Here is a 225352-nt window from a genome sequence, read left to right on the forward strand (position 1 = left end):
TACCCCCGCCTCTACGACTGAGAGGTCACGCGGGCGGATGGCGCCTGCTGCGCGCCACCCGCCCGCGTGACCTCGTGTGCGTCAGGCCTTGCCGAGGATCCGGTTCAGGTTCGTACCGCACTCGGGGCACTTGGCCTTCGCCATGCGCGTGCCCTTGTCGTTGACCTTGACCTCGCCGTCGGCGGTGCGCTTGGCCTTGCACTTGACGCAGTAGAACTCGCCGCTCCAGGTCTCTGCCATGAGGGCCCTCTCCTTGCTCTGAATTTCAGCCCGGGGTCTTGCCCCGGGCAGTCGTTGGATGCTAACGGCAGACCGTTCCTGCCGTAGGCCGTTCGGCCCAGTCGGGAATCACCCTACGGCAGCTTTTCGCCGGTTCAAGCGCACCTCCCGCTCAGCGCGCCGCGTAATCCCGCCTGGGAAAGCCCTTACCGAAAGTTTCGCCCAGACGGAACAGGCTCCCGGTGGTTCGCTTCCGTCACCACTCGGCTTCCCCTCCGAGCGACCCCGGAAGCGGTCCGGGAGCCTGTTCCCGACGACGCTAGGAGACGCCGGCGGCGGTGGCAAGGCCGCGTTGTCCACCCCTGTGGATAACTCTGTGCGCAACCTGTGGGACGCGCCGCCGGGCGCTGTGGACGGTCGGGGGAACGCGATGTGAACAACCGGGGTCGGCAGGATCAAGATCTGGCGTCTGACCTGCGAAAACGCCGATGCACAGGATGTGGACCGAAGAAAGTTGTCGGAATCTGGGGGTACATTTTTGAGCCATGGCCGACTCTCCACCGCGCCCGATCCCGCCTTACGTGGACATCCGTCGCAGCAAGCGCCGCAAGCGCACGGTCAGCGCCTACCGCGACGGTGAGCGGGTGGTCGTGCTGATGCCCGACCGGCTGTCCGCCGCGGAGGAGGCGCGCTGGGTCGAGACCATGCTGGCGCGCCTGGAGAAGCAGCGCAGCCGATCCCGCGTGTCGGACGAAAAATTGTTGGCCAGAGCACACGAACTCGCGTGTCGTCACCTCCCCGAAGTGCCCGAACCTGCGTCGGTGAGGTGGGTTTCGAACCAAAACAGACGGTGGGGATCGTGCACCCCGGCGGACCGGTCGATCCGGCTGTCGACCCGGCTGCAGGCGATGCCGGGCTGGGTCGTCGACTACGTCCTGGTCCACGAGCTCGCCCACCTGATCGAGCCGACCCACAACGCCACCTTCTGGTCCCTGGTCCACCGCTACCCCAAGGCCGAGCGCGCCGAGGGCTACCTCGAAGGCATCTCCGCCGCCTCCTCCCTCGACCTCGACGACTACTGACCCCCGCCCCGCGCCGCCCCGGCCGCCCCGGCCGCCGCTCGTTTCGCGACTTTGTGCACCCAGTCCCTACGAAAGCGCGCGACGCGTGCGGACGTCGTGCACAAAGTCGAGCGGATGGGGGTCCGGGCGGGTAGCGCGCGGTCCGGGCAGCGGCGGGCGGCGGCTGGTGTGGGTGGGGCGGTCGGAGATCCGATCACCGGGTGCGTAGGGCGTACGGGAAAGGGTGGGGTGGGGTCTACCCCAGGGGGACCTCGGGGGTTTCCTGCATGGCCGCCGGGTGTCTCGGGCAGCGAGGCTTTAGCCCGTAGCCAGCGCAACGCCAGGGAGCGCTGGGTGGGGCGCCGAGGGGGCGCAGAGGGGCAGGGTAGGTATGGCCAGGGGACAGATCACGGTACGGGCGGCGCGCTGGAGCGCCACCCATCCGTGGCGGGCGATCGCGATGTGGGTGGTCGTCGTGATCGCCTGTTTCGCGCTCGGCTCGGTGACCGGGACCAAGGAGTCGAAGAACGAGGGTGACATCGGCGAGGTGACCCGGGCGGACGACATCGTCAAGTCCGGCAACTTCGACGACCCGGACGTCGAGAGCGTGCTGATCACGGCTCCGTCCGGACAGCTCGACAAGACCGCGGCCAACCAGGCCGCCGGCGTGGTGATCCAGCAGATGCGCGCCCTCGGTGGGGTCGCGGAGGTCGCCCAGCCGATGCCGTCGCCGAAGAACGACGCGGTCATCGTCCGGGTGACGCTGAAGGACGCGCCGGAGGGGTCCGACGACGACGCGCGGGTCCAGCCGCTGCTCGACACGACCGCCAAGGTCCAGCAGCAGTACCCGGATCTCCGGATCGAGGAGGTCGGCGGGCTGTCGATCGGCAAGGCGCTCAACGAGACGCTCGGCAAGGACTTCAAGCGGGCGGAGATGTTCAGCCTGCCGGTGACGCTGGCGATCCTGCTGGTCGCGTTCGGCGCGCTGATCGCCGCGTCGGTGCCGGTGCTGCTCGCACTGTCCTCGGTCGCCGCCGCGATCGGCTTATCGGCCGCGGCGTCCCAGTTGGTGCCCGCGGTCGACGCGGTCAACAGCGTGATCCTGCTGATCGGTATGGCGGTCGGCGTCGACTATTCGCTCTTCTACCTGCGCCGCGAACGTGAAGAACGCGCCAAGGGCCGCGGCCACATCGACGCGGTCGAGATCGCTGCCGCGACGTCGGGCCACGCGGTCGTCGTCTCGGGCACGGCCGTGATCATCTCGATGGCCGGGCTGTTCCTGGCCCGCGACGCGGTGTTCTCGTCCTTCGCGGTCGGCTCGATCCTGGTCGTCGCGGTGGCCGTCGTCGGCTCGCTGACCGTGCTGCCGGCCGTGCTGGCGAAGCTCGGGCGCTGGGTGGACCGCCCGCGGATCCCGCTCGTCTGGCGGCTGACCGCGAGCAAGGGCCAGCCGCGGTTCTGGCCGACAGTGCTCAAGCCGGCCCTGAAGCACCCGATCGCCACCCTGCTGGTCTCGGTCACCGCGCTGCTCGCGGTCGCGTCGCCGGCACTGGGGATGACGCTGAAGTTCCCGGGCACCGAGGACCTGCCGCGGACGACGTCGGTGATGAAGGCGTACGACCGGCTGACCGCGGCGTTCCCCAGCACGGGCACCAGCCACGAGGTCGCCGTACGCGCACCTGCGAACCAGCAGCCTGCCGTCAAGGCCGCGCTGGCCGAGCTGATGGAGAAAACCAAGGACGACAAGCTGTTCGCGTCCGACGGTCTCGAGGAGCCGCGGTTCTCCAAGGACGGCACCGTCGCCACGCTCGAGGTCGCCACGCCGTACGAGGGCGGCAGCGACCAGGCCCGGGACTCGCTGACCAAGCTGCGCAAGGAACTGATGCCGGAAACGGTCGGCAAGGTGCCCGGCGTCGAGTACGCGGTCGGCGGGTTCGTGGCCGCGGACGTCGACTACGCCGCCCACACGCGGGACAAGCTGCCGCTGGTGATCGGGTTCGTGCTGCTGCTGACGATGATCGTGATGATGGTGACGTTCCGGTCGGTGGTGGTCGCGATCACGGCGATCGGGCTGAACCTGCTGAGCGCGGCCGCGGCGTACGGCGTCGTCACCGCGGTCTTCCAGAACACCTGGGCCGAGGGCCTGCTGCACTTCCGGTCGAACGGGGCCGTGGTCAGCTGGCTGCCGCTGTTCCTCTTCGTGGTGCTGTTCGGTCTGTCGATGGACTACCACGTGTTCGTGGTCAGCCGGATCCGCGAGGCGGTGCTCCGCGGCGTACCCACCAAACAGGCGGTCGCCGAAGGCATCACCGGCTCGGCCGGCGTCGTGACCAGCGCGGCAGCGGTGATGATCGGCGTCTTCGCGGTCTTCGCCACGCTGAGCACCCTGGACATGAAGCAGTTGGGCGTAGGCCTCGCCGTCGCGATCCTGATCGACGCCACGATCATCCGCGCGGTCGTCCTCCCCAGCATCATGACCCTCCTCGGCGACGCCAACTGGTGGGCCCCCAAGTGGCTCCGCCCCAAGCAGCCGAAGCACGCCCCGCATACCCCACCCCCCGCCCCCGACCGCGAACTCACCCCGGTCGGCTGAAACACCACCCCGACGCCCCACCCGAAACCTCTCGGGTGGGGCGCTCGCGTTGCCGGAGGATGTTGCCCCGTGCAGGGTTGGGTCAGCCGGCGGCCTGGCGGGCGCGGTGGGTGGCGGCTTTGACGCGGCTTTGGCATTGGGGGGAGTGGAAGCGGCGTTGGCCGTTCTTCGACACGTCGACGAAGACCCGGTCGCACTGAGGGGCCGCGCAGACGCCTAGGCGGCCGGCCAGGTCGCTGCCGACGGCGAGGGCGAGGCCGGCTGCGCAGCCGGCGGCCCAGCCGTTCGCGAGTTGTTCGTCGGGGCCGTGGAAGTGCAGGCTCCACGGCCGGTCCTTGCCGCGGTCGAGTTGCGGGCGGGCGTTGGTGTCGAGCAGCAACGCGTTGATCTCGTCGGCCGCAGCGTCCAGATCGCCCGCGTTCGCGGCTTCGAAGACGATCCGCATCCGTCCGGCCAGCTGCGCCAGCCGCCGCGCGTCCTCGGCCGGTACTGATTTCGGCGGATGGCCGATCGCGGTGAGCGCTTCGGCGACGGCAGTGGTGATCGCGTCGTCGGCGGGAGCGTCGTACGGAAGGCCGCCGGAGTATCCGGGCGTCAGACGGTTCACGTACTCCACCGACGCGGCCAGCACGCTCCGGGCATGACTATCAAAAGACACTTGACCAGTCACGCGATACCTCCGTAGTCTCAGGCCTGCGTGACCGATCATAGCCATTTAGACAGTCATGGGGGTTCGAGGTGAGCACAGTCGTCGCGGCGCGTGGACTGTCCCGCGCGGTGTGGATCCTGGTCGTCGCCCGGGCCGTGAACCGGATCGGCGCGTTCACGTTGCCGTTCCTGGGAGTCGTGCTGTCGGTCGAGTTCAAGGCGTCGCTCAGCCAGACCGGCTTGATTCTGGCGGTCTTCGGGGCAGCCACGATCCCGTCTCGCCTGCTCGGCGGGCAGTTGGCCGACCGGCTCGGCCGGCGCAGCACGATCGTCCTCGGCCTGACCGGGTGTGCCGTCGGGCAGCTGTGGATCGCGCTCAGCCATGCACTGTGGTCCGCCGTCCTCGCGACGATCCTGCTCGGCCTCGCGTTCGAGATCTACGAGCCGCCGAGCCAGGCGATGATCGCCGACGTCACGCAGCCCGAGGACCGCCCAGCCGCGTACGGGCTGTACAGCGCGGCGCTGGCCGCGGCGGGCGTTCTCGCCGGTCTCCTCGCCGCCGCGATCAGCCACTGGGACCTCCGCTGGCTCTTCGTCGCCGACGCGATCACGTGTCTGTCCTGCGCCGCGCTCGTGGCCGTCGCGCTCCCCGCGGACGTACGCCGGGAGCGGCGCGGCGATCTGCCCGACAAGGCTGCCCCGGCATGGCGCGACCGGCGGCTGTTGCTGCTGCTCGCGGGCGGCACGGTCTTCGCGACGATCTACATGCAGCTCCTCATCGGCGTACCGCTCACCCTGCTCGAGCAAGGTCTGCCGAAGTCGGGTGCCGGCATCATTCTCGCGGTCTCGGCCGTCACCCTGATCGCGGCGCAGCGGCTGCTCCGCGTGCAGCACCTGGACGACTTCCGCGCGATCGCGATCGGCTACGCGCTCGTCGGCGCAGGCCTGGTGGTCGTCGCGCTGGCGCACGATCTCGCGGTCGTCCTGCTCGCCGCGGTCCTGTGGAGCCTCGGCGAACTGTTCCTCCTCACCCGCTACCTCACCCAGGCCTCCGGCCTCGCACCTGCGAAGGCCCGCGGCCGGTATCTCGCGATCTTCGGCCTGAGCTGGGGGATCGCGACCACGATCGCGCCGATCACCGTCACCCAACTCCTCGAAACCGCCGGACCCGAAGGCCTGTGGTTGACAAGCGCCGCGGTGGCCTACGCGCTCGCGATACTTCAACCATGGGTCAGGCGACGGCTCGTTCCGGAGCGGAGGAATGGTGACCGCCGCATCGCAACCGACGGATGACCCGGCTGCCGGATCCTGGCGCCGTCCGTGAACTCGAGTACGCGTGGGACGGTATCGGCTCCTGGTTGGGCTGACACCGTCAGCTGCACGGCTCCAGCCTGACTGTCAGGCCTTTGGCGACTGGGGTGTTGCTGCCCCTCGCGACGTCGTCGGCGGACATCAGCACGTTGGTCTCCGGGTAGTACGCCGCTACGCAGCCACGCGCCGTCGGGTACGAGACGAGGCGGAAGTGCGAAGCGCGTCGCTCGACACCCTGGAACTCGCTGACGATGTCGACGTACGCACCGTCCTGCAGGCCCAGATCGGCGAGGTCGTCCGGATTGACGAAGACGACCTCGCGGGTGCCCTCGATGCCGCGGTAGCGATCCTGCAGGCCGTAGATCGTGGTGTTGAACTGGTCGTGGCTGCGCAAGGTCTGCAGCAGCAACCGGCCGGGCGACGTCGGCAACCAGGTGAGGTCGTTCGCGGTGAACTGCGCCCGCGCGTCCGACGTCCGGAATTCGCGCTTGTCCCGAGCGGCGTGCGCGAGCAGGAAACCGCCCTCGTTCGCGCGGAGCCGATTCTCGAAGTCCTCGTACCCGTCGGCCACCCGCCCGATCCGCTGCCGGATCAGGCTGTAGTCGTCGGCGAAGTCGGCCCACGGGATCTGTCCCACCTCGGGTACGACGTGTTGCGCCAGCGCGCACACGATGCCGATCTCGGACTTCAGCTCCGGCGCCGGCGGAACCAGGTTGCCGGTGGACAGGTGTACTGCGCCCTGTGAGTCCTCGACCGTCACCGATTGCGGGCCGGCCGGCGTGTGGTCGTGGTCCGTGCGGCCGAGTGTGGGCAGGATCAGCGCCTCGCGGCCGGTGACCGTGTGCGACCGGTTCAGCTTGGTCGAGACGTGGACGGTCAGGTCGCACTCGCGCAGCCCGCGGTGCACGACCTCGGTGTCCGGGGTCGCCATGGCGAAGTTGCCGCCCATCGCGAAGAACACCCGGACGTCGCCGTCCCGCAGCCGCTTCACGGTCGCGGCCGCGTCGACGCCGTGCTCTCGCGGCGAGGTGAACGCGAACTCGTGGTCGAGCCGGTCCAGGAACGCGTCCGGCATCTTCTCCCAGATGCCCATGCTGCGGTCGCCCTGGACGTTCGAGTGGCCACGCACCGGGCACGGGCCCGCGCCGGGCTTGCCGATGTTGCCCTGGAGGAGCAGCACGTTGACGATCTCGCTGATCGTCGCGACCGCCTCGCGGTGCTGTGTCAGGCCCATCGCCCAGCAGATCACCGTCGCCTTCGAGCGGATGAACCGCTGGGCCAGCTCCTCGATCTCGGCCCGGCGCAGCCCGGTCGCGAGTTCGACCGCGTCCCAGTCGAGCTCGGCGTTGTGCTTCGCGTACAGCTCGAAGCCGCTGGTGTGCGACTCGACGAACGCCTTGTCCAGGACCGTACCCGGGGCGGCGGCCTCGGCCTCGAGCAGCAGGTGCCCGAGGGCCAGGAACAAGGCCTGGTCGCCACCGATCCGGATCTGCAGGTGCTGGTCGGCGAGCTCGGTCCCCTTGCCGACCCAGCCGCGGGGGCGCTGCGGGTTCATGAATTTCATCAGCCCCGGCTCGGGCAGCGGGTTCACCGAGACGATCGAGCCGCCGTTGCGCTTGGCGATCTCCAGGTGGCTGAGCATCCGGGGCGCGTTGGTTCCCGGGTTCTGGCCGACGATCACGATCAGCTCGGACTCCTCGAGCATCTCCAGCGTGACCGCGCCCTTGCCGCTCCCGATCACCTTGGACAGCGCCGTACCGGAGGACTCGTGGCACATGTTCGAGCAGTCGGGCAGGTTGTTGGTGCCGTACGCGCGGACGAACAGCTGGTACAGGAACGCGGCCTCGTTGCTGGTCCTGCCGGAGGTGTAGAAGACGGCGTCGTTCGGGTCGACGAGCGCCTTCAAATGCCGGGCGACGACCTGGAACGCCTCCTCCCAGCCGACCGGCTCGTAGTGCGTGGCGCCGGCCCGGAGCAGCATCGGCTCGGTGATCCGGCCGAGCTTGCCGAGGTCGAACTCGGAGATCCGCTGCAGGTCGTCGACCGAGTTCTCCGCGAAGAACGCCCGCGGGACCCGCTTGCGGGTCGCCTCCCAGGCCACCGCCTTGGCGCCGTTCTCGCAGAACTCGGCCGCGTGTTTGCGTTTGTGGTCGGGGTCCGGCCAGGCGCAGGACGGGCAGTCGAACCCGCCGTCCTGGTTCATCTTCAGGAAGACTTTGCCGGTCCGCGCCGGGCCCATCTCGCGAAGGCCGAACTTGAACGACGACAGGACCGCGGGGACGCCGGCGGCCTTCTTCTTCGGCTGCTCGATATCGACCATGTTTCAACAATAGGTCCAGCTATCGTCACTTGCTGCCTTGAGAGCCGGAGTCGTGGACAAGTGGCTCTTCAGGCCACTTGCGCCGCTGTCGATATGTGATCCGATCCCATAGGCGTGGCGCAGCTGGATTCCTACAGTCGTCCGCCATGGAGACCCGTCGAGCCCTCGTCACCGGCGCCGCGTCCGGTATCGGCGCCGCGTGCGCCCAGCGCCTGGCAGCGGACGGCGTGCACGTCGTGGCCGTCGACCTCGACCAGGCCGGTCTCGACGCGCTGGAGGGCGTCGAGACGCTGGTGGCCGACCTGTCCGACCTGGAAGGGCTGGCGAACCTGCCGGTCGACGTCGACATCCTGGTGAACAACGCCGGGGTCCAGCAGGTCGCACCGGTCGAGCAGTTTCCGCCGGACCGGTTCAGCTACCTGCTCCGGCTGATGCTGGAGGCGCCGTTCCGGCTGATCCGGCAGACGCTCCCGCACATGTACGGCGCCGGCTGGGGCCGGGTGGTGAACATCAGCTCGGTCCACGGACTCCGGGCCAGCCCGTTCAAGGCGGCGTACGTCGCTGCGAAGCACGGGCTGGAAGGACTCAGCAAGGTCGTCGCACTGGAAGGTGCGCCGCACGGAGTGACCAGCAACTGCGTGAACCCGGCGTACGTCCGGACTCCGCTGGTCACCGCACAGCTGGCGGACCAGGCCGCGACCCACGGCCTGTCCGAGTCGGAGGTGCTGGACAAGGTCCTGCTCGAGCCGGTCGCGGTGAAGCGGCTGATCGAACCGGCCGAAGTGGCGGAGCTGGTGGCCGTGCTGTGCGGTCCCGCGTCCGCCTCCATCACGGGGAGCTCGTTCGTACTCGACGGCGGCTGGACCGCCCACTAACAACTCAGGAGCCCGCCCATGACGGCAACACAACCGACCCGGACCCGGACGCCGATCGTCCGGGTGGTCGGCGCGAGTCTCGTCGGTACGACGGTGGAGTGGTACGACTTCTTCCTGTACGGGGTCGCCGCCTCGGTGGTGTTCGGCGACCTGTTCTTCCCGAAGGGGGAGGAGCTCACCGGGACGTTGCTGAGCTTCGCGACGTTCGCGGTCGGCTTCTTCGCCCGGCCGATCGGCGGTGTGGTGTTCGGGCACTTCGGTGACCGGCTGGGCCGCAAGCAGCTGCTGGTGCTGTCGCTGCTGATGATGGGGCTCGCCACCTTCGCCATCGGTCTGCTGCCCACGTACGCACAGGTCGGTGCGCTCGCTCCGATCCTGCTCACGGTGCTGCGGCTCATCCAGGGCTTCGCGCTGGGTGGTGAGTGGGGAGGCGCCGTACTGATCGTGTCGGAGCATGGTGATCCGGCACGGCGCGGCTTCTGGGCGTCCTGGCCGCAGGCCGGCGCTCCGGCGGGGCAGTTGATCGCGAACGGCGTACTGGCCGGGCTGGCCGCGTTCCAGTCCGAGGCTGCCTTCGACTCGTGGGGCTGGCGCATTCCGTTCCTGCTGTCCGCAGTACTGGTCCTGGTGGGGCTGTGGGTGCGGCTGCGGATCGAGGAGTCGCCGGTGTTCCAGGAGGCGCAGGCCCGGGCGAAGGAGCAGCCGGCGGAGAAGCTGCCGTTCTTCGAGGTGATCACGAAGTACCCGCGCGAGGTGCTGACCGCGATGGGCGCCCGGATGGCGGAGAACGTCAGTTACTACATCTTCACGATCGTGATCGCGACGTACGCGAAGGAACACCTCGGTCTGGGCAAGTCGTTCGCACTGAACGCCGTACTGATCGCCGCGGCCGTGCACTTCTTCGCTATTCCGCTGTGGGGCTCGCTGTCGGATCGGATCGGCCGCCGGCCTGTGTACCTGATCGGTGCGGTCGGTGTGGGGATCTGGGCGTTCGTCTTCATCGCCCTGGTGGACACGAAGAACTTCGCCCTGGCGACGCTGGCGGTGACGGTCGGTCTGGTGCTGCACGGTGCGATGTACGGACCGCAGGCCGCGTTCTTCACCGAGCTGTTCGGGACACGGGTGCGGTACTCCGGTGTCTCGGTCGGCTACCAGCTCGCATCGATCATCGCGGGCGGCCTGGCGCCGTTCATCGCGGTCGCGCTGCTCAAGGCGTACGACTCGGGCTACGCGATCGCCGTGTACGTCGCAGCGTGCGCGGTGATCTCGGTCGTCGCGGTGACGTCGTACTCCGAAACGCGGCGCCGGGACCTCACTACTCTGTAGGACCATGGAGGAGCTTCTGCGGCTGCTGGCCGAGGATGCGCCCGGGAGCGAGCTGGCCCGGGCGGCGGGCGAGGACGCGGTGGCACGCGACCTCGCCCTGCGCATCCGGGCGGGCATGGACGCCAGCAAGAAGCGCGAGGCCGAGCTCTCCACTCTGGTCGACGTGGCCCGCGAGCTCGCCTCGGCCCGGGACCCCGGCGACGTCCTCGGCACCATCGTGCATCGGACCCGCAGCCTGCTCGGCGTGGACGTCGCCTACCTGACGCTGTACGACCCGTCCCGCGGCGACACCTACATGCGCGCGACCGACGGGTCGGTGTCGGCGGAGTTCCAGCAGGTCCGTCTTCCTCTGGGCGCAGGCCTCGGTGGTCTGGTCGCGGAGACCTACAAGCCGTACTGGACCGCCGACTACCCGTCCGACCAGCGGTTCCGGCACACGACGGCGATCGACCACGCCGTTGGTGACGAAGGGCTGGTGGCGATCTGCGGAACACCGCTGATCGTCGACGGAGCGTTCGTGGGCGTGCTGTTCGCCTCCAACCGCACGCGGCGCCCGTTCAGCCACGACGAGGTGTCTCTGCTCGGCTCGCTGGCAGCGCTGGCCGCGGTCACGATCGTCCAGGTGCGCGCAGCGGCCGAGACCGAGGCCGCACTGGAGCAGCTGTCCGCGGCCCACGCGGGCGTCGAGCACGCCGCCGCGGCCCACGACCGCTTCGCCGAGATCGTGCTGTCCGGCGGGGACGTGGACGCCATCGCCGCCGCGCTGTCCGAGCTGCTGGGCATGTGGGTCGTACTGGTCGATGCCAGCGGCAACGAGCTTGCGGTCGCCGGCAGCGTTCCCAGTACGCCGGTGCCGTGGCGGGAGTCCGAGTCCGGCCGCTTGACCCGCATCGGCGACTGCTGGGTCGTCGCAGCAACCGCTAAAGGCGAACGGCTCGGCGCGCTGGTCATCGGCGGTGCGGACGACCTGTCGGGCGCGGACCAGCGCATCGTCGAGCGTGCTGCCGTTGTCACCGCACTGGTCCTGCTCTTCCGCCGACAGGCCGCTGAGCAATCCCAACGCGCCCAGGCGGATCTGCTGGCCGACGTACTCAGCGGAAGCACCGACCCGCGCGCTCTGACCGATCGACTCCGTCTACTGGCGCCGAACCACCGGCACGACCGACTGGTCGTCGCAGTCTGCCGCGGCGACCACTCCGCCGTACGTGCTCGGCTGTCCGCGCCACTGGAAGACAGACTGGTCCTGGCCGGCCCGTACGGCGGGGACTTGGTGTTGCTGTTCGCTCGGATCAGCGCAGCAGCTGTCGCGCGCGACTTGACCGAGGTCGCCAAGCGCACCGGCGTGACCGTCGCTGTCACAGGCCCTGCGACCTGGGGCGAGCGCTTGGTCGAAGCGCACCGGCAAGCGTCTCGTCTGGTCACGACAATGCTCCGCCTCGGCCGCACCAGCGAGTCGGCCACGCCCGACGACCTGGGCGTCGCGGGCCTCGTAGGCGCGTCCGAAGTCGACCTGCGCACCCACGTACACCATGTCCTCGGCAAGGTCCTCGACTACGACGACCAGCGAGGCACCGACCTGATCGGCACCCTCCAGGCCTACTTCGCCGCCGGCCAGAGCCCGACCCGCGCCGCCACCTCACTCCACATCCACCCCAACACGGTCCAGCAACGCCTCGACCGCGTCACCGCCCTCCTCGGCGACGGCTGGCAGTCCCCGGACCACACCCTCGACATCCAGGTAGCCCTCCGCCTCCACACCGCCCTCGGCTGAGGCTGTCGGCCGTTCGGCCGACGCCGGGTCGGCCGATCGGAGGGCCGTGTCCTCCGAACGTTCCGGCCTGTCGTCCGTTCACCCGCTGTGACGGAAACTCCCGCGCCGCCACTCTTTAGGCGAAGTCACCGCGCATCGCGGTGACACAGAGTGGCGACAGGGGGTGTCGGGATGTCGGACGGGCGGATCATCACGGTCTTCGCGGCCAAGGACGGCAGCGGCAAGACGACCGTCGCCACGAACCTGGCCGTCGCCCTGTGCGCCTCCGGTGACCGGCGCGTGTGCCTCGTCGACCTGGACCTCCAGTTCGGCGACGTCGCCTACCTCCTCGGGCTGCGCCCGGGGCGCAGCCTCTGCGACGCGCTGCCGTCGGCCGGGTCGCTCACCACGGAAGAAGTCGTCGACCTGATGACGACGTACCAGCCGGGCCTGGACTGCCTGCTGGCTCCGGCCGGTCCCGGGAACGCGATGAAGATCCCGCACACCCTCGTCGCCGAGCTCCTGGACGTGGCGCGCGACGTGTACGACTTCGTGATCGTGGACACGCCGGCGCAGTTCAACGCGTCGGTACTCGCCGCGCTCGACGCGGCCGATCACCACGTGCTGGTCGCCACCTCGGAGCGCCCGTCGCTGAAGAACCTGCGGCTGACCCTCGACGTGCTCGACCTGTTGTACGACGCCGGCTCCCGGTCGGTCGTCATCAACCGGTCGGACCGCCGGGCCGATCTGACCACGGCCGACGTCGACCAGCTGGTCAGGACGCCGGTCACGCTCCAGCTGCCGAACTGGACCGACGTGCCCGCCTCGATCAACCGGGGCGAACCCATCACCGTCGGGTATCCGGAGCATCCCGTCAGCCAGGCCGTCCGCCGGCTGGCCGACGCCCTCGTCGCGAGCGACGGGAGGTGCAGCCGGGATCCGCCCTCCGCGTAGCACCACCTCAAAACCGTTCAAACCCTTTGTACAGAAAGCGAATCACATCATGCTCAACAAGATCCGCGAAGCCCGCAAGAACGAGTCCGGCTTCACCCTCATCGAACTCCTGATGGTCATCGTCATCCTGGGCGTCCTGTCCGGCATCGTCGTCTTCGCCGTGTCCGGCATCCAGGACCGCGGCGCGCTGTCGGCCTGCAAGTCCGAGGTCAAGACAATCGCCGTCGCCGAGGAGGCCAACTACGCCCAGAAAGGCGCGTACGCCGACCTTACGGGCCTGGTGACCAACGGCTTCCTGCGTGCCGGCACCCCGAAGTACGTCGCGACCGCGAGCTCGTCCGACGGGTCTCTGACCATGGCCGCCGGCGCTCCGGCCGGCTGCACGGCCGCCTGATCGCCTGACTCCGGTGGGGAGGGATGTCCCCAAGGCCCTTCCCCACCGGTTACCACCGACCGCGACCAACTACCTGGAGAAGGAACCATGATCAGTCTTGCTCGTGGCAGCCGGGTCGACCTGCTGCTCGAAGAGCTCTGGAACGCCGGCGGCACCGACCTGCTGCTGACCGCGGGCATGCCACCTCAGATCCGCGTCCACGGACGCCTGTACTCCGTCAACGGCCTGGACCCGCTGACCCGCGACGACACCGACAGCCTGCTCGAAGAGGTGCTCACCGACGAGCAGGCCGCGGACTGGAACACCAAGCACGAACACGACTTCTCGTTCTCCTGGCGCGACGAGGCCCGGATCCGCGGCAACGCGTTCACCCAGCGCGGTGACACGGCGGTGGCGCTCCGGATGATCCCGCGCCAGATCCCGACGATGGACGAGCTCGGCCTGCCGCCGGTCCTGTACGACTTCGCCCGCAAGCACCAGGGGCTGGTGCTCGTGACCGGCCCGACGGGCTCCGGCAAGTCGACGACGCTGGCCGCGATGATCGGCAAGATCAACGCCGATCGCGCCTGCCACATCATCACGGTCGAGGACCCGATCGAGTACGTCCACGACCACAAGCTCTCTGCCGTCAACCAGCGTGAGGTCGGCAGCGACACCGCGAGCTTCCCGGACGCCCTGCGTTCGGCACTGCGCGAGGACCCCGACGTACTGCTGGTGGGTGAGATGCGTGACCTGGAGTCGATCCGGTTCGCCCTCACCATCGCCGAGACCGGTCACCTCGTCTTCGCGACGCTGCACACCAACGACACCGCACAGTCGCTGGCCCGCATCATCGACGTGTTCCCGGCCGAGCAGCAGGCCCAGGTCCGGGTCCAGCTCGCCGCGGCGCTGACCGGTGTGGTGTACCAGCGCCTGGTGCCACGCATCGGCGGCGGACTGGTCGCTGCGTACGAGGTCATGGTCGCCGACGCCGCCGTCCGCAACCTGATCAAGGAAGGCAAGACGCACCAGCTGCGCAACTCGGTCGTCACCGGGCAGCGCGACGGCATGCTCACGCTCGAACAGTCGCTGTCGACGCTCGTGCAGAACGGTGTCGTCACGTACGACGACGCGGCCGCGCGCAGCCTTTACCCGAAGGACATCGAGGCGCGGCCGCGGCTGCGGGCGGGGGTGCCGGCATGAAGCTGCGCAAAGCCGATCGGCCCGAACCCCGGCACGCCGCACCGAGCCCGCGCCCGGAGATCATCCCGGCCGCCACCGAGCAGGACCTGCACATCGAGCGCACCCGCGCCCGTCACCTCGCCGAACAGCACAACCTCGGCCTCGCCGACCTGCGGACCACCAGCCCAGATCCGGTCGCGGCCGCACTCCTCGACGAACGCACGGCCCGCAACCTGGTCGCCGTACCGCTGGAAGTCCGCGAGGACGTCGTCGCGGTGGCTGTCGCCGACCCGTCGGTCCTCGACGAGCTGCAGGCTGCAGTCGGCCGCCGCGTCGTTCTCGAGCTCGCTGCGCCGACCGACGTGCTGCACGCCATCGGTACGGCGTACCGCGCGTTGACCGGCATCGACGACCGGGTCAAGGTGTTCGAGGCCCGCGACGCGGTCCGCAAGGACATCCGCGACGAGGCGCCCGGTGCCAGTGACGACGCACCGGTCGTCCAGGTCGTGCAGCTGGTCATCACGCAGGCGTTGCGCGACCGGGCGTCCGACGTACACATCGAGCCGCACGGTGACCGCGTCCGCGTGCGGTACCGGATCGACGGCGCGTTGCACGACGTCCTCGAACTGCCGGCGTCGATCGGCCCGGCCGTGGTGAGCCGGATCAAGATCCTCGCCGACCTCAACATCGTCGAGCGCCGTCGCCCGCAGGACGGTCAGATCAGCATGGACGTCGAGGGACGGCCGGTCGACATCCGGGTCTCCACGACCGCGGTCGTCGGCGGCGAGAAGGTCGTCCTGCGGTTGCTCGACAAGAGCCGTCCGCTGTTCCGGCTGGAGCAGCTCGGCATGCCGGACCACATGGCCGCGACGTACTCGGGTCTGCTGCATGCGCCGTACGGCATGGTCATCTGCGCGGGGCCGACCGGCAGCGGCAAGACCACCACGCTCTACGGGTCGCTCGGGGAGATCAACAGTCCCGAGCGCAACATCATGACGATCGAGGACCCGGTCGAGTACACCTTCGACTCGATCAACCAGATCCAGATCAACGAGGCGGCCGGTATCACGTTCGCCGGCGGTCTGAGGTCGATCCTGCGGCAGGACCCGGACGTGATCCTGGTCGGCGAGGTCCGCGACGTCGAGACCGCGCGGATCGCCGTACAGTCCGCGCTGACCGGCCACTTCGTGCTCTCGTCGCTGCACGCGACGGACGCGGCGACCGCACTGCATCGCCTGCTGGACATGGGGATCGAGACGTTCCTGATCGCGTCCTCGGTGACCGCTGTGGTGTCCCAGCGCCTCGTCCGCCGGGTCTGCACGAACTGCCGCGAGTACTACGTGCCGAAGGCCGAGGAGCTCGCGTTCCTCGCTGCCGCCGGCGGGCGGACGCCCGACGACGGGTTCGTGCGCGGCGCGGGCTGCAACTTCTGCGCGCACACCGGGTTCCTGGAGCGGACCGGTGTCTACGAGCTGATGCCGGTGTCGGATGCGATCCGCGAGCTGGTCGTCGACCGCGCCGCGCACGACGAGATCCGCAAGGTGGCCCGCTACGAAGGCATGCGGACGCTGACCGAGGAGGGCATCCGGCTCGCCGAGGCGGGCGTCACCACCATCGGCGAGGTCATGCGATCCATCTACATGGTCGGGAGCTGACCGATGACGAAGTACGCGTACGTCGCGACCGCGCCGGACGGCCAGGTCGCGAAGGGCACGACCAAGGCGGAGAGCCGCGAGGACGCCGAGCTGGCGCTGTACGAGCTCGAGTTGCGCGACATCCGGGTCACCGAGAAGCGCAGCGTCCTGCAGCTCGAAATCACGCCGCGCCGCGTGAAGCGCGAGGAGGTGATGCACCTGTCGCGTCAGCTGGGCGCCTTCATCAAGGCCGGCCTGCCGCTGATCGACGCGGTGCACTCGCTCGGCGAGGAGGCCGACAACGCGTCGGTCCGGCGGATGATGGCCGAGGTCGAGCACGGTCTGCGCGGCGGCGAGAAGCTCTCGGACTGCTTCGACCGGCACCCGAAGATCTTCCCGGAGTTCTACCGCGGCATCCTCCGCTCGGCCGAGCTGAGCGGGCAGCTGGACACGGTGCTGCAGCAGCTCGCGACGTACCTCGAGCGCGACCTCGAGGCGCGCCGCAAGGTCAAGCAGGCGATGATCTACCCGTCGATCGTGGCGCTGATGTCGATGGTCACGGTGATCGTGCTCGCGGCGTTCGTGCTGCCGCGGTTCAAGGACTTCTTCGCCGGCCTGCACGCGACGCTGCCGCTGCCGACCCGGATGCTGCTCGCGGTCACGGACTTCCTGACCGCGTGGTGGTGGGCGCTCGGCGGCGGAGTCGCCGTACTGGCGCTGCTGATCTTCGGTGTCGTGCAGACGCACGGCGGCCGCTACCTGCGCGACAAGCTGTTCCTCGCGCTGCCGGTGCTCGGCGGCACGATCCAGTTCGCCTTGGTCGAGCGCTTCTGCCGCATCCTCGCCTCGATGGTCGGTGCGGGCGTGCAGCTGCCGGAAGCGCTCCGCGTCGCCACCGGTTCGCTGCCGAACCTGGTGTTCCGGCGCTCGCTGGGCGTGGCGGGCGAGGCCCTACTGGAGGGAGAGGGCCTCGCCCGTCCACTGGCGGCGACCAAGCTGTTCCCGAAGACCGCGGCGCAGATGATGCTGGTCGGTGAGGACACCGGCACTCTGGACACGCAGCTCGAAGTCACGGCCGAGTACTACGAGGGCGAGCTGGACTACAAGCTGAAGAAGCTGATCGGCCTGTTCGAGCCGCTCGTGATCGTGGTCATGGGCCTGATCGTCGGCTTCGTCGCAGTTGCCCTGGTGTCCGCGATGTACGGCATCTTCCGCCAGGTCCAGTCATGAGCAGCCCCCGTGGCGAGCAGGGCGAATCGCTGCTCGAGCTACTGATCGCGGTCGCCATCATGGGCATCGCCGTGGTCGCGATCATGGCCGGGCTGGTCACCAGCGTCCTGATCTCCGACGTACACCGCAAACAGGCGACGGCCGGCACAGCGGTCCGCGACTACGCCGAGGCGATCCAGAGCTCAGTTGCTGCCGAGCACTACGTGCCGTGTGCGAGCGCCACGTCGTACAAGCCGGACGCTCTGGTGCCGGTCTTCAGCGCGCCGTCCGGGTTCACGCCGAGCGTTGTCGCCGGGACGGTCCGGTACTGGAACGGCAGCTCATGGCAGTCGAGCTGCTCGTCCGACCTCGGTCTGCAGCAGTTGACGATCCAGGTCGCCAGCAGCGACGGCCGCACCACCGAGCGAGTGGACGTCGTACTGCGGAAGCCGTGCGGATTGGACACGACATGCTGACCGGCCGCCGTGCCGACGAGGGGTTCACCCTGGTCGAGTTGCTCGTCGCCGTCGCGATCCTCGCCGTCATCACGGTGCCGCTGGCAAACGTCGTCATCGGCGCCTTTCGCAACACCACAGACACGTCCGACCGGCTGGAGTTGTCACACGACGCCCAGATCAGTTCGTCGTACTTCGCCCGCGACGTCGCCGAGGTGGGACTGCGGGACTGGGCGGCCGTGAGTGCGAGCTCGGTGCCGTTCAAGCAGTCCGTGCAACTCGGTGCGGCGTACAACGAAGGTGGCTACACCTGCGGGTCCTCGGCGGCCGTGGTCCGGTTCCTCTCGGACGTGTGGGACGCCTCCAAGACGGATGCGTCCACCAACATCGTGGCCTATTACTTGAAGCCGGTCGGCGTCGTCAGCGAGCTGCACCGGGTCAAGTGCATCGGCCCGGCCACCACAGGGACCGACATCGTCGTCGCGCACAACGTGAAGCCGGGGAGCGTGGCTGTCACGTGTTCGAGCGCCTGCGAGGCGGCCGACGTACCCGACCAGATCTCCATGGCGTTTCAGGTCACGCGGGCGTCCGTCGGCGATTACCCGATCACTCTCACCGGTCAGCGGAGGCAGCAATGAAAGACCGGATCGCCCGCGCGCGTGCTCGCGGGGACGAGGGCGCGGCGCTCGTCCTGGCGCTGATCGTGATCACCGTGATCGCCCTCAGCTTGTCCGCGCTCCTCACGTTGTCGGACACCAGTGTGCGGACGACGGTCGGCCTGCGCGACCAGGTCGCGGACACCTACAACGCCGACGGTGCGATGCAGGCCGCGATCAACAACCTGCGCAACAGCAGCTACAACCACAACACCGGCCAGTACTGCTTCGGCTCCAGCGACACGCTCCAGCTGCCCAACTTCCACGGCAGTGACTCCGCCGCGGTCACCTGCGAGGCCGACCCGAAAAAGGTCCTGATCCAGTGCCCGTCGCTGTCGAACTGCAACCGGCCCGGCAACGCCATCCTGACGCTGGGCAAGGTCGCCGGCGAGGACGGTCTGAACATCACCCAGCCGAGCACCGGGTCCGCGTTCCGCGTGCACGGCAACGTGTTCTCCAACTCCAACATCAACGTGGTCAAAGGCATCCTGAACACGAATGCCAACGTCTGGGCACGTGGCGCCTGCGCGGGAACGATCCAGAGCGTCGGTACGGCGTGCAACATCGGCGGTGCCGCCAATGAGCTCGGCGACGACCCGAACTACGCCTCCGACGCGAGCGCACCGCCGCCGCACCGCGACCTGCCGGCCTGCACCACTCGCGGCACGGTCGTCACGTTCGAGCCGGGTACGTACGACGACGCCGTCGGGCTGAGCACCATGATGAAGAGCAGCAGCGCGTGCAAGGACAGCACCTGGTGGTTCAAGCCCGGCACGTACTACTTCGACTTCCGCAACAGCGGCACCAACTCCAACCCCTTGCTCCCGTCCGGCTCGAACATCTGGACGATCGACAACGGAACCCTGGTCGGCGGTACGCCGACCAACGCCGCCGGCATCATCATCGCCAAGCCCCCGGTGATGCCCGACATCCCGGGCGCGTGCGACAACCCGATCAACGACGCGGGCGCCGTCGGTGTCCAGTTCGTCTTCGGCGGCGACAGCCAACTCGTGGTCAACAAGGGGCACGCGGAGATCTGCGGTTCGTACCACACCGACAGGGCGCCGATCGCGATCTACGGCCAGACCACCGGCGCGGACACGCCGACGGCGTGGACCGGCACCAACGCGCTGAGCATGACGACGGTCGACGACCCGGGCGTGTTCACGAACAACCCCGGTTGGATCGGTCTGGCCGACGGCAAGAGCGCGACGTGGGTCAAGACGAGCGCGAGCAACGAGACCGGGACGGTGAAGGTGTCGGGCTACACGCCACCGACCGCGATCCCGGCGGGCTCGGTGCTCACCGCCGCCAAGTTGATCGTCGCCCACGGGAACACGGCAGGCTCGACCCAGGACGCTCTCTCGGTCCGACTCGAGCCGACGAACGGTACGCCGTTCAGTGTCACGGTCCCGTCGTACGGCGACACCGCTGTGCACACCGAGTCGATCGACGTACTCCAAGGCGGTCTCGGCACGCTCGCGCAGCTCGTCACCAGCGGCAATCTCTCCGGAACGAAGCTCACCTATTCGGCGGGTGTGAAGCACAAGGGCACCGAGATGCTCGACACGCTGAGGCTCGAGCTGACCGTCGTCACCCCGACCCTGCGCGGCGGCTCCGGGTGCATCACGAACACGCCGTACACCGGGGTCGGCAACGCATCGACCTGCGCGGTTGTCAGCGCCCAGTCCAACGACAGCCTGTTCTACGTCCAGGGCACGACGTATACGCCGAAGGCGGTCCTGGACATCACGCTCAACAACGCCGAGGAGCAGGTCTTCCGGTTCGGGGTCGTCTCGCGGTCGTTGTGGGTCAAGGTCACCGGCAGCTTCACGTTCGGCGGCCCGGTCATCGAGGTGCCGGACGATTCGCCAGGCTTCGTGTTCAGTCTCTACCTGTCGACGTATATCTGCTCCGGATCAGGACCGTGCTCGACGGGTGGCACGCCGGCGTTGCGGTCGAAGATCGCGCTGGTCGACTCCAATCCGATGACACCGAGCCCCGGACACCGGCAAGTGACCGTGCTCAGTTGGTCGAGGCCAGGATGATCGCGCTGTTCGCCGGGCTGCTCGGGCTGGCTGTCGGGTCGTTCCTGAACGTGGTGGTGTACCGCGTGCCGCGCGGGGAGTCGGTGGTGAATCCGCCGTCGCACTGCCCGCGGTGTGACAGTCTCGTGCGTGCCAGGCACAACGTGCCCGTGGTCGGGTGGGTCTTGTTGCGGGGGAGATGCGCGGACTGCCAGTTGCCGATCAGCGTGCGGTATCCGCTGGTGGAACTCGCGACCGGGCTCCTGTTCGCCGCGATCGCCCTGCGGTTCGACACGGTTGCGGTACTTCCGGCGTACCTCTGGTTCGCCGGTGCGGGAGTGGCGCTCGCGTTGATCGACCTCGACGTACGGCGGTTGCCCAACGCGATCGTGGTGCCGTCGTACCCGGTCCTGCTGGCACTACTGGCCGGCGCCGCCGCGTGGGAGCACCACTGGTGGGCGCTCGGGCGAGCTGTGATCGGCGGGGCCGTGTTGTTCGGGTTCTACCTGCTCCTGGTCGTCGCGTACCCGGCCGGGATGGGCTGGGGTGACGTCAAGCTCTCCGGCCTCGTCGGCGGCGTACTGGCGTTCCTCTCCTGGCAGACGTTCTTGGTCGGCGCGTTCGCGGCGTTCCTGCTCGGGGCGGCCGTCGGCGTCGTTGTGATGGTGGCCGGCCGCGGCGGGCGCAAGACGGCGCTGCCGTTCGGTCCGTTCATGATCGGCGGCATGCTCCTCGCGGTGTTCGCGGCTGCCCCGGTGGCGAGCTGGTACGGGGGCCTGCTGAGTCCCTCGTACTAGGGACCAAAGTCCCTAGTCGCTCCGTGTTTCCGTTACCTAGGGTGACGACAACACGGGGAGGAACACAATGAGTTATCGGATCAAGACCGTCGTCGTCGACGGCCATACTCTCACGCGCTTCGGGCTCACCGGCCTGGCGAGCGCACAACCGGACATCGTCGTCGTCGGCGAGACCGGCCTCGGCGCGGAGGCGGCCGCGATCGTCGCGACCACCGCGGCCGACGTCGTCGTTTTCGAGACCGCACTGCCGGACGTCGACGGGCTGCGGGTGGCCCGCGAGCTCCGCGACCGCAATCCCGGTCTCGGGATCGTGCTGCTGACGTCGAACGGCGAGGACGACGTGCTGTTCCGGGCTCTGGAGATGGGTGTGTCGGCGTTCGTCGCCAAGACTGCGCCCGCAGGCGAGGTGCTCGCGGCGATTCGCCACGCGGCCGTCGCGGCCGGCTCGTTCAGTGCCAGCGGCCTTGGTCAGGCGCTCGCGCGACGTCAGGCCGCCGGCGCCAAGGCGATGCTGAGCCCGCGCGAGAACGAGGTCCTGGCCCTGCTCGGCGCGGGCCTGTCCGTGGCCGCGATCGGAACTAGCATGTACGTCAGCCATTCGACGGCGAAGACGTACGTCGCGAGGCTCTACCAGAAGCTCGGCGCGTCGAACCGGGCCCAGGCGATCATGGCCGGTCTGCGCCTCGGCCTGATCGAGCAGGAGCGTCCCGCAGCGACCCTCGCACGCTCCGGAAGTTGGTAACCAAGCGTTCAACCAAGTGGGTGGAAAACACCTGCTTGATTCGCGTAACGGGGTGCGATCTCCGCCCGATTTCAGTTACAGCAGGTGAAATTCGTCACTCTGTGCTGAGGGGTCTCACGGGGGCACATCATGAACGGTTCGATCACCGTCGTCGTCATCGACGGCCACACACTGACCAGGTACGGGCTGATCCGGCTGGTCGGTGCCGACGCCGACATCAGCGTCGTCGGTGAGTGTGGCCTCGCGTCCGAGGCGCTGGCGCTGGTCGCCTCCGCCCGCCCGGACGTCGTCGTCCTCGACGTGATGCTGCCGGACGCCGACGGCCTGCGCGTCGCGCGCGAGCTGCGCGATCGCCACCCTGCACTGGGGATCGTGGTGCTGACCTCGCAGGACGAGGACGACGTACTGTTCCGGGCCCTGGAGAACGGAGCCTCCGCCTTCGTCGCCAAGACCGCTCCGAACACCGAACTGCTCGGAGCGATCCGGCATGCCGCCGTCGCCGCGTCCTCGTTCACCGCGACCGGCCTCGCGCCCGCCCTGGCCCGCCGCGGCCGCGTGGTCGCGAAGGGCTGCGCGCTGTCGCTCAGCGGGCGTGAGCAGGAGGTTCTGCACCTGCTCGCCGACGGGCTGTCGGTCCCGGCGATCGCCGGCGCGATGTTCGTCAGCCTCTCCACCGCGAAGACGTACGTGGCTCGCCTCTACGAGAAGCTCGGCGCGACGAACCGGGCCATCGCGATCATGACGGCGCTTCGCCTCGGCCTGATCACCGCCGAACTGCCGGCCATCGCCTAGGGCCGTCGCCAAGGGTCGCCATGGCCAAGGGCCGCAATCGCCTAGGGGACGACGACGAGGCGGCCGCGGACGCCGCCCTTGGCCAGCCTCTGGTACGCCGTCGCGGCCTCCTCGAGCGGATATGTGTCGGCAACCCGAGCCGAGATCACACCCGACTCCGCGAGCTGAACGAGTTGCTCGAGATCGTCGCGGCTCGCCTGGACGAAGAGCTGCTCGACGGTGATGCCGCGGAGCTGCGGCGGCCGCGGACCGCCTTGTGGATGGACGTGCCGGCCGCGGTTGCGCACTGCTTCTTGGGCAGCGATGCCGGTGACCGCGGCGTCGACCAGTCCGTCCGCGCCGGTCGGGACGATCCGGCGTACCTCGGTCGGCAAATCCTTCGAGCGGGCGATGAAGTGGTCCGCGCCGAGGCGTCGTACCAGCTCCTCGTCCTGCTCGCCGGCGGTGGCGATCACGGTCAGGCCGAAGTGCTTCGCGAGCTCGACTGCGTAGCCGCCGACGCCGCCTGCTGCGCCGGTGATCAAGATTGTCTGGCCGCATTCGAAGGCGCGCAGGGCTTGGAGTGCTGTCGAGGCGTTGAGGGCGAATGTCGACGCGGGGATCAGCTCCATGCCCGCAGGCGCCTCTGCGACGGCGTCGGTATTCAGGACGACGTACTCCGCATGCGTCTTCAGCGGGCGGCCGAGCAGGTCGGCGAGCCCGATCACCGCCGTACCTGGCGGGCGGTCGCCGGCGTCCACTGTTCCTGCCACGTCCCAGCCAAGGCCGAACTGGGGGCGGACGGCGGTCAAGCCGGACTGGACCAAGAGGCCCGCGCTGACCGCCACGTCGACCGGGTTGACCGCGGCCGCGGCTACCTTGATCCGCACCTGGCCTTCGGCTGGTTCGGGAATGGGGGTCTCGATCAGCTCGATGGCATCGGGGCCGGCGAGCTTCCGGGCGACCAGTGCGCGCATGATGTCTCTCTTTCGATGTGGGCTTGCGCATCACTCTGGGAGAGTTACTCTCTGACGGGAAGTACGTACTTCGGAGTGCGTACCGCACGACGAGGAGAGCCATGCCGACCCGTACCGCAGCTCAGCTCCGGGAGGAGGCCGCCCGCGAGTACGACGCGTTCCTGGCGACCTGCCCGGCCCGGCAACTGCTCGATCGGATCAGCGACAAGTGGGTGACTCTCGTGCTGACCGCTCTCGCGGACGGGCCGCAGCGCTACTCCGACTTGTCGCGCCGGATCGCCGGCGTCAGCCAGAAGATGCTGACCCAGACCCTCCGCTCGCTGGAACGCGACGGCCTGCTTACTCGCTCGGTCACTCCGTCCGTTCCGGTACGCGTCGACTACGAGCTCACGCCGCTTGGCGGCACGCTGATGCCACTCATCGCGGCCATCAAGTCTTGGGCCGAGACGCACATGCCTGAGGTTCAGACTGCCCGCTCCGTCTACGACGCGACGAGCGCTCCGGCATGAGCGCGACCGACGGGTCCGGTGTCGGCGATGATCGGCGGGTGGTGGTTGTCGTCGTGCCTGCGGTCGGGACGTGGGCGCCGCCGGGACGAGATCCGGAGAAGTGGCGGCTGGCCTTGGCGGAGGACACGTACGAGGTGCTCGCCGCCCTCGACCGCGTCGACGTGGCGGTCGCCGTAGCCGGCGGGGATGACGCCGCGGTGGCTGAGATGAGCGCGCTGACCTGGCCCGGCACACCGACGTACGCCGTCGATCCCGAGCGGCCCGTCTTGGATGCGGTCGAGGTGGTCGGGCCGGCTGCGGCGGTCGTTGCCGTCTCGCACGACGTACCCGATCTTCCCGGGCTGTTGATCGGCAAGCTCTTCCGGGCGCTGAGCCACGCCGACATCGCGGTCACGCCGGCCGAGGACGGTTCGCTCGTCGCCATTGGCGTCGGGTCTCCGGTCGCTTCCTGGATCGCCGACCTCGCGCCGACCTTCGACACCCCGCTGGCGCTGCTCGAAGCCCGCAAGCCACGCCGGCACGCGGTCGCGATCGGCCCGGGTTGGCACCGTCTGCGATCGAACGCTGACATAGCGCGACTGGATCCAGGGCTGGAAGGCTGGGACGCCACAAGATCCCAACTTCGTCACGCCTGACCCGTCACCTTCCCCGAACCCGCTCGTTCACCATGCAACGGGGAGCAACACCGATCGCCGATGCCGTTCAGGGGCGGCACCCGACGACAACCCGACCGCACCGGGGGGATGCGGTCCGGGCAAGAGCACGACGGGGACCGCACGGGGGAACGGGGATCGCAGCACCACGGGGAACCGCAGGGCCGTAAACGCAGTGCCGTCTGGGGGACGGCACCGCGACGATCACGGGGGCGCAGTACGACGGGCAGGCCTAGGAGACGTCGTACTGCGAGGACAGCTGGAAGCCCTGCACGAGCAGGTGGCTCGGGCAGGGAGCGGGATCGCAGGGCGATGGGGGATACGGGGATTGCTGGGAGAGCTGTGCTCGCACCCGCGGGCACAGCTCGATCCAGTGCACGGGGGAGTGCGGCGGCTGAAACGCAGCACCCACGGGGGATTCCCAGCACGGGCATGGCGACGGACGGGACCGCTGGGGAAGCTGTGCTCGCACCCCGCAGGCACAGCGCCATCCGGTGCACGGGGTACACGGGGACGGTTGGACGCAGTACCCGCGGGGAGCCGAAGCACGGGGGGCGTACGACGAGCATGCCTGGGAGATGTCGTACGGCGAGGACAGCTGGAAGCCCTGCACGAGCGGGTGGCTTGGCTCGGCCACGCAGCGGGATCGCAGGGCGATTGGGGACACGGGGGATTGCTGGGAGGAGCTGTGCTCGCACCTGCGGGCACAGCACGATCCAGTGCATGGGGGTGTGCGGGCGACGGTGGGACGCAGTAGCAGCGGGGGGAGTACGACGGGCAGGCCTGGGAGTTGTCGTACGGCGGGAACAGCTGGAAGCGCTGGATGAGCGGGTGGCTCTGCCACGCAGCGGGATCGCAGGGCGAGGGGATGCGGGGGTGCCTCTATGGGGTTCGTCAAGGAAATCGGGCTGCGTTCGCGGGGTGTTGGCGGGCAGCATGGCGGGATGCCGGATCTGCTGTGGGACGACGTCAGGAACTTCTTCGACCCTGACCTGATGGGTGCTCTACCGGACGTGTCCGTGGCGGGGACCTCGGTCGACGACTGGCAGGCGGTGTTCGATCTGATCCGGTCGAGTGGATGGGCGTGGGAGTACTCGGTAGGCGGCGTCGCTGGGCCACTGCCGTCAGCGGCGGAGGTGCTGATGCGTCCGGCCTCTGCGGACGCTGTCGATCTGCGGGTCTGGCCGGTTCCGGATGTGCTGGCGATCTTCCGTCCGATGTCGGCCGAAGAGATCGACTTCGATGTCGACCTTCGCGAACTGCAGGGCCAGGAAAGAGTGGACATCCTGTGCGGGTTCTTCGCCGCTGTGGGTCGCAGGCTTGGCAAGCCGGTGGTCATGACGGCTGAGGGTGACAACGGGCATCCGGTGCTCGGGTTCGATCCCGCAGCCAATCGCGTGGTGTTGATGGCGGACCCGCGGCTCAGCTGACCGTTTCGCCCACGGCGGTCTACCGATGCCTCCGGCCCGGTGACACCACCCCCCCGGATCATGCGAGCTACAGGGGGAACAGCCATGCCGGACCGGAGGCCGGGAGCCCCGTTGCGGGGCCACGAAGAGGTAACGGGGATCGCCGGGGAAAGCTGTGCTCGGACCCGCAGGCGCAGGGCGATCCAGTGAACGGGGAGTGCGGCAGAGATCCGCGAGGCCGACCACCGTCTGCGCTTTTCGCCTCACCAGCTGACGAAGCCGCGGATCCTGTCAGTCCAAGAGCTCGGCGGCGTGATCAGTGCTGATCGAGGTGATGCCGTGCGCGGGAGGCCAGTTCCTGGACGGAGGTGTCTGTGTCGGGCGGGAGGGCGTCGAGTGGCAACCAGGCGAGGTCGTGGGATTCCTCGCTGACGACGTAATCCGTGGATGTCGCGGTGACCAGGAACTGGACGTCGAGGTGGTAGGCGCCGGCGCAGCCGCCCGCTTCTAGTAGGTGGCGGGAGAGCTGGAGCGGCTCGCGGCTGACTGTGAGGGATGAGAGGCCGGATTCCTCAGTTGCTTCGCGGAGGGCGGCGCCGGTCAGTGTGGTGTCGCCAGGCTCGCAGTGACCGCCGAGCTGGAGCCAGCGGCCGACTGTTTTGTGCAGCGTCAGCAGGGTGTTTTGGCCTGCAGCATCGACAACCAGCGCGCTGGCCGTCACGTGCTCCGGGCGGCAGCTGCGCCACATCCCGTCCGGGTGGGTCGAGAGGTGGCGCAGGTAGTGCGCCCGCAGCTCTTCCTGCTCGGCGTCGGGCGCGTGCCACCTCTTCAAGACCTCGACTGCGTCGCCATGAAGCATTCCGCAAGTGTCCACATCCCCGCCTGGACACACTCAGGCGGGGTGTGGAGAACGCCGCAGCTACTTGGCGGGGTTGTCGCCGTCGTCCTCGGTCGGCGGCTCGGGGGTCTCGGCGTCGAGGAAGTCGCTGATGTCGATGTCGGAGAGTTCGCCTGCGTGCTGGGCGAAGCCGATGGGGTCGTCCAGGTCGCCGGTGCTCGGCATCAGGTCCGGATGGGACCAGAGGTTGTCACGGCCTTCGACACCGCGGGCGTCGCGGACGGCGGCCCAGAGGTTCGCGGCGTCGCGGAGGCGGCGGGGGCGCAACTGCAGACCGACGAGGGTCGCGAACGTCTGCTCGGCCGGACCGCCGGCGGCGCGGCGGCGCCGAACCGTTTCGGCGAGCTGGACCGCGGCGGGCATCCGGTCCTTGGTGGCTTCCCGTACGACGTCGTCGACCCAGCCTTCGACCAGGGCCAGCGTGGTTTCGAGCCGGACGAGCGCTGCCTTCTGCTGCTCGGAGTCCTCGGGCTCGAACATGCCGCCGGCGAGTGCCTCCTGCATGGCCTCCGGGTTCTGCGGGTCGATGTCGGCCATCGCGCGCTCGATCTTGCCGGTGTCGACCTCGATGCCGGCCGCGTAGTCGGCAACCGCGGCGAGCAAGTGCTGACGGAGCCACAGCACCCCGGCGTACAGCCGCTGGTGGGCGACCTCACGCAACGCCAGGTACAGCCGGACGTCCTCGTCGGTCAGCCCGAGCCCCTCGGCGAACTTGGCGATGTTGTCGGGCAGCAGGATCGCCTGACCGGTCGGGCCCAGCGGCAGCCCGATGTCGGAGGAGCTGACGACCTCGCCGGCGAGCTCTCCGAGCCCCTGGCCGACCTGCGCGCCGAAGACGGAACCGCCGAGCTGCCGCAGCATCCCGGCCATCGGGCCGGCGAACTGCTGCGCCTCGGCGGGCAGCGCGTTGCCCATCGCGCCGGCGACGTGCTCCGCGACCGGGTCGACGATCGTCTGCCAGACCGGGAGGGTGTTCTCGACCCACTCCGCGCGGCTCCAGGCCGCGGACGTGGCGGACACCTCGGGCAGCGTGGTGGCGTCGTCGAGCCAGTGCTCGGCGAGCCGGACCGCGTCCGCGACCCGATCGCCGTCGGTCGACGTCATCGACCGGTCCCCGGCGGTGGAGACGGTCTTGCGGGCGATGTCCTTGGCCAGGTCCCAGTTCACCGGCTTGCCGTCGGTGGAACCGCTGAGCAACTGCTGGACCTGGGCGAAGATCGCGTTCAGGTCCGGGGTGCCGCCCGCGCCGGCCGCACCGGAGAACTGCTGGAACATGGCCTCGAACGGCGTTCCCTTGAACGGGTTGTCCGGTTCGTCGCTCATCGGAGGGCCTTCCTGTGCGGGTGGGGCGTACTACTCCAACGTACTGGTTCCGTCGACCAGTTCCTCGTCCGGCGACCGCATCGCCGCCTCTGTTCGCCGCAGGCAGAGCCGCGATGCCGGACCGGCCGGCGGACGGCGGGTAGGTGAGCAGGGCAACAGTCTCTCCCGGTGTACGCCGGACCACGCACCGCAGTCTCCGAACGCCCCCGAACGGGAGGTGGTGTCCGGGAGTCGGCGGGCGGGAGGGAGAATTGCGGCGCGGGATCGAATGGTGTGTGGGGACACGGCGGGAATGAGGAACGGGATGAGCGACGCGATCAGGCTGCTGGACATCCGCGACAGTGCGCTGTCCAGCGACGAGGTGCTGGCCGCGGTCGCGGATCCGACGGCGGGCGGAACTGCGCTTTTCATCGGCACTGTGCGCAACCACGACCAGGACAAGCCGGTCGACCGCCTGAGCTACGAGGCCCACCCGGACGCGCTGGAGCACCTGCGGAAGGTGGCGCAGCGTGTTTGCGACGATCCGGCGGTGACGGCGCTGGCCGCCGTACACCGCACCGGGGACCTGGTGATCGGGGACGCCGCGGTGATCGTGGCGGTGGCCGCGTCGCACCGCGATGTGGCGTTCGCCGCGTGCCGGCGACTCATCGACGACCTCAAGGCCGAGGTCCCGATTTGGAAACACCAGAGCTTCAGCGACGGTGGCAGCGAGTGGGTCGGCGCTAACTGACCCGTACGCTGGGCGCATGAAGGTGGCCGGATGAAGGTTTTGGCGTGGCTGGCGTTTCCGCTGATGGCCACGCTGCTGGCGATGTGCTGGGCCGCCTGGCGCGGCTGGCGCAGCCGTGAGCCGCGCCGGTCCGGCGGTGCCTTTGCCTCGGTCGAGGACTTCCGTCGCTTCAACGCCGCACTCGCCGCGCCCGGCCCGCGGGCCACTCCGGAACGTCGTCGCGGCCTCGGTCGTCGTATCCATCAGCCGGTCTCTTCCGAGGTCCGTGGCTCCGGCTCCAAGATCGCAGGGCAGGGTTCGTGACACGTCGTACCGCCACATTGGTCACCTCGATCGTCGTGCTCGTCGTCTCGCTGGGGCTGGTCACCGCCTTCCCGGTACCGTTCGTCTCGTTCAGCCCCGGTCCGGTCAAGGACACGCTGGGGGCGTCGAAGAACAAACCGGTCATCGAGATCACCGGCCATGAGACCTTCCCGACGTCGGGGCAGCTCGATCTGACCACTGTGTCCGTGACCTCTCCGGACCGTCAGCTGACCCTGCCCCAGGCGATGCGGAACTGGCTCGACCCGCACCACGACCTGTTCCCGCGCGACATCATCTATCCGCCGGACCAGAGCGCCGACGAGGTCGAGCAGCAGAACACCGCCGAGATGACGGGCTCGCAGGACAGCGCGGTCGCCGCGGCACTGCAGGCGGCGAACGTCCCGTTCCACACGAAGGTGTCGACGGTCGCGGAGAAGTCCCCGGCCGAAGGCAAGCTGAAGCCGGGTGACATCGTGCTGGCCGTCGACGGTCAGCCGGTGACGCAGGTCCCGCAGGTCGGCGAGTTCGTCCGCAAGCACAAAGTGGGCGAGAACGTCGTCTTCCTGATCCGCCGCGGCACCGCCGAGCAGACCGTCCAGCTGAAGACGGCCGCGACCCCGGGCGACGAGACCCGGCCGATGGTCGGGATCACGATCGGTGTCGACTCGCAGGTGAAGGTGACGGTCAACCTCGGGCAGGACATCGGCGGTCCGAGCGCGGGCACCGCGTTCGCGTTGGCCATCTACGACAAGCTGACGCCGGGCGCGCTGCTGAACGGCAAGCACGTCGCCGGAACCGGCACCATCGACGCGCTCGGCCAGGTCGGCGCGATCGGCGGCATCCAGCAGAAGATCGCGGGCGCCCGCAACGACGGCGCGACGGTGTTCCTGGTCCCGGCGCCGAACTGCGCAGCCGCGCTGCACGCGGACGTGAAGGGCATCCAGCTGGTGAAGATCAGCACGCTGAACGACGCGATCAGCGCCCTGAAAGCGGTCGCCGACGGGAAGGGCGAGGTCCCGTCGTGCAGCCAATGAGTCGTTTGTACGAACCGGCGAACCGAAGGGGAGGGCTGCCGGCATGGATTCCGTAGGCATGCTGCCGTCCGACGCGCTCAGCCGCGCGGTGATCGAGATCGAGAAGCACGTGAGCAGCGCGGGCTGGGACCAGCCCGCGCAGTTGTTCGCGCTGGTCCCGACCGCGGAACTGCTCCGCGCGGAGCCGCAGCTCGCCGCGGAGCTCGGTGCCGAGGACGCGTCCCAGCCGCTGACTCCGGTCGCGCAGGGCGAGCTCCCCGGCGGAGTGGAGGACGAGCATCTGGCCGACACCCTGGGCCGGATCGAATGGCCCGACGGTGTCGCCGGCTGTGCATTGGCGATCGAGCGGATCGTGCTGCCGGCGGCGGCCGAGTCCGGGCTGTCCAGTGTCGAGTCGGACGCCGAACTGGCCCGGCTGGCCGGGAGCGATCCGCGCCGGCACGAGGTCCGGATGGTCGCCGCGGTGCTGCGTGCGGGCGACCGGTTCGGCGCCGTCCGGCTGCGCGCCCACGACGAGGACAGCGCGGTGCTCACCGGCGTCGACTTGGTCCCCACGCTGTGCGAAGTACTGTCTTTGACATTCGAACCTTCGGTCGGCAGCCGGTCGGGTGAAGGTCCTGGGGTCGACGGCATGAGCGACGACGAGGAGAAACCATGAGCGACGGCGTCTACGACATGCCGGAGGAGCCCGCCGCCCGGAGACCACGGCGCAGCGGCGGGCGCCCCCGCGCACTGCTGCCGACGATCGCCACACTGATCGTCCTGCTGATCCTCTTCAGCGTGTTCACCGATGTCTGGACCCAGCGGCTCTGGTACCGGTCGGTGGACCTCGGTTCGGTCTTCAGCACCGTGCTGGGCACCCGGGTGCTGTTGTTCGTGATCGTCGGTCTGCTGATGGCCGCGGCCGTCGTCGCGAACATCATCGTCGCGTTCCGCACCCGACCGCGGGTGGCGCTCGCGCCGTCGCCGAGCCCGGGCTTCGAACGGTACGGCGACCTGTTGCAGCAGCACGGGAAGATCGCGGTCGGAGTGATCGCGACCCTGATGCTGATCTTCGGCGGCTCGGCAGCGTCGGGGGAGTGGAAGGTCTTCCTGGCCTGGCGGAACCGGACCCCCTTCGGCGTCACCGACAAGCACTTCAACAAGGACATCGCGTTCTTCGTCTTCGACTACCCGTGGCTGCGCGTGCTGCTCGGCTTCGGCTACTCGATCGTCCTGCTGTCGCTGGTCGCTGCGATCATCACCCACTACCTCTACGGTGGCTTCCGCCCGTCCGCCAAGGGGCAGAAGGCGTCGGGCGCGGCGCAGGTGCAGTTCTCCGTGCTGCTCGGGCTGCTCGTGCTGCTGAAGGCTTTCAGCTACTGGCTGGATCGGTACGGTCTGACGACCTCCGACGCCAAGCTCTTCACCGGTGTTTCCTACACCGGCGACAACGCCATCCTGCCCAGCAAGGAGATCCTGGCCGTTATCGCGGTCCTGTGCGCGGGGCTGTTCTTCGCCAACGTGGTCCGCCGGACCTGGCTGCTGCCCGGCGTCGGCACGGTGGTGCTGATCCTGTCGGCGATCCTGCTCGGCGCCCTCTGGCCGGCCGCGCTCCAGCAGTTGCGGGTGCGACCGAGCGAGCCGGTGAAGGAAGCGCCGTACATCACGAAGAACATCGAGGCCACGCGTCAGGCGTACGGGCTCGAGGGCGCGGACGTCACCGAGTACCGGGCGGAGACGACGGCCAAGCCGGAGGAGTTGGCGGCCGATGCCGAGGTGCTGCCCGGTATCCGGCTGATCGACCCGACCGTGATCGGTCCGACCTTCGAGCAGCTTCAGCAGGTCCGCGGGTTCTACTCGTTCCCGACCGATCTGGACGTCGACCGGTACAAGGTCAAGGGCAAGGTCAACGACACCGTCATCGCGGTCCGCGAGGTCCAGGTCGACCGGCTGCCGGCCGGCCAGCGCAACTGGAACAACGACCACACCGTCTACACGCACGGCTACGGAGTCGTCGCCGCGAACGGCAACCAGTCGCAGGGCGGCATCCCGGTGTGGACCGAGAAGGACCTGCCGCCGACCGGCGACCTCGGCAAGTACGAGCCGCGGATCTACTTCGGCGAGCAGTCCCCGGACTACTCGATCGTGGGCGCTCCGGCCGGCGGACAGCCGGTCGAGCTCGACACGCCGGAGGGCAAGTCCGGCGGCGACCCGACGCTGAACACCTACGAGGGCAAGGGCGGCGTCCCGATCGGGTCGTTCGCCAACCGGTTGCTCTACGCAACGAAGTTCCGGGACGCGAACATCCTGCTGTCCAGCCGGGTGAACCCCGAGTCGAAGATCCTCTACGACCGCAGCCCGCGCGAGCGGGTGGAGAAGGCGGCGCCGTGGCTGACGCCGGACGGTGACCCGTATCCGGCGATCGTCGACGGCCAGGTGGTCTGGATCGTCGACGGCTACACCACGTCGGACAACTACCCGTACTCCCAGAAGGTCGACCTGGACGTCAGCACCCGGGACACCACGACCGGCCGCGGGACGATCGCGCAGCAGCCGAGCGAGAAGATCAACTACATCCGCAACTCGGTCAAGGCGGTTGTGAACGCCTACGACGGCTCGGTCGAGCTGTACGCCTGGAACGAGAGCGACCCGGTGCTGAAGACCTGGATGAAGGCGTTCCCCGGGACGGTGAAGCCGCGCTCGGACATCTCGCCCGACCTGATGTCGCACCTGCGCTACCCGGAGGACATGTTCAAGGTCCAGCGCGACCTGCTCGCGAAGTACCACGTCGAGGACGCCGGCACGTGGTACCAGAACAGCGACCTGTGGCGCGTCCCGGACGACCCGACCGCGGTCTCGTCCGGCAGTGACTCGGCGACGCATATCAGCCAGCCTCCCTTCTACCTCTCGTTGCGGATGCCCGGTCAGACCGAGCCGAAGTTCTCACTGACGTCGGTGTACGTGCCGAACGGTGAACGGGAGAACCTGACAGCATTCGTAGCCGTCGATGCCGAGGCGACCTCGCCGGACTACGGCAAGTTCCGGGTGCTGCGATTGCCGGGGAACCTGCAGATACCTGGTCCGGGGCAGGTCTACAACAAGTTCCAGACCGACGAAGGCATCAGACAGGCGTTGCTGCCGATCAACCAGCCGAACAGCGGCGCAAGAGCGCAGTACGGCAACTTGCTGACGCTGCCGCTCGGCGGTGGTCTGCTCTACGTCCAGCCGGTGTACTCGGTGCGGACCAGCGGAGCGGGTACTTACCCCGTTCTGCGGTACGTGCTGGTGTCGTTCGGTGACGGCGTGGCCTACGGCGGAACGCTGCAAGAGGCCCTCAACAAGGTCTTCAAGACCAACGTCGACACCGGTGAGCTGCCACCAGGAACCGAGAAACCGCCTACGCAGCAGCCGAACCAGACGGTCAAGCAGGCCATCGCCGACGCACAGGCTGCCTGGACACGAGCGCAGGCAGCCCTGACGAAGGGCGACCTCGCCGGCTACCAGACCAACCTGAACCAGATGAAGGCGGCGCTCGACAGGGCTGCCGCCGCCGCGGCGGGAACGCCCACGCCGACGCCGTCGGCCACGCCGTCCGGCAGTCCGTCGAGTCCACCCGCATCTCCGACGCCATCTAGCCCACCGAGCTCACCGACAGGCTGAGCGCACGGGCTTCCAGGGGCGGCGACACCGACAGTAGTCGGGGTCGCCGCCCTTTCGTCTGCCCCGGCTTGGTTGCCTACGGCATCACGTCGTCGGCTCCGGGTGGAACCCGGCGGCGGTGTCGACCAGATCCTCGTCGGTGAAACGCTCGTGATCGATCGTCACTTCGGCCGCGACGCCGGGCTCGATGAAGTAGAACACCTCGTCGCCGGCGAGGAGACCGTCGTACCCACCGACCTTGACCGGGACGAGCTGCCAGTCGCCCGGCTCCTTCTCCTCATACTCGACGAGGAAGTCCTTCACGGCCTCGAGGTCGGTCAGCCGCTCGCCGCGGAGGGTCTTCACGGTCAGGTCGACCTTGAACGCGCCCTCCGGATCCGGCCCGGTCTCCCAGACCCGGCTGTGGAACGACACGTCCTCCCACTCGTACTCGAAGTCGCTCGGCGTGCCGAGGCCGTCGGGGAGGTTCTCGATCACGAAGCCGTCCAAGGTGCCAGCCCTTTGCTCGGTCGATGGATGAGTCGCTGAGTGCGTCGACGAAGGCGCGAACCCGGTGGCCGAGGCGGGGGCGGTCGTCGAGAGCGCGAGCGCGGCCAGGACGACCGCGCTCCCGGTCACGATACGACGGGCGGACGGCACGGCTCGGGAACGAAGCGATGAACGCGACATGGCTGCCTCCTGGAATCGGCGGCGCCTCGCCTGCTGCGAGACGCCGTTCGTGACCAAGAAGATGCAGCGATCGCACCGCGTCCGGACCGGCGAATCCGGATCTGTGGACAAACCCGGGGTCAGTGCCCGATCAGGCGATGCAGCCGGTGGAACGTCTGCCGGAACCCGAGCCGCGGCCACGTCCGCGACGACAACAGGTTCGTCACCCGCCAGTCCGTCACGACCGACGTGTACCCGGTCTCCGCCGACCACTGCAGCACGGCCTCGCCCAGCGCGCGCCCGGCCCCGAGTCCGCGCGCCGCGGGAAGGACGGCCGCGAACCCGAGGAAGCCGGCGTTGTCGGGCTTCGCCAGACCGTTGTGCGAACTCGACTTGTCCAGCGAACATCCGACCGACGAGCCGATGACCTCACCGTTGTACGAGGCAACGAAGGTCGCGTAGTCCTGGTCGTCGATCGACTCCTGCCAGTCCGCCACCGCCTCCTCCAGCGTCGGCATCTCGCCGGACGAGAACACCGGCGACAGGCCCTGATGACGCGGCAGGGCGAGGTCGAGCTCCGCGAGTACCGGGATGTCCGCGCGGACGGCGCGCCGTACTGCGAGGTTCGGCGGCTGTGCGAGTGGCGACTCGGGGACGGGGCGGACCGCGTGCGCATGCTGCGAGCCGAACGCCAACCGGAACCACGCATCGATCAGTTCAGTGTCGTCGGGCACCAGGACGTAGTGCGCGGTGCGGCCGTCGTCGACCCATTGGGCAGCGGCGGCGCCGTACAGGTCGCGGATGTGTTCCGGCTCACGGACGGCGTGACCGGCGGCCTCCACCCAGATGTTCGGACCCCACACCGGCGAGGGCTTCGGTGCGGCGAGCAGATAGCCGGTCAGTTCGCCGTGCTCGACCATGACGGCGCCTGACGCGCCCTCGCTCTCCCATGCGGCCGTCACTTCGACGAGCGCGAGCTGCTCGTCCTCGTAGTCAGCGGGAAGCAGCGGGTGACGCTTGCGGTGCTCCTGGTGCCGCTCGGCGAGCAAGCCCGCCGCCGCCGGCAGATCAGCCTCCTCGAACGGGCGGATGACGTGTTGGGACATACTCGGACGGTACGCCGGGACGTGCCCGACAGACACGGGTTTTCGCCGGTCCGGAGCCGCGCCGGGGGCCGATTTGGTTGCTCGGCCCAGATCCTCTAAACTAAAGACACAACGACGCGGGGTGGAGCAGCTCGGTAGCTCGCTGGGCTCATAACCCAGAGGTCGCAGGTTCAAATCCTGCCCCCGCTACGGAAGAAGGCCCGGACCATCAGGTCCGGGCCTTCGCTTTGCACTATGTGGGGTCTGAGGACCTGCGGAGACGCGGTCAGGGGCCGTCTCCGTTGTTGTCAGGCGAGGGCCTTGGCCTTGAGGGACTCGTACTCCTCTTGCGAGATCGTGCCGGAGTCGAGCAGTTCCTTGGCGCTGGCAATCTCGTCGGTCGGGCTCTTGGACGTGCTGGCAACCTCCTGGATGTACTTCTCCTGCTCGGCCTTCATCTGTGCAGCCGCCGTCCGCTGCCTCTCGTTCATGCTCCGGCCCCGAGCAATGAGGTAGATCAGTGCCCCCAGCCACGGCACGAGGATCAGCAGGATCGCCCAGCCGGCCTTGGCCCAACCGCTGAGCGAGCGGTCGCCGAACAGGTCCCACAGGCACCGGAACCACACCATCAGTGCGGCGATCCAGATGAAGAACCAGAAGCTCCACAGGAGAACTTCCCCGAAGTCATTCGTAATCGCATCCACGGCCATTTCCTCCCAGTGATGAGCACTCGCGCCGCCCGGCTCACCCAGGTCGGGCCTCCCCTGCGCATCCGACGGGCGTTACGGTTCGCATTGCAGCAGGTCCGGAATGTCAGTTCCTCACCCGCTGGGGGTGAACTCCTCACCTAGGGTGCAGCCGGAGTACTTCCGTTCGGCTCGGTGGCTTCCGCAGATCCATGGTGGACCCGGATGATCTCTGGCAGCCGCGCTTGATGCGACTGGATCGCCCCCTCGCCGTTGGTGACGTCGTACCCAGATCCGTACCCAAACCTGCCCCCGCTTCGTTTTGTCTCTCGCCGCACTCGCTCCCAGGCCTGGGCGCGGTGGAGGTTTCTAAGGGAGCTCTAAAGCTCGCTGAAAGTGCGGCTGAGGGCGGGGCGGTTGTGTGTCGTCCAGGGCGCCGGGACTGTCCGGCGTTCAGGGACGAAAGGGATCACGATGATGAAACGTGCACACCTGCTCGTGGCGACGGTGACCGTGGCGGCGCTGGCCACGACCGGTATGGCGCCGGCGGCGATGGCGGACCCGAAACCCGGCGCGGCGACATCGGGTGCCGCGGTCAAGTCGGACGGGAAAGCCAAACCGGCCAAGAACACCGACCTCGCCAAGATCGCGGCGCAGCTCGGGGTGACGCGCGATCGGCTCGAAGCCGCGCTCGTCGCGGCCAAGATGTCGCTGGGGGGCTCGGACAAGGTCACGCTGGATGCATTCGCCGCGGCGGTCGCGGCGAACCTGCGGTTGCCGGTCGCGCGGGTCAAGGCCGCCGTCGCGCCGTTGTTCCTGAACCCCGGGCGCCCGCGTCCGGGAGACAAGCACGGCGAGCACAAGAAGGACGGCAAGGACAAGAAGGACGGCAGGGACAAGAAGGACGGCAGGGACAAGAAGGACGGCAAGGACAAGAAGGACGATCCGCGCACCTCGCCGTTCGCGAGTGACGCCGCGGCGGCCCGGTTGGCGGCGGCGCTCGGCGTCAGCCGAGCGAAGGCGAAGGCCGCCCTGGTCGCTCTGGTGTCGACGCCCGGCGGGATCGTTCCGACCTCCAAGTCCTTCCGCGACCTGGCCGCCTCGCTCGGGGTCAGCGCAGAGCAGTTGAAGACCGCGTTGGGGGATCTGAAGAAGTCGCTGGACAACGGCTGACAGTCGGCGTCGCTCAGCTCATGAAATCTTCATGATTGACGGCGAGGATGGACGACCATGCGGATACTTGTCGTGGACGACGACCCGGCCGTGCGGCGGTCGTTGGAGCATGCGTTGGGCCGGGACGGTTACGACGTCGCCTCGGTCGCCGATGGGACGTCCGCGCTCGCCGAGCACGGAGTGTTCCGCCCGGACGCAGTGGTGCTCGACGTCTTGATGCCCGAGCCGAACGGGCTCGAGGTCTGCCGGACGCTGCGTTCGGGCGGGTACGACACACCGATCCTGATGCTCACGGCCCGGGACCTGGTCACCGACCGGGTCGCCGGGCTCGACGCTGGGGCGGACGACTACCTGGCCAAGCCGTTCGCTCTGGAGGAGCTGCGAGCCCGGCTGCGAGCACTACTGCGGCGCAGCGGCGCCAGAGCCGAGGTGCTGCACTTCACCGACGTCGACCTGGACCTGAGCGGCCGCCAGGCCAGCCGCGCGGGCCGTCGCCTGGAGCTGACCAAGACGGAGCTGTCCCTGCTCGAGTTGTTCCTGCGCAATCCCCGCCGGGTGCTGAGCCGGACCCAGATCTTCGAGTCCGTCTGGGGCTACGACTTCGGCCCGGAGTCGAATGCGCTGTGGGTCTACATCAGCTACCTGCGCAGCAAACTCGAGGCGGACGGCGGCAGCCGATTGATCCAGACGGTGCGCGGCCTGGGATATGTCCTGCGTGAGGAGCCGTGAACCTGCGTACCCGGCTGGCCATCGCCGGAGGGTCCATCGTCGTAGCCGCCCTGGTACTCGTCTCGGTGGTCCTGTACCCAGCCGTGGAACACGGCCTCCGCGGCCAGATCGACAGTTCGCTCGTGACGGCGGCCGGCCAGGCGCCGGACGTCGCGAAAGCCATCAAGGAGAAGTTCCGGGGTACGTCGAACGAGGGGTCCTTTCCGGCAGTCCCGCTGGGAATCGGGAGCACCCAGCTGCAGATCGTGCCGGACCCGGTCACGGCCGGGCCGTCGGCCCAGTTCGTCGACCTGACAGACCGCGACGTCGCGGTCGCCAACGGAACCGCCGCTGCCTACTTCCGCACTGCGGTGTACAACGACGTTGCCTACCGCATCTACACGGCCAGATTCCCGGGCGCCTCCGGCACGCTGGTGCGCACAGCGATACCGGTGTCGGATCCTGCTCCCACCCTGCGTCGACTCGCCTGGCTGCTCGTGGTGTCCACCTTGGCCGCCGGACTCCTGGCCGCTGTCGCCGCACGTCTCGCTGCCCGTCGCGTCCTCCGGCCTGTCCGGCGGCTGACCGAGACCGTCGAACTGATTCGCACGACCGGCGACCTGGCGATCCCGATCCCGGCCGACGGTCAGGACGAGATCGGGCGGCTCGGCTCCGCGTTCGCCGGGATGACCGCCGCGCTGGACGAGTCGGTCGGCGCCCAGCGCCGCCTGGTGGCCGATGCCTCGCACGAACTGCGTACACCACTGACGAGCCTGACCGTGAACCTCGAACTGCTGGCCGAAGACCTGTACGACGCGCAGGCCCCGCAACTCGCCGCCGAAGCGCTCGACCAGGCGAGCGAACTCAGAACGCTGATCAACGACCTGGTCGATCTGGCGCGCTACGGCCAGCCCGCTTTCCATACCGAAGATGTCCGCCTGGACCTGGTCGCCGAGCGCGTGGCGGCCCGGGCGACGCGGCGGGCGACGCAGATCGAGTTCGAGCTGACCTGCGCGCCCACCCTTGTGCACGGAGATCCTGACGCCTTGGAACGCGCTGTCGCGAACCTGGTGGACAACGCCGTGAAGTGGAGCCCGTCCGGTGGCCAGGTACGGATCAGCGTCAAGGAGGGCACTCTCGACGTCGCGGACGCCGGTCCGGGCATCCCCGACAGCGACCTCGAGTTCGTCTTCGACCGCTTCTATCGGTCACCAGCTGCCCGCGCGCATCCCGGATCAGGGCTGGGCCTGGCCATCGTCCGGCAGGTCGCCGAGGCTCATGGCGGTACAGCTGAAGTCGTACCGCGCAGCACTGGCGCCCTGCTCCGCCTGAAACTGCCGGTGAGTAGTAGGACCTGTCTGCCAGACCTACCCTGAGGGCAGGGGTGGTGGCCATGAGGGAAGCCTGGGAGATTCTGACCGTAGGCCCCGACGATGCGGACCGAGCGGTCCTGCTCCTGCCGGGTGGAGCCAACGCGGCTCGCTCGTTCGACCTGGTGATGGCTGATCAGGCACTGTCCGGGGTTCGCTTGGTGGCGACCACCATGCCGGGTATGGCAGGGGCCCCGCTGACCGGCGACGTGTCCGTGCCGGCATTGGCTCGTACGGCGGGAACGCTGGCCAAGGAACAACGGTGCGACGTGCTGGTGGGTTTCTCGCACGGCGCCACCGTTGCTCTGGAGACGCTGCTGTCCGGTCACTTCCACGGCCCGGTCGTACTGCTGGGCATCAGCCTGACGACCGAGGACGAGGCCGGGTTCTTCCGCGCCGTCGTGCGGGCGTCGCAGCGGGTGGGGAGCTGGCCGATGGCCGTCCTGCTCCGGCTGCTGCCGCTGGTGGTGAGGTTTGCCAAGATCCCTGAGCCGCACAAGCGGGATCTCATCGACGATCTCAAGCAGAACAGGGCCGGCGATTCGGTCCGGGTGAGCGGTCCGTACCTCGACTACATCGCCGCCGACCGTGACTACGCCGCCCAGTTGGCCGCGTCGGGCAGCGCGGTGTGGGTCGTCCACGCGGAGAAGGGCGATGGTGGGCTCACCGACGCTGAGCGCGCCACCCTCGATGCGGCGGCCGACGTGACGCTGGTGACCATCCCCGGCGCGGTGTTTCTGCTGCCGGACGAGGCGCCGGAACAGACGGCGGCAGTGATCGCCACCGCCCTCTCGACGGTGACCTGACTTACTTGACGGCGAGTTCGCCGAGCTCCGACCAGTCGTCCTGGGGGAGTTTGAAGTTGACGATGCGGGGCGTTTCCACCAGGTGCGGCGGGAGGTGCTCCTGGGCCGCCTTGAAGTGGGCCGAGGTGACGTGGTGGGTGGCGGCCTCGTCGTCGGCGAAGGCCTCGACCAGGACGTACTCGTTCGCGTCCTCGACGGAGCGGGACCAGTCGAACCACAAGCAGCCGGGCTCGGCGCGCGTCGCCGCCGTGAAGTCGGCGGTGATCGACGGCCAGTCGGCGGCGTGCTCGGGCTTCACACGGAACTTCGCGGTGATGAAGATCATGGGGACCAACTTATCGGCCGCGGCCGCCGGCGACGGTCGCAATCTGAGATCAGCGGAGGGTGAATCCTGTGCCCAGCGGGTCGCGCGGGTCCAGGCTGAACGTCGCCGTTCCGGTCCGGTAGGCCGCCCCGGCCACCTCGGTGACGACACCGTCCGGCGTCTGCGCGACGACGCGGCCGAGGAACGTCGTCCCGACGATCGAGTCGTGGCGAAGCGTCTGCCCCGGTCCGAGACGACCCTCGTCGTACAGCAGGGCCAGGCGTGCCGACGTACCGGAGCCGCAGGGGGAGCGGTCCGCCTCACCGTCGGCGAAGACCGCCAGGTTCCGCTGGTGCGGGCCGTCCTCGAGGTCGCCGAGATCGTCGTACAGGATCGTGCCGTACAGACCGCTGAGGCGCGGATCCGTCGGGTGTACGGCGACCTGGTCGAGCGCCCACTTGATCTCGCGGCCGATCGCGATCAGGCCGGCGTACGACGGCGGCGTGACGGACAAGCCGACCGACGACGCGGGCACCGACGCGTAGAACGCGCCGCCGTAGCTGATGTCCGCCAGCACCTCCCCGCGGGAAGTTGACACCGGCACGTCACGCCGCAGGACGTACGACGGAACGTTGCGGAAGGCAACACCGGAGTCGCTGACGTGGGCCGTCACCCGTCCGGACGGTACGTCGATGACGACATCCCCCGGCTGGACCAGACCGGTATCGACGGCCCAGGTCGCCAGTGCGATCGTCCCGTGCCCGCAGGCCGTCGAGTAGCCGTCCTTGTGCCAGAACACCACTCCGAAGTCGGCGCCGTCGTCGTCACCCGGAACGACGAACCCGCCGTACATGTCGGCATGGCCGCGCGGCTCGTTCACCAGCAGCTGCCGTACGGCGTCGATCGCCTCGGACGACTGTGCCGTGACCCGCCGGTCGGCGACGGAGTCGCCCGGGATCTCGACCGACGTCACGATCCGGAACGGCTCACCGGCCGTGTGATAGTCCACAATGCTGACCTCGTCCACGCACCAACCCTAAACATGACGAAACCGCTGCTCCCCAGGCGTTGGGGTAGCAGCGGTTCGAGCGACCTGGCAGGGTCAGGCGGCTTGCGGTACGCGGTTGCGGGCGGCCCAGACGGCGCGGCGCAGTTTGGCCTTGTCTGGATAGCCGGCCTCGCAGCCGATCACGTACACGTCGTGGCTGCGCATGTTGACCATGCCTGCCACGTACCAGACCGGGCTGCCCTCGGCCAGCATGGTGACGATCATGGTCCGGATGTCGGTGGTGATGTTCATTCTGACCCTCTCCTTTGGTCGCTCTCACTGATACGTCGAACCAAAGGCGCCGGATTCGACACCGGCAGAAAAAGAAAACGAAGCGCCCCGGTCGACGACCGGGGCGCTTGTCCGTGTGGGTCCCGGGGGGAGTGGGACCACCACACGTTGGGGGGGACCTCGACGGTAACCCCACCAAGGGGTCACGCCTGGTCGTTCCGTGGCACACCCGTCGCCGAACGGCAGCAGACCTGCGTTCAGCGGTTGTTGTGCCGCCGATACAGCGAAGTGGCCAGCACGACGGAGAACAGGAGTAGACCACAACACCAGGCAAGTGCGGCCGATCCGTTGTGCGCCATCGGCGTCCCGATCAGCAGGCTCCGGACGGTCTCGATCACCGGCGTGATCGGCTGGTGCTCGCTCACCGGCCGCAACCACGACGGCATCGACTCCGGCCGCACGAACGCGCTGCTCAGGTACGGCAGGAACAGCATGAAGAAGCTGAGCGTGCTGGCCGACTCCACCGACTTGGCGATCACGCCGAGCGCCGCCGCCAGCCAGGACAGCGCGACGACGTACAGCAACAACAGCCCGATCGCAGCCAGCCAGTCCAGCACCCCACCGACGGGGCGGAATCCCATCGCCAGCGAGGCCAGCACGACGATCGCGGTCGACATGGCGTTGCGCACGACACTCGCGACGACATGACCGGTCAGCACGGCGAAGCTGTGGATGGGCAGCGAGCGCAGCCGGTCGATCATCCCGTTGTGCAGGTCGTCGGCGACCACCATCGCGGTCGACGCGGCGCCGTACCCGGTGGTGAGCAGCAGGATCCCCGGGACGACGTAGTTCACGTATTCGGTGCCGGTGTTGATCGCGCCGCCGAACACGTAGACGAACAGCGCCATCATCAGCAACGGCAGCAGCAGCGACACGAACAAGGTGTCGACGTTGCGCCGTGCCAGCCGCACGCTGCGGTCGATCATGGTCACCGCGTCCGAGCAGGCGGCGACGACTCCTTGGTGTGACATCGGCAAACCCCTCAGGCGGTCAGTGCGAGAAACACGTCGTCGAGCGTGGGTCGGTGGGACGACACCCGCTCCGGTTCCAGCCCGTTGTCACGTAGTACGTCGAGCACGTGATGCAGATGCGCCGCCGTACCGTCGGACGGGATGTTCAGGATCAGCTGGTCGGCCACTCCGTCCAGTACGCCGGCGGCTTTCACGACCTGCGCCTCGTCGGCGAACGACACCGAGATCCGCTCGCCGCCGATCTGCGTCTTCAGCGCGTCCGCAGTACCGCCGGCGACGACGCGGCCGTGGTCGAGCAGCACGATCCGGTCGGCGAGCCGGTCGGCCTCCTCCAGGTACTGCGTGGTGAGCAGGATCGTCGTGCCGTCGCGGACCAGTTCCACGATCGCGTCCCACATCGCCGAGCGGCTGGCCGGATCGAGTCCGGTCGTCGGCTCGTCCAGGAAGATCACCCGCGGCCGCGCGATCAGGCTCATCGCCAGGTCGAGCTTGCGCCGCATGCCGCCGGAGTACGTCTTCACGCGCCGGTCCATCGCGTCGGTCAGGCCGAACTGGTCGAGCAGTTCGGCCGTCCGTTGCCGCGCGGTTCGCCGGCCGAGGTGCATCAGCCGGCCGACCATCACCAGGTTCTCCCGGCCGGTCTGGTTCTCGTCAACCGCGGCGTACTGCCCGGTCAGGCTGATCACGCCGCGCACGCGGGCCGGCTCGCGCAGTACGTCGTACCCCGCGATCGTCGCCGTGCCGGAGTCCGGGCGGGTCAGCGTGGTCAGGATCCGTACCGTGGTGGTCTTGCCGGCGCCGTTCGGGCCCAGCAGGGCGAGCACCGACCCCTCGGCGACGCTGAGATCCACCCCGGTCAGCACGTCGGTCGCGCCGTACGACTTCCGCAGGCCGGTCGCCTCGACGATCATGGCCCCCTCCTTACTGCGTATTAGGTACGCTAAATAGCGTAACAGGTACGCAGTATCGACTGGCAAGCCCTAAACTGACCCGGTGGACAACGACGAGTTGCCGGCCGACGTCGCGCTGATGTGGCGGCTCCGGGAGACGCCGCGGCGCGGGCCGAAGCCCTCGCTGACGCTCGACGACATCGTCACGGCGGCGATCGCGCTCGCGGACGCCGAAGGTCTGGCGGCGGTGTCGATGGCGCGGGTCGCGGAGCGGCTCGGCAACTCGACGATGGCGTTGTACCGGCACGTGAAGAGCAAGGACGACCTGCTCGTGATGATGTCCGACGCCGCCCTCGAGCGTCCGGAACCGATGCCCGAGGGGATCGACTGGCGGACCGGGCTGACGTTCTGGGCGGACGGCGTGCTGTCCGCGATCCGCCGGCACTCCTGGTACGCGAAGGTGCCGATCTCCGGCCCGCCGGCCGGCCCGAACAACCTCGCCTGGTTCGACTCCGCGCTCGGCGTGCTGAAGGACACCGGTCTGCCGGAGGAGGCCAAGGTCGGCGTGGTGATGGGCCTCATCACCTACGTGCAGGGAGAGATCCGGATGGCCTTCGACCTGGCGGCCGGCTACGCGGAGAACCCGGACGCCTTCCAGCGGTTCGGCTCGACGCTGCGGCGGGTCGCGGATCCGCGTGTGTACCCGGCGGTGGCGCGCACCGTCGAGGCCGGGGTGTTCGACGAGGTCGGGAGCTTCGAGGAGGACAACGAAGCCGACTTCGACTTCGGGTTGCAGCTCTACCTGGACGGCGTGGCGGCGTTCATCGACCGGGTCGGATGATCGCGTCGGCCGCCGGTGCGGTCGCGGCGATCAGCTGGGCGTTGCGTTCGTCCGAGCCGTGCGTCCGCTCGCGTGCCTCCTCGGCTGATCGGCCGAAGGCGCGATGCCTGGCCTCGAGTCGCGCGTGGCGGAGATCCTCGGGCACCTCGACGTACCAGCACTCGTCGAGCAGGCGGCGTACGGTCGACCAGGGCGGCTCGTCGAGCAGCAGGTAGTTGCCCTCGGTCAGGACCAGCGTGACCTCGGGCGCGATTCCGATGCTCGCGGCGATCGAGTCCTCGATGCCGCGGTCGAAACGCGGCGCCCAGATCTGCTCGTCCGGTGACTCCTTCAGCCGCCGCAACAGGGCGACGAAACCGAAGCCGTCGAACGTGTGCGGTGCGCCTTTGACGTCCGCGAGCCCAAGGTCTTCCAGCACCGACTGCGCGAGGTGGTAGCCGTCCATCGGGACGAGCGCGACCCGGTGACCGTCGGCCGTCAGCTTCGCGGCGAGCAGCTCGGCGTACGTCGACTTGCCCGCCGCCGGCGCCCCGGTGATCCCCAGCAGCTGCCGCCGCCCCCGCGTCGCCAACGCGACGGCACGGTCATAGGCAGCGGCTGCGTCCAAGGTCTGCACTCCCAGGATCCTAGGCGAGGTATCCGTCCGGGCGGACGAGAATCTCGTCGCCCGGCCGGGCGTGATAGATCGCGAACGCCTCCGGCGAGGAGATGTCGACGGTGTGCGGGTGGGTCGCCGGGGTGCTGGGGGAGAACCGCAGCAGAGTCTCGTGCGGGCCGCGGAACAGCTCGTACAGGCGCACCTTGTTGCCCTCGGTATCGATGACGGGCGCGTCGGGAGCCCGGTCGCCGGAGACCAGCGGCCGGGTGTCCGACGGGTCGCGGTACGAGATGTCCAGCTGGCGGGTGTTCTCGCCGCGCTCCAGCGCCGAGTCGTCGCCGTCGACGTGCTTGCGCTGATGTCCTGGCTGCTCCCGAGCACTGGCGGGGGGCGCACTTTGTGCACGGGATCCGTACGCCGCGGTGCCAGGCGGACGGATCTGGTGCACAAAGTCGACGTTCAAAGGGCCGAGCCCGGTGGCAGGGCGGGGTCTTTGGTGCGCTGCCCGGAGGCGGCCGGTCGTTGACGGCCTCGTTGTCGAGTCCAGCCGGAGATCCGCTGCTGGCACCGGCTCCCGGTCGGCGCTTCTAGTCCTCCGGAGGAGCCTCGGCGCCGTCGCGCTCGTCGCGCTCGGCCCACTCCATCAAGGTGTCGAGCGAGTAGACGTCGTCGTCGATCGTGGCGTGCAGGTCGCCGAGCTCGGCGTACCGCTGCGGGACCGTCCGGATCGTGAAGTCCTTCGGGTTCACGTCGTCGATCTCGTCCCAGCGGATCGGGGTCGAGACCGTGCCTTCGGGGTTGCCGCGGACCGAGTACGCCGAGGCGATCGTGTGGTCGCGGGCGTTCTGGTTGTAGTCGACGAACAGCTTCTTCGGGTCGCGGTCCTTGCGCCACCACGTGGTCGTCACGTCGTCCGGCGCCCGCCGCTCCACCTCCCGCGCGAACGCCAGCGCGGCCCGCCGTACGTCGGAGAAGCCGTACGCCGGCTCGACGCGGACGTAGATGTGGATGCCGCTGCCGCCGGACGTCTTCGGGTAGCCGACCGCGCCGAGCTCGTCGAGTACTTCGTGGACCGTGTGCGCGACCCGGCGGACCCGGTCGAACGGGCAGTCGGGCATCGGGTCCAGGTCGATGCGCCACTCGTCCGGCTTCTCGGTGTCGGCGCGCCGGGAGTTCCAGGGGTGGAACTCGACCGTCGACATCTGCACCGCCCACGCGACGTGGGCGATCTCGGTCACGCACAGCTCGTCGGCGGTCCGGTTGTACCGCGGGAACGTGACCCGGACCGTCTCCATCCACGGCGGCGCGCCGTGCGGCAGCCGCTTCTGGTGCACCTTCTCGCCCGAGACCCCCTCCGGGAACCGGTGCAACATGCACGGCCGCTCCCGCAGCGCGTTGACGATCCCGTCCCCGACCGACAGGTAGTACTTCACCAGGTCGAGCTTGGTCTCGCCGTGCGCCGGAAAGTACACCCGGTCCGGGTTGGACACCCGGACCGTCCGTTCCCCGACCTCCAGCTCGATCGCCGGAGACTTTCCCTTGGACTCGGCCATGACTCAAACTAACCGGCGCCGGGGACAATCGGCATCAGGTCAGGCGGGTGAGCCAGTTGCGGGTGTCGGGGATCCGGCCGTACTGCAGGTCGAGCAGCGTGCTGCGGATCTTGGTCGTGACCGGGCCGACCCCGTGGTTCACCGAGTGGTCGCCAATGGTCAGGTCGCCGTCGGGCCAGGCGACGCGGCCGATCGGGGTGATGACCGCGGCGGTGCCGGAGGCGAAGACCTCGGTGATCTCGCCGCTACGAACCCCGTCGCGCCACTCGTCGGCGGCGATCCGGCGCTCCTCGACCGGATGGCCGAGATCGGCGGCGAGCTCCAGGACCGAGGCGCGGGTGACGCCTTCGAGGATCGAACCGGACAGCTCGGGGGTGGCGATGTGGCCGTCGGCATACACGAAGAACATGTTCATGCTGCCCATCTCTTCGAGCCACTTGTGCTCGACGGCCTCGACGAACGCGACCTGATCGCAGCCGTTCGCCATCGCTTCGGCCTGTCCGGCCAGGCTGGCGGCGTAGTTGCCGCCGCACTTGGCCGCTCCGGTCCCACCCGGGGTGGCGCGGATCGTCGAGGTCGTGAGCCAGATCGAGACCGGCTTGGGGCCGGTGTCGAAGTACGGGCCGGCGGGGGAGGCGATGACGCCGAACAGCACCTCGTGCGCGGGCCGGACGCTGAGGACGGCCTCGGTGGCGATCATGTACGGCCGGAGATACAGACTGGTCTCGCCGTCGTCGGCCGACGGCACCCAGGCCTCGTCCACGGTCACCAGTGCGCGCAGGGCCGCGATGAACTCGTCCTCCGGCACCTGCGGCAGCGCCAGCCGCTCCGCGCTCGCGGTGAACCGCCTGGCGTTTCGGTCCGGGCGGAACGCCCACACCGAGCCGTCCGCGTGCCGGTACGCCTTGAGGCCCTCGAAGATCTCCTGCGAGTAGTGGAAGACAGCGGCCGCCGGGCTGAGCGACAGCGGCGCGTACGCCGTGACCTTCGCGTCGTGCCAGCCGCGGTCGAGCGACCAGTTGGCTACGACCATGTGGTCGGTGAACGACTGTCCGAACGCCGGGTTGGCCAGGATTGCCGCCCGGGCCTCCGCACTGGCCGGATCGGGGCGCAGCTCGACCGCGAAGTCCCACGCGTCTGTCATTACCGTTGTCCGCTGTTCACCTGTCACTCGCCGCACGCTACTCCCGCTGTCACCTCTGGCTCGAACCGATGCCCACACTTCGGCCACTCCGGTGCACCGGCCGCGCCAGCAGCCGTCGTAGCTCGGCCGCGCCGGGCTCTGCCTGCACGACGCGCAGCACCCGGTCGGCGGCGTAGTACACCAAGGTGTCGTGCCACTCGTCGGGCAGCTCGACTAGGACGCGGAGCGCCGTGGCCAGGCCTGCGGCGACCTCGCCGGCGGCGACAAGGCACTCGGCCAGGCTCAGGTCGAGACGGGCGCGCTCGCCGATCCAGCTCTCCGGACAGAGCTCTCTGGCGCGCTCGAGCAGGACGCAGCCCGCTATGCCGTACCCCAGCGCGGTGCAGACGCGTCCTTCGGCCCAATGCAACTCGTACGGCTGCTGTGCTTGTGGCGTTGCGCGCAGGACCTCGTCGCCGGCGCCGATGAGCTCCTGGAGCGCTTGCTGGGCCTCGTGAGTCCGGCCGAGCTCGGCGAGCACCAGCGCTCGCGCGGTCAGTGGCGCGAAACCGGCCGCGCGCGGTGCGTGTCGATCAAGCGCGACCGACTCGTCCGCGAGCTGCAGCAACTCCGTCAACGGACGCCGCTCGGCCAGGCCGATGATCGTCTCCCTGGCGCGCGCCACTGCCGGTAGCGGGCCGTCGCCGAGGCTGTCCGCAGTCGCACGGGCAGCCCACCACCACCGCCTCGCGGTGCTTCGCTCGTCCAGCCTGGTCAGGGTCTCGGCGATCAGCATTCCCAGCTCGGCTGCCTCCGCCTGGGCGGCGCCGTGCAGTTGCCGCACCAGGTCAGGGAGCAGCGAAGCCGGTGGCACGCTGCGGTGATCGCCGGGCATCGGGCCGCCGGCGCCGAGCGTCGCGGCCAGTCCGCGCCAGGCAGTCTCCAACGGGTCGGCCTCCGGCCGGAGCTGAGCCGCGCGGGCGGGCCTTCGCTCGAAGGTGGCGGACAGTCGGCCGCCGGTGCCGAGCTCCTGGTCGCAGAGTCGCGCCAGGTCCGCAGAGCCCGGCCGCTGCCCGCGCTCCACCTGTGACAGGTAGCTGTGGTCGTAGCCGACACGTGCTGCCAGTTGGCGCAGGCTCAGTCCGGCCGCCTGCCTGCACTGCCGCAGCAGCGGACCGATCGATGTCTCGATGGATGTCTCGGTGGATGTCTCGGGCACAGGATCACCCCGTTCGCGCTTCGAGCTCATGTGGTGCGTGCCGGACAAGTTACAAGCCCTCGCCGACAAAAACCGTGGAAAACAAGGGCATGTGGGCTGTGGGCTGTTCCCACAGCCCACAGCCCACACCTGTTGTGTGCACTGCGTTCTGGGCGAACCTGGGCAGGTGAACACGCTGCAGCGACAGGCTCGCCTCTTCCGTCTGGTCCGCCCCGCCGCCCCTGGCCCCCGGATGGTCGCGGAAGGCGCGGAGTGGTCCGATGGTGCGGTCGCGCTCAGGTGGCTCGGCCGCTGGTCGAGCACCTCGACCTGGGACGGCATCGAGTCCCTGCTGGCGGTTCACGCCGACGACGGCGACACCTGTCTGCACTGGCTCGACCCGCCGCCGGTCCGTCCCGCCGCACCGCCTCCCGAGGCGCCGGAGCGGGCGGTCTGGCTGCCTGCGCCGGCTCCTGACGGTCGCTGTTCACGGTGCGGCCGTCCGTGGCCCTGTCTTGACTGCGGCCCGTGAGACATCGTGTCCGCAATTACTTGACGCGGTTTAGTGTGAGGTGGTTTGGGTTGGGTCGTCGAGGGGTGATGCGGGTGGCGGACGGCGCGGTGGTGGATCCGCTGGACGAACTGGACGCTCAGGTCGCTCGGTTGCGGCTGGTGGCCGACGAGTTGCGGGAGGCTCGTGGGAAGCCGGTGCTGGACGGGAACCAGGTCGAGCTGATCGAGGACGGGCCGACGCTGCTCCGGGCCTACGAGGAGATGCAGTGCAGCTGCCGGGTCCAGGTCCGGGCGCTGGACCGCCCGCCGTACTCGGCACCGCCCGCGGCGCAGCAGAAGCTCGAGCTGGACCGGCTGGCCGACGGTCTGGTGTACCGGGCGATCTACGGGTTCGAGGTGTTCGAGTCCGACGAGGTGATGGCGCTGCTGCCGGAGCTGCGGGCCGCCGGTGAGGTCAGCCGGGTGCTGCCGCAGATGCCGATGAAGATGGTGCTCGGCGACGACAACATGGCACTGGTGGCGCTGACGAAGCGGGCGCCCGCGGAGTCGCACCTGCTGATCAGGTCGTCGGGTCTGCTCGACGGTCTGATCGCGATGTTCGAGATGTTGTGGGGCCTGGCCGTCCCGATGCCGGAGCTGGAGGCCAACGGTGACGTCACGGAGCTGCGGGCCCCGGACCGGGACATCCTGATGCTGCTGGCCGGTGGAGCCACCGACGACATGATCAGCCGGCGGTTGCGGATCAGCCCCCGGACGACCCAACGCCGGGTCCGCGCGCTGATGGATGCTCTCGGCGCGCAGACCCGGTTCCAGGCGGGCGTTCAGGCCGCCCGCCGGCGCTGGATCTAGTTGATCGTCACTACCGTCCCGGCCCGGTTCGGGAACTCGACGAAGCCGGTGGAGCGCCGGTCGGTCGGCAGGCCGGACCACGAGGCCGTCACCTGGAACGGCATGAACGCGGCCGGTGCCACCGGAGGCGTGACCTGCAGGTTGCGCGGGGACGAGGCCGTCACCACGTTGGTCTGCATGGTGTACTCCGTCGTGCTCGCGCCCGGCGGGTTGGACAGGGTGATCGCGAGCACGCCCCACACGCCCGGCGTCGGGGCTGGCACACTGGCGGACGCCTGGTTCGATCCGTCACCGACGAATGACAGCAGCTGCATCTGACCGTTGACGACCTTGTAAAGCACCAGCCAGATGCTGCCGGCCGGGTCCACGGTCTTGATGTTCCACTGGATCGCCTTGGTCTGCGACGTCGCGGTCACCGGGTAGTCGGGCAGATCAGCGTCCGCGGCACCGGCCGGCACCGCACCGGGCACCAGCGGAGCCGACACCACGCCGTACGAGCCGATCGGTACGCCGGCCTTGCCGACGGTGGCTGTGAACGAGGCGGAGCCGGACGCGCCGGAGCCGGACACAGCGGTCGGAGCGAGGACGGACGTCGGTACGACGACGATCGGGCTACGGACCGTTTTGCCTGCGCCCTGCCAGGTCAGCCAGCCGTTGGTCGAGGTGCCGGAGTCACCGGTGTCCAGGGTGAGCTTCACCGTGAACGTCTTGGTCTCGCCGGCCTTGGTGAAGTTCAGGATCGACGGCGTCACCACGGCTTTCATTCCCGGCACGGAGACGGTCGCGTGGTACAGACCCGGGGTCACAGCGGTCACCCGGCGGGTGATGGTCTGCGTACCCAACAGTTGGCCGACCGCGATCGACGGAGCGTTGTAGTCGCTCGGGTTGATGGCAGGTACGCCGGTGCCGGTCTTGACACCAGTGCCTTCCAAGTAGCCGAGCCAGTCCGTGTCACCAGAGTCGTAGACGAGGCCTGGGTCCAGCATCTTCGACGGCTGCACCTCACCGGCGCCGGCGTCGAACGGGTTGGTGTTGACAGCGCCGGTAGCGGTCAGCACGTTCCCGGCGGTCGTCATCAGCGCGGACTTGACCGCCATGGGCGACCAGTCCGGGTGCTTCGACAGGTAGAGCGCTGCCAGACCCGCGACGTGCGGTGCAGCCATCGACGTACCTGAAAGGAACGCGTAGCTCTGTCCGCCGTTGGTGGGCGGCGCGACCGCGGCCAGCACGTTCACACCCGGTGCGGCCAGGTCAGGCTTCAACAGGTTGCCGTTGCTCTGCAGCGAAGGTCCACGCGACGAGAAGTCGGCCATCTGCGGGTACGGCGTCGTCGTGCTGGTCTGGTTGCCCGGGACGAGCTCGGCGGTGGCGCCGGCCTGCGTGGCGTACGACTTCACCGACAGCGCCCCGGGGGTGTTGAGGTGCACGGTCGGTACGACGTGGGAGTCACCGACCACGTCCTGGTCGAACAGGTTGAGGAGCACCATTCCGACGCCACCGGCACGCTGCACCTCGGCGGACTTGTCCACGCGGGCACTGATACCGCGGTCGCAGGCGACGATCTTGCCGGCGGTCTTGGCCGGGTCGAGCGTGTTCGCCAGACAGATCAGTGCGTCCGTATCGCTCACGCCGTCCTTCTTGACCGCGACTCCGTTGACGAACGGCTTGCTGCCGGTCGGCGACGAGACGGTCGTGCTGACGCCGGAGTACTTCTGGCCGTTGCCGAGCACGACAGTCCCGTTCCAGGGCGCGACCGTGGTGGCTCCGACGGTGGTCAGCCACGGAGACGTGTTGTCGAGGGTCGACGCGTCCGGACCGGAGTTGCCGCCGGCCGCGGAGACGAAGACGCCGGCCGATGCGGCGGACAGGAACGCCAGCTGGATCGGGTCCGTGGCAGGGGACTCGAAGATCGAGCCCACCGAGTAGTTGATGACGTCGACGCCGTCGGCCACTGCCTGGTCGATGGCGGCGACGATGTCGGAGGTGAAGCCGCCTGAGTCGTTGGGACCCGTGCCGGACCACAGAGCCTTGTAGACGGCGATCTTGGCGGCCGGTGCGACGCCAGTGACCGTACCGAGGTCACGGCCGCCCAGCTGGACGTCGACGTCGGCACGGCCCGCCGCGGTGGTCGCGGTGTGGGTTCCGTGGCCCTCGCCGTCGCGCGGCGACATGTAGTCGGCGCGCCGCTCCGGCGGAACCACGCTCATCCAGCCGTCGCCGAAATACTTTGCACTGATCAGCTTGGTGTTGCACAGGTCGGCGGTGAAGTCCTCGCCGGTCTCGCAGCTGCCGGTAAAGGTGCTGCCGTCGGCCTTCTGCATGACGGTCGTCGAGCCCGACAGGTACGGACGGTACGGGTCGGTGCTCGTCGGCGGCTCGGTGCCGAGCTCAGGGCCGGACAGGGACGCGCTCTCGGGCCAGATGCCGGTGTCGACCACACCGACGACGACGCCCTGGCCAGCGGCCGCCGTACCGCCGAGCTTGTTCCACACGCCGCTCTGGCCGGACAGCTTCAGGAAGTCGGTGGGGTTGCGGTCGTCCAGGGCGACGTGCAACTGGTCGGGGACGACGGACACCACACCGGCGGTCTTGGCGAGCTGGTTGACCTGCTTCGAGGTCAATGCAGCGGAGAAGCCGTTCAGCGTGGTCGAGTAGTCCTGGTCGACCTTCGCACCGACCGTGGCCGCGACCTTTGCGTGCTTGCCTGTCAGGTAGGCGCGGTAGGCCTTCCCGCTGGTGCTGTTGACCTCGACCTTGCGACCTGCTGTCGGCTTGGTGGCCTTCAGCCCGGTCACGCCCCCTTGGTACGTCGCCAGCGGTTTGTCGGCCAGCGTCACGACGTACCGCCCGGGCGCGAAGGTGAAACGGCTGCTGCTGGTCGGCGCGTCCGTTCCGGGCGTCGCGGAGCCTGGTGGAGCCACCAAGGCGGTGGTGATCAGCGCGGCGCCTGCAAGCAGAGCGGCGCGCCGACGCAGGTTGGGATGGTTCACGTGATGCCTCCACGGCATGTAGTCCTGGCCGTGGCTGTAGCCCCGGCCGCCCGCCCCCGAGCTCGGACGCCGAAGAGCCTGCCAATCGACCGCCCCGACCACACGGTTTTGGCTTCAACTAGCCGCTGGCGAAAACCTGCCAGTCAGCGCACCGCGGTTGCCAGCAGGTAGTGCGCCTTGAGGCGGACTTCGCCGGTGGGGATGGTCCAGTCCTCCTCGATTGTTGTCAGGACGCGGTTGCGGACCTCTTCGAGGCGGCCGGCTTGTTCGAGGAGGGGGAGGGTGGCGATGCCGAGTGGGTGGGTGGCGATGCGGGTTTCCCAGTAGGCCTCGGCGGATGGGGCTACGACGTCCAGGGCGAGGGTTTTGCCGGAGAGCTCGAAGCCGTGCGGGGTGAGGAGGCCGGCGAGGGCGTTCGGGTCGTGCCACGTGAACTGGGGGCCGACGTTGCGGCCGGTGATTTCGCGGAGGGCGGCCAGGATGACGCCGACGAGTTGGCTCAGGACGCCTGGCTGCCAGGTGGTCAGGAGGATTCGGGCGGTCGGCTTTGCGACCCGGGCCAATTCGGTGAAGGCCGCGGCAGGGTCGGGGGTGAAGATGACGGCGAAGTTGGACAGGATCACGTCGGCCGACGCGTCCGCCAGCGGGATCGACTCGGCCGTGCCGTCGACGACCGTGAGGTCGCGGTCGAGGGCGGTTTCGGCGATGACTTCTCGGAGGCGGGCGGCCGGCTCGACGGCGGTGACGCGGGCCCCGAGGTCGGCCGCGAGCAGGGCGACGTTGCCGGTGCCGGCGCCGACGTCGACGACGTGCTCGCCGGGCTGAATGTTCGCCGCCGCGACCAGCTCCCGGGCCGCGGGCAGCAGATCCGCCGCAGTCGGCTCGTAGCTGCCCTTGCCCCAGTCGAAGTCGCTCACGGCGTCCACCCTAGGCCGGTTCCCGACAGCGTCGGATATCCGCCGCGGTGATGCATTGACCGGGAGTTATGGAGCATCTCTACTAAATGACTATGCGATGGCTTGCGGTGGTTTTCGGCGTCCTGCTGGCCGGCATTGTCGTTCCGGCGCAGGCCGCGAACATTCTGGCCAACCCCGGCTTCGAGACCGGCACGCTGGACGGCTGGTCCTGCTCCGGTGGTTCTGTCGTCGGTACGCCGGTGCGCAGCGGCACGCATGCTCTGAACGGTGCCGTGACCAGCTCCGACTATGCCCAGTGCAGCCAGACCGTGGCGGTGCAGCCGAACACGGCGTACACGCTGTCGGCCTGGGTGCGTGGCTCGTACGTCTACCTGGGCGTCACGGGCGGCTCGTCCACCTGGACACCGTCGGCAGCTAGCTACACCCAGCTGAGCCTGTCGTTCACCACGGGGGCGAGTCAGACGTCCGCACAGATCTATGTGCATGGCTGGTACGGCCAGCCGGCGTACCAGGCTGACGACTTCGCCCTGGACGGTCCGGGTGGTACGCCGGGTGCACCGAGCAGCCCTGGGACGCCGACGGTCACCAGCACGACGACCTCGTCTATCTCGCTGAGTTGGCCGGATGCCACGGGCGCTGTTACTGGCTACCGCGTCTACGAAGGCGCGTCAGTCGTGCAGACCAGCACCGGAACCACAGCCACCGTCAGTGGACTCCAGACATGCAGCAGTCACTCCTACGCGGTGACGGCGTACAACAGCGCCGGTGAGTCGGCCAAGTCGGCAGCTGTGACCGGCAGGACGGCCGGCTGTACGAGCACCGGGCTGGCGAAGCATGCGCTCATCGGCTACCTGCATGCGAGCTTCGCCAACGGGTCCGGGTACGTACGTATGGCCGACGTGCCGGACGAGTGGGACATCGTCAACCTGGCCTTCGGTGAGCCCACGAGTGTGACGTCAGGTGACATCCGGTTCAACAGGTGTCCGGCCGGCGAGTGCCCGAACGTGGAGAGCGACGCGGACTTCGCAGCAGCCATCAAGGCCAAGCAGGCCGCCGGTAAGAAGGTGCTGATCTCCATCGGCGGGGCCAACGGGCAGGTCCAACTGACCACCACCGCGGCCCGGGACGCGTTCGTCAGTTCGGTCAGCGCGATCATCGACCGCTGGGGCCTGGACGGGCTCGACATCGACTTCGAGGGGCACTCGCTCTCCCTGAACGCCGGCGACACCGACTTCCGCAACCCGACCACTCCGGTGATCGTGAACCTGATCTCGGCGCTGAAGACGCTGAAGGCGAAGTACGGCGCGGCCTTCGTGCTGACGATGGCGCCGGAGACGTTCTTCGTCCAGGTCGGCTACCAGTTCTACGGCGGCTCCAGCGGCGGCGACAACCGGACCGGGTCGTACCTGCCCGTCATCCACGCGCTGCGGGATTCGCTGACCGTGCTGCACGTCCAGGACTACAACTCCGGTCCCGTGATGGGGCTGGACAACCAGTACCACACCATGGGCGGCGCCGACTTCCACATCGCGATGACCGACATGGTCAAGGCGGGCTTCCCGGTGGCGAACACCGGCCAGACGTTCCCCGGGCTGCGCGACGACCAGATCGGTTTCGGGCTCCCGGCAGCGGTCAGCGCGGGCAACGGCTACACCGCCCCGGCAGCCGTGCACACGGCGCTCGACTGCTTGGTGAAGGGCCAGAGCTGCGGCGGCTACAGCCTCCGCGGCGGTCCTTCGCCAGGGTTCCGCGGGCTGATGACGTGGTCGATCAACTGGGACCACTACTACGACTGGGAGTTCCGGAACAGCCACGCGCCGTACCTCGACGCCCTGCCGTAGGCCGCCCCTCTCGTCCGGTTCGCGAATCAGCCCCTCGCGAACCGGACGAGGGCCTGTGGATTACCGATCCCTGTTTGTGGGGTTCCGCTGGTATGAAGGAGGCATGACAGCGTCAACGACCCGCTCGGTGATCCTCACCGTGGACGACGATCCCGGCGTTTCCCGGTCGATCGCCCGTGACCTCCGCCGTCGGTACGGCGAGGAGAACCGCATCGTCCGGGCGGAGAACCCGGCGCAGGCGCTCGACGCGCTGAAGGAGCTGAAGCTCCGGGGTGAGCCCGTGGCCCTGCTGCTGGCCGACTACCGGATGCCCCAGATGTCCGGCATCGAGTTCCTCGAGGCCGCGATGGACCTGTTCCCGCTCGCCCGGCGCGTGCTGCTGACGGCGTACGCCGACACCGACGCCGCGATCCAGGCGATCAACGTGGTCGACCTCGACCACTACCTGCTGAAGCCGTGGAACCCGCCGGAGGAGAAGCTCTACCCGGTGGTCGACGCGATGCTCGAGCTGTGGCGGTCGACCCCGGAGCCGTCCGGCGACGAGACCCGGGTGATCGGGCACCGCTGGTCGGCGCCGTCGTTCGCGGCCCGCGACTTCCTCGCCCGCAACGCCGTGCCCTACCGCTGGCTGAACGTCGACGACGACGAGGCCAAGCGGCTGCTCGACGCGGCCGACGTCGATGGGACGACGCTGCCGGTCGTGATCACGCCCGACGCCACGGTCATGGTCGCGCCGTCGGAGGCCGAGCTGGCCCAGAAGGTCGGTCTGTCGACAGCTCCGGCGAAGGACTTCTACGACCTCGTCGTGGTCGGCGGCGGCCCCGCCGGGCTCGGTGCGGCGGTGTACGGCGCCAGCGAGGGCCTGCGGACCGTGCTGGTCGAGCAGCTGGCGACCGGTGGTCAGGCCGGCCAGTCGAGCCGTATCGAGAACTACCTCGGCTTCCCCGACGGGGTGTCCGGTGCGCAGCTGACCGACCGGGCCCGGCGGCAGGCGGTCCGGTTCGGCGCCGAGCTGCTGACGACCCGCCAGGTCGTGGGGCTGGAGACGCTCGGCAACGCGCGCCGGTTGCGGTTCGCCGACGGGAGCGAGATCTCGGCGCACTCGGTGATCCTGGCGACCGGCGTCTCGTACCGGACGCTCCAGGCCCCCGGCGTCGACGACCTGTGCGGCCGCGGCATCTACTACGGCTCGGCGACCACCGAGGGTCCGGCCTGCGCCGGCGCCGAGGTGTACATCATCGGCGGGGCGAACTCCGCGGGTCAGGCCGCGGTCTATTTCTCCAGGCATGCCAAGCGTGTGCATATGCTGGTACGAGGACCATCGCTCACCGCGACGATGTCGTCGTACCTGATCGACCAGATCGACCAGATCGACAACATCGAGGTGCACACCTGCACGCAGGTCGTTTCCTGTATGGGCTCGGAGCACCTGGAACACCTCACCTTGCTGAACAGCGAGACCGGGGAGAAGCGCGAGGTGGACACGGAATGGATGTTCGTGTTCATCGGCGCGGCGCCGCGGACGGACTGGCTGCCCGGTGACCTGCTCCGCGACGACCGAGGATTCGTGCTCACCGGACCGGACCTGCCCGGCAGACCGCCGGGCTGGCCGCTGGAGCGGGAGCCGTACCACCTGGAGACGAGCATGCCCGGCGTGTTCGCTGCGGGTGACGTGCGGGCCGAGTCGGTGAAGCGCGTCGCCTCGGCCGTCGGCGACGGGGCGATGGCCGTGACACTGGTGCACCGATACCTGGAGATGCTCTGATGACCGACCAAGCGGTGAAGCGGCTGACGCCCGACGAGCTGCGCACGCTGTTCCTCTTCGAGAGCCTCGACGACGAGCAGCTCCAGTGGCTGTCCGACGCCGGGCATGTCGAGGACGTGCACGACGGGGTCGTGTTCAACGAGGGCGACGAGGCGACCTGTTGCTACGTGCTGCTCTCGGGCGAGCTGCGGCTGTGCAAGCGGTCGCACGGCGAGCTGGTGGAGATCAACCGCACCCGGCAGCGGGGCGTATACGCCGGTGCGTTCAACGCGTTCTTCGGTGCCGCCGACCACAAGTCGTACACGGCGACGATGCTGGTCACCGAGCCGTCGGAGTTCTACGTCATCAGCGCCGAGACCATGGCGACGATGATGAACACCTGGTTCCCGATGGCGGTGCACCTCATCGAGGGCTTCGTGATGGGCATGCGGCGGACCAACGAGACGCTCGGCGAGCGGGAGCGGCTGCTCGCCCTCGGCTCGCTGTCGGCCGGCCTGACGCACGAGCTGAACAACCCGGCCGCCGCGGCGGTCCGGGCCGCGGCGACGCTGCGGCAGCGCGTGTCCGGGATGCGGTCGAAGCTCGCGATGCTTGCCGACGGCACCCTCGACGCGACCAAGCTGCACCAGATCGTCGCGCTCCAGGACGACGCGGTCGAGCGGCTGGACAAGACCAAGGACAAGGACATCCCGCCGATGGAGTTGTCCGACCGCGAGGACACGCTGACGGACTGGCTCGACGACCACGACGTCCAGGCGAGCTGGGACGTGGCGCCGGTGCTCGCGTCGGCCGGGCTGGACGTGCCGTGGATGGAGAATGTGCTCGAGGTGGTCGGGCCGAAGTACCTCGAGGGCGCGGTGCGCTGGTTGATGTACACGATCGACACCGAGTCGCTGATGAACGAGATCGACGACTCCGTCACCCGGATCTCGACGCTGGTCGGCGCCGCCAAGCAGTACTCGCAGATCGACCGCGCGCCGTACCAGACCGTCGATCTGCGCGAGCTGCTGAAGTCGACGCTGGTGATGATGTCGGGCAAGCTGCAGGGCTACCAGGTGGTCAAGGACTTCGACCCCGAGTTGCCCGCGATCCCGGCGTACGCCGCGGAGCTCAACCAGGTGTGGACCAACATCATCGACAACGCGGTGAGCGCGATGGGCGGATCCGGGACACTGACGCTGCGCACCCGCCGCGACGGCGGCTACGCGGTCGTCGAGATCGGCGACACCGGGCCGGGAATCCCGGAGGAGATCCGGCGCCGCATCTTCGAGCCGTTCTTCACCACGAAACCGATCGGCGAAGGCACCGGCCTGGGCCTGGACATCTCCTGGCGGATCGTCGTCAAGAAGCACCACGGCGACCTGCGCGTCGAGTCCGAGCCGGGCCACACGGTCTTCAAGATCGTCCTCCCACTGGAGCCCGAGCGCGAACTCGAATCGGACCCGGCACTGCTGTCCTGAGCCGCGAACCGGAGACAGGAAATGGTGGGTGGGACGTGTTATTACCTGTCTCGGCCCGCCAGTTCTGGTCTCCGCCTGGCTGATCCCCGGTCGTGGCTGGTGCGGGTCAGCGGAGGGCGGTGCCTTGAGAGTGGGTGAGCAGGGTCAGGTCTTCGCGGGTGGGGAGGGATTCCCAGTCGCCGTACGCCGTGACGCAGAAGGCGCCTGACGTGGTGGCGCGGGTGAGGCGCTGCTCAGGGGTGAGGTTGTCGAGGGTCGCCGACAGGTAGCCGGAGACGAAGGCGTCGCCGGCGCCGATGCTGTCGACGACGGTTACCTGAAGCGCGGGAGCGTGGATGGTGCCGTCGGCAGTGTGCGACCAGGCGCCCTTGCCTCCGGCTGTCACGACGACGGTTTCGACGGTGTTCAGCAGGTCGGCGACCGGGTCGTCCGCGTCCGTGAGGAGGTCGAGTTCGTCGTCCGACGCGAAGACGGTGTGGACGTGGGGGAGGAGTTCGCGCAGCGCGGTGGCAGCTGAAGCGCGGGACCACAGCCGGGCGCGGTAGTTCACGTCCAGCGAGACCCTTGCGTTGGTGGCGCGTACGGCGGCCAATGTCGCGGCTCGCGCCGAGGAAGACAGGGCCGGCGTGATGCCGGTGACGTGCAGGAGGCTCGGCGCCAGCTCGGCGACGGCGGCCGTGGTCTCGTCGGCGGTCAGTGTGGAGGCAGCCGAGCCGCGGCGGTGGTAGCTGACGCGGGTGATGTCGTGCGACGGCTGGTCGAAGGCGATGAAGCCGGTGAACGCCTCGTCGGAGAACCGGATCCGGGTGCGGACGTTCTCGGCGCGGAGGGTGCGCTGGATCAGCCGGCCCGGTTCGTCGTTGCCTACGGCGCTGAGCCAGGTGACGTCGTGCCCGAGGCGTGCGACGCCGATCGCCACGTTGCTCTCGGAGCCGGCGATCGACAGGTGCGCGTCCCCGCCGAGCCGCATCGGGCGCGCGGTCCGCACCGAGACCATCGTCTCGCCGATGGTCAGCAAGTTCGTCATTCCACTACTCCGTTCACTACTCCGCGACATCCCCGAAGGCCGATCCGCTTCGGCACCCGTCACATTTGCCTGGTCCACCAGCCAAATGCCGGGTTGTGCACCGGTATTCAGGGTGCAGAACCCAGCATCTCCCTGGTCAACCAGGCAAATTGGCTGGGCAACCAGGCAAATGGGGCGGGGTGGGGTCAGATGTTGAGTTCGGTACGGAATCGGCTGGCGCGGATCGACAGCTCCGAGAGTGAGCCGCCGGTGCCTGCGTCGCCGAGCAGGGGGGAGCCGACGCCGACTGCGAGCGCCCCGGCGGCCAGGTACTTCGGGGCCGACTGGGCGTCCACGCCGCCGACCGCGATCAAGGGCGCGTCGGGAAGGGGAGCCCGGAGCTCTGAGAAGTAGCCGGGGCCGTACACCTTGGCCGGGAAGATCTTGACCGCGGTGGCGCCGAGGTCCAGCGCGGCGACGACCTCGGTGGGGGTCAGGGCGCCGCACAGCAGCGGCAGGCCGAGCTCGACGGAGCGGTGCGCGCCGCGGGTGATCGCCGGCGTAACGGTGAAGTCGGCCCGCGCGGCGGCGACCTCGTCGGCCTGCTCGGGGGTGACGACCGTGCCCGCGCCGATCAGGATGTCCGGGTCGTACTGCGACCGTGCCCGGGCGATCGCCTCGACCCCGCCCGGTGTGGTGAGCGAGACCTCGAGGGCGGTGACGCCGGCCTCGACGAGGGTCTGGACGCAGGCGAGCGCGGTTTCCGCCCCGTCGGCGCGGACGATCGCAAGCAGTTTCCGGCTCCGGAGTTCTCCCAGCAGGTCCATGTTCTCCAACCTAGGTGATCAGCGTGGACATAGGACGTCCCATGAGGTCTGGCGTGGACGCCGAATGTGTGGCTAAATTTCGAAGTGAACAACCGCCCCGTTGTTTACTTTCAGGAGGCATCCGCTCATGCCTAAGCTCAAAGCCCTCGTGACGGCGCTCGCTCTGGCCGCGCTCGTCGTCCCGGCAGCGCCCCCCGCCCAAGCCGCCGTGACTCAGACCGTGCTGTTCGACAAAGGGGACGCCGGGTACGGCTGCTACCGCATCCCCGCGATCGTGAAGACCAAGGCCGGGACGCTGCTCGCGTTCGCCGAGGCCCGCCGCGCGTGGTGCGCGGACTCCCAGGAGATCGACCTGGTGATGCGCCGGTCCGAGGACGACGGCCGCACCTGGTCGGCGACGCAGACCGTCCTGTCCGGCACCGACATCGACCCGAACGCGGTCGCCACGCGGGGCAACCCGGCGCCGATCGTCGACTACGAGACCGGCCGGATCGTGCTGCTGAGCACGATGGACCCCGGGACGACGAGCCGCCCGCGCACGCCGTACGTCCAGGTCAGTGACGACGACGGGAAGACGTGGAGTACGGCGCGGAACATCGGCGACCAGATCGACGACCCGGCCTGGGGCTGGTACGCGACCGGCCCCGTGCATGGCATCCAGCTGACCCGCGGCGCCCACGCCGGCCGCCTCGTCGCCGGCACCAACTACGACAACGGCGCCGGGCAGAACGCGGGCCAGCTCGTGTACAGCGACGACCACGGCGTGACCTGGCACAAAGGTGCGACCGATCTGCGGTCGGACGTCACGCCGCAGGAGATCAGCGTCGTCGAGAAGGTCGACGGCGGTGTGTACGCCGGTGCGCGCAACAACGCCGGCACGTCGGGCGCGAGCCGGATGGCCGCCGTGAGCAACGACGGCGGCCAGACGTTTTCCGCGCCGTTCGCCACGATCGCCGGACTGACGACGCCGGTCGTCCAAGGGTCGCTGCAGCGCCTCAAAGCGGTTGACCGGGGCGACAAGTACAACCGCATCCTGTTCGCCGCACCGGCCGATCCGGACCGCCGGCGGTACCTGACGATCCGGTCCAGCTTCGACGAGGGCAACACCTGGCAGACCGTTGCCGAGGGGACACGAATCACCGGTGACTGGTCGGGCTACTCGGACCTGGCGATCCTCGACACCGGCGAGATCGGCCTGCTGTACGAAGGCGGTTCGGTCGACGCACGCGACCAGATCCGCTTCGCGCGCTTCACCGAGAACGACATCGGCCACCCGGACGCGCCCCTCGGCCCGACCACCCCGGACGTCTCGGGCTACGGCAACGCCAGCTACCTGCGCGGTGGGACGACGGCAGTGACCGGCAAGTTCGGCCAAGCGCGAGATCTGGACGGTGTCGACGACGCGATCCAGCTGCCGTTCGCCGAGTCGCTGGCGACCAACGCGGGTGACTTCACCGCGATGGCCTGGATCAAGTACGGCGCGAGCACGGCGAACCAGGCGATCTTCTGGGCCTACGGGATCAACGAGTTCTCCCAGTTCTGGCTCCGCGCCGAGCCCGCGGACAGTCGTATCCGCGGCCTGATCACGACCGGCGGCGCCACGGCCGCCGTACAGACGACGAAGGCCTACAACGACAACGCCTGGCACCACGTCGCTCTGCAGCGCAAGGCCGGCACGCTCTCGATCTGGGTCGACGGCACCCAGGCCGCGAGTGTCACGGCGCCGACCGGCTCGGTCAGCCCCGGCCTTCCGTTCCAGATGTACGTCGGGCAGCGCCTCGACGGAGCACACCACTTCGACGGCTCGCTGGACGAGGTCCGCATCTACAAACGCGCTCTCACCGCGACGGAACTCAACACTGTCCGAACCGCCAACAGCACGAGCGTGCCCGACGTCGTACTCGATCTGCCGCTGGGGTGACATCACACTGGCCTGGCGGAAATCGTCAACCGCCAGGTCAGTTCGCCACTGTCCGGAACGACCGCGGCGTCGCCCGGTCCCGCGGTCGCCAGGTCGAACACCCGGCCCAGCATCGGCTCGACGCCGAGGCTCCGGTACGGCGCGTCGTCCGGGAAGCCGCCCTGGTTGCGCCACAGCGCGGTGGAGACTGGTTGCCCCGGGCAACTCAAGGTCAGGCTGAGCTCGGCGCCGCGATCCTGGACCGAGACCGTCGGGGAGTCCACCAGAACGGCGCCGACGGCGGTGCCGTCCGTGGAGCCGTACCTGTCGAGGTCGAGAGGAGTCGGCCAGACGGCCGTCACCCACGGCGCATCGACCGGCCATGCCCAGGGAAGGAGAGCGGCGGACTCGGGGTACAGCCTGCACTCGGTCCCGGGCACTGCGGAGATGACGGCGCCTTCGGCGCAGTCGAGCAATGCGTGAGCAGCCCAGATGAACCGGTAACCCGGAGCCGCCTCGAGGTGGTACTCGACGGCGACCGTGTCGGTGCCGGAGGTGATGGTGCGGGTCAGGATCGCGCCGTCGTACACCACCGACCCGTCCCACGGCTGGTTCCACAGGCCGCCGTGATCAGGTTCGCCGCGGACGGTCGGGAAGCATTCGTCGAGCCCGCCGGCGTCGACGAAGGTGGCCAGACCGGCCCGGGAGCCGGTGATCAGACCCGGACCTGCCCACAGCCACTCGCGTCCCGCGAGGTGCAGGGAGGTCCACCTGCCGCCGTCCTGGGCGTCGACCGTGACCAGGCGGCCGGCGCCCTGCTCGGTCACCATTCGGCGAACGATCCGTCGTCGTGGGTCCACACCGGGTTGCGCCACGTGTGACCGATCCGGTCCGCGGCGCGGACGGCGTCCTCGTCGACCGTGATTCCCAAGCCGGGCAGGGGATTCCACTCCGCGTGGCCGTTGACCCAGGTGAACGGCGCCGGATCCACGACGTACGACGTGAGGTCGCTGGTCACGTTGTAGTGGATGCCCCGGCTCTGCTCCTGGATCAGGAAGTTCGGGGTCGCGAACGAGACCTGCAGGGACGCCGCCAGTGAGATCGGGCCGAGCGGGCAATGCGGCGCCAGCAGGGCCCCGTGCGCATCCGCGAGGACGGCGATGCGGCGCAGCTCGGAGATCCCGCCCGCGTGCGAGACGTCGGGTTGCACGACGGCGACGCCGGCGTTCAGCGGCGCCATGAAGTCGGCCCGGTGGTAAAGCCGCTCTCCCAGGGCGACCGGCACCGTCGACGTCGTGACGACCTCGGCCAGATGCGCCATCTGCTCCGGAAGCACCGGCTCCTCGACGAACATCGGCTGCAGGTCCTCGACCGCGTGCAGGATCCGCCGTGCTGCCGCCACGCCGACCCGTCCGTGCAGATCGATCGCGACGTCCCGGGAGTCACCGAGAACCGAGCGGGCAGCGGCCAGCCGGGTGACGATGTCGTTGACCTCGGCCACGGACGGGGAGGCCTGGATCTGCCCGCTGGCATTCATCTTGACCGCCGTCATCCCGGCCGCCACCTGCTCGGCGACCGACTCGGCGATGGCGGACGGTTCGTCCCCGCCGACCCACGCGTAGACGCGGACCCGGTCCCGGACCCGCCCGCCGAGGAGCGCCGCGACCGGCGCGCCGTACACCTTGCCGGCGATGTCCCACAGCGCGTGGTCCAGTCCGGCCACCGCACTGCTCAGCACCGGGCCGCCGCGGTAGAACCCGCCCTTGGTCAGCACCTGCCAATGCCGCTCGATCTGCAGCGGGTCCTTGCCGATCAGGTACTCGGCCAGGACGTCGATCGCGGCGCGGACGACCTCGGCGCGTCCTTCGACCACCGGTTCGCCCCACCCGACGACGCCGTCGCTGGTCTCGATCCGGCAGAACAGCCAGCGCGGCGGCACGAGGAACGTCTCGATGCGTTCGATCTTCACCGGCGCCGCCGGCCACGGGTCGAACCACGGACCTCGGTGAGGTCCTCGGCCGCCTTCGCGAGCAGTTCCCGCATCGCGAGCTCGGCGCCCTCGGGGTCGTGGGCGCGGACCGCGTCCACCACCCGCCGGTGGCTGGGCACCGGGTCGTCCGAAGGCTTCACCTTGTGCACCAGCCGGTCGCGGTCGGCGAGCCCGGTCTCCATGATCACTTCCATCTTGGTCAAGAGCTCGTTGCCGGTCGCGGCGAGCAGCGCCCGGTGGAAGGCGAGGTCCGCGGTCACGGCCGCGAGGTCGTCGGTCGCCGATTCCATCGCCGCCAGTGCCTCGTCGAGCGCGGTGAGGTGGGTGTCGTCCGAGCGCAGCGCGGCCAGCCGGGCGGCGGCCGGCTCGACGATGCCGCGCACCTCGTGCAGTTCCTCGAGCAGCTCGGGCCGGGCGTCCGCGTCGCTGAAGTGCCAGCGGATCATGTCGGCGTCGAGCAGGTTCCAGTCCGAGCGCGGCCGGACGAAGGTCCCGCGCTTCTGCCGGGCGTCCACCAGGCCTTTGGCGGTGAGCACCTTCAAGGCCTCACGGACCGCGGTGAGGCTGACGCCGAGGTCGGACTGCAGTTCGGTGACGTTGATGGTCGCTCCCTCCGGGATCTGCCCGGACAGGATGCGCTGCGCCATCACTTCCACGATCTGCCCGTGCAGTCCCCGCGGTACCCCACGCTGAATCCCCGTCACCCTGCTCTCCCTCACGCCGAGTCCTTGACAGCGGACCATCCGCCGTCGACCACCAGGCTGGTCGCGGTGACGAACGACGCCTCGTGCGACAGCAGGAACGCCACCGCCTGGGCCACCTCGTCCGGTTGCCCGAGCCGCTTGAGTGCCGTCGCCTGGGCGCTCCGCTCGCGCCCTTCGGTGTCGACCCGGTCCCACATCGCGGTGACGACCGGGCCCGGGAGCACGCTGTTCACGCGGATCGACCGGCCGTACTCGACGGCGAGTTGCCGTCCGAGCGCGACCAGCGCGCCCTTCGTCGCGGCGTACGCCGGATGGCCGGGCAGGCCGGCCAGGGCGTGCACCGACGACACCAGTACGACGGAGCCCGCGCCCGCGACGAGGTCGTCGTACAGGGCCTGGAAGCCGAGGAACGCGGCGGTCAGGTTGACGTCGAGCTGCCGCTGCCAGGACGGCGCCGGCAGTTCGTGGGCCGGCTTCACGTCGACGACGACCGCGTTGCTGACGAAGCCGTCGATCGGGCCGAGCTCGTCGCGCCCGCGCGACCTGACCTCCGCCCAGGTGTCCGGTGACGACACGTCGCCGATCACGCTGATCGCCTTGCCGGGCACGTCCTTGCAGGGTTGTACGTCGACCTGCACCACCTGCGCGCCCTCGGTCAGCGCCCGTTCGGCGCAGGCCGCGCCGATCCCCGACGCGGCCCCGGTCACCACGATCACCCGCCCAGCCAGCCGCACCAGCGCCTCCTTCGATCCGCTCCTACCCAAGCACGGAGGCAGGCCGCTTCCAACGATGAACGAGGCATCAGTTGATCGTGACGCCAAGGTCCCGTCAAGCGATTTGCTCGTAATTTACGAATTAATATTGACACCTGCGATGCGCCGCCGCAAGATCGTCCGCAACACACCACTCACCCGACTGGCATCGCCGGCCGGGCAGATCTCAGGAGTTAGGGCATGACGGGTCTGGCAGCGGATCGACGCACATTCCTCAAGGGGCTCGGGCTGCTCGGGGCGGCCACCCTGGTCCCCGGGTGCGCGACGTCGTCGAAGAGTCCGGGCAGCGGCAGTGCCGCCACCGGTGAGGTCGCACTGCAGTCCAACCTCTCGAGTGAGCAGGCCAAGGCCGCGATGGAGAAACTCGTTGCCGCGTACAACAAGACCGGCGGGTCGCAGGTCAAGCTCAACACGGTCGCCGCGGAGATCTTCCGGACCCAGCTGCCGACGTACCTGACCTCGGCGAACCCGCCGGACGTCTACACCTGGTACGCCGGCTCGGTCGCGGACTCGTACGCGAAGAAGGACCTGCTGCTCGACGTCTCGAGCGTGTGGGACTCGATGGGCAACTACTCCAAGGCGATGCAGACGCTGTCCACGAGCAGCGCCGGGCAGAAGATCTTCGTGCCGACCAGCTACTACTGGTGGGGCATGTTCTACCGCAAGTCGAACTTCGCCAAGTGGGGCGTGACGCCGCCGAAGACCTGGGACGAGTTCGTCGCGGTGTGCAAGACCATCCAGAGCAAGGGGATCCCGCCGATCGGCATCGGCCTCGGCGACACCCCGTGGGTCGCGTCGGCATGGTTCGACTACCTGAACATCCGGATCAACGGCGCGCCGTTCCATCGGCAGCTGCTGGCCGGCGAGGGGAACTTCACCGACCCGAAGGTGAAGGCGGTCTTCACCAAGTGGCGTGAGGTGCTGCCGTACTTCGACCCGAAGGGCAAGTCGTTCCCCTTCCAGGAGGCGACGTCGGCGCTGCTCGCGGGCAAGACCGGGATGTTCCTGATCGGGACGTTCTTCGCGGACTCGGCGCCGAAGGACGCGCTCGACGACATCGACTTCTTCCAGTTCCCGATCATCGATCCGGCCGTGCCGGTGGCCGAGGAGGCGCCGACCGACGGGTACTTCGCCTCGAAGAAGGTGCAGGACGCCGACGGGACGAAGAAGTTCCTGACCTGGCTGGCGACGGCCGAGGCGCAGGAGATCTACGTCCAGAACTCCTCCGGCACGGTCATCCCGGCGAACCCGGACGGGAAGGCGGCCGACACCGCGCTGGTGAAGAAGGGCAAGGCGATGATCGAGGGCGCCGCCGAGATCACCCAGTTCTTCAACCGGGACTCGAGCGACGCGCTGCAGCCGACCGCCGACGCTGCCCTCACCAAGTTCCTCGACAAGCCGGACCAGATCGACCAGATCCTGAAGGACTGGCAGGCCGCGGCAGAGAAGGTCTTCAACGCGTGACTGTCACCGCTGTAGAAGCACGGAGTCGGGCCGGCAGCGGCTCGGCCTCCGGAAAACGTCGTACGCGGCGGGTGTCGCCACTGATCCTCGCGTTTGTCCTGGTGCCCTTCGCCATCGAGGCCGTCTGGGTGTTCTGGCCTGCGTTGCAGGGGTTCTGGCTGGCGTTGACCAGTTGGGACGGGCTGTCGGCACCGCGGTTCGTCGGGTTCGGAAACTTTTCCGACATGGTTTCCGATCCGATTTTCCGGACCGCGCTGAGGAACACGGCGGTCTGGCTGGTGCTGTTCGGCGGGCTGAGCGTCGCGGGCGGCTTCGGGATGGCGTTGCTGCTGCAGCGCGAGCGGCGGGGCGTCGGGATCTACCGGGCGGCGCTGTTCACTCCGGTGGTCTTCAGCCTGGTCGTGACCGCGCTGATCTGGCGGGTGTTCTACCAGCCGGACGGTCTCGTCGACACCGTTTTCCGGACCGTCGGACTGGGCACCCTCATCCGTCCCTGGCTGGCCGACCCGGACACCGCGTTGTACGCCGTCATCGTGCCGGCCCTGTGGCGCCAGATCGGGTACGTGATGGTGCTGTACCTGGCCGGCCTGAAGGCCGTCGACCCGGCGCTGTACGAGGCCGCGAAGGTCGATGGCGCGTCCGCCTGGCAGCGCACGCGTTACGTCACGATCCCGCAGCTCAAGGGCGTGAACTCGGTCGTGCTGTCGGTGATCGTGATCGACTCGCTGCGATCGTTCGACATCGTCTGGTCGATGACGAAGGGCGGTCCGTACCACTCGTCCGAACTGCTCAGCACCTACATGTACTCGACCGCGTTCCAGTCCACCCAGCTCGGGTACGCCTCCGCGCTCGCGGTCGTGATCTTCCTGCTCGCCCTCGCCGTCATCCTCGGCTACCTGATCCGCGCCTTCCGGGAGGAAACGTGATACGGCGTACCGGCTACCACGTCGTGATGGGGCTGATCTCGTTCCTGTGGGTCGCGCCGATCCTGTGGGTGGTGGTGATCTCGTTCCGTTCGTTCGACGACGTCGCGGCGAACGGGCTCGGCTCGGTGCCGCACTCGTTCACGTTCTCGACGTACAAGTCGGCGTGGGAGGACGCGGACGAGTTCCGCGCGCTGGTCAACAGTCTGCTGGTCACGATCCCGGCCGTGCTGCTCAGCCTCGGGCTCGCCTCGGTGGCGGCGTACGGGCTCGCGCGCTACAGCATTCCGTTCCGGCGGACGATCCTGTTGCTGATGTTGATGGGCAACCTGCTGCCGCCGCAGATCCTGCTGATCCCGATCTCGCGCTTCGTCGAGCTGATCGGGTACTACGACACGCTGATCGCCCTGATCGCGGTGCACGTCGGGTTCGGGCTGGGCTTCTACACGTTCGTCCTGCACGGGTTCATGCGGGACCTGCCGCGCGAGATCCAGGAAGCGGCGACCATCGACGGAGCCGGGCCGGGAAAGATCTACTCGGCGGTGATTCTGCCGCTGACCCGGCCGGCGCTGGCTGCGCTGGGTGCGCTGTCGTTCACGTGGATCTTCAACGACCTGTTGTGGTCGATCACCGTGATCCGCTCCGGCGAGAAGATGCCGGTCACGCCGGCGCTGCTCGGCCTCCAAGGGCTGTTCGTGTCGTCGTGGAACGTGATCGCGGCGGGCACCGTGATCGCCGCCGTGCCGACGGTCGCGGTCTTCCTCCGCTTCCAGAAGCACTTCGTCGGCGGTCTGGCGATCGGGGCCGTCAAGTGAGGACGTGGACGCTGCGCGGTACGACGACGTCGTACGTCGTCGGTGTGCCGGAGCACGGTCAGTGGGCGCAGCTGGTCGCCTGGGGCCCCGGTCCGGCGCCGGTCGAGGTGGTCGGAACCGAGCATTTCGTGCCGCGGGCCGATGTGGAGCCGCTGGAGTACGGCGTCCGCGGCGTGCGCTACACGTCTCCGGTCGAGCTTGTGGTGAGCGGCCCGGACGGCTCCGACGAGCTGCGTCCGCGCTTCACCGGGGACGGAGGCGAGGCCGGGGACGAGTTGGCGTTGGAGTTCGCGGACGAGACCAGGGGTGTCGGGGTTGTCCTGCACTACCGGATGGTCGGCGACGTGGTGGAGCGGTGGGTTTCCGTGCGCAACGACGGGACCGACGAGCTCACGCTGCAGCGGCACGACTCCGCCGGGTTCGTGGTGCCGGTGGGGAACACCGTCAAGTACTTGTGGGGTGAGTGGAACAGCGAGTTCCAGCAGGCGTCCGTGACCCTGCCGCGCGGACGGTTCACGATCGGGAGCGCGCAAGGGATCACGGGGCATTCGTACTCGCCGTTCCTCGCGACGGACGGGGAGGTGGCGTACGGCGTCCAGCTGGCGTGGTCCGGGTCCTGGGAGATGTCCGCCGACGTCGACACCACCGGCCTTCTCCGCGTTCAGGCCGGCCGCAGCGCTTCGAGCCTCGGCACCCGGCTGGGGCCGGGACAGACCTGGGACTCGCCGAAGGCTGTCGGGGCTTGTAGCGCCGAGGGTCCCGACGGCTTGGCTCGAACCTTCCACGAGTACCAGCGGGCCGGGTCGCGAAAACGTGTTCCGAAGATCTTGTACAACTCGTGGTTCGCGACCGAGTTCGACCTTCGTGCCGAGCATCAGCTCGAGCTCGCGCGGCGGGCGGCGGGAATCGGCGTCGAGACGTTCGTGGTGGACGACGGATGGTTCGTCGGGCGATCCGACGACACCGGCGGGCTGGGCGACTGGGAGGTCGACGCGGCCAAGTTCCCTCGTGGCCTGGACGGTTTCATCGCCGACCTGCACGGGCTGGGGCTCGATTTCGGTCTGTGGATCGAGCCGGAGTCGGTCAGCCCGACGTCGCAGCTGGCGCAGCAGCATCCCGAGTGGATCCTCCGGACGTCCGGCCGCGAGCCGGTGCTGGTCCGCAACCAGTTGCTGCTCGATCTCAGCCGGGACGATGTTGCCGAGTTCATCTGGAGCACCTTGGATCGGCTGCTGTCGTCGTACGACATCTCGTATCTGAAGTGGGATGCGAATCGGCCGAGGCTCGACACCGGGGACGTGCGGCGCGACGTCGACGGGCTGGCGGTGACGAATCTCTACGCCATCCTGGATCGGCTGCGGACCCGGCACCCCGATGTGTCCGTCGAAGGATGTGCAGGCGGCGGCGCGAGGGTGGACCTGGGCATGGCGGCGCGCGTCGACACGCTCTGGCCGTCCGACAACACGGCGCCGTTGGATCGGCTGAAGATCCAGCAGGGTTTCCGCACCGGGTTCGCGCCGCACCTGATGAGCTCGTGGGTGACCGATGCGGAGGGTACGCACGACGGCCGGCAGCGATCGCTCGACTTCCGGTTCCACGTGGCGATGGCCGGGGTGCTCGGGATCGGCGCGGACCTGTCGCGCTGGACCGACGCGCAGCTGAAGACCGCCGCGCGGCACATCGAGCAGTACAAGGGCTTTCGCGAATTGATTGCCGAGAGCAAGGTCTACGGACTGGGCTCCGGCGTGCAGTACGTCGGACCGCGGAAGTCCGTGGTGTTCCTGTGGGAGACCGGTGACGGCAACGTGCGCGGCACACTGCCGGGCCGGCCGCGGCGGGAGCCGCTGGCCGGGCTGGATCCGGCCAAGAACTACCGGGTGGGCGATCACACCTACCCGGGCAGCTACCTGCTGCAGGTCGGAGTCGTCGTCGACGACTCCGCCGACTCGCACTGCCTGGTCGTCGAGTCGATCGACTGACCATCCGCTCAAACGGCAGCAAAGGAAACGAAGATGCTCAGACGACTCCTGGGTGGGGTGACCGCGGCGGCGTTGCTGGCCGGCGCGCTCGCGGCCACGACCGGGGCTGTGGCGGCTCAGGCCACAGCTCCGGTCCTCAGCCCGACGCCTTACATGGGCTGGAACACGTACTACGGTCTCGGCGGCGACTTCACCGAGGACACGATCAAGTCGGTCGCCGACTCGCTGGTGAGCCGCGGACTGGCGCAGGCGGGGTACGACATCGTGTGGCTGGACGGCGGCTGGCAGGCTGACCAGTCCCGCAGTGAAGCCGGCGACCTGGTGCCGAACCCGGCCAAGTTCCCGAACGGCCTGAAGCCGCTGGTCGACTACATCCACAGCAAGGGCCTGAAGGCCGGTATCTACACCGACGCCGGCCCGTACATCCCGGGCAAGTGCGGTCTCGGCAGCGGCGGGTACTACCAGCGCGACGCGGATCAGTTCGCCGCCTGGGGTTTCGACGCGGTCAAGGTCGACTACCTGTGCGGGATCGCGGCGAACCTGGACCCCAAGACGGCCTACACCGAGTTCGCCGAGGCGCTGCGGAACAACGCCGGCCACCGGCCGATGATCTTCAACCTGTGCAACCCGGTGACGTCACCGGACTGGGGCAACTACCCGGAGTCCCAGCAGTCGATCAACTCCTGGTCGTACGCGCCGGCGATCGCGCAGTCGTGGCGGACCTACACCGACGTCGGGTTCCAGGGCGACATCAAGTTCAAGGACGTCCTGCGGAACTACGACGCGAACGCCCGGCACCCGGAGGTCGTGAAGCCGGGCGCGTTCAGCGACCCGGACTACCTGGCGCCCGAGCTCGGGATGAGCGACGAGGAGTTCCGCACGCAGCTCACGCTGTGGGCGGTGGCCGCCGCGCCGCTGGTGGTCGGCAGCGACGTGCGCAAGCTGAGCGCGACGACGATCGGGATGCTGACCGATCCGGACGTGCTCGCGATCAACCAGGACAAGGCCGCTGTGCAGGCGGTGCGGGTCGGCGCGGCCGGTACGACGGAGACCTGGGTGAAGCGGCTCGCCGACGGCAGCCGGGCCGTGGTCCTGCTGAACCGGGGAGACAGTGCGAAGACCATCACCACCACCGCGTCGGCGGTCGGTCTCAGCGGTGACCGATTCACGCTGAAGAACGCATGGACCGACAAGGTGACCGAGAGCGGCGGCGTAATCAGCGCGGCGGTCCCGGCGCACGGTACGGCGCTGTACCGCGTCTCGGCGGCTCGCGGCATCCCCGGCGTCCCGCACGTGACAGCAGGGATCCCGCAGGTGACGACGATCGACGGGGACGCACAGGCGGCAGATGCGGCGCCGGTGGTCGCCGGTGGTGACGAGCTGACGGTGCAGGTCGTCGTACGGAACGACGGGCTCCAGCCGGTGTTCCAGCCGGCCGTGACGGTTGGCGGCGGCTCCGGGTGGACGGTCAAGCCGTTGTCGAAGGCACCGACCCTCATCGACGCGGGCCGGCAGGCGACGTTCGCCTTCACCGTCACGCTCCCGGCAGGCGCTCCCGCCGGCACCGCGAGCCTCACCGCCACGACGACGTACCAAACCGTCTGGTACGGCGCGCAGCAGCAGACGACCGTGCTGTCCCCGGTGGTCGTCGCGCCGGCGCCGCCGAGCGGGACCGTGCCGCTGTCGCATCATCAGTGGATCACCGCGACCAGCGGCTGGATGTCGCCGACGATCGACGAAAGCGTGGGTGGCGGCAACCCGATCAAGCTCACCGGTACGACGTACCCGACCGGCATCGGTGTGGCGTCCCCGTCGCTGGTTCGGTACTACCTGGGCACGTCGTGCGCGCGGCTCACCGGCACCGTCGGCATCGACGACGTGGTGAGCAACGTCGGACCGGACGGCGGTACGTCGACGTTCCAGGTCGTCGGTGACGGAAAGGTCCTGTTCGACAGCGGCACTGTCGACCGCTTCACCCCGAAGCAGTTCGACGTCGACCTGACCGGCGTCCGCGTCCTGGACCTCCTCGTCGGCGATGCCGGCGACGGCGGCTACAACGACCGCGCCGACTGGGCAGCACCGATCGCGACCTGCTGACGACGATGTGCAGGGGCCGGTCTGCGAAGACCGCCCCCTGCACCTACTTCCAGTCGACCTCGGTCGACTGCAGCCAGGTCCAGCCGCGGGTGCGCCAGGCGGGGGACTGCTCAGCCAAGCGCGCGGCGTACATCGGCCAGTCAGTGGGGGTCTGGTGCGACCACCCCTTCTCGGCGGCGCCGGGGAGGCGGGGGAGGAGCATCAGTTCGAGGTCGTCGGGGCCCGTGATGGTCTCGCACCAGATCGCGGCCTCGATGCCGGCCAGCTGGTCGGTCGACGTCACGCCGGGGGTGTCCTCGACCGGGTCCCAGTCGAGCCCGTCGCGGAGGGTGGCCGGGCCGTAGAACTCCAGCCCGAGCCGCTGGCGCGCCTCCTCCTGGGCCGGGTCGGACGAGGCGTCGCCGTGCGGGCGGTCGAAGTACAACCAGGTGGTCGGCGAGGCGATCAGGCGACCGCCGGCGGCGAGTGCCTTCGGGGCGTCGCCCTTCGCCTTCCGCAGGTGCTCGACGAGGATCGGCAGCAGGTCCTTCGGCGGAACCGGCCCGTTCCCGGCGTCCGCCGCGTCGAGGTCGATGCTGATCCAGTACTGGGCGACGTCGTCCGGGCCCAGGTTCGCCCGGGCGATCTCCTGCCACCCGACGACGCGCTTGCCGCGCGCCCGCACCAGCGCGGCGGCCTTGTCGACGAACGCGGCGTGGTCCTCGTCCGCCATGCCCCACGCCTCGTCGCCGCCGATGTGCACGTACGCGCTCTGCGGGAACTGCGGGACGACCGCGTCCAGCACGTCCTCGACGAACGCCCAGGTCTCGGGGCGACCGGGCTCGAGCGCGTTCAGCGGAATCGCGTTGCCGTTGCCGAGATCGATCGTGCGCAGCTCGGCCGGGGCCAGCTCCGGGTACGCCGTGAACACCGCCGACGTGTGCCCCGGCATGTCGATCTCGGGGACGACGGTCACGTACCGGTCGGCCGCGTACGCCACCAGTTCGGCCAGCTCGTGTGTGCTGTAGTAGCCGCCCGGACGGTCGCCGATCGCACCGGCGGCGGCCACCCGCGTCAACTCGGGCCGCGACGGTACCTCGACCCGCCAGCCCTGGTCGTCGGTGAGATGGAGGTGCAGCACGTTGAGCTTGTACAGCGCGAGCATGTCGACGACCCGCCGTACCTCGGCCGGCGCGTGGAACGTCCGCACCACGTCGAGCGACAGCCCGCGCCAGGCGAACCGTGGTCCGTCGACGATCCGGGCCGCCGGGAGTACCGCCGTACCGTCCTGCAGGTGGGCGGTGATGAGCTGACGCAGTGAGGTGAGGCCGCGGTGGACGGCTTCGGGAGTCGGGCCCCATACGCGGACGCCCTCGCTCGTGATCTCCAGCCCGTGGCGCTCGTCCACGTCGCTGCCGTCCGCGCGGACTCCGGCCGCGGACGGGATGTCGTCGAGGCCCTCGTCGCCGATCAGCACGGTGACGGCTGCCGGGGTCGCGTCCGGCGGGACCGTGGCCGCCGTCCGGTCACGGATGACCGGCGGGACGAGCGTGAGCCCGGTGTCGAGCCGGACCTCGCGGACGAACAGCGCGGCCGGCCCGGCGAGCTCCGGTGACTGTACGGCGACAGCGGATTCGCTACTCAGAGTGAAGGATTCGTGGCTCGTGGTCATCGTCGTGGGTGCGGGGATCACGGGAAGACTCATGCGACGATTCTGCGGCATCGCCGCCGTACGGGCTGGGTACCGGACAGCAATGGACACGCAACGGCTGCTGGAACAGGCAGAACGGCTATCGAAGGCGCTCACGCCCGGTGACCTCGACCATACGCTCGAGCGGATCACCGCGGCGGCCGTCGAAGTGCTCGACGAGGTGGACAACGCCAGCATCACGATCCTGCACCTGGACGGCCGGCTGGAGACGGTCGCACCCACCGACGACGTGCTGTGGGGCGTCGACGCGGCGCAGTACGAGTTGCAGGAAGGACCGTGCTACGACGCCGCGGCCGACGCGGTGCACGTCGTCTCGCCGTACCTCGCCGATGATCCACGCTTCCCGCGGTACGCCGCGACCGCCGTCGCCGCCGGGATCGAGGCCCAGGCGGGCATCCGGCTCTTCGACGGGCCGAAGTCGCGCGGTGCGCTGAACCTGTACGCGCACACGGCGGGCGCGTTCAGCGACCTCGGTGCACTCGGTCTGCTCTTCCAGCACCAGGCCGCGATGGCGATCGGGTACGCCCGCGAGATCCACAACCTGCAGGACGCCGTGCGTACCCGGGGCCTGATCGGCAACGCGGTCGGGATCATCATGGAGCGGTACCAGCTCTCCGACGACCGCGCGTTCGCGTTCCTCACCAGGTTGTCCCAGGACGGCAACGTGAAACTGCGCGTGGTCGCCGAGCAGATCGTCGCCGGGACCGCCACCCACTGAGGCCGGAACGGCCGGACGCGCGCAGACGGCTACTGCGGATAGGGGACCGGACCGGCCGGAGGCGGCCTGCGCTCTGCGACGGCGGTCGCGCTGCGGGCGGTGCCGGTCACCAGCGAGCCGATGGTGATGCCGATGGCCAGATTGATCAACGCGGTGGCCACAGTCTCCCAGGAGCGTTCGGCGGCGAAAGGTGCGAGCACGGCGGCCAGCGTGGCGAGCGTGACGACCCACTTGAAGAACCGGAGCGGACGGGGCGTCGACAGGATCAACAGGTGCACGAGGCCGGTGGCCACCAGGGCAGCGCCGGCGGACACGGCGGCGTACGTCCAGGTGTCCGCATCACCCCAGACGCCATCGCCCTTGGGGGCGAGCACGTCGAGGTCGAAGACACCACGGGCGAGCAGGATGCCGACGATCGCGACGAGCCCCGCAACGGCAGCGGTGGCCGCTCCGCCCGCCCAGAGGCGGGCTGCGTTGACGTGCGGAGCTCGGTCGGCGGCTGGCGACGAAGGTGGCACGGTCATGCGTCGGACCCTCCTGTCGGGCGGCGTTCCCCAGACCTTGGCCACTGAGCGGTCGCACCGCATCACTCGGAGCGGATGATTCGCCGATCCCGCGGGGCCGGCCCCCGCGTCGTTCACCCAGTGGGGATGAGGCGACGGCCGCGTCGTCGGCCGAGGCTGCAGATGACGTACAGACCGACTTAAGGGAGCGCACGATGGCGACACTGACGGTGTGGAAGTTCGACAGCCCGACAGGAGCCGATCAAGCCGTCGGAACGTTGGAGTCACTGGCCAAACAGCAGCTCATCGAGGTGCACGACGCGGCGACTGTGTCGTGGCAGCCGGACAAGAAGAAGCCCAAGACCCGGCAGTTGCACAACCTGGCCGGTGCCGGGGCGCTGGGCGGCATGTTCTGGGGCATGCTCTTCGGGCTGATCTTCTTCGTACCGCTGTTCGGCGCCGCCATCGGCGCCGCGACCGGCGCGCTGGCGGGATCGATGAGTGACGTCGGCATCGATGACGACTTCATCAAGACCGCCCGCGACAAGGTCACCCCCGGGACCTCGGCACTGTTCCTGATGTCCAGCGGTGCCGTGCAGGAGAAGGTGAAGGCGGCCTTCGACGAGCGCGGGGTGAAGCCCGAGCTCATCGAGTCGAACCTGTCGGCCGAGCAGGAGGCGGAGCTGCGCGAGATGCTCGCGCAGTAGCCGGTCTCCGAACCGCACCGGCGGCGCCGGCCCCCCGCGTGACGACGCGGCGGCCGGCGCCGCCGCGCGCGACCGGCGACAAGCCGTGGTCATACGGCAGGGATGACGACACAACCCGGCGCAGCCGGTGCGATGGGATGCATGTCCGAGACAACACCGGCCCCTGCGGCCCGGCGATCCGAGCTCGCCGGACGTCTCGCCCACGGCGCGCGGCACCGGCGGTGGTACTCCTGGCTGGCGTCGGCGGTCCTGTGGGTGGTGGCCACGGCGCTGGCGGTCCTGCTGTGCGATGCGATCGTGCCCGGGTTCCATGTCGACCTGCCGCTCGGTCCGCTCAGTTTCGCCGTCGTCCTCGGGATCGAGGGGCTCGCACTGCAGCCGCTGCTCATTGCGGGGGCCGTGCGGCTCGGCTGGGCAGGTGTACTGCTGCTGGCACTCGTCGGGCAGGCGTTGATCGTTCTCGTCGCCGCGTGGCTCCTGCCCGGAGTGCAGATCGACGACTTCTGGTCCGCGTTCCTCGCCGCCTGGATCCTCGGCATCGTCGGCACGGTCGTCGGCTGGCTCAGCACCGCCGGTACCGACGACCGCCTGGTCCAGAGGCTGGTGGCGTCCGCCCGTCGCCGCCCGGCCGAGCTCGACGACGCCGAGGTGCAGGGCGTGGTCTTCGTCCAGGTGGACGGTGTGCCGTTCCCCGTCCTGCAGATGGCGGTGACGGCCGGGCTGGTGCCGACGCTGTCGCGGTGGCTCCGCTCGGGCAGCCATCGGCTGTACGAGTGGACGCCGAAGCTGCCGGCCACGACGCCCGCGAGCCAGATGGGCATCCTGCACGGTGTCATCGACGGGATCCCCGCGTTCCGTTGGTACGACCGCGCCGAGGACCGGATCCTGGTGGCGAACCGCCCGGCCGACGCCGCCGTGATCGAGGCCGCCCTGACCACCGGGCACGGACTGCTCGTCGACGGCGGCGTGAGTATCGGGAACCTGTTCACCGGGGACGCGCCGCAGGCGGCACTGACCATGAGCCGGCGTGCCGGCCGGGGTGAGATCACCAGGCGCGCCGCCGCCCAGTTCGTCGCCAGCCCGAGCGGCTTGACCCGTGGCCTGTCACGGTCGGTCTCGGAGTTGCTGCGCGACCGCTTCCAGGCCCGGCGCGGAGTCCGGCGGGACGTCCAGCCCCGCTGCCACCGCTCCTGGTCGACGGCGGCCCTGCGAGCGGTCACCAACGGGGTGCTGCGCGATGTCAACACCGCTCTCGTCGCCCAGCACATGCTCCGCGGCACCCGGTCGATCTACGTCGACTACGTGGACTACGACGAGGTCGCGCACCACGCGGGACTCCTGCGCCCGGAGAGCCTCGAGGCCCTGGAGTCGATCGATCGCGTCCTGCACCAGCTCGAGCTGATCGCGTCCGTGGCGCCCCGGACGTACCGCTTCGTGATCCTGTCCGACCACGGCCAGGCGCAGGGAACGACCTTCGCGGACAGGTACGGCGAGGAACTCGCGGTCGTCGTGTCCCGCCTGGCCGCGGCGGACGTCGCGGTGTCGTCCGCGCCGGTCGAGGGCTGGGGCCGGACCCGGATCCTGGTGGACGAACTCGCGACCGGGAAGGGGGTCGGGGGGCGCACCATGCGCAACGCCGCCGCGGCCATCCAGCGCCGCGGGCAGGACGAGGCCGACGCCGTCGAGGCCGGCGACCGCCAACGGTCGGGCAAGGCCGAGGGCGACGAGGAGTTCCACGTGTTCGGTTCGGGCAACCTCGGACTCGTCTACGTGCGCGGCAGCAAGGAGCGACTGACCAGGGATCAGCTCGACCGCCGGTATCCGGCGCTGCTGGCGGGACTGGCCGCGCACCCGGGCGTCGGCTTCGTCGTCGTCCTGGACGACGTCGACGGACCGATCGCGCTGGGGGCCGCAGGCAGTCACCGGCTCGACGACGGCCGGGTGGACGGCGTCGATCCGCTGGCTCCGTTCGGACCCAACGCGCCCGCCTTCGTCCGCCGGGCGGCTTTGCGACCCGAGGCGCCCGACATCTACGTCAACAGCCTGGTCGACTCCGGAACCGAGGAGGTCGCCGCCTTCGAGGGCCTTGTCGGGTGCCACGGCGGGCTCGGCGGCTGGCAGGACCGCGCACTCGTCGCCGTACCCGCGGACCTGCCGTTCCCCGCCGAGCGGGTGGTCGGAGCCGACGCCTTGCACGTCGCCCTGAAGGACATCCTGCGGTACTGCGGCCATCGAACCGACGTCGCGCCCGACGTCAGCTCTACAGTCCGGTCTCGACCTCGAGCCGACCGCTCTGGACCGCGTTCATGAACACCTGGTAGTCGCGTTCGTTCTGGTCGGCGTACGCCTCGGCGTACTCGGCCATCGCGTCGGGGAACGCGTCGTCGCCGCCGAGGTAGGTGGCCAACGCGATCCGGTCACCGGACCGGGCGTGCGCCCGCGCCAGCGTCCAGCCGCACAGCTGGCCGTACATCGTCATACCGGCCGGATCCATCTTGGGCACCACGGCCGCGCCCTTCATGTCGCGCAACTGCCGGACGTAGAAGTCGCGGGCCTGTCCGTCGATGCCCTCGGTGCGCCGCCAGCCGAGGAGGATATCACCGGTCGCCTGCATCAGGCGCTGCCCGGCCACCACTCGTTCCCCGTCGTTGCGCGGCGCGGGCCGCTGTCTGAGTGCGGTGGGGACCTTCGCCTTGAGCGCGGACGGCCCGGCCTCCTTGACCTGGAGGAGCAGCGCATCGCCGTCGTCCCGGCCGCGGAGCAGCACGATCCAGGACCGGGTCCCGACGCTGCTCACGCCGACCACGTTGCGCGCCGCGTCGACGACCTCGAACTGGTCGAACAACACCCGTCGCTCGGTCGGCAGCGACCGGCGGTACAGGTTCAGCAGGTCCTTGATGCCGGCCTCGAGTTCGTCGCGGCCGGCCTCGGGCAGGTAATCGGCGATCGGCACGAGCAACGGCGGATCTGCCTTGATCCGGACCCCGTCGTCAGTCATCTCGGTGAGCTTGGCGAAGGACTTCAGGCTTTCATTGCCGCGGGCCTTCGGCAGCGCCTGGCCGATGTTCTTGCGCCTGCTCGAGCCCGTCTTGGCGCGCAGCATCGTGGTGACGTCGTCGACGTCCGCGCGGGCGTACCAGACGTCGAGGGCGTGCATGGTCCCGAACTCCGCGATGGCGCGGCGGTAGGTGTGCACGGCCTCCAGCACACACTTGCGGCGCTCCTTGCGCCCGAACCCGTTGCACCGGCCCGCGACCGCGAGACTGACGGCGAGGCGTTTGACGTCCCACTCCCACGGACCGGCCATGGTCTCGTCGAAGTCGTTGACGTCGAACAGCAGCCGGCGGCGGCCGGGCGTTCCGAAGACGCCGAAGTTCGCCAGGTGGGCGTCACCGCACAGTTGCACCCCGAGGCCGGACACGGGGGCCACGGCGAGATCGGTCGCCATGCCGGCGGCGTTGCCGCAGAAGAAGGCGAAGGGCGACACCGTCATCCGGCCGTACCGGACCGGCACGAGCTCCGGAACCCGGGACCTGGCCTGCTCCTCGAGCAGCGCGACCGGATCCCGGCGCTGCGAGGGCAGCACCAGGTGCGCCTGTTCGCGCGGCGGCAGCGCGGTCCGTGCGGCGAGTCCCAGGCGGGCGTGGTCGGACGGTGTGAGCCGCCGGACGACGGGCGCCGATCCGCGGGCGGTACGGGGTGAATCGGTCGAGCGGATGACGGCCCGGGCCGGCACCATCGGCATCGATGCACTCATGTTGCACCACCCCTCCGTCGTGCCGGGTCGCGTGCCACGGCGCTGGATCCGCGACCTCCACCGAACACCGGAGATCGCCCGGGCAGCATCACCCACGCCGGATGAACCAACCGCCCCGCGCACGGGCTTGACTTGATGCGTGAAGGACGCGGCGACCGACTACACGCAACTGCCGCGCAGGGCTCGCCGCCGGCTGGCCGCGGCGTCGCTGCTGCGTTCCGGCCTGGTGTCCGTGGCGATCGTCGTCGGCTACTTCCTGCTGCCCCTGCGCCTCGACGGCGCTGTTCCCGTGGCCGGTCTGGTGGCCGGACTCGCCGTCGTGGGTCTGGTGCTGGGCTGGCAGATTCGCGACATCGCCCGTTCGCCCCACCCCCGGATCCGGGCGATCGGGGCACTGGCGACGTCGGTGCCGTTGTTCCTCGCGGTGTTCGCCACCAGCTACTTCCTGATGGCGCGCATCGAGCCGGCGAGCTTCTCCGAGCGGCTCAGCCGGCTCGACGCCGCGTACTACACGGTGACGATCTTCGCGACCGTCGGCTTCGGGGACATCGTGCCCGTCTCGGGCCCGGCCCGGGTGGTCACCACGGTCCAGATGCTGGGTGACCTGGTCCTGGTCGGACTGGTCGCGCGCGCCCTGGTCGGCGTGGTCAACCAGAACCTCGATCGCCGGAAGTGACCCGGCGCCGTCGATCGGCCGCCGACCGGCCGCGGGCTTCAGCCGGCGAGAATTTTCGCCTTCTGCGCCTCGAACTCGGCGTCGGTCAGCACACCCGACTGCTTCAGTTCGCCCAGGCTCTTGAGCTGCGCCAGCCGGTCCTCCGTCGCCGATGCGGCCGGTGCGGCCGCTGCGGGCGCCGGTGCGGGCGGTGGCGCCATCTGCTCCTCGTACGCCTGGTTGCGGGTGGCCGCCGTATCGGCGTCGCGCTGGGCGAACTTCGCGTCCTGACGGCGCTGTACGCGGCCGTGTACCGCTGTCGCGGTGCCCGCCACGGCGGCGGTTCTGACTATTCCTCGTAACAGTCCAGGCATGTCAGGCTCCTCAACTCGACGGTTCCAGGGTGTCCATCGCTTCCAGGGCGTCGAGCACTTCCATCACGTCCTGGGCCGGGATGCGGCCCCCGGCGATCAGCTGGCCGCCCGACTCCAGCGCCGCCGCGACGAACGGGATCGCCCAGGTGTTCTCGTAGACGATCAGCGCGGCCAAGGTGCCCGGTTCCATCGCGGCCGCCGCCGCGGCCAGGTCGTCGTCGGCCAGGATTCCCGTCCGGGCGCCGCTGAGGTCCGCGAACCCGCCGGCCGGTCCCGTGGCCTCGGCCAGGTCGACCAGGTAGGGGGAACCGTCGGCGTCCTTGCCGACCAGCATCACGTCGTACACGTGGATGATGCCGCGATCCACCAGGTTCACCAGTTCTTCGGCCGCCCGTCCGGTCAGCTTGTTGCCGGTGAACTCGAGGAGCACGTAGTCGATGGGTCCGTGAACGTCTGCATCCGACATGACTCTCCATCCCTCCCGAGGGGCGCAGGCCCCCGGCGTCCTGTAGGGCCCACAGTGCCGTGGGCCGGTGGTGGCGGCATCACCCCCGCGGGATGAACTCCGGTGCGCGGGGTGCGGCGGCGACCTCCGCCGGGGTCAACTGGCGGATGCTCAGGATCACCAGGCCCGCGCCCTGCAGCCGGGCGACCAGGTCGGCGATGCCCTGGTCGTCGCGCACCCGCAGCCGGAACGCGCCTGCTGTCCGGTGGTCGGCCTGCGGGCCGGCGCAGAACGCCAGCGTGGCGGGCCTCAGGTTGCCCTGCAGGACCACCTGGTACGACGGGCCGTGGTGCTCACGTGATGTCATCGTCTTCGCTCCGTTGGTCGAGATCCGTCCACTCCGCCGACGGTGCCGCCGGGTCGAGCACGCGCCGTACCTCGATGACCTCGATGCCCAGGGACCGGAGCCTCGCGAGCAGGCCGTAGAGCGCCGCCTGGCTCGGGATGCTGTAGACGATGGTGTTCACCTGGTCGATCGCGACCGTCACCGCGCGCATGTCTCGGAGATCCTGTTCGGGGACTGCGTCGGCCACACGGACCTCGTACGTCGCCTCGCCCATCGAAACCACTCCGTTCGCCACCTGTGCGTTCGACGCTCGCAAAGGTCCGATGCCGAGGCGTCACCCCTGTGGGGTGAACTGCCCGGGGCGACGCGAGTTCGCGGGCGGGCGGGTGCCGTCGCAGCAGTGGCCGGCCGGTGTTACGAACGTACGGCGATCTGACGCAAAACGCTGGTTTTATGGGCTTGTTGGTGGTTTCGTCGAGAAGGTAAGACCCCGCAGGCAGTCCCTCCCACCGTTCGGCGCGTCAGCACGTCACCGGGAGGGATCATGCCGAGTGAGCAGTTCGCGAGGACGGGCGGCAGTCGCCGTGCGTCGCCCGACGCGTCGTTCGAGGGTCGTCTCGGATCCGCGATCGAATCCCCGGGGATCATGCCCGGGATGGTGCCGAGGCAGCGACTCGTCGACCGGCTGGACCTCGCGGTCCAGCGGCCGCTGACCCTGATCAGCGCACCGGCCGGTTTCGGCAAGACGATCCTGGTCGAGTCGTGGGCCGAGCTCTATCGGGGCCCGGCCCTGATCCGGCGGGTCACGCTGCCCGCCGACGGTGAACCTGCCGACGTCCTGAACCCGGTGCACCAGTTGTTGCGTCGCGACGACCGGCAGGTGCTGGTGCTCGTGGTGGACTGCGGGGACCTGATGATCACGCCGGAGTACGGCAAGAGCCTCGACCGCCTCGTTCGCGGCTACGCCGGCCGCTTCCGGGTGGTTCTGCTGACCCGGTACGACCCGCCCATCCCGCTGTACCAGTACCGGTTGGCCGACGCGATCGCGGAGATCCAGGCGACCGACCTGGCGTTCACGCTCGACGAGACCGGGGCGCTGATGCGCGAGTTCAGCCTGGACCTGACCGAGGAGCAGGTCGCCGAACTGCACACCCGGACCGATGGCTGGCCCGTCGGCCTCATGTTCGCGGCCATGAACCTGGCCGGAAAGTCCGACCCCGAGCGGGTGATCAGCGAGTTCCGCGGCGACACCGGCAACGTCGCGGCCTACCTGATGTCCGAGGTGCTCGACTCGCAACCGGCCGAGCTGCGGCAGTTCCTGCTCCGGACCAGCCTCGTCGACGTGATCCGGCCCGGGCTGGCCGAGGTGCTGACGGGGTCCCGTTGCGACCTTCGCTCGCTGCAGTTCCTCGCGCGCGGCAACTCGTTCATCCAGCCCGTGCCGCGGACAGCCGACGGTTACAGCTACCAGGCGCTGTTCCGCGAGTTCCTGCGCGCCGAGATGCTGTACGAGCAGCCGGCCGCTGTCCCCGCACTGCACCGCGCAGCGGCGGCCTGGTTCGCCCAGCACGGTCAGCCGCTGGACGCGATCCACCATGCCGTCACGGCCGGGGATTGGGCCCAAGCGGCCCGCTACGTGGTGGCGGATCTCGACTCCGCCGCGCTCCTGATCGGGCGTCGCCGGCGGCACGCGACAGCAATGCTCGCGGGCTTCCCAACTGAGCTGGAGGGGCCCGAGGCGGCGGTCGTCAGGGCCATCCTGGGCCTCGCCGAGTTCGACGTCGGCCGGTGCGTGCGGGAACTGGACCGGGCGCGGACCTCGCTGGACGATGATGGGTCCGTCCGCAGCCAAGCCGCCGAGCTGGTCATCAGCCTGCTGCAGGCGATGTGTGCGAGCCTCGGAGCCGCTACCGATGCCGACCTGGGCGTCGTCCTGGCCGCTGAAGGCAGGCTCCAGGCGGCGTCGTCGAGGCCGGCGGTCTTCCACCCGGAGGCGAGGCTGCTGATCCTCGGATGCAAGGGCCGGATCCTGCTCCAGCGCGGCGACTTCGAGGCGGCCGTCGAGGCCTTCGACGACGGCATCGCACTCGCCGAGGAGACCGGCGCGCACGAAGCCCTGACCGAGTTCCTCGGTATGGCCGCGCTGGCCGAGGCGATCCGGGGACGCCTGCGACGCACCGGCGAGATCGTCGCGCAGGCGACTGCGCTCGCCGAGGCCGGGACCGCGCCCGACCTGCCGCGGGCCACCCTCGTGGCGGAGGCCTGGATGCACACCGACCAGGGCGATCTGGCCGAAGCCGGAGAGTTGGTGCAGCGGGCCGAGGAGGCCGCCGACTCCACCCACGACGCCCGGGTCGTCGCCGCGGCGTTCGCGCTGGTGCGGGCCAGGCTGATGCGAGCCGGCGGTGACGTCGAGTTGGCCACCGCGGAACTGCGGGCCGCCAGCGCCGACTTCGGTGCGCACGGCGGCTGGCTGGACCAGGCCCTGATCAACGACGCGGCGAAGCTCCTGGTGACGCAACACCAGCTGCGGGAGGCCGTCGGGATGATCGAGCGGTCGCCGGGTCGTGAGCAGGCCGGATCCCTCCTGGTGCTGCAGCGCGCGGCGGTCGACGCCGGCGAACGCGCACCGGCCCAGCCGCCGGTGGCCGTCGATCGTGCCGCACCGCTCCAGACCCAGGTGGACGGCTGGCTGGTCCAGGCGGCCGAGTCGATCCGGGCCGGGAACACGGCACGCGGCGGGCTCTGCCTGGAACGCGCCCTCCGGCTGGCCGCTCCGGAGCTGCTGCGCCTGCCCTTCGTGGAGGCGCCGCCGGTCCTGCGCAAGCTGCTGCAGCCGACCGGTGACGCGATGCGGCACCACGCGTGGCTGCGGGCAGCAGGAACGCCGTCGCGTCGCGGGCGAGACCGAGTCGTCGATCGCCGCGCCATGCCCCGGAACGACCTGGTCATCACCACCGCACTCACGAGCAAGGAACAGGAAGTACTCGAGCACCTCGCCGAGCTGCTGACCACGGAGGAGATCGCCGACACCATGTTCGTGTCCGTGAACACGGTCCGGAGCCATGTCCGGAGTATCCTCCGCAAGCTGGGCGCGTCGCGCCGCAACGAAGCCGTCCGACGAGCATGGGAGATGGGACTGCTGCCCACCCGGCCGGATGCCTAGCCGCCTGCTCAGGTCAGAACTCCGCCGACCTGCGCAGCCGGTGTGGGCGGCCGTCCGGGTCGTAGATCAAGCGGTACAGCGGCTCCGCCCAGAGCGTCTGGAACCGGCTCAGCGGCTCGGTCCGGTGCGCGCGGATCTGTCCGGCGGGCCGCGCGCCCTGACAGCCCCCGGCGTACCAGGCGTCCAGTGCCGCGGCGGTGCGCGTCCACAGGTCCAAGGCGGCCGGCGGGTCGAGAGCGGCGAGGCTCTCGCGTGTCCGGCCGAGGTGCTCCGACCACACTTCCAGCCGCAGGTCACGCGCCAGCCGCCGCGCGTCGGTGCCGGTCGTGTCGACGACGGCGCAGGTCAGCTCGCTGTCGCAGGTCCAGGACCGGCGGTTGAAGTTGTCCGAACCGCAGGTGAACCACGTGTCGTCGACGATGCAGATCTTCGAGTGGACGTAGATCGGCGTGCCCTCCTCGTTCTCCAGGTCGAAGATCCCGACCCGTCCGGGCCCGGCCCGCTGCAGCAGGCGCACGGCCCGCAACTGGCCGAACCGGGACGGCGGTCCGCTGAAGGCGCCGTCGGCGTCGGGGTATCTCGGCACGACGACGATCACGCGGAGCCCGGGTGACCGCTCCAGAGCGTCGTGGATTCCCTGCGCGACGAGCTCGGACCACAGGTACTGGTCCTCCACGTAGATCAGGTTGCGGGCGAGGCCGAACGCCTTCTCGTACGCGCGAGCGACGCTGCGTTCGCCCTCGGGCGCGAACGGATAGCCGGGACGCTTGTGACCGTACGTCCGCAGCACCTGGACGGCGTGCGGACCGGCCGGCGGGGGATCCGGGAACGACTCCGGCAGCGGCTTCGGATGCCGCGGCATCCGGGCCAGCCGCTGCACGATCATCCGGTACGGCGTGCGCCGGTCGAGCGGATGGCCGTCGTCCCAGCGCTCGCAGAACGTGCGCAGCAGATCGCCGACGACCGGACCGCGGATCTCCAGCGCCGCGTCGTGCCAGGGCGTGCGATCGCCGTATCTGTGGTTCATCGGCGCGCGCTGCGGATCGCCCCGGTGGTCGTGGTCGTCACGGCGCTGATGACACAGGTCGATACCGCCGACGAACGCGAGATCGCGTTCCGGGTGGCCGGCGTGCCGGACGACGAACAGCTTCTGGTGGTGCGACCCCAGCCGGCGGACCCGCTGGTCGAGGAGGACCTCGGCGCCGACCTGGTTGAGTCTGGTCCCCAGTTTCCGGTTCTCCCGGGCGCTGAACCGCAGATGATCCGAGTGCGACCGCCACAGCAGCCCTCTGACCTCGACGCCCGACCCGGCCAGGTCGGTCAGCACGGCGCCGATGGTCGGGCCGTCGGGCAGCAGCTTCTCGTCCGCGTCGCCCCGCCAGTCGGTGAAGTAGACCCGGTCGCCGGCCCGCAGCGCGCACAGCTCCTCGTACAGCCTGCGGAAGTAGGTCGCGCCGTGGATCAGCGGCCGGACCAGGTTGCCCTCGACCCAGGACCCGTCCACGTCGCCCATCCGGTCGATGTCCGTGCCGGGGTTGCCGCGCTCGTCCGGACGGAGGAACCACGTCCCGGCGGTCTGGTCGGTCATCGTTCGTCCTCGCTGCGCCGGATGCCGACGGGGCGGTCCGGCCGTCACCTACGCGTCCGCGCGGGAACGCGTCAGCGCCCAGATCACCCACACGTCCAGACCGATCAGCAGCAGCGCCCAGAACGGCTGGTACGGAATGAAGAAGAAGTTGTTCAGCGCACTCAGCATGACCAGGAAGAGCGCGACCCACTCCGCCCAGCCGGCCCGGCGGAACAGACCGACGGCGGTGGCGACCATGGCCAACCCGAAGATCAGGTAGATCCAACCCCAGGCCGTCAGGTCCAGGTCGAAGACGTAGCCCCGGACCTGGACGAAGTACTCGTCGTCCAAGATCGCGGACAGGCCGGTGATCACGTGGAACGCGCCGATCACCACGATGACCACGGCGGCGAAGACGACGGCGCCCTTCGCCCAGCCCGACTCCGGCGGTGACGCGATGGTGCGGTTCTCGGTCATCTGCGTTCACATCCTCCTGCTCGACCCCCGACGGACATCGGGAACGCGTCGACAGTAGGTCCGCACCCGGCCGCCGCGCGTCACCCGTGGCGGACGACGTGCGCGCTCAGTGCGACAGGGCGGCCTTCAGCAGGACGATCACCAGGCCGAGCAGGAGGTTGACCACCCCCGCCGCGATCAGACGGGCCCAGGTGGCGCCTCCTTTGGCGGCGACGTACAGCGCCCATCCCAGCTGGGATCCCACTGCCACCGCGAGCGCCAGCCACGCGGCACCAGAGTCCGACAGACCGGCGAGGGCCCCGATGCCCGCCGCCGCCGCGGGCGGTACGGCGGCCTGCACGAGCGGCCACTCCCGCCGCGCGGCCGCGCGGATCCTGTGCAGTGGCGGGACGGCCTGGGTCGAGTGCTCTGCGGCCAGCTGCGCATAGACATGCGCCAGCCAGAACACCACGCCGGTGGCGAGCAGGAGGACCATCAGCTGTCCGGGATGCGGCGGCTGCTGGCCCGGACCGGTGCCGGCCACGACCGACGCCGCGAGCAAGGATCCGTAGACCGCCCCGGCAGCGTCGGGCGGTTCGCGCCGGCTCGCACCGGCGGCGTCGACCGTCGACTCGTCGCCCATCCCGCCTCCTCCGCAGGGCCGCAGAACCGTGCCGCGAATCGAGGGCAGTCTCCGGCAGGGACCTCGGCGGTCTCCTCACCCTGCCCGGATGACCGGTCCGCCTCCGCGGGGAGGTTCATCCGGTGAGGGTGATGCTGGTCAGGACGATCCGCGCGATGTTCGGAACCCGGGGGAGTCGGCGAGAGGGGGTTGCGACGATGACCGCAGGCTCCAGCGAGTCCGCCGCCGACCGGACTCCGGCGGTGGATCCGGGTGCGGAGCCGGTAGCGCAGCCGACCACTCCCAGTTGGGCGCTTCCGCGCGGGGTCGTCGTCCTGGCCGGGACCGCAGGCGCGGTACTGACGGCCGTCGGCCTGCGTGGTTTCTCGCACATCATCGGACCCACCTTCCTCGCGCTCGTCCTGACGATCGCCGTGAGCCCGCTGCGCCGGCTGCTCGTCCGGCACGGGGTCAAGCGCTGGCTGTCCGCGCTGATCGGCCTCGTGGTCGTGAACGCCATCCTGCTCGGAGTTGCCGCCGCGCTGGCCTTCTCGGTCGCCAGGCTGGCGACCCTGCTGCCGACCTACGAGGACAAGTTCACCGAGATCGTCGACGACGTCCGCGGCTGGCTCGCGGACCGCGGCGTGGGCGCCGACCAACTCCAGGCCGCCCTGCACAAGATCGACCTGCGGCAGTTCTTCGACGTCCTGCAGGGCTGGCTGTCCGGCCTGCTCGGGGTCGTCTCGGGTCTGGGGTTCGTCATCGTCGTGCTGTTCTTCATGGCCATCGACGCGGCCCCGTTCGCGGATCGGATGCGGGAGGCGGCACAGAGCCGGCCGGACGTCATGGGCGCCTTGAGCGGCTTCGCCCGCGACACGACGCGCTACCTGATCGTCGCCACCGTCTTCGGACTGATCGTCGCCGTCTTCGACGTCGGGATCCTTTACCTGCTGGACATCCCGCTGCCCTGGCTGTGGGGCCTGCTCGCGTTCATCACCAACTACATCCCGAACGTCGGCTTCTTCATCGGGGTGCTGCCGCCCGCGCTGCTGGGCCTGCTCGGACAGGGCTGGGCGACGCTCGTGTGGGTGATCGTGGGGTACAGCGTCGTCAACTTCATCATCCAGTCGATCATCCAGCCGAAGGTCGTCGGCGACGCGGTCGGCCTGTCCACGACGCTGACCTTCCTGTCACTGATCTTCTGGGCCTGGATCCTCGGCCCGGTCGGCGCCGTCCTCGCCATCCCGCTGTCGCTTCTGGTCAAGGCCCTGCTGCTGGACGCCGACCCCTCCACCCGGTGGCTCAGCGGCCTGATCTCCGGCGGTCAGCGTCAGGACGAAGTGCCGGAACCTGAACCGACACCTGAACCGACACCTGAACCGACACCTGAGTCGGCAGATCTGCCCGCGGGCGAGGTCGCCGCGGAACAACCCGGATGAGGAGATCAGCATGCCGCGTTCGGTGTCGTACGAGTTCGAAGAGATCCTGCCGACCTGTCAGGGGCTGCCCGGCAGTCTCGCACCCGGCTCACCCACCGCGGATCCGGCCGACGGCACCGTGCTGATCGGACCTGCCCGGAGCCTGCACTATCTGCTCGACACCCCGCTCTGCGATGTCGTCGGGCTCAGCTGCCGGGTGCGGATCAAGTACCCCGCGCCGACGGTCAGCTCGTCGCTGCGGATCCTCAAGCTCGGGGACGCGTTCGACCTGGGACTCGAACCGCTGACGACCTGTCGCGCCCTCGTCCGGGTCCGGCTGCAACAGGTCCGGCACGACCTGGGCCAGCTGGCGAATCCCGGGACGCGCTTCGCGGAGCTGCGACTCGACTGGCACACCAGCGGCAAGACCTTCCTGCGCGTGGACGGCCGGTTGGTCGGCTATCACGACACGCTCGGTCGAGGTCGCCGACTCAGCATCGAGGACGTCACCTTCGGCGCGGCCGCCGTGCTCCCGGACGAGCCCGCACAGCACTATCAGTTGCGCGAGTTCTCGGTGAGCGCGCTCCTCGCCCGGCCGCGCTGGTCGCACCGGTACCGGACGGTCCTGCACCGGCCGTGACGGCCGGAGCGCCGGCTCAGGACTCTTCTTGGCGTGCCCGCGTCAATGCCCAGATCACCCATGCGCAGAGCGCGATGACCACCAGCGACCACACCGGCTGGAAAGGAATGAAGAAGAAGTAGTCGATCGCGATCAGCCCGGCCAGGACGATCGCGATCATGCCTGCCCAGGACTTGTTGGCGAACAGGCCGACTCCGACGGCGACGAACGCCGCACCCAGCACCAGGTGGATCCACCCCCACGCGACGGTGTCGAGATCGAACGCGTACCGCCGGCTGACGACCAGGTAGTCGTCGTCGAGGATCGCGGCGAGTCCGGCGACCATCGAGAACGAGCCGACCATCACCATCACGGAGGCGGCGAAGGCGAGCCCGCCCACCGCCGTACTCGGAACGGACTGCCGCGAGTCCATGTCGCCGTACGTCATCGCGCCCTTCTTCCCGTCTCAGGTCCTCACCTGCCGACGATGCCTGTCGGCTCGACGCACCGCATCGTCCGGCCGGGATGAGGCGCCGGTCGCGGCGCCCCTGGCATCCTCACGACGGAGGCGCGGCCATGACAGCAGCCATGATCGGGGTGCTCGCGCTCCTCGTCCTGGCCTGGGTGGTCACCTCGGACCTCCTGGCCAGGGCGAACATCACCGGTCCGCTGTTCTTCACCGTCGCCGGATTCCTGATCGGAAGCCACGACTGGAAACACCTCACGGTGCAGGTCGATGCCCCGTCGGTCCATCTCGTCGCGGAGGTCACGCTCGCCTTGCTGCTGTTCGCCGACGCGGCCCGGGTCGACTTCTCCCGGCTGAGGCAGGACATCTACCTGCCCGGGCGCCTGCTCGGCATCGGTCTACCGTTCTCGGTCGTGCTGGGCTCGCTCCTGGCGGCTTGGCTGTTCGACGACTTCACCTGGGCGGTCGCAGGCTTCGTCGGCGCCACGCTGGCTCCCACCGATGCCGCGCTGAGCGCACAAGTCATCAACGACCGGCGGATACCGATGCGCCTGCGCCGTGCGCTGAACGTGGAGAGCGGACTGAACGACGGCATCGTCACCCCTGTCGTCACGTTCACGCTGGCCGTTGCCGCCGGGCAACTGGGAAGCGGAGAGAGGGAAGGTTTCCTCGGCGACGGCGGTGCGCTGCTCGAGCTGGCGGTCGGCCTGGTCGTCGGTCTGGTGATCGGGCTGGGGAGCGCCAAGCTCCTGGTCTTCGGTTTCCGGCGGCGCTGGACCAGCACCGAAGCCCGCGGACTCGGCACGCTCGCGGCCGCACTCGGCAGTTTCGCCGTCGCGCTGACGTTCAGCGGCAACGGATTCATCGCGGCGTTCGTGGCCGGCCTTGCCTTCCGGGCGGGCTTGGGCGGGGCGTTGCCGGACACCGACGGAACCGACGGCACCGACGACACCGACGGCACCGACGCCGCGGATGACGTCGTCGAGCTGCCGGAGCTGCTCGGCGAGATCCTGGCGTTCGTCGTCTGGTTCCTGTTCGGCGCCGCGCTGGTTCCGATCGCGGTCGACAACGTCGACGTGCCGCTGCTCGCGTACGCCGTGCTCAGTCTGACCGTCGTACGGATCGTGCCGGTAGCCGTGTCCTTGATCGGCAAAGGACTGGACGGCCGTACGGTTCTGTTCCTCGGCTGGTTCGGTCCCCGCGGCCTGGCGTCGGTCGTGTTCGCCTTGCTCGCGATCGAGGAGCTGGGGACGACCGGGCCGGTGCAACCCGCGATCGCGGCCGTGGCCCTCACGGTGCTGATGAGCGTCGTGCTGCACGGCGTCTCGGCCGGCCCGTTGGGCGGGTGGTACGTCCGGCACGAGCAAGCGCACGACGACTCGGGCCCGGGCCCGCGGTCCCGACGGCCCGCCCATCGTCAGCTGGGCCGGCGTCTACGTCCGTGACCGGCGACGCAGCGCGATCCGGGCGGCCAATCGCCCGAACACCGCTCCGACGGTTACGCCGACCAGAACATCGCTCGGGTAGTGCACGCCGGTGTACACCCGCGAGAAGGCGACGACCGACGCCGCGGCCAACAGGGGCCGCCGGAGTCTGGGCAGAACCCCGCCGACGGCGACGGCGAAGGCCGCTGCCGACGCGGAGTGTCCGGACGGGAACGACCCGGAGGACGGCATCGGAACCCAGCGCTCGACCGGAACACCGTGGCCGCCGCGGTCGGGACGCGGGCGCTCACTCGCCATCCTCTTCATCGGCTGATTCACCAGCAGGGATGCGGCCCCGACCGCGCTCAGCCCCGTCACCGCCGCCCGCCTTCCCCGCGGACCGCCGAAGAGGACGAGGGCACCGGCCGTCAGGAACCACGGTTTGGAGAAGTCGGCAAAGTCGGACACCCGCCGCAGCGGCTCGTCCAGAACCGGTACGGACAGCCGCGCCACCGACCCGAACAGCGCGTGGTCGTAGGCCTCGAGACGCCGCAGCGAGCGTGAGCGCCGACCGCCCTCGTCGGGGCCCCTGGCCGGTGTCATCCGGCGGGTTTCCGGTCCCGGCCGAGCGCGATGCGCACCAGCTTGGCCACGCCGTCGCGCAGACCCTCGGGAGCTCTCGCCGACGGTGACGATCCGGGGTGCTGGTGGGCGATCCGTACCTGGAGGACTCCGGGCCGGATCCGGAACCGCAGCGGTGCGTCGAGTACGAGGGCCTCCCCGTCGATACCCGCCGGGAGGGGGCGATCGGCCTCGACCTCGAAGGTCGGCGCCGACCACTCGCGCCACGGGCGCTGGACACGCCGGTGTCCGGCCTCCGGAGGCGCCCCGAGCACAGTGATGCCGAGCAGACCGTCGTCGATGCGCGGCCGGGTGCCGGAGCCGACGGCACGACCTAGGCGGTAGCGGTTGTTGGAGACGAGCACAGCCACACCGCCCCGGTGTCCGTCGCCACCGGGGCCGGTCCAGCGCATGTCGAGCTCGCTGCCGCCGGCGCCGAGCGCATCCGGCACGGTGTCGAGCAGGGTCCGGAGCTTGGCCTCCCGGTAACCGCTGCGCTGGACGGCTTCGGCGTACAGGCCGAGCGACACGTTGTTGACGAACACCCTGCCGTTGACCTCGGCGAGATCGACCCACCGTTGACCGCCGTCGACGAACGCGTCCAGGGCGCCGACGACGTCGTCCCGGTCGACGCCGAGGTCGAGGGCGAAGTGGTTGCGGGTGCCGGCGGGCACGCAGGCGTACGGCAACGAGTGCTCGGCGGCGATCGCCGCGACGATCGCCTGCGAGCCGTCGCCGCCGGCCATCGCGAGCCCGTCGGCCCCCCGTGCCACCGCATCGCGGACCAGGGTCTCGAGGTCCTCCCCGGCCTTGAGCTCGATCGGCTCGATGCCGCGCCGGCGAGCCTCCTCGGCGAGCGCGAACCGCTCCGCCTTGCCGCCGCCGGAGCGCGGGTTGAAGAACAGCACCGGCCGCTGCGGAGCGGCAGCCCGCGGCAGCTCCGTCCGGGCGAGGAAGGCGGCGCGGGTCGCGGCCAGTGTGAGCAGGACCCCGGCCAGGACGAGCAGGTCGACGCCGAACTTGCCGCCCACCGCGATCAGGACGATCGCACCGGCCGCCGCGATCCCGGCGATGTACAGCCCGGCCAGACGGGCAACGCCGCGCCGCAGAACGCCGTACCAGGCGGCCACGACCGCGATCACCAGGCAGGCTATGACGGCAAGGCCCCGCGGGAACTCCTTGACCGCGACAATCACACCGAGAACGGCAGTCGCCGTCCCGGCCAACAGCGCCACCACCGCCGCCACCTGTCGCCTCATGGTGACCACGTCACACCCACCCGCCCGCGGAGGCATCCCACACCCAGGATGAATCCGTCCCGGAAACGGCCGCCGGCCCGCTCGTCCATCAGGGGTGATGCGAGGGCGCGGGTTGTGCTGAATCGTCGGCGCCGTACGCGGATCGCAGGGCCGCGTGTCCGGCTCGTCCGGCGAGCCGCACCGGCGACGAGGAGAGGGGCGGCCGGCCATGCCCACGAAGGTGCACCATCTGACGTTGCAGGAGCGGCAGGCCCAGGGGCTCGAGGCTCGCACGCATGTCCCGCCGGACAGCCACGCGGGCTGGCGGCCGGCCGCGGACCGGCCCGACCCGGTCTCGCTCATCGAAGAACAGAACCTCCGCCGGGACGCGGATCTGGTCCCGGTCCGGCACGGCCGGATGATGGCGTCGCCGTTCACGTTCTACCGCGGCGCCGCCAAGATCATGGCGGTCGACCTCGCCGCGACACCGACGGCCGGTCTCCAGGTCCAGTTGTGCGGTGACGCCCATCTGTCGAACTTCGGCGTCTTCGCCTCGCCCGAGCGGCACCTGGTGTTCGACATCAACGACTTCGACGAGACGCTGCCGGGGCCGTTCGAGTACGACGTCGAACGGCTGGCCGCGAGCTTCATGGTGGCGGCGCAGAACAACGGCTGCTCGACGGCGGACGCGCAGGCGATCACGAAAGGCTGTGTCACCTCCTACCGGGAGGCGATGGCCCAGTTCGCCGGGATGCGAACCCTCGACGTCTGGTACGCGCACCTGGCCGAGGACCAGATCAAGGAGTCGGTGGACGCCTTCTTCGCGGCCAGCGGCAGGGCCAAGGGATCCAAGAAGGGCAAGCAGAAGAAGGCCGGCGAGGACGAGGGCGTCACCGGGATGACACAGAAGCAGGTGAAGGAGGCCCAGAAGCGCTTCCAGAAGAACGCGCTGAAGGCACATTCCCGCAACAGCGACCAGGCCCTGTCCAAGCTCAGCGAGGAGGTCGACGGCCGCTACCGGATCGTCAGCGCTCCACCGGTGATCGTCCCCGCCCGCGAGCTGCACGTGGTGTACGGCCGGGATCCCGCCGACTTCGAGGAGGTCGTGATCAATCTGTTCACCGGCTACCGCGCCAGCCTCCGCCCGGAGCTGCGGCACCTCCTGGAGCGCTTCGAGGTCATCGACTGGGCCCGCAAGGTCGTCGGTGTCGGCAGCGTCGGAACCCGGGCGTTCATCGTCCTGCTGCAGGGCCGCGACCGCGACGATCCGCTGTTCCTGCAGGTCAAAGAGGCGACCCAGTCGGTACTCGAAGGTCCGTTGCCGAAGAGCGAATTCGCGCAGTCGGGCGAGCGGGTCGTCCACGGGCAACGCCTGATGCAGGCCAGCAGCGACATCTTCCTGGGCTGGTCCGAAGGAGTGGAGCCCGGCCGGTACTACTACTGGCGCCAGTTGCGTGACATGAAGGGCTCGGCGCTCGTGGAGCTGCTGAAGCCCGCGGAACTCGCCTTCTACGGCCGCACGTGCGGATGGACACTGGCCCGCGCGCACGCACGGTCCGGCGACCCGGTCGCCATCTCCGCCTACCTCGGCGAGGACGACAGCTTCGACAACGCGATCACCGACTTCTCCGAACGGTACGCGACCCAGAACGACCAGGACTTCGCGGACTTCGCCAAGGCCATCAGCTCGAACCGGATCGACGCTCTGCAACAGGTTTGAGCCGGCCCGTCGATCCGAGGAGAGGACAGCACCGTGGGTGAGATCGGTATGGCAGTACCCTCAGCGACCGGGGGCGAGACGGCGCCGTACGCGCTGACGCCGGACGCGGTGGTCTTGGCGGCCGGATCCGACACCGGGTCGGGACTTTCCGCGGCCGAGGCGGCCCGGCGGCTCTCGTCGTACGGCCCCAACGAGATCCCGGCCGAGAAGCCGCCCTCGGTCTGGGTCGTCGCCGGCCAGCAGTTGCGCGACCCGATGAACATCATGCTGATCGGAGTCGTGGTCGTCAGCCTGCTGATCGGCGAGCTGTCGACCGGCATCATCGTCGCCCTGCTGATCCTGCTGAACGTCGGTCTCGGCACCCGCCAGGAGTTGACGGCGCGGGCGAGCGTGAACGCCCTGGCCACCTTGCAGGTCCCGCAGGCGCGGGTGGTCCGCGACGGCGAGCCGGCGATGATCGCCGCCACCGAGGTGGTCCCGGGCGACATCGTGCAGGTCGAGGCCGGTGACATCGTGCCCGCGGACGGGCGCATCGTGCAGTCGGCGACGCTGGAGGCACAGGAGGCTGCGCTGACCGGTGAGAGCGCGCCGATCGCCAAGGACGCCAACGCTCTGGACAGCTCCGACGTCGGCCTGGGCGACCAGACCGACATGCTGTTCCAGGGGACGTCGGTCACCCGGGGAACCGGCACGGTGGTGGTCACCGCCACCGGCCTGCAGACGCAGATGGGCCGGATCGCGACGATGCTCACGTCCGTGACGCGGACGCGGTCACCGCTGCAGCGGGAGCTGGACGCGCTGACGAAGGTCCTCGGAGTCATCGCCTGGGGAGCGGTCGCGATCATCGTGGTGGTCGGCCTGATCCGCGGGATACCGGGTAAGGACCTGCTGCTGCTCGGGACCGCGATGGCGATCTCGGCGATACCGACCGGCATGCCGGCGTTCGTCTCCGGCCTGCTCTCGCTCGGCGCCCGGCAGCTGGCCGACGCGAAAGCCGTGGTGAAGAACCTGACCGACGTCGAGACCCTCGGTGCGACGAACGCGATCAACACCGACAAGACCGGGACGCTGACGCTGAACCAGATGATGGTTTCGACGTTGTACGCCGGCGGTTCCTGGTTCACCGTCGACGGCCAGGGTTACCGGATGAGCGGCGCGATCCGGTCGGTGGCGGGCGTGCCCGTTCCCGACTTCACGCGGCTCGGTCTGGGGCTGGCCCTCGACAGCGACGCGGTCGTCGGCGACGACGGTTCGGTGATCGGTGACCCGACCGAGGCGGCACTGGTCGTCCTGGCCGCCAAGCTCGGCGTCGACGCGGAGGAGACCCGGCGTCGGTACCCACGGCTGGCCGAGGTCCCGTTCGACTCCGAGTACAAGTTCATGGCGACGTTCCACCGGGTGACCGTCGACGGAGCCGAGCACGTCATCGAGCTGGTCAAGGGCGCGCCGGACGTCGTGGTGGCCCGCTGCAGCCAGGTCGGCGGACCGCTCAGCGGCTCGCAGATCCCGATCGCCGACGGGCGGCCCGGCATCGACGAGGCCAACCTGCGGATGGGGCGGCAGGGCCTGCGGGTGCTCGCGTTCGCGGCCCGGCTGGTCGGCGACGACGAGCTCTCGACGATGACCGCGGATCCGATGGCACTGACCACCGGACTGTCGTTCGTCGGAATGGCCGGCATCATCGACCCGCTCCGGGTGGAGGCGAAGAGCGCTGTCCGTACGGCGCTCGCGGCCGGCATCGACGTCCGGATGATCACCGGCGACCACGCGGTCACCGCGCAGGCGATCGGCCAGCAGCTTGGGCTGGGGCCGGGCGCGATCAGCGGCCAGGAACTGGCGGCGCTGACCGACAAGCAGCTGAAGCAGCGAGTGCCCGAGCTGCACGTGTTCGGGCGGGTCACCCCGCAGGACAAGCTGCGCCTGGCCCGGGCCATGCAGGAGCAGGGCATGATCGTCGCGATGACCGGGGACGCGGTCAACGACGCGGCCGCGCTCAAGCAGGCCGACATCGGGGTGGCGATGGGCAGCGGCAGCGAGGTGACCAAACAGGCCGCGCGGATGGTGCTCACCGACGACAACTTCGGGACGCTCGTGCACGCGGTGGAGATCGGCCGGCGCGTCTACGACAAGGTCGTCTCGTACGTCCGGTACCAGATGACGCAGCTGCTTTCGCTCGTGCTGCTCTTCCTCGCGGCGACCGCGTTCGACATCAACGACGGTGTGGCGATGACGCCGTCGATGGTGCTGTTCCTGCTGTTCTTCGCCACCGCCGTCGGTGTCGTGGTGATCGCGATCGATCCCGGTGATCCCGAGGTCATGCACCGTCCGCCGCGCGACCCCGCCGTACCGATCACGAACCGGAACGCGGTGATCCGGTGGGTCGGCTACGCGTTCGTGCTCTTCCTGGCCGCCTTGGCGCCGCTGGTCGCCGGGCCGGACGATCCGAGTACGACGAAGGGCACGGTGTCGATGACGATGACCTTCGTGGTGATGGGCGTGGGGACCGCGTTCAACTCGGTGGTCAACCGGCGCGCCCCGGCCAGCGGTCTGACCCCGCCGATCGTGAAGGCGGCGGCGATCGCGATGATCCCCATCGTGCTGTTGTTCCTGGCGAGTGAACTGCCGACGTTGCAGGCCGGGCTGCTGACCGTAGAGCTCAGCCCGCGCCAGTGGCTCACCTGTTTCGGCCTGGCCGCCCTGCTTCCGATCGCCGTCGAGGCGGACAAGCTGGTCACCCGGCGCAGGCGGCGGACGCCGGTGCGGCTCCGCCCGGAGGACGCCGTCGCGCCGGCTCGCGTCCGGCAACCGGCCGGCTGAAGGTAGGGGGAGACCATGACATCTCGGACATCTCGGACATCTCGCGAACAGCGGATCGCCGACTTCATCGCGCCGTTCCGGGTCGAACCGGGCCAGAAGGTGAAGCTGGGCAGAGATTTCGCGCCGGACTTCAAGGGGACGATCGGTTCGAAGAAGCGCGGCCGCAAACTACTGGTCCAAGGCACCGAACTGCTGTCCGAGTACCAGTCCCGGCTGTACGCCGACAACACCCACGGGGTGCTGGTGGTCCTGCAGGCGCTGGACGCCGCCGGGAAGGACGGCACGATCCGGCACGTCATGACCGGGGTCAACCCCCAGGGGGTGGCGGTGCACAGCTTCAAGGTCCCCTCGAGCGAAGAGCTGGACCACGACTACCTGTGGCGCTACGGGGTGCGCCTGCCGGGCCGCGGGCAGATCGGGATCTTCAACCGGTCGCACTACGAGGAGGTGCTCGTCGTCCGCGTGCACCAGGAGCTCCTCGACCGGCAGAAGCTCCCGCGCGGCACCCGGAAAGGGGTGTGGAAGCGCCGCTACCACGAGATCAACGAGTGGGAGCGGATGCTCAGCGCCAACGGCATCAAGATCGTGAAGCTGTTCCTGAACCTGTCCCACGAGGAACAGCGGATCCGCTTCCTGCGCCGGATCGACCTGCGCGACCACAACTGGAAGTTCTCCGCGGCCGACGTCCGCGAGCGCGAGTACTGGGACTCCTACCAGAACGCGTTCTCGCGGATGCTGTCCAGTACGAGCACCGAGTGGGCGCCCTGGTACGTGATCCCCGCCGACCGCAAGTGGTATGCGCGGATCGCCGCGGCCGCCGTGATCGCCAACACGCTGATCGAGATCGATCCCCGCTATCCGAAGGTCGGCAAGGACGCCCGGGCGGCGCTGCAGGAGATCAAGACCGCCCTGGAGAAGCAGGCGCCCGAGGGCGCGGCGCCCGATCCGTTCGCGGGCGAGTAGGGCGAGCAGGGCGACGACCATGGCCGAAGGCACCGCTCGACCCGACGCGAAGCCGTCCCGGTGGCGCGAGTACGTGCCCGGCCTGGACGTGGCCGCGTCGTACCGGCGCGCGTGGCTTCCGAAGGATGTCGTCGCCGGCCTCGTCCTGTCGGCCCTCCTGGTGCCGCAGGGGATGGCGTACGCCGAGCTGGCCGGGCTGCCGCCGGTGACCGGTCTCTACACCTCGATCCTGTGCCTGCTCGGATACGCGGTGTTCGGGCCCTCCAGGGTGCTGGTGCTCGGCCCGGACTCGTCCCTCGGACCGATGATCGCGGCAACGCTCGCGCCGCTGCTGCTGGCCGGCGGGGACCCGGGTCGTGCGGTCGCCCTCGCCTCCATGCTGGCCGTGATGGTCGGCGTGGTGATGACAGTGGCCGGCGTGGCCCGGCTCGGGTTCGTGGCGGACCTGCTGTCCAAGCCGACCCAGATCGGTTACCTGAACGGGCTCGCCCTGACCATCATCGTCGGCCAGCTCGACAAGCTCTTCGGTTTCTCGGTCGACGCCGACGGGCTGATCGCCGAGACCCGCGACTTCTTCTCAGGGCTCGCGAACGGCGAGGCCAACGCGACGGCCGCGGTCCTCGGGATCGGTTCGCTGATCGGCATCCTGCTGCTGAACCGGCTGCTGCCCAAGGTGCCGAGCGTCCTGGTCGTCGTGGTCCTGGCCGCCCTCGTGGTGAACGCGTTCGATCTGCAGGACCACGACGTCGACACCATCGGCGTGCTGCCGCAAGGATTTCCGCCCTTCACGATCCCCTCGGTCGGGTGGGACGACCTGCCGCCGCTGCTCGCCGGGGCGCTCGCGATCGCCGTCGTCGCGCTGGCCGACACGATGTCCACGGCCTCCGCGTTCGCCGCGCGCAAGGGCGATCGGGTGCGCGGCAACCAGGAGATGGTCGGGATCGGCGTCGCGAACATCGCGGCCGGCTTCTTCCAGGGCTTCCCGGTGAGTACCAGCGGGTCCCGCACCGCGGTCGCCGAGCAGGCCGGCTCCCGGTCCCAGGTGACCGGCATCGTCGGCGCCGCGGTGATCACCGTGGTCGTGGTGTTCGCCACGTCGCTGATGCAGTACGTTCCGCAGCCGACGCTCGGCGCGATCGTCATCGCGGCCGCCCTGTCGCTGGCCGACATCCGCGGTATGCGTCGCCTGTGGCACCAGCGGCGTACGGAGTTCCTGCTGTCCGTCGTGGCGTTGCTCGGTGTGGCCCTGCTGGGGGTCCTGCCCGGCATCGGGATCGCCGTGGCGCTGTCCATCCTGAATGTCTTCCGGCGCGCCTGGTGGCCGCACCAGGCCGAGCTCGGCCGGGTGGGCGGGATCGCCGGTCTGCACGACACCGTCAGCTATCCCCACGCTCAGCTGCTGCCTGGCCTGGTCGTCCTCCGGTTCGACGCGCCGCTGATCTTCGCGAACGCGCGGATCTTCAGCGACACGGTGCGGGAGATCGCCGGCGACCGGCCCGACCTGCGCTGGATCGTGATCGCCGCCGAGCCGATCACCGACGTCGACACCACGGCCTCCGACATGCTGCAGGAGCTCGACGCCTGGCTGAACGCCCGCGGGGTGTCCCTGGTCTTCGCGGAGATGAAGGACCCGGTGCGCGCGAAGATCGAGCGGTACGAGCTCACCCGGACGATCGATCCGGCGCACTTCCTGCCGACCCTCGACGACGCCGTCGCGGAATACGTCCGGCAGACCGGCGCGCAGTGGCGGGACCCGCAGCCGGACGCCGACGACGAGAGCTCCCGGCGGTGAGTCCCGGACAGGGATCGAGCACGTCCGCGGACGGACGTGCTCGATGGCCGGCAGGACGGAGGACCGGGTGAGTCTGCCTGCCGGCGCTCACCCCATCGGCGGTACGCGCTGTTCGGCCGCCGACTGCGGAACCTCGCCTTCCTGGCCGTTCCAGGTGGCCTCGGCGCGGCGGTCGATCCGCTCCCGCGCCCCGCTCCACCCGGCGGTGAGTGCGTACAGTACGGCGGTGTCCAGCGCGATCATCAGCAGTGACCACACCGGGTAGGCGCCGAGCGACACGATCTGCAGGATCACGTGCAGTCCGACGACGACGATCGCCGTGATCCTGGCCCACGTCTGCGCCGCCAGCAGGCCGCATCCGACGGCCAGCAGGAGCAGCCCGGAGATCAGCAGGAACCATCCCCAGCCGGTCACGTCGACGACGATGAGCTTGTCCGGCGTGATGACCAGACGCTCGTCGTCGAACAGCGCGACGAATCCTTCGAACACGTTGACCAGCCCTATGACCACGAGCATCACACCCGCGAAGACAACCAAACCGGCCATGGCCCCCGGAGCCCGTTTCGCAGTCATTCGACATCCCCTCTCGTGCAACGGGAGCCGCCGGAACCGGTGGCTCCTCATCTGGATGCTGTCCCGGTCGCCGCACCGGCGCCTCACCCCACGCGGATGATGCCCCGCCGGCGCGGGCAGCGCGCTGCTTCATCCACGCAGGGTGAGGTTCGGGCCGTCCGCTGCGGAGACGATCGATCCCTCAGACGACCGTCGAGGAGGCGCAGCATGTCCGATCCAGGCCCGACGGTGCCAGGTCCCGAGCCCACTGCGTCCGCCGCGCCCGCTGCGGAGCGGCCGTCGAGGGGCCGATCGGCCGCGGTGGTGATCTGCCTGCTGCTGGCGGCGTTGCTGACGACGCCGGCAGGCATCGCCTATTGGGGGCAGCGGACCCTCAACGACACCACACGCTACGTGAACACGGTGGGGCCGCTGGTGAACTCGCCCGAGGTCCAGAACGCCATCGCCACGAAGGTGACCGACACGATCCAGCAACAGGTCGACATCGAGGCACTCCTCAACGACGTGTTCTCCGGCGTGATCACCGACCGGCCCCGGCTGCAACGACTCGTCGGGCCGCTGGCCGCCGCGATCAACAGCCTGATCGACCGCCAGGTCCGGGAGTTCCTCGCGTCGGACGAATTCGCCGACCTCTGGACCGCGGTCAACACCAGAGCCCAGCAATCCCTGCAACGGTTGCTGAACGGCGACCAATCGGGGGCCGTGCAGCTCCAGGGTGACCAGGTCGTTCTCGACGTCTCCGAGGTCATCGAACGCGTCAAGCAGCGCCTTGTCGACCGCGGCCTCACGATCGTGCAGAACATCCCGATCCCCAACATCGACAAGCAGATCGTGCTGCTGGAAGCGCCGCAGCTGAAGCAACTCAAGAACATCTACGCGTTCGCGAACCCGGTGGCGCAGTGGCTGATCGTGGTCGTCGCAGGCCTCTATCTGGTCGCGCTCGTGCTCTCCCGCCGGCGTCCGCGGACCACAGTGGTCATCGGTGCGGTGCTGGCGGCGAACGCGCTGCTCCTGGCACTGGCCATCTCCGTCGGGCGCCAACTGTTCAGTGACGCTCTCGCCGGAACGGTGTTCGGCCCGGCGAGCCGGGTCTTCTACGACACCCTGCTCGTCTACCTGGACCGAGGTCGGCAGGTCATGCTCTGGCTGGGCCTGATCCTGATCGTCGTCGGCTGGTTCGCCGGTGCCAACAAGTACGGATCCGCGGTCCGCGGCACAGTCCGCGGCGGGCTGGAGAACATCGGTGGTTCGCTCGCCGACGGACCGGTCGGCAATGCGGGCCGATGGGTCGCGCCGAACGCCGGATGGTTGCGCGTGGTGGCCGGCCTGGTGGGCGCCGTCGTACTGCTCTGGGGCAACAACATGTCGGTGTCCCGGCTGTTCTGGTCACTCGTGCTCGTCGTCGGGCTGCTGGCCGTCGTCCAGGTCCTGGTCGGTGCGGGCAGGTCGGCGTCCCAGGCTCCGCCGATGGTTCCGGGACAAGCCGTCCCCGGCACCGCGAAGTAGAGCCAAGTAGTCAGCCTGCCCGGCGCCGGCGGTCCGCGACGTACGGCAGGGGGTTGCCGGAGGCTCGCGCGCCGGCGGCGAGCCAGGCCGCGACTCCGTCCGGGGAGCGCCGGTCGAGTTCGTCGAGATAGCGCTGCCGCTGTTGGACGACGGCCAGCCGCTCCGCCGCCGTGGCGGCCGCCTCCAGCCGGCAGAAGCTTCGCCGCCAGGCAAGACACACCGCCTCGTCGTCGAGTGACTCGAGCTCCACGAACGGCTCGGCCGCAGGACCGCCGACGAGCGACGTCGCGGGGATGCGAGCTCCGGGCGGCCCCGGCGGGGTGCCCGGAACGTCGCCCTTGGCTTCCCGTCGCGCCCTGAGGAACGAGGTGACCGGAGGTGCCGTCGCCACCAGCGCCAGCACCAGCAGGACGCCGGCGAGCTTGAGTACGACGATCAGCGCCACCGCGGCCGGGGCTGCCAGCCCGCCACTGAAAGCGGCCCGGAGGATTCGGGGCACCGCACGGCGTCCGTCCTCAGCCCACAGTGACGCTGCGATGACGCCGGTCACCAGCACGAGCAGAACCACGCAGAGTACGACGGTGGTCACGTCCCAGCTGACGAGCGCACAACCGAGGCCGGCCGCCGTGGCGAGATGGGCCGACCATGACCAGATCGTGCGGCCGGCGGAACTGCCGCCCTGGTTCCTGCCGGCGCCCTGGGACGGCGTCGGCCCGCTCATGTTCCCAGCCCTTCGCCAGGTCGCCGATCGGCTCGGTCAATGACTCGGTGGATGACCACGGCACCCTCCACATCACCAGGGACGCGGCAGCCTGCGGCTGCCGGCTCTTGGCGCCACCCACCCCTCAGAGAATGACACCAAGAGCGACGGCGGTGGCCGGGTGCGGATCGATCCCACCAGCCGATCGCACGCTCCACCTGTGTGCCGACGGTAGGCACGGCCGGCCCGAGCAGGCTTCACCCTCGGCGGACGATCTCGGCCCGTCCCGGACCGGTCGGCATCATCGGCCGGGCCGCTTGCTCAGCAGGCCGAGCTCACGGGCGCGCCGTACGGCGTCCCGGCGCCTCGTCACACCCAGCTTCTGGAAGATCCGCTTGAGGTGTGCTTTCACCGTGTTCACCGACACGAACAGCTCCACCGCGATCTCCGCGTTGGTCATCATCGTCGGCAGGTAGTTCAGGACGGTCAGCTCACGATCCGTCAGCGGCTCGGTCGTCGGGGCGACCAACGCGCCCAGCGGCTTGACCAGGCCCAGGCCCGCGATCAGCTCGTCCAGGAAGGCGGCGGCCTCGGGATCCCATCGCGCGGTCAGGGGCAGCAGCCGCGACAGCCGATCCGTGGGCCCGAACAGGAACGGCCGGCGGACGCCTTCGCGCCGTGCGGCGTCCACCGCCCGGCCGAGGGCGCCGAGCGCGCGGTCGGTCGCACCCAGCCGGTCGGCCAACAGCGCTGTGAGCAGCCAGACCTCCACCGCGGCGGTGGGATCGTTCGTGCTGACCCGCAGCGGCGAGAGGATCGCCTCGGCGCGGTGCGCGTCACCGCCGGCGAGGAACGCTTCCGCCAGGCAGGTCTGCTCCCGATCGAAGGGCGGCTGATAGCCCGTCGGTGCATCGAACCTGGCGATCGCCGCCGTCGGGTCGTCCGCCGCCAGGTCGATCTCGGCCTCGGTGACGGCGTGCCACCGCTGCAGCAGGACCGGTGGCCGCCACCGCTCGATCTCGCCGCGCACGCGCGCCAGCTGCTCGCGCGCCGCCTCGACCCGGCCGAGCGACGCGTACAGGCGCGCCTGCGCCAGACCGGCAGCGCACCTGGCCGTCAGCTCCGGACGCGCGGCCTCGGCGCCACGGGCCAGCTGGCTCTGCGCCTCGTCGAGGTCGTTCCACCGAAGGTGGATGATCGACAGCGCCAGGTACGCCGTCGCGGCCTGCGGGAGTGGCTCCCAGCCGCGGGCGTCGACGAGCTCGACGGCCTGGGTGGCGTACCCGAAACCCCGCTGCAGCCGGCCGGAGACGGCGGCGGCGAGTCCCAGATGGCTCAGGACGTTGATCCGGGAGGCATCCAGCCGATGGGCGGTGGTGAGTCGGAGCCCTTCCTGCAGACGCGCCTCGGCCTCGTCGAAGGTGTCGCACCACAGCAGGCCGGTGCCCAGATTGCTCAGGGCGATCGCGCGGTACTGATCGGCCGCCGGAAGCGACGCACCCGGTCCGGACGTCTCGCCGATCGCGGCCGCGGAGTCCGCGACCAGCGCGTCGATGTCTCCGCGCGAGCGCGTGACGGCGGCCGAGAACACATGGATCGCGATCGAGGTGCCGATCCGCGCCTCCGGACTCGTCCGGTCCAGCTGGGCCCGGGCCCGGTCCAGGTGCGGACGCATCTCCTGGAAACGGCCGGCGTGCATACACAGGGCCGCCGCGGCGACGGCCAGCGCCGGGGCCTCGGTGAGCCGGCCGGCCGGAATGCGGGCCAGCTGCGCCGCGACCGCCGAGCGTTCGGACGAAACCATCAGTGGGGCGGCCTTCGTGACGAACAGCCGGCCGAGCAGCGCCCAGTCGGCGGCGTCCGCGCTGTGCCGCAACGCCTCGATCGGCTGACCGTTCGCCGCGAACCAGAGGGCGGCCCGCCTTTCCAGGTCGGGCACGATCTCCGGTTCGACGAGCGTCAACTGGTGACGCAGCATCTCCCGGAGCATCGGGTGGTAGCGGTACCAGTGCCGGTCCGGGCTCAGCCCGACCACGAACGCGTTCGACCGCTCGAGCAGCTCCAGGAAGCGCTGCCCGCGGGGATCGTCGGTCAGCGCCTGGGCGAGCCCGCCGGTCAGCCGTTCGGTCACGGAGGTCCGCAGCAGGAACTGCTGGAGCTCGGGCGGCTGGTTGGTGAGAACCTCCTCGACGAGGTAGTCGCTCACCGCCTGGTCGTTGCCGGCGAAGTCCGCCGCGGTCCGGTCCGGACCTCCGCGTTTGAGGAAGTAGGTCGCCAGCTGGAGCCCGGCCGCCCAGCCTTCGGTCCGGTCGACGAGCAACCGTGCCTCGTCCGGCTCGATCGGGACGCCGCCCGCGGCGAACAATGCCAGCGCCTCGGGGACGTCGAAGGCGAGGTCGTGGGAGCGGATCTCGGCCAGCTCGCCCCTCAGTTCGAGGCGGCGCAGTGGAAGTGCGGGAACCGCCCTCGACAGCAGCACCAGTCGCAACTGCGCGGGCGGGTGCCGCAGCAGTTCGGCGATCCCGGTGAGCACCGCCGGTTCACGCACGATCTGGAAGTCGTCGAGGACGACGACGACCGGATCCGGCAGCCCGGTCAGCCCGGCGACGAGCCGGCGATGGCTGCCTTCCCTGGCGCCGAGGCCCGGCGCGAGACCCGCCAGCGGGTTGCCGCGGGGGATCTCGGTGGCGCTGCGGATCGCGGCCACGAACGAGGTCCAGAAGGAGCGCGGATGGTTGTCGCTCTCGTCGAGCGACAGCCACGCCACTGACCCCGGGACCGGGGGCGCCGCGGCCCACGAGGCCGTCGCCAGTGTCTTTCCCCAGCCGGCGCCCGCGCTCACCACGGTCAGCGCACGCCGCGTGCCTTCGTCGAGCATGCCGGCGATCCGCGGCCGGTCGACGTACGTCGTCGGTACTCGCGGCCGCGCCAGCTTGGTGGTGAGCAGGTGGACGTCCGACGCCGCGGAGGCATCGAAAAGGAACTGTTCGGCGTCAGCAGGTGACATTGCCCCGACCCTGTCGACCGCACGCAGTCCGTACCGAAGGCCCCTCCATCTGGACGACGGACGCACGTACGGGTACCGAGCGCTGGTCTTGAGTAGCCCCGGATCACATCGCCCCCGCGACGAGGCACTCGGTCTGTATCGCGCCCCCATTACCAGCCCTGTCTCGCCCTATGCTACGCGCATTCGCCCGGCATTACCCCCTGTGGGTGATGCCCTCGGACTCCAGCGGGGTCACGGTATGGCTCATGGGGGGGAAGCACGGAACCGAGCGGTCCGCTGTGGTCGAAGGTGCAGGGGCCGTCGATCCGTTGTCGACGGTTCGGTTCGGTATCCCGCGACGTCCGCGGCGGTACGTCGACCGGCCGCGCCTCAACAAGCGTTTGGACCTGGGCGCCGAATTGCCGCTGACGCTGGTCAGCGCTCCGGCCGGTAGTGGGAAGACCGCCCTCGTTGCCGCCTGGGCTGCGGCCCGGCGGGCAGCGACCGGGCGGGGCATCGCCTGGCTGACACTGGAGGAGCAGGACATCCCGGCAGCGATGTTCCTGGCCGAGGTCGTGGAAGCCCTTCGCCGGCAGGGCGTGGTCCTGCCGGGCGCCCGTGACGACACCGCGGACGCCCACTCCCAGTTGCTCACCGAGCTCGCCACGGCGCTGGCCTTGCGGCCGCACCCGGTGACGCTCGTGCTGGACGGCTACGAGATCGCCGGCGCCGAGCAGTCGAGTGACCTCGACTTCCTGCTGCAACACAGCGATCAGCGCCTGCACGTGGTGATCCTGACCCGCGTCGATCCCGCGCTCCCGCTGCTGCGCTACCGCGAGGCAGGGATCATCACCGAGATCCGGATGGCGGATCTCGCCTTCACCGAGGCGGAGACGGCCCGCCTGATCCACCTGTCTCGGATCAGCGTGCGCAGCGACTCCGTCACGGCGCTGACCCGGCGGACCCGGGGCTGGGCGGTCGGCCTGCGCTTCGCGAGCATGTACCTGGAGCGGAGCGACGATCCGGACGAGGCGGTGGCCCAGCTCGCCGGCGACAGCGGCAACATCGCCCAGTACCTCTCGGTCGAGATGCTCCGGACGCAGTCGGACGAAGTTCGGTCGCTGCTGCTGCGGACCAGCGTCGTGGACGTCCTCCAGCCCGGGCTGATCGAAGAGCTCGGCGGGCCTACGGCCGGGCAGACCCTCGTGTCGCTGTCCGCCGGCAACGTACTCGTCGAGCCGCTGCCCGACCACCCCGGCTGGTACCGCTACCACCCCTTCCTGCGCGACCTGCTGCGCGCCGAACTCGCCTACGAATCGCCGCGGCAACGGCAACGACTGCTGAAGAAGGCGGCCGACTGGTTCGCCCGGCAGGGCTTGCTCGAGGCCGCCGTCGGCCTGGCCTCCGAGGCCGGAGCCTGGTGCGATGCTGCGGCGTACGTCGTGGACAGCCTTGCGATCGGCGCGGTCCTGCTCGGTGACGACAGCTGCGGGGTGTACGTGACCCTGCGGAAGATGCCGGCCGATGTCGGCGATCCGGCCGCCAGGGTGGTCAGGGCCGCGTTGGCTCTGACCGACCGTGACACCGCCTTGTGTGCCCACGAGCTCGAGCGGGCGTGTACGTCGCTGACCCCGGAATCGGACCACGATCAGGCCGTCGAACTGGCGGCCGACATCGTCCGGACCGCGTCGTCGTCGCTGACCGGCGATCCGGGCACCGCGCTGCTCGCCGGTCTGGCCGAGCAGAAGCTCGACACGCAGGACCGGTGGAAGCTCGCGGCCCATCCCGAGCTTGCGCTGCTGGTCCGGGCCGTCAAGGCGCGGGCGCTCCTGCAGGACGGCGACATCGCCGGGGCACGCGCCGCGCTGGTCGCCGCGGTGGGTGCGGTGGTGCCGGGGTACGAGAACCTGACCGCGGCGTGCCTCGGCTACCTCGCTCTGCTCGACTCCGCCGAGGGCGCACTGCGTGACGCTCGCGACTGGGCGGCCCGGTCGGTGGCCCTCACCGAGTACGCAGGGGGAGCGGCGGAATGGCCTCCGGCCGCGACCGAGATCGCCCTCGCCGGCGTGAGCATCGAACGTCACGAGCTCCGGGCCGGCGACGACCACGTCAGAGCGGCGATGCGGTCGTTCGACGGGTGCGACGACCCCGTCCTGCAAGCCCACGCGGCCGTGGTACAGGCGCGCCTCCTCGAAGCTCGCGGAGCGCTCGACGAGGCGATGGCCCTGGTCGAGGCGGCCGCCGATCGGACCGGCGTCGACATCGGCTGGCCCGCACGCCCGCTCCAGGTCGAAGCGGCCAAGCTGAAGGTCGCCCAGGGGTGGCCCGACGAGGCAGCACGGATGATCGAGCGGCTGGACGACCGCACCGACGCCGTCGGCACCCTCGTGCTCGGTCAGGCGCATCTGCAGCGCGAGAACTGGACCGGCGTCGCGGCGTCGGTCTCCCGCATTCTTGCTCAGGGCAACGAGATGCCGCTGCAGGCCACGGTCGGCGCCCGGCTGCTGGAGGCGGCGTACGAGCTGCACTGCGGGGAGTCCGGCCGCGCCCGGACCGCGGTCGCCGACGCCGTCCGCCTGGCCCGGCCGGAGGAACTGCGCCGGCCGTTCTGGGAGGCGGCCCCGGCCGTCCGGCAGCTGCTCGAGTCCGACCCGGAGCTGGTCGGCCAGAACTCCTGGCTCCGGCCCGTCCTCGGCCCCCGGACCAGGACGGTCCGGATCCGCACCGGTCCGGCTCCCGGCCGCGCGGACGCCGAGCCGATCATCGAGCCGCTCACGCCGAAGGAAATGGAGGTGCTCGGTCACCTGTCCGAGCTGCTCACCACCGAGGAGATCGCGCTGGAGATGTACGTGTCGGTCAACACCGTACGCACCCACATCCGCAACATTCTCCGCAAGCTCGCGGTGTCACGGCGCAACGAGGCCGTCCGCCGTGCCCGGGCGCTCAGCCTGATCCCGGCCTGACACCGCTCGGCGTTTCGTGACCAGATCGTCCGGAGCGGGTGATGCAGGTCCGCGCGGCCCGGCGCATCGTCCGACTATCGGGCCGGGGAACCGACAGGCCGCTGTGGCCGCCGGAGACGACTCCGACCGTGATGACCCGACACAGCCAGGGAGTGAACGACAGTGACCCAAGGGGCAGCAGCATCGCACTACGACGCAGCGGGGGAACACGAGGCCAGCAGCTGGGCGGTCGGTTTCGTCCTGTTCGCCGGCGTCATGATGATCATGGCCGGATCCTTCCAGGCGTTCTCCGGCCTGGTGGCGCTCTTCGAGAACGAGTTCTACGTCGCCACCCGCAACTACCTGTTCCAGTTCGACGCCACCGCCTGGGGCTGGATCCACCTGATCGGCGGTGCGCTGGTGGCGCTGGCCGGCTTCGCGGTGATGGCCGGACAGACCTGGGCGCGGGTGGTCGGCATCATCCTGGCGGTGCTGAGCGCATTCGCCAACTTCACCTTCATCCCGTACTACCCGTTCTGGGCGATCATGGTCATCGCCGTCGACGTCTTCGTGATCTGGGCACTGGCCGTGCACGGTCGCGACGTGAAGGCCTGAGTCGACGCCGATGGCCGCCGAACGGAAAGGGATGGCGCTGTCCGGGTTCGTCGTGTTCGCCGGCGCGATGCTGATGGTGATCGGCTTGGTGAACGTCTTCCAGGCGTTCGTCGCATGGTTCGCCGACGACCGGCTGGCCGCGAAACCGGAGCATTTCGTCGTCGTGAACACGACCGCCTGGGGGTGGGTCCTGCTGATCTCCGGCCTGCTCCTGATGGCCGTCGGCGGCGGCCTGCTCGCCGCCACCGGTTGGTCGCGGATCGCCGCGATCGTGGTGGTCTGCCTGCACGCCGTCTCGCAGATCGCCTCGTTCGGCGCCTACCCGGTCTGGTCGCTGCTGATGATCGCGCTGGACGTGATCGTGCTGTGGGCCCTCACCGCGCGGTGGTCCGACGTCCGGGACCGCCTGGGCGGCGTCGGCGACGCTCCCTGGAGCAGCGCGCAAGGTCCGCAGATCTAGGACCTGGAGGTTCAGGGCCGGCGCCGGGTCTCGTCGACGTACGGCAGCGGGTCGCCGGAGGCTCGCGCGCCCGAGGCGAACCAGGCGGCCAGTCCGTCCGGCGATCGCCGGTGCAGCTCGTCGAGATACCGCTGCCGCTCCTGGACCACGGCCAGCCGCTCACCTGCCGTCGAAGCAGCCTCCAACCGGAAGAAGCTCCGGCGCCACTCCAGACAAAGCGCCTCGTCATCCAGCCGCGCAAGCTCCGCCGCCCCCGGCTGCGCCGCGGCGCCCTGCCCGTCCTCCGACCGACTCCCCACCGGCCACACCTCGCCCGGCCGCGCGTCGTTCGGCCGAGCCTCGCCGGGCTGTACGTCGTTCGGCTGAGTCTCGCTGGGCTGCCCGTCGTTCGGCCGCGGCTCGCCGGGCTGTACGTCGTCGGGCTGGGTCTCGTCCGGCTGCGCGTCGTTCGCCTGGGTTTTGCCGGGCTGCATCTCGCCGGACTGTGCCTCGTGCGGCAGTGGCGCGCCGGGCTGTGTCTCGTCCGGATGCGTCTCGCCGGGCTGCGCGTCGTTCGCCTGGGGCTCGCTCGGCTGCGGGCCGCCGGACTGTGCCTCATGGGGCCGTGTCTCGCCGGGCTGGGTCTCGTCGGGCAGTGCTTCGTGGGGCTGTGTCTCGTCCGGCCGGGCTGGTGTGAACCAGCGTGCGCGTACGCGGGCGGTGAGTGAGGGCATTGTCACGGCGAGGAGCAGGGCGATCAGGAGGCCGGCGGAGCCGAGGGCTGCGATCAGGCCGGCTACGGCGGGGCCGAGGACGGCGCCGGCGCCAGTCGTCGTGGCAATCTTGCGACCCGCCCCCTGGACGTCGTCGCCCGACCAGACGGACGACGCGACGACGGCCGCCACCAGCGTGCCGAACGCCACCAGCACGACCGCGGCCGACCACCCCCACCAGGCGAAGATGCAGAGGATCCCGAGCCCGGCCGTCAGGCAGGCACAACACCACCAGACCAGCCGGCCCACGCTGCGTGGTCCGCCGGCCCCGGGCTGGTCGGCACCGGATCGCCGTGGCGTCTCACTCACCCTCAGGAACCTGTCACCTCCCCGCCTGACCTGCCTCATCCTCGCCGGATGAGGCACGCGCGGCCGACGGGGCGAAGGCTGGAGCCGAGGATTCCGTCGAGGGGAGACCTGCCATGTCGCATTCCACGAGACCGCACGAAACCGCCGACGTGGCTCAGCCGGAGAAGCCGTACCACGTCCAGCCCACGACGATGTCGGCCTGGGTCGGCTGGATCGCCTTCGCCGGCGTGATCATGGTGCTGCTCGGCATCTTCCACGTGCTCCAGGGGTTCGTCGCCCTGTTCGAGGACGGCTACTTCCAGGTCGACAAGTCGCACCTCACCGTGCAGGTCTCCTACACGGTCTGGGGCTGGGTGCACATCATCGGCGGCGCCATCGTCGCGGGCGCCGGTATCGCGGTGTTCGCAGGCCAGCTGTGGGCCCGGATCGTCGGCGTCCTGGTGGCGATGGCGAGCGCGATCGTGAACGTCGGATTCCTGGCCGCGCACCCGTTCTGGTCGGGCATCATGATCTTGATGGACATCCTGATCATCTGGGCGCTGACCGTCCACGGCCGCGAGATCAAGGAGTAGGCGCCGCTCCACGGGCCGGTGACGCCGGCCCGTGGAACTTCACGTCACGCCGTTCGGCCGGCCCGGTGCAGGGCGGCGAGCTGTTTCAGATGGAGCGCGCTGTGTTTCGGCGTCCGGGTCTGGGTTTCGTAGTCGACCCGGACGATGCCGAAGCGCTTGACGTAGCCGTAGGCCCATTCGAAGTTGTCCAGCAACGACCAGGCCAGGTAGCCGCGGATGTCGGCGCCCTGCGCGATCGCGTCGGCCACGGCGCCCAGGTGGGACGTGAAGTACGCCGTCCGGCCGGTGTCGTCGACGTACCCGAACTCGTCGGCCACGTCCTCGAAGGCGGAGCCGTTCTCGGTGATGACCATCGGCAGGCCGGGGTAGTCGCGGGCGATGCTGAGCAGCAGGTCGGTGAATCCCTCGGGGACGATCTCCCAGTCCATCGCGGTGCGCGGCCGGCCCAGCGGCACCTCGCGGCTCACCGGAAGCCCGTTGCCGTCGACGGTGCTGCCGTCCTCGGCGTACCCGGTGAACTTCTGGCTGAAGTAGTAGTTCACGCCGAGCACGTCGATCGGCGCCGAGATGATCTCCAGGTCGCCGTCCTCGATCGGCAGCTCGACCCCTTCGCGGGCGAGGTCCGCGACCACGTCGGCCGGGTAGTGCCCGTGGACGAGCGGATCGAGATAGATCCGCCGGCCCATCCCGTCCGCCCGCCGCGCCGCGTCGACGTCCGGTGCGGCGTCCGAGGCCGGGTACGCCGTCGCGACGTTGAGCGTGATCCCGATGTCGAGCTTGCGCGGCGCGGCCGCGCGCATCTGCTGGGTCGCGAGCCCGTGGCCGAGCAGCAGATGGTGGACCGCGGCGATCGCGGCCGGGTACTCGCGCCGGCCCGGGGCGTGCAGGCCGTACGCGTAGCCGAGCATCGCCGAGCACCACGGCTCGTTCAGCGTGGTCCAGGTGTTCACCCGGTCCTGCAACGCGTCGAACACCAGCATCGCGTACTCGGCGAACCGGTACGCCGTGTCGCGCACCGGCCAGCCGCCCGCGTCCTCGAGCTCCTGCGGCAGGTCCCAGTGGTACAGCGTCACCCACGGGTCGATGCCCTGGGCAAGCAACTCGTCGACCAGCCGGTCGTAGAAGCCGATCCCGGCCGCGTTCACCGGGCCCTTGCCGCGCGGCTGGACCCGGGGCCAGGCCACCGAGAACCGGTACGTGTCGAGGCCGAGGTCCTTGATCAGCGCCACATCCGCCGGCATCCGGTGGTAGTGGTCGCAGGCGATGTCGCCGGTGTCGCCGTTGTCGATCGCTCCCGGAACCCGGCAGAACGTGTCCCAGATCGACGGCGTCCGGCCGTCCGCGCTCACCGCACCCTCGATCTGGTACGCCGAGGTGGCGACACCCCACCGGAACCCGGACGGGAACCCTCCGACGAGGGTCTCAGGAGTAGTGCTCATCATCGCCTTTCTAGGCTGTGCGGCCGGGGAGCCAGCACGCGACAGATCGGTTGGGGTCCTTGCGGGCCGAAGGGATCTCCAGAACCGGGATCTCGGCCGAGCAGCGCTCGAACGCCTGCGGGCAGCGCGGATGGAACGAGCAGCCCGACGGCATGCCGCGCAGATCGGGCGGTGAACCCGGGATCCCGGAGAGCTCGCGCCGTTCGCCGCGCAGGGCGGGGAACGACTTCAGCAGGCCTTCGCTGTAGGGGTGCAGGCTGTCGGTGTAGAGCTCCTTGGAGCGGGCTTGTTCGACGATGCGCCCGCCGTACATGATCGCGATCCGGTCCGAGAACTCGACCAGCAGCGACAGGTCGTGGGTGATGAACAGCACCGAGAACCCGAGCCGCTCGCGCAGTTCGACCAGCTGCGCGAGGATCTGCCGCTGCATCACCACGTCGAGCGCGGTGGTCGGCTCGTCCATGATCACCACCTGCGGCTCGAGGACGAGCGCCATCCCGATCATCACCCGCTGCCGCATACCGCCGGACAGCTGGTGCGGGTACGCGTCCATCCGGTCCGCGGAAATCCCGACGAGTTTCAGCATTTCCTGGGCCCGCGCGATCCGGGCCTGCGGGGACAGCTGCGGCTCGTGGGCCTTGATCACGTCGAGCATCTGGGTGGAGACCTTGTGCACCGGGTTCAGCGAGTTCATCGCGCCCTGGAACACGATCGACGTCTCGGCCCAGCGGAATCTGCGCAGTTCCGCGTCGGACAGCGCCATCACGTCGTACGAATCGCCCGACGGCGGGTGGTAGACCACCGACCCGCCGCTGATCACGCCGGGCGGCGGCAGCAGCCGGGTCACGCCGTACGCCAGCGTCGACTTCCCGCTGCCGCTCTCGCCGGCCAGGCCGAGGACCTCGCCGCGGTGCAGCGTCAGGTTCACGTCGCGGACCGCCTGCACGGCTTCGTCACCGAGGCCGTAGTCGACGTGGAAGTTCTTGATCTCCAGCACTGGCGTCTTCATGCGACCTCCTCACGGCGGCGTGCGACGGGGGTCACCGGCGCCTGTTGCGACGACAGCACCGGCGTGAAGCCGACGCGCATCCGCACCGAGTGGCCGTCCTTGGTCTTCACCCGGCTCCGGCCGCTGCTGCGCAGCCGGGGGCTGACGAACTCGTCGATGCCGAAGTTGATCAGCGACAGCGCCGTGCCGAGCACCGCGATCGCCAGGCCGGCCGGGACGAACCACCACCACGCGCCCTGGGCCAGCGCCTGCTGGCTCTGCGCCCAGAACAGGATGGTTCCCCAGTTCCACTCGGAGATCGTCGAGATCCCGATGAACGCCAGCGTGATCTCGGACATCACCGCGAAGATGACGGTGCCGACGAAACCGGAGGCGATGATCGCGGTCAGGTTCGGCATGATCTCGAAGGTGATGATCCGCCAGGTGCTCTCACCGGTGGCCCGGGCGGCTTCGACGTAGTCCCGGCGGCGCAAGGACAGCGTTTGCGCCCGTAGCACCCGGGCGCCCCAGGCCCAGGACGTGAAACCGATGACCAGGGCCACCATCAGGTCGCCGGCCGAGGGGATCGTGGACGCGACGATGATGATCAGCGGGAGCGCCGGAATGACCAGGAAAACGTTGGACAGCGCGGACAGGCTGTCGTCCGCGGCGCCGCCGAGGAAGCCCGCACTGACGCCGATCAGGATCGACAGCGCGGTCGCGACGAGGCCGGCCAGCAGGCCGACGAACATCACGCCGCGGGTGCCGACGAGCACCTGGCTGAAGATGTCCTGCCCGAGGTGCGTGGTACCGAACCAGTGCTTGCCGGACGGCGGCTGGATCAGGTCGCTGCTGCGGGCGGACGGGTCGTACGGCGCGACCCACGGGCCGATGATCGCGATCAGGCAGAAGAACGCGAGCACGACCAGGCCGGTCGCGGCCTTCGGATTCGCGACGAAGCGCAACCGGCGGCGCTTCACGGGCGCGGCAGCGACCTCAGGGCCCTCGGGCGTGACCGCGGTGATGGTGGTAGCTGGTGCGGACATCGTCAGCCCTCCTTCCGGGTACGCGGATCGAGCAGGAGATAGGCGACGTCGGCCAGCAGATTGGCGACCAGCACGGACAACGTGATGACAAGGAAGACGCCCTGCATCAGCGGATAGTCCTTGGCGCCGACAGCCTGGAACAGGTTGTAGCCGATGCCCGGGTAGGAGAACACGATCTCCACCAGCAGCGTGCCGCCGACGATGAAGCCGAGCGACAGCGCGAAGCCGGAAACGTTCGGCAACAGGGCGTTCCGGGCCGCGTAGCTGACCATCACCCGGCGCTCGGGCAGGCCCTTGGCGTGCGCGACGGTGATGTAGTCCTCAGAGGACACCGTGACCATCATGTTCCGCATGGTCAGGATCCAGCCGCTCACCGACGAGATCAGGATCGTGATCGCCGGCAGCAGGCTGTGCTGGATCGCGCTGCCGATGAACTCGCCGCCCCAGCCCGGCACCAGGCCGGGCTCGTAGCCGCCCGACGACGGGAAGAAGCTGTCCGGTCCGGCGAGCAGCGTGATCGCCAGGAGACCGAGCCAGAAGTACGGGATCGACGACAGGAACGTCGTCACCGGCAACAACCCGTCCATCACCGACCCGCGCCGCCAGCCGGCCAGCACGCCGAGCGACGTACCGATCATGAAGCTGGCGAACGTGGTGATACCGACCAGTGCGATCGTCCACGGCAGACTCTGCCGGAGGATCTCCGACACCGGTGTCGGGAAGAACGTGAACGACAACCCGAGGTCGCCGTGGAACACCTGGCCCCAGTAGTCGACGTACTGGCTCCAGAGCGACGCGTTCTTGTCCAGGCCGAACAGCACGTAGAGCGAGTTGATCGCATCGGTGCTCATCTGGCCCTGGAACTTGTTGATCAGCGACGTCACCGGGTCGCCCGGGATCAGCCGCGGGATGAAGAAGTTGATGGTCAGCGCGGCCCACGCGGTGAAGACGTAGAAGGCCAGCCGCTGCAGGAGGAACTTCACTTGGCCGTCCCTTCTTCGTAGAGCCAGCACGCGGCCCAGTGACCGGTGACCGGCAGTTCGAAGCGGGGCGGAAGATCGGTCGAGCACTTGGGCATCGCGTGCACGCAGCGCGGGTTGAACCGGCAGCCGCCGGGCGGCGCGATCAGGCTCGGCGGCTCGCCGCCTGCCTGGTCCTCGGGGGTGCTCAGCCGGCCGAGCCGATCGGGGTCCGGCGCGCTGTCGATCAGCAACCGCGTGTACGGGTGCGCCGGGTTCTGCGTGACGGTCTCGGAGTCGCCGCCCTCGACCATGCGCCCGGCGTACATCACCAGCGTCTCGTCGGCGAAGTACCGGGCCGAGGCGATGTCGTGGGTGATGTAGAGGATGGCCAGGTTGAGCCGTTCCTTCAGGTCCCGCAGCAGGTTCAGGACGCCGAGCCGGATCGACACGTCGAGCATCGACACCGGCTCGTCGGCGAGCAGCGCCTCGGGGTCCGCGCCGAGGGCGCGGGCGATCGAGACGCGCTGACGCTGACCGCCGGACAGTTCGTGCGGGAACTTGTCCAGGTAGCGCTCCGGGGGAGTGAGCTGGACCTGCACCAGGAGGTCGCGCAGGTTCTGCTCGAGATCGCCTTCGCGGCCGTGGATCCGCAGCGAGCGGGTCAGGTGGTAGCGGACCGTGTGCGTCGGGTTCAGGGACGCGAACGGGTCCTGGAAGATCATCTGCACCCGGCGCGCGTAGGCGCGGAACTTCCGCCCGCCGTGCACGGTGATCGGCTCGCCGTGCAGCCGGATCTCACCGGAGGTGCGCCCGTACAACTGGGCCAGCAGCCGCGCGACGGTCGACTTGCCCGACCCGGACTCGCCGACCAGCGCGGTCACCCGGCCCCGGCGCAGCGTCAACCGGACGTCGTCGACGGCGTGCACGGCCTTGTGCTCGCGGGACAGCAGATCACGGATTCCCCGCCGTACCGGGAAATGCTTGGTGAGGCCCTCGGCCTCCAGAACAACCTCGGTCTCGGTGACCGTCATCAGTCTCTCCTCAAGGCGACGGCGCCAGGCCACTGCTCGATGAACGGAGGCCTGGCGCCGTGCACCGCTGTTACTGGCTGCCGGCCGGCTTCAGGTTCAGGATGATCTGCAGAGCGTTCTGCTGGGTCGGCTGCGCCGGCCCGTACTGGTTCTGCTCGTCGGGCCAGCCGGTCCAGTTCTTGGTGCTGTAGAGACCGCCGACGTTGGACGCGGAGGTGGGGATGATCGGCATCTGCTCGACCATGATCTTCTGCAGCGTGTTCAGCGCGGTGGTGCGGGTCGCGTCGTCCGCGGCGTTGGCGTACTCGTCCAGCGCCTTGGTCGCCTCCGGGCTGTTGAACCGGCCGTAGTTGCCGCTCACGCCGCCCTTGCCGACCGGCTTCAGGATCTTGCCGTCCATGATGTTCTGGTAGATGTCGTACGGCGTCGCGCCGCCGTTGGTCCAGTGCATCGCGGCGTCGAAGTTGCCCTCGTCGATGTTCTTGAACCAGGCGTCCTGGTTGGCCTTGTCGACGGTCGCCTTGATCCCGATCGTGGACAGGTTGTCCTTGATGATCTCCAGGTCGGTGATGTAGTCGGACCAGCCGGCCGGGTCGGTGAGCGTGATCGTGACCGGCTTGCCGGCCGGGTCCTTCAGCACGTCGCCCTCGAGCTTGAAGCCGGCGTCGGCGAGCTCCTTCTTGGCCGCGTCGACGTCCACCTTGTGCTTGAGATCCTTGTACTCCGGCGCGATGAAGGACTCACCGGCCGGGGTCGGGATGCCGGTCATCGACTCGACCTTCGGGTAGAAGTACCCGGCCTCGCCCTGCTGGAAGATGTCGTCGCGGTTGATCACCAGGTTCATCGCGCGCCGCAGGGCCGGGTTGTCGAACGGCTTGCGGGTGGTGTTGATCCACAGACCGTGGATCCCGAGGTTCGCCGGGAACCACAGCTTGTGGTTCTTCGGGTCCTTGTCCTGGTAGACGGCCTTCACGTTCGGGACGAAGACGAAGCTCCACTCCGAGGCGCCGTTGGCCAGCGCGGTGGTCTGCGCGTTGTTGTCGTTGTACGAGGTGTACCGCAGCTCCTTGACCTTCGGCAGGTCCTGCCAGTACGAGTCGCGCAGCGTCAGCGTGGTGGTCTGCGGGGTGAACGACTTCACCGTGTACGGACCGGTGCCGATCGGGCTCTTCAGGGTGTCCTGGCTCGGGTCCTTGATCGTCGACCACTGGTGCTTCGGGATCACGAACACGGTCAGGATCTTGTTCTGGTTGGTGAACTGCGACCGGGTGAAGGTCAGGTCGACCTTGTTGCCGGACGCGGTGATGGTGCCGTACGGGATCGCGTCGGAGTTCAGCGCCTCGTTGTCCTTGCGGATCTGGAACGAGTACGCCACGTCGTCGGCGGTCATCGGCTGACCGTCGGAGAACTTCACGCCGTCGCGGACCGTCAGCGACAGCTTGGTGTAGTTGGCGTCCCACTTCCACTCGGTCGCCAGCCAGGGCTTGCCGGGTTCGGTCGGCTTGATCCCGTTGATCATCACCAGCGGCTCGAAGATCATCCAGCGGTAGCCCAGCGAGGCGCCCGAGGAGGAGCCGAGGAACGGGTTGTGGTTCTCGGTCTGCGGACCGTTCGGCATCCCGACGTTGAGCACGGTCGCACCCGTGCCCGATCCGCCGTTTCCAGAGCTGCCTGACTTCCCGTCCCCGCTACTACAAGCAGCCAGCGTGGCTGCGGCGAGCAAGCCCGTGAGGGCCAGCGCGACTGTCCGTCGTGCTCGCATCGGTTCCTCCTGTGCATCTGTTGGCGGATGCCCTCCCCTGAGCCGGGTGGGCGACTGCATCGTGGCGTGAGAACGCTCTCATGGGAAGAGCGGACGCCTTAACGGATCGGTATCGAGGGGTGTTCCGGCGGCGGGACAGGGGCAGCTGCCCCGCCGCCGGAGCTTCGGTGAGTGTTGCCTTTGATGGGTTGACGTCCGAGATGCAGGGGTTGCGTACCAGATCCGGCTGGCAAACCCAGCAACTCGGACGTCAACCCATCAGATGTCGGGGGTGGGGCGGCGGCGGGATTTCGGGGCGGGGGTGGTGGTCCGCTTCGGAGCGGTTGAGCTGCGGACGATCAGCGTCGTCGGCAGCACCTGCGGGGTCTCGGGCAGCGGCGTGCCGCCGAAGTACCCCATCAGCATCCGGGCCGCGGTCTGACCCATCTGGCGCATCGGCTGGTGCACCGTGGTCAGCGGCGGTTCGGTGTGTTCGGCGTACGGGATGTCGTCGAACCCGACCACCGACACGTCGTTCGGCACGTTCCGCCCGGTCTCCCGGACGGCCTGGACGGCGCCGCCGGCGGAGAGGTCGTTGTGGGCGAAGATCGCGTCGAACTCGAGTCGCTCGTCGAGTGCGTGCTGGACACCGCGGCGTCCGCTCTCGTGGGTGAAGTCGCCTTCGAACACGAGTCTCGGGTCGAGCTCGATACCGGCCTCCGCATAGGTGTCGCGGAAACCGTCCAGGCGTTCGTGGGTGCAGCCGAAACGCTCGACGCCGGTGATCACCAGCGGCCGGCGGCGGCCGAGCTCCAGCAGGTGCCGCGCGGCGGACTCGCCGCCGGCGTAGTTCGTGGTGGCGACGGACGGGAACTGCGGGCGCTTGTCGCGGTCGTCGATCAGGACCACCGGCAGACCGCGCGCATGGAGTTGCTCGATGTAGGTGAGCGTGCCCTCGGGCTCGATCACCAGCAGGCCGTCGAACGACTGCGCCGACACCTGGGACGCGAACTGCTGCATGGATTCCTCACCCCGGTTGAAGGTGAACAGCAGCAGGCCGTAGCCCTCGCTCTCGACCACGTCGACCGCGCCCTGCAGCACCTCGCCCATCCAGGGCCAGGTGAGCGACGGGACCAGCATTCCGACGATCCGGGTCCGGCCGCGGGCCAGGCCGACCGCGCGGGCGCTCGGCACGTACCCGAGCTCGGCGATCACCTGGCGGACCCGCTCGGCGGTCCGCAGGTCGAGCTCGCCCTTGCCGTTGAGGACGCGTGACACGGTCGTCTTGCTGACGCCGGCACGGGCCGCGACATCGGCGATGGTGATGGACACGCTGACTCTCCCCTCGGGCGGTCGGGGTGCGGGCTCCGACGGGTCGGAACCGGTTTCGGAAGCGGTTCCGTAGATCAAAGCCGAGACCGCAACGGGCCGTCAATCACGGAGTGGTAACGAATCGCGGCTTAGTTCACGACTTGGAAGAAGTCGCCTCTTCCGTCGGGTGGGACGGCATGATGAACTCGGGGGCGAGCGGCCCGCCTGGGGCCCCGCAGCGTGAGGTTGGGGTATGGAAGTTCGCCGGACCACGGTGCGGGACATGCGCCGGTCCAACCGCTCGGTGATCCTCACCAGCATCTACCGTGACGGTCCGCTGAGCCGCCAGGAGCTGACCGGCCGGACCTCGCTCAGTGCGGCGAGCGTGAGCAACCTGGTCGCCGAACTGATCGCCGAAGGCGTCGTCGAGGAGGCCGGTTCGGTCGAGTCCGAGGGCGGCCGGCCGCGGGTGCTGTTGCGGGTGGCACCGACCTTCCGGTACGTCGCGGGTGCCGAGGTGGGGGAGACCCGGGTCCGCGTCGAGCTGTTCGATCTGGCCATGAACGTGCTGGCCCGGGCCGACCACCCGATCAGCTCGCCGACGCCCGAAGAGGTCGTGAAGCACGTCCTGGAAGGGCTTTCGGCCGTCGTCGCGTCCTCGGGAGTGCGCCCCGAGCAGATCCTCGGCCTCGGGGTCGCGGTCTCGGGTGTCGTCGAGGACAACGCGATCGTCGACGCGCAGACGCTCGGCTGGGACGCCGTACCGCTCGCCGCGATGCTTGCCGAGGGCACCGACATACCGGTGCACGTGGACAACGGCGCGAACATGCTCGGCCAGGCCGAGATGTGGTTCGGCGCGGGCCGCGGCGCGACCGACGTGGTCGTGGCCCTGGTCGGCTCCGGTGCGGGCTCGGCCCTGGTGGCCGGTGGCTCCAGCTACCGCGGCGCCCGCAGCAGCGCGGGCGAGTGGGGCCACATGACGATCGTGTACGGCGGCCGCCAGTGCCGCTGCGGCGCCTTGGGCTGCCTCGAGACCTACGTCGGCGCGGAAGGCGTCCTGGACCGGTACCGGCAGGCCGGCGGCGTGGTCGACGGTGACGAGGAGACCGCGTTCGTCGAGCTCCTGGAGTCGGATTCGGAGCTCGCGGCAACCGTCGTCGACGACACGATCGGCTATCTGGCCGCGGGCTTCGCGAACCTGGTCAACCTGGTCAACCCCGAGCGCATCGTGCTCGGCGGCTGGGCCGGCCTGCTGCTCGGCGAGAAGCACCTGGACGAGTTGCGTTCGGAGGTCGGCAAACACGCCCTCCGCCGCCCCTACGCCCAGGTGTCCATCGTCCTGTGCGAACTGGGCCGCGACGCCGTCGCGCTAGGCGCCGCGACCCTCCCCGTAGTACGTCTGCTCCGCGACGGCGGCGCAGTACGTTAGACGGTCCACTTCTGGTTGGCGGCGCCGGTGCAGGTCCAGGTTTGGAGGGGTGTGCCGTTGGCGGAGTTGTTGCCGGTGACATCGAGGCACTTGTTCGCCTGCGGGTTCACCAGGTCGTGGCCGGAGGTGTAGGTCCATTTCTGCGCGCCGGTTCCGTTGCAGGTCCAGAGCTGGACCTTGGCGCCGTCGGCGAGTGAGCCGGCGTTGACGTCGAGGCACTTGCCGAGCGCGCGGATCGTGCCGTCACCGGGGCGCGTCCACGTCTGCGCGTTCGTGCCGTTGCAGTCGTACAGCTGCACCGGCGTACCGTCGGCGGAGTTGGCGGCCGCGACGTCCATGCACTTGCCGGCCAGGCCGGTGATCTGCGAGCCGCCGCCGCCCGAGCTGCCGAGCGTGGAGACGCGGACGTAGTCGACGGTCATGGTCTGCGGGAACACCGTCGTACCGTCCGGGTAGCCCGGCCAGTAGCCGCCGACCGCGAGGTTCAGGATCATGAAGAACGGGTGGTTGAAGACCCAGGTGTTGCCGCCGAGGTCGGCCGGTGTCCGGCGCTGGTACTGCACGCCGTCGACGTACCAGGTGATCGAGTCCGGGGCCCAGTCCACCGCGAAGGTGTGGAAGTCGTCGGCGAACGACCAGCCGTTCGGATGGTTGTACGCGGCACCGATCCCGCCGGCGCCGGAGTAGCCCGGGCCGTGGATCGTGCCGTGCACGGTGGCCGGCTCCTTGCCGATGTTCTCCATGATGTCGATCTCGCCGTCGTTCGGCCAGTTGCCGCCGCCGAGCATCCAGAACGCGGGCCAGATCCCTTGTCCGCGGGGGATCTTGATGCGGGCCTCGAACCGCCCGTACGTCTGGGTGAAGGTCTGCGCGGTGAGCAGCCGGGCCGACGTGTACTGGCACGGGCCGTAGTGGCACTGGTAGCCGCCGTTCTCCTGCCGGGCGGTGATCACCAGGTTGCCGTTGCCGTCCAGCGCGGAGTTGCGGGTGCTGTTGGTGTAGTACTCCATCTCGTTGTTGCCCCAGCCGCTGCCGCCGATGTCGTACCGCCACTTGGCGGGGTCGGGGGCCTGGCCGGCGGGGCCGTCGAAGGTGTCCTCCCAGACAGTCGCTGTCGTGGCGGCGGCGGCCTGCTGGTGCCCGGTGGCCGCGGGCTGGAGGAGGGCGGTGCCGGCGAGTGCGGCACCGATTGCGAGGAACGCGAGCATGCGGGGACGCTTCATGAGTACCTCATTTCGGGGGCGTCTGAATGAGGGCAATGACTGGCCCGCAGCGTGCCGTGAGAACGCTCTCAGGTCAAGCCCGAGACTAATTAAAAGATCTGAAAAAAGTCTCGCCTTCGGCGTTGACACTGCTGTGCACGAATGGTTACCTCATGCTGACCAGCTGTTGCGGCGCGGGCAGACGCCGACAACGCGAACCGCCCCACACTCCCCGTATCTAAAGGGATACCGCCACAAGGGAGAACCGCCCCATGCCCGCGAAACGGCTTTTGCCGGCCGTGGTCGCCGCGCTCTGCGTGGCCGCCGCCGGACTCGGCTTCGGAACCGCTCCACCCGCCGTCGGCTCGGTCGCCGCCGGCGAACAGGTCAACATCTGGCTGACCACCACCAACGACTCGGCCGGCCGCAACGTGACCCGCGGTCTGCAGCAGCAGACACCGGTGAACTTCGGACCGGCCGGCGGGACCGCGAACCAGACCGTCACGGTCAACGAGAACACCACGTACCAGTCCTTCGAGGGCGGCGGCGCCTCGTTCGCGGACAGCTCCGCCTGGCTGCTGAACAGCAGCAACGTGATCTCGGCCGCGACCCGCGACCAGGTGATGCGGGACCTGTTCGACCCGGTGAACGGGATCGGTCTCGCGTTCGTCCGCAACCCGATGGGCGCCTCCGACCTCGCCCGCTTCAACTACTCCTACGACGACACCTGCTGCGACCTGAACGACTTCAGCATCCAGCACGACCTCGCCGACGTCGTACCGCTGACCAAGCAGGCGCGGCAGCTCAACCCGGCGCTGAAGGTGATGGGCTCGCCGTGGAGCGCGCCGGCCTGGATGAAGGACAACAACGACTTCGTCCACCGCGGCTGGCTGAAGTGGGAGTACGCGCCGATGTACGCGCAGTACTTCGTCAAGTACCTGCAGCAGAACGAGGCGCAGGGCAACCACATCGACTACATCTCGGTGCAGAACGAGCCGACCTGCTGCGGCAGCGACAGCACCGGCTACGCGTCGATGAACTGGAACGGGTCCGGCCTGCTCGAGTTCACCAAGAACAACCTGATGCCCGCGCTGCAGGCGGCCGGTCTCACCACCAAGGTGCTGATCCTCGACTACAACTGGGGCAACTACAACGACCTCGGCTCGGTCCCGATCGCCGACGCCGCGCTGCGCAGCCACCCGAACTTCGGCGGGATCGCCTGGCACGGGTACGGCGGTGACGTGAACCTGCAGACGCAGGTGCACAACCAGTACCCGGGCGTGAACGCGTACATGACCGAGCACTCCGGCGGTACCTGGATCGCGAACCAGCAGGTCGAGGACATGAACAACCTGATCGACTACACCCGCAACTGGGACAAGTCGTGGGTCAAGTGGGGTATCGCGCTCGACGAGGACCACCTGCCGTACGTCGGCGCCGGCTGCAACGTCTGTACCGGGCTCGTGACGGTGCACCGCAACGACGGCCAGCGTGGTCAGGTCACCAAGACGGTCGAGTACTACACGATGGGCCACCTGACCAAGTTCGTGAAGCCGGGTGCGCTGCGGATCGACTCGACCGCGAACAGCTCGGTGAAGAACGTGGCCTGGAAGAACCCCGACGGCTCCAAGGCGCTGATCGCGTTCAACACCACGGGCAGCTCACAGTCCGTGCGGGTCAACTGGGGCTCGCAGTCCTTCGTCTACACGCTGCCGACCAAGACGTCGGCGACCTTCACCTGGTCGGGCTCGCAGAGCGGCGGTGGCGGTACGAGCGGGCAGATCACCGGCCTGGGCGGCAAGTGTGTCGACGTCGCCGGTGCGAACTCGGCCGACGGTACGACGGTGCAGCTGTACGACTGCAACGGCACCACGGCCCAGCAGTGGTCCCGTCCTGGCGACGGCACGCTCCGCGCGCTCGGCAAGTGCTTGGACGTTTCGGGCGGTTCTGTGGCCAACGGCGCCAAGGTGCAGTTGTGGACGTGTAACGGCAGCGGGGCGCAGCAATGGAACTACACAAGTGGCAATGACCTGGTGAATCCACAGGCGAACAAGTGTCTCGACGTCACCGACAACACCTCCGCCAACGGCACCCCACTGCAGCTGTGGAGCTGCACCGGTGCGGCCAACCAGAAGTGGACCATCTCATGAAGCGATTACTCGCAGTGGGCGCGACGCTCGTCCTGGGACTGACTCTGGCTGCACCGGCTGTCACGGCTCAGGCAGCCACCGGTGCTGTCACCGGTCTGGCCGGCAAATGCATGGACGTCGCCGCGGCGAACAGTGCCGACGGCACGCAGGTCCAGCTGTACGACTGCAACGGTACGAGCGCACAGCAGTGGACGCGCTCCAGCGACGGAACCCTGCGCGCACTGGGCAAGTGCCTGGACGTGTCCGGCGGGTCTGTGGCGAACGGCGCCAAGGTGCAGCTGTGGACGTGCAACGGCAGCGGCGCGCAGCAGTGGACGTACACGTCCGGGCGTGACCTCGTGAACCCGCAGGCGAACAAGTGTCTCGATGTCACCGGCAACAACTCCGCGAACGGTACGCCGCTGCAGCTGTGGAGCTGTACCGGTGCGGCGAACCAGAAGTGGAACGTCCCGGCGGCCGACGACGGACCTCCGCCGGCGGGTGGTGCGCCGATGGCGGCCGCGCCGTATCTCTACCAGGGCTGGGGTGACCCGCCGAACCCGGCGACCGTGATGAACGCGTCGGGGGTGAAGTGGTTCACGATGGCCTTCATCTTGTCGAACGGCTACTGCAACCCGCAGTGGGACGGTTCACGACCGCTGACCGGCGGCGTGGACCAGCAGGCGCTCAACACGATCCGCTCCAACGGCGGCGACGTGGTGGTCTCGGTCGGCGGCTGGTCCGGCAACAAGCTGGGACAGAGCTGCGGTACGGCGAGCGAGCTGGCGGCGGCGTACCAGAAGGTGATCAACGCGCTGTCGCTGAAGGCGATCGACGTGGACATCGAGGACCAGGAGTTCTCCCAGGCCGCCGTCCGGCAGAAGGTCGTCGACGCGCTGAAGATCGTCGAGCAGAACAACCCGGGGATCGCGACGTACCTGACCTTCGGGACCACGACGTCCGGGCCGGACGGCAACGGTCAGGACCTGATCCGGCGCGGCGCGGCGTCCGGGCTGAACCTGGACGGCTGGGTGATCATGCCGTTCGACTTCGGCGGCGGGTCGACCAACATGGGCACGCTGACCCGGCAGGCGGCCGACGGGCTGAAGAACCAGGTGAAGGCGGCGTACGGGCTGACCGACGACGCGGCGTACCGCAAGATCGGCATCTCCTCGATGAACGGCATCACCGACGTCGCGGGTGAGCGCGTCAACCTGTCCGACTTCGAGTCGATGCTGTCGTACGCGTCCGAGCACCACCTGGCCCGCTTCACGTTCTGGTCGGTCAACCGCGACCGCCCGTGCACGGGCGGCAGCGCCGACAGCTGCTCCGGCATCTCCCAGAACCCCTGGGACTTCACGAAGGTGATCGGCCGCTACCGCGGATAGCGGATCGCCAGGCCATCACAATTGGCCGGCGGCGAGGCGTCCCGCTGGGGCGCTCGCCGCCGGCCTTCGATTGTGATGGCCTGGGCGTCCGTCGTTTGACCCTCCGGTTACCGGAGGGTGGAAGCTTGGGGCATGACGGCGACGGTGACGGTGGGGGAGTTCTCCCGCCTGACGCATCTGAGTGTGAAGACCCTGCACCACTACCACGACATCGGCCTGCTCGCGCCGGTCTCCATCGACGCGTCGTCGGGCTACCGGCGCTACGGGACGGACCAGGTCGACACCGCGCTGCTGATCCGGCGGCTGCGGGAGCTGCGGATGCCGCTCCCGGATGTCCGGGCGGTGGTCGAGGCGTCCGACGGGGCGGCGCGCGAGGAGACGCTGCGTGCCCATCTCGAGCGGATGGAGCAGGAGCTCGCGCACACCCGCGAGGTCGTCACGTCGCTGCGTCAGCTGCTCACGCCCGGTCGACCGATCCTCGACGTGCAGTACCGGTTCATCCCGCCGTTCCGGGCGTACGGCGTGACCGGGCACGTGGTGCGGGACGAGATCGGGCCGTGGTGCGAGTTCGCCTTCGGCCGGCTCGACGCCGTCGGCGCCGGCATCCGGGCGACGTCGGGAGCGACGTACTCCGACGAGTTCTTCACCGAGGACGCCGGCCAGGTGACCGCGTTCCTGCCGGTCGCGCTCGACCAGGCTCCGGCCGACGGGGTGGATCTCGTCGACCTCCCCGGCGGGTATTTCGCGATCGCCGTGCACGCCGGCCACATGACCGACTTCGACCGGACGTACGGCGCGCTCGGCAGCCACGTCGCGGAGTACTGCGAGATCGCGCCCGGCCCGATCCGTGAGCTCTATCCCATCGGCCCGGGGGACGTCCCCGATCCGGCCGACTACCGAACCGAGGTCTGCTGGCCGATCCAGCGGATCCCAGTACTGAAAGGCTGAGCATGTCCATTTCTCTTGAGAGCATCGCCTTCGACTGTGCCGACGCCGCCGCGCTGGCCGGCTTCTGGGCGGGTGTGTTCTCGACCGACGTCGATGCGGACGGCAACGAGTTCTTCGCGACCGTGAACCGGGAGGCCTCCGGGCCGACGCTGATGTTCCTGCAGGTCCCGGAGCCGCGCAACGGCAAGAACCGCCTGCACGTCGACCTGGCCGCGACCGACTGGGCCGCCGAGGTCGACCGCCTCGTCGGCCTGGGCGCCAAGCGCGTCGACGAGCACAACGAGTACGGCGTGCACTGGATCACGCTCGCCGACCCGGAGGGCAACGTCTTCGACGTCGCCGAACACTAGGCCCGGTCCGGCCCTGGTCGGGGGGATTGCCAGGTCGCCGCCCGGGGAGGAGGGTGAGAAGTGTCCGGCGGCGCCGCCGGGGCGCTGCCCTGAGCGTAAGGGGGGTGGATCGTGTACGCGCGTTCCACCACGATCAATGCCGCGCCGGCGTCGGTCGATGCCGGCATCGCGCAGGTGCGCGACGAAGTGATGCCGATGCTCATGGACATGGACGGCTGCATCGGCCTGTCCATGATCGTCGACCGGGAGTCCGGCCGGTGCATCGCGACCAGCGCCTGGCAGTCGGAGGAGGCGATGCGGGCCTCCGACGAAGCGCTCCGGCCGGTCCGCGAGCGGATCGCGGAGACCATGGGCGGGTCGGGTCCGCAGGTGCAGGAGTGGGAGATCGCCGTACTGCACCGTGACCACCGGTCCTCCGCCGGCGCGTGCGTCCGGGCGACCTGGGTGAAGATCGACCCGGCGACGATGGATCGGGCGATCGACGTCTACAAGCTGGCCTCACTGCCGCGGCTCGAGGACCTGGCCGGGTTCTGCAGCGCGAGCCTGCTGGTCGATCGGGCCTCCGGCCATGGGGTGTCCTCGGTGACGTACGACAGTCAGGAGGCGATGGACAGCAACCGGGAGGCCGCCGCCTCGATGCGTGCCTCGACCTCCAAGGACGCCGGCGCGGAAGTCCTGGACGTCCGCGAGTTCGAGCTCGCCATCGCGCACTTACGGGTGCCCGAGATGACCTGACCGCTCAGGGAGCGTGACCGAAGGTGGCGGTGAACGCCTCCCGGAACAGGTCCGCCAGGTCGGGCTCGCCGTCGTCGGCGGCCCAGCGCAGCAAGGCGGTATGAGTCACTCCGAGTACGGCGCTCGCGGCCGCGCGGGCGCCGTACTCCTGGCTGGGACCGATCGCGTTCACGAACGCCTCCTGCAGGCGGAACTGACTGTCCAGGTGACGGGCCTGGAGCGCCGGGGTCGAGATCATCAGCCGGAGGCGTGCGAGCAGCAGGTCGTGCTCGGTGGTGGCCACCAGGTCGAGGATGGTCACGACGGTGCGGCCGATGCGGTCGGTGAGTGAACCGGTGGCCGGGAGTTCCGCGATCGTGGCGGCGGTCAACTGGTCGAAGTCGTCGTACAGGACCAGGTCTTCCTTGGTGGGGAAGTTCCGGTAGACCGTCATCGCCGAGACGCCGGCCGCGGCGGCGACGCCGTTCACCGTGGTCGCGTCGTACCCGCGGTCGGTGAACAGGCGCAGCGCCTGCCGCTGGATGCGTTGCCGGGTGTCGGCACGCTGGCGGTCCCTCAAGCTCATGTGGTAGATACTAACAACATGATAGTTTCTAACATGAACGACAGGGTGGCGTTGGTGACCGGGGCCTCGCGCGGCATCGGGCGAGCGATCGCTGAGCGGCTGGCCGCGGCGGGAGCCGAGGTGGCCGTGCACTTCCACCAGGACAAGGCCGGTGCGGAGGAGACGCTGGAGCGGATCGGCGGGCGCGGGTTCGTGATCGGCGCCGAGCTCGGCGTGCCTGGGGACACCGACGGCGTCGTCGATCAGTTGACCGCGGGGCTGGCGGGTCGGCGGCTGGACGTGCTCGTGAACAACGCGGCGGCACCGCCCGCGGGTCCGATCGGCACGGACACGGAGGCGGCTTTCGACCGGTTGATGGCGGTGAACGTGCGGGCGCCGTACTTCCTGATCCAGCGCTTGCTGCCGGTGCTGTCGGACGAGGGCCGGATCGTGTCGATCTCGTCGGTCGCGACCCGGATGGCGAACCCGGCGCAGACGTCGTTCGCGATGACCAAGGGTGCGCTCGAGACGATGACGCGCACGTTGGCGCAGCAGTTGGGCGCGCGAGGGATCACGGTGAACGCCGTCGCGCCCGGTGCGACCCGGACCGAGGCGAACGGGGCGTTCTTCGAGGCGCCCGGGCTGACCGAGCTGATCGTCGCCCGGACGGCGCTCGGCCGGCTGGGCGGTGGTGACGATGTCGCCGAGGTGGTCGCGTTCCTCGCCTCGCCTGCCGCGCGATGGATCACCGGGCAGGTCGTGGACGCTTCCGGCGGGCTACACCTCGGGGTCGGCTGATTCGCTGTCGAGGAAGAGCTGTACGCCGGGGTGGGTGCGTAGCGCCGTACCGGGATGGTCCGGGCCGATCGGCTGCGTGAGGGTGTCGTGGACGGCCTGGCGCTTGACTGCTCCGGGGACGGATCCGATCAGCGCGCGGGCGTTCAGCAGGCGGGGGATGGTGACGGTGATCGCGTGGGTCGGTACGTCGTCCATGCCGGGGAAATTGCCCTCGTCGACCTGCTGCTTGCGGCTGGTCTCGTCCAGTGCGACCAGCCGGACCGCCTCGGCAGCGCTGAAGTCGGCGGGCGGGTCGTTGAACGCCAGATGCCCGTTGACGCCGAGGCCGAACAGGACGAGATCGAACGGCTCGTCGCCCATCAGCTTCGCGTAGGGGTCCGGGCCGTCCTCGGGATCCAGTGGGCGGAACGTTGCCTGTGGCACCTTGTCGAGGAAGTTCCGGCGTAGCCAGTTCCGGAACGACTGCGGTGCGGCGGGATCCAGCCCGACGTACTCGTCCATGTGAAAACACTCGACCCGGCTCCAGTCGAGGCCCGGTTCGGCCGCGAGCGCGGTCAGCGTGGCGGTCTGGCTGGGGGCGGCTGCGAGCATGATCCGGGCCCGCCCGCCGGCCGCGATCGCCTTCAGGATCTGCCCGGCGGCGGCGGTCGCGGCAGCGCGGCCGAGCTGCTCGCGGCTCGGGTGCGTGCTGATGCGCGGAGCGTGCTCGACTGTCATGGACCCTCCCGGCGGCGTGTGTGCTGGGGAAAGCCTCGCACAACCGGGGGTTTTCCACCGGTCGGTACGGTGGATGACCAGACCCGAAGACGGCGGCTGGCTCCAGTGTGTGGACAGTGTCCATGGATCTAGCGTCGTCCGCATGCTGACGACGACGAATCAGGTGATGATGGCCGCGCTGCAGGCGACGCAGGAACCGACCGGTGGGGTGGCCGGGTGGGCGATCGATCTCATGGAGCGGCTGGGCCCGGCGGGAGCGGGGGTCGCGGTCGCGCTGGAGAACCTGTTTCCGCCGTTGCCGAGCGAGGTGATCCTGCCGCTGGCCGGGTTCGCGGCGGCGCGCGGTGACTTCGGCCTGGTCGCCGCGATCGTCTGCACCACGCTCGGATCGGTGATCGGCGCGCTCGCGCTGTACGGCGTGGGTGCCGTGCTGGGCCGCGACCGGATGCGGGCGCTCGCCGGGAAGCTGCCGCTGGTGAAGGTGCGCGACGTCGACAAGGCCGAGGAGTGGTTCCTCCGGCACGGGCCCAAGGCGGTGCTGATCGGGCGGCTGGTTCCGGTGGTGCGCAGCCTGATCTCGGTGCCGGCCGGCGTCGAGCGGATGCGGGTCGTGCTGTTCCTGCCGCTGACCGCGATCGGCAGCCTGGTGTGGAACTCGTTGCTGATCCTGGCCGGGTATCAGCTCGGCGAGCGGTGGCATCTGGTGGAGTCGTCGGTCGGCGTGTTCCAGAAGTTGGTGATCGTGGCCGCGCTGGCGGCGGTCGGGTGGTTCGTCGTGGTCCAGCTCCGGGCCAGGCATTCGGATGCTGAGAAAGTCCAGTAGGCAGCTCCACTTTGACTACTCTCGAGGCAGTTGCTGCACAGTTGCCGCCGAGGTTCCGGGAGATGGGTCAGATGCCGTCAGTCGCGTTCGAGTCGAAGGTCGCGCCGGAACCACCGGTCTGGCCGCAGTCGGTGGTCACGGTGGTCGGCAACCCGCGCGCCGGATCACGGACCGCGGCCGCCGCGGCGTCCGTCGCGGAGCTGCTCGCCTCCGAGCTCGGGACGCCGTACCGGATCGACGAGCTGATCGACCTGGTGACGCTGGCGCCGGCGATCTTCCAGGGTGACCAGGCGGGCGCCGAGACGCAGTCCGCGCTGGAGGCCGCGATCGAGCTCGTGTCGTCGGCGTCGGTGATCGTCGTCGCGACACCGGTCTACAAGGGCAGCTACACCGGCCTGCTGAAGAGCTTCCTCGACGTGCTGCGTCCTTCGGCGCTGGCGGGCTCCGTGGTCGTCCCGGTGACGGTGGCGGCCGCGCCGAGCCACAAGCTGCTCGCCGACCAGCATCTGCGGCCGGTGCTGGCGGAGCTGGGCGCGAGCGTCCCGGTGCCGGGCGTGCTTCTGGAAGAGCGCGATCTGGAGGACCTGCAGGTCGTCCTGTCCGGCTGGATCCGCGCCAACGCCGGCATCATCCAGGCCACCACGATCGCCCTCCAGCCGGTCGCCGAGCCGACGCCTGCAAGATAAACCGGCGCGGGCCGGCAGCGCCGGGATCTATCGTCGGCTCATGGAGGAGCGGGCGCGGATCGAGCAGAACCGGCACGCCTGGGACCTGCGGGCCGCGGCACACGTGTCGTCCCGGTTCTACGACGTCGACGGGTTCCGGACGGGTGGCAGTTCGCTGCGGCCGTTCGAGGTCGAGGCGGTCGGCGACGTCCGCGGTCGGCGGCTGCTGCACCTGATGTGTCACTTCGGGCTGGACACGCTGTCGTGGGCGCGGCTGGGCGCCGACGTCACCGGCGTGGACTTCTCCGCGGCAGCGGTCGACGCCGCGCGGCGGTTGGCCGACGAGGTCGGGTTGGCGGCGCGGTTCGTGCAGGCGGACGTGTACGACGTGGCCGACGTACTGGAGCCGGCGTCGTACGACGTGGTGGTGGCGACGTACGGCGTGCTGGTGTGGCTGCCCGATCTGGACGAGTTCGCGCGAGTGGTGGCACGGATGCTGCGCCCGGGCGGGACGGTCTTCCTGGCGGAGTTCCATCCGCTGCAGGCGATGGTGGACGAGGACCTTCGGGTGCGTACGTCGTACTTCCGCACCGGCGCCGTGGATCGTGAGGTGACGACCAGCTACACCGGGCAGGACGTGCCGGAACACGTGCAGAGCACCTGGCCCTGGACGGTCAGCGGATTGGTGAACGCACTGGCGAGCGCCGGCCTGCACATCGACCGCCTCGACGAGCTGCCGGTGGACCTGCGGCAGCGGAGTCCAGCGATGGTGCAGGACTCTGACGGGTTGTGGCGGCTGCCGGGTGATCCGCTGCCGTTGTTGCTGACGTGTCGAGCTCATCGCCCCAGCGCGGGATAAATGCCGAGGGCGTCGAAGCGGGCGGTCAAGTCGTCGACCCAGGCGGTCGGCGTGCGGTGATCCGGCAGCGGTACGCCGGCCTCGCTACGCCACAGCGCGTCGCCGAGGGCTGTGCGCAGGTGCCACGCCATGACTCGCTCCGGCGACAGGCGGCGCCCGGCGAGCTGCTCGTAGTGGCGGGAGGTGGCTTGCAACAGTTCGACCCCTGGTCCGGTCCCGGGGAACGCGCGCAGGTCGTACTCCGCGTCGGCGGTTCCCACGGTTTCGAAGTCAACGATCACCTGCAGCTCGGAGCCCTTCCAGACCTGATTACCGCCGTGCAGGTCGCCGTGAACAAGTACCGGCGGTGCCGGCCGGGCGAGCACCTCGTCGGCCCAGTCGCACCATCGCATCACGGACCCGACCTGATCCGGCCGAATCCATGGCCCGATCCCGTCGCGGATCGCCCGCGTGGTTGCAGGCGGCATCAGCGCCGGCTGCAGACCGCCGGTCAGGTAATCCACACGTTCGAGCGTGTCAGCACGATGCAGCACAGCGAGAAACCCCGCCAACTGCCGACCAGCGCGATCCCGGTCGATCGAGCCGACGACCTCGAACAGCGCCGCACCAGAAACGCGCTCGGTCACCAGCATCATTGGGTCAGTACTGCAGACCACAACCTCCGGCAGAAACCGAACGCCAGGCGCCTGCGCCAACGCTGCGAGGATGGTGATCTCGTGCGCCAACCGCAGCGCCGCGGGCTCCGACCAGGCGAACTTCACGACGAAGCGCTCCCCGACCACCGCGCTGCCGGCCCACCATTGCGGATCCTGCTCGGGGAGCGTCTCCCGTACGGCGACCTCCAGCCCGCCCAACTCCGGGGCCACGACGCGCAACGCGTCCGCGACCGCGCCCGGCGAACACTCGTCCAACCACCGCATACCTTCATCCCACCACCCCGCCGGCTCAGTCGTTGTGGGTGGGTTGGGTGGGGGCGTGGCGGAGGGTTGCGGTTGCGGGGATGAGGGTGGAGCCGAAAGTGAGTGCGGCGGCTGCTCCGACGATCACCAGGTAGATCCAGAGCGGGCCCGTCGGGACGGCGTCGTTCGCGACCTTGGCGGAGAAGGGGAGGAGGCAGGCGAGCGCGACGGCGGTGCCGAGCGTGATGCCTGTGAGGGTGACCAGCGTGCTTTCGGTGGTGAGCATGCGGAGGACCTGGAAGCGGGTCGAGCCGGTCAGCCGTTGCAGGGCGAACTCGCGGCGCCGGCGCAGCGTGGTGGACACCAGCGTGTTGACGACCGAGACCGCGGTGTACGCGATCAGCATGCCGACCAGCATGTAGTTGATCCACGCCTGCGTCTGCAGATCCTCGACGTTCGCGGCGACCAGTGTGCTGCGGTCGGCGACCTGGACACCCGGGTGGGCGGCAGCGAGCTTGGTCAGAGCCGGCCGTACGTCGGCACCGGGCTCGGCGCGGACCAGGACCTGCTTGGTCAGACCGTCGGTCGTGTGGGCGGCAACCAGGGACGCGGGCAGGATGATCGACTCGTACCCACGCTCGGCCGCGAACGTCGCGACCACCCGCAGCTTCACAGTGGTGCCGTCGCCCAAGGTCATCGTGATCTCGGAACCGACGCCACGACCGGTCTTGGCAGCCATGTACTCCGGGATCGCCGCGGTCGACCCGGTCAGCCCCCCGAGCGATCCGCTCGTCAGCCGCACCGGCGCCGTACCGTTCGCGCCCTGCGCGTCCACGCCGATCACCGGCGCGCCGTCCTCGTCGAACGGAGCCTTCCGCGGGTCGTCGACCGCGCCCATGCTCCGGACGAACGCCGACGCACTCGCCACGCCGGGCACCGCTCGCACCTCGGAGACCAGCCTCGGCGAGAGGCCCGCGTCCGAGACCAGTACGGCATCGGCTCGCAGGTCCCGCGTGAATGCCTCGGAAGAAGCGTGGACCTGTGTGGTCTGCATGTACAGGTTGGCGGTCGAGATGCCGACGGCAAGCATCACCGGCATCGCTGCGGCGGACAACGCCACCGAGCGCGCGGACAGGTTGAGGATCGCGAGCCGGCCGCTCACCCGGGTCAGCGCCTGGACCGGCCAGCGCCAGATGCCCAGCACCAGCTTGGTCCAGAACGGGCCGAGCAGCGCGACACCGATTGCCCAGCACAGGATCGACGGTCCGGCGGTCGAGGCCGCGAGCGGGCCGGTCATCACGGTCGCGGTGACGATCAGCAGCGCCAGGCCACCGCCGAGGAACAGCAGGCCGAACAGCAACCGGACCCAGCTGAACCACTTCCGCTGCAACGAGGCTTCGACGAGCGCCTCGACCGGCTTGATCTTCGCCGATTTGCGCGCCGCGATCAGCGCGGCGCCGATCGCCGCGAGCACCGCCGCGCCGGCACCGGCCGCGAACGGGATCCAGCCCTGGGCGAACTCGATCACCGGCGACGCGACGCCGTGCGAGCTGAGCTGGTCGAAGAGGAACCGGCCGAGGAAGACCCCTGGCACGCATCCCAGGACGACGGCCGGCAGCGACACCATCAAGGCCTCGCCGATTATCATCCGCCGCACCTGGCCGGGCGTCGTGCCGATGCCGCGGAGCAGCGCGAACTCACGCTCGCGGTGCTGAGCGGCGAGCGCCAGCGTGGACGCGACCACGAACATCATCGTCATCGTCGCGATACCGCCGAACGAGCCGGCGACCGCGATCAACGCCGTACGGCGGGACTCGGCGTCCGGGTGCTCGGCCAGGCCGCGGTCGACGCCGGCGCGGACGGTCAGGCCCGGGTCGACGTCTTCCAACTGCTTCTTCACCGCGTCGAGGTCGGCGCCGGGAGTCGTCAGGATGCCGACGTCGGCGAAGCGGTCCGGGTTGCGGACGAGTTCGGCGGCGTCGCTGTCGGAGAAGAACGCATGGCCGGATGCTTGGGGGGCGATGCCGCTGATCGCGAAGGTCTTCGGCTCGCCGTTGATCATCAGCGTGAGCCGCTCGCCTACTTTGCCGGAGGCAACAACTACCTGCCCGGACTGCGGCGCACGCCCGGTGCTGAGGCGGTAGGGCGCCAGGGCCGCGCTCGACCAGTTGTGACCCTCACGAGCCGCAGCTGTCGGACTGATTGCTGTGAACGTGTAGTCGCCGACGGCCGACTCGACGCCTTGGACGGAGCGGAGCTCGGCGAGCAGATCGGCCGGGACGCCGACGCGTTCCGACAGGGGCGTGGGGTCTTCGACTCCGGGGCGGTGGTGGGACTGGTTGCCGGTGACGACCAGGGAGGTCGCGGCCAGCCGGGCGGGCTCGACGTTGGAGCGGATGCCGGTCTCCATCAGGCCGCCGCACGCCATCACGATCGCCGTACCGAAGACGACCGCGACGAACGTCGCGATGAATCCGCTCTTGCGGTGCCGCAAGGTGCGGACGGCGAGGCGCATCATCCCGCCACCGCCTGCAGGTTGGATCGCGCACCCAGGTGCGTCATCCGGTCGGCGACCGCTTCGGCGGTCGGCGAGGTCAGGCTGCCGGCCAGCGCACCGTCGGCGAGGAAGACCACCTGGTCGGCGTACGACGCGGCGACCGGGTCGTGCGTGACCATCACGACCGTCTGGCCCTGGGAACGTACGGGCTCGCGGAGCAGCTCGAGGACGTCGGCAGCGGTCTGGGTGTCGAGTGCACCGGTCGGCTCGTCGGCGAAGATCACCGCGGGGCGGGCGACGAGCGCGCGGGCGATCGCGACCCGCTGCTGCTGGCCGCCGGACAGTTCGCCCGGGCGGTGCTTGTGCCGGTCGCCGAGGCCGACGCGGTCCAGGACCTGCCGTACGGCGGCCTTGTTCGGCCGGCGCCCGTCGAGCTCCTGCGGCAGGCAGACGTTCTGCCAGACCGTCAGCGCGGGCAGCAGGTTGAAGGACTGGAACACGAACCCGATCCGCTCCCGCCGCAGCTCGGTCAGCCTGCGCTCGCTCAGGCCCGCGAGCGGCTGCCCGTCGATGGACACGCTGCCGGACGTCGGCCGGTCGAGCCCAGCGGCACAGTGCAGGAAGGTGCTCTTGCCCGACCCGGACGGGCCCATCACCGCCGTGAAGGTGCCGGGGGCGAATTTCATCGAGATCCCGTCGAGGGCGGTGACGGTGTTCCCGCCACGGCCGTAGACCCGTCGTACATCCTGCAGGACGACCGAGTATCCGGCCCCGTCGACTGCTTCCTGCGTCCTCTTCTTCATGCCGTCGACGCTACGGAGCGACGGCGCCGCGCCCCATGGTGCTGAACCGACGACGGGGGTGGACGAAAGTCCACCCCCAGGCCCTCTAGGAACGGAACAGGGCCCGTGCTCCGGCGAGGTAGGTGCTGGGCGTCACGTCCCCGATGATCAGCCGTTGCAGGACGAAACCGGGGATCAGGGCGAGCAGAACCTGGGCGATGTACTCGGGTGCGACGTCGGGGTCGACGGTGCCGTCGGCCTGGGCCCGGCGGGCGACCGCCTCGAAGTTCCTGCGGAGCACGGTGTACTTGTCGCAGGCGGTGGCCATGATCGCCGGGTTCCGCAGGGCCTCGGCCCAGGCCTGGATCGCGACCCGGGTGACGTCGCCCCCCGGCCTTTCGGCAACCGCCACGACGTGGTTGATCGCCGCTTCGAGAGCCATCAGCGGTGTGACGGCCTGCTCCGTGGCCAGGATCTTCTGGAACAGCTCGTCGATCGTGCTGAGCGCGTCCTCGGCGATCGCCGCGACGATCTCTTCCTTGCTCTTGAAGTAGCCGTAGACGGCGCCCGCGGACAGCCCGGACTCGCGGATCACGTCGGCCATCGTCGTCTTGTGGAAGCCCTCCTCGATCACGCAGGTGCGGGCCGCCGCGACGATCTGCGCGCGGCGCGCCAGGCGGTGTTCCTCGGTGACCTTGGGCACGTCCGCAACATAAAACGAATGTCCGTTCTTGACAAGTCGCCGGGCCGTTGCCAGGCTCGGAGTCATAAAGAACGATCATTCGGTTTTATTGCCCGAGGGAGTACCCGCCATGACCACTGAGGCGCACGCGGCCGATCGTCGCCGGCCGCCCCTGATCGCCGTCATCACGCTGCTGACCGCGGTCCTCACCGTGTTCCTGATCGCCTTCGCATGGCCGGCCGCGCGCTCCGAGCCGCGCAACGTCCCGCTGGCGGTGTCCGGTCCGGCGCCGGCGGTCCAGCAGATCGAGACCGCGCTCGGACAGGCGATGCCCGACGGCTTCGAGATCACCGCCGTACCGGACCGGCAGGCGGCGGTGCAGCGGATCAAGGACCGGGAGGCGTACGGCGCGATCGTGCTGGACGCGGCGCAGCCCGAGGTGCTGACCGCGTCCGCGGGCGGACCCGCCGTCGCGCAGGTGCTGACCCAGCTGTCCGCCCGGATGTCGCCGGAGAACCCCGCGAAGGTGACCGACGTCGTGCCGCTGCCGAAGGACGACCCGCGCGGCGCCGGTCTGGCCGCCGGTGCGTTGCCGCTCGTGCTCGGCGGGATCATCGCGGCCGCCGCCCTCACCCAGCTGGTGCGGTCCGGGGCGAAGCGGATGATCGGGGCGATCACCTTCGCGGTCACGGGTGGCCTCGCGCTGGCCGCCGTACTGCAGTACTGGCTCGGTTCGCTCGAAGGCAGCTACCTGGGCAACGCGGGTGTGATCGCGCTGTCGATCGCGGCGATCAGCCTCACCCTGCTCGGCCTCGAGTGGCTGCTCGGTACGGCGGGGCTCGCGCTCGGCGGCGCCACGATGATGCTGCTCGGCAATCCGCTGTCCGGGATGACGAGCGCGCCCGAGATGCTGCCGACCGGATGGGGCGCGCTCGGGCAGCTCCTGCCACCCGGCGCGGCCGGTACGGCGTTGCGCTCGGTGAGCTTCTTCGACGGCGCCGGGGCCGCGCGGCCACTCGCCGTACTGGGGTGCTGGCTGCTCGCCGGGCTGCTGCTGTGCGGGGTCGGTTCGGTCCGTGCCCGGAGACGCGCCGTGCCCGCTCGCCACGAGGCGCCGGCGGTCGCAGCCTGACAAAGTAGGGGTATGACACCGCGGTGACCGGATCGTTACGTCCCGGTCGCCGTGGTGCCGTGCGTTTGGGGCGACAACGTTGTCTGTCAAGCATTGACTTCGGCCGTTCAGGACTCCTACGGTCGCGGGAAAGCCCGCAGGGTTTGGGTCGTGGTACCGGGATGACAACGATTGCCCGAAGGTGGACCTGATGATGTCTAGGAAACGTTTCAAGGTGGCAGCCGTCGCGAGCGCGCTGCTGCTGGCGGTCACGGCCTGCAGCCAGGGGTCGACGACCAAGCAGCCGGACGCCGGCGGTGCGCAGAGCTCCGGCCCGGCGCACATCAAGATCGCGTACCAGCAGTGGGGTCCGGGCGTGGTGATGAAGAACTTCCTCACCGGCGTGAAGTCCGAGTACGAGGCCGCGAACCCCGGCTCGACGGTCGAGATCCTGCCGATCGTCGCTTCGGAGAACGACTACTACACCAAGCTGCAGCTGATGATGCGGTCGCCGAACACCGCGCCGGACGTGGTCTACGAGGACACCTTCCTGATCAACTCCGACATCACCGCGGGCTACCTGAAGCCACTGGACGACTACATCAACAAGTGGGATCAGTGGGGCCAGTTCGAGGACACCGCGAAGGGTGCGGCCAAGGCGCTGGACGGGAAGACGTACGGCGTACCGGACGGTACCGACACCCGCGCGCTCTGGTACAACAAGCAGATCTTCGCCAAGGCCGGCCTGCCCGCCGACTGGCAGCCGAAGAACTGGGACGACGTGCTCAGTGCCGCCCGCACCATCAAGCAGAAGGTCCCCGGCGTCATCCCGATGAACGTCTACTCGGGCAAGCCGATGGGTGAAGCCTCCGCGATGCAGGGCTTCGAGATGCTGCTGTACGGCACCAAGGACTCGCTGTACAACAACGACCAGCAGAAGTGGGTCGTCGGCAGCCAGGGCTTCAAGGACTCGCTGAACTTCATCAAGACCGTCTACACCGAGGGCCTCGGCCCGTCGCCGAAGCAGGCGCTCGACCCGAACATGGGCAGCAAGGTCGGCACCGAACTGCTGCCCGGCGGGAAACTGGCGATCGCGCTGGACGGCTCCTGGATCTACGGCAACTGGCAGAAGACCGGTGCGAAGCCGTGGCCGCAGTGGTCCGAGGTGCTCGGCCAGACCGCGATGCCGACCCAGGACGGCGGCGGCAAGGGCAAGGTCAGCCTCTCCGGCGGCTGGACCTGGGCGATCCCGGCCAAGTCGAAGAATCCGGACGCGGCCTGGAACCTGATCAAGACCCTGCAGACCCAGAAGAACGCGGCCAAGTACGCGACCGAGGGCGCGCAGATCGCGGTCCGCAAGGACGTCGCCTCCGACGCGACCTACAAGAGCTCGTCCAAGAGCACGCAGTTCTTCACCGACCTGGTCTCCGTCACCGTCTACCGCCCGGCGTACGCGGAGTACCCGAAGGTCTCCAACGAAATCATCACCGCGATGGAGGCGGTGATGACCGGACAGTCCTCGATCGACGAGGCCGCGAAGAACTACGACGAAGCGGTCGAAGGCATCGTCGGCAAGGACAAGACGACTTCGGGCCAGTAGCCCGGGCGAAGGAATCTCCCCTGTGACGACGACTGTCGCCCCCACGGCCTCGGCTCCCACTCCCTCCGGCAAGACGTCCGGGGGGAGCGGGAAGCCGCGGGCCGCCAAGTTGCTCAAGATGCTGCCGCTGTCGCCGGCCATCGGACTGATGCTGGTCTTCCTGGCCGGTCCGATCATCTACTGCGTGTACGCCGCGTTCACGAACATGGCGCTCACCGGGACCGGCGCCGCGAACGTCAAGTTCGTCGGGCTGGACAACTTCCGCAAGGCGTTCGGCAGCGGCGCGTTCACGAACGCGATCTGGCTGACGCTGGTGTTCACGCTGATCTCCGCGATCATCGGTCAGAACACGCTCGGCCTCGGTCTCGCGCTGCTGATGCGCAAGTCCACCAAGGTGATCCGCAACTTCGTCGGCACCGCGGTGATCGGCGCGTGGGTGCTGCCCGAGGTGGTCGCGGCGTACCTGCTGAGCGCGTTCTTCAACGACGAGGGCACCCTCAACGTGATGCTGCACGCGGTCGGCCTGCCCGGGCAGGACTGGTTGTACGCGGCACCGATCATCGCGGTGTCGCTGGCCAACATCTGGCGCGGTACGGCGTTCTCGATGCTGGTGTACTCGGCCGCGCTGAGCGAGATCCCCAAGGAGATCGAGGAGTCCGCGGAGATGGACGGCGCGGGCGGCTGGCGGCGGCTGGCGTTCGTGACGCTGCCGATGATCACCCGCGCGATCATGACCAACCTGATGCTGATCACGCTGCAGACGCTGAGCGTGTTCGGCCTCATCTACGCGATGACCCGCGGCGGCCCCGGCACCAAGAGCCAGACGCTGCCGCTGTACATGTACGAGCAGGCGTTCAGCTTCTCCCAGATCGGCTACGGCACCGCGATCGCGCTGGTGATGCTGGCGATCGGCGCGATCTTCTCGCTGATCTACCTGCGTGGACTCAACTCGGAGGCCGCATGATTGCGCGCGACCGTCTCAGCAAGGTCACGTCGAACCTGATCCTGCTGGCCATCGGTGTGCTGTTCGTGCTCCCGCTGCTGTGGGTGCTGTTCGCGTCGATCAACCGGACCGCGGGCCTGCGCGTCGAGTTCCCGACGCACCCGACGCTCGGGAACTTCAAGGCGGTGCTGAACACCAACACGACGTACCGCCCGGTGCTCAACGGCGTCGTGCTGTGCGGTGGGGCGGCGCTGCTGACGATGGTGTGCGCGGTGCTCGCGGCGTACCCGCTCTCGCGGTTCAAGACGCGCTTCAACCGGCCCTTCCTGCTGACGGTTCTGTTCTGCACGGGGTTGCCGATCACTGCGGTGATGGTGCCTGTCTACGGGCTCTTCGTGCAGCTGAACCTGGTGGACACGATCGGCGGCACGATCATGTTTATGGCGACTTCGGCGTTGCCCTTCGCGATCTGGCTGACGAAGACGTTCATGGACGGCGTACCGCTGTCTCTCGAGGAAGCTGCCTGGGTCGACGGCGCCGGCAACATGCGCGCGCTGTGGGCGATCGTGCTGCCGCTGATGTGGCCCGGGATCGCGGTCGTGCTGATCTTCACCTTCATCGGCATGTGGGGCAACTTCTTCGTCCCGTTCATGCTGCTGCTGTCCCCCGAACGGCTGCCCGCGTCGGTCAGCATCTTCACGTTCTTCGGCCAGTACGGCGAACCGAACTACGGCCAGCTCGCGGCGTACTCGCTCATCTACACCACCCCCGTCCTCCTCCTCTACCTCCTCCTCAGCCGCAAACTGGGCGGCGCCTTCGCCCTCGGCGGAGCCATCAAGGGCTGACCAAAGGACGCCGCTCCGCGGCGGCTGTCTTGTCGGCCGGCTTCGCCGGTGGGTGTGGCGTGTCATCAGCGTTTGAGGTGGTTGGTCCCGGCCGCTGCCGGCGCGGTGGGACTGGTCACCGGGCATCGCTTCGCGGCGGCCGGCTTCACGCCCGGACGGCCGTTGGTCGGGTGGTGAGTCGTGGGGATCGGCTGTGCGCGGCGACCTCGATTCAGGTGGCTTGACCTGGAGCGCGCTCCAGGAGTGAGGGTGGTGGCATGAACACACCCGCGATGGCCCTCGGGACGATGTACTTCGGCACGGGGGTGGACGAACCGACCGCCTTCTCGATCCTCGACCGGTACGCCGAACTGGGCGGAGCGTTGATCGATACCTCCAACAACTACAGCTTCTGGACCTCCAGGACCGGCTTCGGCGGGCAGAGCGAGGCGCTGCTGGGCCGCTGGCTGGCGTCCAACCCCGGGGTCCGCGTCCGTCTCAGTACCAAGGTCGGCGCGCAGCCCACGCGGGTCGGCGGGTTCCCCGACCATCTCGAAGGGCTGCGCGAGGACGTCGTGCGCGCAGCGATGGCCCAGAGCTTGGAGCGGCTGGGTGTGGACGGCGTAGACCTGTACTGGGCGCACGTCGAAGACCCGGCCGTTCCGGTGGAGGACCTGGTCGAGACGTTCGGCGGCCTGGTCCGGGACGGCCTGACCGCCCGCTGGGGAGTCTCGAACCATCCGTCCTGGCTGCTCGAGCGGATCCGGGCCACCGCCGAACGCACCGGCCATCCGCAACCGGCCGCCTACCAGGAGCGCTACTCCTACCTTCAGCCCGCCGGCGGCATGGCCGTGGAGGGCCAGCCGATCCCGCTGGGAATGCTGTCACCGGACGGCCTCGACTTCCTGCGACGCAACCCGTCGGTCGACGGCTGGGTCTACACCGCCACCCTCCAGGGCCGGTACGACCGCAACGACCGCGCGCTCGAGGCCGAGTACCGCCACCCCGGCACCGAACGACGGCTGGCGGCACTGAGCCGCGTCGCCGCTGCGCGCGGACTCCGACCGGGACAGGTGGTGCTCGCATGGCTGGCCTCCGGGAGCCCCGCGCTGACCCCGATCGTCGGAGTCAGCAGTGTCGAACAGGTCGAGCAGGCCGTGGTAGGTGCGTCCACCATCCTCGCCGAGGATGAACTGGCGGAGCTGGACGACGCATAGGCGACGCCGACCGGAAGGAGCTCAGCCGCGGGAGCGCAGCATGCGGCGCATCCGATCGGCACGCTCCAGGAGGTTCTCGCGGATCACCGGGACAGCTTGTGCCGCAAGGATCTCTGCTCGTTCCACGAAGGTCAGGTCGACACCGAACTGCGGGAAGAGGTGTCTGGTGAAGGTCTTCGCCGGCATGGCTCCGCCACGGTGGATGGTCGGCACGAGCCCGAGGTAGGCTTCCGCATACGGCCTCAGCAGGTCGTCCTGGCCGGCGGTCCAGAACGGCGCCGCAACCGAGTAGACCGAAGCCAGCGGTACCGCGCGCTCCGTCACCAGCGTCTGCCACACCGCCTGCTTCGCACCCGGGTCCGGGGTTGCCGCACGGACCTGAAGCCTGCTGACCCACGCCTCGGGATCCGGGTCCCGCTCGAGCAGGGCCTGTGCCTCGGCAGCGGTCGGGCCGCCGAGCTGAGCTTTGCGAACCAGCGCCCGCCACTGGAGATCGACGTCCTCACCGGCCTCGACCTGGAGCCACCCAACCTGTTCCAGGTCGGCTGCGGTGCGGGCGAAGCCACGCAGTGCCGCTTTCCGGTAGGCGCCAACGCCGGAGAGGTTGCGGCACGCCGCGGCCACCGCTCGCAGGAGCGTGTCGCGCTCCCAGGTCGGACTCCACAGCTCTGCGGCCTCGACGGCCAGGTCGAGATACGGCTCGATCACCGACGCGGACGTCTCGACTTCGAGCACCCCGGTCAGGCACTGCACGGCTTCGGCGGCTGTCGCTTCGCCGTTGATCAGCATGTCCCAGGCCGTGGTGACCGCGATACCCCGCGAGATGGGTGTGGGCAGGCGGGCGGCGTTGCCGAAGAACGTGTTTCCGGTCGCCGCATCGGGTCTTGTCGAGGCGAAGGTCAGGTCTTCGTCGTTGACCAGGTAGAGGTCCGCACCGGCCGGCAGGTCGATCCGAGTCCGTTCGCCGGCGATCTCGACCTCGACGAGTGCCGCCCGTGCGAGGCGGTCGCCTTGTCCCCGATAGGCGCCGACGGCAAGTACCTGCGGACGCGGCTGCCCACCGGGCCCCTTGGCGACCAGGACGAAACCATCCTCGTCGTGATCCAGGGTCAGCCGGTCGGTGCCGGCGGTTTCCAGCCATCCCGCACGCCACCGTTCCAGGTCACGTCCGCTCGACTCGGCGACCGCATCGATGAGGTCCTGCAGCGTGGTGTTGCCCCAGGCATGCTTGGCGAAGTAGTTGGTCAGCCCCACCGAGAACTCTGCCTCACCGACGTACGTCATCAGCTGTTGCAGCACCGACGCACCCTTGGGGTAGGTGATCGCGTCGAAAGTCGCTTCGGCCTGCAGGACGTCCCGGACAGGCCGGCGGATCGGGTGCGTGGTCGGTCCCTGGTCGACGAAGTAGGCGTTGAGTTTCCCGTCGACCAGATGCGTCACCCAGGCGTCGGTGTACGACGTCGCGCTCACCGCGGCCCAGTTGCTCGCGAACTCCGCGAACGCCTCGTTGAGCCACAGGTCGTCCCACCAGCGCATGGTGACGATGTTGCCGAACCACATGTGCGCGAGTTCATGCAACAGGTACCGCGAGAAGAGGTCCCACTCCGCGCGTGTCGGGGTGGTCCGGCGCAGGAACCAGTCCATCCAGGTGACGCAGCCGAAGTTCTCCATGGCGCCGGGGAACTCGGGCGTGAAGACCTGGTCGTACTTGTGCTGAGGAAACGGCATGCCGAACTTGTCCGCGAAGAACTCGAGACCCTGGGCGGTCAGGGTGAAGAGCTCGTCGGCGTCCCGGTCGAGGATCGGCGCCAGTGACTGGCGAGCGAAGAGGCCGAGATCGTGGCCCGCGCCGCTCCGGCGCAGTTCGTAGTACGGGCCGGCGTTGATCACGGTGTTGTACGTCGCCAGCGGTGGCGTCGCCGGGAAGGTCCACCGACGCGCGGAGCCGAGGTCTTCGATCTGCGGGTCGCCGCTGTTGCTCAGCACCAGCCAACCGGCCGGACCCGTCACGGTGAATGTGTACGGCGCCTTCAGGTCGGGCTGATCGAAACACGCCCAGGCATGCCGGGCGTAGTCGGGCTCGAAGTCCGTGTACGCATACACCTCGCCGTCGGCGGGATCGACGGCCTTGTGAACACCCTGCTCACCGGTCGAGCAGTCCGGGACAGTGACCACGGTGAGGATGTTGCGCTCGGCGAGGTCAGCCAGTGCGATCCGCCCTTCGACGGCCGCCGGCAGCCGGACACCGTTGAGCACGACGCTGTCGACCTCCGCCACACAGTCGGCGAAGGTCTCGGCGCCGGGGCGGCTACAGGCGAAGGTGATCGTCGACTCACACCGAACCCGCGAGCCGGTCGGCAGGTCGGTCAGATCGACGGCAACGTCATACCGCTCGACCGTCAGCAGGCTCGAGCGCCCCTCAGCCTCAGCTTGGGTCAGACTCCGGACGCTCATCGCCTTCCCTCTCGAAATTCAGAGGTTGGTGAGGGTTCGGCGGGTGTTCTGCCAGGTGGAGAGTTTTTCGGGGAAGGTGGCGGTCCACTGGGGGTCGGGAAGGCCTTGGCTGTAGCGGGAGAGGGCTATGGGGGCCAGTGTGGAGGCGGTGTCGGGGGCGGCGTCCAGGACCACGGCCAGGCGGATGATGAAGGTGGTCAGGCGGGTCAGGCGCGAGTGGTCGGGGGCGGCTTCCAGGTCTTTCAGTTGGGTGCGGAGCTGTTTCAGGGTGCGTACGGCGGTGCGGTGGGGTGGTGGGGTGAGGTCGTCCGGCGGGATGCCGAGGTGGGCGGCGACCTCGGGGGACGGCTCGACGGGAGTTGCCTTGCCGAAGAGGCGGGGCTTGGCGGCTTGAAGGTGGTCGGTGATCTCGTCGAGGAGGGTGTCGAGACAGGCGACCAGCTCACTCACAGAGCTGTCGGCGGTCCGGCGGCGGTTGGAGTCCAGGGCCGCGGCACGGGCGTACTCGGCCTCGACTGCGGCGCGCAAGGTCTCCGGCCAGTCGTCGAGGCCGGTCAGCTCCTCGACACGGGGCGCCGACGCGTTGAGATCACCCGCGCTCAACGGCTTCGCGCCGGAGCGCGCGGCGTCGATCTCTTCGCCGATCTTCTTCTGCGGTCCCGGAACGATTGAGCTCACACGTCCAGCCTACGCATTTGATGGGTGGACGTCCGAGATACCGGGTGTGCGCCCGAGATCCGGGGCGCAAACCCAGCATCTCGGACGCTGACCCACCAGAGGTCAGACGTCCAGGCGGCGCAGGTTCCAGACCGACGGGACGACCAGCGTCACCACCGTGATCAGTACGAACAGCGCGGCGCCGTACAGCTCGACCGCCCGAGCGCTGATCGCCACCGCGACGTACCCGACGGTGAGTTGCCCGACGGGACCGGCGATGAACGAGCCGAGCATGTCGTACGACGACACGCGCGACAGCTTGTCGATGGGGACGTGCTGGCCGAGCGCGGTCTCCCAGCTGATCCCGAAGATGTCGAAGCCGACGCCGAGGACGAAGGCCGCGATCGCCATTGCCCACAGTTGCGGGAGCAGCGCCAGGCACAGCATCACTGGGACGGTGAGCAGCATGCCGAGCATCCCGGTGCGCAGCGGGCGGCGGGGTTTGAGCCGGAGCATGATGATGCCGCTGGCAACGAGTCCGGCGCCGAAGCAGGCGCTCACGACACCCCAGCCGGCCCGGCCGAATGTGCGGTCCGCGATCACCGGGCCGAGGACCTGGTAGCAGGCCGTGTAGATCAGGTTGAGCAACGCGAACGCGAGCACGATCACCCAGACCCACTGCCGGGACACGAACTCGTGCCAGCCCTCGCGCAGGTCGGTGACGATCGAGCTCGCCTGCCGGACGATCCGCGGGATCCGCAGCCGCAACAGCAGCAGCGCGCCGATCAGGAACGTCACGCCGTCGACCGCGAGCCCGACGCCGGGCCCGGTCAGTCCGACGATCACGCCCGCGACCGCGCCGCCGCCGATCATCGCCGCGGAGCGGGCGAAACCCGCGATCGCGTTCGCCTGCGGGAGTTCGGCGCGGTCCACGATCGACGGCAGGATGCCGGTCATCGCCGGCATCACGAACGCCGCCGCCACCCCGTTCACCGCCTCGATCGCCGCGAGCTGCCAGATCGTCGCGTGCCCGGTGAGCACCAGGGCCGCGGCGAGTCCCTGGGTGAGGCCGCTGATCGTGTTGGCCGTGACCAGCACCAGGTGCCGGGGCAGCCGGTCGGCGATCACGCCGCCGATCAGCAGGAACACGATGTTCGGGATGCTCCGCGCCGCCAGCACGATGCCGACCGCGCCGGCCGAGTGCGACACGTCCAGGACGGCGAACACCAGCGCCACCGGCGCGATCGCCGAGCCGAGGATCGAGATGAACCGCGCGGACACGAAGATCCGCACGTCCCGATGCCGCAGTACGGCCAGATCCTGCCGAAACCCCACCGAAGCCCCCTCCGCCGACGCGCGAACCCGCAGATCCTACGGGCCGCGCGCGTCAGTCAGCGAGGCGAATACCGAGTTCCACCGCCCACTTCGTCTTGCGCGGTTCGGTCCGCGGGTCGGTCCGGTACGCCTCGTACCGGCAGCCGAAGACGTCGCCGGCGGGGCTCTCGTGACGGTCGAGGACGAGTCCTTCGGCGGCAGCCCAGTCCAGCAGCGACCGGTTGGCCCGGAGCGAGTGGTTGCGGTAGGTCAGCGTCGCGTAGCGCCCGGCGGGCAGCGTGCCGGCCCGCACGCGGGCGTCGCCGCGCAACGGGGCCGGTGTCAGCACGCCGACTTCCAGGTCCATCGGCCCGCTCATGTCGATCACGTGCAGGCGAAGGAAGAACGGGCCGGCGTCGTCGATCGTGCGGTCGTCCAGCCAGGCGATGAGCTCGTCGAGCAGTTCGTCGCGCTTGCCCAGCATGCCGCGGAACGGCGTCACCACCCGGATTCCGAGACAGTCCCGAGCGGCCTGTTCGACGACCCGGTTCGGCTCCAGCACCTCCATCAGTCACCTCCTGCGGCCACTGTGCCACCGACTTCGGGTGTTTCCGGACAGTGCCGGTTCGGCGTACGGTCGGTGGTTGTGAGAGGCCGGGTCTGGGGGATGCGGGGGAGCGTTGCGCTGGGGATCCTGGTGCTCGGGATGGCCGCGGCCGTCGGGGTGGGTCGCTGGGAGCAGGAGTTCGGCGAGCAGAGCGCGGCGGCGCATCTTGTGCTCGAGACCGTCAACGCGTGCGTCGCGCTGCTGCTCGCGTTCCTGGTGTACGGGCGCTTCCTGCGGACCTACACGCGTCAGGATCTCCTGCTGCTGCAGGGACTGGTCGTCCTCGGTACGGCGAACGCGCTGCTCAGCGTCACACTCGTCAAGAACAACCCGGCCGGTGCGTTCGGCAACTGGCTGCCGCCGGCCCTGCGGATCGTCGGGACGCTTCTGATCGCGGCAGCGGCGCTCGTCCCGGCCCGCCTCGCGCGCCGGCACGGCTGGCGGCACTGGGCGCTGGCGCCCGCCGTCGTCGCGATGCTCGTGGTCGGTGCCGTCGTGTACTGGCGGAAGGATTCGCTGCCGGCCGATGCCACCAGCAACGCGCTCCTGGTCCCGCAGATCCTCACGCTCGTGTGCTTCGCGGTGGCCGCGGTGGCGTTCACGGTGCAGGCGCGCAGCCGGGACGACGTACTGCTGCGGTGGCTCGGTCCTGCCTGCGCGCTGGCGGCATTCGCGCGTTTGAGCTACCTGCTCTTCCCACCGGAACGCGCCGATCTGCTGTACTCCGGCAGTCTGCTGCGGACCGGCTCGTACCTGCTGCTGCTCATCGCGGCGGGCCGGGAGATCAGCCGGCACTGGGCCCTGCAGGCGGAAACCGCGGTCGTCGAGGACCGGCGACGGGTCGCCCGCGAGATGCACGACGGCGTACTGCAGGAGCTCGGCTACATCCGCTCCGAGATCTCGGGTTTCGCGGACGCCGATCGTTCGCGGGTCGACCGGATCCTCGGCGCCAGCGAACGCGCGATGGAGGAGGCGCGGCAGATGCTCGAGGCGCTCGGCCGTTCGGACGACGAGCCGCTCGGTCTCGTGCTCCACCGCGCGGTCGAGCAGCTGGCCCAGCGGTACGGCGTGGGGCTCGATCTCGAGCTCGACGAGTCGATCGTCGTCGACCGCCCGCAACGGCATGCGCTGGTGCGAATCGCCCGGGAAGCCGTCCTGAACGCGGTCCGGCATGGCAGGGTGGAACGTGTCAGGGTCGAGCTCGGGCGTGACTCCGGGGGGAGCCACCTGGTCGTCTCCGACAACGGGCCGGGCTTCGACGCGGTCGCCCGGCACGCGGGGTTCGGACTGGTCAGCATGCGGGAACGCGCGGAGGCGCTGCCGGGAACCTTCGAGATCGACTCACGGCCGGGCGAGGGGACGACGGTGAAGATCAGATGGTGACAGGGCGATGAGCGCGGATCCGCGCCGGGTGGTGATGGCCGACGACCACCCGCAGCTCCGGGCGCACATCCGGCACGCGCTGGAGGCAGGCGGATTCGAGGTCTGCGCCGAGGCGGGCACCGGGCCCGAGGCCGTCCGGCTCGCCCAGGAGCACCGGCCGGACGTCGTCCTGCTCGACATCCACATGCCCGGCGGCGGGATCCGGGCCGCCGCGGAGATCGCCCGGCTGCTGCCGGCGATCGCGATCGTGATGCTCACCGTCTCGCGCGACGACGATGACCTGTTCGACTCGCTGCGCGCCGGCGCCTCCGGCTACCTGCTCAAGGACACCGACCCGGACCGGCTGCCGGCCGCGCTGCGCGGGGTGCTGTCCGGTGAGGCCGCGATCCCGCGGTCGCTGGTGGCCCGCATCCTGGACGAGTTCCGGGAGCCGGGCAGACGGCGCCTCGGCCGCCGGTCGCGGCCCGCGAGCCTGCTGAGCTCCCGCGAATGGCAGGTGATGGCCCTGCTCGCCGAGGGACTGACCACGGACGAGGTCGCCAAGCGGCTGTTCCTGTCCCCGACGACGGTCCGGGTGCACGTCTCGTCGGTGCTGCGCAAGCTCCGCGTCAAGGACCGGCAGGCGGCGATCGACCTGCTCCGGGACGACCCGTCCTGACGTCTCCCATGGACCGATCACGAGGGCGGTCTCCCTCCCTACCGCCCTCGCGATTCGGTCTACCCCCCGGAGCCCCACATCCCCCGTGAGCACCGCATGCGGTAACGCTATGTAACGAGACCGGGTCTTGGCCAGGGACCAAGGTCCTTTTGAGCGTTCAAACACCTAAACGCTGCTGAGCGCGGGAGACGGCCCGACCGGCCGCTGGTCGATGCCAAGAGCAACCAGTTTTCGGTTGTCTTTCGTTGTCACCGGTTGTGACAGGCGAGGGTCTGCCGCTCCGGGCCGGATTTCGCTACCTTTGGGTATTGGTCCTCGATCTGCAGGAGGCTCCGTGAAGATCAACGACGTACTGCGCGGCAAAGGCAACGAGGTCGTCACCATCTCCCCAGAAGCCACTGTCACCGAGCTGCTCGCACTGCTGGCCGACCGCAACATCGGCGCGGTGGTGGTCAGTCCGGACGGGTCGTCCGTGGCGGGCATCGTGTCCGAGCGCGACATCGTCCGGCTCTGGAACGGTACGCCGGACGCGGGCGACGTCCGGGTCAGCGCGATCATGACGTCGGAGGTGCACACCTGCACGCCGGACGATCTGATCGACAACCTCATGCGGCTGATGACGGACCGCCGGATCCGGCACGTCCCGGTCGTTGTCGACGGCAACCTTGCGGGGCTGGTCAGCATCGGTGACGTGGTCAAGTCCCGGATCGGCGAGCTCGAGTTCGAGAAGGAGCAGCTGTCCAACTACATCAGCAGCTGAGCTGAGCTGCCCCCGGCGGGGCCGGGGGCAGCGGAGTCAGCTCACCTCGATCAGTTCACCGAGGTCGAGACCGTCGAGCTGCGGGCGCACGTCCTTGGCCTCGCCGACGACGACCACGAGCAGGCCGTCGGTCCCGACGTAGCGCCGGTAGGCCTCGGTCGCCTCGGCGGCGGTGGTGGCCGCGATGTTGGTCAGGTAGGTGTCGGCGAAGTCGATCGGCACGCCGTTCGCGATGTTGCTGCCGACCTGCTGGGCCACCGAGTCGGCCTGCTCGTAGCGCAGCGGGGCGGTGCGGATCAGGCTGTCCTTCGCCTCCTGCACCTCCTGCTCGGTGAGCCCGTCGCGCGCCTCCAGCAGGATCCGCAGCGCGTCTCCGATCGCCGCGCCGGTCACCTCGGTCCGGACCGCACCGCCGAGGCTGAACGTGCCGCCCTTGCGCGGCGCCGCGAAGCTGGTCCGGGTGCCGTACGTGTACCCCTTCTCCTCGCGGAGCACGGTGTCCACGCGGGACGTGATGGTCCCGCCGACCACGTGGTTCGCGACCGCGGCCGCGCCCCACGCCGGATCCCGCCGGTCGGGACCGGCGCAGCCGATCAGCAGCTGGCTCTGCACCGAGCCCGGCCGGTCGACGAGCACGACCCGGTTGCCCGGGAGGTAGATCGGCTCCGGTGTCTCCAGCGCCGTACCGGCCGAGGAGGTCCAGTTGCCGAAGGCCTCGTCGATGATGCCGGCCACGTCCACCCCGGTCGCGTCGCCGGCGAACAGGATCTCCGCCCGCTCCGGGCCGATGTTCCTGCGGTAGAAGTCGGCGACCTCGACGTTCGTCAACGGCCTGATCGTGTCCGGCCGGCCCGCGGTCGGCCGGGACCGCCGCGTCGACGGGTCGAACAGGTACGCCGCGAACGCCTCGCGCGCCCGGTAGCCGGCGTTCGCCCGCTCCTGGTTGATCTCGCCGAGCCGGATCGTCACGTGCCGCCCGACGTCGGCCTGGTTGAACGCCGGCCGGGTGATCGCCTCGGCGAGCAGCCGCACCGCGGGGGCGAGATGCGACACCGGCACCGAGATCTCGACGTGCAGCGCGTCCGAGCTGACGTCCACGCCGTACGCCGCTCCGTGCCGCTCCAGCGCGGCGGCGAACTCGTTGGCCGAATGCAGTTCGGTGCCCTCGTCGAGGGTCCGCGACATGATCGTCGCGACGCCCTCGAGGTCCCGCGGCTCGGCGATCAGCGGCATCGCGATCGTGACCCGGACGGTGGCGACGTACTGCCCCGGGCGGTCGTAGACGTGCACCGGCGTACCGGCGCCGATCCGGGTGGTGACCGCTTCCGGGAACTTCCACGGACGCGGCGCGCCGACGGCCGGCGGGGTGGTCAGAACCTGGTTCATGCCTGCGCTCCCGACTCCGGTGCGGTCTCTTGGCGGCGGTAGGTCACCTGGACGCGGCCGGTGGCGCGGATCCACTTCCGGGCGGCGGCCTGGACCTGCTCGACGGTCACGGCCTGGATCTGGTCGATCCGGGTGTTGATCCGGTTCGCGTCACCGAACAGCAGTGCGTGGTGCGAGATCTCGTCGGCCCGGCCGGCGCAGGTGGCCAGCTGCTCGAGCCAGTCCCGCTCGGCCTGGGCCTGCACCGTGGCCAGCTCGTCCGCGGTGACGCCGCCCGCGGCCAGCTTCTCGATCTCCTCGAGCAGCGCGTCCTCGACCTGCTGCAGGTCGACGCCGTCGGACGCGATCCCGGTCAGCGTCCCGAACGACACACCGCCGATCAGCGGCAGCGCGCCGCCGGACACCGACTGCGCGATCTGCTCGTCGCGGACCAGCCGCCGGTTCAGCCGGCCGCTCTGCCCCGCGGCGAGGATGTCGAGCGCGAGCCCGGCGGCGTCCAGCTCGGGCGTCCCGTCGACGGGCAGCCGGAACATCATCGTGACCAGGTCGGACGGTACGTCGGACACCACGTCGTCGCGCTGGACGCCGGTCATCGGGCCGATCGTCCCGTCCGGCGCGGGCGGCGGCGTAGGGATCGCGGGCAGGTGGCCGAAGTACCGCTTGGCAGCGTCGAACGCGTCGTCCTCGGACACGTCGCCGACGATCGTCAGGACCGCGTTGTTCGGGCCGTAGTACGTACGGAAGAACGCGTGCACGTCCTCCACCGAGGCCGCGTCCAGGTCGGCCATCGAGCCGATCGTCATGTGCGCGTACGGGTGGCCTTCGGGGAACGCGAGCCGGACGAGCCGCTCGTACGAGTCGCCGTACGGGCGGTTGTCGTACGACTGCCGCTTCTCCTCCTTGACGACGTCGCGCTGGTTGTCCAGGTTCTCCTGGTTGACCGCGTCGAGCAGGTAACCCATCCGGTCCGCCTCGAGCCAGAGCGCGAGGTCCAGGCCGCCGCTGGGCAGCGACTCGAAGTAGTTGGTCCGGTCGAAGAAGGTGCTCGCGTTCAGGCTGGCGCCGGCAGTCTCCAGCAGGCTGAAGTGCTGACCGGAGGCGACGTTGCGCGACCCCTGGAACATCAGGTGCTCGAACAGGTGCGCGAACCCGGTCAGGCCCGGCGGTTCGTGGCGCGACCCGACGTCGTACCAGAGGTTGACGGCGACGATGGGGACGGCGCGGTCCGAGCTGACGACGACCCGCAGGCCGTTGTCGAGCGTCTGCTCCGCGATGGGGTACGTCAAGGGCATACCGGCCACCATACGTGGTCGGGAAACCTGTCCGGGGCGGTTGTCGATTCCGGGCCGGGTCACACATCGGGATGGTGAATGCTGGAACCGGAGCACGACGAGAAAGGTGTGACCCGTGATGGGCAAGTACCTGGTGATGATCTACGACGACGAGGCGAAGTGGGCCGCGGCCGACCCGTCGGTGGCGGAGCAGAACCACAAGAACCACCTGGCGTTCGCGGAGGCCAACGGCGCCGCGCTGCGCGGCGGCGGCCAGCTCGACTCGAGCACTACCGCGACCTCGATCCGCGCGGACGGCAACGGCGGGTACGTCGTCACCGACGGCGTCTTCGCGGAGACCAAGGAAGTACTCGGCGGGTACTACGTCATCGAGGCCGCCGACCTGGACGAGGCGCTCGCGATCGCCAAGCAGGTCCCGTCGCCGATGGGCGGTGTCGAGGTCCGTCCACTGGTCAACGGTGGCTGATCCGGTCGCGCCGTCAGTTGCAGAGGCCGTCGCGGCGGCCCACTCGACCGAGTGGGCCGCCGTGCTCGCCGCGACCGCGCGGGTCGCCGCGGACCTGGACCTGGCGGAGGACTGCGTCCAGGACGCGTACGCGAAGGCCCTGGTGCACTGGCGGGACCAGGGCGTGCCGCGGCGGCCGGGTGCTTGGCTGACGACGGTCGCCACCCGCCGGGCGCTGGAGCTGCGGCGGCGGGCCGACGTGGCCCGGCGCAAGCTGCCCTTGCTGATGCCCGAGGACGACGTCCAGGACGGCACCTTCCCCGACGATCGCCTGCGGCTGGTGTTCACCTGCTGTCACCCGGCACTCGCCCAGGAGGCACAGATCGCGCTGACGCTGCGCCTGGTGTGCGGGCTGTCGTCGGCCGAGATCGCCAAGGCGTTCCTGGTGAAGGAGACCACGATGCAGGCTCGGATCACCCGGGCGAAGCAGAAGATCTCGCGGTCGGGCATCCCGTACCGGATCCCGAAGGCGCCCGACCTTCCCGAGCGCATCGACGCGGTCCTCGACGTCGTCCACCTCGTGTACGCCGCCGGCCACACGGCGGCTGACGGCGACGCTCTCACCAGAACCGATCTCGGTCGTCGGGGCCTCGACCTCGCCCGGATGATCCGTCTTCTGCTTCCGGACAGCTCGGAGGCCGCCGGGCTGCTGGCGCTGCTGTTGCTCACGCAGGCACGGGAGGCCGCGCGGGTGGCCGACGGCCGGTTGGTGTTGATGGAGGACCAGGACCGCTCGCTGTGGGACCGCGAGCTCATCGACGAGGGGCTACGGCTGATGCCCGAGGCGCTGCGACCGGCCGGGCGGTTCGGGCTGATGGCCGCGATCGCGGCCGTGCACGCGGAGGCCGCACGCTGGGAGGACACGGACTGGTCGGAGATCCTCGGGCTGTACGACGTCCTGCTCGGGCGCTGGCCTTCCCCGGTGGTGGCGCTGAACCGCGTGGTGGCGATCAGCTACGTCGCAGGGCCCGAGGCCGCGCTCGCGCAGTTGCCGGACGATCCGGCGCTGGCGACGTACCCGTATCTGGCGTCGACGCGGGGCGAGTTGCTGTGGCGGTGCGGGCGGATCCAGGACGCGCGGGCGGCGTACGAGGAGGCGCTGGCGTTCACCAGCAATGCGGTCGAGGCGGAATTCCTGCAGCGGCGGATCACTCGAGGCGCTTGAGGACCTCGTCGTGCAGGCGGCCGTTGGTGGCGACGGCGTTCGGGCCGTTCGGGCCGGGCACGCCGTCGACGGAGGTGAACGTGCCGCCGGCTTCGTCGACGATGATCGCGAGCGCGGCCATGTCGTACAGATTGAGCTCCGGCTCGGCGGCGATGTCGACCGCGCCTTCGGCGACCAGCATGTACGACCAGAAGTCGCCGTACGCGCGGGTCCGCCAGCAGGAGTCCATCAGGTCGGCCCACTGGTTCTTCTTGCCGAGCTTCTCCCAGCCCTTGAGTGAGGCGTACGACAGCGACGCGTCCTCGATCCGGCTCACGTCGCTGACCCGGCACGGCTGCGACGAGTGCAGCGCGCGGCCGGTCCAGGCGCCGTCGCCGTACGACGCCCACCAGCGCTTGCCGAGCGCCGGCGCGGAGACGACGCCGACGACGACCTGGTCCTCGATCATCAGGCTGATCAGCGTGGCCCAGACCGGCACGCCGCGGATGTAGTTCTTGGTGCCGTCGATCGGGTCGACCACCCAGCGCCGCACACCCCAGCCGCTGGTGCCGTCCTCCTCGCCCACGAACGCGTCCCGCGGCCGCGCCCGGGCGAGCGTCTTGCGCATCACGTCCTCGACCTTCTTGTCCGACTCGCTCACCGGGGTCAGGTCGGGCTTGGTGGCCACGTGCAGGTCGAGCGCCTTGTAGCGGTCCATCGTGGTCGAGTCCGCGTCGTCGGCCAGGATGTGGGCGAGCCGCAGGTCATCCGTGTGCGAAGGCATGCCGGAAGGCTAGCCTGAACGGCAGGTGAACGCTTCGGCCGTCCGGGGAACGTTGCGGATCGGTTGCGGCGCCGATTGAACCGAATGCGGTCGTTGAACGTGCCATTAGTGTCTGACCACGTCCTGACCACCGCCGGGAGGCGTCAATGTTCGAGCGCTTCGGTGACCTGCCGCTGCACGTGCTCGTGATCCATCTGACCGTGGTGCTGCTGCCGGTGGCCGCGCTCACCGGGATCGTGTTCGCCGTGGTGCCGCGGTGGCGCCGGCTGCTGCGCTGGCCGGCGCTCGTGCTCGGCGTCGGGACGGTCGTCTGCGCGTACGTGGCGAAGAAGAGCGGTGAGGCGTTCGTGACCGCCGTACCGACGCTCGCGAAGGCGGTCGCGCTGCACGAGAAGCGCGGGAACCTGCTGTTCTGGTACTGCCTGATCTTCGCGGTCGTTGCCGTGGCCGCCTTTCTGCTGCTGCGCGAACGCGACGGCCGGACCGGGACGAGCCGCCCGCTCGAGTTGCTGACGCAGGCCGCCGTGGTCGTGGTCGGTGTGCTGGTCATCTGGCAGACCGTCCGCACCGGCGACGCCGGCGCCCGGGCGGTGTGGGAAGGACAGCTCCCGAAGTAGCGGGCGGTACGCCGTCAGTAGCTGGTCGCGGCGCGGCTGGCCAGCAGACGGCGGAACGACGTGACCCGGTCGGCGTCGGCGCGGCCGTCCGCGACGGCCTCGTCCAGTGCGCAGTCAGGGGCGTCGGCGGCGTGGGTACAGCCGCGCGGGCAGTCCGCGGCCAGCTCTGCCAGGTCCGGGAAGGCGTGGATCAACTTGTCCGGGTCCACGTGGGCCAGGCCGAACGAACGGATGCCGGGCGTGTCGATCAGCCAGCCGCCGTCCGGCAGCCGGAGTACGACCGTGTTCGTCGACGTATGGCGCCCGCGGCCGGTGACCTCGTTGACGATGCCGACAGCTCGGGCGGCACCGGGGATGATGCCGTTGACGAGGGTGGACTTGCCGACGCCGGAGTGGCCGACCAGGACGCTGGTCCTGCCGTCGAGCTGCTCGCGAAGCTTCGTCAGGTCGCCGCCCTGGTGCGTCGCGACCGACTCGACGCCGAGCGGCCGGTAGATCGAGAGCAACGGGTCCGGATCGGCCAGGTCGGTCTTGGTGAGGCAGAGCAGCGGCCGCATGCCGGCCTCGAACGCGGCGACCAGGAACCGGTCGATGAGCCCGGTCCGCGGCTCCGGGTTGGCGACCGCGACGACGATCACGAGTTGGTCGGCGTTCGCCACCAGCGGACGCTCGACCGGGTCGTCGTCGTCGGCCGAGCGGCGCAGCAGCGTCGTCCGGGGGAGCACCTCGACGATCCGCGCAAGGGTGCCTTCGTCGCCGCTGGCGTCGCCGTCGAGCTTCACCCGGTCACCGACGATCACGCCGGTCCGGCCGAGCTGCCGGGCCTTCATCGCGGTCACCTGGCGGTCGTCGACCCAGCAGGTGTAGCGGCCGCGGTCCCGGGTGATGACGAAGCCTTCGGCCGCGTCGTCGTACGAGGGGCGGTCCTTGGTCCGCGGCCGCGTGCGGCGCTTGGGCCGGTCGTACCTGGCCTCCTCGTCGTACCGCGACATCAGCCGGCGAGCTCCGACCAGAGCTGCGGGAACTCGGGCAGGGTCTTCGCCGTGGTGCCGATGTTCTCGATCAGCAGGTCGTCGACGAGCAGGCCGACGACGGCGGCGGCGTGCGCCATCCGGTGGTCGGCGTAGGTGCGGAAGAGCCCGCCGTGCAAGGGCTTCGGCCGGATCGCCAGGCCGTCCTCGAGTTGCGTGACGTCGCCGCCGAGCGCGTTGAACTCGGTCTCGAGCGCCGCCAGCCGGTCCGTCTCGTGGTTGCGCAGGTGCGCGATGCCGCGCAGGTACGACGGTCCGTCGGCGAAGGCGGCCACCGCGGCGATCACCGGGGACAGCTCGCCGACCTCGCTCAGGTCGAGGTCACAGCCCTGCACCCGGCCCGTTCCGCGGACCGTGAGGCCGTCGTCGGTCCGGCTGACCGAGGCGCCGAAGCGAGTGAAGATCTCCGGCAGTTGGCCGCCGGGCTGGGTGGTCTTCGCCGGCCAGCCGGTCACCGTGACCGAGCCGCCGGTGATGACGGCGGCGGCCAGGAACGGCGCCGCGTTCGACAGGTCCGGCTCGATCGCCGTGTCCAGCGCTTGAACGGGGCCGGGAGCAACCACCCACCGGTTCGGCTCTGCGTCGTCGACCTGGACGCCGCGCTCGCGCAGCATCGCCACCGACATGTCCAGATGCGGCTGCGAGGGCACCGGCTTGCCGTCGTGGCGGATGTCGACGCCCTCGTCGTACCGTGCGCCGGCCAGCAGCAGAGCGGACACGAACTGGCTCGACCCGGAGGCGTCCAGCGTCACCTTTCCGCCCCGCACCGAACCGGTGCCCGACACGGTGTACGGCATCCGGCCGGTGCCGCCGTCGTCGATCTGAACGCCGAGGGTGCGCAGCGCGTCCAGGATGACGCCCATCGGCCGCTCTCGCGCGTACGGGTCGCCGTCGAAGCCGACCAGCCCGTCAGCCAGCGCGGCCACCGGCGGAACGAACCGCATCACGGTGCCGGCCAGACCGCAGTCCACGTTCGCCGGGCCCTTCAGCGAGCCCGGGGTCACGGTCACGGTCGTGCCGCTCTCAGTGCTGTGCTTCTCTGTGATGGCGACGCCGAGCGAGACCAGGGCGGACCGCATCAGCGAGGTGTCACGGGCCGCGAGCAGGCCGGTCAGGTGCGACGGGCCGTCAGCGATCGCGGCAAGGACGAGCGCACGGTTGCTGATCGACTTCGATCCGGGCACCGTGACCGTGCCTGTCACTGCTGCCGCCGCCCGCGGCGCCGCCCAGCCCTGCTGCTCCGTCATGCCACTCCTTCGGCTCGTCCGTCCAGCTCCGAGCCTAGGGCATCGGCCTGCGCCGGCCGTGCTGGGAGCGTCAGCCGAGATGCAGCTCCGCCTTCGCGAGTTTCGCGGCGTGCTTGGCCTCGCGGGCCAGGTCCTTCGCCTCCCGCTTGGCGGCCTTGGCGCCGCGCTTGGTCTCCCGCTTCGCCGCCTTCGCGCCGTGGCTCGCCCGCCACGCCACGCCGGGCTTGCCCTCGGTGTCGACGGCGGCGAGCAGCAGACCGCCCAGCAGACCCAGGTTCTTCATGAACTGGATCCGCTGCGCCTGCCGGGACTCCTTGTCCTTCATCTGCCAGAACGGATGCCCGGCGACGGTCACCGGCAGCAATGTGGTGGCGAGGGCGGCCGCGCCGAGCCGCCGGCCCTTGCCGGTCGCCAGCGCGAGGCCGCCGACCACCTGCACGGCCCCGTTCAGCCGGACCAGGTTGACCGTGGTCTCCGGGATCCGGTCGCTGACCTGCGGCGGGGCGACCTTCTTCACCATCGGCACGAGCCGGTCCGCGACCGGCTGGGCCTTGGGCACGAGCGGCTCGGGGTTGCGGATCGAGTTCGCACCCTGGACGACGAAAATCATGGACAGCAACGGCCTGGCCAGTGCGCGCACGACAGTCATGCCTCCTTCATACACCAAGACATATACGGGAGTTGTGTAACTCCCGGTACCCAACTGTCAGATCGCGCAGCCGTCCGGGCCGCAAGTCGGGTCGTCGCCGGCGGCCGGGGCGGTGATGAGGGTGACCGGCCCGCGGGCCCGGCTCAGTGCTTCCTTGAAGACCTCGACGGGCTGGGCGCCGCTCACGCCGTACTTCTCGTCGATGACGAAGAACGGCACGCCGTTGGCGCCGTACGCCAGTGCCTGCGCCTGGTCCGCCGCGACCTCCTCGGCGTACGTCGTACCGGCCAGGACCTCACGCACACGGTCGGCGGGGAGACCGACCTCTGTGGCCAGCTCGGTCAGCGTGGCGTGGTCACCGACCGGGAGGCCGTCGGTGAAGTAGGCCTTGAGCAGACGCTCCTTGAGGCGGCCCTGCGTGTCAGCGGGCACCTCACCGGACGCACCGAGGTCGTGAGCCAGGTGCAGGAGGCGGTGCGCGTCGACGGTGTTGACCGGCTTCGCCTGGTCCAGGTGGTACTCCAGTCCGACCTCAGCCGCCACCTCGGTGACGTGGGCGTTCGCCTGGAGACCCCACTCGCGGCCGCGTCCGTACTTCTCACCCAACCGGGTCGCCAGGTCCCGCGGGTCGTCGTTCGTCGACGAGGGGTCGAGCTGGAAGCTGTGCCAGACGATCTCCGCGGTGTCGCCGCTCTCGGCGAGGGCCTGCTCGAGCCGCCGCTTCCCGATGTAGCACCACGGACAGACGACGTCGGACCACACATCAATGCGCATAACTGTCCGCAACTGACCGCTTCGTGGACCTATTCCCAACCAGCCACCGGTGTGACGCGTCTGACGGTCCATGGACGAAGAGCTGGTGCGGGCCCTGTTGAGCGAGCAGTACCCCGATCTCGCGAATCTGCCGCTCAAGGAGGTCATCGGCGGCTGGGGCAACCAGATGTGGCGCCTGGGCGACGACCTGGCCGTGAGGCTGCCCCGTCACGCCGGCGCCCCTCAGGTGCTTCACAGAGAACACCGGTGGCTCCCTGACCTCGCCGACCAGCTGCCGTTGCCGATTCCGGTCCCGCGGCATCTCGGCGCTCCGTCGGACCGCTTCCCGCGGACCTGGCTGGTCACCACCTGGGTGCACGGGGAACCCGCGGACCACGCACCGATTAGCGATCCGGCGGCGGCCGACGTACTGGCCGGGTTCCTGCACGCGCTGCACACCCGGGCACCGGCCGACGCGCCGGTGAGTGAGCGATCGACGCTGCCGCCGAGTCCGGGCTTCGACGAGGTCCAGGCGTACGTCGGGCGCGTCGACGAGATCCGCGCGGTCTGGGAGGACGCGCTCGCGGCGCCGCGGTGGGACCGGGCGCCGGTGTGGCTGCACGGCGACCTGCACCCGGCGAACGTGGTCGTTGCCGACGGCATGCTCGCCGGCGTGGTGGACTTCGAGGAGCTCGGCGTCGGCGACCCGGCGAACGACGTCGCCGCCGCCTGGATCCTGCTCCCTGAGCCCGAGCGCTTCCTTGCGGCGTACGGCACCGACGAGGCGACGGTACGGCGGGCACGCGGCTGGGCGTTGACGCGGGCGCTGTTCCTGATCGCGATGGGTATCAACGGCGAGAAGGGCATCCCCGGCGGCAAAACCCACTGGGGCCCGATCGGCCACGCGGCCCTCGACCGGCTGCTCTGACGTGGGGTCCTAGAATCGCCCGCTGGAACGGGAGGAGGGCCAGCCGGCGTGCGTGATGAGTTGGCGGGGCAGCTGGCACAGCTGCGCGACCTCACCGGTCGCAGCCTGCGTGAGCTCGCCCGTGACATCAACGCCAGCAGCTCTTCGCTCTCGCGGTACTTCGCCGGTCAGGCGGTTCCGCCGTGGCCGACAGTCGTCGCGCTCTGCAAGGTCGCCGGCCGCGACCCCAGACCGCTGCGTGAGGTGTGGGAACGCGCCAAGGACGCGCCACAGACGAACCAAGCCGTCGCGCTGCAGGTCCGCAACGACCTGCCACACGATGTCACCGCCTTCACCGGTCGCCGCACCGAGTTGGACCTGCTCGCCGACGCGGCCCGCAGCACGTCGCTCGTGGCGATCGACGGCATGGGCGGAGTCGGCAAGACCGCGCTCGCCGTCCATGCCGCACACCTGCTGACCCCGGACTTCCCGGACGGGCAGCTCTACCTGGACCTTCACGGTTTCACGCCGGGGCGGGAGCGCCTCGAACCCGTGGAGGCGTTGCGAGTCCTTCTGGGCGCCCTCGGACTGCCGCCGGCCCGGATTCCCGACGGGCTCGCCGAGCGGGCCGCGCTCTGGCGGTCGGAGCTGGCCACGCGGCGCGCGATCGTGCTGCTCGACAACGCCGTCGACGCCGAGCAGGTCGGGCCCCTGCTGTCCGGCGCCGGCCGGAGCTTCGTCGTCGTCACCAGCAGGCGGCGCATGGTCGAGCTCGACGGCGTCCAGCCGATCTCGCTCGACGTCCTGCCCGGCGAGGAGGCGGCCCGGCTCTTCGTCGAGTCCGCCGGCGGCGACCGGCCCGGTGACGTGGCCGAGGTGCTGCGGCGGTGCGGCAACCTGCCGCTCGCGATCCGGGTCGCAGCCGCGCGGCTCCGGCACCGGCCCGCGTGGACTCTCGACACCCTCGTGGAGCGCCTGCGCGACGGCGACCTCACGGTGTCGGAGGTCTTCGAGATGTCGCTGCGTCAGCTGGACCCCGCGCAGCGGCGGATGTTCCGGCTGCTCGGACTGGTGCCAGGTGAGGACATCGACGCGTACGGCGCGGCCGCGCTGGCTGGAATCCCGCTGCCGAACGCGCGGTAGCTGCTGGAGGACCTGGTCGACGTCCACCTCGTCCAGGAGCCCGCGGCGGGCCGATACCGGATGCACGACCTGTTGCGGCAGGTGGCCCGGGCCGACGACCCGACGGCCGATCCGGTGCCGGCGATCACGCGTTTGGGCGACTATTACCTGAGCGGCCTGCTGGCCGTGAAGCAGCTGATCCTGGTCTTGTTTCCGCTGCCGGTCACCGTGTCACAGCCGCCGCCCGCGCTGCCTGATCTGTCCAGCCACGACAGCGGCGTCAAGTGGATGGACACCGAGTGGGGCAACCTCACGGCGACGCTCGCGCTCGCTGCCCAGCTGCGGATCGACTTGGTAGCCGTCGGCCTCGGGCAGCTCGCCACGATCGCTCATGCGCGCCGTGGTGGCTCTGCTCACCTGTACGAGGCGTTGGTGGCCAGTCTGCCCGCGGCCGAGCGGCTGGGTGATCGCCGGGTGCTTGCCTCGCACCACTACCTGCATGGAGTGCTGCTGATGCGGATGGGGCGACTGAGCGATGCCGACCCCGAGCTGCGGACCGCTCGCGCCCTGCTGGCTGCTGAAGGCGACGGCGTCGGCGAGGCGATGGCCATCTTCCAGCTGGGCGAACTGCACGAGTACGACGACGCAGCCGGCGCTGTAGAGCTTCTGGAACAGGCAGTCGCCGTTCTGCCGGCTGACGAGTCGGCCGTCCGGGGACGCGTACGCTGCACGCTCAGCCACGCGCTTGTGCGGCTGGGGAAGTACGAAGCGGCACGTGAGGTCGCGGCCGACGTACTTGAGACGGCTGATCGCCAGACGGCCAGGATGTGCCTGGACGTGCTGGGCCGGGCAGCGCTGGGCCTGGGCGATGCGCAGGGCGCGCTCGCCTACGCGGAGCAGGCTGTTGCGATCAGTCAGGCTACCGGGCATGTGCTCTTCGAGGCGAACAGCCTCACGGACGTGGCGATCGCCCTGCTTCATCTTGGCCGCGCCGAGGACGCTGAAGCCAGGCAGACCGAGGCCGTGCGGATTCTCGAGGAGGCCGGCGAACCCGATCGACTCGTCCGGGCACACCTCCCGTACGCCAGGGCATGCAGGGCGGTCGGCGACGGCGACCGCGCGACACGGTACTTCCGGGAGGCGTTGGAGCTCGCCACGGCGCACGGCCTCGAGTACTTGGTGCCTGAGGCGCGCACGGGTCTCGTCTCCTGAGTGTCCCGTCCCGTCCCGGGACACGTTCGGCGCAGGCCAGGGCCACCGGTGAACTCGCAGGTCAGGGCGTGACTGCCGGCAGCACGCCTGTCCCACGAGCCGTTCCGCGGATTGTCCGCACGGCCGAGCGGCATCGAAGCTCGGGGCCATGGACACGAAGCCATGGGTCGTGCAGGGAACCGTCGCCGCGCCGGTCGCCGCGGTCGCCGGACTGCTCCTCGCGGTACGCGAGGGCCGGGTCGGCGACGACAACCTGCTCGTCCTGGCCAGGGCGTCGGCCGCCCGCCGCGGTGCCATGACGGTCGTCGCCAGTGAAGCGGCGGGCACCTACCGCGCCGAGCTGGCAGGTCCTCTCGAGCCGGTCGAGATCCAGGCCGACAGCCGCGGCTCGACGCTGGCAGTGCAGAGCTGGTACGGCGGGGTCTACGCCGTCACCGCCTGCCCTGCCGGAGCGCTGGTGACCCACCGCGTACACCGCGTCGTACCCGGCCATCCGGGGTTCGCCGACGGGATCGCCGACATCGGGCTGCGGACTCGGATGGACCGCGACCTGCGCGACGTGCTGGACGTCATCGCCGACCGGCTCGGCTGCTGACACCTGCCCCGACACCGCGGGCGCAGCCGTGTCAGTGCGGCGGCGGTCTGGTGTCAGGACGCTCCTCGAGAGTTGGGGCAACAACAGAGTTCACCATCAGGAAGGCGCTACAATGTCTACGTTCACCACCCCCGAGCCGATCTCCGCAGTGCTGGACATCCCCGCCGGAAGCATCACGTTCGTCGCCGCCGACCAGGCCGAGACCATGGTCGAGGTGCAGCCGGCCAACGCCGCGAAGAGCCGCGACGTGAAGGCGGCCGAGGCGACCAAGGTCGAGTACGCCGACGGCGTGCTGCGGGTCGAGGTCGTCGCGAAGAACCAGTACTTCGGGCCGTCCGGCGCCGTCGCGGTGACCGTGCGGCTGCCGACCGGTTCCCGGGCCGAGGTGAAGACGGCCAGCGTCGAGCTCCGGGCGACCGGACCGCTCGGAGACGTCGTCGTCGAGGGCGCACAGGGCCTGATCGACCTCCAGGACGTCGCGAGCGCCCGCATCGCCTCCTCGGCGAGCGACGTCTTCATCGGCCGGCTGAACGGGCCCGCGGAGATCCGCACCAGCAAGGGCGACATCCGGATCGCCGAGGCCGTCCGCGGTGACCTCGTCCTGCGCACCGACGTCGGCGAGATCGAGATCGGCGCCGCGGCCGGAGTCTCGGCCGCGCTGGACGCCGGCACCGCCACCGGCCGGATCGACAACGCGCTCAAGAACAGCGGCGCCGCGGAACTGACCATCCACGCGACCACCAGCGTCGGCGACATCGTCGCCCGCAGCCTCTGACGGCTCTCTTTCCGACTCTCTGCCCGATCGAAGGGAAACACCGCCATGTCAACCACTCCGTCCGGCTTCACCGAGACCGGGCTGCGCCGGCTGCACGACGTGCTGGCCCGGCACGTCGACTCCGGGAAGATCCCCGGCGTCGTCGCCCTGGTCAGCCGCGGCGACGGTGAACCGCACGTCGAGACGCTCGGCACGATGCGTCACGACGGCGGTGCGCCGATGCAGCGGGACACCATCTTCCGGATGGCCTCGACGTCGAAGCCGGTCTCGATCGCCGCCGCGATGGTGCTGCTCGACGAGTGCCGGCTGCGGCTCGACGACACCGTCGAGCAGTGGCTGCCCGAGCTGGCCGGCCGGCAGGTGCTGAAGCGGATCGACAGCCAGGTGGACGACACCGTGCCCGCCAAGCGGCCGATCACCGTCCGGGACGTGCTGACCTCGACGTTCGGGCTCGGCATGGACATGACGATGATCGGTACGCCGATCATGGGCGCCCTGTTCGAGCAGGGCATCACCCCCAACGGGCCGGTGCCGATGCCGGAGCCGGACGAGTGGATGCGGCGCCTCGGCACCCTCCCGCTGATGTACCAGCCGGGCGAGCGCTGGCAGTACCAGATCAGCAGCGACCTGGTCGGCGTTCTCGTCGCCCGGGTCACCGGTCAGTCGTACGACGAGTTCCTGCGCGAGCGGATCTTCGGACCGCTGGGCATGAAGGACACCGGGTTCTCCGTGCCCGCCGACCAGATCCACCGCCTGCCGCCGCTGTACGCGCCGGACCCCGCGACCGGTGAGTTCCAGGTGTGGGACGAGGCCGAGGGCGGCCGGCACAGCGCCCCGCCGGCGTTCCAGGGCGGTGGCGGCGGCCTGAACTCGACCGCCGACGACTACCACGCCTACTTCCGGATGCTGCTGAACCACGGCGTTCACCAGGGCGAGCGGATCCTGTCCCGCCCGGCGGTGCAGCTGATGACCAGCAACAGCCTCACCGCCGAGCAGTTGGCCGCCCGGGAGACGCTGGCCCGGGACAACGTGCACATCTCGTTCGGTCAGGGGCAGCAGGGCGGCTGGGGCTTCGGGATGGCCGTGCGCACCTACCGGGGCGACTACGCGCCGATCGGGCAGTTCGGCTGGGACGGCGGCGCCGGCACGTCGACGTACGCCGACCCGGTCAACCAGGTCGTCGGCATCCTCCTCACACAGGTCGGTACGACTGTTCCGTCCTCGGTGCAGCTCATGAACGATTTCTGGACCACGCTCTACCAGGCCCTGGAGGACTGAGAGCGCTCCGAAGGCCGGACCGCGTGCTGCGGTCCGGCCTTCGGTTCTCAGCGGGCGGCCTGCTCGATCACACGGGTCACGGTGCCCGGCTGGGAGAGGGCGACCAAGTGGGACGCTCCGGCGACCTCCACGGTGGTGGCATGGGCGCGGTCGGCCATGAAGCGCTCGGCGGCCGGCGCGATCGCGCGGTCGCCGGTCGGGATCACGGCGTACTTCGGCAGCGCGGCCGGAGCGCCGGTGGGGATCTTCTCGTCGAAGACGGCGGCGTTGACCGGGCGCTGCGACGCCCCGAGTACGGCGGCCTGCCGCGCGGGCAGGTCGGCGGCGAACACCCGGCGGAACGACTCCGGCTTCATCACCAGATCCACCCCTCCGGGGTAGCTGATCGCGTTCGTCGTGTCCGGCCCGATCTCGCTGCCCGGGTACTGCGAGTTCAGCGCCCCGAGCGTCTCACCGGCCTGCGGGACGAACGCGGCGACGTACACCAGCGACTTCACCCCGGCAGTTCCGGCGAGCTGGCTCACCAGCGCACCGCCGTAGGAGTGGCCGACGAGCACCTTCGGGCCGGAGATGGTGTCGAGCACGCCCTTCAGGTACGCCGTGTCCGACGCGATTCCGCGCAGCGGTACGGCGGGGGCGACCACGGTGTACCCGTCCCGCTGCAGCCGGCTGGTCACCTCGGACCAGCTGGCCCCGTCGGCGAACGCGCCGTGCAGCAGGACGACGGTGGGCTTCGGGTGGTGTTCGGTCTGAGCGCTCGCCGTGGTCACACCGGCGAGGGTGAGGACGGCCGCGGCGGCGACCGTCGCCAGGTGCCTGGGCTTCATCGGTTCGCACCTGCCTCGACGGCGCTCGCGATGAAGTCGGCGACGGCCTTCGGCTGCGAGACGGCGACCGCGTGCGAGCCGTCGACCTCGATCGTGACGGCGTTCGCGCGGGCGGCCATCGTGCGCTGGCCCTCCGGGTGGATCGCCTCGTCACCGGTGGCGACCAGGTCGTAGACCGGGAGCCGCTTCCAGCTCGCCGCGCCGGACTTCTCGTCGAACGCCGCCGCGGCGATCGGCCGCTGCGTCCGGCCGAGCAGCTCCGCGTCCTCGACATCGGCCGCGAACAGCGCCCGGAACTTCGACCGGTCGATGCTCAGCCAGGTCTCCTCGCCGCCGTCGCCGGTGGGCAGCTGGTGCGGGACGAGGCCGGACGCGAAGTCGTTCGCGGGGAAGCTGCCGAGCAGGTCCTGCAGGCTCTCGTCCTCCTCCGGGAGGAACGCGGCGACGTACACCAGCGCGGCGACGTTGTCGGCCTGGTTGGCGGCCGCGGTGATGACCGCACCGCCGTACGAGTGCCCGACCAGGACGACCGGGCCGTCGATCTCCCGGACCTGGGCGGCGACCCGGCTGCCGTCGAGGGCGGGGCCGCGCAGCTCGTTGGCGACCGCGATCGCCGGGATGCCGCGGCCGGTGAGCTCGGCGATCACGCCGGACCAGCTGGCGTTCTCCGCGAACGCACCGTGAACCAGGACGACGGTGGGGGTCTTGTCAGTCATCTTCCTCGATCTCCTTCTTCGGTTGCTTGGTAGAAGGAAACCTCTGCGGGCCGCTCCGGCGGATCGAGCGAACAGGTGAACCTGTCAGCGCCGGCCGGCGTGCTGAGAGCGCGCCGTGCACCCAAATCTCATGCGTTCGGGGGAGGGGCGAACCGCTCCAGCACGAGCCGGGTGAGCTGGACCCGCGAATTCACCCCCAGCTTGCCGAACACCGCCCGGAGGTGGGTTCCGACGGTGCTGGCCGACACCACGAGTTCCTCGGCCGCCGACCGGTTCGTGTGCCCCTCGGCCACGAGCAGTGCGACCCGTCGCTCCATGGGCGTGAGTGCCTCCCAGCCCTCTTGGGCCCGTGGGGGTACGGCAGTCCAGCGCCTTCGTCGTACCCCGGCCGCCTGCAGCACCGCCTGGATGCGCCCAGCCGGTGCTGTGGCGCCGAGAGCCGTCAGACTGTCCAGCGCCCGCTCCAGAGCCGGTACGCCGGTCTTGCGATCACCTGCTTCCAGCGCGGCTCGCCCGTAGCGCTCCTCGGCCTGAGCCAGCAGCAACGGCCGCTGCGCCGTACGGACGATCTCGACAGCCGCGGCGAGCTGCTCCACGTCGTTGCCGGCAGCCACGACAGCACGCGCACCACGGCCGGCGGCCGACTCTGACCGCTCGTCCACGAGATTGGCTTGCAGCAGGACGCCGATGCGCTCAGGGAAGTCCTGTGGCGTCGCAGCCAGCCGACTGACCGCCTTTGCGTCGCCGTCCGCGATCGCCAGCAGGGCACTGATCGTCGGGTCGCTGCCGGCCAGCTTCCGGGCCTGAGTGAGGTGACCGCGGAGCAGGGCGATCAGCGCGAGTACCTGTTCCGCTGCTGTGGCCAGACCGCTCACTTGCAGCTGGTCCATCCATCGCAGACCGGAGTTGGCTGCTTCTTCCGCCTGCTGCAGGTTGCCGGCCGCGTACTCGAGCCGCGCGCGCAGCACCGCCAGCTGCGGCCCCGCCCACGAGTCGCCGACGGTCATGAGCTCTCGGACGCGGTCCAGTGCATTGAGGAGCTCGTCGGTCTCAGCACGGCAGTAGAGCTCGCCGACTTCGATCAACGTGGTCGGCAGACTCCCCAGACCGGTCTCTGCCTGCCGTGCACCGGCGTACAGGTCGCGGGCCTCGGCGTACCTGCCGTTGGCTTGGGCTTGCTCGGCAGCAGCGACCCGAAGGAGCGCCCGCGCGACCGGGTCTTGTACGGAGGGTGTTTGTTGGCCGGCCAGCGCGCGGAAGGCGGCGAGCCGTTCGGCCAGATGCGGTGACGCGCCCGGGGCGGTGAGCTCCTGCACGTCCAGACGCTGACTGGCCCACTGGTACGGCGCCAGGTGCAGCCGGATCGTCGCCTGCAGGTCCGGCGTGATCGGCCCGTGGTAGAGCGCCGTACCGCTGAGCAGGTCGTCGGCGAAGGCCTTGGCCCGGTCGTACTGCCACGCGGCCAGCAGGACGCCCACCACGTCCACGCCGACCTCGGCGCGCAGCGGATCGTCGACGCGGGTCAGGTCGAACGCCTCCTGGATCACCTCCGCGGCGGTGGTCGACATGGTCGCCAGCAGGTCCCGCGCCGCTTCGCGCAGCGTCGCGACAGCCGACGTGTCGCCGGACTGGGCTACTGCGAGGACATGCGGTGCCGCAGCGGCCGCACCGCGCCCGGCGGACATCAATTGGTGAGCGATCGCGCCGTGCAGCGCTCGCTGCGCAGACGGCGGTACGTCGGCCAGCGCCGCGGAGCGCAGGAGCTCATGCCGGAAACGCAGTACCGACCCAGCATCCGTGAGCAGACCGGCCTGGAGCGTCTCCTCCAACGGCGCAGCGAGCCTGGCGACCGGCGCGGCCATCAGTACGGCGACGTCTTCCAGGCGGAACTCGCTGCCGAAGACAGCAGCCGTACGGACCAGGTCCCGGGCCGCTTCGGACAGCTCCCCGGTGCGACGGCGTACACCCTCGACGAGGCCAGCCGACAGGTCGCTGTCGCTCAGGTACAGACCGGCGATGAGCTGCTCGGCCAGGAACGGGATGCCCTGGACGCCGGCGAGCTGAACCGCGAGCGACGGATCGACCGCGTGGTTCAGGCGATCCGCGGCAAGGTCCTGGATCGCGTCCGCGGTCAGAGGTGCGAGCGGGATGGCGTGCACCGGGACGTTCACGGCCTCGACAAGTTGGTCGGCAGGGCCGCCGGGGCTCGGGCGGGTGGCGAGCAACCAGAGGAGATGCGCGGCCGGAAGACGGGCGACGACCACCCGCAGGACGAAAGCTGTCAGCGGATCCGACCACTGGGCGTCGTCCAGCACGATGAGGGCGCGCACACCGGCGAGACGACGACCGATCAGGTCAGCCAGCCGCTCGGCGAGCCAGAGCGGCTGGGTGTTGAGCGCTGCCAGCTCGAGGAACTGGTCGGTGTCGATCAGCGGCTCTGGGCCGGCCCTGAGCGCAGGCGCGAGCGAGGCGAGCGGACTGATGTTGTCGGTCTGGTGTGCGACCGCACTGGCGACCAGGAAGCCCTGTCGCTCGGCCTGCTCGACAGCTGCTGCCAGGAGCGCTGACTTGCCGATCCCAGGCTCGCCACTGACGACCGCCAGCGAGGCCTGCCCGTTGGCGGCCGCTCGCAGAGCCTCCAGGAGCTTGCCGAGCTCCTCAGAGCGTCCCCGCAGCGGCACCATGGTGGATTTGTATCAACCGCAGCGACGGACAGCCAGCAGGGCATACGTCCGGGCGGCGCGCAGTACGTCGGCCAGCACCACGTGTTCGTCGGCCGCATGGGCGTACCGGACGTCACCTGGCCCGTACTGGAGCGTGGGGATGCCTGCTGCGGCGTATTGCCGGAGATCGGATCCGTACGGCGCTCCCTTGACCGCCGGGGCCGTCCCGCCGGCGTCAGACACTGCGGCGACAGTGTCCGCGAGCAGCGGGTCGCCCTCGGGCAGCAGACCGGACGCGAACTCACCACCCGGCCAGCTGACCGTGACCGGATGGTCGCGCAGCCACTCGTCCTGCGCGCACGCCTCCGCGACCGCGTCCTGGAAGGCGGTCCGCGCGTCCGCGACGGCCTCGCCGAGACGTACGCCGTACCGGCCCTCGGCGATCAGGCGGTCGGGCACCGTGCTCGCCCAGTCGCCGGCCGCGACGGTGCCGACGGACAGCGGGTTGGCGAGGTCGAGGTGGGCGAGCAGCGGGTGCGGGTCCCGGTTGCGCTCGCGCTCGAGCTCCTGCAGCGCGGTCTGGATCACGGTGAACTTCTCGATCGCACTCACCCCGCGGCTCCGGGTCGAGCCGTGCGTGGCGAGCCCCGGCACCTCCAGGCGGAAGGTCAGCGAGCCCGCGTTGGCCGGGATGACCGTCCCGGCGGTCGGCTCCGCGATCAGGCACGCCTCGCCGGTATGACCGCGGCGCAACGTCGCGAACGCGCCGACGCCGCCGTCCTCCTCGCCGATCACGGTGTGCACCGCGAGCGGCTTGCGCAGCGGGATGCCCGCGGCAACGACAGCCGCCACCGCACCGAGCACCGCGGCGACACCGCCCTTCATGTCACAGGTTCCGCGGCCCCACATCACGCCGTCCTCGATCCGCGCGTCGAACACATCACCCGGCACCACGTCGACATGTCCGTTGAGAATCAGGCCCGGCGTACGGTCGCCGCCCAGGACGCCGACGCAGCCCCACGCCTCGGTCCGCTCGACCTCCATGCCCGGGAACCGCGGGTCCGCCGTCAGCTCCGGCAGCTCGAGCCGCCAGTGGTCGACGGTGAGCCCCAGCTCCGCCAACCGCCCCGCACACCAGGCCTGGACGTCGACCTCCGCCGCGGTCCCGTCCACACTCGGGATCCGCACCAGCTCCCGCAGTTCACCGATGATGCGGTCCTCGTCGATCGCGGCCAGAACGGCCTGCTCAGTCTCGTAAGTCACGGCACTGGAATACCACCAATCGGACGACAAAGTCTGACCGTTCAGCCGACAGACCGCGCGCTGCGGCGCTGACAACATTCCTCAGGAGTCGGCCCGCCGGGCCGTCCGACAAGGGGGAAACCACCATGCACCGCAAGAAGAAGATCCTGATCACCACCGCCGCCGTCCTCGCCATCGGCGCCGGCTCGGCCTTCGCCTACTGGTCGACCACCGGCTCCGGCTCGGGCACGGGCACCACATCGGCCGGCGCCAGCAACCTGACGATCACGCAGACCAGCGAGATCTCGAACATGTTCCCCGGCGACACCGCGCAGGCGATCACCGGCACCGTGAAGAACAACGCCACGAACTCCGCGTACGTCAACACCGTGACCGTGAGCATCGCCTCGGTGACCGCGACCGGCACCTGTGACGCCTCTGACTACACGCTGGCCAGCCCGGTCATGACCGTGGGCCAGGACGTCGCCGCGGGCGGCACCGTGCCGTTCACCGGCGCGACGATCAAGTTCAACAACAAGGCCACCAACCAGGACGGCTGCAAGGGCGCGACGGTCAACCTGTCCTACGCCAGCAACTAGTACGTCACCGTGGTTTCCCAGGCCTGGGCGGGGCGTACGCCTCGTCCGGGCCGGGACCGCACCAGTTCTTGGGGGAGTGAGATGCAAGGCACGCGAAAGGCCCGCCACCGGTTGATCAGGTTCGTGATCGCCGGCGTGTGCCTGCTGCTGGCCGCAGCCGGCCTGGCGTACGCCGCGCAGCCGGCGAAACCCGGCATCACACTGGGCATCACACCGACCAGCCAGTCCGTGACGCGCGGCCAGACCGCGACGTACACGATCAGCGTGACCTCGACCGGCGGCTTCACCGGCGCGGTCGCGCTCAGCGCCACCGGCGCACCCGCGAACGCGTCAGCGTCCTTCAGCCCGGCCTCGGTGACGCTCACGTCCGGCGGTACGGCGAGCACGACGCTGACCGTGAACACCACAGCGACCACGCCGACCGGATCGGCCACGCTCACCGTGCAGGGCACCGGCACGAAGGTCAGCGGCACTGTCACCGCCGGCCTCACCGTCAACGCCCCGCTGTCCAGCGCTGTCGCGTTGACCGTGACCCCGGCCTCCGTCACCCTGGCGCCCGGGTCGACCGCGGTGTTCACCGCGCAACTGACCCGCACGAACTTCCCCGGCGCAGTCACGTTCGAGACTGTCGGCGGCCTGCCGTCCGAGGCGACCGCGACCTTCACGCCGAACCCGACGACCGGCAACTCCTCGACGCTTCAGGTCACCACACCCGCGACCGCCGACGACGGCACTTTCACGCTCAACCTGATCGCCTCCGGCAAGAACCCGGCCGGAGTCACCCAGTACGCCTACGCGACCGTCCAACTGGTCCTGGCCACCACGGGCAAGCCTTTCGCGATCAGCGGCAACCTGTCCGGCACCCTCGCACCCGGCATCTCACGCCCGCTCGACCTGACTCTCACCAACCCGAACAAGAAACCCATCTCCGTGACGAACCTGACCGTCACCGTCCAATCGGTCACCCGCACGCTCTACGCAACCACCCACAACCAGCCGTGCACCCTGACCGACTACAAGGTCACCCAGTACACCGGCACCTACCCACTTGCAGTCCCCGGCAACACCAGCCGAGCACTGTCCACCCTCGCCGCATCACAGTCGTCCTGGCCGACCGTCACAATGCTCAACACTCCAACAAACCAAGACGGCTGCAAGGGCGCCACCATCACACTCGCTTACTCAGGCGCGGGGAGCGGATCATGACTCGACGCGTGCTCCTGGTGCTCGGTCTCGTCGTCCTCGCGATGACCGGCGCCGGTACCACCTGGGCGTTCTGGACCGGGGCCGGCTCCGGCGCGGGCACCGCATCGACCGGCACGCTCGCTCCACCGGCCACGGTCACCGCCACGGCACCACCCGGCGGCGGAACGGTCAACCTCGCCTGGACGGCCTCGGCCCGTGCGACCGGCTACGTCGTGACCCGGGTCCTCAACAGCGACGGTACGACGACAGCCGCCTGCGGTACGACGCAAGCCTCGCCGACGTCCGCGACCTCCTGCAACGACTTGGCCGTGCCGGACGGGACGTACCACTACGTCGTCACCGCGCTCTCGGCCAGCTGGACCGCGTCGGCCTCGAGCGCCACCGTGACGGTGCACAACTCGCGCCCGTCCGTGACGGTCGATCAGGCCGCCGGTCAGGCCGATCCGGCCGCTTCGTCGCCCGTCAACTTCACCGCGGTCTTCAGCGAGGCTGTCACCGACTTCACCAGCGCGGACGTCACCGTCAGCCCCGCGACCGCGACAGTCGTGGTGAGCGGCAACGGTCCGACGTACAACCTGGCCGTCAGCGGATTGACCAGCAGCAGCTTGGTGACGGTGTCGATCGCGGCCAACAGCGCGTACGACTCCGGAAGGGCAGGCAACACAACATCGACCAGCACGGACGGCACGGTGTCGTACGACGCTGTGGTACCGACGGCGTCAGCGCCGGTCGCCACAGCAAGCGGGTCGTTCGGCAGCTTCGTCGGCAACACGGCCGTCACGCTGACAGACTCGGCCACCGATGACTTCTCCGGCGTCGCATCGGTCGCGTACTACCGCTGCACCGGCGCCACCGGAAGCTGCACCGCGACGAACTGGACCGCCGTCGGATCGTCCACCTCGGCGGCCACCAACTTCGCCGTCACCAAGAGCGCGCCGTTCGCGGCCGACGGAACCTACAGCGTCGTCGCCGTGGCCACGGACGCCGCCGGCAACGCCGGCGCCCCGAGCACCGCGACAGCGCTCACCGTGGACACCACGCCACCGAACGCTTCCCGCCCGACAGTGAACGGACTCTCCTGATGACCATCAAACGCCTGTGGACAGCGGGCTGCATCGCGCTCCTGGCCGGTGCCGGCCTCCTCGCAGGCCCTGCCGCCTTCGCAGCGTCAAGCGTCAGCAATGTCACCTTCACCAGCTCGTCTCTCGTCGGTGGAGCGACCGCAGACTGGACGGTCGGGTTCAAGGCCAGCAACGGCAGCGGCGCGCTGACCAGTGGCAGCACGATCACGGTGACCTTCCCCGGCGCTTTCAGCGAGCCGAGCACGCCAGTCGTGACGCCGGGCGGGTTCACCGCCGGATGTACGGTGTCGAGCGTTGCCGCTGACGGCCCGGCCAGTGGCTCCGACCTCATCACGGTCACTCTGGGCAGTGGCTGCTCTCTCGCGAAGGGCGCAAGCGGTTCGGTCAAGCTGGCGGGCCTCACCAACGCCCCCGTCGGCACGTACCAGGCCAGCACCTTCAAAGTCGCGACCTCGAGTGACACCACGCCGGACTCTCCGAGCTCTGCGATCACAATCACCGCAGGCGCTGCAAGCAAGCTCGCCTTCGTCCAGGGGCCGACCAGCGGCTATGTCGGTACCCCGCTGACACCCGCGATCACCGTCCAGGTCCAGGATCAGGTCGGCAATCCCGTGGCCGGGGCAGGGACCGGCGTGACGCTCACTTCCGCCACCGGAGCGCCCGTTGGGTCCGCGGTCACGGATGCCGGCGGCAGAGCCACATTCAGCAACGTGGTCTTCAACGGGACCGCGCTCGGCATCACACTCACCGCATCTCCGACCGCGACTGGGTCCAGCCTGGCCGCGAGTGCCCCGTCGACGGCCTTCAACATCACAGTGGCGGTCAGCAGCGGTGCGACGCTCGCCGAGGAGACGTCTGACGGGACCGGGGCCGGCGTGAAGTCCGTTGCGTACTACTACTGCACCGGCCACTCCGGTGCCTGCACGAGCACCAACTGGACCGCAATCGGGTCCTCGACGGCCGCCACCAACTACCAGGTGACCTGGACCTCGACACCGACCCCCGGCGCCTACCGAGTTGTTGCTGTCAGCACCGATAATGTCAGCAACGTCAGCCAGGCCAGCGGTTCTACCCCGGTGACGGTCGTCAACTAGACCTGTTCTCTGCAGCTCGACAGTACGTATACGGCCACTGGCACGAGATTCAGCCCCTCGCCAGGCTCCCGATTCTGGGGTAGTAGGTGTATACGTACTGTCCAGCTGCTGATGCCTACGCGCCGAGAAGGTCCAGGACTCGGCGGCCGCCGTGGTTGACCATGTCCTGGGCGTACGTCGGGCGGTCGTGGACGAACTCTGCGACGCTGGCGAACGCTGCGGCTGCACACACGGCGGTCGTGGCGCGGCCGTTGGCTCGTAGTGCTGCTTCCAGGAACAGCTCGTCGACGCCGTCCGCGGCGCCGTCGCGGGCGGCGGAGGCGGCCAGGGACACCAGGTCGTAGGCGCGTGCTCCGCCGCCGGCGGCCTCGATGTCGATGATGCCGGTGATCCGGCCGTCGGCCGCCAGGAGGTTGCCCATGTTCAGGTCGCCGTGCACGAAGTCGTGGTGCGCCAACTCCTCGTCCCGGTACGGCGCGCACAACGCGCCGTACCGTCGCAGCAACTCCGTGGCCTCGTCGTCGTACGTCTGGACGCGTTCCCACACTCCGTCCCAGCCGTCGAAGACGACGCCGTGCGACCAGCCCGACCAGGTGACCTCGTGGTCCTCGGGGAGCAGGTCGCGCTGGAGCTCGCAGGTCTCGATCACCTGCTGTGCCAAAGCAGTATCCAGCGTCGGCGGCGTGCCCGGCACGAACTCCTGCAACTGGTACGGCGATCCGGCGGCGGTCGTGCCGACGGCCAGCCACGCGGGCGTGGGATAGCCGACGGCACGTGCCCGGCGGACGAGTTCGGCGGCCTTCCGTACCCGTGGCGCCCAGGCCGGGTTGCCGGTCCACTTGAGGACGACGCAGTCGGTCAGCTCGTACGCCGTCGACTGCAGACCACCGGTCAGTTGCCGCACGACCCGATAACTGGTGCCCAGAGCAACATTCAGCTCGGCGACAACCGACGCGGTGGTGTCCATCAGGGGGTCAACCGGTGCAGGTCGCGCGGGAACAGCGTGACCTCGCGGACGTTCTCCGCCCCGGTCAGCCGGGCCACGAACCGCTCCAGCCCGATCGCGAACCCGCCGTGCGGCGGCATCCCGTGCTTGAACGCCTGCAGGTACGAGCTGTACGCCGGGGCGTCCGCCGACTCACCCTGCGCTGCCAGGACGGCGACGTAGTCGGAGTACCGGTGCAGACGCTGGCCTCCGGTGACCAGCTCGACCCCGCGGAACAGCAGGTCGAACGAGTTCGACCAGCGCAGGTCCGACGGCTGCGGGTGCGTGTAGAACGGGCGCTTCACCATCGGGTAGCCCTCGACCGCGACGAAGTCGCTGCCGTGCTCGCGCAACGCCCACTCGCCGACCGCACGCTCGTCAGCGGGCGACAGGTCCGGCTCGTCCGGCTCCGCGCCGGCGATCTTCAGCGCCTCGCTGAAGTGCACGACCGGTACGTCGACCGGGATCTCCGGCACCGTCACCCCGAGCCGCTCCAGCGCGCCGCCCGCCCGCGAACCCACCGCCGACAACATCTCGGCAATGACGGAACGCAGGACGGCGAGGACGTCACGGTGGTCGCTGATGAACCCGAACTCCGCGTCGAGCGAGACGTACTCGGCGAGGTGCCGGACGGTGTCGTGCGGCTCGGCCCGGAACACCGGACCGACCTCGAAGACCCGCTCGAACACGCCGACCATCGTCTGCTTGTAGAACTGCGGCGACTGCGCCAGGTACGCCGGCCGGCCGAAGTAGTCCAGCTCGAACACGTTCGCGCCGGACTCGGTGGCCGCGCCGACGATCTTCGGCGTCTGGACCTCCGTGAAGCCCTGCCTGTCCAGCGCGGAGCGGAACCCGTGGATCGCGGCCGCCGCCACTTCCCACCCGGCCCGCACCGCCGGATGCCGCAGCGCGACCGGTGCGTTGTCGAGCACGACGGGCAGCCCTGCCCCGACCGCCGGACGCCACAGCTCGATCGGCGGTGTCGCGGCCGGCTCGGTCAGCGGCTCGATCACCGGGTCGACGATCTCCGCGCCGCCAGGAGCCTGTGGGTTGGCGGCGACCGTACCGGTCACCTGGACCACGGTCTCCTCACCGAGCTCGTCCAGCTGCGTCTGGGTTTCCTCGGACTTGACGACGATCTGGCTGAGGCCGGACCGGTCGCGCAGGATCAGGAAACTGACGGCGGCGAGCCGTCGTCTTCGGTGCACCCAGCCGGCCACCGTGACGGTCTGGCCCACTGCTGAGGGGATCTCATGGCTGAGAATTCGCATCGCTGTTTTCACCTCCAGGTCTTCATCCGAACCCCGGAGGTGTGGGCGAAGGGGAATCTCGCGGTGCCACCACACCTTCACCGGACCAAGCTGGTCCGGCCTCTTGCACAACAGTCGCTCAGGAGTGTCTTCGCCACCGCTCCACGCATCGCCTTCACAGCTGCCGGCGACTCTCTCGGACGTGGGGTACGGCGCTACTCGGTTCCCTCAACGCGAACAGGACCAGGATAGGCGGCCCGGCAACCGGATTTCACCGCCGCGTCGTCGACGGCGGGATCTGAGCCGTGTCGGTGTCCTCGCGACCGCCGACGCGAGCGTGGACGGTGAAGGCGTTGCCGGAGCCGTTGCCGGGCAGCCACGCGTTCCACTCGGAGTTCAGCGGCTTCTTGTAGCTGTTCGTCGTACAGGTAGCGCGACGGATGTCGCTGGTCCGCTCACAGGTCCAGCCGAGGTCGAACGACGGCAGGAAGATCAGGTTGCGTCCCCACGAGATGTCGAGGGTCACCTTGCGGCCCTGCGCGCCGTTCACCTTCAGGAACCGGTTGTAGACGAACGGGTTCGGGTCGTCGTGCGGCGTCGGCGTCAGGATCTGCAGCAGCGACTCGTCCTGTTGCAGCGCGGGCAGCACTTCGGAATCGGTGTCGCTGACCAGATCGGCCGTCGCGGCCACCGTGAACGTCCGCGCCGCGTCGGACGACGTGTCCGGTACGTCGAAGTCGGCCGGCAGCGCAGCGGGTTGCGCCGGGTTCAGCGCCGTACACGTCGCGGTCTTCGGCGAGCAGGTCCAGCCGGCCGGCTTCGCGGCGATCGGCCATTCCAGGGCGCTGCCGTAGCTCAGCTTCAGCGTCACCTTCGACCGGCCGGTGCGCGGGGCAACGGTCAGGATCCGGTGGTGGACGTCCGGGTCGGCGCGGCCGTCGAGGATCTTCAGCAGGTTCTCGTCGGTGCTGGGCTTGGCCTGCACCGTCGCCGAGTCGTCGTCGTACAGCCGGCCGGTCTTCGCCGACACGGTGAACGTCCGGTCCGCGTTCGAACCACCGGTCGGCGCGTCGAACGTGACCGCCAGCGGCTTCGGGGCCGCCGGGTCGTCCGCCGTGCACGAGCCGGACGCCTGGCTGCAGACCCAGCCCGGCGGGTTGGCGCTCAGCGGCCACTCGAGCTCGGCGCCGTACTTGAGGCCGACCACCACCGGATCGGCGTTCCCGGCCGGCGTCTTGATCGTGATCACGAACCGGATCCCGGACGCGTCGGCGCGCGCCGACCGCGGGGTCGCCGCCGGGGTCTCCTGCAGCACCGGGCTGCCGCCGCCCTGCGGGATGCTGATCGTCACCAGGCCCTCGTCGAGCACCGGAGTGGTCGGGGTCGGCTTCGGCGGCGTCGGCGTGCTCGGCGGCGGTGTCGGGACCGGCGTGGTCGCGGTCGGCGTCGGCGTCGCGCTGGGCTCTGTGGGCGCGCTGGTCGGTGCGGTCGTCGGCGCGGTCGTGGGAGCCTGCGTCGGCTTGGACGCCGGCGGCTTGGCCGAGGGTGGTTTCGCGGTCGGCTTCGGCGGGACCGTCGGGTTCTGTCCGGGTGGCTCGGTCGCCTGGGTCGGGGCCGGCTGGTTGATGGCAGCCGGGGGAGTGTCGTTGCCGGTCAGCGCCATCGCCGCGAGTGCGGCCGCGACGGCGACGACCACCACGGCGCCGGCGCCGACCGCGGTCCGGGTGCTGTTCTCGGTGGCCTTCTTCCAGCCGGTGACGAAGAAGCCGACCAGCCCGACCTTGGCGCCCGAGGCGGCGGCCAGGTAGCCGAGGCCCGCGGTGCCCAGCAGGGCCGGGGCGAGCAGCGCCGGCAGCGCGCTGTTGACCTCGACCAGCTCGAGGTACACCGCGGTGCACTTCGCACACTCGTCGAGGTGCTCGCGGACGTTCCGGTTCTCGCGCTTGGTCAGGCCGCCGCGGACGTACGCGCCGAGGCGCTCGGTCGTCCAGCGGCAACGGTCCCCGCCGACATCGGCCAGGTGCTGCTGCAGGTACGCCTGCCGCAGGCCTTCCCGGGCGCGGTAGGCCAGCGCGGACACGCCGTTCGCGGTCAGGCCGAGCAGGGGAGCGATCGCGGCCGGCTTCTCACCCTCGACCTCGGTGTGCCACAGCACCGCCTGCCAGCGCTCCGGGAGGCTGGCGAACGCCTTCGCCGCCGCGCCGCTCTCGAACCCCGTCACGGTCGGGTCGTCGAAGGTCTCCGGCTCCCGCTCGTACGACGCGATGTCGTCGGTGGTCTGCACCTTCTTGCCGGAGCGGATCCGGTCGACGTGCACCCGCCGGACCGTCGTCAGCAAGTACGCGCGGAACGAGACGTCCGGCCCGCCGCCGCCGCGCAGCGCGTCCAGGACCTTCGCGAACGCGTCACTGGCGAGGTCGTCGGCGTCGTTGGCGGGGACCAGCTGGCGGGCCATTCGCTCGGCGGCGTGGTGGTGCCGCGCATACAACTCGCCGTACGCCTCGAGGTCGCCGTTGCGGACGCGCGCGATCAGTTCGGCGTCGCTCGGTGCGTCCGGCGTCTCCATTCAGCTCCCCCGTGGGTTCTCTCTGCCGACTCTGCGGCGACTCTCAGTGCGGCAACGTGACGGTGCGTCACTTTTGGTTGCCGAGGACAAGGCTCCCACGTGTGACGGCCGTGCGCATCATTTCTGACGCGGAACTGTGCCTCTTTCCTGACGAGATCACCAGCCCCGAAGTTACGCCCGAAAAAAGTTCTGGGAATCCGCGTCATGAACCGCGACCGGCGCTGTCTCTTCGGCGTACGACGCTTCCGGCCGACCGGTCGGGAGACTGACGGGGCTGTTTTTCGAGGAGGGCCATGTCGCTGTTCGCGGACATCCGCAGACGGTTCGACCTGCGTCCGGCCAAGTCCCTGAACCTGGCGGGGTCGCCCGCCCGGACCCGGCCGGAAGCGTCGTCCACCACGAGTTCGGGGGAACCACCGTGCGGGCGGAGGGAACCGCACGGCACAGCTGGTACCGATGACAGCGCCTATCTCGCGATCGCCGAGGCGCTGCACGACGGTGCCGATGTCGTGCCTGCATCGGACGAGACCGGACGCCGCCTCGCGGCCGACGGAATCTCGCTGGTGGAGGCACTTGATGGGCTGAGTGCGTTGTACCGCTCGATCGCCGGGGGCGAGCCGGCTTTCGCCGCGGTACGCGCACTCAGTTCCAGCTGGGCCGAGGCCTCCCTCGTCTACCTGCACTCGCTGTCGTGCGAGGACCCGCTGACCGGGCTGTCCAGCCTGGCGCACCTGCGGTCCCGGCTCGGCGAGCTCTACCGAGAGGCGGAATTCCGTGGAACTTCCGTACCGCAAACCCACGCACTGGTGGTTGTCGAACCGCTCAATCCGCCGGGGACCACGCCGTTCGACCGCGAACTCCGCCTCGTCGACGTCGCGGAATGCCTGCGGATCGTGTTCTGCGGCGGTGACGTACTGGGCCGCGTCGGCTCACACCGCGCGGCGGCGCTCGTCGGCCGCGAGCCGAACCTGCCGGACCAGGTCGCGACGGTACGAGCCCTGATCACGCAGTGGCGGCTGGACACCGAAGTACCCCAGCTGGCCCGGATCTGGATCGAGGGCCTGCCGGGTAGCGACGCGATGGCCGGGAGGTTGCTCGACGAGCTGGCCAGAACCTGAGACCTGCGTCCGGACGCCTACAGGGGGGCGGCCGGGCGCATCAATCCGGCGGCGGATCGCCTGACACGGGGTGGGCGATCCGCCGCCTCATGCCGTGAGCAACCTTTCCACGAGCTCGTCGTAGGTCAGTCCGGCGCCCTTCGCGGCGACCGGGACCAGGCTGCCCCGGGTGAGGCCGGGCAGCGCGTTCACCTCGAGGCAGTACGGCGTACCGGCGGCGTCGCAGCGGAAGTCGACCCGGGAGTACGTCGCACCGAACCCGAGGGCCTGATGCGCGCGGACCGCGAGGTCCTGCAACTCCTCGGCGAAGTCCACCGCGATCTCCGCAGGACAGACCTCGCGCACGGCGCCCGGCTGGTACTTCGCCACGTAGTCGAAGACCTCCGTGGTCAGCTCGATCTCGACCACCGGCAGCGCTGCCCCACCGATCACGGCAACGGTGAACTCCCGGCCCCCGAGGAACGGCTCGACGATCAGCTCGCCCTCGGCCCGCACGGCATCCAGCGTGTCGACCTTGCGCACGGCCACACTGGAGCCGTCGGCAACTGGCTTGACCACGACCGGTCCGCTCGCCAGCAGCTGTTTGACTCCGACCGGCGGTTCGCGCTGCTCCGACGGGTTGTACAGCACCCGCGGCGGCACCGGGATCCCGGCGGCCTCGAGCACCGCCTGACAACGACCCTTGTGCCACGCAACGGCGCAGACGTCGTGACCCGCGCCCGTGAACGGGATGCCCGCCAGCTCCAGCAACGCCTGCACGTGCCCGTCCTCACCCCAGCCGCCGTGCAAGGCGATGAACACCCTGTCGGCGCTCCGCAGTTGCTCCAGTCCGCCCGTGAGTGCGGCGTACATCCGGCGTCGCAACACAGCCCGGTCTGCCGCTGCTGGAGGCTCCTTGGGGACCGGTACGACGGCATCGCCGGCCGGCACCGGATCGGCCAGGATCGGCTGCTCCGCGGCCGGGTCGATCAGCACCACGTCATGACCGCGCCCGGCGAGCGCCTGAGCCACTGCCCAGCCGGACGACCGCGAGACGTCCCGCTCCGAACTCTCGCCGCCACACAGCACCGCGACTCGCACGTTGCCTCCTCCTCTACTGCTGGTAGCTGTCCAGGAACCGGCCGATGCGGCGGATCGCCACCTCCAGGTCGCCCGCCTCGGGAAGCGTGACGATCCGGACGTGGTCCGGCCGCGGCCAGTTGAAGCCGGTGCCCTGGACGATGTGGATCTTCTCGCGCAGCAACAGGTCGAGCACGAACTTCTCGTCGTCGTGGATCGGGTGCACCTGCGGGTCGATCCGCGGGAAGGCGTACAGCCCGCCCTTCGGTTTGACGCAGGACACCCCGGGAAGTTCGTTCAGCGTCTCCCAGGCGGTAGTGCGCTGGGCTTCGAGCCGGCCGCCAGGGCGGATCAGCTCGTCCAGCGTGTGGTCGGTCAGCGCGGCCTCGATGACGTGCTGGGCGAGCGCGTTCGGGCACAGCCGCATCCCGGCCAGCATGGTCAGGCCCTCGAGGTAGTTGCGGGCCGCCGCGCGCGGACCGGAGACGACCAGCCAGCCGGCCCGGAAGCCGGCGATCCGGTGGCTCTTCGACAGGCCGCCGAAGGTCAGGGTCAGGACGTCCGGCGCGAGCGCGCCGAAATGGTGGTGGGTGGCGCCGTCGTACACGATCCGGTCGTAGATCTCGTCGCTGAACACCATCAGCGAATGCCGGCGGGCCAGCTCGGCGAGCCCGGCGAGAACCTCGGGCGAGTAGACCGCGCCGGTCGGGTTGTTCGGGTTGATCACCACGATCGCCTTGGTGCGGTCGGTGATCTTCGCCTCCAGGTCGGCGAGATCGGGCTGCCACTCGGCGGACTCGTCGCACGCGTAGTGCACCGGCGTACCGCCCGCGAACCGGGTCACGGCGGTCCACAGCGGATAGTCCGGGCTGGGGATCAGCACCTCGTCGCCGGTGTCGACCAGCGCCTGGATCGCCATCCCGGCCAACTCGGAGACCCCGTTGCCGAGATAGACGGCCTGCTCGTCGACGTCGGTGTAGCCGCGCTGGGAGTAGTACGTCGCCAGCGCTTGCCGCGCGGAGAGGATGCCGCGGGCATCGGTGTATCCGTGCGCGGTCGGGAGCCGCGCGACCAGGTCGGCGAGCACTGCCTCGGGGGCAGCGAAGCCGAACGGCGCCGGGTTACCGATGTTCAGCCGCAGGATGCTGTGCCCGGCGGCCTCCAGGGCGTTGGCCTGCTCGACCACCGGTCCGCGGATCTCGTAACACACGCCGGTCAGCTTGCCGGACTGCCGAAACTCCATCGCCCCACCCTTCGTCGTCTGCCGACGGCATGCTACTTGGTTCTTCCAAGTACATACTTGGCGGGTCCAAGCTAGGCTGTCCACATGCCCCGCCGAAGCTATGCGCAGTACGACGCCGCTGCCCGGTCCCTGGATGTGGTCGGCGAGCGGTGGACGCTGCTGATCGTCCGCGAGCTCGCCTTCGGTCCACGGCGGTACACCGATCTGCACGCCGACCTCCCGGGGATCAGCACCGACGTCCTCGCGGCGCGGTTGAAGGAACTGGAGGCGGACGGAGTCGTGGAACGGCGGACGTTCGCGCCGTCGGCGCCCGTCCGGGTCTACGATCTGACCGACCGCGGCAGGGAACTCGTGCCGGTGGTGATGGCGCTGGCCGCGTGGGGGAGTCCGCTGCTGGCCGAGCACTTGTCGACGGACGCTGTGCGCCACCACTGGTACCTGCTGCCGCTGGCCGAGATCCTGCGCCGGGCGGCCGGCGGAGTCGACGGTGTGGTCGAGCTGCACGTCGAGGGCAGCAACTGCCGGCTGCGGTTGGAGTCCTGGCGCGCAACCGTCGTACCAGACGAGGCTCCCGAGGCGGTGGTCACCGTGTCACAGAAGGTCGCCGACGAGCTGCTCGCGGGCCGTCTCGTGTGGGCGGACGCGGTCGCGGACGGGCAGGTCGCCGTGGACGGCTCCTCGGCCGTGGCGACCCAGCTTAATGTCGGTCGGGCCGCCTAGGCTGGGGGCATGTGCGGTAGGTATGCGTCCAGCCGGGCCCCGTCGGACCTCGTCGAGGAGTTCGAGATCCAGGCGGGCAACGTCCGGGAGTCCGTCGAGGAGCTCGGCGAGAACTACAACGTCGCGCCGACCAACCAGGTGATCGCGGTGGTCGAGCGGAAGAACCGCGAGCAGCCGGACGAGACCGTCCGCAAACTGACCACGGTCAAGTGGGGGCTGGTGCCGTCCTGGGCCAAGGACACCTCGATCGGGAACCGGCTGATCAACGCCCGGATGGAGACCGTCGCGGAGAAGCCGGCCTTCAAGAAGGCGTTCGCCACCCGGCGCTGCATCCTGCCCGCCGACGGGTACTACGAGTGGTACACCGCCGAGGAGAAGGTGAACGGCAAGCCGGTCAAGCAGCCGTACTTCATCCACCCGCCGGACGGCAGCATCCTCTCGATGGCCGGGCTGTACGAGATCTGGCGCGACAAGTCGGTCGAGGACCCGGAGTCCGACGACGCCTGGCTGTGGACCTGCACGGTGCTCACCACCTCGGCCACCGACGACCTCGGCCGGATCCACGACCGGATGCCGCTCCTGGTCGAGCGCGAGCGGTACGACGCGTGGCTCGACCCGCTCTCCTCGGACACCGACGACCTGCTGAAGCTGCTCGTCCCGGCGGCCCCCGGCCGGCTGGAGGCGTACGCCGTCTCGAAGGCCGTCGGCTCGGTGAAGAACAACGGCCGCCACCTCCTCGATCCGCTGCCGCCCGACGGTGAGGACCCGCAGGACAGCCCGACCACGCTCTTCTGAGCTCTTCTTCCGGGTTTCGCGCCCCGTGGTTCCCCGGTCCGGGTGACAGGATGGGGCGGGTGACCGACGAACGGATTGTGGGGACGCCGCACGGTGAGGCCCGGATCGTGGCGCACCGCGCCCGGCGGCCGGTGGCGACGCTGGCTCTGGGGCACGGCGCCGGGGCCGGGATCGAGTCGGGTGACCTGGTCGCGCTGGCCGCCCGGCTGCCGAAGCAGGACATCAACGTGTTCCTGATCGAGCAGCCCTGGCGCCGCGCGGGCCGCAAGCTGGCACCGGCGCCGAAGCTCCTCGACGAGGCCTGGATCGCGATCATCGGCCAGCTCCGGGTCCGGACGCCGCTGGTGATCGGCGGCCGGAGCGCCGGCGCCCGGGTCGCCTGCCGGACCGCCGGCAGCCTCGGCGCCTCCGGCGTCCTCGCACTGGCCTTTCCGCTGCACGCGCCCGGGAAACCGGAGAAGTCGCGGGTCGCCGAGCTCCAGTCCGCCGGGCTGCCGACGCTCGTCGTCCAGGGGGAGCGGGACCCGTTCGGCACCCCGGAGGAGTTCCCGCCGCTGACCGAGATGGCCGTGGTCCCGGATGCCGACCACTCGTTCAAGGTGCCGAAACGGGCCGAGCTGGACCAGCAGGAGGCGTACGACCTGCTGGTCGAAGCCGTGTTCGAATGGGTGATCCGGGAGATCTCCGGCTGAGCCGGTCCGGACCGCGGGAATGCCCCCGCGGCCGGGCGTGTTGTGGTGGACATGATGGCGACGAGAGAGGCTCCCGCGCGGAGTACTGGGAAGACCCCGGTATTCTCGATCCCGATGCCGACTCCCACCACGACCGAGACACCCGAGCAGCGCACCGCGCGGTTCGAGCGTGAAGCGCTGCCCTTCCTGGACCAGATGTACGCCGCGGCGATGCGGATGACCCGTAATCCGTCGGACGCCGAAGACCTGGTGCAGGACACCTTCGCGAAGGCGTACAGCTCGTTCCACCAGTTCACGCCGGGCACCAACCTGAAGGCGTGGCTGTACCGGATCCTGACGAACACGTTCATCAACGGCTACCGGAAGCGGCAGCGCCAGCCGACCCAGTCGCCGACCGAGGAGATCGAGGACTGGCAGCTCACCGCCGCCGAGTCGCACACTCCCGGCGGTCTGAAGTCGGCCGAGGCGGTCGCGCTCGAGCACCTGCCCGACTCCGACATCAAGTCGGCTCTGCAGTCCATCCCGGAGGACTTCCGGCTGGCCGTGTACCTGGCGGATGTCGAGGGCTTTGCCTACAAGGAGATCGCCGAGATCATGGGCACACCGGTCGGCACCGTGATGTCACGGCTGCACCGCGGCCGGCGCCAGCTGCGTGACCTGCTCGGCGACTACGCCCGGGACCGCGGTCTGATCCCGGCGGAAACCGGCACGGACGCGGCCGGCGCGAGCACCGACCGAGCTGCGGAGAAGGAGGAGTCGTGAGCTGCGGCGAGCCCCACGACGTCGACTGCGGAGAGATCCTGCAACGGGTTTACGTCTTCATCGACAACGAACTCGAGGACGCCAGTTCCGACGAGATCCGCCAGCACCTCGAAGAGTGCGCCCCCTGCCTCGACGAGTACGACCTGGAACGCTGCGTCAAGAAACTGGTCCACCGCTCCTGCGGCTCCGACCACGCCCCCGACGCCCTCCGCCAGAAAATCCTCCTCCGCTTAACCCAAATCCAGGTGGAAACAACCATCACCACCACGGATTGATTCGTTCGCCGTCTCAGATGGAGTTGGCGTCGAAGTGGTAGCGGTAGCTTTCGCCGCCGTGGAGTTTCTCCAGTAGCTCACGCGCGTCCGCGAGGTAAACGTCGGACACATTCCGGAGCAACGTCAATGCGGTGTTCAGCTGCTCGGCCGCGGCATCGCGGTCCCCGCGAGCAGCATTGATTTTCGCGAGTTCGACGTACAGCCGTCCTTCGCGGTCGTGGTCGCGGGCAGTTCGAGCCATCAGCAATCCGGTCTCGATGTGGGAGGCCGCCCGGTCGAATTCGCCCTGGGCGGCATAGCTGATGGCGAGCAGATGGTGGCTTTCCCCTTGGAAGGTCGCGTCACCCAGCTCCGCCACGAGGCGCAGACTGCGCAGCGCCATCTCCGCGGCGTCCTGATACCGGCCGACGTGCACATGGGCGAAGGCCGCGTTCTGGTATCGCTTGAAAACCGAGCGGGGGTCACCCGATCGCCGGGCCAGCCCGATGCCCTCGGCGAAGGCCTCGTCGGCCCGATCGAAGTCGCCGGTGCGGTCGTAGAGTCCAGCGACCGCTGTCAGGGCGACGCCTTCCAGCGTTGTGTCCCCGAGTGTGCGACTCAGGTCGAGCGCGGTTCGGGCATACACCAACGCCTCGTCGATTCGTCCTTGCAGGCCGAGCAGGTAGGCCAGCGATGAGCAGCACCGAGCCTGGCCGAAGAGACCGTCGATCGCCCGGAACATGTCCAGCGCAGTCAGGATGTAGCTGATTGCCGTTGCGGTGGCACCGGTCTCGGCCTCCGGGATGGCAACGTCGTGCTGAAGCCAGGCAGCGGTCTCAGGCCGCCCATGGCGTTCCGCGAGCTCGACTGCTCCCAGCCCCAACTCGCGCATCTCCGCCCAGCGTCGGCGGGACTCGTGGTAGCCGAAGAGGGCCAGCGCCAACTCGGGGAACACCACGGAATCTGCAAGGCTCGACTGCCGCGCCTGGCGGACGCGGTCCATCAGGTTCCGCTGCTCGGCGTCGAGCCAGCGCAGGACATGTGCCCGGTCGCGGAACGTGGGCACGGCCTCGCTGTGGACAGTTGCCAACGGCATCCGAGGGCTGGTCGGGTGGGTGAGCGACTGGCACGCCCAGCCGACAGCGACGTAGAGGCGAACGATTCGGTCGAGCGCCCGGTCGCGCTCCGTCGCGGTGAACGTCTGATCGGCGATCTCCCGGCCGTACGCGCGGATCAGGTCGTGGAACCGATAGCGTGCCGGGGCAACGGACTCCAGCAGGTTGAGGTCGACGAGGCGCTCGAGGATCAGATCTGCCTCGCGCGGCGAGATCTCGAGCAGGGCCGCGGCGACCGCAGTCAGCAGGTCGGAGCCGTCCGGAACGCTCAGCATCGGAAGGGCCTGTGCCGCCCGGCGGTCGAGATCGCGGTCGCTGGTCTCGAGGAACCGCACCGAGCTGGCGATACTTGCGCGCACCCCGGTCTCGTCGGACCCCAGGCTGTCGAGTCGCCGCTCCTCGTCCTGCAACAGGTCGACGAAGTGCTCAAGAGGCCAGGTCGGCCGGGTCGCCAGCCGACCGCCGATCAGGCGGATCGCCAGTGGCAGGCGACCCGAGTAGGCGGCCAGGACATTGGCGGCCGCCGGGTCGGTGACGACGCGTTCCTGGCCGACCACGCCGGCGAGGAGGTCGACGGACTCGGACTCGGACAGTGCGTCGAGCCGGATCTGCCGAGCCCCCGGCAGATCGGCCAGCGAACCCCTGCTGGTGATGATCGCGGCCGATCCCGCACTCCCGGGGAGCAACGGCAGGATCTGGCGAACGTCCGCGGCATTGTCGAGCAGCATCAGCACGCGCCTGCCTGCCAGCTGGGAACGCAGCAGAGCAGCGGCTTCCTCGATGTCGTCGGGGACCGATTGCGGTGTCAGGCCGAGTGAGCGCAGCAAATGGCCCTGAGCGTCGGAAACTGTCATCGGTGTGCCCGGACCGTAACCGCGGAGATTGAGATAGAGGTGACCGTCCGGGTAGCTGTCGGTCAACCGGTGTGCGACGTGCACGGCCAGCGTGGTCTTGCCGATACCGCCCATCCCGGTCAGTGCGACCAGGCCCACCGCGGGTGCGCTGGACCGGCCGGGATCGCGCAGAACCGCCATGATGGCGTCGATCTGCGCACTCCGGCCCGTGAAATCGGGCGCGGCCGGCGGTAGCTGCCACGGTGTCGGCGGCGGCTCGGCGGTCGCCTGATCCTTCGGCGTGGCTGGAGCCTGCGACCGGCGCTTGCCGCGGGCAACGGCGAGGAACCGCTCGGCTTCGCTGCTGGTGAGGCCGAGCGCAGCAGTCAGGGATCGGACGGTGTCCGTGCGTGGGCGGGTGCGGGTGCCGCGCTCGAGGACGCTGATGGCCTGTTCGCTGAGGCCGGCCTTCTCCGCGAGGGCGGCCTGGGTGAGGCCGGCGCGGACACGGAAGGTACGGAGGAGCTCGCTCAGCGTTGACGCCGCCGACTCGCTCATCTCCCTACCCCTCCTCGGATCCAGGCCCGATATCGGTCAGTACCGGAAACTTCCGCGGCCAACTCTAGAGGGATCCGCCGGCGATCGTCGGCTGTTGTCCACAGCCCTGGTGACGGGTGGCGAATGTCTAACGATCGTTTGAAAGATAGCATTCAGTATGCGGTCGGAGACTCTCCGAATACAGAACCTCTGGTTAAAGTGGTCTGCTGTAAAGCTGTGACCAAATCGCAAAGACCCCGGATTTCTCCGAGGTCCTCGCTGTCTGTAGCCGCCTTCGTTCAGGCGTTCGGGCGCTTGCCGTGGTTCGCGCCCTTCTTCTTGCGTGCGCGACGCTTCCGGCCGGTCTTTCCCATTCCTAAGCCTCCTTGAAACAACTGCAAAGAGTCACAGTCTCTCATATCACGCCAGGATCCTCACTTCGTCCGGCGGGTCACGTTTGGGCTTACAGTGTTTCGGCGCAGGCCTGATGAGCAAAATTCAGACGAGTCAGCGAAGTGTTGTCTGCCCCCCTACGTCCGGTGATCACTTGGCGTAAGACTGCGACCGCTGATCGGAGGTGACGTGTCGTGTTCGGTAGTGACGCCTGGGAGTGGTGAAGGTTAGAGTTCACGCGTGAACAGCCGCTGGCCGCTCCGCTTGACGGTGACGTTCAGCGCCGGTATCGCGCTCGTGGCTCTAGTCGTCGCGCTGTTCCATACCAGGCCTGACGCCGCCACTCTGGCGTTGGGTCTGTTGTTGCTGGTCGGTGTCCTGCTCCGATCGAAAGTCGGCCCGGTTCGGGCCTCATTGGACTATGTGGTCGGTATCGCCCTGTTCTTGTTGTCGGGCCCGGCCGCAGCGGTTGTCGTATCAGTCCTGTTGCCGCTCACTCAGGATCGTCGCCTGCCGCTGATGCGACGGGTCTTCAACGGGGCGATGGCTGTCCTGTGTGCCACCGCCGCCGGTCTGGTATTCGTCAGGGTCGGTGGTGTTCGTGGAGCTGCTGTCTTGGACGCACCGGGTCGTGCCCTGGTTGCGGCGACGGCGGCAATCATCACCTGGCTCGCGGTGAGTGCTGTCCTGATGTGCTTGGTGCTGTGGCTGGACCGTGGCAAGACCTCACCACTGGACTTCCTGCGCCATGTCGCTGCGCCGACGGTGCTGCCGATGATGGGTTACGGACTGCTCGGTGTGCTGCTCGCCGTGGTCTGGCTGAGCGGCCTCGGCATCATCGCGGTGTTCCTGGTCGTCGTGCCGCTGCTGGTCGCGCGCTGGACCCTGACCCTCTACGAGGCCGAGCGCGATGCGCAGGCGGCGACCATGCGAGCCTTCATCCAGGTCATCGAAACCAAGGACCTCTACACCAGGGGCCACTCGGAGCGGGTCAGCGCGGGGGTCGGCCAGCTCGGACGGCAGCTCAAACTCAGTGGCGACCGTCAGCAGGCGCTGGAACACGCCGGCCTGCTGCACGATGTCGGCAAGGTCGGCGTCCCGACCAGCATCATCCAGAAACCGGGCCGGCTGGACGACTCGGAGATGGACGCGATCCGGTTGCATCCGGCGCGTGGCGTCGAGCTGATTGGCAACATCCCGTTCCTCGAGGAAGTGAAGTCGGCGGTCCTGCACCACCACGAGAAATACGACGGCACCGGCTATCCGGCCGGGCTGAGCGGCACGAACATCCCGTACTTCGCCAGGATCATCGGGATCGTCGACGCGTTCGACTCGCTGACGTCGACGCGGTCGTACCGTCCCGCGCGCGGCGTCGAGGAGACTCTCCAGATCCTCCTGCAGGATCGGTACACCCACTTCGACCCGCTCCTCGTGGACGAGTTCGTCGAGGTGATCCGCAAGGAGGGCTGGAAGGCCGCGGCGGCCGAGCAGCCGGCACCCGACGGGAGTATCCGCGGCACGATCGACCACGACGACCTGAGCCTCGGCAGCGGCGGTGGCGCGTCCGGCTCGGCGGCTGCACCGGAGGCCTAGATGATGGCGGACATGCAGGAAGGAGCGGAGCTGCGCCGGCTGGGCAGCGGGGTCGTGATCATCGTGGCCGGCTGTGTGGTCGGCCTGATCGCGCTGGCGATGACCGTGCGCCGAGGGCTCACAGCATGGCCTTACGCGGTGACTTTCGGCCTGCTGGTGGCCGTCGGTGAGATGATCCAGTTCCGTGTCGACCGGAGTCGCAACCGTGCTCCGATCGCGACCAGCGCCGCGTTGGGGTACGTGCTGCTGCGTCCACCCGAGGTCGAGATCCCTCCTGAGGTTGCGCAGGTCATCGCCGTGACCGGAGTCGCGACGCTGGTCGGGGTGCTGCCCCGGATGATCGCGGGCCTGCGGTGGGACATGGTGGTCTCCTCCCGGCGCCTGCTCTCGGTGGCGGCGGCCGCGGCGGTCTTTTCGGCGATCGTTCCCTCCGACCTGTATTGGGACGGCTCCTTGACCGCCGCGATCGCGTTGACCGGGGCGATGTTGCTCGCGGTGTTGTGTGCGGTGGTGATGGATGCTCTGGTCGGTGCGGGGCAGGCGACCGAACAGTACAACCAGCCTTTTCCGGCGGCTTTGCGGGACGAGGCGATGGTGGCCGCGCGGATCGGGATGGCGATGGGTATCAGCGGCATCCTGCTGGCGATCGGGACCTCGCTGCTCGGGCTCTGGGGGCCGCCGTTGGTCGTCGTGCCGCTGATCCTGACGCAGTTCGCGTTCCGGCGGTTCGCCTCGGCGCAGCGGACCTACCGGACGACTGTGCGCTCGATGGCCCGCAGCACCGAGATCGCGGGCTTCAGCAGTCCGGGGCAGAACGCGCGGACGGCGAAGCTGGCGGTGGCGCTCGGGTACGACCTGGGCCTCACGCCGCGGCGGATGGAGGCCTTGGAGTACGCGGCGCTGTTGTCCGGAGTGGGGCAGTTGGCGCTGGCGGATCCGAGTCCGGGTGGGGCTTCGTTGTTGCGGACTCGGGAGGAGCGGCAGCGGGCGGCGGAGATCGGGGCGTCGGTGATCGAGCGGTCCGGGGTGCTGGACCATGTCGCGGAGATCGTCCGGCACTCCAACGATCCGTACCGGCACGGGCGGGCGAACAACCCGGCGATCCCGGTCGAGAGCGGGATCGTGAATGTTGCGCTGGCCTACGAACAGCTGGTGGGGGAGGGGTCGGGCCAGTCGCCGGACAAGGCGATGGAGTCGATCGGGCTGGGGATCGGCGCGGAGTACGACCCGGTGGTAGTGGATTCACTCCGAAGGATCGTCGGCCGCGGGTTCCGGTTCTGAGAGCTCCCGGCTCGCCTGAGGCGACAGCCGGAGCAACGCGGGTGTGCCGGCGCAGGGCTCCAGATCGTCCCAGACCGGCGCGGTCGTGGCGGGGACGCGGCCCGAGGCGCCCATCCCGGCGTACAGCAGCAGGCCGGCGCCGGCCGCGATCAGCACGTCGCCGGGGCTGACCGCCTGTCCCAGACCGGGAAGAGCGACGGGTACGACGTCCCCGAGCCACGGCAGCCGGGTGGCGGCATTCGAGACCTCGTGGCGCGGATCGGTCAGCACCGCGTCGCCGACGCCGGCGCGCGCCAACGCGGCCAGCGACACCGGCATCGCGCCGTTCAGCGCGACGACGACCGCGTTGCCGAAGAAGCCCAGTGCCAGCAGGCCGACGCCGGGGTGCCGCAGGTTCATCCGCAGGAAGACCGCGATACAGACCGCGGAGCCGAGTAGCCCGACCGGGTACGCCGTCCCGCCGAACAGGGATCCGAGGAGCTGGCCGATCGCGGCCGCGGCCAGCCAGTGCACGCCGGTCAGCGTGTTCGTGGCCAGTCGGCCGAACCGTCCGCCGGTCGCGAGCGCCGCCCCGGCAGCGAGCACCATGACGAGGAGGACCAGCAGCACGGTGCGATTCTGCCGAATCAGCGGCCCGAAACCGGGCAAGCTGACCCCGCAGCGTGTCGACTTAACTGCAAATGGTGAGGGCGGCCCGGGACGCCGGGCCGCCCGCACCGGAGGTCAGGACTTCGCGGTGGCCGTTCCGCCCTCGTCGACGATCTCCGGCAGGTCGTGCACGCCGGGGTCGCCGCGGTCCGCGACGAAGTCGCTCGGGTGCGTGCTGTCCGTGCCGTCCGGCACCTTCACGGCCCGGAACACGAGCGTCAGCACGACCACGACGACCACGTTCAGCACGAACGCGATCAGCGCGATGTACGCCGGGGTGGTGGTGCCCGGGATGTTCGCCAGCGAACCGCCGAAGTGCTTCTTCGTCGCCGGGTTCACCACGTTGTACGCCGTGATCGTGCCGTACAGCATCGCGACCGCCCAACCGGCCAGCAGCGCGTACCGGTGGAACCAGCGGGTGTACAGACCGACCACGATCGCCGGGAACGTCTGCAGGATCCAGATACCGCCGAGCAGCTGCAGGTTCAGCGCGACGGTCTTGTCCATCCCGAGCACGAACACCAGCGCGCCGACCTTCACCAGCAGCGACGCCAGCTTGGAGACCTTCGCCTCCTGCGCGGGGGTCGCCGACGGCTTGATGAAGTCGCGGTAGATGTTGCGGGTGAACAGGTTGGCCGCGGCGATCGACATGATTGCCGCCGGCACCAACGCGCCGACCGCGATCGCCGCGAACGCGATCCCGGCGAACCAGGCCGGGAACTCCTGGTCGAACAGCCGCGGGATCGCCAGCTGCGGGTTCGCCAGGCCGTCCAGGCCCTTGATGTTGACGTTCGCCTTGATCGCCATGAAGCCGAGCAGGGCGAGCAGCCCCAGCAGCAGCGAGTACGCCGGGAGCAGCGTGGCGTTGCGCCGTACGACGTTGCGGGTCTTGGTCGACAGCACCGCCGTCACCGAGTGCGGGTACATGAACAGCGCCATCGCGGAGCCGAGCGCCAGCGTCCAGTAGGACACGTAGCCCGCCTCACCCGGGATGAACACCCCGGTCGGCTTGCCGGTCGTCGGGTTCGGCTTGGCCAGCTTCTCCTGCGCCGCACCGAAGATCGAGTCCCAGCCGCCGAGCACGTGCGGCAGGTAGAAGATCGCGACCAGGATCACCAGGTAGATCAGGATGTCCTTGACGAACGCGATCATCGCCGGCGCCCGCAGACCGGAGGAGTACGTGTACGCCGCCAGTACCGCGAAGGCGATCAGCAGCGGCAGGTCCTTGGCGAGCGTGTTGTTGCCGCCGAGGCCCATCGTCTCGAACACCGCCTGCATACCGACCAGCTGCAGCGCGATGTACGGCATCGTGGCCAGGATGCCCGTCACGGCCACGGCCAGCGACAACGCCTTGCTGCCGTAGCGGCCGCCGACGAAGTCGGCCGGGGTGACGAACCCGTGCCGGTGCGAGACCGACCACAGCCGGGACATGAAGACGAACACGATCGGGTAAGCGACGATCGTGTACGGCACCGCGAAGAAGCCGCTGATCGCGCCGGTCGCGTACATGGCGGCGGGCACGGCGATGAACGTGTACGCCGTGTAGAGGTCGCCACCCAGCAGGAACCAGGTGATGAACGTGCCGAAGCCGCGTCCGCCCAGCCCCCACTCGTCGAGGTTGTCGAGGTGGCCGGCGCTGCGCCACCGGGACGCCATGAAGCCCATCACCGTGACGGCGCCGAAGATCAGGATGACGATGATCAGCTGCACCCAGTTGACATCGGTGTTCACTGGTCGCCCTCCTTCGCGCCGGCGCCGTCCGCGGCCTCAGGGTCACCAAGCCCCTGGGCCGCCCGCCGCTTGCGTTCCTCGGTGCGGATCAGCCGGTAGCTGATGCTGACCAGGATCGCGGACAGGAACACCCACATCAGCTGGTACCAGTAGAAGAAGGGGAAACCCCACAGGTGCGGGTCGGGCTTGGCGTACGTCGGTACGAGCAGCGGTAGGACGACCGCTGCCGCCAGAAGTACGCCGGAGATCCAGTACGCGGGTCTGACCGCGGACAATCGGGACACTGCAACCTCCTCGGGACACAACAGGCGCAACCGAGCACGCTACCGTTCGGCCGGAGCCGCCACTAGACCATCAGGTTGGTGCATGGATAACGAAAAGGCATGGTTCGTACGGCGCGTCGTGCTGTCCGTGCTGTTCCTCGTCGTCGTTGCCGTGCCGCTGTATCCGGAGCTGTTCGGGCTGGACGAGGTGACGCCGTTCGCCCAGCTCGCCGCGTTCCGTCCCCAGGGCCTGGTCGTCGTGCTGGTGCTGTCGCTGCTGATGCTGGTACGTCGGGGGTGGCGGATCGCCGCCGCGCTGGTCGCCGTCCTGGCGCTGGTCGGTGCCGGGCTGACCGCGCCGCGCCGCCTGTCGGCGGCGCGTCCGGCGCCGGCCGGGGCGCGGGTGCTGACGATCATGGTCGCCAACGTGCTCGGCGGCGGAGCCCGCGCGGCGGACGTGGCGCAGCTGATCCGGGACCACGAGCCGGACCTGGTGTCGTTGCCGGAAGCCCAGGCCGACGTCCGGGAGGAGATCCGGGCGCAACTGCAGGACCAGCAGTACAAGGGGTTCACTGCCCAGCCGAGCAGCGCGGTCGAGAGCGCGACGAGCGTGCTGGTCGCGTCGTCACTCGGCGCCGTCACGTTCGGCTCGGAGAGCGGCACCACGTTCGGCAACATCGTGGTCACCGGCGGCGACCTCGGCCCGATCCGGCTGATCGCGTACCACGGGTACCCGCCGTTGCCGGACGCGGTGACGACCTGGACGAAGGATCTGCAGACCGTCCGCGGGTGGTGCGCGCAGGACCCGCCGACGGTCGTCGCGGGCGACTTCAACGCGACCCTCGACCACGCGGACTTCCGGCAGGCGCTGGGCGGCTACTGCCGCAGCGTCGGGCCGACCGTCGGCGGCGGGCTGCGCGGCACCTGGCCGGCCGACCAGCCGGCGCTGCTGCGGACGCAGATCGACCACGTCGTGGTGTCGCGCCAGTTCCAGCCCGGCGAGTTCTCGACGTACCCGATCCAGGGGACCGACCACCGGGCCGTGGTCGCGACAGCCGCAATAGAGGGCTAGGACGGATTCGTGGCCGGCCGGTAGATGTACGGCTGGGAGGCCTGCACCGCTTCGGTCAGCATCAGCAGCAGGTCGGCCCGGGCCTCGATCGGCCGGCCGAACAGCTCGTCGTCGCCCGGGATCGGGAAGCCCTTCACCCCGATCGCGAGCTGGCTGAGCAGGACGTGCAGGACGCCGCGGGCGTTGAACACGTTCGGCGTCGGCCACTCGGGCAGCGTCTCGTGCATCAACGGCTGCTGGGCGGCGGTCGCCGCGATCGGCTTCAGCCAGCGCTCGAGCTCGTCGCTGGTCAGCATGTTCCGGTGCAGGACCGTCATCACCGCGTGCGCGACCCGGTCGTGCTCCTCGTGCACCCAGCGGTACGGCGTGTCCTTGACGATCCGGTCCGCGAGGACGTCGAGCAGCGCCCGCAGGACGCCGGTGTCGCAGTGCCGGGACCGGGCCAGCGCGCCGATCGCGTCGGCGCCGTGCGCGACGGCATGCGCCCAGCCGCAGTCCTCGACGTACCCGCGCAGGTCGCGCTCGCGCAGCAGCCAGGTCGCCAGCCGGTCGCCCCAGCGCATCACCACCTCGTCGTGCACCAGGAACTCGGCGTTGTCGCGGTGGATCACCTCCGCCAGCGTCAGCGCGGTGAAAGAGCGCCGGAAGACCGTGTCCGTGCCGTCCTCACCCAGCCCGTAGTTCAGTCCGGCGCAGAGGCCGTCACCGAAGCCCGGCAGCAGGTCGTCGTACACCCCACGCTCGAGCCAGGTGGCGAGCGTCGGGTAGGCGAGCGCGTCCCGGACCTGCGGGTTGGTGCTGGCCAGCCCGCGGACGAGCTCCTCGGTGAGGTCGGTCAGCGTACGGTCGTGCGGTACCGCGTAGTCCGCGGCCATCACGTCCTGCCAGTACGTCGACTCCACCCGAGCATCCTTTCATCTGTAGCTGATCAATCAACACCCGCACACGCCCACTTGTCGAGCGGACCACCCCGGGAGCTGGTACAAGCCCTCGGTAGCATCGGAACGTGCCGTCTTTGACCGATGTGGCGCGCAACCACACCACGCTCGACCAGGCCGACCTGGACCGCCTGCAGCTGCTCGTCTCGGATTGGCAGATGCTGGCCGACCTGTCGTTCGCCGATCTGGTGCTCTGGTTGCCCGACATCGAGGGGCTGGGGTTCTGGGCCGGGGCGCAGATGCGGCCGACGACCGGCCCCACGGCGTACCTCGACGACATCGTCGGCAGCTTCATCCCGCGCGGCCGCCGGCACCTGCTGGACCAGGCGTACGACGGCGGCCGGATCTGCCGCGAGGGCGATCCGGAATGGCGCGACGACGTACCGGTCCGGGTCGAGACGATCCCGGTCCGCCGCGGCTCCCGGGTGATCGCGGTGATCGCGCGGAACACCAACCTGCTCGGTGTCCGGACGCCGTCCCGGCTGGAGATCGCGTACCTGCAGAGCGCGACGGATCTGGCCCGGATGATCACCGACGGCATCTTCCCGTACGGCGGGGAACGGCTGCTGTCCACCACACCACGCGTCGGTGACGGCTGCATCCGGGTCGATCGGCACGGGATGGTGACGTTCGCGAGCCCCAACGCGTTGTCCGCGTACCGCCGGATGGGGCTCGTCACCGACCTGGTCGGCTCGCGGCTCAAGGACGTGACCGCCGAGCTGCTGCAGTCCGGGCACAAGGTCGACGACGTGCTCGCGTCGGTGGTCACCGGGCGCGCGGCCAAGGAGATCGAGATCGAGAACTCCGACGCCACGCTGTTCCTGCGCGCGATCCCGCTGCGGGCCGACGGACAGCACGTCGGGGCGCTGATCCTGCTCCGCGACGTCACGGAGCTGCGGAGCCGGGAGCGGGAGCTGGTCACCAAGGAGGCGACCATCCGGGAGATTCATCATCGCGTCAAGAACAACTTGCAGACGGTCGCGGCGTTACTCCGGATGCAGGCCCGCAGGATCACCGTCCCGGAAGGGCAGGCCGCGCTCGCCGAGGCGGTCCGGCGGGTCGGGTCGATCGCGATCGTGCACGAGACGCTGTCGGAGTCGTTCGACGAGCACGTGGACTTCGACGACGTGGCCGACCGGGTCGGCGCGATGGTCGCGGACGTGTCGACGGTCGCGACCGCCGTGGAGACCCGGCGCAGCGGATCGTTCGGCGTCCTCGACTCGGAGATCGCGACCCCGTTGGCGATGGTGCTGACCGAACTGATGCAGAACTCGGTCGAGCACGCCTTCGGCGCCCGCGACGGGGCCGAGACGAGCGGGACGATCGAGCTCACCGCCGAGCGCTCGGTCGGCCGGCTGCACATCGACGTGATCGACGACGGCAAGGGCCTGCCGACGAACTTCGACTCCGAACTGTCCGGCAATCTGGGCCTGTCCATCGTCCGCACGCTGGTTCTCGGTGAACTCGACGGCACCTTGGAGTTCGGCAACCGCCACGACGGCCGTCCCGGTACCCAGGTCACCCTGGACATCCCGGTGAAGGACTGACGGCCGGGGAAACACAAAGGCCCCGCGGTACTTTCCGCGGGGCCTCGAAAGAGGACTTGCTCAGGCGGTGCGGATGCGTTGCCGGGCATTGCGGCGCTTCAGCGCGCGACGCTCGTCCTCGCTCAGGCCGCCCCAGACACCGTGGTCCTGGCCGGCTTCCAGTGCCCACGCGAGGCACTGCTCACGCACGTCGCAGCGTCGGCACACCTGCTTGGCCTCTTCGATCTGCATGATCGCGGGCCCGGTGTTGCCGATGGGGAAGAACAGTTCCGGGTCCTCGTCGAGGCATACGGCCCGGTGGCGCCAATCCATGGCGGATCCCATCTCTCTCAGTAGTTGACGTAGGCTGACGGGTAGGTCTGTGCCCAATCAGCGGTGCTGTACTCGTCGGTTCGTGAGGCACGGGGGTCGGTGCCGCGTCTTGTTGTGAACGCTTTCACGAACGAGACCATGTTCCCAATCTTGGGGGATCGAAACAAGGGTTATGGAGTTGTCGATCCGATCACAACGCTTCCTTAACACTTCGAACTGGCACACGGCGGTTCTCTCCATCCGGTAATCGGACGGAGCGGCCATTCCGCAAGCACCCGTTCACTGCAAGTAACCGCTGCAACCTTCTTTTGGTTACGCACAACCTCAACTCCCTGTAGGGCCGAGGCTCACGGACCCACCCGGACACCGGGCACTAAGCTGGCGAAGTGCCGACCGACTCCCCAGCTGCCGCAGTCCCGAGACCGCTCAAATTAGCCGCGGCAGTGGTCGCTGTGGAAGGGCTCGTGCTCATCGTTCTCGGAATTGCCGAAGCCTTGACGATTCACAGCTCCCGGCTGGTGCTCGGACTGACCACCGCCGGCTTCTTCCTGGTGTACGGCGCGGCGCTGGTCCTGGTCGCTGTCCGTGGCCTTTGGCGGGCCCGCCGGTGGAGCCGCGGCCCGACCGTGTTCACGCAGCTGATCCAGCTCCTGGTCGCGTACAGCGTCTGGAACGGCGGCGCCCCGGCGATCGCGGTCGTGCTCGCCGTACTGGCCGTCGTGGTCCTGGTCTGCCTGTTCCAGAAGGCGTCGTTCGAGGCCCTGATCGGTGGTAGCTCCAACGACCACCCGGTCCTCTAGCTACTCCTTGAGCAGGCCGGTGCGCAGCTCGGTGAGGGTCCGGGCGAGCAGCCGGGAGACGTGCATCTGCGAGATTCCGATCTCCTCGGCGATCTGCGACTGCGTCATCCCGCGGAAGAAGCGCAGCGTGAGGATCCGCTTCTCCCTGGTGTCCAGCTGCGCCAGCAGCGGTTTCAGCGACTCCCGGTACTCCACGCTCTCGAGCGCCTCGTCCTCGCCGCCGAGGCCGTCCAGGACCGTCGTCGCGTCGGTCTCGTTCTGATCGGGAGCGTCCAGGGACAGCGTGTTGTAGGCGTTCGCGGACTCCAGGCCCTCGATCACCAGATCCGGCGACAGCCCCAGGCGCTCCGACAACTCCGCCACCGTCGGGGCCCGGCCGAGCTCCTGCGTCAGCTCGGCGGTCGCCGCGGTCAGCGACAGCCGCAGCTCCTGCAGCCGCCGCGGCACCCGGATCGCCCAGCCCTTGTCCCGGAAGTAGCGCTTGATCTCGCCCAGGATGGTCGGCGTCGCGTACGTCGAGAACTCGACGCCGCGGTCGGAGTCGAACCGGTCGATCGCCTTGATCAGGCCGATCGTGGCCACCTGGACAAGGTCGTCGTAGGGCTCGCCGCGGTTGCGGAACCGGCGCGCCAGGTGCTCCACCAGCGGCATGTGCAGCGCGACCAGACCCTCGCGGGCTGCTGCGGACGCCGGATCGCGACGGCCGGGCGCCATCTGCTGGAACAGTGCGGCGGTCCGGGTACGCAGATCAGGGGAGTCCTGGGACTCGCCCAGGTGCTCGTCGGTCACGCGGTCTCCGTCGCGGTCGCGGTCGCCGTGACGGTGATGGTCAGCCGGCCCTCGACGGTCTCGGCGGCGGCCGACTCCACCAGTGCGGTCAGCACGGTCCAGCCGAACGAGGTGGTGTCCGGGCGCCAGCCGTTCGGTACGACGGCGCTCGTCCGCACCGTCAGCTGCGGCGGCGCGATCTCGAACACGCACTCCAGCACCCCGTCGGCCGACTGCGGCAGCAGCAGCGAGCAGGCCTCGTCGACGGCGATCCGCAGGTCGTCGATCGCGTCCAGCGTGAAGTCGTTGCGGGCCGCGAGGTTGCCGACCACCGACCGGGGCACGGCGATGTAGGCGCCGTCCGCCGGGATACTCAGGCGGACCTCGGCGGCTCGTCCCGTGCTGCTCACATCGTCTCCCTCGGATCGACCTCCCACGCCGTACATCATCCAACCTCAACGCGTTCGATGCACGGCGGGCGGGGCCGACCGGGGCGAGAAAATTCTGCTACGGGTGGTCGTGCTCCGACCGCAGCCGGGACAGGAAGGCCTGCGTGCGGGAGTGCTGCGGGTTCCCGATCACGTCCTTGGGCGGGCCGGCCTCGACCACGACACCGCCGTCCATGAACACGACCGTGTCGGCGACGTCGCGGGCGAACGACATCTCGTGGGTCACCACGATCATCGTCATCCCGTCCAGGGCGAGCTCCCGCATCACCGCGAGCACCTCGCCGACCAACTCGGGGTCGAGCGCCGACGTCGGCTCGTCGAACAGCATCAGCTTCGGCTGCATCGCCAGCGCCCGGGCGATCGCGACCCGCTGCTGCTGGCCGCCCGACAGCTGGGACGGGTAGGCGTTGCACCGGTCCGCGAGGCCGACCCGGTCGAGCAGTTTCATCGCCCGCTCGCGGGCCGCCTTCTTCGACTCGCCCTTGACCTGCGTGGGCGCCTCGATGATGTTCCCCAGCGCGGTCATGTGCGGGAACAGGTTGAACCGCTGGAACACCATCCCGATCTCGCGCCGCTGCGCCGCGATCTCCTTGTTCTTCAGGCGGTACAGCTTCCCGTTGCGGTCGGCGTACCCCATCAGCTGGTCGTCGACCCAGATCCGGCCGCCGTCGATCGTCTCGAGCTGGTTGATGCATCGCAGGAAGGTCGTCTTGCCGGAGCCGGACGGGCCGAGCAGACACACCACCTGCCCGCGATCGACATCCAGATCGATGCCTTTCAGCACCTCGTTGTGGTGGAAGGACTTGGTCACGTTGACCGCGTGGACCAGCGGCATCAGGCGCCTCCTGCCCCGGCCGGCCGCGCGGCTCGCGGCGCCTTGCCGGTCCCGAATCCCCGACCGAAGTGCCGCTCGAGGAAGTACTGCCCGACCATCAGCACGCTGGTCGCGGCCAGGTAGAACAGCGTCGCGGCGACCGCGATCGGGAACGTCTTGTAGAACGTGCTGCCGATCGACTGCAGCTGGTAGAACAGCTCGCCGATCACCGGGACCGCGAGCAGCAGCGAGGTGTCCTTCAGCATCGCGATGGTCTCGTTGCCGGTCGGCGGCACGATCACCCGCATCGCCTGCGGCAGCACCACGCGGCGCATCACTTTGCCGTTGCTCATCCCGAGCGCCTCCGCGGCCTCGGCCTGGCCCCTGTCGACGCTGAGGATGCCGGCCCGGGCGATCTCGGCCATGTACGCCGCCTCGGACAACCCGAGACCGATGACACCGGCAACGATCCCGGTGAACACCTGGTTGGCGTCCAGGGTGAAGAACCGCCAGTCGCCGGACATCCCGAGCCAGTCGATGATCTTCCAGTCGAACGGGATCCCGAACTGGATGCCCTCCGGGAACAAGATCCCCAGCGTGCCCATCGTGAACAGCAGGATGTACCGCGGGATGCTCCGGAAGAACCAGGTGAACACCCAGGCCACGCCGGACAGGATCGGGTTGTCGCTCAGCCGCATCACGGCCAGCACCACACCGCCGCCGACCCCGACGATCATCGACAGCGCGGTGACCAGCAGCGTGCCCTTGAGGAACCCGTTGATCACCGGCCGCTGGTTCATCGCCTCGAAGACGAAACTCCAGTCGAACGCCTTGTTGGTGACCAGCAGGTGCACCAGCATCGCGAGCAGCACCGCGATCACCGCGATCGCGACCCAGCGGCCCGGATGCCGGACCGGTACCGCGTCGATCGCGCCCGGCCGCTCGGGAGCATCCTGCGGCCGGGCTTCAGTTTCGGTACTCATGACGACGAACTCACGGGTTGACGGCGAAGTCGGTGATCGCGCCCGAGTCGTTGTTCCACTTCTGCAACGTGCTCTTGTACGTGCCCTCGCTGTCGAGCGACTTCAGCGCCTCGGTGATGGCCTGCGCGAACGCGGTCTCCTTCTTCGGGACCACGTACCCGTACGGCGCGGCGTCGTAGATGTCGCCGAGCTGCTCGAGCTGGCCGTTGGTCTGCTTGATCGCGTACAGCACGACCGGGGAGTCGGCGAGCATCGCGTCCGCCTTGCCGGCCACCAGGTCCGCGGTCGCCTGGTCCTGCTTCTCGCGGACGACCAGCTTGATCTCGGGCTTGCCGGCGGCCTTGCACGCGGCCTGCCGCTTCGGCATGTCGTCCTCGAGTTGCGTCGTACCCTTCTGCACCGCGACGGTCTTGCCGCACGCGTCGTCGGCCTTGACGCCCTTCGGGTTGCCCTTGGCGGTCGCCCACAGGGTCCCGGCGTTGAAGTAGCTGACCATGTTGACCTGCTGCTTGCGCTTGTCGTTGATCGTGAACGACGAGACGCCGACGTCGTACTTGCCGCCCTGGACACCGGTGATGATGGTGTCGAACCCGGCGGGCTGCCACTCGACCGTGACGCCGAACTTCTGCGCGACGGCGTTGAACAGGTCGACGTCCATCCCGACCACGGTCTTGCCGCCCTGCAGGAACTCGTTCGGCGGGTAGCTGGCGTCGACGCCGACGACGATCTTGCCGGCCGACTTGATCTTGGCCGGCAACGCGCCGCTGAGGTCCGGTCCACCGCTCGACGGTGCGCTGGAGGGGGCGCTCGTCGCGGGAGAGGTGGACGAACCACCTTCGAGAGAGTTCGAGCCGCACCCGGCGGCCGCGAGAACCAGGACGCCGGACAGCACCAGCGTCCTCCGCAGGACAGACATCTAGTCCTCCAAAACCGGGCACCGGTCGGCCCGGTGCCATGTGTCCGCATCTTGACACAGCGACCTGCGGACAGCGCACGGAGGAACCCCGAACAGAGACCTATTCGTAGCATCGACCCCTGTCACGCTGTGTGCCCGGTCATCGGCCGGGCACACAGCGTGATGACATCAGCTGGTCGGCTCGACGTGGGTCGGGTCGAGCACCCGGCGCAGGAAGGTCCGGGTGCGTTCCTCCTTCGGGTCGCCGATCACGTCGGCGGGCGGCCCCTGCTCGACGATCACGCCGCCGTCCATGAACACCACCCGGTCCGCCACCTCGCGCGCGAACGCCATCTCGTGGGTGACGACGAGCATCGTCATGCCGTCGAGCGCGAGTTTGCGCATCACCGTGAGCACGTCGCCGACGAGCTCCGGGTCGAGCGCCGACGTCGGCTCGTCGAACAGCATCAGCGCCGGGTCCATCGACAGCGCCCGGGCGATCGCGACCCGCTGCTGCTGGCCGCCGGACAGCTGCGCCGGGTACGCGTCGATCTTCTCGCTCAGCCCGACCCGCTCCAGGTTCGCGCGGGCGACCTTGCCGGCCTCCTCCGCGGACCGCTTCAGAACGGTGCGCTGGGCAACGGTGCAGTTGGCCAGCGCGGACAGGTGCGGGAACAGGTTGAACTGCTGGAACACCATCCCGATCTGCTGCCGGGCCGCGTCCAGGTGACAGTCCGGATCGGTGATGTCCTCGCCGCGGACGATCACCTGCCCTTCCTGCGGGGTCTCTAGCAGGTTCACGCAGCGCAGCAGCGTGGACTTGCCGGAGCCGGACGGGCCGATCACGCACACCACCTCGCCCTGCTCGACGGTGAAGTCGATCCCGCGCAGGACGTGGTTGCTGCCGAAGGACTTGTGCAGGTTCTTGATCTCTACCGACCGGGGTGGTGGGGTGGGGAAGGAATTCGAACTAGCCATTTAGCGCGTCCTCGCCGTCCGTGCCTCGAGCCGGCGGGCCAGGATGCCCAGCGGCAGGGTGATCAGCAGGTAGCAGAAGCCGCAGACCACGATCGGGGTCAGGTTCGAGTACGTGTTGGCCAGGTCCCGGCCGAAGCCGGTCAGCTCGTACCCGTCCGCGGCGACGCCGATCATGAACACCAGCGAGGAGTCCTTGACCAGCAGGATCAGGTCGTTGGTCAGCGGCGGGAGCACGATCCGGAACGCCTGCGGCAGCACGATCTTGCGCATCGCCAGCCCGGCCGGCATGCCGAGCGACCGGGCCGCCTCGACCTGTCCCTTCGGCACTGCCTGGATGCCGGCCCGGATCACCTCGGCCATGTACGCCGACGCGACGATGCCGAGCGCCAGCCACACCACGCCGTACGGGTCCCACGGGATCGTCATCCCCGGGAACGCCAGCGGCAGCAGGCTGAACGCGATGAACACCACGATCGCCGGCAGGCCGCGGAAGAACTCGATGTACGCCGTCGCGATCCACCGGTACGGGCCGACCTGGCTGAGCTTCATCAGCGCCAGCAGCGTGCCGCCCGCGAGCCCGATCACGAACGCTCCGGCGGTGTACTCGAGCGTCTTCACCAGCGCCTGGAGGACGCCGTCCTGGAACGTCGACCTGATGAACTCGGGCTTGAAGAAGACGCTGACGATCTGGCCCCAGTTCGCGCTGAACGCGGCGACCAGGACCAGGACGACGAGCACGGCGTACTGGATCCAGCGGGAGCGCTGGGCCCGCTGCCGCGGGCTCAGTCCCTTCCGCTCAACGTCTTGCGTCGATGTGCTCACTTCGTCGGCTCAACCCCGAACCACTTCTTGTAGATCTCGTTGTACTTGCCGTCCGACTTGGCCTTGGTCAGCAGTTCGTTGAACTTGGCCACCAGCTTCGGGCCGCTGCCGTCCTTGAGCGCGCCGAACCCGTACTGCTCGCCGGTGTTGAACTCGGCGACGACGGCCATGTCCGGGTTCTCCTTGACGAAGTCGTACAGCACGCCGTTGTCGTTGATCGCGGCGTCGACCCGGCCGGACTTCACGTTGTTCTCCTGCAGCGCCAGGTCGTTGAACGGGATCACCGTGTAGCCGTTCGCCTTGGCGTTGTCGTCGGCGTACTTCTTGCCGGTGGTGTCGGCCTGCGCGCCTAGCTTCTTGCCCCGCAGGTCCGCCAGCGACTTGATGCCGGAGTCCTTCTTGGTCATCAGCACCTGGGTGGCGTCCATGTACGGCTCGGTGATGCTGATCGCGGCCTGGCGCTCGGGCGTGATCGTCATCGCGCCCATGCCCATGTCGCACTTCTTCGCCTGGAACGCGGCGCCCGAGGTGACCTGGGCCCACTCGATGTTGACGACGTCCTGCTCCAGGCCCAGGTCCTTGGCGACCAGGTCGAGCAGGTCCACGTCGAAGCCGACGACCTTGGTGCCGTCCTTGTACTGAAAGGGCTTGTACGGCAGGTGGGTGCACACGGTCAGCTTGCCGGGCTTGACCAGCGTGATGCCGGCCGCCTTGGCCTTGTCCTCGGAGCCACCGCTGCCTGAGTCGCTGCCACAGGCGGAGAGCGTGAGCGCGAGGACGGCGGCTGCTGCGGCTGCCTGCGCGCGGCGCTTGCGGAGAGTGGGGACGATGTTCATCGCGGATTCTCCTCGACAGGGGTTGTGGATCCGAGAATCCTGGCACATCCGGGGGGATGTGGGGCCCCTCACAGCAGACCAGTTGCGCCTGTGGTTTACTCGTGACCGACGGGTGACCCCCTGGCAACGGCGCCGTTCGACGCACCCTCATCGAACGCCCACCATCACAAGTTCCGCTCGAGATTCCTTGAAGGGTCCCCGCATGGTCGCCCAACCTGTTGAGCCGTCCGTTCCCCACGACCAGTACGCCGCAGACGCGGTCTTCGAACTGCATCGCGGCGGAAAGATCGAGGTCACGTCCTCGGTCCACGTCCGCGATGCCGACGACCTCTCGAAGGCGTACACCCCCGGCGTCGCCCGGGTCTGCACCGCGATCGCCGAAGATCCGTCGCTGGTCCGGCGGTACACGTGGAAGTCCAACGTCGTCGCGGTCGTCACCGACGGCACCGCCGTCCTCGGCCTCGGCGACATCGGCCCGGCCGCGTCGCTGCCGGTGATGGAGGGCAAGGCCCTGCTGTTCAAGGAGTTCGGCGGCGTCGACTCGGTGCCGATCGCGCTGGACTGCACCGACGTGGACGAGTTCGTCGAGACGGTCGCGCGGATGGCGCCGACCTTCGGCGGGATCAACCTCGAGGACATCTCCGCGCCGCGCTGCTTCGAGATCGAGCGCCGGCTGAAGGAGCGGCTCGACATCCCGGTCTTCCACGACGACCAGCACGGTACGGCGGTCGTCGTCCTCGCCGCGCTGCGCAACGCCTTGCGGGTCACCGGGAAGTCGATCTCGGACATCCGGGTGGTGATCTCGGGTGCGGGTGCGGCCGGGGTCGCGTGTGCGCGGATCCTGCTGCAGGCGGGCGTCGGCGATCTCGCGGTCGTGGACAGCAAGGGGGTTCTGCACGAGGACCGTGCCGACCTCAATCCGGTGAAGCTGTCGCTCGCCCGGGACACCAACACCGGCGGCCTGTCCGGCCGGCTGGTCGACGCGCTCGCCGGCGCAGACCTCTTCCTCGGCGTGTCCGGCGGCACGGTCCCCGAGGAAGCCGTCGCTCAAATGGCCGACGACGCGATGATCTTCGCCCTGGCGAACCCGAACCCCGAGGTCCACCCCGACATCGCCCACCGCCACGCTGCCGTCGTCGCCACCGGCCGCTCCGACTTCCCCAACCAGATCAACAACGTCCTGGCCTTCCCCGGCATCTTCCGCGGCGCCTTCGACGCCAACGCGTCCCGCATCACCGAAGGCATGAAACTCGCCGCCGCCGATGCTCTCGCCGCCCTCATCTCACCGGCAGACCTACGTCCCGACTACATCATCCCGTCCCCCTTCGACCCCCGAGTAGCCCCCGCCGTAGCCGAAGCAGTCGCATCCGCCGCCCACACCGACGGCGTAGCCCGCCCCTAACCGCCCCAACCCGTGGCCCGCCCGACCTGACCCAATTTCCCTGGTCCACCAGCGCCGTTGGGGGTTTGTCACCCTGGTTAAAGGTGACAAACCCCCAAGCTCCCTGGCCAGCCAGGCAAATGCGGTTGGGGGCGGCGGCGTGGTGAGGTCGGACACTGACGGTGGGGGGACCAGCGCCTAAGGTGGTTCGCATGCTTGCTGCTTATGCCGCCAAGTTCGATGCCGAGAATCCGGTCGCCGCCTTGGAGGTGGGGGAGCGGCCTGAGCCGACCGTGCCCGAGGGCTGGGTGACGATCGACGTACGGGCGACTGCGCTCAACCATCACGACCTGTGGTCGCTGAAGGGGGTCGGGCTGGCCGAGCAGAGTCTGCCGATGATCCTCGGATGTGACGCCGCGGGTGTGGACCCGGACGGGAACGAGGTCGTCGTCCACGCGGTCGTCTCGGACCCGGCGTGGAAGGGCGACGAGACCCTCGACCCGAAGCGGTCGCTGCTGAGCGAGCGGTACCAGGGCACGCTGGCGCAGAAGGTCGCCGTACCGGCGCGCAACGTCGTAGCGAAGCCGGCCGGGATGAGCTTCGAGCAGGCCGCGTGCCTGCCGACGGCGTGGCTGACGGCGTACCGGATGCTGTTCACGCAGTCGGGTCTGAAGCCGGGCGACACCGTGCTCGTGCAGGGCGCCGGCGGCGGCGTCGCGACCGCGCTGATCACCCTGGCGCGAGCCGCCGGGATCCGGGTCTGGGCAACCAGCCGCGACGAGGCCAAGCGGGCGAAGGCGCTGGAGATCGGCGCGCACGACGCGTTCGAGTCCGGGGCGCGGCTGCCGGAGCGGGTCGACGCCGCGATGGAGACGGTCGGCCAGGCCACCTGGTCGCACTCGCTGAAGTCGCTGAAGCAGGGCGGCACGCTGGTGATCTCCGGCGCGACGAGCGGTCAGGCGCCGAAGTCGGCCGAGCTGAACCGGATCTTCTTCCTGCAGTTGCGGGTGCAGGGCTCGACGATGGGGACCCGGACCGAGCTGGCCGAGCTGGTGCAGTTCATGGCGAACGCCGGGATCGCTCCGCACATCGACTCGGTCCTGCCGCTTGCCGAGGCGCGCACCGGCTTCGAGAAGATGAACGCGGGCGACGTGTTCGGCAAGATCGTCTTTACAGTCTGAATAATGGGCTGAGTGCAACCCGTGATCAGGCCGGCCACGGTCGACGACGCCGAGGCCGGCGCGTGGTGTCATCTGTTGTGCTGGCGGGAGGCGTACGCCGGTCTCGTGCCGGCCGATCTGCTGCTCGAGCGCACCTCGGACCTCGAACGCCGGGTCGAGCGCTGGTCGACGAGGCTGGCTGCCGGCGCCGATCGCTGGATCGCCCTCAACCCGGATCCCGCCGCGCCGTTCGAGGACCGCGTGGTCGGTTTCATCGGCACCGGCCCGGGCCGCGACGAGGACTCGCCGGTCCCGTTCGAGCTGGAGGCGATCTACACTCGGCGGGCGTTCTGGCGCACCGGCCTCGGCGGCCGCCTGCTCGACGTTGCCGTGGGCAAGCAGCCCGCGTTCCTCTGGGTCTTCGAGGGCAACGCGCAGGCTCGCACGTTCTACCAGCGCCACGGCTTCGAGCCCGACGGCACCGGCAAGCACGACCCGTACTTCGACCTGCACGAGATCCGCCTCGTCCGCCGCTGACACCTTGGGCACGGATCAACCGTTTCGAGGCCGACTGGACGGTTGGCCGGTGCCCAAGGTGTGACACCGGCACGGATGTGACAGCTCAGCGGCGGTAAGTTTCACGGCTGAAACATTCGCGTCGCATCGCAGCAACGCGACGGGCGCAATCTGTTCCTACCGATCCGCCCGATCGATGAGGAGCAGGGGAGCCCATGAGGCCTACTTTGACGGTGATCGTTGACCCGGCAGACAACTGGATGACGAAGGCCGCATGCGTCGGACAGGCGCCGTCGTACGACGAGAACGCCAGCCAGTGGGAGCAGCGCAAGGCGCAGGCGCTCTGCCTGACGTCGTGCCCGGTGATCGAGGAATGCCGGGAATGGGCCCGCCGGACGAAGTTCACCGGCACCGCCGCCGGCGAGAAGTTCCTCTCCGGCCGCCGCCGCGGCCGCCCCGGCCCGCAGGAACGCCGCAACCGCCCCACGATCATCACCGAGCAGCAGGCGAGCTGACCCGCAGTCCGAGCCACTGCTCGGCGCCCCACGCCTCGAACCGCTCCACCTCGGCGAACCCGAGCTTGCCGGCGAGGCGCAGGGAGCTGACGTTCGCGCTCTGGGTGGTGAGCACGACCTGCTCACCGGGAAGTACGCTGTCGAGCCAGCCGAGCGCGGCCGCGCAGGCCTCGGCGGCGTACCCGAAGCCCCAGGCCCGGGGCAGGAACAGGTAGCCGAGATCCGCCTTGCCGATGGCCGACGGCCGGCGATGCGCGGTTGCTCTCCTGAGCAGAACCTGACCGATCATCTCCCCGTCGAGCTCGGCAACGAAGCTCCCGGGCCACCGCTCGGGTGTCTCAGGCAGCTCGCGCTGGAGCTCATCACGGGGGCGTGGACCGCCGACGTACGCGTTGGCCTCGGGTGAGGCGAGCAGCTCGATGAACGCCGTACGGTCCCGGGCCTCCGGCTCACGAAGCACGAGCCGCTCGGTCTTGATCGGCTCGGGCGGCCAGGGCACGTGCTCCAGTGGTTCCACCGGTGCACGTTAACAAAGCAAGCTCAGACCTTGACGAGCTTGTCGGCGCGCTCCGCCTCGGCGAGCTCTTCGGTGCTGCGGAACGGGGCCATGATCGTCCGCACCAGGTGGTCCCGGTTGTGGACGGCCGCGCCGATCGCGAGCACCAGGTAGACCAAGCTGATCACGTAGCGCCCGCTCTGACCGGGGACGGCGAACTGGACCGCGAACAGCCCGAGCAACGTCCACGCCGCCCAGCGGGGGAAGCGCAGGCTCAGCAGGATCGCGAGGCCGAGCAGGGTCTGCGTGGCGGTGAGCAGGAACTCCTCGATCTGCCGCCCGTCGAGGTGCAGCGCGGCGCCGCCGCCACCGAGCCCGTACGCGATCGGCAGGCTTCCGATCAGCAGGGTCCACTGGTTCACCTTGGCCGAGATCAGCAACCCGAGCGCCGCGGCGCCCTTGCCGCGCCACGCGAACAGCAGCGCGACGATGAATTCCGGCGCCTCGGACGCCAGCGGCGCCAGCCACTGGACCAGGAGGAACTGGTCGATGCCGAGCGTCTGTCCGCTTGCGACCAGCGAGTCCGCGAACGGCTCGGCCGCGGCGAGAATCACGCCGGCCGACACCACGAACATGCTCGTCACCACGATCCGCCGAGTGGTCGTGGGCAGTGCGCCGATCGTCGCCGCCGGCCCGATCAGATCCGGCTCGTCGTCGTGCTCCGACGTCGCCGCGCGGTACAGGTAGTAGGCGAAGAACGCGAGCAGCAGCAGCCCGAGCACCAGATGGATCTCACCGGTTACCGGGATCACGAACGCGACCACACCGGCGACCGCGAGGAAGCCCAGCTCCCGCCGGTACCCGGTCACGAGGACGAGGGCCTTGACCGAGCGCCCGCTACGCCGCGAAGCGACGTACAGGCTGATCAGGACGACGCTGGACCAGCCGAGGCCCAGCAGCAACCGGTTCGAGCCGGTCATGTTGGCGGCGGCGTACTGCACGTAGTCCGGGTTCGTGCCCGCGGTGTGCGCGAAGTACAGGTCCACCGCGTACTCCGGGAGGACGGCGATGACCGCGAGCAGGGCGATCGCCAGACCGCCCGAGATGTCCATCTCCGCCGCCTCCGCGGCCCAGGCCAGCACGAACGAGGCGGCGACCACGGCGAGACCGAAGATCAGCATCGACGCCAGTGCCGGGGGATGGGTGCCGGTGAGCCGCAGGACGACCGCGGGGATCGCCACCGCGAGCAGCAACAGCACAGGGCGGACGGCTCGGAACATGGTTCCAGCCTGCCGTAGTTTCGATACTTTCGCAATTGCGAAAGTGTGAGACCGTCGTCACCACGGCACGCCGGACTGCCCGGAGACCGGTCCAGCGGTCACAATGACAGCGCGATGACGAACCCTGAACCGACGAAGGCGCAGCTCGAATCCGCCGCGGGCACCTTCGCCATGCTCTCCGCTCCCGTCCGGCTGCACCTGGTGTCGCTGGCCGCGCAGGGGGAGTACGACGTCGGCACCCTGGCGGAGCGGGTCGGCGTCAGTATCGCCACCGCCAGCCAGCACCTCGGCAAGCTCCGCCTGGCCGGCATCATCACCGCCCGCCGCGAGGGCCGGCGGCACATCTACACCGTCGACGACCCGCATGTCCTGAACCTGGTCGACCAGATCTTCGAACACATCGCCCCCGACGGCACCCTGGCTCCCGACCCGCCACGCCGCACCAGACCGCCGCACACGGATTAGAGAACGTGCCGCAGGTACCGCTCCGGCGCCTGCAGGTACGCCTTCCAGTTCTGTACGAGCTCGAGGTCGGACCACGTCGTACGCCGGATGCCCCACTCGCCGACCTCGAGGATGGTCGCGCCCGGCAAGGCTGCGATCACCGGTGAATGCGTCGCGCACAACACTTGCGAGCCGGACTCGGCAAGGCGTTGCAGGACGCCGACCACGGCCAGGCTGCTGGAGAACGAGAGGGCGGACTCCGGCTCGTCGAGGCAGTAGAAGCCCTGCCGGGTGAAGCGGTCGTTGATGAGGCTCAGGAAGCTCTCGCCGTGGCTCAGCTCATGGAAGACCGGGTCCGGTGGCCCTGAGGTCTTCAGGTTCTGCTCCAGGTACGTGTAGAAGCCGTGCATCGTCTCGGCGCGCAGGAAGAAACCCGCCCGCTTGGCGCCGACGCCGCGGGTGACCTGGAGGTCGTCGGCGAGGGACGACTCCGTGGCGCGGGTGGTGAGGCGGGCGCCGGTGGAGCCGCCCTCGGGGGACAGGCCGAAGGCGACGGCGATCGCCTCGACCAGCGTGGACTTGCCGGCGCCGTTCTCGCCGACCAGGAACGTGACGCCCGGGTCGATGTCCAGACCGTCCGTCAGCAGGTGCCGGACGGCCGGAATGGTGTGCGGCCAGCGGCCGGACGCGCGAATGCCCTCCGCCGCCGCGACCCGGCGTACGGGCTGCGAGGCGAAGGGCATCCACTCAGGTTAGTCGTCCTCGTCGTCCAGGCGCGCGAGCCAGGTGGCGAAGCGCTCGATCGGTGTCTCGAACTCCGGGTTCAGGTCGACGAACTCACGCAGCCGCTCGGCGACGAAGGCGAGGGAGACCTCTTCCTCGCCCCGGCGCTTCTCGAGCTCCTCGATCCCGCGGTCGGTGAAGTACACGTCAGCTGAACGCCTGCTTCAGCAGCGTCGCCTGCTCGGTGCCGTGGACACCGTGCGAGCCGACCGCCGGGGCGGACATGGCCGGCCGGGACACCCGGTAGAACGGCTTGCCGCCCAGGTGCTCGGTCAGGTTCAGCGCCATGAACGGCCACGGACCCTGGTTCGCCGGCTCGTCCTGGACCCAGCGGATCTCGGTCGCGTTCGGGTACTTCGCGAGCTCGGCGACGACCTCGTCCGCGGGCAGCGGGTAGAGCTGCTCGACCCGGACGATCGCGGTGCTGATCTTGTCCGGCTCGACCTTCTTCCGCTCGGCCAGCAGGTCGTACACGATCCGGCCCGAGGCCAGGATGACCCGCTCGACGGCGCCCGCGTTGGCCTCGGCCTCGGCGTCGCCGATGACCGGCCGGAAGGTGCCGTGGGTCAGCTCCTCCGGCTGCGACACCGCCTCCTTGCGCCGCAGCAGCTGCTTCGGCGTGAAGACGATCATCGGGACGTGCTCCTCGCCGAGCGTGTGCCGGCGGAGCAGGTGGAAGTACGACGCCGGGGTCGACGGCTGCGCGACGGTCATCGCGTCCTCGGCGCACAGCTGCAGGAACCGCTCGATCCGGGCCGAGGTGTGGTCCGGGCCCTGGCCCTCGTAGCCGTGCGGCAGCAGCAGTACGACGCCGGACTTCTGGCCCCACTTCGCCTCACCGGACGAGATGTACTCGTCGATGACCGACTGGGCGCCGTTCACGAAGTCGCCGAACTGCGCCTCCCAGAGCACCAGCGCCTCCGGCCGCGCCACCGAGTACCCGTACTCGAAGCCGAGCGCGGCGTACTCGCTGAGCAGCGAGTCGTAGACGTAGAAGTTGCCCTGGTTCTCCTCGTCCAGGTGCTGCAGCGGGACGTGGTCCTGCCCGTTGACCCGGTCGATGACGGCGGCGAACCGCTGCACGAACGTGCCGCGGCGGCTGTCCTGACCGGCCAGCCGGACCGGGCGCCCGTCGAGCAGCAGCGAGCCGAAGGCGGTGATCTCCGCGCTGGCCCAGTCGAGCGGGCCCTCGGTGATCGCGTGCGCCCGGCGCTGGAGCTGCGGCTGCACCTTCGGGTGCACGGTGAAGCCTTCCGGCAGCGTCGTGTACGCGTCGGCGATCTTCTTCAGCGTCTCGACGCTGATCGCGGTCGCGTCCGGGCCCTCCGGCTTGTCCGGGTACACCGGGACGGTGACGTACGGCGCCGGCGTCTCGGGCTCGTTCTTCGCGTCCCGGACCTCGGCGAACACCCGCTCCAGGCGCTGCTGGAAGTCCTGCATCGCCTGCTCGGCCTCTTCGATCGTGATGTCGCCACGACCGATCAGGGCCTCGGTGTAGAGCTTGCGGACCGAGCGCTTCTGCTCGATCAGGTCGTACATCAGCGGCTGGGTGAAGCTCGGGTCGTCACCCTCGTTGTGACCGCGGCGGCGGTAGCAGACCAGGTCGATGACGACGTCCTTGTTGAACGCCTGGCGGTACTCGAAGGCCAGGTCCGCGACCCGGATGCAGGCCTCAGGGTCGTCGCCGTTGACGTGGAAGATCGGCGCCTGCACCATCCGCGCGACGTCGGTGGAGTACATCGACGAGCGGGACGAGGCCGGCGAGGTGGTGAAGCCGACCTGGTTGTTCACGATGACGTGGATCGTGCCGCCGGTGCGGTAGCCGCGCAGCTGGGACAGGTTCAGCGTCTCCGCGACCACGCCCTGGCCGGCGAAGGCCGCGTCACCGTGGACGAGCACCGGCAGCACCGGGAACGCGGCGCCGCGGTCGAGGATGTCCTGCTTGGCGCGGACGATGCCCTCGAGCACCGGGTCGACGGTCTCCAGGTGCGACGGGTTCGCCGCGACCGACACCTTGATCTTGTCGCCGAACTCGGAGACGAACTCGCCCTCGGCGCCCAGGTGGTACTTGACGTCACCGGAGCCCTGCACGGTCCGCGGGTCGATGTTGCCCTCGAACTCGCGGAAGATCTGGCCGTACGACTTGCCGACGATGTTCGCCAGCACGTTCAGCCGGCCGCGGTGCGCCATCCCGATCGCGACCTCGTCCAGCCCAGCCCCGGCCGCCTCCTCGCACAGCTCGTCGAGCAGCGGGATGGTGGTCTCGGCGCCCTCGAGCGAGAACCGCCGCTGGCCGACGTACTTGGTCTGCAGGAAGGTCTCGAACGCCTCGGCCTCGTTCAGCTTGGCCAGGATCCGCAGCTGCTCCTCGCGCGGCGGCTTGGTGTGCGGGCGCTCGACCCGCTCCTGGATCCACTTGCGCTGCTCGGGGTCCTGGATGTGCATGTACTCGATACCGGTGGTCCGGCAGTACGAGTCGCGCAGGATGCCGAGGATCTCGCGGAGCTTCATGAACCGCCGGTCGCCGCCGCCGAACGAGCCCGTGGCGAACTCGCGGTCCAGGTCCCACAGCGTCAGGCCGTGGGTGGCGACGTCCAGGTCCGGGTGGCTGCGCTGCTTGTACTCCAGCGGGTCGGTGTCGGCCATGATGTGGCCGCGCACCCGGAACGCGTGGATCAGCTCGAGGATCCGGGCCTGCTTGCTGATGTCTTCCTCGTGGCTGTGCGGGAGGTCGGCGGCCCAGCGGATCGGCTCGTAGGGGATCCGCAGCGACTGGAAGATCTCGTCGTAGAAGCCCTCGCCGCCGAGCAGCAGCTGGTGCAGCCGGCGCAGGAACTCACCCGACTGGGCGCCCTGGATGATCCGGTGGTCGTACGTCGAGGTCAGCGTCATCACCTTGCTGACCGCGAGCTTGGCCATCGTCTCGTCGGCGGCGCCCTGGTACTCCGGCGGGTACTCCATCGCGCCGACGCCGATGATGCAGCCCTGCCCGGTCATCAGCCGCGGCACCGAGTGCTGGGTGCCGATCGTGCCCGGGTTGGTCAGGCTGATCGTGGTGCCCTGGAAGTCCGGCAGCGCGAGCTTGTTGTCCCGGGCCCGGCGGACGATGTCCTCGTAGGCCATCCAGAAGTCCGCGAAGGTCATCTCCTCGGCGGCCTTGATCGACGGCACCAGCAGCTGCCGGGTGCCGTCCGGCTTCTGCATGTCGATGGCCAGGCCGAGGTTGATGTGCGCCGGGTGCACCAGGGTCGGCTTGCCGTCGGTCTCGTCGTACGACGCGTTCATGTCCGGCAGCGTCTTCAGGGCCTTGACCAGCGCCCAGCCGATCAGATGCGTGAAGGACACCTTGCCGCCGCGGGCGCGCTTGAGGTGGTTGTTGATGACGATGCGGTTGTCGATCAGCAGCTTGACCGGCACCTGCCGCACGCTCGTCGCCGTGGGGACCGTGAGGCTGGTCTCCATGTTCTGAGCGGTCCGAGCCGGGGCTCCGCGCAGGATCAGCCGCTCGGCGTCCGAGCTGGTCGCGGGAGCGGGCTTGGGCTGGGCCTTGGGCGGCTGGTTCACCTTGCCTCCGGTCGGGGCGCCGGACTGGGCCGGTGCTTGCTTGGCTGCGGGCTGCTGCTGGGGTGCGGCCTGGGCAGCGGCCGGCGTCGGCGCGGAGGGCTGCTTCGCGGCGGTCGTCGCGGCGGGAGCGCTCGAGGCGGGCGCTGCGGCAGCGGTGCCGCGGCTCGGCGCCTCAGGGGTCTTGTTGTCGGACACCGCGTCCGGCCGGGGAGCGTCGGCCGGGGTGGTCGTCACCGGCGCCGCGTCACCCGGCTTGTACGTCTTGAAGAAGTCCAACCACGCCGGATCCACCGACTTCGGGTCCTGCAGGTACTTCTCGTACAACTCGTCGACCAGCCATTCGTTCGCACCGAAGGCTGCTAGGGGATTGGTGTCTGATGGCTCGGTGGCCACTTGGCAGTTCGCCTCTTCCGATTTCGGGTCCGGTACCACGGGTTGGTCATGCTGATGTTATGGGTGGTGCCCCAAGCAAAGGCTAATAGCACGCGGACCACTTCCACAGCCGGGGACCACCGGACCAGTGTGTCGAGTGGTCGGGCCCCGGCGGGCGGATCTGCCGACGCCTGAAACACTGCTCACAAAGGTGTTTCAGGCCACACGTGGTCCGTTCACGTCCGGCCGGAGCGGAGAGTGACGGCCGGGGTTGCGGGACGCCTTGCAGAGGTGGCTTTCCGGAGCTCGTCCGAGCTCTGCCGGTACGGCGGGCCGAGCGTGGCTGGCCACTGTATGCAGTTGTCCACTCGCGACCCGTGACGATCAGAACCGCGCAGAAGTGTGGCCAACGTCACGTGCGAAATCAGTCCAGTCGGGGATGATTGGCCTTCATCGGTTCGCGAGCCGCCGGACCAGCTTCAGCCCGGACCAGATGCTGTCGATCGCGCACACCTTCACGTCGACGACGCCGAGCGGGAGCGCGAGCTCACGGATCCCGTTCTCGTCCAGGTCGGTGGGAACACCCGACGAGCGCTTCGGCCACGCCGCCCAGATCATCCCGGCGGTCGCAGTCCGCTCCAGCAGGACCGGTAGCCGGCGGGTGAGCCGGGCCCGGTCCGGGCAGAACATGAGCACGACGTCGTACGACGTACGGCTGGGCCGGCGCGCGACCGACGTACCGGCCGGCAGCCCGTCGAGGACGAAACCGGCCGGCGCGTTGTCGAGCAGGACCAGGTGGTCCGTCTTGATCCCGAGCTTGGCCGCGAGCGGCTTGCCCGAGTAGCCGGGGGTGCTCACATTGACCGGATGCTAGTCACCTCTTCGAGGGTGCGGACCTCGGGTGCGGTGTGGGCGCTGGAGACGCTGCCGGACAGCGGGGTCTGCCAGATCTTCGCCAGCACCTGGACGAAGGCGGTCGCGTCGTCGTGGCTGTCGAAATCGAGGTCGATCAGGACCTTCGTCGGCTCGTCGACGGGGCGGCTGATCCGGTACCCGAGCACGTGGTGGTCGCGGCGGGCGCGGTCGTAGCGGTCGAAGGCCGCCTTCCACGCGTCGTAGTCGGCGATGGTGTTCTCGATGTGCAGTGTGATCATGCGATCAGCGTGATCGCGGGCGAGTGGCGGTCCTATCCCCGATCCTGGGGATCTTTCGTACGCTCACGGTGTGCGGGATCGGGTGCAGCGACTGTGTTCCGGCACGCTCGACGCGAAAGAGTTGCGCGAGCGCGCGCTCGTCGAGCTGCGCCGCTCGGTGCCGTTCGACGGCCATGTCTGGGTGTTGACCGACCCGGTCACCCGCGTCGGCACGGCACCGCTGGCCGACGTGCCGGGGCTGTCGTGGGCCGAACTGCCAGGGCTGATCCGGGCGCGGTATCTGAGCGAAGGTACGCGCTGGACCGACCTCGCGGGCCGGTCAGTGCTGGCCTGGCGCCACACGGCGGACGTGCTGACCGCGGTGTTCGCCGACCGCTTCGGATGCTGGGCCTGGCTGGATCTGTGGCGCACCTCCGGGCCGCCCTTCACCTCGGGTGAACGTGACGTGATCGCATCCGTGGTGCCGGGCTTGACCGAGGCTCTGCGGGCCGCCCAGGCACGGACCTTCGCGACGGCTCCATCGGCGCCTCCGCCAGTGGCACCGGCGGTTCTCGTGCTGGGGGCCGATCTGCAGGTGCGGGTCGGTACGCCGGCGGCGCGTGCAGCGTTGCATCGGCTGAATCCGCCGGACGATCCCGCCGTCGTCGAGCAGGCGATCCCGGCGGCGGCGTACAACCTGGCGGCCGCGCTGATCGCGGCCGAGAACGCCGTACCTGTCGGACCGCCGTGGTCGCGCGTGCACCTCGGAGCCGGACGATGGGTGACGCTGCGCGCGGCCCGTACCGCACCCGCTTCGAGGTCCGACATCGCCGTCACGATCGAGGAGTCGACGCCGGCCGAGCGGCTGGAGGTGTTCGCCCTCGCCCACGGCCTGACACCGCGCGAACGCGAGGTCCTCGCCGAGCTCGCCACCGGCTCGGACTCCCGCCGCCTCGCGCAGCGCCTGGTCCTGTCCGAACACACGGTCAACGACCACGTGAAGGCGATCCTCGCCAAAACCGGCGCTGCCACCCGCCCGACCCTGCTCGCCCGGGTCGCCGGAACCGGGTGAACCGCCCCCTGCGAGGGCATACTGACGAAATGGCGTTGACGGATGAGGCGATCGTCAAGATCAAGGGGATGATCACCTCGGGGGAACTGGGACCCGGCGACCGGCTGCCGAAGGAGGCGGATCTCGCCGCGCGGCTGGGGCTGTCGCGGAACTCGCTGCGGGAAGCGGTGAAGGCACTCACGCTCGTCAACGTGCTGGACGTCCGGCACGGCGACGGCACGTACGTGACGAGTCTCGACTCGGCGCACCTGCTGGACGCGCTGAACTTCATGGTCGACCTGCACCGCGACGACTCGGTGCTGCAGTTCTTCGAGGTACGGCGGTTGCTCGAGCCCGGTGTCGCCGCGCTGGCCGCGACCCGGATCACCGCGGAGCAGGTCACCGAGCTGCGACTGCTGACCAGCGACCTGGCGCCCGACGCCTCGGTCGAGGAACTGGTCGCGAACGACCTGCAGTTCCATCGCGGGATCGCCGAGGCGACCGGCAATCAGGTGGTCTGCTCGCTGCTGGACGGCATCTCCGGCGCGACCCAGCGGGCCCGGATCTGGCGCGGCGTCACCCAGGCCGGCGCGGTCGAACGCACGCTGGCCGAACACGCCGCGATCCTGGACGCGATCGAGATCCGCGACGCCGAGGCCGCTCGCGCCTGGATGACCGCCCACATCGCCGGCGTCGAGACCTGGTTGCGCAAGGCGCCATGACCGGCGAGCCGCCGCCGCCGCGCAGCGCGTTGACGCTGCGCATCGTGCTGGCGGCCTTCGGTCTGTGCCTGTGGCTCGCGGCGACCGTCCTGGCCGCCGTCTTCGAGCTGCCGACCGGGTGGGTGGTCGCGTTCGGCGTGCTCGCGGTGGTGGCCGCCGTCGACCTGCTGATCGTTGCCCGGCGCAAGCTTCACGAAAACGGTTGATCGCGGCGGCCGGCCGCCCGTATCCTGGCAGCCGTCCCATTCCCGGCGTCAGGGGTCCGCGTTGTAACTCCGAGGTCTTTCTTCAGTCGACCGATCGCCACCTGTTCTGGTGCGCGGTCTCGTCCGAGACCTCGTTGGGAGTGCAACGCTCATGAGTTTTTCCCTGTCCTGTACCGACGTCTTCTTCGCCTGGCCCGACGGCGAGGTGCTGTTCGACGGCCTGACGTTCGTCGCCGGTCCGGTCCGTTCCGGCCTGGTCGGCCGCAACGGCGCCGGCAAGTCGACGCTGCTCCGGCTGATCGCCGGCCGGCTCACCCCGCAGCGCGGGGCGATCCGCGTCAGCGGCGAGCTCGGGTACCTGCCGCAGGACCTGACCCTCGACACCTCGTTGCGGGTCGACCAGGCGCTCGGCATCGACGCCGTCCGGCGCGCGATCACCGCGATCGAGTCGGGTGACGCCTCGGAGGAGAACTTCGCGGCCGTCGGCGACGAGTGGGACGTCGACGAGCGCGCGGAGGCGCTGCTCGGCAAGCTCGGCCTCGGTGCGATCGGCCTCGACCGCAGCGTCGGCGAGCTGTCCGGCGGCGAGACCATCCTGCTCGGGCTCGCGGCCGAGTTGCTGCGGCGTCCCGACGTCCTGCTGCTGGACGAGCCGACCAACAACCTCGACCTGCGGGCGCGGCGGCACCTGTACGACGCCGTCGACCAGTTCCGCGGCGCGTTGCTGATCGTCAGCCACGACCGGGAGTTGCTGGACCGCGTCGACCAGATCGGCGACCTGCGGAAGGGCGAGGTCACCTGGTACGGCGGGAACCTGACCGCCTACGAGGAGGCCGTCGCCGTCGAGCAGGAGGCCGCCGAGCGGATGCTGCGCGCGGCGGAGGCCGACGTACGGAAGCAGAAGAAGGATCTGGTCGAGGCGCGGATGAAGATGGACCAGCGCCGGGCCCGGGGGCAACGCGCCTTCGAGCAGGGCGGCATCCCGAAGATCGTCGCCGGTGGGCTGAAGCGGGCCGCGCAGGTGTCGGCCGGCAAGCATCTAGGGATGCAGTCCGAGCGGCTCGAGTCGGCGCAGGAGGCGCTGGCCGACGCGGAGGAGAAGGTCCACGACGACGACACCATCCGGGTCGACCTGCCGAAGACCGCCGTCCCCGCGGGGCGCGTCGTGCTGCGGCTGGAGGACCACGTCCTGCGGACCGGGGCGCACGTCGACCTGGAGATCCGCGGTCCGGAGCGGATCGCGCTGACCGGGCCGAACGGCGCCGGGAAGACGACGCTGCTGCAGTCGATCGTGGCGGGGGAGTTGCCGGCGGTTCCTTTCCGGTACCTGCCGCAGCGGCTCGACCTGCTCCGCGACGATCTGTCGATCGTGGACAACCTCGCGCTGCTGGCGCCGAGCACGGAGAACCAGGAGCGGCGGGCGCGGCTGGCGCGGTTCCTGTTCCGTGGGCGGGCGGCGGATCAGTTGGTCCGGACGTTGTCCGGTGGTGAGCGGTTCCGGGCGACGCTGGCGGCCTTGCTGCTGGCGGAGCCGCCGCCGCAGTTGCTGATGCTGGACGAGCCGACGAACAACCTGGACCTGTCGAGCGTGGGGCAGTTGCGCGATGCGCTCGCGTCGTACAACGGAGCGCTGGTGATCGCGAGCCACGATGTGCCCTTCCTGCGGGAGATCGGGATCACCCGGTGGGTCGAGCTGACGCCGGAGACGCTGACGGACATCGACCCGCTGTAGCCGGTCGGGGGTGAGCCCCGTCACCTCGGGTGGCGGGGCTTCGTCATGCCCTTGATTCCTATACCCCCTAGGGGTATGGTTTGGGGTATGGACGAGCACGAGCACCACGAACACGGCGGGCACGCCGACCAGTCCGGCCACATGGCGCCCGCCGACCACACGGGGCATGGCGGCCACGGTGAGCACGGTGGGCATAGTGGGCACGGGGATCATGCGGCGCAGTTCAAGGACCGGTTCTGGATCAGTCTGGCGCTGGCGGTGCCGGTGGTGTTCTTCAGCGAGATGTTCGCCGACCTGCTCGGCTACATGCCGCCGGAGTTCCCTGGATCGGGGCTGATCGCGCCGGTGCTCGGCACGGTCATCTTCGTGTACGGCGGGCGCCCGTTCCTCACCGGCGGCTGGAGCGAGCTGAAGTCGCGGCAGCCCGGGATGATGCTGCTGATCTCGATGGCGATCACGGTCGCTTTCGTCGCTTCGTGGGTGACCACGCTGCAGCTCGGCGGCTTCGACCTGGACTTCTGGTGGGAGCTCGCGCTGCTGATCGTGATCATGCTGCTCGGGCACTGGCTGGAGATGCGCGCGCTCGGCGCGGCGTCAGGTGCGCTCGACGCGTTGGCCGCGCTGCTCCCGGACTCGGCCGAGAAGGTGACCGACGACGGGGTCGTCGAGGTGTCGCTGCACGAGTTGCAGGCCGGCGACGTCGTCCTGGTGCGTTCCGGAGGACGGGTTCCGGCGGACGG

General features: G+C 69.5%; 209 protein-coding genes and 1 tRNA gene (1 of these 210 cut by a window edge). 111 read left to right on the forward strand and 99 right to left on the reverse strand.

Features of this window, described 5'->3' with window-relative positions:
- Positions 1-81 precede the first annotated feature (81 nt).
- Complete coding sequence (locus ABZX12_RS29770; protein ID WP_012922897.1) at positions 82-240, reverse strand: DUF5679 domain-containing protein; 159 nt, start codon at positions 238-240, stop codon at positions 82-84.
- Between the two features lie 524 nt (positions 241-764).
- Between ABZX12_RS29770 and ABZX12_RS29775 the strand changes: the two genes are divergently transcribed.
- On the forward strand, positions 765-1301 hold the full coding sequence (locus ABZX12_RS29775) for a YgjP-like metallopeptidase domain-containing protein (protein ID WP_355698498.1): 537 nt from the start codon (positions 765-767) through the stop codon (positions 1299-1301).
- Between the two features lie 370 nt (positions 1302-1671).
- Positions 1672-3873: an MMPL family transporter gene (locus tag ABZX12_RS29780; RefSeq protein WP_355698500.1), complete on the forward strand. Its 2202-nt coding sequence runs from the start codon at positions 1672-1674 to the stop codon at positions 3871-3873.
- Between the two features lie 82 nt (positions 3874-3955).
- Here the strand turns inward: ABZX12_RS29780 and ABZX12_RS29785 are convergent, their stop codons facing one another.
- Positions 3956-4543 carry a CGNR zinc finger domain-containing protein gene (locus ABZX12_RS29785; RefSeq protein ID WP_355698502.1) on the reverse strand — a complete coding sequence of 196 codons (588 nt, stop codon included), beginning with the start codon at positions 4541-4543 and terminating at the stop codon, positions 3956-3958.
- 68 nt (positions 4544-4611) lie between these two features.
- Between ABZX12_RS29785 and ABZX12_RS29790 the strand changes: the two genes are divergently transcribed.
- The gene (locus tag ABZX12_RS29790) at positions 4612-5814 is read left to right on the forward strand and encodes an MFS transporter (protein ID WP_355698504.1); all 1203 of its coding nucleotides are present in this window, start codon (positions 4612-4614) and stop codon (positions 5812-5814) included.
- 79 nt (positions 5815-5893) lie between these two features.
- Here the strand turns inward: ABZX12_RS29790 and ABZX12_RS29795 are convergent, their stop codons facing one another.
- On the reverse strand, positions 5894-8152 hold the full coding sequence (locus ABZX12_RS29795; RefSeq protein ID WP_355698506.1) for an FdhF/YdeP family oxidoreductase: 2259 nt from the start codon (positions 8150-8152) through the stop codon (positions 5894-5896).
- Between the two features lie 146 nt (positions 8153-8298).
- On the opposite strand from ABZX12_RS29795, the gene ABZX12_RS29800 reads away from it, so the two are divergent.
- The 14 genes from ABZX12_RS29800 (at position 8299) to ABZX12_RS29865 (ending at position 22924) form a co-directional block, all read left to right on the forward strand.
- Positions 8299-9027, forward strand: a complete 729-nt coding sequence (locus ABZX12_RS29800) for an SDR family NAD(P)-dependent oxidoreductase (protein WP_355698507.1) — start codon at positions 8299-8301, stop codon at positions 9025-9027.
- Between the two features lie 18 nt (positions 9028-9045).
- A complete protein-coding gene (locus ABZX12_RS29805; protein ID WP_355698509.1) occupies positions 9046-10353 on the forward strand; it encodes an MFS transporter in 1308 nt (435 codons plus the stop codon).
- A 4-nt stretch (positions 10354-10357) separates the two neighbouring features.
- Positions 10358-12124, forward strand: coding sequence for a helix-turn-helix domain-containing protein (locus ABZX12_RS29810; protein WP_355698510.1), 1767 nt, complete (start codon positions 10358-10360; stop codon positions 12122-12124).
- Positions 12125-12295: 171 nt separating this feature from the next.
- Positions 12296-13057: an AAA family ATPase gene (locus tag ABZX12_RS29815; RefSeq protein ID WP_355698512.1), complete on the forward strand. Its 762-nt coding sequence runs from the start codon at positions 12296-12298 to the stop codon at positions 13055-13057.
- 49 nt (positions 13058-13106) lie between these two features.
- Positions 13107-13451, forward strand: a complete 345-nt coding sequence (locus ABZX12_RS29820) for a prepilin-type N-terminal cleavage/methylation domain-containing protein (RefSeq protein WP_355698514.1) — start codon at positions 13107-13109, stop codon at positions 13449-13451.
- 87 nt (positions 13452-13538) lie between these two features.
- Positions 13539-14633 carry a type IV pilus twitching motility protein PilT gene (locus ABZX12_RS29825; RefSeq protein ID WP_355698515.1) on the forward strand — a complete coding sequence of 365 codons (1095 nt, stop codon included), beginning with the start codon at positions 13539-13541 and terminating at the stop codon, positions 14631-14633.
- Positions 14630-16267: a GspE/PulE family protein gene (locus tag ABZX12_RS29830; RefSeq protein WP_355698517.1), complete on the forward strand. Its 1638-nt coding sequence runs from the start codon at positions 14630-14632 to the stop codon at positions 16265-16267. The genes ABZX12_RS29825 and ABZX12_RS29830 overlap by 4 nt, the downstream gene beginning before the upstream one ends.
- 3 nt (positions 16268-16270) lie before the next feature.
- Positions 16271-17476, forward strand: a complete 1206-nt coding sequence (locus tag ABZX12_RS29835) for a type II secretion system F family protein (protein ID WP_355698519.1) — start codon at positions 16271-16273, stop codon at positions 17474-17476.
- Positions 17473-17931: a type II secretion system protein gene (locus ABZX12_RS29840; protein WP_355698521.1), complete on the forward strand. Its 459-nt coding sequence runs from the start codon at positions 17473-17475 to the stop codon at positions 17929-17931. Before ABZX12_RS29835 ends, ABZX12_RS29840 begins: the two co-directional genes overlap by 4 nt.
- On the forward strand, positions 17907-18548 hold the full coding sequence (locus ABZX12_RS29845) for a prepilin-type N-terminal cleavage/methylation domain-containing protein (protein ID WP_355698523.1): 642 nt from the start codon (positions 17907-17909) through the stop codon (positions 18546-18548). The genes ABZX12_RS29840 and ABZX12_RS29845 overlap by 25 nt, the downstream gene beginning before the upstream one ends.
- Positions 18545-20614 carry a hypothetical protein gene (locus ABZX12_RS29850; RefSeq protein WP_355698525.1) on the forward strand — a complete coding sequence of 690 codons (2070 nt, stop codon included), beginning with the start codon at positions 18545-18547 and terminating at the stop codon, positions 20612-20614. The genes ABZX12_RS29845 and ABZX12_RS29850 overlap by 4 nt, the downstream gene beginning before the upstream one ends.
- Positions 20596-21390 carry a prepilin peptidase gene (locus tag ABZX12_RS29855; RefSeq protein ID WP_355698527.1) on the forward strand — a complete coding sequence of 265 codons (795 nt, stop codon included), beginning with the start codon at positions 20596-20598 and terminating at the stop codon, positions 21388-21390. Before ABZX12_RS29850 ends, ABZX12_RS29855 begins: the two co-directional genes overlap by 19 nt.
- Positions 21391-21457: 67 nt before the next feature.
- Entirely contained in the window at positions 21458-22132 is a 675-nt protein-coding gene (locus ABZX12_RS29860) for a response regulator transcription factor (protein WP_355698529.1), read from the forward strand.
- Positions 22133-22261: 129 nt separating this feature from the next.
- A complete protein-coding gene (locus tag ABZX12_RS29865; protein WP_355698531.1) occupies positions 22262-22924 on the forward strand; it encodes a response regulator transcription factor in 663 nt (220 codons plus the stop codon).
- A 41-nt stretch (positions 22925-22965) separates the two neighbouring features.
- Here ABZX12_RS29865 and ABZX12_RS29870 read toward each other — a convergent pair whose 3' ends face one another.
- The gene (locus tag ABZX12_RS29870) at positions 22966-23880 is read right to left on the reverse strand and encodes an NADP-dependent oxidoreductase (protein ID WP_355698533.1); all 915 of its coding nucleotides are present in this window, start codon (positions 23878-23880) and stop codon (positions 22966-22968) included.
- 101 nt (positions 23881-23981) lie between these two features.
- On the opposite strand from ABZX12_RS29870, the gene ABZX12_RS29875 reads away from it, so the two are divergent.
- From ABZX12_RS29875 to ABZX12_RS29885, 3 genes are all read left to right on the forward strand, one after another.
- A complete protein-coding gene (locus ABZX12_RS29875) occupies positions 23982-24389 on the forward strand; it encodes a helix-turn-helix domain-containing protein (RefSeq protein WP_355698535.1) in 408 nt (135 codons plus the stop codon).
- Positions 24386-25024, forward strand: a complete 639-nt coding sequence (locus tag ABZX12_RS29880) for a DUF2064 domain-containing protein (protein WP_355698537.1) — start codon at positions 24386-24388, stop codon at positions 25022-25024. The genes ABZX12_RS29875 and ABZX12_RS29880 overlap by 4 nt, the downstream gene beginning before the upstream one ends.
- A gap of 902 nt (positions 25025-25926) precedes the next feature.
- On the forward strand, positions 25927-26472 hold the full coding sequence (locus tag ABZX12_RS29885) for a hypothetical protein (protein ID WP_355698539.1): 546 nt from the start codon (positions 25927-25929) through the stop codon (positions 26470-26472).
- A gap of 295 nt (positions 26473-26767) precedes the next feature.
- Here ABZX12_RS29885 and ABZX12_RS29890 read toward each other — a convergent pair whose 3' ends face one another.
- Both ABZX12_RS29890 and ABZX12_RS29895 read right to left on the reverse strand, forming a co-directional pair.
- Positions 26768-27310 carry an NUDIX domain-containing protein gene (locus tag ABZX12_RS29890; protein ID WP_355698541.1) on the reverse strand — a complete coding sequence of 181 codons (543 nt, stop codon included), beginning with the start codon at positions 27308-27310 and terminating at the stop codon, positions 26768-26770.
- Between the two features lie 60 nt (positions 27311-27370).
- Positions 27371-28672, reverse strand: coding sequence for a zinc-dependent metalloprotease (locus ABZX12_RS29895; RefSeq protein ID WP_355698543.1), 1302 nt, complete (start codon positions 28670-28672; stop codon positions 27371-27373).
- 304 nt (positions 28673-28976) lie between these two features.
- Here ABZX12_RS29895 and ABZX12_RS29900 point away from each other — a divergent pair, with 304 nt between their 5' ends.
- The 5 genes from ABZX12_RS29900 to ABZX12_RS29920 are packed head-to-tail and all read left to right on the forward strand — an operon-like array spanning position 28977 to position 34381.
- Entirely contained in the window at positions 28977-29402 is a 426-nt protein-coding gene (locus tag ABZX12_RS29900; protein WP_355698545.1) for a molybdenum cofactor biosynthesis protein MoaE, read from the forward strand.
- A 30-nt stretch (positions 29403-29432) separates the two neighbouring features.
- Positions 29433-29705, forward strand: a complete 273-nt coding sequence (locus ABZX12_RS29905; RefSeq protein WP_355698547.1) for a hypothetical protein — start codon at positions 29433-29435, stop codon at positions 29703-29705.
- Entirely contained in the window at positions 29702-30739 is a 1038-nt protein-coding gene (locus ABZX12_RS29910; protein ID WP_355698549.1) for a PDZ domain-containing protein, read from the forward strand. Before ABZX12_RS29905 ends, ABZX12_RS29910 begins: the two co-directional genes overlap by 4 nt.
- Before the next feature lie 43 nt (positions 30740-30782).
- A complete protein-coding gene (locus tag ABZX12_RS29915) occupies positions 30783-31397 on the forward strand; it encodes a PPA1309 family protein (protein ID WP_355698551.1) in 615 nt (204 codons plus the stop codon).
- Positions 31394-34381, forward strand: coding sequence for a UPF0182 family protein (locus ABZX12_RS29920; protein ID WP_355698553.1), 2988 nt, complete (start codon positions 31394-31396; stop codon positions 34379-34381). Before ABZX12_RS29915 ends, ABZX12_RS29920 begins: the two co-directional genes overlap by 4 nt.
- A gap of 84 nt (positions 34382-34465) precedes the next feature.
- Here ABZX12_RS29920 and ABZX12_RS29925 read toward each other — a convergent pair whose 3' ends face one another.
- Complete coding sequence (locus ABZX12_RS29925; RefSeq protein WP_355698555.1) at positions 34466-34999, reverse strand: hypothetical protein; 534 nt, start codon at positions 34997-34999, stop codon at positions 34466-34468.
- A 170-nt stretch (positions 35000-35169) separates the two neighbouring features.
- Positions 35170-36135: a GNAT family N-acetyltransferase gene (locus ABZX12_RS29930; protein WP_355698556.1), complete on the reverse strand. Its 966-nt coding sequence runs from the start codon at positions 36133-36135 to the stop codon at positions 35170-35172.
- Between the two features lie 115 nt (positions 36136-36250).
- Here ABZX12_RS29930 and ABZX12_RS29935 point away from each other — a divergent pair.
- Positions 36251-36324: transfer RNA gene (locus tag ABZX12_RS29935), tRNA-Met, on the forward strand.
- Positions 36325-36422: 98 nt separating this feature from the next.
- On the opposite strand, the gene ABZX12_RS29940 is transcribed toward ABZX12_RS29935, so the two are convergent.
- On the reverse strand, positions 36423-36824 hold the full coding sequence (locus ABZX12_RS29940) for an SHOCT domain-containing protein (protein WP_355698558.1): 402 nt from the start codon (positions 36822-36824) through the stop codon (positions 36423-36425).
- 453 nt (positions 36825-37277) lie between these two features.
- On the opposite strand from ABZX12_RS29940, the gene ABZX12_RS29945 reads away from it, so the two are divergent.
- The 4 genes from ABZX12_RS29945 to ABZX12_RS29960 are packed head-to-tail and all read left to right on the forward strand — an operon-like array spanning position 37278 to position 40857.
- Positions 37278-37973 carry a hypothetical protein gene (locus tag ABZX12_RS29945; protein WP_355698560.1) on the forward strand — a complete coding sequence of 232 codons (696 nt, stop codon included), beginning with the start codon at positions 37278-37280 and terminating at the stop codon, positions 37971-37973.
- Between the two features lie 57 nt (positions 37974-38030).
- Positions 38031-38702: a response regulator transcription factor gene (locus ABZX12_RS29950; RefSeq protein WP_355698562.1), complete on the forward strand. Its 672-nt coding sequence runs from the start codon at positions 38031-38033 to the stop codon at positions 38700-38702.
- Complete coding sequence (locus ABZX12_RS29955) at positions 38699-40057, forward strand: HAMP domain-containing sensor histidine kinase (protein ID WP_355698564.1); 1359 nt, start codon at positions 38699-38701, stop codon at positions 40055-40057. The genes ABZX12_RS29950 and ABZX12_RS29955 overlap by 4 nt, the downstream gene beginning before the upstream one ends.
- Before the next feature lie 17 nt (positions 40058-40074).
- Positions 40075-40857: an alpha/beta hydrolase gene (locus tag ABZX12_RS29960; protein WP_355698565.1), complete on the forward strand. Its 783-nt coding sequence runs from the start codon at positions 40075-40077 to the stop codon at positions 40855-40857.
- A 1-nt stretch (position 40858) separates the two neighbouring features.
- On the opposite strand, the gene ABZX12_RS29965 is transcribed toward ABZX12_RS29960, so the two are convergent.
- From ABZX12_RS29965 to ABZX12_RS29985, 5 genes are all read right to left on the reverse strand, one after another.
- Positions 40859-41182: a putative quinol monooxygenase gene (locus ABZX12_RS29965; RefSeq protein WP_355698567.1), complete on the reverse strand. Its 324-nt coding sequence runs from the start codon at positions 41180-41182 to the stop codon at positions 40859-40861.
- 49 nt (positions 41183-41231) lie between these two features.
- Entirely contained in the window at positions 41232-42188 is a 957-nt protein-coding gene (locus ABZX12_RS29970; RefSeq protein WP_355698569.1) for a proline racemase family protein, read from the reverse strand.
- A gap of 75 nt (positions 42189-42263) precedes the next feature.
- Complete coding sequence (locus ABZX12_RS29975) at positions 42264-42461, reverse strand: hypothetical protein (RefSeq protein WP_355698571.1); 198 nt, start codon at positions 42459-42461, stop codon at positions 42264-42266.
- Between the two features lie 236 nt (positions 42462-42697).
- Complete coding sequence (locus ABZX12_RS29980) at positions 42698-43471, reverse strand: ABC transporter permease (RefSeq protein WP_355698573.1); 774 nt, start codon at positions 43469-43471, stop codon at positions 42698-42700.
- Positions 43472-43482: 11 nt separating this feature from the next.
- On the reverse strand, positions 43483-44382 hold the full coding sequence (locus tag ABZX12_RS29985) for an ATP-binding cassette domain-containing protein (protein WP_355698575.1): 900 nt from the start codon (positions 44380-44382) through the stop codon (positions 43483-43485).
- Positions 44383-44464: 82 nt separating this feature from the next.
- On the opposite strand from ABZX12_RS29985, the gene ABZX12_RS29990 reads away from it, so the two are divergent.
- Positions 44465-45202, forward strand: a complete 738-nt coding sequence (locus tag ABZX12_RS29990) for a TetR/AcrR family transcriptional regulator (RefSeq protein ID WP_355698577.1) — start codon at positions 44465-44467, stop codon at positions 45200-45202.
- Here the strand turns inward: ABZX12_RS29990 and ABZX12_RS29995 are convergent.
- The 5 genes from ABZX12_RS29995 to ABZX12_RS30015 form a co-directional block, all read right to left on the reverse strand.
- Positions 45183-45818, reverse strand: a complete 636-nt coding sequence (locus ABZX12_RS29995) for a nucleoside/nucleotide kinase family protein (protein ID WP_355698579.1) — start codon at positions 45816-45818, stop codon at positions 45183-45185. The genes ABZX12_RS29990 and ABZX12_RS29995 overlap by 20 nt on opposite strands.
- 10 nt (positions 45819-45828) lie before the next feature.
- A complete protein-coding gene (locus tag ABZX12_RS30000; protein ID WP_355698581.1) occupies positions 45829-46248 on the reverse strand; it encodes a hypothetical protein in 420 nt (139 codons plus the stop codon).
- A gap of 139 nt (positions 46249-46387) precedes the next feature.
- On the reverse strand, positions 46388-47353 hold the full coding sequence (gene ligD / locus ABZX12_RS30005; RefSeq protein WP_355698583.1) for a non-homologous end-joining DNA ligase: 966 nt from the start codon (positions 47351-47353) through the stop codon (positions 46388-46390).
- Positions 47354-47387: 34 nt separating this feature from the next.
- Positions 47388-48497, reverse strand: coding sequence for a branched-chain amino acid aminotransferase (locus ABZX12_RS30010; protein WP_355698585.1), 1110 nt, complete (start codon positions 48495-48497; stop codon positions 47388-47390).
- A gap of 49 nt (positions 48498-48546) precedes the next feature.
- Complete coding sequence (locus ABZX12_RS30015; RefSeq protein WP_355698587.1) at positions 48547-49695, reverse strand: helix-turn-helix transcriptional regulator; 1149 nt, start codon at positions 49693-49695, stop codon at positions 48547-48549.
- Positions 49696-49861: 166 nt separating this feature from the next.
- On the opposite strand from ABZX12_RS30015, the gene ABZX12_RS30020 reads away from it, so the two are divergent.
- Positions 49862-50206: a hypothetical protein gene (locus ABZX12_RS30020; protein WP_355698589.1), complete on the forward strand. Its 345-nt coding sequence runs from the start codon at positions 49862-49864 to the stop codon at positions 50204-50206.
- Between the two features lie 50 nt (positions 50207-50256).
- Positions 50257-51036, forward strand: a complete 780-nt coding sequence (locus ABZX12_RS30025; protein ID WP_355698591.1) for a hypothetical protein — start codon at positions 50257-50259, stop codon at positions 51034-51036.
- On the opposite strand, the gene ABZX12_RS30030 is transcribed toward ABZX12_RS30025, so the two are convergent.
- Positions 51033-54026 (reverse strand): S8 family peptidase, encoded by a 2994-nt coding sequence (locus ABZX12_RS30030; protein WP_355698593.1) that lies wholly within the window; start codon positions 54024-54026, stop codon positions 51033-51035. The two genes, ABZX12_RS30025 and ABZX12_RS30030, sit on opposite strands and share 4 nt — an antisense overlap.
- Positions 54027-54169: 143 nt before the next feature.
- Positions 54170-54943, reverse strand: a complete 774-nt coding sequence (locus tag ABZX12_RS30035) for a methyltransferase domain-containing protein (RefSeq protein ID WP_355698595.1) — start codon at positions 54941-54943, stop codon at positions 54170-54172.
- A gap of 92 nt (positions 54944-55035) precedes the next feature.
- Here ABZX12_RS30035 and ABZX12_RS30040 point away from each other — a divergent pair, with 92 nt between their 5' ends.
- The 3 genes from ABZX12_RS30040 to ABZX12_RS30050 all read left to right on the forward strand — a co-directional run bounded on the left by ABZX12_RS30040 (position 55036) and on the right by ABZX12_RS30050 (position 60009).
- Positions 55036-56784 carry a glycoside hydrolase family 18 protein gene (locus ABZX12_RS30040; RefSeq protein WP_355698597.1) on the forward strand — a complete coding sequence of 583 codons (1749 nt, stop codon included), beginning with the start codon at positions 55036-55038 and terminating at the stop codon, positions 56782-56784.
- 103 nt (positions 56785-56887) lie between these two features.
- Entirely contained in the window at positions 56888-58549 is a 1662-nt protein-coding gene (locus ABZX12_RS30045; protein ID WP_355698599.1) for an FAD-dependent oxidoreductase, read from the forward strand.
- On the forward strand, positions 58549-60009 hold the full coding sequence (locus tag ABZX12_RS30050; RefSeq protein ID WP_355698601.1) for an ATP-binding protein: 1461 nt from the start codon (positions 58549-58551) through the stop codon (positions 60007-60009). The genes ABZX12_RS30045 and ABZX12_RS30050 overlap by 1 nt, the downstream gene beginning before the upstream one ends.
- 106 nt (positions 60010-60115) lie before the next feature.
- Here the strand turns inward: ABZX12_RS30050 and ABZX12_RS30055 are convergent, their stop codons facing one another.
- Entirely contained in the window at positions 60116-61036 is a 921-nt protein-coding gene (locus tag ABZX12_RS30055; RefSeq protein WP_355698603.1) for a sugar kinase, read from the reverse strand.
- Between the two features lie 185 nt (positions 61037-61221).
- Entirely contained in the window at positions 61222-61842 is a 621-nt protein-coding gene (locus tag ABZX12_RS30060) for a bifunctional 4-hydroxy-2-oxoglutarate aldolase/2-dehydro-3-deoxy-phosphogluconate aldolase (RefSeq protein ID WP_355698604.1), read from the reverse strand.
- Positions 61843-61969: 127 nt separating this feature from the next.
- Between ABZX12_RS30060 and ABZX12_RS30065 the strand changes: the two genes are divergently transcribed.
- A complete protein-coding gene (locus ABZX12_RS30065) occupies positions 61970-63763 on the forward strand; it encodes a sialidase family protein (RefSeq protein WP_355698606.1) in 1794 nt (597 codons plus the stop codon).
- 2 nt (positions 63764-63765) lie between these two features.
- Here the strand turns inward: ABZX12_RS30065 and ABZX12_RS30070 are convergent, their stop codons facing one another.
- The 4 genes from ABZX12_RS30070 to ABZX12_RS30085 are packed head-to-tail and all read right to left on the reverse strand — an operon-like array spanning position 63766 to position 67170.
- Entirely contained in the window at positions 63766-64572 is an 807-nt protein-coding gene (locus ABZX12_RS30070) for a hypothetical protein (protein ID WP_355698608.1), read from the reverse strand.
- Positions 64566-65711: a galactonate dehydratase gene (gene dgoD, locus ABZX12_RS30075; protein WP_355698610.1), complete on the reverse strand. Its 1146-nt coding sequence runs from the start codon at positions 65709-65711 to the stop codon at positions 64566-64568. Before dgoD ends, ABZX12_RS30070 begins: the two co-directional genes overlap by 7 nt.
- Positions 65708-66475: a FadR/GntR family transcriptional regulator gene (locus tag ABZX12_RS30080; protein ID WP_355698612.1), complete on the reverse strand. Its 768-nt coding sequence runs from the start codon at positions 66473-66475 to the stop codon at positions 65708-65710. Before ABZX12_RS30080 ends, dgoD begins: the two co-directional genes overlap by 4 nt.
- The gene (locus ABZX12_RS30085; RefSeq protein ID WP_355698614.1) at positions 66448-67170 is read right to left on the reverse strand and encodes an SDR family oxidoreductase; all 723 of its coding nucleotides are present in this window, start codon (positions 67168-67170) and stop codon (positions 66448-66450) included. Before ABZX12_RS30085 ends, ABZX12_RS30080 begins: the two co-directional genes overlap by 28 nt.
- 219 nt (positions 67171-67389) lie before the next feature.
- Here ABZX12_RS30085 and ABZX12_RS30090 point away from each other — a divergent pair, with 219 nt between their 5' ends.
- Genes ABZX12_RS30090 through ABZX12_RS30110 form a run of 5 tightly spaced genes read left to right on the forward strand, consistent with a single transcriptional unit; the run spans position 67390 to position 74487 of the window.
- Positions 67390-68673, forward strand: coding sequence for a substrate-binding domain-containing protein (locus ABZX12_RS30090; RefSeq protein ID WP_355698616.1), 1284 nt, complete (start codon positions 67390-67392; stop codon positions 68671-68673).
- Positions 68670-69599, forward strand: a complete 930-nt coding sequence (locus tag ABZX12_RS30095) for a sugar ABC transporter permease (protein ID WP_355698618.1) — start codon at positions 68670-68672, stop codon at positions 69597-69599. Before ABZX12_RS30090 ends, ABZX12_RS30095 begins: the two co-directional genes overlap by 4 nt.
- Positions 69596-70411, forward strand: coding sequence for a carbohydrate ABC transporter permease (locus ABZX12_RS30100; RefSeq protein ID WP_355698620.1), 816 nt, complete (start codon positions 69596-69598; stop codon positions 70409-70411). The genes ABZX12_RS30095 and ABZX12_RS30100 overlap by 4 nt, the downstream gene beginning before the upstream one ends.
- Positions 70408-72390 carry an alpha-galactosidase gene (locus tag ABZX12_RS30105; protein ID WP_355698622.1) on the forward strand — a complete coding sequence of 661 codons (1983 nt, stop codon included), beginning with the start codon at positions 70408-70410 and terminating at the stop codon, positions 72388-72390. The genes ABZX12_RS30100 and ABZX12_RS30105 overlap by 4 nt, the downstream gene beginning before the upstream one ends.
- 33 nt (positions 72391-72423) lie before the next feature.
- Positions 72424-74487, forward strand: coding sequence for an NPCBM/NEW2 domain-containing protein (locus ABZX12_RS30110; protein ID WP_355698623.1), 2064 nt, complete (start codon positions 72424-72426; stop codon positions 74485-74487).
- A 43-nt stretch (positions 74488-74530) separates the two neighbouring features.
- Here ABZX12_RS30110 and ABZX12_RS30115 read toward each other — a convergent pair whose 3' ends face one another.
- The gene (locus ABZX12_RS30115; RefSeq protein ID WP_355698625.1) at positions 74531-76171 is read right to left on the reverse strand and encodes a family 20 glycosylhydrolase; all 1641 of its coding nucleotides are present in this window, start codon (positions 76169-76171) and stop codon (positions 74531-74533) included.
- 49 nt (positions 76172-76220) lie between these two features.
- On the opposite strand from ABZX12_RS30115, the gene ABZX12_RS30120 reads away from it, so the two are divergent.
- Positions 76221-76895 (forward strand): GAF and ANTAR domain-containing protein, encoded by a 675-nt coding sequence (locus ABZX12_RS30120; RefSeq protein ID WP_355698627.1) that lies wholly within the window; start codon positions 76221-76223, stop codon positions 76893-76895.
- Positions 76896-76924: 29 nt separating this feature from the next.
- On the opposite strand, the gene ABZX12_RS30125 is transcribed toward ABZX12_RS30120, so the two are convergent.
- Positions 76925-77419 (reverse strand): DUF6069 family protein, encoded by a 495-nt coding sequence (locus ABZX12_RS30125; protein ID WP_355698629.1) that lies wholly within the window; start codon positions 77417-77419, stop codon positions 76925-76927.
- A gap of 194 nt (positions 77420-77613) precedes the next feature.
- Between ABZX12_RS30125 and ABZX12_RS30130 the strand changes: the two genes are divergently transcribed.
- Positions 77614-78105 carry a DUF1269 domain-containing protein gene (locus ABZX12_RS30130; RefSeq protein ID WP_355698630.1) on the forward strand — a complete coding sequence of 164 codons (492 nt, stop codon included), beginning with the start codon at positions 77614-77616 and terminating at the stop codon, positions 78103-78105.
- 141 nt (positions 78106-78246) lie between these two features.
- Positions 78247-80415, forward strand: coding sequence for a phage holin family protein (locus ABZX12_RS30135; RefSeq protein ID WP_355698632.1), 2169 nt, complete (start codon positions 78247-78249; stop codon positions 80413-80415).
- Here ABZX12_RS30135 and ABZX12_RS30140 read toward each other — a convergent pair.
- Entirely contained in the window at positions 80366-81862 is a 1497-nt protein-coding gene (locus tag ABZX12_RS30140) for a DUF2252 domain-containing protein (RefSeq protein ID WP_355698634.1), read from the reverse strand. The genes ABZX12_RS30135 and ABZX12_RS30140 overlap by 50 nt on opposite strands.
- Before the next feature lie 139 nt (positions 81863-82001).
- Between ABZX12_RS30140 and ABZX12_RS30145 the strand changes: the two genes are divergently transcribed.
- Positions 82002-82538 carry a potassium channel family protein gene (locus ABZX12_RS30145; protein WP_355698636.1) on the forward strand — a complete coding sequence of 179 codons (537 nt, stop codon included), beginning with the start codon at positions 82002-82004 and terminating at the stop codon, positions 82536-82538.
- Between the two features lie 38 nt (positions 82539-82576).
- Here the strand turns inward: ABZX12_RS30145 and ABZX12_RS30150 are convergent, their stop codons facing one another.
- From ABZX12_RS30150 to ABZX12_RS30165, 4 genes are all read right to left on the reverse strand, one after another.
- Complete coding sequence (locus ABZX12_RS30150) at positions 82577-82852, reverse strand: SHOCT domain-containing protein (RefSeq protein ID WP_355698638.1); 276 nt, start codon at positions 82850-82852, stop codon at positions 82577-82579.
- Positions 82853-82901: 49 nt separating this feature from the next.
- Positions 82902-83357 (reverse strand): DUF6325 family protein, encoded by a 456-nt coding sequence (locus tag ABZX12_RS30155; protein ID WP_355698640.1) that lies wholly within the window; start codon positions 83355-83357, stop codon positions 82902-82904.
- A 79-nt stretch (positions 83358-83436) separates the two neighbouring features.
- Positions 83437-83703 carry a hypothetical protein gene (locus ABZX12_RS30160; protein WP_355698642.1) on the reverse strand — a complete coding sequence of 89 codons (267 nt, stop codon included), beginning with the start codon at positions 83701-83703 and terminating at the stop codon, positions 83437-83439.
- Positions 83690-83956: a hypothetical protein gene (locus ABZX12_RS30165; protein WP_355698644.1), complete on the reverse strand. Its 267-nt coding sequence runs from the start codon at positions 83954-83956 to the stop codon at positions 83690-83692. Before ABZX12_RS30165 ends, ABZX12_RS30160 begins: the two co-directional genes overlap by 14 nt.
- A gap of 270 nt (positions 83957-84226) precedes the next feature.
- Here ABZX12_RS30165 and ABZX12_RS30170 point away from each other — a divergent pair, with 270 nt between their 5' ends.
- A complete protein-coding gene (locus tag ABZX12_RS30170) occupies positions 84227-86848 on the forward strand; it encodes a LuxR C-terminal-related transcriptional regulator (protein ID WP_355698645.1) in 2622 nt (873 codons plus the stop codon).
- 13 nt (positions 86849-86861) lie between these two features.
- Here ABZX12_RS30170 and ABZX12_RS30175 read toward each other — a convergent pair whose 3' ends face one another.
- The 3 genes from ABZX12_RS30175 to ABZX12_RS30185 form a co-directional block, all read right to left on the reverse strand.
- Positions 86862-88436 carry a phospholipase D-like domain-containing protein gene (locus ABZX12_RS30175; protein ID WP_355698647.1) on the reverse strand — a complete coding sequence of 525 codons (1575 nt, stop codon included), beginning with the start codon at positions 88434-88436 and terminating at the stop codon, positions 86862-86864.
- A gap of 48 nt (positions 88437-88484) precedes the next feature.
- Entirely contained in the window at positions 88485-88892 is a 408-nt protein-coding gene (locus ABZX12_RS30180; RefSeq protein WP_355698649.1) for a hypothetical protein, read from the reverse strand.
- Positions 88893-88998: 106 nt separating this feature from the next.
- Complete coding sequence (locus ABZX12_RS30185) at positions 88999-89514, reverse strand: hypothetical protein (RefSeq protein WP_355698651.1); 516 nt, start codon at positions 89512-89514, stop codon at positions 88999-89001.
- A gap of 197 nt (positions 89515-89711) precedes the next feature.
- Between ABZX12_RS30185 and ABZX12_RS30190 the strand changes: the two genes are divergently transcribed.
- Both ABZX12_RS30190 and ABZX12_RS30195 read left to right on the forward strand, forming a co-directional pair.
- A complete protein-coding gene (locus ABZX12_RS30190; RefSeq protein ID WP_355698652.1) occupies positions 89712-90932 on the forward strand; it encodes an AI-2E family transporter in 1221 nt (406 codons plus the stop codon).
- A gap of 10 nt (positions 90933-90942) precedes the next feature.
- On the forward strand, positions 90943-91551 hold the full coding sequence (locus tag ABZX12_RS30195) for a hypothetical protein (protein ID WP_355698654.1): 609 nt from the start codon (positions 90943-90945) through the stop codon (positions 91549-91551).
- 16 nt (positions 91552-91567) lie between these two features.
- Here the strand turns inward: ABZX12_RS30195 and ABZX12_RS30200 are convergent, their stop codons facing one another.
- The gene (locus ABZX12_RS30200; RefSeq protein ID WP_355698655.1) at positions 91568-91978 is read right to left on the reverse strand and encodes a hypothetical protein; all 411 of its coding nucleotides are present in this window, start codon (positions 91976-91978) and stop codon (positions 91568-91570) included.
- A gap of 128 nt (positions 91979-92106) precedes the next feature.
- On the opposite strand from ABZX12_RS30200, the gene ABZX12_RS30205 reads away from it, so the two are divergent.
- Positions 92107-93441, forward strand: a complete 1335-nt coding sequence (locus ABZX12_RS30205; RefSeq protein ID WP_355698657.1) for a cation:proton antiporter — start codon at positions 92107-92109, stop codon at positions 93439-93441.
- Here the strand turns inward: ABZX12_RS30205 and ABZX12_RS30210 are convergent.
- Both ABZX12_RS30210 and ABZX12_RS30215 read right to left on the reverse strand, forming a co-directional pair.
- Positions 93430-94023, reverse strand: a complete 594-nt coding sequence (locus tag ABZX12_RS30210; RefSeq protein ID WP_355698658.1) for a phosphatase PAP2 family protein — start codon at positions 94021-94023, stop codon at positions 93430-93432. The genes ABZX12_RS30205 and ABZX12_RS30210 overlap by 12 nt on opposite strands.
- Positions 94020-95300 (reverse strand): diacylglycerol kinase family protein, encoded by a 1281-nt coding sequence (locus tag ABZX12_RS30215; protein ID WP_355698660.1) that lies wholly within the window; start codon positions 95298-95300, stop codon positions 94020-94022. Before ABZX12_RS30215 ends, ABZX12_RS30210 begins: the two co-directional genes overlap by 4 nt.
- Positions 95301-95508: 208 nt before the next feature.
- Here ABZX12_RS30215 and ABZX12_RS30220 point away from each other — a divergent pair, with 208 nt between their 5' ends.
- Genes ABZX12_RS30220 through sulP form a run of 4 tightly spaced genes read left to right on the forward strand, consistent with a single transcriptional unit; the run spans position 95509 to position 102571 of the window.
- The gene (locus ABZX12_RS30220) at positions 95509-96999 is read left to right on the forward strand and encodes a DUF2252 domain-containing protein (RefSeq protein ID WP_355698662.1); all 1491 of its coding nucleotides are present in this window, start codon (positions 95509-95511) and stop codon (positions 96997-96999) included.
- Between the two features lie 48 nt (positions 97000-97047).
- On the forward strand, positions 97048-99816 hold the full coding sequence (locus ABZX12_RS30225; RefSeq protein WP_355698664.1) for a cation-translocating P-type ATPase: 2769 nt from the start codon (positions 97048-97050) through the stop codon (positions 99814-99816).
- A 15-nt stretch (positions 99817-99831) separates the two neighbouring features.
- The gene (locus tag ABZX12_RS30230) at positions 99832-100779 is read left to right on the forward strand and encodes a PPK2 family polyphosphate kinase (protein WP_355698666.1); all 948 of its coding nucleotides are present in this window, start codon (positions 99832-99834) and stop codon (positions 100777-100779) included.
- A 19-nt stretch (positions 100780-100798) separates the two neighbouring features.
- Positions 100799-102571, forward strand: coding sequence for a sulfate permease (sulP, locus tag ABZX12_RS30235; protein WP_355698668.1), 1773 nt, complete (start codon positions 100799-100801; stop codon positions 102569-102571).
- A gap of 87 nt (positions 102572-102658) precedes the next feature.
- Here the strand turns inward: sulP and ABZX12_RS30240 are convergent, their stop codons facing one another.
- On the reverse strand, positions 102659-103144 hold the full coding sequence (locus ABZX12_RS30240; protein ID WP_355698670.1) for a hypothetical protein: 486 nt from the start codon (positions 103142-103144) through the stop codon (positions 102659-102661).
- A 207-nt stretch (positions 103145-103351) separates the two neighbouring features.
- Between ABZX12_RS30240 and ABZX12_RS30245 the strand changes: the two genes are divergently transcribed.
- Positions 103352-104650 carry a hypothetical protein gene (locus ABZX12_RS30245; protein WP_355698672.1) on the forward strand — a complete coding sequence of 433 codons (1299 nt, stop codon included), beginning with the start codon at positions 103352-103354 and terminating at the stop codon, positions 104648-104650.
- A 10-nt stretch (positions 104651-104660) separates the two neighbouring features.
- Here ABZX12_RS30245 and ABZX12_RS30250 read toward each other — a convergent pair whose 3' ends face one another.
- A complete protein-coding gene (locus ABZX12_RS30250; RefSeq protein ID WP_355698674.1) occupies positions 104661-105371 on the reverse strand; it encodes a hypothetical protein in 711 nt (236 codons plus the stop codon).
- Positions 105372-105651: 280 nt separating this feature from the next.
- Positions 105652-108357: a LuxR C-terminal-related transcriptional regulator gene (locus tag ABZX12_RS30255; protein WP_355698675.1), complete on the reverse strand. Its 2706-nt coding sequence runs from the start codon at positions 108355-108357 to the stop codon at positions 105652-105654.
- 245 nt (positions 108358-108602) lie between these two features.
- Here ABZX12_RS30255 and ABZX12_RS30260 point away from each other — a divergent pair, with 245 nt between their 5' ends.
- From ABZX12_RS30260 to ABZX12_RS30270, 3 genes are all read left to right on the forward strand, one after another.
- Positions 108603-111299 (forward strand): LuxR C-terminal-related transcriptional regulator, encoded by a 2697-nt coding sequence (locus ABZX12_RS30260; RefSeq protein ID WP_355698677.1) that lies wholly within the window; start codon positions 108603-108605, stop codon positions 111297-111299.
- Positions 111300-111461: 162 nt separating this feature from the next.
- Positions 111462-111893, forward strand: a complete 432-nt coding sequence (locus ABZX12_RS30265) for a hypothetical protein (RefSeq protein ID WP_355698679.1) — start codon at positions 111462-111464, stop codon at positions 111891-111893.
- A 10-nt stretch (positions 111894-111903) separates the two neighbouring features.
- The gene (locus tag ABZX12_RS30270) at positions 111904-112353 is read left to right on the forward strand and encodes a hypothetical protein (RefSeq protein ID WP_355698681.1); all 450 of its coding nucleotides are present in this window, start codon (positions 111904-111906) and stop codon (positions 112351-112353) included.
- 11 nt (positions 112354-112364) lie between these two features.
- On the opposite strand, the gene ABZX12_RS30275 is transcribed toward ABZX12_RS30270, so the two are convergent.
- Positions 112365-113414 carry a hypothetical protein gene (locus tag ABZX12_RS30275; protein ID WP_355698683.1) on the reverse strand — a complete coding sequence of 350 codons (1050 nt, stop codon included), beginning with the start codon at positions 113412-113414 and terminating at the stop codon, positions 112365-112367.
- Between the two features lie 113 nt (positions 113415-113527).
- Between ABZX12_RS30275 and ABZX12_RS30280 the strand changes: the two genes are divergently transcribed.
- Complete coding sequence (locus tag ABZX12_RS30280; RefSeq protein ID WP_355698685.1) at positions 113528-113986, forward strand: hypothetical protein; 459 nt, start codon at positions 113528-113530, stop codon at positions 113984-113986.
- Between the two features lie 44 nt (positions 113987-114030).
- Here the strand turns inward: ABZX12_RS30280 and ABZX12_RS30285 are convergent, their stop codons facing one another.
- From ABZX12_RS30285 to ABZX12_RS30315, 7 genes are all read right to left on the reverse strand, one after another.
- On the reverse strand, positions 114031-115425 hold the full coding sequence (locus ABZX12_RS30285) for a GH1 family beta-glucosidase (RefSeq protein ID WP_355698687.1): 1395 nt from the start codon (positions 115423-115425) through the stop codon (positions 114031-114033).
- A gap of 10 nt (positions 115426-115435) precedes the next feature.
- The gene (locus ABZX12_RS30290; protein ID WP_355698689.1) at positions 115436-116434 is read right to left on the reverse strand and encodes an ABC transporter ATP-binding protein; all 999 of its coding nucleotides are present in this window, start codon (positions 116432-116434) and stop codon (positions 115436-115438) included.
- Positions 116431-117459: an ABC transporter permease gene (locus tag ABZX12_RS30295; protein ID WP_355698691.1), complete on the reverse strand. Its 1029-nt coding sequence runs from the start codon at positions 117457-117459 to the stop codon at positions 116431-116433. The genes ABZX12_RS30290 and ABZX12_RS30295 overlap by 4 nt, the downstream gene beginning before the upstream one ends.
- 2 nt (positions 117460-117461) lie before the next feature.
- Complete coding sequence (locus tag ABZX12_RS30300) at positions 117462-118442, reverse strand: ABC transporter permease (RefSeq protein ID WP_355476308.1); 981 nt, start codon at positions 118440-118442, stop codon at positions 117462-117464.
- Positions 118439-119452 carry an ABC transporter ATP-binding protein gene (locus ABZX12_RS30305; RefSeq protein ID WP_355698693.1) on the reverse strand — a complete coding sequence of 338 codons (1014 nt, stop codon included), beginning with the start codon at positions 119450-119452 and terminating at the stop codon, positions 118439-118441. Before ABZX12_RS30305 ends, ABZX12_RS30300 begins: the two co-directional genes overlap by 4 nt.
- Positions 119453-119522: 70 nt before the next feature.
- Positions 119523-121214: an ABC transporter substrate-binding protein gene (locus tag ABZX12_RS30310; RefSeq protein ID WP_355698695.1), complete on the reverse strand. Its 1692-nt coding sequence runs from the start codon at positions 121212-121214 to the stop codon at positions 119523-119525.
- Positions 121215-121472: 258 nt separating this feature from the next.
- Positions 121473-122525: a LacI family DNA-binding transcriptional regulator gene (locus ABZX12_RS30315; RefSeq protein ID WP_355698696.1), complete on the reverse strand. Its 1053-nt coding sequence runs from the start codon at positions 122523-122525 to the stop codon at positions 121473-121475.
- 232 nt (positions 122526-122757) lie between these two features.
- On the opposite strand from ABZX12_RS30315, the gene ABZX12_RS30320 reads away from it, so the two are divergent.
- The gene (locus ABZX12_RS30320) at positions 122758-123933 is read left to right on the forward strand and encodes an ROK family transcriptional regulator (protein WP_355698698.1); all 1176 of its coding nucleotides are present in this window, start codon (positions 122758-122760) and stop codon (positions 123931-123933) included.
- Here ABZX12_RS30320 and ABZX12_RS30325 read toward each other — a convergent pair.
- A complete protein-coding gene (locus ABZX12_RS30325; protein WP_355698700.1) occupies positions 123930-125156 on the reverse strand; it encodes a family 16 glycosylhydrolase in 1227 nt (408 codons plus the stop codon). The two genes, ABZX12_RS30320 and ABZX12_RS30325, sit on opposite strands and share 4 nt — an antisense overlap.
- A 251-nt stretch (positions 125157-125407) precedes the next feature.
- Between ABZX12_RS30325 and ABZX12_RS30330 the strand changes: the two genes are divergently transcribed.
- The 5 genes from ABZX12_RS30330 (at position 125408) to ABZX12_RS30350 (ending at position 130685) form a co-directional block, all read left to right on the forward strand.
- Positions 125408-127285 (forward strand): ricin-type beta-trefoil lectin domain protein, encoded by a 1878-nt coding sequence (locus ABZX12_RS30330; protein ID WP_355698702.1) that lies wholly within the window; start codon positions 125408-125410, stop codon positions 127283-127285.
- Positions 127282-128652 (forward strand): ricin-type beta-trefoil lectin domain protein, encoded by a 1371-nt coding sequence (locus ABZX12_RS30335; protein ID WP_355698704.1) that lies wholly within the window; start codon positions 127282-127284, stop codon positions 128650-128652. Before ABZX12_RS30330 ends, ABZX12_RS30335 begins: the two co-directional genes overlap by 4 nt.
- 132 nt (positions 128653-128784) lie before the next feature.
- Positions 128785-129600, forward strand: coding sequence for a MerR family transcriptional regulator (locus tag ABZX12_RS30340; RefSeq protein ID WP_355698706.1), 816 nt, complete (start codon positions 128785-128787; stop codon positions 129598-129600).
- Between the two features lie 2 nt (positions 129601-129602).
- Positions 129603-129950, forward strand: a complete 348-nt coding sequence (locus tag ABZX12_RS30345) for a VOC family protein (RefSeq protein ID WP_355698708.1) — start codon at positions 129603-129605, stop codon at positions 129948-129950.
- 111 nt (positions 129951-130061) lie between these two features.
- On the forward strand, positions 130062-130685 hold the full coding sequence (locus tag ABZX12_RS30350) for an antibiotic biosynthesis monooxygenase (RefSeq protein WP_355698709.1): 624 nt from the start codon (positions 130062-130064) through the stop codon (positions 130683-130685).
- A gap of 4 nt (positions 130686-130689) precedes the next feature.
- On the opposite strand, the gene ABZX12_RS30355 is transcribed toward ABZX12_RS30350, so the two are convergent.
- Positions 130690-131250, reverse strand: coding sequence for a TetR/AcrR family transcriptional regulator (locus tag ABZX12_RS30355; protein ID WP_355698711.1), 561 nt, complete (start codon positions 131248-131250; stop codon positions 130690-130692).
- Positions 131251-131283: 33 nt separating this feature from the next.
- On the opposite strand from ABZX12_RS30355, the gene ABZX12_RS30360 reads away from it, so the two are divergent.
- Positions 131284-132027 (forward strand): SDR family oxidoreductase, encoded by a 744-nt coding sequence (locus tag ABZX12_RS30360; protein ID WP_355698713.1) that lies wholly within the window; start codon positions 131284-131286, stop codon positions 132025-132027.
- On the opposite strand, the gene ABZX12_RS30365 is transcribed toward ABZX12_RS30360, so the two are convergent.
- Positions 132007-132744 carry a 6-phosphogluconolactonase gene (locus tag ABZX12_RS30365; RefSeq protein ID WP_355698714.1) on the reverse strand — a complete coding sequence of 246 codons (738 nt, stop codon included), beginning with the start codon at positions 132742-132744 and terminating at the stop codon, positions 132007-132009. The two genes, ABZX12_RS30360 and ABZX12_RS30365, sit on opposite strands and share 21 nt — an antisense overlap.
- 142 nt (positions 132745-132886) lie before the next feature.
- Between ABZX12_RS30365 and ABZX12_RS30370 the strand changes: the two genes are divergently transcribed.
- From ABZX12_RS30370 to ABZX12_RS30380, 3 genes are all read left to right on the forward strand, one after another.
- Entirely contained in the window at positions 132887-133567 is a 681-nt protein-coding gene (locus ABZX12_RS30370; protein WP_355698716.1) for a DedA family protein, read from the forward strand.
- A gap of 71 nt (positions 133568-133638) precedes the next feature.
- Positions 133639-134253: an NAD(P)H-dependent oxidoreductase gene (locus ABZX12_RS30375; RefSeq protein ID WP_355698718.1), complete on the forward strand. Its 615-nt coding sequence runs from the start codon at positions 133639-133641 to the stop codon at positions 134251-134253.
- 40 nt (positions 134254-134293) lie between these two features.
- The gene (locus tag ABZX12_RS30380; RefSeq protein WP_355698720.1) at positions 134294-135091 is read left to right on the forward strand and encodes a methyltransferase; all 798 of its coding nucleotides are present in this window, start codon (positions 134294-134296) and stop codon (positions 135089-135091) included.
- On the opposite strand, the gene ABZX12_RS30385 is transcribed toward ABZX12_RS30380, so the two are convergent.
- From ABZX12_RS30385 to ABZX12_RS30400, 4 genes are all read right to left on the reverse strand, one after another.
- The gene (locus ABZX12_RS30385; RefSeq protein WP_355698722.1) at positions 135070-136011 is read right to left on the reverse strand and encodes an aminoglycoside phosphotransferase family protein; all 942 of its coding nucleotides are present in this window, start codon (positions 136009-136011) and stop codon (positions 135070-135072) included. The two genes, ABZX12_RS30380 and ABZX12_RS30385, sit on opposite strands and share 22 nt — an antisense overlap.
- Positions 136012-136036: 25 nt before the next feature.
- Positions 136037-138508, reverse strand: coding sequence for an FtsX-like permease family protein (locus ABZX12_RS30390; RefSeq protein WP_355698724.1), 2472 nt, complete (start codon positions 138506-138508; stop codon positions 136037-136039).
- A complete protein-coding gene (locus ABZX12_RS30395) occupies positions 138505-139290 on the reverse strand; it encodes an ABC transporter ATP-binding protein (RefSeq protein ID WP_355698726.1) in 786 nt (261 codons plus the stop codon). The genes ABZX12_RS30390 and ABZX12_RS30395 overlap by 4 nt, the downstream gene beginning before the upstream one ends.
- 85 nt (positions 139291-139375) lie before the next feature.
- Complete coding sequence (locus ABZX12_RS30400; RefSeq protein ID WP_355698727.1) at positions 139376-139972, reverse strand: TetR/AcrR family transcriptional regulator; 597 nt, start codon at positions 139970-139972, stop codon at positions 139376-139378.
- A 109-nt stretch (positions 139973-140081) separates the two neighbouring features.
- Here ABZX12_RS30400 and ABZX12_RS30405 point away from each other — a divergent pair, with 109 nt between their 5' ends.
- The 5 genes from ABZX12_RS30405 (at position 140082) to ABZX12_RS30425 (ending at position 145646) form a co-directional block, all read left to right on the forward strand.
- A complete protein-coding gene (locus tag ABZX12_RS30405) occupies positions 140082-141083 on the forward strand; it encodes a hypothetical protein (protein WP_355698729.1) in 1002 nt (333 codons plus the stop codon).
- A gap of 193 nt (positions 141084-141276) precedes the next feature.
- Positions 141277-142662, forward strand: a complete 1386-nt coding sequence (locus tag ABZX12_RS30410; protein ID WP_355698731.1) for an extracellular solute-binding protein — start codon at positions 141277-141279, stop codon at positions 142660-142662.
- A 22-nt stretch (positions 142663-142684) separates the two neighbouring features.
- The gene (locus tag ABZX12_RS30415) at positions 142685-143626 is read left to right on the forward strand and encodes a sugar ABC transporter permease (RefSeq protein WP_355698733.1); all 942 of its coding nucleotides are present in this window, start codon (positions 142685-142687) and stop codon (positions 143624-143626) included.
- Positions 143623-144450 carry a carbohydrate ABC transporter permease gene (locus tag ABZX12_RS30420; RefSeq protein WP_355698734.1) on the forward strand — a complete coding sequence of 276 codons (828 nt, stop codon included), beginning with the start codon at positions 143623-143625 and terminating at the stop codon, positions 144448-144450. Before ABZX12_RS30415 ends, ABZX12_RS30420 begins: the two co-directional genes overlap by 4 nt.
- A gap of 257 nt (positions 144451-144707) precedes the next feature.
- On the forward strand, positions 144708-145646 hold the full coding sequence (locus ABZX12_RS30425) for an aldo/keto reductase (RefSeq protein WP_355698736.1): 939 nt from the start codon (positions 144708-144710) through the stop codon (positions 145644-145646).
- A 21-nt stretch (positions 145647-145667) separates the two neighbouring features.
- On the opposite strand, the gene pepN is transcribed toward ABZX12_RS30425, so the two are convergent.
- The 4 genes from pepN to ABZX12_RS30445 form a co-directional block, all read right to left on the reverse strand.
- Complete coding sequence (gene pepN / locus ABZX12_RS30430) at positions 145668-148100, reverse strand: aminopeptidase N (RefSeq protein ID WP_355698738.1); 2433 nt, start codon at positions 148098-148100, stop codon at positions 145668-145670.
- An 18-nt stretch (positions 148101-148118) separates the two neighbouring features.
- Positions 148119-148778 (reverse strand): hypothetical protein, encoded by a 660-nt coding sequence (locus ABZX12_RS30435; RefSeq protein WP_355698740.1) that lies wholly within the window; start codon positions 148776-148778, stop codon positions 148119-148121.
- A 102-nt stretch (positions 148779-148880) separates the two neighbouring features.
- Positions 148881-150092, reverse strand: coding sequence for an MFS transporter (locus tag ABZX12_RS30440; RefSeq protein WP_355698742.1), 1212 nt, complete (start codon positions 150090-150092; stop codon positions 148881-148883).
- 52 nt (positions 150093-150144) lie between these two features.
- Positions 150145-150639, reverse strand: a complete 495-nt coding sequence (locus ABZX12_RS30445) for a GyrI-like domain-containing protein (protein ID WP_355698744.1) — start codon at positions 150637-150639, stop codon at positions 150145-150147.
- 99 nt (positions 150640-150738) lie between these two features.
- On the opposite strand from ABZX12_RS30445, the gene ABZX12_RS30450 reads away from it, so the two are divergent.
- The 3 genes from ABZX12_RS30450 (at position 150739) to ABZX12_RS30460 (ending at position 153479) form a co-directional block, all read left to right on the forward strand.
- A complete protein-coding gene (locus ABZX12_RS30450) occupies positions 150739-152061 on the forward strand; it encodes a sensor histidine kinase (protein WP_355698746.1) in 1323 nt (440 codons plus the stop codon).
- 7 nt (positions 152062-152068) lie between these two features.
- Positions 152069-152719, forward strand: coding sequence for a response regulator transcription factor (locus tag ABZX12_RS30455; protein WP_355698748.1), 651 nt, complete (start codon positions 152069-152071; stop codon positions 152717-152719).
- Positions 152720-153053: 334 nt separating this feature from the next.
- Positions 153054-153479 carry a CBS domain-containing protein gene (locus ABZX12_RS30460; protein ID WP_355698750.1) on the forward strand — a complete coding sequence of 142 codons (426 nt, stop codon included), beginning with the start codon at positions 153054-153056 and terminating at the stop codon, positions 153477-153479.
- 36 nt (positions 153480-153515) lie between these two features.
- Here the strand turns inward: ABZX12_RS30460 and ABZX12_RS30465 are convergent, their stop codons facing one another.
- Positions 153516-154865 (reverse strand): pitrilysin family protein, encoded by a 1350-nt coding sequence (locus ABZX12_RS30465; RefSeq protein WP_355698752.1) that lies wholly within the window; start codon positions 154863-154865, stop codon positions 153516-153518.
- Positions 154862-156157, reverse strand: a complete 1296-nt coding sequence (locus ABZX12_RS30470; RefSeq protein ID WP_355698754.1) for a pitrilysin family protein — start codon at positions 156155-156157, stop codon at positions 154862-154864. The genes ABZX12_RS30465 and ABZX12_RS30470 overlap by 4 nt, the downstream gene beginning before the upstream one ends.
- Positions 156158-156275: 118 nt before the next feature.
- On the opposite strand from ABZX12_RS30470, the gene ABZX12_RS30475 reads away from it, so the two are divergent.
- Positions 156276-156623 (forward strand): YciI family protein, encoded by a 348-nt coding sequence (locus ABZX12_RS30475; RefSeq protein ID WP_355699069.1) that lies wholly within the window; start codon positions 156276-156278, stop codon positions 156621-156623.
- Positions 156616-157827 (forward strand): DUF6596 domain-containing protein, encoded by a 1212-nt coding sequence (locus ABZX12_RS30480; RefSeq protein WP_355698756.1) that lies wholly within the window; start codon positions 156616-156618, stop codon positions 157825-157827. The genes ABZX12_RS30475 and ABZX12_RS30480 overlap by 8 nt, the downstream gene beginning before the upstream one ends.
- Here the strand turns inward: ABZX12_RS30480 and hisN are convergent.
- Positions 157811-158590, reverse strand: a complete 780-nt coding sequence (hisN, locus tag ABZX12_RS30485; RefSeq protein WP_355698758.1) for a histidinol-phosphatase — start codon at positions 158588-158590, stop codon at positions 157811-157813. The genes ABZX12_RS30480 and hisN overlap by 17 nt on opposite strands.
- Before the next feature lie 146 nt (positions 158591-158736).
- On the opposite strand from hisN, the gene ABZX12_RS30490 reads away from it, so the two are divergent.
- The gene (locus ABZX12_RS30490) at positions 158737-159207 is read left to right on the forward strand and encodes a DUF2231 domain-containing protein (RefSeq protein WP_355698760.1); all 471 of its coding nucleotides are present in this window, start codon (positions 158737-158739) and stop codon (positions 159205-159207) included.
- Between the two features lie 14 nt (positions 159208-159221).
- Here the strand turns inward: ABZX12_RS30490 and rsgA are convergent, their stop codons facing one another.
- From rsgA to ABZX12_RS30510, 4 genes are all read right to left on the reverse strand, one after another.
- A complete protein-coding gene (rsgA, locus tag ABZX12_RS30495; protein WP_355698761.1) occupies positions 159222-160199 on the reverse strand; it encodes a ribosome small subunit-dependent GTPase A in 978 nt (325 codons plus the stop codon).
- A complete protein-coding gene (gene aroA / locus ABZX12_RS30500; protein WP_355698763.1) occupies positions 160199-161485 on the reverse strand; it encodes a 3-phosphoshikimate 1-carboxyvinyltransferase in 1287 nt (428 codons plus the stop codon). Before aroA ends, rsgA begins: the two co-directional genes overlap by 1 nt.
- Positions 161486-161555: 70 nt before the next feature.
- On the reverse strand, positions 161556-162134 hold the full coding sequence (locus tag ABZX12_RS30505; protein ID WP_355698765.1) for a DoxX family protein: 579 nt from the start codon (positions 162132-162134) through the stop codon (positions 161556-161558).
- A 57-nt stretch (positions 162135-162191) separates the two neighbouring features.
- Positions 162192-162908, reverse strand: coding sequence for a DsbA family oxidoreductase (locus tag ABZX12_RS30510; RefSeq protein WP_355698767.1), 717 nt, complete (start codon positions 162906-162908; stop codon positions 162192-162194).
- 70 nt (positions 162909-162978) lie between these two features.
- Here ABZX12_RS30510 and ABZX12_RS30515 point away from each other — a divergent pair, with 70 nt between their 5' ends.
- The 6 genes from ABZX12_RS30515 to ABZX12_RS30540 all read left to right on the forward strand — a co-directional run bounded on the left by ABZX12_RS30515 (position 162979) and on the right by ABZX12_RS30540 (position 168776).
- Positions 162979-163815 carry an aminoglycoside phosphotransferase family protein gene (locus tag ABZX12_RS30515; protein WP_355698768.1) on the forward strand — a complete coding sequence of 279 codons (837 nt, stop codon included), beginning with the start codon at positions 162979-162981 and terminating at the stop codon, positions 163813-163815.
- 48 nt (positions 163816-163863) lie between these two features.
- Positions 163864-164937 carry a helix-turn-helix domain-containing protein gene (locus ABZX12_RS30520; RefSeq protein WP_355698770.1) on the forward strand — a complete coding sequence of 358 codons (1074 nt, stop codon included), beginning with the start codon at positions 163864-163866 and terminating at the stop codon, positions 164935-164937.
- A gap of 81 nt (positions 164938-165018) precedes the next feature.
- Positions 165019-166128, forward strand: a complete 1110-nt coding sequence (locus ABZX12_RS30525) for a tetratricopeptide repeat protein (protein ID WP_355699070.1) — start codon at positions 165019-165021, stop codon at positions 166126-166128.
- Between the two features lie 148 nt (positions 166129-166276).
- A complete protein-coding gene (locus ABZX12_RS30530) occupies positions 166277-166723 on the forward strand; it encodes a hypothetical protein (protein ID WP_355698772.1) in 447 nt (148 codons plus the stop codon).
- Positions 166724-166835: 112 nt separating this feature from the next.
- Positions 166836-167498: a DUF4097 family beta strand repeat-containing protein gene (locus ABZX12_RS30535; protein WP_355698774.1), complete on the forward strand. Its 663-nt coding sequence runs from the start codon at positions 166836-166838 to the stop codon at positions 167496-167498.
- A gap of 45 nt (positions 167499-167543) precedes the next feature.
- Entirely contained in the window at positions 167544-168776 is a 1233-nt protein-coding gene (locus tag ABZX12_RS30540) for a serine hydrolase domain-containing protein (RefSeq protein WP_355698776.1), read from the forward strand.
- Between the two features lie 47 nt (positions 168777-168823).
- On the opposite strand, the gene ABZX12_RS30545 is transcribed toward ABZX12_RS30540, so the two are convergent.
- The 4 genes from ABZX12_RS30545 to ABZX12_RS30560 all read right to left on the reverse strand — a co-directional run bounded on the left by ABZX12_RS30545 (position 168824) and on the right by ABZX12_RS30560 (position 174245).
- Positions 168824-169603 carry an alpha/beta hydrolase gene (locus ABZX12_RS30545; protein ID WP_355698778.1) on the reverse strand — a complete coding sequence of 260 codons (780 nt, stop codon included), beginning with the start codon at positions 169601-169603 and terminating at the stop codon, positions 168824-168826.
- Positions 169600-170319 (reverse strand): alpha/beta hydrolase, encoded by a 720-nt coding sequence (locus tag ABZX12_RS30550; protein WP_355698779.1) that lies wholly within the window; start codon positions 170317-170319, stop codon positions 169600-169602. The genes ABZX12_RS30545 and ABZX12_RS30550 overlap by 4 nt, the downstream gene beginning before the upstream one ends.
- Positions 170320-170447: 128 nt before the next feature.
- Positions 170448-173003, reverse strand: a complete 2556-nt coding sequence (locus ABZX12_RS30555; RefSeq protein ID WP_355698781.1) for a BREX system ATP-binding domain-containing protein — start codon at positions 173001-173003, stop codon at positions 170448-170450.
- A gap of 12 nt (positions 173004-173015) precedes the next feature.
- Positions 173016-174245: an ArgE/DapE family deacylase gene (locus ABZX12_RS30560; RefSeq protein ID WP_355698783.1), complete on the reverse strand. Its 1230-nt coding sequence runs from the start codon at positions 174243-174245 to the stop codon at positions 173016-173018.
- A gap of 125 nt (positions 174246-174370) precedes the next feature.
- Between ABZX12_RS30560 and ABZX12_RS30565 the strand changes: the two genes are divergently transcribed.
- From ABZX12_RS30565 to ABZX12_RS30580, 4 genes are all read left to right on the forward strand, one after another.
- Positions 174371-174823, forward strand: coding sequence for a hypothetical protein (locus ABZX12_RS30565; RefSeq protein ID WP_355698785.1), 453 nt, complete (start codon positions 174371-174373; stop codon positions 174821-174823).
- Positions 174824-174904: 81 nt separating this feature from the next.
- Entirely contained in the window at positions 174905-176029 is a 1125-nt protein-coding gene (locus tag ABZX12_RS30570; protein ID WP_355698787.1) for a hypothetical protein, read from the forward strand.
- Positions 176026-177111 carry a hypothetical protein gene (locus tag ABZX12_RS30575; protein WP_355698788.1) on the forward strand — a complete coding sequence of 362 codons (1086 nt, stop codon included), beginning with the start codon at positions 176026-176028 and terminating at the stop codon, positions 177109-177111. The genes ABZX12_RS30570 and ABZX12_RS30575 overlap by 4 nt, the downstream gene beginning before the upstream one ends.
- Complete coding sequence (locus tag ABZX12_RS30580) at positions 177111-178205, forward strand: hypothetical protein (protein WP_355698790.1); 1095 nt, start codon at positions 177111-177113, stop codon at positions 178203-178205. Before ABZX12_RS30575 ends, ABZX12_RS30580 begins: the two co-directional genes overlap by 1 nt.
- 115 nt (positions 178206-178320) lie before the next feature.
- On the opposite strand, the gene ABZX12_RS30585 is transcribed toward ABZX12_RS30580, so the two are convergent.
- The 3 genes from ABZX12_RS30585 to ABZX12_RS30595 all read right to left on the reverse strand — a co-directional run bounded on the left by ABZX12_RS30585 (position 178321) and on the right by ABZX12_RS30595 (position 183006).
- Positions 178321-179172 carry an aminoglycoside phosphotransferase family protein gene (locus ABZX12_RS30585; RefSeq protein ID WP_355698792.1) on the reverse strand — a complete coding sequence of 284 codons (852 nt, stop codon included), beginning with the start codon at positions 179170-179172 and terminating at the stop codon, positions 178321-178323.
- Positions 179172-180461, reverse strand: coding sequence for an aspartate--tRNA(Asn) ligase (gene aspS / locus ABZX12_RS30590; protein ID WP_355698794.1), 1290 nt, complete (start codon positions 180459-180461; stop codon positions 179172-179174). The genes ABZX12_RS30585 and aspS overlap by 1 nt, the downstream gene beginning before the upstream one ends.
- A gap of 250 nt (positions 180462-180711) precedes the next feature.
- Positions 180712-183006 carry a sigma-70 family RNA polymerase sigma factor gene (locus ABZX12_RS30595; RefSeq protein WP_355698796.1) on the reverse strand — a complete coding sequence of 765 codons (2295 nt, stop codon included), beginning with the start codon at positions 183004-183006 and terminating at the stop codon, positions 180712-180714.
- A gap of 293 nt (positions 183007-183299) precedes the next feature.
- Here ABZX12_RS30595 and ABZX12_RS30600 point away from each other — a divergent pair, with 293 nt between their 5' ends.
- Complete coding sequence (locus tag ABZX12_RS30600) at positions 183300-184124, forward strand: hypothetical protein (RefSeq protein ID WP_355698797.1); 825 nt, start codon at positions 183300-183302, stop codon at positions 184122-184124.
- Between the two features lie 87 nt (positions 184125-184211).
- Here ABZX12_RS30600 and ABZX12_RS30605 read toward each other — a convergent pair whose 3' ends face one another.
- Positions 184212-185204 (reverse strand): ATP-grasp domain-containing protein, encoded by a 993-nt coding sequence (locus tag ABZX12_RS30605; RefSeq protein WP_355698799.1) that lies wholly within the window; start codon positions 185202-185204, stop codon positions 184212-184214.
- Positions 185205-185217: 13 nt separating this feature from the next.
- Positions 185218-186426, reverse strand: a complete 1209-nt coding sequence (locus ABZX12_RS30610) for a pyridoxal phosphate-dependent aminotransferase (RefSeq protein ID WP_355698801.1) — start codon at positions 186424-186426, stop codon at positions 185218-185220.
- A gap of 84 nt (positions 186427-186510) precedes the next feature.
- Between ABZX12_RS30610 and ABZX12_RS30615 the strand changes: the two genes are divergently transcribed.
- The 5 genes from ABZX12_RS30615 to rsrA all read left to right on the forward strand — a co-directional run bounded on the left by ABZX12_RS30615 (position 186511) and on the right by rsrA (position 189670).
- Entirely contained in the window at positions 186511-187146 is a 636-nt protein-coding gene (locus tag ABZX12_RS30615) for a helix-turn-helix domain-containing protein (protein ID WP_355698803.1), read from the forward strand.
- 9 nt (positions 187147-187155) lie between these two features.
- The gene (locus ABZX12_RS30620) at positions 187156-187941 is read left to right on the forward strand and encodes an SOS response-associated peptidase (RefSeq protein ID WP_355698805.1); all 786 of its coding nucleotides are present in this window, start codon (positions 187156-187158) and stop codon (positions 187939-187941) included.
- Positions 187942-187991: 50 nt separating this feature from the next.
- A complete protein-coding gene (locus ABZX12_RS30625) occupies positions 187992-188633 on the forward strand; it encodes an alpha/beta family hydrolase (protein ID WP_355698807.1) in 642 nt (213 codons plus the stop codon).
- Positions 188634-188747: 114 nt separating this feature from the next.
- A complete protein-coding gene (locus tag ABZX12_RS30630; protein WP_355698809.1) occupies positions 188748-189395 on the forward strand; it encodes a sigma-70 family RNA polymerase sigma factor in 648 nt (215 codons plus the stop codon).
- On the forward strand, positions 189392-189670 hold the full coding sequence (gene rsrA / locus ABZX12_RS30635) for a mycothiol system anti-sigma-R factor (RefSeq protein WP_355476190.1): 279 nt from the start codon (positions 189392-189394) through the stop codon (positions 189668-189670). The genes ABZX12_RS30630 and rsrA overlap by 4 nt, the downstream gene beginning before the upstream one ends.
- Before the next feature lie 13 nt (positions 189671-189683).
- On the opposite strand, the gene ABZX12_RS30640 is transcribed toward rsrA, so the two are convergent.
- Complete coding sequence (locus ABZX12_RS30640; RefSeq protein WP_355698811.1) at positions 189684-192155, reverse strand: NB-ARC domain-containing protein; 2472 nt, start codon at positions 192153-192155, stop codon at positions 189684-189686.
- Between the two features lie 612 nt (positions 192156-192767).
- On the opposite strand from ABZX12_RS30640, the gene ABZX12_RS30645 reads away from it, so the two are divergent.
- Both ABZX12_RS30645 and ABZX12_RS30650 read left to right on the forward strand, forming a co-directional pair.
- On the forward strand, positions 192768-194120 hold the full coding sequence (locus ABZX12_RS30645) for an HD-GYP domain-containing protein (RefSeq protein WP_355698813.1): 1353 nt from the start codon (positions 192768-192770) through the stop codon (positions 194118-194120).
- Positions 194121-194132: 12 nt separating this feature from the next.
- Complete coding sequence (locus ABZX12_RS30650; RefSeq protein ID WP_355698815.1) at positions 194133-195401, forward strand: HD domain-containing phosphohydrolase; 1269 nt, start codon at positions 194133-194135, stop codon at positions 195399-195401.
- Here ABZX12_RS30650 and ABZX12_RS30655 read toward each other — a convergent pair.
- The 3 genes from ABZX12_RS30655 to ABZX12_RS30665 form a co-directional block, all read right to left on the reverse strand.
- Positions 195363-196010, reverse strand: a complete 648-nt coding sequence (locus ABZX12_RS30655) for a DUF5317 domain-containing protein (RefSeq protein ID WP_355698817.1) — start codon at positions 196008-196010, stop codon at positions 195363-195365. The two genes, ABZX12_RS30650 and ABZX12_RS30655, sit on opposite strands and share 39 nt — an antisense overlap.
- Before the next feature lie 114 nt (positions 196011-196124).
- The gene (mctP, locus tag ABZX12_RS30660; protein ID WP_355698819.1) at positions 196125-197780 is read right to left on the reverse strand and encodes a monocarboxylate uptake permease MctP; all 1656 of its coding nucleotides are present in this window, start codon (positions 197778-197780) and stop codon (positions 196125-196127) included.
- Positions 197777-198064 carry a DUF3311 domain-containing protein gene (locus tag ABZX12_RS30665; RefSeq protein WP_355698821.1) on the reverse strand — a complete coding sequence of 96 codons (288 nt, stop codon included), beginning with the start codon at positions 198062-198064 and terminating at the stop codon, positions 197777-197779. The genes mctP and ABZX12_RS30665 overlap by 4 nt, the downstream gene beginning before the upstream one ends.
- Before the next feature lie 82 nt (positions 198065-198146).
- Between ABZX12_RS30665 and ABZX12_RS30670 the strand changes: the two genes are divergently transcribed.
- On the forward strand, positions 198147-199115 hold the full coding sequence (locus ABZX12_RS30670; protein WP_355698823.1) for an endonuclease/exonuclease/phosphatase family protein: 969 nt from the start codon (positions 198147-198149) through the stop codon (positions 199113-199115).
- On the opposite strand, the gene ABZX12_RS30675 is transcribed toward ABZX12_RS30670, so the two are convergent.
- Positions 199112-200017: a DUF2785 domain-containing protein gene (locus tag ABZX12_RS30675; RefSeq protein WP_355698825.1), complete on the reverse strand. Its 906-nt coding sequence runs from the start codon at positions 200015-200017 to the stop codon at positions 199112-199114. The two genes, ABZX12_RS30670 and ABZX12_RS30675, sit on opposite strands and share 4 nt — an antisense overlap.
- 104 nt (positions 200018-200121) lie before the next feature.
- Between ABZX12_RS30675 and ABZX12_RS30680 the strand changes: the two genes are divergently transcribed.
- Positions 200122-201600, forward strand: coding sequence for a histidine kinase N-terminal domain-containing protein (locus ABZX12_RS30680; protein ID WP_355698827.1), 1479 nt, complete (start codon positions 200122-200124; stop codon positions 201598-201600).
- A 60-nt stretch (positions 201601-201660) separates the two neighbouring features.
- On the opposite strand, the gene ABZX12_RS30685 is transcribed toward ABZX12_RS30680, so the two are convergent.
- On the reverse strand, positions 201661-201912 hold the full coding sequence (locus tag ABZX12_RS30685; RefSeq protein ID WP_130383822.1) for a WhiB family transcriptional regulator: 252 nt from the start codon (positions 201910-201912) through the stop codon (positions 201661-201663).
- Positions 201913-202376: 464 nt separating this feature from the next.
- On the opposite strand from ABZX12_RS30685, the gene ABZX12_RS30690 reads away from it, so the two are divergent.
- Positions 202377-202712, forward strand: coding sequence for a hypothetical protein (locus ABZX12_RS30690; RefSeq protein ID WP_355698829.1), 336 nt, complete (start codon positions 202377-202379; stop codon positions 202710-202712).
- Here the strand turns inward: ABZX12_RS30690 and ABZX12_RS30695 are convergent, their stop codons facing one another.
- The 8 genes from ABZX12_RS30695 to ABZX12_RS30730 form a co-directional block, all read right to left on the reverse strand.
- A complete protein-coding gene (locus tag ABZX12_RS30695; protein WP_355698831.1) occupies positions 202713-203501 on the reverse strand; it encodes an RNA polymerase sigma factor SigF in 789 nt (262 codons plus the stop codon).
- Positions 203498-203890 carry an anti-sigma regulatory factor gene (locus tag ABZX12_RS30700; protein ID WP_355698833.1) on the reverse strand — a complete coding sequence of 131 codons (393 nt, stop codon included), beginning with the start codon at positions 203888-203890 and terminating at the stop codon, positions 203498-203500. Before ABZX12_RS30700 ends, ABZX12_RS30695 begins: the two co-directional genes overlap by 4 nt.
- A gap of 97 nt (positions 203891-203987) precedes the next feature.
- A complete protein-coding gene (locus tag ABZX12_RS30705) occupies positions 203988-204764 on the reverse strand; it encodes an amino acid ABC transporter ATP-binding protein (RefSeq protein WP_355698835.1) in 777 nt (258 codons plus the stop codon).
- Positions 204764-205726: an amino acid ABC transporter permease gene (locus ABZX12_RS30710; RefSeq protein WP_355698837.1), complete on the reverse strand. Its 963-nt coding sequence runs from the start codon at positions 205724-205726 to the stop codon at positions 204764-204766. Before ABZX12_RS30710 ends, ABZX12_RS30705 begins: the two co-directional genes overlap by 1 nt.
- A gap of 10 nt (positions 205727-205736) precedes the next feature.
- Positions 205737-206642, reverse strand: coding sequence for an ABC transporter substrate-binding protein (locus ABZX12_RS30715; RefSeq protein WP_355698839.1), 906 nt, complete (start codon positions 206640-206642; stop codon positions 205737-205739).
- A gap of 168 nt (positions 206643-206810) precedes the next feature.
- Positions 206811-207599 carry an amino acid ABC transporter ATP-binding protein gene (locus tag ABZX12_RS30720; protein WP_355698841.1) on the reverse strand — a complete coding sequence of 263 codons (789 nt, stop codon included), beginning with the start codon at positions 207597-207599 and terminating at the stop codon, positions 206811-206813.
- Positions 207600-208421 carry an amino acid ABC transporter permease gene (locus ABZX12_RS30725; RefSeq protein ID WP_355698843.1) on the reverse strand — a complete coding sequence of 274 codons (822 nt, stop codon included), beginning with the start codon at positions 208419-208421 and terminating at the stop codon, positions 207600-207602.
- Entirely contained in the window at positions 208418-209257 is an 840-nt protein-coding gene (locus tag ABZX12_RS30730) for an ABC transporter substrate-binding protein (protein ID WP_355698845.1), read from the reverse strand. Before ABZX12_RS30730 ends, ABZX12_RS30725 begins: the two co-directional genes overlap by 4 nt.
- Positions 209258-209459: 202 nt before the next feature.
- On the opposite strand from ABZX12_RS30730, the gene ABZX12_RS30735 reads away from it, so the two are divergent.
- From ABZX12_RS30735 to ABZX12_RS30750, 4 genes are all read left to right on the forward strand, one after another.
- Positions 209460-210659, forward strand: a complete 1200-nt coding sequence (locus ABZX12_RS30735) for an NADP-dependent malic enzyme (RefSeq protein WP_355698847.1) — start codon at positions 209460-209462, stop codon at positions 210657-210659.
- Positions 210660-210850: 191 nt separating this feature from the next.
- Complete coding sequence (locus ABZX12_RS30740) at positions 210851-211819, forward strand: zinc-binding dehydrogenase (RefSeq protein ID WP_355698849.1); 969 nt, start codon at positions 210851-210853, stop codon at positions 211817-211819.
- A 12-nt stretch (positions 211820-211831) separates the two neighbouring features.
- Complete coding sequence (locus tag ABZX12_RS30745) at positions 211832-212335, forward strand: GNAT family N-acetyltransferase (RefSeq protein ID WP_355698850.1); 504 nt, start codon at positions 211832-211834, stop codon at positions 212333-212335.
- A gap of 194 nt (positions 212336-212529) precedes the next feature.
- Positions 212530-212829 (forward strand): WhiB family transcriptional regulator, encoded by a 300-nt coding sequence (locus tag ABZX12_RS30750; RefSeq protein WP_355698852.1) that lies wholly within the window; start codon positions 212530-212532, stop codon positions 212827-212829.
- Here the strand turns inward: ABZX12_RS30750 and ABZX12_RS30755 are convergent.
- Both ABZX12_RS30755 and ABZX12_RS30760 read right to left on the reverse strand, forming a co-directional pair.
- Positions 212807-213346, reverse strand: coding sequence for a GNAT family protein (locus ABZX12_RS30755; RefSeq protein ID WP_355698854.1), 540 nt, complete (start codon positions 213344-213346; stop codon positions 212807-212809). The two genes, ABZX12_RS30750 and ABZX12_RS30755, sit on opposite strands and share 23 nt — an antisense overlap.
- A gap of 23 nt (positions 213347-213369) precedes the next feature.
- Positions 213370-214605 carry a sodium:proton exchanger gene (locus tag ABZX12_RS30760; RefSeq protein WP_355698856.1) on the reverse strand — a complete coding sequence of 412 codons (1236 nt, stop codon included), beginning with the start codon at positions 214603-214605 and terminating at the stop codon, positions 213370-213372.
- Positions 214606-214719: 114 nt separating this feature from the next.
- Here ABZX12_RS30760 and ABZX12_RS30765 point away from each other — a divergent pair, with 114 nt between their 5' ends.
- A complete protein-coding gene (locus tag ABZX12_RS30765; RefSeq protein WP_131285169.1) occupies positions 214720-215070 on the forward strand; it encodes a metalloregulator ArsR/SmtB family transcription factor in 351 nt (116 codons plus the stop codon).
- Here the strand turns inward: ABZX12_RS30765 and ABZX12_RS30770 are convergent.
- From ABZX12_RS30770 to ABZX12_RS30790, 5 genes are all read right to left on the reverse strand, one after another.
- Positions 215067-215792, reverse strand: a complete 726-nt coding sequence (locus ABZX12_RS30770) for an AAA family ATPase (RefSeq protein WP_355698858.1) — start codon at positions 215790-215792, stop codon at positions 215067-215069. The genes ABZX12_RS30765 and ABZX12_RS30770 overlap by 4 nt on opposite strands.
- A gap of 9 nt (positions 215793-215801) precedes the next feature.
- Positions 215802-215978: a DUF6104 family protein gene (locus tag ABZX12_RS30775; protein WP_355476126.1), complete on the reverse strand. Its 177-nt coding sequence runs from the start codon at positions 215976-215978 to the stop codon at positions 215802-215804.
- A gap of 1 nt (position 215979) precedes the next feature.
- Entirely contained in the window at positions 215980-219789 is a 3810-nt protein-coding gene (locus tag ABZX12_RS30780) for a multifunctional oxoglutarate decarboxylase/oxoglutarate dehydrogenase thiamine pyrophosphate-binding subunit/dihydrolipoyllysine-residue succinyltransferase subunit (RefSeq protein ID WP_355698860.1), read from the reverse strand.
- Between the two features lie 429 nt (positions 219790-220218).
- On the reverse strand, positions 220219-220626 hold the full coding sequence (locus tag ABZX12_RS30785; protein ID WP_355698862.1) for a DUF3052 domain-containing protein: 408 nt from the start codon (positions 220624-220626) through the stop codon (positions 220219-220221).
- Positions 220623-220922: a hypothetical protein gene (locus ABZX12_RS30790; RefSeq protein WP_355698864.1), complete on the reverse strand. Its 300-nt coding sequence runs from the start codon at positions 220920-220922 to the stop codon at positions 220623-220625. The genes ABZX12_RS30785 and ABZX12_RS30790 overlap by 4 nt, the downstream gene beginning before the upstream one ends.
- Positions 220923-220992: 70 nt before the next feature.
- Here ABZX12_RS30790 and ABZX12_RS30795 point away from each other — a divergent pair, with 70 nt between their 5' ends.
- From ABZX12_RS30795 to ABZX12_RS30815, 5 genes are all read left to right on the forward strand, one after another.
- Positions 220993-221973, forward strand: coding sequence for a helix-turn-helix transcriptional regulator (locus ABZX12_RS30795; protein WP_355698866.1), 981 nt, complete (start codon positions 220993-220995; stop codon positions 221971-221973).
- 29 nt (positions 221974-222002) lie between these two features.
- Entirely contained in the window at positions 222003-222674 is a 672-nt protein-coding gene (locus tag ABZX12_RS30800) for a FadR/GntR family transcriptional regulator (RefSeq protein ID WP_355698868.1), read from the forward strand.
- Complete coding sequence (locus ABZX12_RS30805) at positions 222671-222880, forward strand: DUF6343 family protein (protein WP_355698870.1); 210 nt, start codon at positions 222671-222673, stop codon at positions 222878-222880. Before ABZX12_RS30800 ends, ABZX12_RS30805 begins: the two co-directional genes overlap by 4 nt.
- Before the next feature lie 151 nt (positions 222881-223031).
- The gene (locus ABZX12_RS30810) at positions 223032-224612 is read left to right on the forward strand and encodes an ATP-binding cassette domain-containing protein (protein WP_355698872.1); all 1581 of its coding nucleotides are present in this window, start codon (positions 223032-223034) and stop codon (positions 224610-224612) included.
- Positions 224613-224699: 87 nt separating this feature from the next.
- A protein-coding gene (locus ABZX12_RS30815; protein ID WP_355698874.1) for a heavy metal translocating P-type ATPase crosses the window boundary here: on the forward strand, positions 224700-225352 show its 5' end (the start). It continues 1483 nt past the right edge of the window; 653 of the gene's 2136 nt are visible here — the first part of the coding sequence; its start codon is at positions 224700-224702; its stop codon lies off the right edge, out of view.

This window comes from Kribbella sp. NPDC003505, assembly GCF_040610875.1.
GTDB lineage: Bacteria > Actinomycetota > Actinomycetes > Propionibacteriales > Kribbellaceae > Kribbella.

What these genes read in the sequence shown, in the direction of transcription:
- ABZX12_RS29770 (WP_012922897.1), bottom strand. Translation starts at nt 240, where the DNA reads ATGGCAGAGACCTGGAGCGGCGAGTTCTACTGCGTCAAGTGCAAGGCC.
- ABZX12_RS29775 (WP_355698498.1), top strand. Translation starts at nt 765, where the DNA reads ATGGCCGACTCTCCACCGCGCCCGATCCCGCCTTACGTGGACATCCGT.
- ABZX12_RS29780 (WP_355698500.1), top strand. Translation starts at nt 1,672, where the DNA reads ATGGCCAGGGGACAGATCACGGTACGGGCGGCGCGCTGGAGCGCCACC.
- ABZX12_RS29795 (WP_355698506.1), bottom strand. Translation starts at nt 8,152, where the DNA reads ATGGTCGATATCGAGCAGCCGAAGAAGAAGGCCGCCGGCGTCCCCGCG.
- ABZX12_RS29800 (WP_355698507.1), top strand. Translation starts at nt 8,299, where the DNA reads ATGGAGACCCGTCGAGCCCTCGTCACCGGCGCCGCGTCCGGTATCGGC.
- ABZX12_RS29805 (WP_355698509.1), top strand. Translation starts at nt 9,046, where the DNA reads ATGACGGCAACACAACCGACCCGGACCCGGACGCCGATCGTCCGGGTG.
- ABZX12_RS29810 (WP_355698510.1), top strand. Translation starts at nt 10,358, where the DNA reads ATGGAGGAGCTTCTGCGGCTGCTGGCCGAGGATGCGCCCGGGAGCGAG.
- ABZX12_RS29815 (WP_355698512.1), top strand. Translation starts at nt 12,296, where the DNA reads ATGTCGGACGGGCGGATCATCACGGTCTTCGCGGCCAAGGACGGCAGC.
- ABZX12_RS29820 (WP_355698514.1), top strand. Translation starts at nt 13,107, where the DNA reads ATGCTCAACAAGATCCGCGAAGCCCGCAAGAACGAGTCCGGCTTCACC.
- ABZX12_RS29825 (WP_355698515.1), top strand. Translation starts at nt 13,539, where the DNA reads ATGATCAGTCTTGCTCGTGGCAGCCGGGTCGACCTGCTGCTCGAAGAG.
- ABZX12_RS29830 (WP_355698517.1), top strand. Translation starts at nt 14,630, where the DNA reads ATGAAGCTGCGCAAAGCCGATCGGCCCGAACCCCGGCACGCCGCACCG.
- ABZX12_RS29835 (WP_355698519.1), top strand. Translation starts at nt 16,271, where the DNA reads ATGACGAAGTACGCGTACGTCGCGACCGCGCCGGACGGCCAGGTCGCG.
- ABZX12_RS29840 (WP_355698521.1), top strand. Translation starts at nt 17,473, where the DNA reads ATGAGCAGCCCCCGTGGCGAGCAGGGCGAATCGCTGCTCGAGCTACTG.
- ABZX12_RS29850 (WP_355698525.1), top strand. Translation starts at nt 18,545, where the DNA reads ATGAAAGACCGGATCGCCCGCGCGCGTGCTCGCGGGGACGAGGGCGCG.
- ABZX12_RS29860 (WP_355698529.1), top strand. Translation starts at nt 21,458, where the DNA reads ATGAGTTATCGGATCAAGACCGTCGTCGTCGACGGCCATACTCTCACG.
- ABZX12_RS29865 (WP_355698531.1), top strand. Translation starts at nt 22,262, where the DNA reads ATGAACGGTTCGATCACCGTCGTCGTCATCGACGGCCACACACTGACC.
- ABZX12_RS29870 (WP_355698533.1), bottom strand. Translation starts at nt 23,880, where the DNA reads ATGCGCGCACTGGTCGCCCGGAAGCTCGCCGGCCCCGATGCCATCGAG.
- ABZX12_RS29875 (WP_355698535.1), top strand. Translation starts at nt 23,982, where the DNA reads ATGCCGACCCGTACCGCAGCTCAGCTCCGGGAGGAGGCCGCCCGCGAG.
- ABZX12_RS29880 (WP_355698537.1), top strand. Translation starts at nt 24,386, where the DNA reads ATGAGCGCGACCGACGGGTCCGGTGTCGGCGATGATCGGCGGGTGGTG.
- ABZX12_RS29885 (WP_355698539.1), top strand. Translation starts at nt 25,927, where the DNA reads ATGGGGTTCGTCAAGGAAATCGGGCTGCGTTCGCGGGGTGTTGGCGGG.
- ABZX12_RS29890 (WP_355698541.1), bottom strand. Translation starts at nt 27,310, where the DNA reads ATGCTTCATGGCGACGCAGTCGAGGTCTTGAAGAGGTGGCACGCGCCC.
- ABZX12_RS29895 (WP_355698543.1), bottom strand. Translation starts at nt 28,672, where the DNA reads ATGAGCGACGAACCGGACAACCCGTTCAAGGGAACGCCGTTCGAGGCC.
- ABZX12_RS29900 (WP_355698545.1), top strand. Translation starts at nt 28,977, where the DNA reads ATGAGCGACGCGATCAGGCTGCTGGACATCCGCGACAGTGCGCTGTCC.
- ABZX12_RS29905 (WP_355698547.1), top strand. Translation starts at nt 29,433, where the DNA reads ATGAAGGTTTTGGCGTGGCTGGCGTTTCCGCTGATGGCCACGCTGCTG.
- ABZX12_RS29915 (WP_355698551.1), top strand. Translation starts at nt 30,783, where the DNA reads ATGGATTCCGTAGGCATGCTGCCGTCCGACGCGCTCAGCCGCGCGGTG.
- ABZX12_RS29920 (WP_355698553.1), top strand. Translation starts at nt 31,394, where the DNA reads ATGAGCGACGGCGTCTACGACATGCCGGAGGAGCCCGCCGCCCGGAGA.
- ABZX12_RS29930 (WP_355698556.1), bottom strand. Translation starts at nt 36,135, where the DNA reads ATGTCCCAACACGTCATCCGCCCGTTCGAGGAGGCTGATCTGCCGGCG.
- ABZX12_RS29940 (WP_355698558.1), bottom strand. Translation starts at nt 36,824, where the DNA reads ATGGCCGTGGATGCGATTACGAATGACTTCGGGGAAGTTCTCCTGTGG.
- ABZX12_RS29945 (WP_355698560.1), top strand. Translation starts at nt 37,278, where the DNA reads ATGAAACGTGCACACCTGCTCGTGGCGACGGTGACCGTGGCGGCGCTG.
- ABZX12_RS29950 (WP_355698562.1), top strand. Translation starts at nt 38,031, where the DNA reads ATGCGGATACTTGTCGTGGACGACGACCCGGCCGTGCGGCGGTCGTTG.
- ABZX12_RS29960 (WP_355698565.1), top strand. Translation starts at nt 40,075, where the DNA reads ATGAGGGAAGCCTGGGAGATTCTGACCGTAGGCCCCGACGATGCGGAC.
- ABZX12_RS29965 (WP_355698567.1), bottom strand. Translation starts at nt 41,182, where the DNA reads ATGATCTTCATCACCGCGAAGTTCCGTGTGAAGCCCGAGCACGCCGCC.
- ABZX12_RS29975 (WP_355698571.1), bottom strand. Translation starts at nt 42,461, where the DNA reads ATGAACATCACCACCGACATCCGGACCATGATCGTCACCATGCTGGCC.
- ABZX12_RS29980 (WP_355698573.1), bottom strand. Translation starts at nt 43,471, where the DNA reads ATGTCACACCAAGGAGTCGTCGCCGCCTGCTCGGACGCGGTGACCATG.
- ABZX12_RS29985 (WP_355698575.1), bottom strand. Translation starts at nt 44,382, where the DNA reads ATGATCGTCGAGGCGACCGGCCTGCGGAAGTCGTACGGCGCGACCGAC.
- ligD (WP_355698583.1), bottom strand. Translation starts at nt 47,353, where the DNA reads ATGGCCGAGTCCAAGGGAAAGTCTCCGGCGATCGAGCTGGAGGTCGGG.
- ABZX12_RS30010 (WP_355698585.1), bottom strand. Translation starts at nt 48,497, where the DNA reads ATGACAGACGCGTGGGACTTCGCGGTCGAGCTGCGCCCCGATCCGGCC.
- ABZX12_RS30040 (WP_355698597.1), top strand. Translation starts at nt 55,036, where the DNA reads ATGCGATGGCTTGCGGTGGTTTTCGGCGTCCTGCTGGCCGGCATTGTC.
- ABZX12_RS30045 (WP_355698599.1), top strand. Translation starts at nt 56,888, where the DNA reads ATGACAGCGTCAACGACCCGCTCGGTGATCCTCACCGTGGACGACGAT.
- ABZX12_RS30050 (WP_355698601.1), top strand. Translation starts at nt 58,549, where the DNA reads ATGACCGACCAAGCGGTGAAGCGGCTGACGCCCGACGAGCTGCGCACG.
- ABZX12_RS30055 (WP_355698603.1), bottom strand. Translation starts at nt 61,036, where the DNA reads ATGACGAACTTGCTGACCATCGGCGAGACGATGGTCTCGGTGCGGACC.
- ABZX12_RS30060 (WP_355698604.1), bottom strand. Translation starts at nt 61,842, where the DNA reads ATGGACCTGCTGGGAGAACTCCGGAGCCGGAAACTGCTTGCGATCGTC.
- ABZX12_RS30065 (WP_355698606.1), top strand. Translation starts at nt 61,970, where the DNA reads ATGCCTAAGCTCAAAGCCCTCGTGACGGCGCTCGCTCTGGCCGCGCTC.
- ABZX12_RS30070 (WP_355698608.1), bottom strand. Translation starts at nt 64,572, where the DNA reads ATGGTGACCGAGCAGGGCGCCGGCCGCCTGGTCACGGTCGACGCCCAG.
- ABZX12_RS30080 (WP_355698612.1), bottom strand. Translation starts at nt 66,475, where the DNA reads ATGGTCCGCTGTCAAGGACTCGGCGTGAGGGAGAGCAGGGTGACGGGG.
- ABZX12_RS30090 (WP_355698616.1), top strand. Translation starts at nt 67,390, where the DNA reads ATGACGGGTCTGGCAGCGGATCGACGCACATTCCTCAAGGGGCTCGGG.
- ABZX12_RS30110 (WP_355698623.1), top strand. Translation starts at nt 72,424, where the DNA reads ATGCTCAGACGACTCCTGGGTGGGGTGACCGCGGCGGCGTTGCTGGCC.
- ABZX12_RS30115 (WP_355698625.1), bottom strand. Translation starts at nt 76,171, where the DNA reads ATGAGTCTTCCCGTGATCCCCGCACCCACGACGATGACCACGAGCCAC.
- ABZX12_RS30120 (WP_355698627.1), top strand. Translation starts at nt 76,221, where the DNA reads ATGGACACGCAACGGCTGCTGGAACAGGCAGAACGGCTATCGAAGGCG.
- ABZX12_RS30125 (WP_355698629.1), bottom strand. Translation starts at nt 77,419, where the DNA reads ATGACCGTGCCACCTTCGTCGCCAGCCGCCGACCGAGCTCCGCACGTC.
- ABZX12_RS30130 (WP_355698630.1), top strand. Translation starts at nt 77,614, where the DNA reads ATGGCGACACTGACGGTGTGGAAGTTCGACAGCCCGACAGGAGCCGAT.
- ABZX12_RS30135 (WP_355698632.1), top strand. Translation starts at nt 78,247, where the DNA reads ATGTCCGAGACAACACCGGCCCCTGCGGCCCGGCGATCCGAGCTCGCC.
- ABZX12_RS30140 (WP_355698634.1), bottom strand. Translation starts at nt 81,862, where the DNA reads ATGAGTGCATCGATGCCGATGGTGCCGGCCCGGGCCGTCATCCGCTCG.
- ABZX12_RS30155 (WP_355698640.1), bottom strand. Translation starts at nt 83,357, where the DNA reads ATGTCGGATGCAGACGTTCACGGACCCATCGACTACGTGCTCCTCGAG.
- ABZX12_RS30160 (WP_355698642.1), bottom strand. Translation starts at nt 83,703, where the DNA reads ATGACATCACGTGAGCACCACGGCCCGTCGTACCAGGTGGTCCTGCAG.
- ABZX12_RS30165 (WP_355698644.1), bottom strand. Translation starts at nt 83,956, where the DNA reads ATGGGCGAGGCGACGTACGAGGTCCGTGTGGCCGACGCAGTCCCCGAA.
- ABZX12_RS30170 (WP_355698645.1), top strand. Translation starts at nt 84,227, where the DNA reads ATGCCGAGTGAGCAGTTCGCGAGGACGGGCGGCAGTCGCCGTGCGTCG.
- ABZX12_RS30175 (WP_355698647.1), bottom strand. Translation starts at nt 88,436, where the DNA reads ATGACCGACCAGACCGCCGGGACGTGGTTCCTCCGTCCGGACGAGCGC.
- ABZX12_RS30180 (WP_355698649.1), bottom strand. Translation starts at nt 88,892, where the DNA reads ATGACCGAGAACCGCACCATCGCGTCACCGCCGGAGTCGGGCTGGGCG.
- ABZX12_RS30185 (WP_355698651.1), bottom strand. Translation starts at nt 89,514, where the DNA reads ATGGGCGACGAGTCGACGGTCGACGCCGCCGGTGCGAGCCGGCGCGAA.
- ABZX12_RS30190 (WP_355698652.1), top strand. Translation starts at nt 89,712, where the DNA reads ATGACCGCAGGCTCCAGCGAGTCCGCCGCCGACCGGACTCCGGCGGTG.
- ABZX12_RS30195 (WP_355698654.1), top strand. Translation starts at nt 90,943, where the DNA reads ATGCCGCGTTCGGTGTCGTACGAGTTCGAAGAGATCCTGCCGACCTGT.
- ABZX12_RS30200 (WP_355698655.1), bottom strand. Translation starts at nt 91,978, where the DNA reads ATGACGTACGGCGACATGGACTCGCGGCAGTCCGTTCCGAGTACGGCG.
- ABZX12_RS30205 (WP_355698657.1), top strand. Translation starts at nt 92,107, where the DNA reads ATGACAGCAGCCATGATCGGGGTGCTCGCGCTCCTCGTCCTGGCCTGG.
- ABZX12_RS30210 (WP_355698658.1), bottom strand. Translation starts at nt 94,023, where the DNA reads ATGACACCGGCCAGGGGCCCCGACGAGGGCGGTCGGCGCTCACGCTCG.
- ABZX12_RS30215 (WP_355698660.1), bottom strand. Translation starts at nt 95,300, where the DNA reads ATGAGGCGACAGGTGGCGGCGGTGGTGGCGCTGTTGGCCGGGACGGCG.
- ABZX12_RS30220 (WP_355698662.1), top strand. Translation starts at nt 95,509, where the DNA reads ATGCCCACGAAGGTGCACCATCTGACGTTGCAGGAGCGGCAGGCCCAG.
- ABZX12_RS30225 (WP_355698664.1), top strand. Translation starts at nt 97,048, where the DNA reads ATGGCAGTACCCTCAGCGACCGGGGGCGAGACGGCGCCGTACGCGCTG.
- ABZX12_RS30230 (WP_355698666.1), top strand. Translation starts at nt 99,832, where the DNA reads ATGACATCTCGGACATCTCGGACATCTCGCGAACAGCGGATCGCCGAC.
- sulP (WP_355698668.1), top strand. Translation starts at nt 100,799, where the DNA reads ATGGCCGAAGGCACCGCTCGACCCGACGCGAAGCCGTCCCGGTGGCGC.
- ABZX12_RS30240 (WP_355698670.1), bottom strand. Translation starts at nt 103,144, where the DNA reads ATGACTGCGAAACGGGCTCCGGGGGCCATGGCCGGTTTGGTTGTCTTC.
- ABZX12_RS30245 (WP_355698672.1), top strand. Translation starts at nt 103,352, where the DNA reads ATGTCCGATCCAGGCCCGACGGTGCCAGGTCCCGAGCCCACTGCGTCC.
- ABZX12_RS30250 (WP_355698674.1), bottom strand. Translation starts at nt 105,371, where the DNA reads ATGAGCGGGCCGACGCCGTCCCAGGGCGCCGGCAGGAACCAGGGCGGC.
- ABZX12_RS30255 (WP_355698675.1), bottom strand. Translation starts at nt 108,357, where the DNA reads ATGTCACCTGCTGACGCCGAACAGTTCCTTTTCGATGCCTCCGCGGCG.
- ABZX12_RS30260 (WP_355698677.1), top strand. Translation starts at nt 108,603, where the DNA reads ATGGGGGGGAAGCACGGAACCGAGCGGTCCGCTGTGGTCGAAGGTGCA.
- ABZX12_RS30270 (WP_355698681.1), top strand. Translation starts at nt 111,904, where the DNA reads ATGGCCGCCGAACGGAAAGGGATGGCGCTGTCCGGGTTCGTCGTGTTC.
- ABZX12_RS30280 (WP_355698685.1), top strand. Translation starts at nt 113,528, where the DNA reads ATGTCGCATTCCACGAGACCGCACGAAACCGCCGACGTGGCTCAGCCG.
- ABZX12_RS30285 (WP_355698687.1), bottom strand. Translation starts at nt 115,425, where the DNA reads ATGAGCACTACTCCTGAGACCCTCGTCGGAGGGTTCCCGTCCGGGTTC.
- ABZX12_RS30290 (WP_355698689.1), bottom strand. Translation starts at nt 116,434, where the DNA reads ATGAAGACGCCAGTGCTGGAGATCAAGAACTTCCACGTCGACTACGGC.
- ABZX12_RS30295 (WP_355698691.1), bottom strand. Translation starts at nt 117,459, where the DNA reads ATGTCCGCACCAGCTACCACCATCACCGCGGTCACGCCCGAGGGCCCT.
- ABZX12_RS30305 (WP_355698693.1), bottom strand. Translation starts at nt 119,452, where the DNA reads ATGACGGTCACCGAGACCGAGGTTGTTCTGGAGGCCGAGGGCCTCACC.
- ABZX12_RS30310 (WP_355698695.1), bottom strand. Translation starts at nt 121,214, where the DNA reads ATGCGAGCACGACGGACAGTCGCGCTGGCCCTCACGGGCTTGCTCGCC.
- ABZX12_RS30320 (WP_355698698.1), top strand. Translation starts at nt 122,758, where the DNA reads ATGGAAGTTCGCCGGACCACGGTGCGGGACATGCGCCGGTCCAACCGC.
- ABZX12_RS30325 (WP_355698700.1), bottom strand. Translation starts at nt 125,156, where the DNA reads ATGAAGCGTCCCCGCATGCTCGCGTTCCTCGCAATCGGTGCCGCACTC.
- ABZX12_RS30330 (WP_355698702.1), top strand. Translation starts at nt 125,408, where the DNA reads ATGCCCGCGAAACGGCTTTTGCCGGCCGTGGTCGCCGCGCTCTGCGTG.
- ABZX12_RS30335 (WP_355698704.1), top strand. Translation starts at nt 127,282, where the DNA reads ATGAAGCGATTACTCGCAGTGGGCGCGACGCTCGTCCTGGGACTGACT.
- ABZX12_RS30340 (WP_355698706.1), top strand. Translation starts at nt 128,785, where the DNA reads ATGACGGCGACGGTGACGGTGGGGGAGTTCTCCCGCCTGACGCATCTG.
- ABZX12_RS30345 (WP_355698708.1), top strand. Translation starts at nt 129,603, where the DNA reads ATGTCCATTTCTCTTGAGAGCATCGCCTTCGACTGTGCCGACGCCGCC.
- ABZX12_RS30355 (WP_355698711.1), bottom strand. Translation starts at nt 131,250, where the DNA reads ATGAGCTTGAGGGACCGCCAGCGTGCCGACACCCGGCAACGCATCCAG.
- ABZX12_RS30360 (WP_355698713.1), top strand. Translation starts at nt 131,284, where the DNA reads ATGAACGACAGGGTGGCGTTGGTGACCGGGGCCTCGCGCGGCATCGGG.
- ABZX12_RS30365 (WP_355698714.1), bottom strand. Translation starts at nt 132,744, where the DNA reads ATGACAGTCGAGCACGCTCCGCGCATCAGCACGCACCCGAGCCGCGAG.
- ABZX12_RS30370 (WP_355698716.1), top strand. Translation starts at nt 132,887, where the DNA reads ATGCTGACGACGACGAATCAGGTGATGATGGCCGCGCTGCAGGCGACG.
- ABZX12_RS30375 (WP_355698718.1), top strand. Translation starts at nt 133,639, where the DNA reads ATGCCGTCAGTCGCGTTCGAGTCGAAGGTCGCGCCGGAACCACCGGTC.
- ABZX12_RS30380 (WP_355698720.1), top strand. Translation starts at nt 134,294, where the DNA reads ATGGAGGAGCGGGCGCGGATCGAGCAGAACCGGCACGCCTGGGACCTG.
- ABZX12_RS30385 (WP_355698722.1), bottom strand. Translation starts at nt 136,011, where the DNA reads ATGCGGTGGTTGGACGAGTGTTCGCCGGGCGCGGTCGCGGACGCGTTG.
- ABZX12_RS30390 (WP_355698724.1), bottom strand. Translation starts at nt 138,508, where the DNA reads ATGATGCGCCTCGCCGTCCGCACCTTGCGGCACCGCAAGAGCGGATTC.
- ABZX12_RS30395 (WP_355698726.1), bottom strand. Translation starts at nt 139,290, where the DNA reads ATGAAGAAGAGGACGCAGGAAGCAGTCGACGGGGCCGGATACTCGGTC.
- ABZX12_RS30405 (WP_355698729.1), top strand. Translation starts at nt 140,082, where the DNA reads ATGACCACTGAGGCGCACGCGGCCGATCGTCGCCGGCCGCCCCTGATC.
- ABZX12_RS30410 (WP_355698731.1), top strand. Translation starts at nt 141,277, where the DNA reads ATGTCTAGGAAACGTTTCAAGGTGGCAGCCGTCGCGAGCGCGCTGCTG.
- ABZX12_RS30420 (WP_355698734.1), top strand. Translation starts at nt 143,623, where the DNA reads ATGATTGCGCGCGACCGTCTCAGCAAGGTCACGTCGAACCTGATCCTG.
- ABZX12_RS30425 (WP_355698736.1), top strand. Translation starts at nt 144,708, where the DNA reads ATGAACACACCCGCGATGGCCCTCGGGACGATGTACTTCGGCACGGGG.
- pepN (WP_355698738.1), bottom strand. Translation starts at nt 148,100, where the DNA reads ATGAGCGTCCGGAGTCTGACCCAAGCTGAGGCTGAGGGGCGCTCGAGC.
- ABZX12_RS30445 (WP_355698744.1), bottom strand. Translation starts at nt 150,639, where the DNA reads ATGGAGGTGCTGGAGCCGAACCGGGTCGTCGAACAGGCCGCTCGGGAC.
- ABZX12_RS30450 (WP_355698746.1), top strand. Translation starts at nt 150,739, where the DNA reads ATGCGGGGGAGCGTTGCGCTGGGGATCCTGGTGCTCGGGATGGCCGCG.
- ABZX12_RS30455 (WP_355698748.1), top strand. Translation starts at nt 152,069, where the DNA reads ATGAGCGCGGATCCGCGCCGGGTGGTGATGGCCGACGACCACCCGCAG.
- ABZX12_RS30465 (WP_355698752.1), bottom strand. Translation starts at nt 154,865, where the DNA reads ATGAACCAGGTTCTGACCACCCCGCCGGCCGTCGGCGCGCCGCGTCCG.
- ABZX12_RS30470 (WP_355698754.1), bottom strand. Translation starts at nt 156,157, where the DNA reads ATGCCCTTGACGTACCCCATCGCGGAGCAGACGCTCGACAACGGCCTG.
- ABZX12_RS30475 (WP_355699069.1), top strand. Translation starts at nt 156,276, where the DNA reads ATGGGCAAGTACCTGGTGATGATCTACGACGACGAGGCGAAGTGGGCC.
- hisN (WP_355698758.1), bottom strand. Translation starts at nt 158,590, where the DNA reads ATGCCTTCGCACACGGATGACCTGCGGCTCGCCCACATCCTGGCCGAC.
- ABZX12_RS30490 (WP_355698760.1), top strand. Translation starts at nt 158,737, where the DNA reads ATGTTCGAGCGCTTCGGTGACCTGCCGCTGCACGTGCTCGTGATCCAT.
- rsgA (WP_355698761.1), bottom strand. Translation starts at nt 160,199, where the DNA reads ATGTCGCGGTACGACGAGGAGGCCAGGTACGACCGGCCCAAGCGCCGC.
- aroA (WP_355698763.1), bottom strand. Translation starts at nt 161,485, where the DNA reads ATGACGGAGCAGCAGGGCTGGGCGGCGCCGCGGGCGGCGGCAGCAGTG.
- ABZX12_RS30505 (WP_355698765.1), bottom strand. Translation starts at nt 162,134, where the DNA reads ATGACTGTCGTGCGCGCACTGGCCAGGCCGTTGCTGTCCATGATTTTC.
- ABZX12_RS30510 (WP_355698767.1), bottom strand. Translation starts at nt 162,908, where the DNA reads ATGCGCATTGATGTGTGGTCCGACGTCGTCTGTCCGTGGTGCTACATC.
- ABZX12_RS30515 (WP_355698768.1), top strand. Translation starts at nt 162,979, where the DNA reads ATGGACGAAGAGCTGGTGCGGGCCCTGTTGAGCGAGCAGTACCCCGAT.
- ABZX12_RS30530 (WP_355698772.1), top strand. Translation starts at nt 166,277, where the DNA reads ATGGACACGAAGCCATGGGTCGTGCAGGGAACCGTCGCCGCGCCGGTC.
- ABZX12_RS30535 (WP_355698774.1), top strand. Translation starts at nt 166,836, where the DNA reads ATGTCTACGTTCACCACCCCCGAGCCGATCTCCGCAGTGCTGGACATC.
- ABZX12_RS30540 (WP_355698776.1), top strand. Translation starts at nt 167,544, where the DNA reads ATGTCAACCACTCCGTCCGGCTTCACCGAGACCGGGCTGCGCCGGCTG.
- ABZX12_RS30545 (WP_355698778.1), bottom strand. Translation starts at nt 169,603, where the DNA reads ATGAAGCCCAGGCACCTGGCGACGGTCGCCGCCGCGGCCGTCCTCACC.
- ABZX12_RS30550 (WP_355698779.1), bottom strand. Translation starts at nt 170,319, where the DNA reads ATGACTGACAAGACCCCCACCGTCGTCCTGGTTCACGGTGCGTTCGCG.
- ABZX12_RS30555 (WP_355698781.1), bottom strand. Translation starts at nt 173,003, where the DNA reads ATGGTGCCGCTGCGGGGACGCTCTGAGGAGCTCGGCAAGCTCCTGGAG.
- ABZX12_RS30565 (WP_355698785.1), top strand. Translation starts at nt 174,371, where the DNA reads ATGCACCGCAAGAAGAAGATCCTGATCACCACCGCCGCCGTCCTCGCC.
- ABZX12_RS30570 (WP_355698787.1), top strand. Translation starts at nt 174,905, where the DNA reads ATGCAAGGCACGCGAAAGGCCCGCCACCGGTTGATCAGGTTCGTGATC.
- ABZX12_RS30575 (WP_355698788.1), top strand. Translation starts at nt 176,026, where the DNA reads ATGACTCGACGCGTGCTCCTGGTGCTCGGTCTCGTCGTCCTCGCGATG.
- ABZX12_RS30580 (WP_355698790.1), top strand. Translation starts at nt 177,111, where the DNA reads ATGACCATCAAACGCCTGTGGACAGCGGGCTGCATCGCGCTCCTGGCC.
- ABZX12_RS30585 (WP_355698792.1), bottom strand. Translation starts at nt 179,172, where the DNA reads ATGGACACCACCGCGTCGGTTGTCGCCGAGCTGAATGTTGCTCTGGGC.
- aspS (WP_355698794.1), bottom strand. Translation starts at nt 180,461, where the DNA reads ATGCGAATTCTCAGCCATGAGATCCCCTCAGCAGTGGGCCAGACCGTC.
- ABZX12_RS30595 (WP_355698796.1), bottom strand. Translation starts at nt 183,006, where the DNA reads ATGGAGACGCCGGACGCACCGAGCGACGCCGAACTGATCGCGCGCGTC.
- ABZX12_RS30600 (WP_355698797.1), top strand. Translation starts at nt 183,300, where the DNA reads ATGTCGCTGTTCGCGGACATCCGCAGACGGTTCGACCTGCGTCCGGCC.
- ABZX12_RS30610 (WP_355698801.1), bottom strand. Translation starts at nt 186,426, where the DNA reads ATGGAGTTTCGGCAGTCCGGCAAGCTGACCGGCGTGTGTTACGAGATC.
- ABZX12_RS30615 (WP_355698803.1), top strand. Translation starts at nt 186,511, where the DNA reads ATGCCCCGCCGAAGCTATGCGCAGTACGACGCCGCTGCCCGGTCCCTG.
- ABZX12_RS30620 (WP_355698805.1), top strand. Translation starts at nt 187,156, where the DNA reads ATGTGCGGTAGGTATGCGTCCAGCCGGGCCCCGTCGGACCTCGTCGAG.
- ABZX12_RS30625 (WP_355698807.1), top strand. Translation starts at nt 187,992, where the DNA reads ATGGGGCGGGTGACCGACGAACGGATTGTGGGGACGCCGCACGGTGAG.
- ABZX12_RS30630 (WP_355698809.1), top strand. Translation starts at nt 188,748, where the DNA reads ATGCCGACTCCCACCACGACCGAGACACCCGAGCAGCGCACCGCGCGG.
- ABZX12_RS30640 (WP_355698811.1), bottom strand. Translation starts at nt 192,155, where the DNA reads ATGAGCGAGTCGGCGGCGTCAACGCTGAGCGAGCTCCTCCGTACCTTC.
- ABZX12_RS30650 (WP_355698815.1), top strand. Translation starts at nt 194,133, where the DNA reads ATGCAGGAAGGAGCGGAGCTGCGCCGGCTGGGCAGCGGGGTCGTGATC.
- ABZX12_RS30670 (WP_355698823.1), top strand. Translation starts at nt 198,147, where the DNA reads ATGGATAACGAAAAGGCATGGTTCGTACGGCGCGTCGTGCTGTCCGTG.
- ABZX12_RS30685 (WP_130383822.1), bottom strand. Translation starts at nt 201,912, where the DNA reads ATGGATTGGCGCCACCGGGCCGTATGCCTCGACGAGGACCCGGAACTG.
- ABZX12_RS30705 (WP_355698835.1), bottom strand. Translation starts at nt 204,764, where the DNA reads ATGCCGCTGGTCCACGCGGTCAACGTGACCAAGTCCTTCCACCACAAC.
- ABZX12_RS30710 (WP_355698837.1), bottom strand. Translation starts at nt 205,726, where the DNA reads ATGAGTACCGAAACTGAAGCCCGGCCGCAGGATGCTCCCGAGCGGCCG.
- ABZX12_RS30715 (WP_355698839.1), bottom strand. Translation starts at nt 206,642, where the DNA reads ATGTCTGTCCTGCGGAGGACGCTGGTGCTGTCCGGCGTCCTGGTTCTC.
- ABZX12_RS30720 (WP_355698841.1), bottom strand. Translation starts at nt 207,599, where the DNA reads ATGGCTAGTTCGAATTCCTTCCCCACCCCACCACCCCGGTCGGTAGAG.
- ABZX12_RS30730 (WP_355698845.1), bottom strand. Translation starts at nt 209,257, where the DNA reads ATGAACATCGTCCCCACTCTCCGCAAGCGCCGCGCGCAGGCAGCCGCA.
- ABZX12_RS30735 (WP_355698847.1), top strand. Translation starts at nt 209,460, where the DNA reads ATGGTCGCCCAACCTGTTGAGCCGTCCGTTCCCCACGACCAGTACGCC.
- ABZX12_RS30740 (WP_355698849.1), top strand. Translation starts at nt 210,851, where the DNA reads ATGCTTGCTGCTTATGCCGCCAAGTTCGATGCCGAGAATCCGGTCGCC.
- ABZX12_RS30750 (WP_355698852.1), top strand. Translation starts at nt 212,530, where the DNA reads ATGAGGCCTACTTTGACGGTGATCGTTGACCCGGCAGACAACTGGATG.
- ABZX12_RS30760 (WP_355698856.1), bottom strand. Translation starts at nt 214,605, where the DNA reads ATGTTCCGAGCCGTCCGCCCTGTGCTGTTGCTGCTCGCGGTGGCGATC.
- ABZX12_RS30765 (WP_131285169.1), top strand. Translation starts at nt 214,720, where the DNA reads ATGACGAACCCTGAACCGACGAAGGCGCAGCTCGAATCCGCCGCGGGC.
- ABZX12_RS30770 (WP_355698858.1), bottom strand. Translation starts at nt 215,792, where the DNA reads ATGCCCTTCGCCTCGCAGCCCGTACGCCGGGTCGCGGCGGCGGAGGGC.
- ABZX12_RS30790 (WP_355698864.1), bottom strand. Translation starts at nt 220,922, where the DNA reads ATGATCACACTGCACATCGAGAACACCATCGCCGACTACGACGCGTGG.
- ABZX12_RS30800 (WP_355698868.1), top strand. Translation starts at nt 222,003, where the DNA reads ATGGCGTTGACGGATGAGGCGATCGTCAAGATCAAGGGGATGATCACC.
- ABZX12_RS30805 (WP_355698870.1), top strand. Translation starts at nt 222,671, where the DNA reads ATGACCGGCGAGCCGCCGCCGCCGCGCAGCGCGTTGACGCTGCGCATC.
- ABZX12_RS30810 (WP_355698872.1), top strand. Translation starts at nt 223,032, where the DNA reads ATGAGTTTTTCCCTGTCCTGTACCGACGTCTTCTTCGCCTGGCCCGAC.